The following is a 228183-nucleotide window of genomic DNA, read 5'->3' on the forward strand; positions in this document are numbered from 1 at the left end:
AATACGTTTACCCCGAGGCGCGCCCTTGACATTATTTTTATGAGTGATATACTAGCGGCGTATTTGTAAGTTTTAGCTAATTAGTTGAGGGCTTTATGTATATTACACAGAATAAAAAACATACCTTTGCCGCAATTTTGTTCGCTTTATCGTTCATATTTATTCCGGTTAGCGGACTGTATGCCGCAAACGACGAAGAGGTGCTGGATTCGTGGACAGGAATTGTAAAAAAGATGGAAGTGCACCTCAATAATGCCTACGACCTTTATACTCAAGGGAAATCCAAAGAGGCGTATGACGAAGTGAACGTTGCCTACTTTAGGTTTTATGAATCTAAAGGGATGGAAAAGATAACGATGGGGTATCTTTCCGGTGCCCGTAAAACAACGGTGGAAAATGCGTTTTATGAATATCGTCGAAATGTCTACAGCGATAAAGACAGCGAGATGGTAAAAGCGCATAAAGATAAGCTTATTGCAATGCTTTACCATGATGCAGCCGAGCTTGACGGCACGTTGGACGAAAGCGGCAGCGAGACTGCAAATACCGCTCAATCGGCAGTTGTTGCAACGTTTATTTCCTGTTTTGTATTGGTACTCCGCGAAGGCTTGGAAGCAATCCTTGTTATCGCCGCTATTATCGCCTATCTTGTAAAAACGGGAAAAAAGAAATATATCATGTCGGTATATGTCGGTGCGTTGGGCGGTATCTTGGTAAGTATTCTGCTGGCCTTTTTGTTCGGCGCTGTTGCCGGTGCTCAGAGCGGCATCGCTCAGGAAGTTTTTGAAGGCATCGGTATGTTTGTCGCAGTTATCGTGTTGTTCTATGTCAGTAACTGGATGCTTTCAAAGTCCGAAACCGAAGCATGGGAACGGTACATTCATAAGAAGGTTGAAGCATCGGTTTCTACCGGAAATAAATGGGTCTTAATTTTCGCGGCCTTTATTGCAGTTGCGCGTGAAGGTGCCGAGCTTATTCTCTTTTTCCAGGGCGTTCCCATTCATGGAACGAGCGGCCGGAATGCAATGATCTTGGCGATTGTGCTGTCAGCGATTGTACTGATTGCCGTATTCCTAGTATTTAGGTTCTTAACCGTGCGGTTGCCGTTAAAGCCTTTCTTCTTGGTTACCAGTATATTGATGTATGCGATGTGCTTTTCGTTTACCGGAAAAGGTGTGTCGGAACTGCAAGCTGCCGGTGTTGTCAATAAGACCGTTATTCCGTGGATGGGCTTTGAAATGGACTTCCTCGGCATTTATGCAACGTATGAAAGTCTCATTCCGCAGATTATCGTACTCGCGGTGATTATCACAATGTCTGTTGTGTATGCAAAAAAGAATAAACAACAGCGTGCTCAAATTGAAGCTGAAAAGGCGAAGATTGGGCAAAAGTAAAAAGATATAGGGCGATCTCAAAAGCAAAGTTTTTGAGATCGCCGATGACAACTGCTTTTGGGCTGCCGGATTGCGGAAAATAACCGGTGTCCTGCAAGGCTGTAATGAATGTGAAACAAAAAGAAAATAAAGATATTTATAGGAGGATAGTTTCAAAATGAAGAAAACCGTATCTTTCCTTTTTGCACTGATTGCAATCGCTTTTGTGCTTGCATCATGTGAAAAACCTGCGCAAAAGCAGGAAATGGCAAAACCCGCTGCAGAACAAAAAGCTGCGGCTCCTGCACCGACTGAAGAAGAAGCTGCAGGTTTTGATGAGTTCCCAATCGGAGACGAACAGGATGTAGGCCCGCTCCACATCGGTGGCGTTTACTTCCAGCCGGTTGACATGGAACCTGCCGGAAACAGCCTTTCCAAGAACGAAGCTGACTGCCACATCGAAGCGGATATCCACGCAAATGATGAGGGTAAAGCGCTCGGTTACGGCGTAGGCGACTTTGTTCCGTATCTTCATGTTAAGGCTTATGTTCAAAAGCAAGGCTCGAGCAAAGTGCAGGAAGTTGCATTTATGCCGATGAATGCCGATGACGGCCCTCACTATGGTGCAAACATGAAGTTCGAAGAAGGTCTCGGCAAATACAATGTCAAATTCGAAATCAAAGCTCCGGGTAACGATTACCTGTTGCACGTTGACAAAGAAACCGGTGTTACCGGCCGTTTCTGGACGGAACCGCTCGTTGTCGAATGGAAAGATTTTGAATGGAAAGGACCTCAGTGGTAAACAGTATGCAGTTTTAAGGCGGTGCCGGTTCATTTAAATAGTTAATCGGTATGTCTTACAATCAACCTGTTTGGAAACTTCCGTTTCGGGATAGGTTGTCTTGGAAACTGCTTTGCCACACTAAGCGGTAATCGTTATTCTTTCTTTGCAAGATACTCCTATTGAAAGGTATGTTTTGGGAAAGAGTGGCGGTTACCGCCGGTTTTTTCTTGGAGGTGTATCATCTTAAAATTTTATATAAGAGTTTTTGAAGCAGGTATCGCCTTTGCATTGGTGTTAGCCGTTGTATTTGCTTCATTTAAAACTCAAGAGTCCGAGAGAACGGAAGAATCGGAAAAAAAAAACGGCTTGTCGTTTTAGCAAGTATGCTGCTGGGCTTTGCCGGCAGTATTGTTTCAGCAATTCTTAGATCAATTCCCAACTATATAAATAGAACACGTTTCGCTTTTTGGTGCATGGTTCCTGTTACCATCGCACTTCTCTTTTTACTCATCCTGCTTTTTATTTCACCCAATCTTAAACGAAAGATAGCGCATATATATGAAAATCTTTTTAGTGCGGCAATTTTCTTGTATGCAGCCTCGATGCTGTTTTACTATCTTCCCGTTATCATCATGCTGGCAACCACATTGGTTAATTACGGCGAAAGCGCGGTAAGTACGATTGTCTTATTCAGACTGATAGGCTATGTACTCGGTATTGTGTGTATGCTGTGCGCCGGTTTAGCGATCTATAAAACGTTGATTAAATTATCGGCCATAGAACTCAAGGTATCGGTTGCCGGAGCGCTTTGCATTTTTGGTGTTACGCAGGTGGTTGTTATTTTACAGCGCCTCTATTCGTTGGGGATTATTCCTCGCAACGACTTTATCTTTGCATTCATTGCCGCGGTCGTAAACCACGGAAATTTCTTTACCTTTGCAATTATCCTATTCATTATGATTCCGCCGATTATCCTCTGGCGGAAGAACCGGACAATTACGGAAACGTATCACAACAATGCAGAACTGCGGAAACTGAAAGCGCAAAAGCGCAACGCACGCCGGTGGGCGAAATTTTCGCTGGTCTTGCTGATCGGTTCGGTTTTATCTCTGTCCGTTTTGCGGCACTATGTCGACCGAGAAGTTCCGCTTTCGCCGCCGGAAAATTATACGATTGCCGACGGTATGGCGATGATTCCTATTTCGGAATTGGAAGATGATAAGCTGCACCGGTATGCGTATACTTCGGAGCAGGGAATTGAAGTCCGGTTTATTGCCATTAAAAAGAGCGAAGGCTCGTACGGCGTAGGGCTTGATGCGTGCGATATCTGCGGTCCTACCGGATATTTTGAACGGAACGGGGAGGTTATCTGTAAACTCTGCGATGTCGTGATGAACAAGGGAACTATCGGCTTCCCGGGCGGATGTAACCCTGTGCCGGTTGCGTATATCATCCACGATGAAAAGATCAAGATAAAGATAGCCGATCTTGAAGCGGAAGCGCACCGCTTTAAATAGGAATATCCAGATGGAGGTTCGATAGCAATGTTTTGGAGAATGATAGCCGGTTCCCTCTTCCGTCAGAAAGGGAAGATGGCGATGATTGCGTTTACCATTGCGCTGGGTGCGAGTCTTTCAAGCGCAATGCTCAATACGATGCTCGGAGTAGGGGATAAGGTAAATCAGGAGCTGAAAACCTACGGAGCGAATATCAATGTCGTGCATAAAGAGGCCTCGCTTCTCGATGATATTTACGGAGTAGAGTCGGGGAGTACCAAAAAGTATTTACGCGAGGATGAGCTGTATAAAATTAAGACTATATTTTGGGCGTACAATGTTGTTGACTATGCTCCGTTTTTAAACGTGTCCGTTGAATATAAGGGACAAAATAAGCCCGTCCGCCTGACCGGTACATGGTTCGATTATAAAATAGACTTGCACACCGGACAGGAAGTTATTACCGGTATCCGGCGGATGCGGACGTGGTGGGAAGTAACCGGTGCTTGGGCTTCCGATACCGATGATTCCGCCTGTATGATCGGCAGCCTCTTTGCGGGGAGGAACGCTATTCATGTCGGCGATGTAATCGAAGTAACAGGCCCTGCCGGAAGCGCATCGTTGACTGTTTCCGGCATATTCAATTCGGGCAGCAACGAGGATGAGTACATCTTTACACCCCTTCATACGGCGCAGCGCCTGTTAGGAAAAACCGATGTATGTGAGAGCATTGAGGTAAGTGCGCTTACGACGCCCGATAACGATCTCGCACGAAAGGCCGCGCGGAACCCTTTGAGTTTAACCATCAAAGAGATGGAGGTATGGTACTGCACCGCGTATGTCAGCAGTATCTGCTATCAGATTCAGGAAGTGATTACCGATGCCGTTGCAAAACCGGTGCGGCAGGTTGCCGAATCCGAAGGGGCGATTTTAAATAAGACCACGCTGCTGATGCTCTTAATCACAATTTTGAGCTTGCTCGCTTCCGCATTGGGAATTTCCAACCTTGTAACGGCAAGCGTGATGGATAGACGCGCGGAAATCGGTTTAAAAAAGGCAATCGGCGCGAGCAACACGGCGGTTACCGTATCGGTACTGACGGAGATTATGATTATCGGATTAATCGGCGGAACAATCGGCTACTTTGCCGGATTGGGTTTAACGCAGATTATCGGACGGAGCGTATTCGGTTCGGCTATTCCTCCTGCGCCGATGGTGATTCCGATTGTCGTGCTTATCATCTTTCTTATCACCCTGCTCGGCAGTCTGCCTTCGGTACGGTATTTACTCAAGCTCAATCCTACGGAGGTGCTGCATGGAAAATAAAATGCACGTCGAAAGCGGAAAGAGCGGATACGGGAGTGAAACGCTATGACAAGAAATAGAATGTATTTAAAGATGATTACAAGCTCGCTGATACGCCGCCGTTCACGGATGCTTGTCGCGTTGTTGGCAATCGCAATCGGCTCTACGGTGCTGTCGGGTTTGTTAACTATTTACTATGATATTCCGCGCCAGATGGGGACGGTGTTCCGGTCGTACGGCGCAAATTTGATATTCCTTCCGGCGGAAAGCGAATCCAAGATTACGCAGGAGCAAATCGGCGCTATTAAGCAGGTGATTGACCCTGAGAAGCTGGTCGGTTTTGCGCCGTACATCTACCAGTCGGCAAAGGTAAACGAACAGCCGTACATGATCGCCGCGACGGATTTGGCAAGCGCAAAAAGCAATAGCCCCTATTGGCTTATTCGCGGGGATTGGCCGCACAATAAAAAGGAAGTGCTGATCGGGCACGAAATAAGCCGCAATATCGAGTTGTCGGTCGGCGATACCTTTATCGTCAATACGCCGAAGCCGAACGGCGATGTTACCGTCAACGAATGTACGGTGTCGGGTATCGTTACCACCGGCGGCGTAGAAGAAGAATTTATTTTTATGAGCCTTGAGGATATCAAAGGGATTATCGGGTATGATGATCAGTTTGATGTTATTGAATGCAGCATCGACGGCAATCAGGAATACCTTAAATCGATAGCCGACACGGTGTCGAAGCAGGTGAACGGTATTACGCCGCGGCTTGTAAAGCGTGTAACGGAATCTCAGGATGTAGTCTTAAACAAGCTGCAGGCGCTCGTGTGGATTGTTACTATCATCGTGTTGTTCTTAACGATGATCTGCGTAACAACGACGATGATGGCGGTTGTCGCAGAACGTAGAAAAGAAATCGGCCTTAAAAAAGCGCTCGGCGCTTCGAATAGCAGCGTCGTGAAAGACTTTATGGGTGAAGCGGTGATGCTCGGTTTAATCGGCGGTATCTTGGGTGTGGTATTAGGCTATGTGTTTGCGGACAACGTGAGTATCAGCGTATTCGCCCGCGAGGTTTCGTTTCCGGTACAGCTTGCGCCGTTTACGGTCATCGCCTCGATTATTATCACGATTGTTTCCTGTTTATTCCCGGTACGCGCCACGGTAGACATTGACCCCGCTTTGGTTTTACGCGGGGAGTAGCAAAGGAGAATTATATGGATATTTTAACATTGAGCGGAATTTCAAAGATTTACGGCGACTTAAAAGCCTTAGACAACATAAACTTAAACGTAGAAGAAGGCGAGTGGCTGTCGATTATGGGCCCGTCCGGCTCCGGTAAAACGACGCTGATGAACATCATCGGTTGTATGGATAAGCCGTCGCGCGGCAAGATTGAATTGGCGGGGCAGGATATTTCAAAATTATCATCAAAGGAATTAACGGTCGTACGGCGGGATACCATCGGCTTGGTATTTCAGCAATTCCACCTCGTCAATTATCTTACCGCGCTTGAGAATGTGATGATGGCGCAGTACTACCACAGTATGCCCGACGAAGAAGAGGCGATGGAAGCGCTTGCGAGCGTCGGCTTAAAGGAGCGGGCAAAGCACCTGCCCAATCAGCTTTCGGGCGGAGAGCAGCAGCGCGTGTGTATTGCCCGCGCGCTCATCAATCACCCCAAGCTCCTGCTTGCGGACGAACCGACCGGCAACCTCGATGAAAAAAACGAACTTTTAGTTATGGAGATTTTTGAAAAGCTGCACAATACCGGCAGTACCATTATCGTCGTTACCCACGACCCCGAGGTCGCCGATCAAGCGGAACGGATGGTTGTACTTGAGCACGGAAAAATCGCGCGCATCGAAAAGATGAGCAGAACACGACCTGTGTTGCAAAAATAAGATGCACAGGGAAAAACACATTAGGGGCTTTTTAGATATACTACTGATTAGTATTACTGCCATCTGCGGCGGATATAAAAAAGCGGCCTGTGGCGTGGGATTGTGGAGTGGTGTAAGCGATTGCACAAAGACTCCAATTATAGTAAACTGGCGCGCATAATCGGAAATCGCTAAAAACTGCTTTTAGCGATTTCCTAAAATGTGGAGAAAGTTATGAAATCCTCTTTATTTTGTGCTACAACCGCTTCACCAGCAGAAAAGATGTTGCGGTATGTTAAACCGTTTCTTTTTATGACGTGCCTTTCAATTTTACTTGTTTGCTCATGTAGTAAAGCAGAACAAAAGCCGCTCACAATGGTTTTTTATCCAAATGAGTCAAGCGAATCCATGAAAGATGCCCGCGCTGCATTCAAAGAAATTTTAAAAGAAGCCGTCGGACGCGATGTTGAAATTTTGACAACGACTGACTATAACATCGCATTGGAAGCGCTCGTTTCCGGTAAGGCTGATATGGCTTATGTCGGTGCCGAAGGGTACCTTACCGCACATAAACGGAACAGCGCCGTTGTTCCCATTGCAACGAATTCGGGACCCAGCGGAACGCTTGAAGATGCAAAGTATTACAGCTTCATTGGTGTACAGCGGAAGGATGCCGATAGCTATAAAAAGGCTGACGGCAGTTTTGACTTAAGCCTATTAAAAGGTAAAAGAATGTCGTTTGTGGCAGCAAGCTCTACCTCTGGGTTTGTTATTCCCGCACGTGTTTTGGCAGCCGCTTTTGCTCTTGATAATACCGACGATCTTATATTGAGCGACAAAGTATTTTCTAAGGTGCTATTTGCCGGTTCCCACCAGGGCTCACAGGTCAACCTTTTCCGCGGCGATGCAGATGCGGCAGCCTTTGCCATCCCACAGACAATCGGCGTGTACGAACTGCTCGAAGGGGAAGCTTATAAAACCGGTGCCGTCTACCGCGTAACCGTAGGAGCTGATGAACCTTTTACCTCCTTTGCAGGAAGTGAAATGACTGTAATCCGTTCCATTCCCGTCTTAAATGCACCGATCACCGTCAACGCAAACACCCTTTCAGCCTCGGACATAAAGAAGATACAGGATGCACTGACGTCGGATAAGACAGCTAATAATCCCGGAATTTTTAATGTAAAGGATTCCGGTAAAAAAGGTATATATCCTAAGTATTCCGAAAAGACACGGCTGGTTGCTACCGATGATTCCTGGTATGATGAGATCAGGAATTCTACTAGGTAATTATAATATTAACTTATTTCGGCAGAAGCACCGGGGGTAAAATCCTCTGCATGAATAGGGTTTGAATTGTTGATTACCTTTAAAGATGTTTCAAAACAATATACAGGCGGTAGACGCGCATTAGATTCCATCGATCTTACGATTGAACAGGGAACAATAGTTTCTGTTATCGGATCTTCGGGAGCGGGTAAGACAACCTTTATCCGCTGTATTAATCGGCTTATCGATTGCACTGCCGGTACGGTTGAGATCGACGGTGAAGTACTGCAAAAAATGAACAATCGCCGATTGAAACAGCTTCGTAGAAAAATCGGAATGATTTTTCAAAACTATAATTTAGTAGAACGGCTCACCGTTCTTGAAAACACGCTCCACGGCTGTCTCGGTGCTTTGCCGCTGTATCGTAGCCTATTCGGGCTGTATCCGCAGGGCGAGAGGGCGCGGGCTCTAGCAATACTCGAAGAACTCGGCCTTTCGGATTACCTTTATCAGCGGTGTGCAGATTTAAGTGGTGGTCAAAAACAACGTACCGGCATTGCGCGGGCATTGATGCAACGTCCGGAAATACTCTTATGCGATGAACCTGTCTCTTCACTCGATCCGCAAAGCGCACAGGATATCCTTGATTATATTGAAAAGATAGTTAGAGCACGGAATCTTACCTGCATTATGAATTTGCATCATGTTGAATACGCAAAGCGGTATTCTGACAGGATTATCGGTTTAGGCAACGGAAAAGTGGTCTTTGACGGAAAACCGGAAGAACTCTCGGAAAAAGCGCTGCACACTATTTTTTCTTCCGGAACCCATACCGAAAAGAAAGACGGCCATGAAATTTGATATTCCGATAGGTAGGCAATATCCTGCCTTTGAATCACATCAGCACCGGCAATCGCCTTCTTCAGAGGCTTTCTTCAAGAAAAAAAAACTAAGAACATTGACTATCTTTTTCACGGCTGCCGCGTTATATACAGCTTCGGCAATTATGACGGGGTTTACGGCATGGAATGCACTAACAGGGATTCCACGCGGACTATATTGGCTGGTAAGGAATTTTTTTCCATCGGCACAATCGATTTCTGTGCTGCCACTTATTTTTAAAACTTCGCTGCACACAGCCGTTATCGCGATAACGGCATCAACTACAGCTTTTTGTGTTGCCTGTGTAGCGGCTGTTGCCGGTTCGCAAACAACCGGCCGCTTCCGCGTATTGCGTATTGTCTGTTCCGGTGCCGCATCTTTTTTTAGAAATATACCTCTTCCCGCATGGTCTATTCTATTGCTGTTATCTTTTAAGCAAAATGCCGTAACCGGTTTTTTGGCTCTTTTTTTTATTACCGCAGGACATTTAACCCGAGCTTTTACCGAAATTATCGACTCTCACGCCGAAGAATCGTATACGGCTTTGGAAGCAGCAGGCGTATCGTATATACCGATTATCATTCACGGCGTATTACCAAATGTCCTTCCGCTCTTTATTTCATGGCTACTCTATGCTATAGAAACCAATGTCAGAGATTCGGCATTGATCGGCATTTTGACGGGAACGGGTATCGGCTTCCTTTTTAATCTGTATTTTAAAAGCTTTCGTTATCCCGAAGCAGGTCTTATCATTTGTGTGCTGACGATACTCGTACTTTGCATCGACAGCATTTCCAACAGGGTGCGAAGGATATTACTATGAAAAACCATACCAGTATTGGCCGTTGCCGATTGCCGAGAAAAAAACAATATATGCCCTCTCTTGTATTTGCTGTTCTTTTCGGTATCAGTATTTGGGGATGTTTTTTGCTTGCGCAGGAAACAATCGATTGGAAGAGTTCATGGCATAATCTGCTTCACTATGGACGCATCCTTTTTTTGCAGCCGAAGCGGTCGGATCATTTACCCATCGGTGAACTTGCGTACTCACTCGGTATCAGTTTTGCACTATCGATTTTAACGACGATCGGTGGTGCCGCTATCGCTTTTTTCTTGGCTCTCGGAGCAGCTCGAAATATCGCTCCTTCGGGTGTCGTAAAAATAATCCGTATTATTACCGCAATTATCCGATCAATTCCCACAATTATTTGGGTGCTGGTTTTCTCGGTTACGATTAATATCGGTACCGATGCCGCCGTTATCGGTATGTGCTTCCATAGCATTGCTTATTTGGTAAAAGTGTTTTCGGAAAGCTTTGAACAGATTAACCGCGATACAATTGATGCTTTGCGAGCCTGCGGAGCGGGATTTTCCGGCATTATTACGCAAGCGGTTATCCCGGTTGCTGCAACATCCATTATTTCATGGACATTTTTCCGCTTCGAAATCAATTTTATCAATGCCGTCGCAATCGGCGCCGCCGCAGGATCGGGCGGCATCGGGTATTATTTATTCATGGCAGGCAATCTCTATTATGATATACGGGAAGTCGGCGTTATCACATACACTATTTTCGGTACCGTCATTTTACTGGAGCTGCTCTCTCTGCGTCTGCGGAAAGGAATCAAGCAGCATTAAAAAAATACCGACACTGTATAAGGAACCTCTAAAAACTGCAAACCTATCGGCTTGTTCTGTAAGGAAATGATTTGTCATATCCGCTAAAGCGGATTGCGAATCAGTTTTTAGAGGTTTTCCTTAAATTTAGTTGCGACGTTTAAAATTAAGTTATTATTAAAATTAAGTTATTATTGGATAAGACTTAATTTTAAACTCGTCGGGCATTTCTAAAAGCTAACCGAGCTTTTAGAAATGCCCATAGGGAGTTTTAAATGAAAAAAAATATAGCGCGTATCTTTGTATGTTTTTCGATGATATACACTGCTGTAGCCTTAGAGGTTAACGTACCTGAATTTAACTTCGGGATATTAGCAGGCAAGCAACCAAGCAGTTCGTCGCAATTCAGTATAGTCCAACAATCATCCATTAATTTCCGTTTACTTCACGGAGAACGTTTTTACAGCGACCTAAACCTTGCGCTCTATGTTCCTGATGTTCTGCGCTTTTTCCATCCGGAACAACTGTCGCGGATACCGGGACAATTTACTTGTGTTGATTTTTCTTTGAACTTTCCGAATTTTATAGGTCAGCCCCTGATTTTATCGGTCTTTACAGGACAACATCAGAGCCTTACGGGTGAACACTATAGCTTTGATTTTCTTAAGCAGCGTATGCGACCGGTAAAAATGTATGAAAACGATATTGCCGCACTTTTTACGCCGCCTCGTCCTCGTGAAGGCTTAGGTGTCAGTGCTGCAGGACTCATTTTAAACACTGGGTATGTAGGAGGCTCTTTCAGCTGGAACGGCGGAATAAAGGATAAACAAGAATACAGCCTATACGCACAGGGCGGTGTTTTCACAAATATTGCACTTATCAATGCAAACTTCTCCTTTCATATTAGTGATAAAGCGGCGAAAGTATCTCTTGCAACATCAGCTTCGGCACTTTTTACCGTTCATGATAATGTCGGTATTTTTACGCAGGTTGGGTTACATAAAACGAATTTCAGAAGCGCAACGCTACGAAAAGATCTTATCGGCAATATCTTTGCATTTTTTGAACCGCGTATCGCACTTGAACGCATGGACTTTGATTTTACATTCTTTATTTCCAAGATCCGAGACACTCAATCCGGCGGGCTTTTTCCTGTTGCACCGCTTATAAAGCCTTTTACTATCATTCATAATGAGCTATACGGCGGATTAAATATGTTCTTCGGTTTCGGAAGGATAGAATTAAATAAAATGCAAGGGGGTTTTCACAGTCTGATTGCACTGCCGATAACACGCCCCACGACTATGCCGCTATTAGTACTCGCCTTTACGCCGTTCTATACCCTGAATATCGAACCTTGCGATCTTGATTTCCGTTTTTCGTTTTACCCGCTCTTTTACGCTGCTCCTGCTTCTATGTTTGAAGCCAAGATAGCCCTGAAACGTAATTTATAAATGCATAAAATGCTACCCTTTATTGTAGAAAAATCATGAGCGGATATAAATGCCATTTTTGTGCCGAATGCGACGGATACGGCTGCCTTGGTGAACTGCCCGGAATGGGCGGCGTATTTCAAAGCGCCAATTTTATCAGCAACTGTTCTGCATGGCAGAAGTATTATAGCGATACCCTGTGCGATGATGTGCTACCTCCCATTAGATTGGCTCCTATTACCGGCGGTGTCGAAAATGTCGGCTATGGAGATGAAGCCGCGTTTTATTTCGATTTAATTGAAGCTTGTGCCGAAGCAGGATTCCTGCTCAGCATTGGAGACGGATACCCCGACGCAAAGATACAGGGAGGTCTTGCAGCCCTGCAGCGATACGGAAAAACCGGAGCGGTGTTCATTAAGCCGTATCCTAATCCCCGTATCTTTGAACGGATAGATTGGGTACGCAGCTCTGCCGATCTGGTAGGGATCGATATCGATTCCTATAATATTGTAACAATGCGTAACCTTGTTCAGCTTGAACAAAAAGATGCACAGAGCCTGAAAGAAATACAGCGGTATGCACAAAAACCTTTTGCAATTAAAGGAATATTTTTACCCGAAAATGTCGAGCTGGTAAAAGAGTTGCGTCCTGATGTTGCCGTTATTTCCAATCACGGTGGCAGGATAGAAACAAGGCGCGGCAGTACGGCGGATTTTTTAGCCGAGTACGGCAGTACGCTCCGTAAGTTTGCAGGCGAGGTGTGGGTAGACGGAGGATTGCGGAGTCGCATGGATATAGTTACCGCAAAACGACTCGGTGCGGCACAGGTGATGATCGGTCGCCCCTGCATTACTGCACTGTTGAAAGATAAAGCTCAAGGTGTACGGGAGCTGTACCGTCGCCTAACTGTAGGTTAAACATATTTGCGGAAAATGCTTGTCAGGATAGATAAAATACTCGCTGCGAACGGATTAGGTTCACGGAAAGATGTACGGCGGCTTTTGCGTAAAGAAGATTTCCGAATCAACGGCACACGGGTAACCGATGCGGGGACGCTGCTTGACCCTGAAAACGATACACTTTCACATAACGGAGAAAAACTGTACCTCCGCACCTGTTGTTACCTTATGCTGAACAAACCGGCTGGGGTTGTTACTTCTACCTCCGATCCGCTGCACCGCACCGTTATGGAGCTGCTGCCGCCGCCTTTTTCTGCAATGAGTCTTTTCCCCATCGGACGGCTCGACCTCGATACCGAAGGGCTGCTCATCATTACCGATGACGGAGAGCTTACTCATCGACTTACTGCCCCGAAATCAGCCTGTATAAAAAGCTATTATCTTGAAACAGCGGTTCCTTTCACCGAAGCCGAGTTTTACGTTGCCAAAACGGCCTGTGCTCAAGGATTATCACTCGGGAAAACTTTCACCTGTCTTCCTGCGATCTTTGAACGTACGGAAGCACAAAACATAAAAACGAAATGGGCATTTTTGATGCATATCTGCGAAGGGAAATATCATCAAGTAAAAAAAATGATAAAAGTGCTTGGAAATGAAGTGATCTACCTCAAACGAATTTCGATGGGGGGCGTTATGCTCGATCCGCAATTATCTGCCGGTTCTTGCCGCGAGCTTACCTCCGATGAAGTTACAGCGCTTAAGAAGATATAAGAATTGTTATTATTGCTGAAAGTATTACAATCTCTAATTGGTATAAAATAAAAACGCCATAGCAACCGTTGAAAACAACGATAGCATGGCGTTTAATTATGGAACAAGATATTGAAAAATTACAAAATGTACCGTTACTCCTCAGGTTCAAAATCGTCGGGAATATCAAGATTTGTGTATACGTTCTGGACATCGTCATCTTCTTCAAGACGCTCGACCATTTTTAATACTTTGCGGATTGTCTCTGCCTCCAAACTCATATACGTTGCAGGGATCATAGAGATTTCTGCAGAAACGGATTCAAATCCTTTTTCCTGTAAAGCTTCAAGCACGGAAGCAAAGTCGTTGGGATCGGTTGTTACCGTGATAATACCGCCTTCAGTCTGAATATCTTCCGCCCCTGCTTCCAAGGCTTCTTCCATCAGTTTTTCTTCGCTTACTACTTCGGCATCGTATTCTATAACACCCTTGCGGTTAAACATATAAGCTACCGAACCCGTCGCACCGAGGTTACCTCCATTTTTGGAAAAGAGGTTACGCACATTGGCTGCAGCCCGATTTTTATTGTCGGTCAGTACCTCTACCAATACCGCAACACCGCCCGGCGCATAGCCTTCGTACAACAGCTCTTCATAACTTGCACCGCCCAATTCGCCGGTACCTTTCTTGATAGCCCGTTCAATATTATCTTTCGGCATGTTAGCCGCACGTGCTTTTAATATCGCAGTTCTTAACCGCGGGTTACCGTTCGGATCCCCGCCGCCCATACGTGCAGCTATAGAAATTTCTTTAATAAACTTTGTAAACATCTGACCGCGTTTTGCGTCAGCGGCTCCTTTTGCGTGTTTAATCGTCGCCCATTTACTGTGTCCGGACATTATATACTCCCTCCGCCTTAAAAGGTTTAAAAACAAAATATGCGCAAAATTTATATCATATAAACACAGCTCTGTCAATTATACGTCTTTTGAAAATATGCGGGGCATCTACTGCGTCGCATCATTAAAAGTGTACATCCGTGTACACTTTTAATGGCGAATTTCGGCTTTGCCGAAATATCGCTTCTGGTTGAACCAGTGGCATCCGTGCCACTTCTGAAAATACTCAACGTACAAAAAGTACGTCTCCGCTTTATTCGTGCGGAGGGTTTAATACCCCGACACTCTGCGTCGTAACAAAGGGTATTAAAGCCGACTGCAACCACCTTATGAGAACATACCGTGCGAAACGTTGAGCACGGTACCCGACGCTTGCGTCGGGGTTGTTGATTTTTGCTCGCGCCTTGAAATTACAGAACGGACAAGGATGTCCGTGCTTCCATACAGAAGCGAGTTTGCGCAGCGAAAACTTGTCATCAGAACGCCCAAGGATGGGCGGGGAGCTAATCAGAAGCAAGTTTTGTGTACAAAACTTGTCTTTTACCGACATACACGGATGTATGTCGGTAAAAAGTGTACACGGATGTATAACTGCTCAACAGGTTATTTGCAAAAGCGCTGGAAGGGCGGAAGGGAAACAGATGTCCATTTGCTGACGAGGTATCTACGAGGCCGGTATTAAAACAGTTTTAAAAACTCGTCTTCGGTGATAATCGCAGTGCCGAGTTCCTGCGCCTTCTTGTTTTTTGACGAACCGGAATCGGGGGTATTGGTCACGAGGTACGTAAGTCCCTTTGTTACCGAGGATTTTACCGTTCCGCCCTTGGCCTGCACCATTGCCTCCGCTTCTTTCCTTTTAAGCGTGTTCAACTCTCCGGTAAAGCAAAAGCTTTTTCCTGCAAGCGGAAGATTTCCTTGAGCGGAGACAGGCGCTTGAATAACGATAATCCCCGAACCGGTAAGGTGCAGCATTTCTTCCTTTGCATCGCGGAGGCCGAGCGTAAGCGTATGGGCAAGGACGCTGCCGAATTGGTACACGGAGGCAAAGTCTTCCTCCGAAGCTGCGAGTAGTTTTTCGAGAGTATCAAAGCCTGCATCAACCAGTTTTTCTACCATAATACGGCCGATGCCTTCAATATCAAAACCGGCAATAAAGGTCGGCAGGGAGATTTCGCGTTTGGCATGAAGCGCTCTGTACACTTTTTCCGCCGACTTTTTTCCCATGCGTTCCAAAGTGGCAAGTTCTTCAACCGTAATGGTGTATAAATCGGAAATAGAGCGGAGACGCTGTGCATCAAAGAGCTGTTTAAGGAGCGCCGTCCCAAAGTCTTGAATATCGAGGGTGTTGATCCATTTTTCTATCCGGTGATGAATAAGCTTAGGGCAAGCCGGATTGGGGCAGTACAGGCGGGTGCCTTCATCGCGGAGTTCAGTACCGCAGCTCCCGCATCGGCACGGCTGTTCAATGGGCACACATGACGCAGGGTTTTCGATGAGCGCTTCTATCTTAGGGATAATCTCCCCCCGTTTGGTTACCAGCACTCTACTACCGATCTTAAGGTTTAGTTCCGCAATCATGTTCGGGTTGCAGAGGTTTGCCCGCTTAACGGTTGTGCCCGCCAGCTGTACCGGATCGATGACTGCGATGGGGGTGTAGGTAGCGCCCGACTCGCTCCACTCGACGCTGCGCAATACAGTAACCGCTTCTTCAAGGCTGAACTTAAAGGCGATCTGTTTTTCCGGCCGCGCCCTACTGAGGTCTGCAGTATCGATGCGGTCGTTTTTAACGACAAGGCCGTCGATGTCGTAGGGAATAGTGCTACGTATATCCATAACATGGGCGCGGTAGTCGATAACTTCCCGGACGCCGGCGCACCGCGTAACCGGCACCTGTAAGAAACCCTGCGCTTCAAGCCAGTTGAGTTTCTCGGTTTCTGTGGTGAAAGGCGCCGTTTCGGTAAAGGGCTTTCCGACTGTTCCCGCGGCGGCATCGTAACAGATAATTTCGAGGTGCTCGCTGCCGCTGCCGTCCTTCCGCTTCATCAACCCGTTTGCCGCATTCCGGCAATTTTTTTTATCGGGATAAAAACGGCGTAGCACCTCTTTGGTCATCAGCACTTCGCCGCGGATACCGCCGGAAAAGGGCGCCGTGCCGGTAGGGGCGGAATTGCCTTTCAGCTCAAGTACGACACCCTGCATCTTTTTAACATTCGCAGTAATATCGTCTCCGATTTTGCCGTCGCCCCGTGTTACTGCCCGAACGAGTCGCCCCTTTTCGTATTGCAGCTCCATACTGGCGCCGTCCAGTTTATATTGTACCAAAAAATCGGAGAACGACATCTTTTCCGCCCATTTTTGGAAACTTTCGGGATCCGCTGCTTTTTCTTGACTCCCCATCGGGATAATGTGTTCCGCCTTCGGGAAGCCGTCAGCGCTGTCCTTAGGTACTGTTGCAAAAAGCGCATTCCGAGGATCGAGACTGCGCAGCTCGTCCCACAATAAATCAAAATCCGCATCCGAAATTTCCGGTTCCGCGTTATAGTATAAGTCCTGATGCTTTTTTATCAGTGCTTCAAGCTCTTGTATCCGTGTATTCTTTTCCATATCGAAAACATACTATGTACGTAACAAAAATACAACCAACCATCTCTTTCCAAAAGGCTAACGGAAAACTCCTACTGATTAGTATCATTGCCGTTCGTAGCGGATATGAAAAAGCAGCCTAATGCGGCTGCTCTATGTAAGTGCCCCTTTCCAGAAGAATGCATTAGCCGGTCGAATTTTCTGTTCATGGATAAGCTGAGAAATAAGACTGCTAATGTCGCCGGCGCGCCAAAACGGAAGGTTTTCATGCAATATCCGAATAAGTTGCGGAACGGTGAATTTCCGTTTATTGGCTGTCACAAATTTGATCAGCTCCTGCTCGTCTTGCGGATACAGCAACGCGGTTCCGTTACAGATATCGCAACCGGAACAGGCGATACTTTCATCCCCTACATGAAGCGGAACGGCCCGCACTTCTCCAAGTGCTTCGAGCAGAACCTCGCGCCGGCAACGGCCGCTTTCGGCAAAATTGACGAGTATTTCAGCCCGTTTCCGCTGTTTTTCGGGCAACAACACAATCCTCGCTTTGTCTTCGGGGCTCCACAGCAACACGGCTTGCGCGGGGCTTCCATCCCGTCCACCCCTTCCTGCTTCCTGTACATAAGCTTCGGCCGTGGGCGGCGCATTCAGGTGGATCACAGTACGTACGTTCTTTTTATCGACGCCCATGCCCCATGCACAGGTCGTTACCAGTATCGCGCTATCGTGCTGATGAAACCATTGCTCCACCTCATCCTTTTCATTCCGTTGTAAGCCTGCATGATAAAACCGAATTGCCCGATCCCGCAGCGTATACCGTAAAAACGCAGCGGTTTGTTCCGTACCGTTCCGGGTCGCACAGAAAATAACCATCGGCCGCTGTCGCTGCATAACCTCTTGCAGGAGGGCAGGCGCCTTTACACGGCATTGTCGTACGTAATAGGCAATATTGGTACGATCCGATTCTCCACGTACCAGATGCGCCCGGCCGTCAAAGAGAACTTCGCCGATACGCTTTAATACATCGTTGCCTGCTGTTGCGGTAAAAGCGGTAACGGCAGGAGGTTTTAGCGTTTCGATAACCTGCTTGAGCGTTTGATAGGCCGGCCGAAAGCTGTCTCCCCACTCACTGACGCAGTGCGCCTCGTCTATGGCAAGGTGGGCAATGCCGCGCTTTGCAATACGGTTTAACACTTCTTTTTGCATCAGAATTTCGGGATTGGCAATGATGAGTTTTGCAGGAGGTTTTCCGTCCGTACCTTCGAGGCGGGCATACTGCGCGGCTCGTTCCTGTCCGCTTTGGCCGCCGCGGAACAACACCGGTTCAAGATTGCCTTCACACATCCGGCGCATCTGGTCGCTCATCAAGGCTAAAAGCGGATAGATAATGAGTGTCGGTTTATCCAACAGCAGCGCCGGTACCTGAAAACACAGCGATTTTCCCGCGCCGGTCGGTAACAAGACGATCTGCCTGCCCCGCAACACGCCGTCCTCGTCATAAAGCTCGCTTAAAGGTTCTCCGGTAGCGGACAGAACGTCATCCTCTGCTTGCGGTAGCGCGGTTCCGGCCGGCGCTGTAGAAATTCCAGCCGGCTCTGTGGCATATTGTCCATATTGCGGTTCGGTGTGCGACGCCGTAATACCGGTCGACGATGCGGCAGCTTCGACCGCTTCGGCAGCGTGTACGGCATCGAGGATATTGGCAATCGCGAGCCGCTGCCACGGGTATAACGTCGGAATCCCGAATACGGTCTGTGCGCAGATAGAAACGGCATCGGCTGTTTTTTCCAAGCTGTATTCGGGATTATCCGATTCAAAAATCATGGGGCAGCTTTCCGTATCGGGCAGCGCCGCCTCCGGTTCAAAAAGGTAGGGAATTTCGCCATCAGGCGTTTTGTTGTTGATGATATTCATACCATATATATGCGTCACCAACAGCAAAATGGCTTACAATTTTGCAAAAAAAGTAGGGAAGGGGTTATCGAAAAAGTAACCGACTTTTGAGACATCCCCGTTCTCTTTCGATTTATATTTATTCGGCGATAATTGCCTCAAGTGCAGTTTGCATCATTGCAGTGAACGATGTCTGACGCTCTTCCGCCGTAGTTTCCTCATTGGTAACCATATTATCGGATATGGTAAGCAGTGCGAGCGCCTGCCGTTTGTACTGTGCGGCAAGGGTATAAAGCTCGGCGGCTTCCATTTCAATCGCCAAAAGACCGTACTGCGACCAGAGTTTCCACGTTTCAAGCTCGTCATAGAACACATCAGACGAAGCGATAGGGCCAACCAAGGGGTTATACCCTAAGCGGACAGCCGCATCATAGGCATGCTTTAAGAGTTTCCAGTCCGCTGTCGGGGCGAACTGAGTTCCGCGGAAACGGAGCGTATTTGAACCTGAATTGGTCGCAGCGCTCATCCCGATAATCAACGAACGAAGCGGAATCTCTTTTTGCAAGGCTCCCGCAGTACCGATACGGATAGCTTTTTGCACGCCGTATTCACGGAAAAGCTCGTTCACATAGATGGAAATAGAAGGCTGTCCCATGCCGGTTCCCTGCACGGAAACCTTTACACCTTTATACGTGCCGGTAAACCCGTACATACCGCGGACTTCATTGTAACAGCGCGCATTTTCTAAAAAATTTTCGGCAACAAATTTTGCTCGCAGCGGGTCGCCCGGCAGTAAAATCCGTTCGGCGATTTCCCCTTGTTTTGCTCCGATATGAATACTCATCATAGACTCCTTATTCGTGCGGAGGGTTTAATACCCCGACGCTTTGCGTCGTAACAAAGGGTATTAAAGCCGACTGCAACCACCTTATAGAACATACAATGCGAAACGTTGAGCATTGTACCCCGACGCTTGCGTCGGGGTTGTTGATTATCAAAACTATCAAAAAAGCAAAGAGATGGGAACTACCCGAAAACTAAAGTTTTTGGATAGCTTCCGCAAAAATTTCAGTTTTTGCAGATGCCCTATAGATACTGTCAAATATCATGAATGCAGCCATCAGTCTTTCCACGGAAAAATAAGATTGCGAATAGATCGGCTACCGACCGTTTCCCGATCTTCCGCCAGTAACTCATCCCACGGTATGTGTTTCCGCGCAGTTTGAATCGGTATTTCGGGATGCTGCTCCATCCAATCGTATTTATACATTCTCAGTCTGAAGGCATTATTCCATGCAAGCAAGAGTCCCGAAAAACCCGGTGCCAAAAAAGCTAAGAATGGGGTTATTATGATGAGGACAGCGCTGTACAGCAGCATAAAAAGTGTAAATCCTGTATTATCAAAAAAAACGATAAAGCACTTTTTAAGGCATTTACAAAAATTCGATTCCAACCGGCTCCGTATCGGAAAAAACCATAAAAGCGACAGCTGTATAACCGCAAAAATCCATACAACAGTAACACCGAGAAAAAGGCCGAGAAAATTTTGAAACGAAAAATAATAGGGGACAGCGACTTCGGCAACGATCCAACAAAAACTTTCGATTAGTGCAAACAGAGCACCATGCCGCCATGTGCGTCTGATTTCCCCACCGATTTCTTTAAATGAAAATGATTTATAATCGGCAATATGGGACATCAAATTAGAGACGGTTAAAAGCAGTATGCCTATCAATATGATACAAACAAACAAGCACAATACAGACAACACGAATATTGATGACAGCAGGTATGCCAAGCCGAAAAATAAAAAAACAATCAGTATAACCGCAATATTGAAAAGAGCGAGCAGAAGAAAATTGTCCCACCCGTCAAAAAAATTTTTTTTGAGAAAGAATCCGATCATGCAGCGATAGTAGCACAAAAAACGGAATAATACTATCCATACCGCAGGGGTGTCTCCTCAATTGGTGAGATACCGGCACTGTCCTAAACATGCTCCTTGTGTTATAATCGCTCAGCATAATTTTATAAGGAGCAAGGAGTCTCTAATGAATACACCGGAAATGAAACAATTCACCGACCTTCCCTACACGCGACCCAACATGGAGGCATTAAAAACGGCATTTAAAAAAGCGGAACGGCAATTTGAGGCGGCACATTCGGCAGCAGAGCAGATTGCTCTTATCGACGAAGTGCAAAAACTCAAATCCCATTATCAAACCATGCAAACCCTTGCAGAAATACGGCACAGTATCGACACCCGAGACGGTTTTTACGATGCCGAAAATACGTTTTTTGATGAATCGAACCCGTTTTATATCGAAATGACCAATAGCTTTAATAAAAAACTGCTTGCCTCATCGTTCCGTAAAGAGCTGGAAAAAGAACTCGGCTCTCATATCTTTGCAATGACCGAACTTGATATGAAGGTGTTTTCACCCTCTATTATGGAAGATTTAGCGGAAGAAAACAAACTTACCAGCAGCTACGACAAACTGATCGCTTCGGCAGAAATCGAATTTGCAGGAGAAAAACGCACGCTCGCGCAGCTGACTCCTTTTATGCAAGATCAAGACCGTGCAACACGGGAAAAAGCAGCACAGGCCTACTACGGTTTTTTTGCAGAAAATGAGGCAGAATTCGATTCCATCTACGATAATTTAGTCAAAGTGCGTACCCGTATCGCAAAAAAACTCGGGTATAAAAACTTCGTGCAGCTCGGATATGACCGGATGGGCAGGATCGACTACAATGCCGAGATGGTTGCTGCCTATCGGAACCAAATCTACCGTGAAATTGTACCGATAGCCGTTGATTTACGTAAACGGCAGGCAAAGCGCTTGGGATTGAAACAGCTGTACTACTATGATGAACCGCTTGAATATACCACCGGCAATGCGATTCCCCACGGTAATCCGGATTGGATTTTGGCGAACGCTAAAAAGATGTATGCGGAACTTTCCCCCGAAACCGATGAATTTTTTACCTTTATGACTTCGCATAACCTACTCGATGTGCTTGCAAAAAAAGGAAAAGCAGCAGGCGGTTATTGTACCACAATTCCCGATTACAAGGCGCCGTTTATTTTTGCCAACTTTAATAATACGCAGCATGATGTGGAGGTGATGACCCATGAAGCAGGGCACGCATTCCAAGCCTATCAGAGCCGTAACGCCCGCCTTTTGGAATATGTATGGCCGACGTATGAAGCGTGCGAAATTCACTCGATGAGTATGGAATTCTTTACATGGCCGTGGATGAATTTGTTTTTTGAAGAGCAAACCGATAAATTCCGCTTTACTCATCTGTCCGGAGCGCTCCTGTTTTTACCCTACGGCGTTACGGTAGACGAGTTCCAGCACTGGGTATATGAACATCCCGAAGCAAGCCCCGCAGAACGAAAGGCCTCATGGCGCAGCATCGAAAAAAAGTACCTACCTGAACGGGATTACAGTGATAACGATTTCTTAAACCGCGGCGGTTATTGGATGCGCCAGGGACATATCTTCAGCACGCCGTTTTATTATATCGATTACACACTTGCGCAAGTATGTGCGCTGCAGTTCTGGGCAAAGAGCCTTTCCAATCGGGAAATGGCATGGGCGGATTACCTGCGCCTCTGCAAAGCAGGTGGTCGCGACTCCTTCCTCAAGCTTGTGGAATTGGCAAATTTAAAAAACCCCTTTAAAGACGGCTGCATTGCTTCCGTTGTACCGGCGTGTACGAAATGGCTAAATAATATCAATGATACCATATTGTAATGGTTGACTCGACAAAAAAACAAATATACGGTATGCTTTTGCATACAAGCTTTATTATTAGGAGAGCATCGTTATGAAAACTTTACATTGCGACATTTGCAAAAAAGAATTAGTTAATCCTATAGCCGGAAGAACCTATTGGCATATCCGCGAATATGATATTTGCGAAGCCTGCAAGGACGCCATCGAAGCAAAGATTCGACCGATTGTCCGCCAGCATGCACCCTATTCCCAAGATTGGTATGAAGATCAACTGATATCACTGATCGAAAAAGGAGTGGCTGCACGCCATCCGTAAGAGGATTTGCGGTGCAACATTGTATTACTGAGAAAATGAACGGGAGGCCATTCAAATCGAATATGATAGAAAGGTTTGAATGCTCTTCTGTTCTACAGTACTATCTCGATAGATTGTAATGTGCAAAATAAGCGTTGTCTATCGTACCATTTTATGGTATCCTAGCTAAATATGGCTGTCTTACTGTTATTTTGTATTCCGCTTGTTTTTTTCTCTTACTCCTTTCAATTAGAGGAAAAAAATAAGCATATCTTTATGTTCTTTGTCGGTATTGCAGCGACAACACTGTTCTCACTGGTTGTGTCTTTTTTTTCTGCAAAAACGGATCACTATATCGGTTCGTTAGGAAGTTATTTCTTTTATTTCTTTTTTGTGGATACCTTTATTCCTTTCTGCATTGTATTATTGATCGCCCTGATCTTTTCCGGTTTTAATGCTTCGGTGACCCCTGCAGCGTTGTTTGGCCTATTTACCGTAAAAATATATCAGCAATTGTTCCTTGCAAGCACACATCTTCGCATCACGCCCATTGTACTTAGCATTATTCTGTATGTAAGCGCCCTTTTTATTCTGGATGCACTCTTACGTTTTTGTGCCGATGTTACTTTCTATTATGCTATCGCCTGCGCCCTCGTCTTTCTTCTATTTATAGGAATCCTTATACTAGGTACTCTTGCACTGGGGTTTTATTATTTTAAAGGAACTCAAATAATCTACGGTTCTATTTTAACGGGTATCGCTTTAATCGGCACGGTACTGCACTTTATAATATACCGACAGGGAAATGCCGGTTAAACAGTCAGATAAAAAATATAAAAAAAGCGTCTAACCCTTGTATATTTTACTTAGTCCGCCGATACTGTAGACAGAGTTCTTCATCCGCTGCGGAATTGATGCTCTGTTAGGTTTGGGGATTACTGAATTATTTGACAAAGTTTTCTTTTCAGACTATAATGGGTATGATTTCTTAGAATATCGGCGGAAATAAAAGGAGTTGTGAATGAAACAAGGCGTTGTTATTACGGTCTTTGTTCTGATGTTTGCAGTCGTTTGTACTCCATTGGCAGCGCAGGATAGCGGTGTTAATTATCAAACGTACATGGTGGAGACTTTTGACTCCCCTGAATCATCAGAGATAACATGGAATGCTATTGGAAGCAAGTTTATCACCGAAGGTTATCCTATTTTAAAGTATTTTGACGGAATGCCGAACGCTCTGCGGGTTATGCAATCCGATTCCGATAAAGAATACAAATTTTTAGGAATGCAGTTTAAATTTAACCGCCAAGGCGATAACTGGGTCGATCTCTATCCGACAAAAAGCTCAGGCGATAATGCCGCTCCTTATGAAATCCCCTTAAAAGGGGTTGTCCAAAGATTTGATCTTTGGGTCTGGGGCGCAGGCTATGCGTATGATCTTGAAATTCTGGTACGCGATTGCAATGGACGGATACATACATTACCGGTCGGAACATTAAATTACCATGGATGGAGAAATTTAGCGGTTACCGTTCCCACAAATATTCAGCAGCGGTCGCGCTATTTATCACAGCTTAAATATATGAGCTTTGTCGCATTTAGAATCCGCACTCAGCCTACGGAGAACGTTGATGACTTTTATGTTTTCTTTGATGAATTCAAGGCATTAACAAATACTCGTACTGCTTCTTATGACGGCTTTGAGTTAGAGAACGCCAAGTTTGATGATGCCGATTCTAATAAGGAGGGCGGAAAATAATGACAAAAAAATATTTTACCGTAGCAGCATTATTATCAGCATTATCGTTGTTTGCATTTGCCCAGGAGAATACCCGCGATGCATCATCCTTGGATCAAGTAGATCCTTCCCGTATCGGCGTTGAATCTGCAGAGCAGCGCTTAAAGGAAGTGTCAGTCGATAAATTTGAAAATGAAGGTTCTTGGGTTTGCTCCATGTCTTCGGACGAAGGCGTTATTCAAGGCCGTTTGTTTGACGGTGCTCCCAAACAAAAGAAAGCAATTCCGGACGAGGAAAACCTGAATCTCCCTGACAGCAAAGTTTACGGTACAAAGGTGTCCTTCTACCGCCGTGGTTATAACAGCTTTGAAGTCCGTGCCGTCAAACCGATTCCGGTCGAAGGTATTACTAAAACCGTCAGCGTTTGGGTTGTCGGAAGAAGTTATCCGCATGTTTTAAAGCTCATCCTTGAAGACTATATGGGACAGCGCTTTGAACTCTATGTAGGAAAACTGAATCATGCAGGATGGAAATTGATGACCGTTGCGGTTCCCCCACAGAATGCAGCAGGAACGGGAATTGTACAAAAGGATTATCACTACGGCACCAGTATGGGTCTAAAGATTGTAGGCTTCCGTATTGAGTGTAACCCGTGGGAAGCGTATGGAAATTACTACATCTACTTTGATGATCTTCGTGCCGTTACCGACCTTTATGAAGTTGATCTGCGCGACGATGACGATATGAAAGATAGCTGGTAAACCACTGCTTTAACTTGTATTAATCAATTGGAAACCGGTACCTATTCGGTACCGGTTTTTTTATACACATGATAGCGCCCTGCCTTTGTATAAAAGGCTATTTTTTGACATTTTTTTAAAAATGATAAGATATATGATGCATAGACTCCGGTGCCTAATTTCCTTATATCGGTACTGATAAATACATCGGGCAGCTTTGTCATAAACCGAGCAGTCAAGCTATCGATACCGTGAAACTCCTCCTCCCGATGTATCTTTAACAACTTTTTATCGATAATACGTGGCCTTTTATATCTGCTTCGCCCCTTCTTATCATCTATTTTGATAACTTCGCAATCGATATACAAAATCCGTATCGTAAGATTCGGATTATCGAGACAGTGAACGATCCCTAACAGTTCCCTAAAAATCTGATAGAAAGTGCCGTGTTTTGGGCTTTTACGGCAGCTGCGTTTAGAGCCGTCTTCGTTAAGTGTCAGAATATAGGCATTTTGGATGATTGGATACACAATTTGGATAGGATACAGCGGTAAAAGTTTTTCCAATTTAATCCGCAACGCGGAAAGCTTGGAGGTTTGTATTTCTATTATCTCTCCATCGTCGTAAATATCACAGATGAAGCCTTTCAACGAGGTTTCTTGTACGGCACTATCACTGCTATACAAGTCTTTTAGGGTACGGTGCAGGTGCGTTTCATTATAGGTGTTGATCATTCGTTAGACGTATGCACGTAATTCAGCAGCATCCAACTGTTCCAGTGCGTAATAGGTTGCCACAATACCTCTTTCTTCGCGGGTACGTTTTCCGCATACCTGATACACAATCATCTTATTTGTCGGGAGCGGCGGCATTAACCGGTTCCCGTTCATATCGTACAGTGAACCGACCGTTAAAGTACCAAAAATTTCCTGTATATCGCCATCGGGGAATACCATATAATATTCATAAAGTGTCATACCGATACTATAGCAGTTTTTTTTAACACCATACAAGAGCAGAAGTGCGGTCAACTACATTAAAAATTTTATATGCACTTGACGAATATTCGATTAATTTGTATATATAGCGCAATCAAAATATAAAGTTCCCTGATGCGTTGCATCAGTGAATCCCGCGCCTCTAGATTTTAAGGACGATTTTATGAAGAAATTGAAACCGATTATTTTTACAGCGGTTACTACTTTTTTGCTAGTATTGCTATCTTGTAAAAACAACTATATACCAGATATTAAAACCGAACAGAAGATGAAACAGGATGTGCCTGTTACAAGCGTTATTCTCTCCCCCGATGAAACCGGCATTTCGCTAGTAAAAGGCGTTACCCGGCAAATCAACGCGCATGTTGAGCCCAAAAATGCATCGGATCAAGGTCTCTCATACGTTTCGGATAACGCAACAGTTGCCTCCGTAGATGCCAACGGGTTGATCAGCACACATAGCGTAGGAAGTGCAAACATTACCATAACAGCATCGGACAGTGTTTCAAAAACGGTAAAATTAATCGTTACGGCAGCTCCGGTACCCGTTGCGTCGATTGAATTCGAGGAGCAGTCTGCAAACCCGGTCGAGATGGTTATCGGAGATACGCTGGTAATTAAGGCAACAGCAAAGCCTGATAATGCAACGGAGAAAGAGCTTATCTATACTGCGGACAACGATAATGTATATTTTTCTGAACGCGATACGGTAAGAGCGCTCAAAGATGGTTCCGTAACTATAACCGTAACATCTAAAAGCCGACCTATCGTTTCAAAAACGATTACACTTGAAATTAAAAAAAAGCCGGAAATTAGATATGAAGCTGTCCAAGCGATTCAGCTTGGAAGCGCCGGCGGCATATGCACATTTACCATAAAGACATTGAACGGTAAATTGGATTATGAACCACGCTTTACGTCGAATAATATTCCGTGGATTACGGGCTCTCCGACAATCAGTTCTCGAACCGATTCCGATCAGGATACTATTTCGTTTACCTGTCTGGAAAATAAAAGTGTGTGGGACAGACGTGCTTATGTACGATTTTGGGATAAAACGGCAAACTCCTATGTTAAAAATGCAGACGGTAAGGATTTAACCGTAAATATCATACAAAAAAGAAATGATGATCCTGCACTTATTCACTATAAGTGGGTTAAAGGTATTAATGCGCCTACTGCCGATCAAAAAGAAACGATGCCGATAATCCAGGATAGTAATCCTACAGGCAATTATTACGAGCAGCCGTATGTGTTCAAATGGAATGAAACTACCGGTACAAACTTTTACAATGCACGGAAATTAGACAAGTTGTATGTACAAGGTGTATTTCCTGGCGATTATTTTTTAATAAAAGGTATAAACAATAAACAAATACAAGGAAAAGATCTTAGCCAATGCTGGGCCAAAACTGCTTCCAATATGCTGCATTGGTGGTTTGAACAAAATAAAGGATATATTGATGATTATACGCAAAAAGCCGCCATTGAAGAGTGGAAACGGCCTTTATATAAGCATGGTTATATCAGAGGTTTAACGGACGATAAGGAAGGCAAAAAAAGCGATATAGCCAATATCTTTAGAGCATATACCCATAACAAGTCTTATGGCGGTTACATTGAAGACGGACTGACATGGTACCTATATAAAAGAGATGGTCAAAAAACTTTAGGTTCAATCTATCCCGGATTATTCAATGATGTTTTCACATTTGATACGAGACCTATTAATACTGAGCGATGTGAAACAAAAGAAGAATTTGAACGGATTATGAATGAAGCGTTTGATAATGGCCGAGCGATAGGTTTATTTTGGAAAGGCTCTAAAGGCAGACTATACCAACATGCCGTAACATGCTGGGGTGCGGCTTATGACGGAGAGGATAACATTATTTGCCTCTATATTGCAGAATCAAATTTAACAGAAGCCGCTCTTTATCCATACGGCGTTCACTATCGCGGCAACATCTATGATGAACCGGATGAGAACAGAACATATATGTACAATTATTATTTAAGCAAACTGGAAGACATCTATATCGATAGTATAACTACTCTAGACCTCGGCGAAAAACAGTGGAAGGATTGGCTAAGTAAACACTAGCCGATAATTTTTAGCAAGTAAGCTCTCAGCTGTAAAAAATGAAAGAAGGCAATAAGTGAATAAACCGTTGAGAATTTGTATCGTATGTATGAGCTGTATAATGCTGTCCGGCTTGATTGGATTGTGTACGAATCTGATTAATGCAGTTATAAGTCCTGAGTATTTTATTAACATAATGCATTGGGAAGAGGTCGAAAATCTCATCAGGTCTGCGGGTGCGCAAGGACTATATCAAGGGCTTGGACAGGGGCTGTTTTTTGCATTAGTATTTTCATGTGTGTATATTATCTCCAATAATGCGGAGCTGAATATATCGGCGGTATTAAAGTGGATTGTATGTATGGGGCTCGCTTCTATCGGATTGTGGGTTATCGGGGGGATTATTGCCATAGCGCTATCCGCTTTAAGTCCGGAATTTTATAAACAAACATTCATAGGAGTTCCTGATGGATATGCTGCAATGTTCCGTTATGCTTGGGTAGGCGGTTCAATTTGGGGTATCACCTTCGGTGGCATTACCGTTATGATTATCGGTACGGTACTCTTTAGAAATATGAGCAAGCGCTGTAAAGGAAACCTGAAATGATCAACAGAGCGTCTGCATGACAGTGCTCACATATTGCATGCACCGCCATCTGTGATGGTATTAAGTTTATTATATCGATGTAAAACAATTATCTGCACGATTATAAATAGCTTGCGCTATCTGTTCATCAAGGTAATATTCTCCGCAATCGTCACAAATTTGTGCAGGAACATTACGGAAAATAACTGCTGTATTGCCGCTGGTAAGTACAACTTGCGTAAAACCTTCTTGCATTTTTCAGAACTTGCAAATAGGGCATTTCATATCAATTTTTCCTCTTGGTGAAATCATCAAGTCCATAAGGGAAAATCCAAACTTAAATCAATTCAAAATACGCTGCCGGTGTAAAGATGAGTGGCTTATCAATTTTTATATCTTCAAAATCCTTATCACCTGTGATTAAAATATCCGAATCGGATAAAATTGCAGATACAAGAACCGGTAAATCTTTTATATCTCGAATTTCCGGATATTCCTTTTCATCAATTTTTTCGGGCGTCTTAAATTCTTCAAACCTGATTCCATTAAAAAAAATATTCAACTGTTCTTTTTTTAAGGGAAATTTCTTTTCAAAAACTTCTTTACATTCGTCCTTTATGTATGAAGCAATTATTACCGTGTGCTTTTCAATTAAATGAGAAAAAACTTTAGCAACTTTAGCATTGGGAAAAAGTATCGCAGAAATAATGATATTGGTATCTACGAAAACTCTCAACGTGTTTTCCTTAATTCTTTGATGTATGCAACAACATCGTCTTCCGTTTGAAAGCCTTCTTTTTCTGCCTCTCCTCGCATTTGAGTTTGAATATTTGACAAAGTTATTTGAGAAGCATTTGCAATATACACTTTTCCTTTGCTTTCTTCAAAAAAAACTTTATCACCGCTTTTTAAACCAAGCATATCTCGTATTACAAGCGGAATAGTGATCTGCCCTTTCGATGTTACTTTTGCCAGTTCCATAAAACATCTCCTTACTTTCCTTACTTGTACTATATACTAATGGGGGAAATGCCGTCAAGCGACTGTTATTTTGCTGCCATGGATGCCATCGTTAAAGAATGTACAGGACGTACATTCTTTAACTTCGAGCTTGCGGTACGCAAACTCACGTTCAGCGGATGCCATTTACACAAATCTTTTTACAGAATCGATTAATAATCACCTGTAGTAATAGCTTTCCTTAAAATACTATTTATTTTTGTTTGATAGCCTTTACCGCCGGATTGAAGTGCTGCAAGAATATCCGCATCAATCTTTATAGAAATTGTTTAACGGGCGTTACATTCCAATATGCTTCATGCGCCGGTCTGAGTCTGGCTATTTGTGCCTTTGTCAGTTTGGGGCTATCCTCATCATACGATATAGGGTGATTTTTAATTTCTTCCAATCTTTCAGCCGTTAATAAGGTATAACTTCGGCTGCTACAATAGTTAAAACAGTGCAAAAAGCCGCCCACTTATAAAAGAGAGAAAGACAACGCTCAATTTGTTTTCCGGCAAAAAATACCCCGTATCTCTTCAAGCTCTGACATAAGTAGTGAGAAAACGGTATACTACTCATATAGGTAATTATATTGGAATAGATGAGCTATGAGCGGTTTCTTGATATTGGAGTGAGAGGTTTACGTGATGGAGGTTTATCTGATGAATGTAATAGAAATAAGCAATGTAACAAAAAAGTATAGCGAAGCAACCGTTGTGCATTCGGTTTCTTTTTCCGTAAAAAAGGGAGAGATATACGGACTGTTGGGAAGAAACGGTGCCGGTAAAACGACGATAATGAAGATGCTGTTAGGGCTTGTAAAACCGACGGAGGGGCAAGTCCATATCTTAGGCAATGATACCAATACCGGCGAGGGAAAAGCCATATTACGGAAAGTCGGCTGCATCATAGAAAATCCGGGGTTTTACGCCAATTTAACGGGAACTGAAAATTTGCACATTTTTGCACGGTTAAAAGCGCTTGACGATGAGGCCGTACAAAAAGCGCTGGCGTTGGTCAATTTACCGTATAACGACAAAAAACTCTTTTCAAAATATTCACTGGGAATGAAGCAGCGATTGGCGATTGCCAATGCCGTTATGCATGATCCTGAAGTGTTGATACTGGATGAACCTATTAACGGACTTGATCCTATCGGTATTGCAGAGGTAAGAAAACTGCTTATCGATTTAAAACAATCCGGGGTGAGCATTTTAATATCCAGTCATATATTATCCGAAATTGAAAGTTTGGCAGACCGCATTGGAATTATCAATGACGGAAAATTGATTGACGAGATACATATAGCCGAATGGCAAAATAAAACCGAAGGCATAAAAATTTTTATACAGGATACGGAGCAGGTAAAAAAAGTTCTTCTTAAAGAAGGGGTAAAGGAATCGGATATCATCTGTTTAGCGGACGGTATTACGGTAAAAAGCGATATCAGTGTTGCACAGCTTAATACAATTTTTGTCGGTAATGGCATAGAGGTGTCCGGTATTATGAAAGAACGGATGACGCTTGAAGACTATTTTAAAAAGGTTACGGGAGGTCAAGGAATTGGTTAATGTGCTGGTATCCGAAATACGGAAAAATAAAAGATCAAAAGCGCTCGCTATTTCCGCACTATTAATTGTCGCCTATGAAGCGATTACCGTTTTTTATACGGTACGTGCGGTAGGCTTATTTGACGATTTTATGTACTTGTATAAATTTGCGTTGAGCTATATGGACTTTCTTATTCTACCGATGATATTGCTGTCGTTTATAACGGCAATTTTTTCTACTGACTATAAAAGCGATACGATAAAATACTTATGGACAATTCCGGTATCAAAAAAACGGTTTTTCTTTGCGAAAGCCGTATATGTGTTATTGTTGGCATGTATGTTTATGACAGCGGTGTTTGTCATCACCTGCGTTGCGGGATACTGCAGCCGGTTTCGATCCGGTATGACGGCGGCACTCGTTTTACGGTTCTTTTTGCTGTGTGTTTTAAGTTCAGTCTTTGTAACGCTGGCTATGCTGCCTGTTTCGCTTATCACCGTTTTTACAAAGGGGAATACCGTTATCACGAATTTAGCGGGAAGTATATATGTAATTGCATCTTTTTTATCGATGAGATATTTACAAGGGATCAGCCCATTGGCAAGTGTGCCGCATATTATCTGGTATAAGAATTTTGAGGGTGTACAAAATAATCCCCATATCGGTTTATTGCTGATCAATGTGATTACCGTATTTATACTCTACCTGATTGCATCGCTGATCATTCTTGAAAAACAGGAAGTATAGGCTTATGAGAATGATAGGAATGCTGTGTGTTGAATTTAAAAAGCTGAAACGGAAAAAGTTTTTTTGGATACTACTGCTTGTAATTATTATGTCTGCCGTTATACAGGCGCTTATGGGAAAAAGAGTATATAATAATGTTGCGTATGGCAAAACGTTAGGATTTTTCTTGCATAACGGTCTTATCGTAAACAGTTATTATTTGTTCATACCGATTTTTTCGTTGATAGGGATGGAATTATTTTTATTGGAAAGACAAAATAATACGCTTATCAATATATTAACGGTACCGATAACGAAAAACGTTCTTATTACGATCAAAACCGTTGTGCTTTGTATCATTGCTCTGTTATATACCGTGCTGACGTTTCTTTCGATATGTCTGTTGGAAACAGAATTTAACCTGCATAATATCCGAATCGATTTTGTATTGACTCATTTGGCTGTTTATGTCATTCACGGCATCGTGTGTACTGTCATAGCGATGATGATAATCGGCATTATGCTGCATTTTAGGCAGAGTGCACAGGCAGCTGTAGCGGTAAGTTTTATTGCCTCTTTTGTCGGAGTTTTTATATCTCAAGCACCGCTTCCATATCTTTATTGTGTTAATGCAATGTTTTATCTATCCGGTGCCGCTCAATCAACAGGTTTTGAAAAAATGATTGCCGCTATTGTTGTATTGATTGTGTGCGGAGTGACAGGGCTGTTATTTAATACGCTATCGAAGGAAGAATGTTGAGATAAGCGGAAGGGCTGATGTCATTAAGAATATACATTCATGTACATCTGAAGATATAAGATGAAAATATCAAACGCAGATGCCCCTCCGGCGCTCTGCATCGGGGTATGCTGGTTTACCTGCGGCATTGCATGCCTCACCCAGTTGTTAATAAATTTAAATTCATTATTTGTCAAGGAGAGTATGAAAAAGCTAAAAAGCAATGATCTAACCTGTTTAATCTTTTAGGCATGTAATCGGAACAACAAACACTCCGTCCTCTCGTTTATAGGCAAATGGAGCAACTCCGCATAAAACCATCAAAAAGGCAGGTTTCTTCATTTTTCCCGTATCAATTTTGGACGTTAATTTCAACAGACTTTCTGCACCTTCATTGATCGACTGATCCCCTCCAAGTTTTACCTCAACCAAACCATAGCTGCCGTTTCTTAAATGAATGACAGCATCACATTCAAGACCTGTCTTATCTCTATAATGATATACACTGCCATCCAATGCATCGGCATATATTCTTAAATCTCTGACACACAAGTTTTCAAATATCAAACCCATAAGCTCCAGATTATTGACCAGATCCGTTGGACCAAGTCCAAGTGCTGCCACAGCTATAGACGGATCCACAAAATACCTAGTATCAGAAGTTCGAATAGCCGTTTTTGATCGCAAATTCGGATTCCATGCAGGAGAATCTTCAATGACAAATATTCTTTTCAAAGCATTCAGGTACCCATAAAGAGCTTCCTTATCAAAGGTTTCTACATCATTACTGATTACATCTGATCTGATTGTTTCCAGAGAAGCTTGTGTTGCAACATTTCTAGCATAGGATTTTAGTATACGTTTTGTTCTTTCAGAATCTCTTTTTACTCTATCGACTCTGGATATATCATCATTTACAACGGCATCATAATAATCAAATGCTTGTTTTAATGCGACTTTCTTACTGTGATTCAGAGCTGCCGGCCATCCTCCCCGGCAAATCAAAAAAGCAATTTCATCAATACTATGATTGTCCACAGCGGATATGTCTTTCTTATTAAACAAATCCATTAATGACACTTGGCCGGTGGAATCTTTGGATTCAAACAGAGACATCGGACGCATTTGCATACGCACGATCCGGCCTGTTCCTGTATGCATGCTCTCATCTAACGCAGCAGGAACCGAAGAACCTGTAAGAATGAACTGTCCAAATTCTCCTCTCCGGTCAACTTCATACCGTACGGCATTCCAGATATTCGTTGCTATCTGCCATTCATCAATCAAATGAGGAACCTCACCTTCAAGAAGATTCGAGGGGTTTATCCTTGCCATTTGCTGATACTGCTCCGTCATATCAGGACGATCCATCTCTATAACACTTTTGGCTATATGCTTTGCAGAGGTTGTCTTTCCACACCATTTAGCACCCTCTATAAGCACAGCTCCTTTAGATTCTAAATGTTCCAGTAAAACTTTATCCGAAACTCTTTGATAGTATTCTTTCATTGTAAAACCTCCGCCCAGCCTATATTCAGCCGAGTGTTTGGCTTATATAGAACCGAGTGTTTGGCTTATATAGAACCGAGTATTCGGACGTATTTTAACCGAGTATTTGGCTTCTTGTCAATCCGGCGGACATGAAAATAGCATACACAGTGACGGTATTACGAAAGATTTTGGCGTATGGGATTCTCCAGATGAATTAGTGAAAAATCATCATACGGTTCTGAGCATTTGTTATCTGTCTTGATTGATAAGAATGCCAATTCAGAAGCGCCAAGGATGGCGGGCGTATTAGGCAGAAACGATGTTTTGCTTTTGCAAAACTCGCACGTTAATTTACAACATGGATGTTGTAAATTGACGTAACTCGATACTGCATGGAACCACTGACATCCTGTCAGTACAGCGCTATTTTTTGTTCCACAAAAAACTCGCAGTCAAAAATGTACATGGATGTACATTTTTGACGAGCGGCACGGGCGGAGGCGGATATCCTTTTTTCCGTTTGTTTTCAGGTATGCGGCAGTTTTGGAGCGGAAGCGGAAAAACCTGCCTCCGATGATGCAGGAACGGGAAAAAGATTGGAGCCGGAAACCGGTTTTTGCGCAAGCAAAATTACGGTAAACCTCTAAAAAGTCTAATTCGCAATCCGCTTTAGCGGATATGATAAATCAATAATCCCGACGCAGAGTGTAGCCTCAAAGCGCCGGGGTATTAAATTCTATATGCGTAAAAGCCTTGCTTACGCCACAGAGAAAATACGTACTTCCGGTTCAGCCGACCAAAGCGGCTTTAGCCCTACAAATACATCGTTTTTGAACATATCACTTGAAAGATACTCTCGCGCATGTTCTACGCTGTCAAAACCATGCAGAATCTGTACGTCTTCATCGCAGATCACTAAATCCTTTGAGAGCGTCCCTTTAATTGTTTTTAGAAAGGGTTCACGGTAATATTTTTAATGAATAAATTCTCAATAACTTTTTAGTATTATGATTGAACGAGTTTTCCAAAAACCAGTATATAGCGAACAGGTATAAACATCCCTGCATTATTATATGGTTCTACTATACATTGAACAAAACGCCACCCTTTGCAAGACTGTTCAGCAATAACGGCTTCACACTCATCCCATAAAGTACGGTTTTCTTTTTTAAAGCCCCATTTTTTTCGCAATGGTAATTTAATATATTCATATTCGTACATCTTACCATCTCCTTCTGGTAAACGGTTCTATGCTATAGTTCCTATACAAATAAATATCCAGCTATAGCATAGAACTATTTATAGTATAACATCGATTATTTTTATTGCAATAAAAAATATCAAATCGTACAAAATAAAATTTGCTTATTTGTTAGACCTGTTTGGAAACCCAGTGTTGCAAGTTATAAAGATCACAAATAAACGTAACCTACAGAGCGAATTTTCTTCTTTTATTCGTGCGAGGGGGGAATACCCACCATTTTTCTACCGCTATGGATGTCATCGTTAAAGAATGTACGTCCTGTATATTCTTTAACTTCGAATTTGCGAGGCAAACTCGAAGTTGAGCCGTGTACACGGAGGTACGCATTCAGAACCGCCACGGATGTCATCGTTCAAGAATGTACGTCCTGTACATTCTTGAACTTCGAGTTTGCACTGCAAACTCGATTCTTCTGTGAACCACTGACATCCTGTCAGAGCAGTGAGTTTGCGGCACGCAAACTCACGTCCAAGCATTGACAAGGATGGCAATGCTTGGACATAGCGGAAGGGCAGAGGCGGATATCCTTTTTTCCGTTTGTTTTCCGGTATGCGGCAGTTTTGGAGCAGGAGCGGAAAAACCTGCCTCCGATGATGCAGGAACGGGAAAAAGATTGGAGCCGGAGACCGGTTTTTGCACTGTTTTAACTTCGGCAGCTACAATGGTTAAAACAGTGCAAAAAGCCGCCCAAATATTGACATAATGACATAAAAAATTGAAACTACACAGATAAATAGATGGGTATCTCTAAACACTCAGGTATAGTTTTTAGAGGTTCTCATATTTGCGTTTTAGTGAAAGAGGGGCATTTCTAAAGATTAAAGTTTTAAGGGGTTCCAGATAACGCCTTTTATAGACAAGGAGTATGAGGTATGTATACACCGGTTGATCCTAAGGTGGATTTTCCGAAACAGGAAGAAGCGGTTTTGCGCTTTTGGGAAGACCACGACGTTTTTAAGAAGTCTGTTGCGCAGCGTGAGGGGGCTGATGAGTACGTGTTTTTTGACGGCCCGCCCTTTGCAACGGGGCTGCCGCATTTTGGGCATTTTGTGCCGAGCACGATTAAAGATATTATTCCGCGTTATCAGACGATGAAGGGGAAGAAGGTTGAGCGGCGGTTTGGATGGGACTGTCATGGGCTGCCGGTAGAAAACTTGATCGAAAAAGAGCTGGGGCTGAACTCGAAGACCGACATTGAAAAGTACGGTATTGCCAAGTTTAATGAGGCGTGCCGGGCGAGTGTGCTGCGCTATGTGAAGGAGTGGCGGCATACGATTAATCGGCTGGGGCGCTGGGTTGATTTTGATAACGACTATAAGACGATGGAACCGGCGTATATGGAGTCGATTTGGTGGGTGATGAAGCAGCTGTGGGAGAAGGGGCTGTTGTATGAGGGGCATTATATTTTGCCGTATTGCCCGCGCTGTTCCACGGTACTTTCCAATCATGAGCTGAACCTCGGCGGTTATAAGGATGTACACGATCCTGCGATTACCATCCGCTTTAAGGCGCGGTATACCGTTGCCGGAACTCCTGCGGCGAAAACCTTTGCTGCGGAGCCGTTGCCGCCGAATACCTATCTTTTGGCGTGGACAACTACCCCGTGGACGCTGCCGAGTAACTTGGGGCTTGCGCTCGGCGCGGATATAGACTATGTGCTGGTTGCCGATGAGGGTGAGCACTATATTCTTGCCGAATCCCGCTTAGCTGCGTACTACCGCGAACCGGAAAAATGCACCATTGTATGGAAGAAAAAGGGCGCAGAGCTGCAAGGTATCTGCTATGAGCCGCTTTTCCCGTATTTTGCGAATTTGACCGTAAAAGAGGACGGCAGTTCCGATGATGCAGGACGGGGTGCGTTCCAAACCTTAATCGGCGACTTTGTTTCGACGGAAGACGGTACGGGTATTGTTCATACGGCGCCGGGCTTTGGTGAAGAGGATAGTACGCTGTTTAAGGGCAGCGGAATACCGATGATCTGCCCGGTCGACGCTGAATGTAAGTTTACGGCAGAGGTTCCGGATTATCAGGGACGCTTTGTAAAAGATACTGATAAAGATATTATGGATCGGCTGAAGGCTGAGCGGAAACTGGTGAAACGGGATCAAATCCTGCACGCCTATCCGCACTGCTGGCGCTGTTCCAGTCCGCTCATTTACCGCGCAGTGAGCAGCTGGTTTGTTTCGGTGGAAAAGGTAAAGGATGCGATGCTGCGGGCAAACAGCAAGATCAATTGGCAGCCTGCTCATATCAAAGAAGGACGCTTTGGAAAGTGGCTTGAAGGCGCCCGCGACTGGGCAATCAGTCGGAACCGGTACTGGGGAAACCCGCTGCCGATTTGGAAGTGTTCCAATCCCGACTGCGGACACTCCCTCTGTGTGGGAAGCCGCGATGAGCTGAAAGAATTGAGCGGTGTTTATCCCGAAGATTTGCACAAGCACTTTGTTGACAAGATTACCATACCGTGTAAGCAGTGCGGAGGAACGATGTACCGCGTTCCGGAAGTGCTGGACTGCTGGTTTGAGTCCGGTTCGATGCCGTATGCGCAAGTGCACTATCCCTTTGAAAATAAAAAATACTTTGAAGAGCACTTCCCCGCTCATTTTATTTCCGAAGGGCTGGATCAAACCCGCGGGTGGTTCTATACGCTGACTGTCTTAGCGGCTGCGCTGTTCGACCGCCCTGCCTTTGAAAACTGTATTGTCAATGGGCTGGTGCTGGCAACCGACGGGAAAAAGATGTCTAAGTCCCTGCGGAACTATACCGATCCCAATGAGGTTGTCCGGCAGTTCGGGGCGGATGCATTGCGCTTGTTCCTGATGCACTCAAACGTGGTTAAGGCGGAGGATTTGAAATACTCCGATGACGGTGTGCGCGATATTCTGAAAGGTATTTTGATTCCGCTGTGGAACAGCTACAGCTTCTACGTGACGTATGCGAACATCGACGGTGTTACGCCGCCTGCCCATGCGAAACTCGACGGCACGGATGCGCACATTGCTGCCTTTGTGAAAGAGCTGAACAATCCGCTTGACCGCTGGATTCTCTCCGTAACTGAAAAGCTTGTGTTTGATGTAACGGCGGCGTTGGACGATTACGACCTTACGAAGGCAATTGACCCGATTGTTGCGTATATCGATCAGCTGAACAACTGGTATATCCGCCGCTCCCGCCGCCGCTTCTGGAAGAGCGAAAACGACGGCGATAAGGCGCAAGCCTACGAGACTTTGTACCGCGCGCTCAAGAAGTTTGCACTGGTCGCGGCTCCGGTCGTACCGTTTATCACCGAATCGATTTGGCAAAACTTGAGAACAGCTGATGATCCCCTTTCCGTGCACTTGGCGGATTACCCCGTTTATGCGGAAGCGGCGCGGGATACCGAGCTTGAGTTTAAGATGGAGACGGTACAAAAAGCCGTGTCGATGGGACGGGCGCTCCGGTATCAGTTCAATTTGAAAATCCGCCAGCCGCTCAAAGCGGTGGAAATTGTTACGAAGAACCAGCAGGAGAAGTCGGTCTTACGCGAAATGGAAAGCAGCATTATGGAAGAGCTGAACGTGAAAGAGGTAATTTTCCACGACAAAGAGGATGAGCTGGTTGAGTATTCCGCCAAGGCGAATTTTAAGGTGCTGGGAAAAGAGCTCGGCGCAAAGATGAAAACCGCAGCGGCTCAAATTGAGAAACTCTCTTCTGCGGAGATTGAAAGTCTCTTTGACGGCGCAACCTTGAGCATTGATGTTGAGGGGCAAGCCGTTGAGCTTACTTCCGACAAGGTGATCCTGAACCGCATTGAAAAGGCGAACCTCAAGGTGCTGAACGAAGGGACGCTGACGGTTGCGCTTAACACGCAGGTAACCGAGGAGCTGCTGCTGGAAGGCTATATCCGTGACCTTGTCCGCGCGGTGCAGAACTTGCGGAAGGAGTCCGGGCTTGAAGTAACCGACCGGATTACGCTTTCCGTTTCCGGCACTGATACGGACGGGAAGCACCTCTTGCAAAAAGCGTTCGAGGCAAACAAGGACTACCTGATGAACGAGACCTTGGCTGTTGAGGCGGTTTTTGGTGCGCAGCTGCCTGCGGGAAAGGCTGCTACCGAGCTTGACATGGGCGAGGGGCTATGCTGGCACATCGCGCTGGAGAAGGCGGCTGGAGCGTAGGGCTGGTAGAGCTTCTAAGATTGCAGAGTATGAAAAGAAGGGTACGAAAAACGCTATTGATAATAGCGCTGATATTAAACATAGGTCTCATTCCGCTGCAAGCGACGACGGTCTTTAACTTGTTTGATAGTACCCCCGCAATTTCAATAGTAGGCGGTGCGGACGGACCGACTTCTATATATGTTGGGCTAGACGCGTTTTTCCTGTTGATTTTCCGAACGCTTGCGGTGTGCATACATATTTATACGATCAGTATCCTCATCATGGCTCTTAAAGAATGAACATCACGTGGCACGGGAAAGGGCTTGTCCTTTTCCCCCACCTGAATACGACGGCGGAAAAAAGCCGGTTGTAACAACCTGCCCGCCGAGCTTGACATGGGCGATTGACTATGCCGGCACATTGCGCTGGAGAAGGCGGTGGTGTAGGGGGCGGTAGAGCCCCTGAAATTGCAGAGTATGAAAAGAAGGGTACGAAAAACGCTATTGATAATAGCGCTGATATTAAACATAGGTCTCATTCCGCTGCAAGCGCAAGCGACGACAGTCTTTACCTCATTTTATCGAGCGTGTGCAATTACAATAATAGGCGGTGCTGACGGACCGACTTCTATTTATATTGGGCAAGGCGAGCTTTTATCGCTTATTTTCCGAGCAATCATGGTGTGCATACATATTTATACGATCGGTATCCTCATCATGGCGCTTAAAGAATGAACATCGCGTGGTGCGGGAAAGGGCTTGTCCTTTCCTGCACCTGAATAAGACGACGGAAAAAGAGCCGGTTGCAACAACCTGCCCGCCGACTTGGATATGGGCGACGGGCTTTGCTGGCACATCGTGCTGGAGAAGGTGGAGGTGTAGGGGGATAAGTTTTAAGTTTTGAGAAATGGGCGCATCCGGTATAGTAAGGAGGGTGCGCCTGTTGGCTTAAGTATTGAGGAATAATATGAATCTATTTGATGATGCTCAATTGAAAGATATAAAAACTACGGTTTTTCTGGGATTGAAAAGTAGTAAAAATCAAGAACTTAGTACATGGGAAATATCCAGGTATATTTTTGATTTAAATACTTACTATTATAAATATGAGGTTGTTAATTCTATCGCGTTAGCATTATCCACTGGAGTTAAGCCGGAAGATATCATTGTAATTAACGAATCATTTATGTTAAATCATCAATATGCAAAGTTAGATGTTATTGATTTAGCAAGACCGGAACTCAATTTATTGTATTTTTTAGGTTTACCCTATTCAATGTTTCCCTCCCTTTCTATATTTAATATGAGAATTATATTCAAATATTATAGGATAATCAACGAATTTTTGTTTCAAAATAAACTCCAAAGGAATGAAACAAAATGGATCTGTTCATTTTATATTGAATCATTGTTAAGCGGATTAGACAAAGCAATACAAAATATTACTCAGCTAAGTGAAAAAAAGATTATAAATACTAAAAAACATGTTGAACTATTAAATTTATTTACAAAACTCACTAAAAATTTCCAAAAACAGTATAAAAAAGAATTCACTCAACTAGAAAGAGATCTTGTAATAGATATCAAAAATTTAAGAGAAAAGAAAGGTGCTCCTAAAAATTATTCTATTTTCTTTTCGACAATCAATAAACTTCAACGACCAGTAGTACTAGTAATTGATCAGCAGTCAAGTAAAGCTCGTGTTTTATGTCGTGCTCAGTTAAACAAAAAAGCAAAAGATAGGACTACATTTACATTACGTTCAGTTATACAAAATTCTCCCATACAAATGTTAGTTCAAAGTGGTATATCTATACTTACTGCTATTAAGGATGAGGAACGGAAAAAAGAATTGCATGCTATTGAATTGGAATTAAAAAAAGCAGAAATAAAAAAAGTAAAAACAGATGCAGAAATTTCACACATTAAGTTACTAACAGCACAAATTGAACTCATGGAACAAATTGCGCATTTTGAGCAGAATCCAAATTATGCACATATCTCTCGAATAACGATTCCTTATTTAAAGCAACAACTAGGTTTTGCTAATGATAGAATAACTGAAAATTTAAAAACATTAAATAATCGTGTTGGAATAGAAATAGATTATCAAACAACTAAAATTGATATACAAGCATAAAAAACAAAAAAAGAGACTGCTGAAATAATATCCGCGGTCTCTTTTTTTGGTGTTATACATTTTTAGGCGGTTCTTGTGTATCACTCTTTTCTAATTTTTTTTCAACACGGCTCATAAAATGAGTTAGCGACACATCAAATGCTTTTGCAATATTGTTAATAATGGTGAGAGAGGGCAGCTTAATGCCTTTTTCAATTTCAGAAATATATACTTGATGCGAATCAATAGCATCTGCTAATTTTTCTTGAGATAAATGCTTTTCTTTCCGCAGTTCTCGTATGGTATCTCCTACTTCTTTATTCACATAATCAGTATAAGTTTTTATAAGCAAAAACATTACAAGCTATTGCTTATAAATAGAAATATATGCTATAGTTTATAAAATAGGTCGAAAGGGTGTTAGGTTGACCTGCCTAAAGGCAGGCAGGTACGGAACCAATCGAAAACATTTATTTCGATCGAAAAATAAACTTGCAATGGAAAAAGCATTGCGAAAGGAAGGTCGAAATGAAACAGAGAAAAGTAGTTTCAATGATTGGAGCATTAGTTGTAATAATTAGTGCAGTAGTATTAATTACTGGTTGCCAACAGGCGAATAGTGGAAAATCCAATGCAAACAGCAAGGGGCTGGAATATATAAGAGGAGACATTGCATTAAAATTCAAAAATGATTCTACAGAAACCTGTTATGTAACAATAAAAGGAAAAACAAAATGGGATGTTGAGAAAACAGGCATATCTGCAGGATCTTTAGATGGAAGTTTTACAAGTGAGTTTCCTTTGCCTGCTAGTCCGAAAACTGAACTAAAGGCTGGTGAAGAAAAACAGATAGTCATAAAAGATGTAGTAACATCATGTAACAGGAACGGAGTGGTAGGAGAATTTTTTCTGTCTTTTGATTCGAATATAGGTGAAACTATATTTGTCAGTGGAAACGAGAGCAGTTCTGTAAAATCAGGTTTATTCAGCAAGCCCGAGGTAAGAAAAGCAGAATATACGACAGGAACATTTCATATAAAAGTAGAGAAAGATACGTATTATGGTGAAGACTATTTTAAAATTGATTTATACAATTAGAGATGTTACTGTTTATGAGTACGGAAAATAAATCTATAAGACCTTCGGATAATGCGTCAAATATGCAAAATCCGAATAAGGGTACAGCCGGTACAAATCGTCAGTATGACCAAAATCAAGGTAATCGTGGCGAACAGCTTAACCCAAATAAAAAAGGGAAGTAATTTTAGTATATGTAGTAATCAGTTCCGGGATTATTACATATACTATTTATTTATTGGTTAATAATGAATCTAACACTCGCTTAACTTGGCATTGCCTTTGCGGCAATGCAGGTTAAGCGAGTGTTAGGAAGATTGCCCAGTGGCAACTTTTTTCCTTTTACTATTTGGTTATATTTAAAAATAATGCGATAATAATATCGAAGTATGCATAGATATAGAGGGAGGCTTTCTTCAAGTGCACCGATGGCGGAATAAAGACACAGGCGAATAGGGGTTGCACCACATCAAGTCCTCAATTATTCAGCGCCCTCTCCGCAAAGCTGTTTTACGCTCGGGTATTCCGAAGGCAATCAGTTGCACACTTTCCGTCACTCATTTGCAACTTATCTATTGAAAGTCGGTTACGATATTCGTATCACCCAAGGGCTTTTTTCACACAACGATGTTAAAACGATATAGTTTACACTCACGTCCTAAACCGTGGTTGTCGAGGAGTTCAAAGCCCCATAGACAGGATGTGATTTTGTTCTGTATAGTTTAGATTGTAAATGAGGGCTTTTTATGATATTATGAGGGAAGACCGAAAAGGTGTTAGGCGAATATACTGCTAGTCCACGAGAGGTAAAAACGTATGAAAAAAATAGAAGAAAAAGAAGAATATATAAACCAATATTTAAAGGAATTAAATGATATTTCATGGGAAAACTTTAAGAACTTTAGGACTTTTTTAAGTTCTCTATCTGGAAATCACATATTAAAATCTTTTGAAAAACAAACTATTGAAAAAAATGAAATGACTTATCGTTTTCTATGGCAAATAGAAGAAGCATTTACGATAAATGAACATGATGAAGTAAATAAGCCCTGGTTCAATAGTAAATTAAATGAAATAAAAAAATCTACAGAAAAAAAACAGATTTCGTCAAATTTAGGTGAGTTAAGAGCCTATTCTGTTCTGAAATATTCGGAATTTGGAAAAAATCTTCAATGTATGAATCAGAACACAAAAGGCTGTGATTTTAAAAGTCGTATAATAATGAATAAAAGAGAAATAAAAGTTTGTATTGAAGTAAATACACCTTTGGGAAGAGATGACCCTAAACGAACGACTATCGACCATGGTACTACTAGAAGTAAAAGTATTTCGATTACTGAAAAAGAAATAGCTCCTTTTGGATTGCCACAAAGACAAGATGTAGATTCTATAGGTTCAGAAGTTTTAAGTAAATTAAATTCAATAAAAGAGGATGAAGATCAGTTTGAAGATGATGCAGTAAATATTTTGTTTGTCGATTTTGTTAATCCATTATTTTCTGATTTGAATTTATTAGATAATCATGGAAAACCTTTTCAAATGTTTCATTCCGATATATATACAGGTAATATTTGGTTTGCAATGTACTCGAAAAAGAATGAGAATATACCTTTTAATATTGGGTTGTATTGTCCTAGTTATGAAAAACCATACAAAATGGAATATGATGGAAAGCTAACGAAAAAATCAAAATTAGATTTTGTTATTTTTAACACTTTTGAAGGCTCTTATATTTATGAGAAAAATATAAAACATCATATTCCAATTAAAAAAGAGGTTTATTTGTCATTATATACAATACCAAGAAGAAAATATGAAGACATTTGGTTAAATTACCCGTTTAAGGATTTATCTAAGCGTATTAATTATATAAAAAAAGCTACGAAAAAATTGTTGAATGACTATCATTTTTTTTCATGCAAAATTGAATGAATCACCTAACACTGTTTTCAAATCCGACAATACGGACAAGCCACGTTGCAGTTTTAAGTCATGTTAGGTTACCCTGCCTAAAAACAGACGGGTGCGGAACCGACCTATAGAATTTATTTCGACCGAAAAAATAATTACACTGAAAAAAGCATTACAAAAGAAAGGTTAAAATAAAACAAAGAAAGATAATTTCAATGATTGGTGTACTGGCTGTAATGGTTAGTGCAGTAGTGTTAATTACTAGTTGTTCGCAACCGAATAGTAATAAGATCAATTCCAGTGATAATGGTAATAGCAACAACCTTAATGGTACTGCATGGTTTGAAAGTGGATATCATATCGGTTATTATTTTCTTGATGGAAAAGTTTATGCCGTAGATTCCATTAAATGGGAAAAGTCTTTTACCGGTACTTATTCAGGTACTAGCTATACATCATATGACGGCACAGTAATATCATTTAGCGTATCAGGAAATATTCTAAAAATAAATAATAGAGAATTTCTACGAGTGACAGACCCCAACACACTTGAAAAAGTTAAAACAGCACCTATTGTGTAGGTATTACTGGAAGCAGAAAGTCAGTATATTATTTTATATGATGAATCACCCCGATGTAGAGCGTCGAGGTATCTATGGCATCGAGCCTATTAAAAAAGTATGCAAATGGATATGCTTATATTTAGCATATTGGAACCACTGACATCCGTGTCGCTTCTTATGTCCATTCGTATATATTCAGCGCCTTCTGCACAAAGCTGTTTTAAAGTCAGGCCTTCCGTACCAATTGGTTTTCATAGTTTCCACTATTTATTTGCAACGTATCTACAGGAATCGCTTACGATATCCGCACCATCCAAGAGCTTCTCGGTCACAGCGATATTAAAACCACTATGGGGTACGCCCACGTCCTAAACCGCGATGGTCGAGGTCAGAATGAGCTATCTGCTATACTGCAAAAGTCTTTAAAATATGATATAATTATCCTTATGAAAGTTTATCTTGATAACTGCTGTTACAATCGACCGTATGACGACCAAAATTATCTACCGATTTCACTTGAAACGCAGGCAAAGTTGCTTATCCAATTGTTTATAACAGAGAAGCGCTTAGAACTTGCTTCTTCGTTCATTTTAGATTATGAAAATTCTTGTAATCCGTATATGGATAGAAAAATTGCTATAAAGAACTTCCTAGACGAACATGTTTCTGATTATGTAGGTAGTGACAAATCAAAAGAAGTTATTACAAAAGCAAAAAAAGTGATGACAACAGGGGTAAAGATGAAGGATTCTTGCCATATAGTTTGCGCCGAAATGATGAAATGCGACTACCTTTTGACTACAGATAAAGGCATGTTGAAATACAAAAGCAATGCTGTGAAATTACTTAATCCGATAGGATTTATAGATTTATTAAACAGAGGTAATGAAAATGATGACTGAAATGATTGCACCGCCGTCGACGATAGAGCTTCTTTCTCGCGGTATGGAATGTCTTGTAGAAGCTATGGGAGTTGTTGAGGCTGAATACTTTATTGCTGCTGTACGAAGGGAACGATTCGATTATACAAAATGGCAAAGCGAGCATTTTGACAAAATGGATTTAAAAACTTTTGTTAACAATGCAAAAACTTATGCTGAAGATATGGGAAAGTAAACTCGTCTAGCACCCGCTTCAAATCAGACATTTGTTTTGTCCCGAATGTTGCTTGTGAGGTCGTTTATAATGCTGTTTATATGCTTAATTTTTGGGTTATCTTTTGAAGTAAACTCGATATGAAGAAACTGACGATCTCGGATACGGTCTTAAGGATTTCTTCAAGCAAACCCACTGGCAGAATCAAAAAATAGGCGAACAGGGACGATACCGCATTGATCCTTCGATTATTCAACACATCCTCCATGAATCCGTTTTAAAGTCAGGTATTCAGAAATCAATCGGCTGCCACACTTTCCACCACTCATTTGCAACGTATCTACCGGAATCCGGTTACGATATTCGCACCATCCAAGAGCTTCTCGGTCACAGCGATGTTTCAATCGCTCTGGTCTATCCTCACGTCTTAAACCGCGGCGATCTAGGCGTTCAAAGCCCTATAGACAGGATGGGGTTTATCCCTTTAGCCTGTTTAGTGAAGATATGTCTAATCAGTCTTTTGCTGCTTTATTCCGGCGAATGTTAAAGTAGAAAGATGTGTTTTTTATTTGACAGAATGTATCAATTATGGTGCATTTTAGATATGGAAGTCGAAAAGAAAATACACGCAGATTTTTTCAAAACAGAGCAAAATAATGAACCTGTACGAGATTTCCTGAAGGCTTTATCTCCAGAAGATAAAAAATCTGTCGGTGCGGATATTATGGCAGTAGAAATGTCGTGGCCAATCGGTTATCCAATGGTTAGAAAACTCGACACTGATTTATGGGAAGTAAGAACTGGTATTTCCGACAAAAGGATTGGCAGAATCATGTTCACTGTAAGCGGAAATACAATGATATTACTAGACCTATTCGATAACTGCGTTGTCGAATAGGTCGCCGAGTTCTAAATCGCACAAATAGCACCCTAAAATGCAACAGTTGAACAAAGTGTGAACTTTGGAAACTGCTGCATTGATGTGCGGAACGCGCATACGTTAATACGCGATGTTTGCGAAGCAAACTCGACGTGTTTTTCAGCCGCGCTATTTCAGCGGCTGAAAATAAACCTACGATTTAGAACATCGCATTTTAAGGTGACCTGTTCAGAAACGGAAGTTTCCGAACAGGTTTACTCTATGCATTTGTAAAAAAGACACAGAAAACTCCAAAAGAAGATATGGAGTTGGGAAAGAAAAGAAGAAACTTGGTTTTAGGAGGTCAAAAATGAATAACGCTTATGTAGGAAGTTCCTTTAATGATTTTCTCGAAGAAGAGGGTCTTGCCACAGATATACAGAACGAGGCAATTAAGCGGTTGATTTCATATAATTTACTAGAAGAAATGCAGAAACAAAATATCAATAAAACTGAAATGGCTAAGAAAATGTCTACGTCTCGCGCTGCATTGGATAGGCTTCTAAATCCATACAATGATTCCGTGACACTTGCAACGCTTACAAAAGCTGCGAATGTTCTGGGGAAAAAATTAGTATTACAACTACAATAAAAACAGAACCCAACACGGTTTTCAAAGCCGACAAATGTGGCTATGCCTGTTTGCAGGTTAAAACAATGTTAGAAAGACTAAAAAAATATATAGTTTTTTAGAAGATAAATGAATAAGCATTAATCTATAATTTACAGAATCTCTTTTCATCTTGACTTTATTAATGTGTGCACTTATACTGTGTTGATAAGGAGCATTTATGAAAAATATAACGCTATCAATTGATGAAACTGTTTTACAGGCAGGGCGAGAATATGCAAAGAGACATAATATCTCCTTTAATTTTCTTGTAAGGAAACTTATTGAGCAAACGGTTGTTACCAATAAAGATTACTGGCTTCATGAGACTTTTTCACTTATGGATACATTAAATGCGGTGTCAAGCGATGAGAAATGGACAAGGGAAGAATTATATCGTGTCTAAAATATTTATTGATACAAACATACTTGTTTATACCCTTGACTCAAAAGATTTATATAAGCAAGCAAAAGCTCGAAAAATAATAGAGAAAGTTGTGAATTTACATCAACCGGTAATATCAACACAAGTACTTAAAGAATTCTATGTAGTTGCAACAACAAAATTAAAGGCAGATCGAATAATTGTTAAAAATATTATACACAATTTTTGCAATATGGAAATTGTTCAAAATGACTTAGAGTTGATAGAACAAGCAATAGATATTAGTGTAATTTTACAATTATCATTTTGGGATTCATTGATAGTAGCTGCTGCTGAGAAAGCAAAATGTGAATGCATTATTTCTGAAGATTTAAACCCGGGGCAGACATATCGTGGAGTAATGGTAATCAATCCATTTAAGGAAGAGTCTTTCTAACACCCGCTGCAACGCTGACAACGAGGATAGGCAAGGTTGCCGGTAAAGCGGTGGTTAGTTATGGTGGCAGGTCACTGGCCTGCTTAATTTTACGTTGATAAATAATGTCGCAGGCGTTTTGTTTTATGGATGAAAATTTGTTTATAAGTTTACCGCCTTATGAAGGATTAAAGTCATATCGAATTATAAAATATGGCAATTTTAAAGAAAAATATCTTTGCCATAATAAGCGTTCGTAGTCGACAAGGCAAGTCTTTGCTTGCGTTTCGGTTTATAACCTTATTGGTTTGACAAGATTTAATACAATAAGGAAAAATAAATGTCTAAAATTAAAATAGCTTTACTACAATTAATGCCAGGGAAGTCTCTTGTTGAAAATATGCATACCGGTATATCAGCTTGTCGCAAGGCAAAAAACATTGGGGCGGATATAGCATTGTTTCCTGAAATGTGGAGTATTGGTTACGAAATACCTAAATCTGTCAATGAATTAAAGAGTAAAGCAATTAGTAAAAATGATACGTTTATACGTTCATTCTCGGATTTAGCGAAAGAATTACAAATGGCTATCGGTATAACATTTCTTGAAAAATATGAGCCACTACCAAGAAACAGTATATGTCTGTTTGATAGATTTGGTAAAGAACTATATACCTATGCAAAAGTACATACATGTTCTTTTGGAAATGAAAAAGCTTTAATGCCCGGTAATGATTTTTATGTATCTGTATTAGATACAGAGCATGGTTGTGTGAAAATAGGTTCAATGATTTGTTATGATAGAGAATTTCCTGAGAGCGCACGAATACTCATGCTTAAAGGTGCAGAAATAATACTTGTACCGAATGCATGTCCAATGGAAATTAATAGAATTTCACAATTAAGAGCAAGAGCATTTGAAAATATGGTTGGCATTGCAACTGTTAATTATCCAAAAGGAAAACCTGATTGTAATGGTCATTCTACAGCATTTGACGGCATTGCCTATAACATTGATGAACCATATTCGCGAGATACATTAATAATAGAAGCCGGGGAAGAAGAAGGAATATATATCGCAACTTTTGATATAGAGGAATTAAGAAAGTATAGAAGTAGAGAAGTTCATGGTAACGCATACCGGCAGCCGACAAAATATACGATTTTATTATCGGAAGAGAAACAAGAACCGTTTATCCGTAAAGATTATAGAAAATCAGTAAACTAGCATCCGCTTTAACTTGACATTTCTGTGTAATGCAGGTTTAACAGACGATGGAATATCCGAAACTATCACTCAATTCATATTTTTTTGAAATAACGGAGGTAAAGAAATGTCAAAATCATTTTATTCGTGGTTGTCGCAGTTTAAAAACGACAGTACTTCTGTAGGAGATCTTGCACGAGATGTAAGGTTTGATAAAGAGTTTCCTCGTCATTCCGATTCCCGTAAATACTTAAGAGATTACCTTGAAAGTATGGGGGCATGTGACAGTACAATGAGCATTTTTGAAGAAGCTTTTAGTCACTATGAGCAAGACGCAAAAAAGTAATTTTCCTCATGACATAGCGTACGATTATTCGTACGCTATGTATTCCGATGGAGGTACGTAAATGACAGCAATGACCGCTACGGCAGCGAGGACTAATCTTTATAATCTCATTGACCAAACAAGAGATTGCCATGAACCGATTATCATTTCCGGCAAAAGAAATAATGCGGTTTTAATTTCAGAAGATGACTGAAATGCTATTCAAGAAACCTTGTATTTGTGTTCTATCCCAGGAATGAGAGAATCTATTATTGAAGCAAGTAAAGAGCCATTGGAAGAGAGCATTAAAGAACTTGACTGGTGATGTGGACAGTAGTTTATTTAAAACAGGCGGCAAAAGATAGTAAAAAAATTGGACTGTCAAATCTAAAACCAACAGTAAAGCATTTAATTGAAGTTATAAAGAATAATTCTTTTGAAAATCCTTCGCCTTACGAAAAGTTAGTTGGAGATTTAACGGGAAAATACTCAAGAAGAATTAATATACAGCATCGTTTGATATATGAAGTTTTGGAAAAAGAACATATAGTTCGTATTCTAAGAATGTGAACTCATTATGAATAAGCCTTGCTCCAGGAAGCCGGTTACGATATTTGTATCGTCCAAAAGCTTCTCGACCACAGCGATGTCTCAACCACTATGGTTTACACCCTCGTTCTCAACCGTGGCGGTCTTGCTGTTCCAAGCCCTATGACAGGATGTGATTTTTATCTCAATTTGGTGAAGATGACCTAATTTACTTGCTGTTTATTTTTTCGGTAGATACTTAGAGTAGAAAGATGTGGCAGTTAGAATCTCAGTTTAGATTGCAAATTAGTGGTTTTATGATATTATAAGGAATAGTCGAAAGGGTGTTAGCAGGACACGCCGCTGGAGTGGAAATTTATAGGAAAAGAAATATGAAGTTGAAAAACTTAAAAATTATTTTTTGGGGACTATGTATCGCATTTTGTGCTTGCGAAAGCAATAAACTTGAAAACACAAAAGCAACAGATACAAGGTTAGCAGAAACAAAAAAAGTGTTAAAAATTGAAAACTACACTTATGAAGAAAATTCGGAAATAATTGAAATCATCAGTGGAATTAATAATAAGAAAACAATTTATATAAAAACCTATGATGATAATCATAATCTTTTGAAAAACTACTGCAAAACAGATGGATATTTTATTGAATATGAGTATAACCGGAATAACCAAGTCGTATATTCAAAAGATAATGGTGGAGACGGACATGAATACTTTTACGAATATGACTCAAATGGCGATATGACATATTTTCATAGCACGATTGGTGGTGAACCATATTTAAATTACCATGCAGAATATGAAAATCATAAATTAGTTCATAGATATAGTCAGGCAGTACTTGGTGAACATCATGAATGGTGGACATATACAGATGACTTTAGAAAATGTACTTATAAAAATTCTCTAAAAGATGGAATTACATATTATGAATATGATTCCCATGGAAATAAAATTTATGAAAAAAGTTATTTAGGTGAAAATTTTTATGCATATGATGATAACGGTAATTTAATTTCGAAGAAAACAATCTATGAAGATGGAAAGACCCATACGACAATTTATGAATATGACACTATGGGCAACAAAATCTCTGAAAAAGACGGTCTTTTTGATACTTATTATGAATATGAATTCTATGACAATGGTAAAATAAAAACTATAGTATCATATAGAAAATCATAACACCGTTTTCAAAGCTGATAAAAACTTTGACACCTCGTTATAAAGAGTAAAAAATCATATATTTTTTTTAGAAAATAAATGGATAACCGGTAGCCTATAATTTCAAAATTCTCTTTTCATCTTGATCTTTTAATGTGTGCACTTAGTAAATGCAGTGTCAAGCGATGAGAAATGGACAAGGGAAGAATTATGCTGTGTCTAAAATATTTATTGATAGTAGCTGCTGCTGCGAAAGACATAAAACAAAACTCATAACAGATATGTTTCAACAGGAGTAGTTCAGTATATTTTGAATCTTCGCCAATATTAGAAAATTAATAATATTCTGATGATTTCAAATTGACAGTATGTCCTCGTACGTATTATAGTGGGCTGGGATGGCGAAAAAACAACTAACTTTTGCGTCTTCTTCAAGGTTGAAGCATTCAAGATAAGGGGAATTACGTGCAAAAGCTTTACTTTTCTAAAATATTCGGAGTCGGCTGTATTATTGCGGCAATTATACTGGCGAGCAGCTGCGTATCACGTCCTGTTGAATATGATATACGAGCATTCGGTGCTGTTGGATCGGACGCCGATGTGTATATAGTTGCTCCGGTTATCGGGAATGAGTCACTTTTAAAAACTCTGTTTACCGCTTTTGTGCCGGAGAGAACCGCTTTGCAGTATTTGAACCGGACATCGGTACTGTATATCGGTGCAAACTACAGGATGCCGCCATCGGTAACCGTTGTTTCGAGCGGTTCTTATCCTGTCAGTTTGGGAGATTTGCTGTTTTCTAAAAAAGACGGTTGGGAAAAACGCCGCGCGGCAGCACTGAACAATCGCACCTATTATTCTTCTGCAACTGTGGATATAGTGGTTCAAGAAAAAATAGCCTTTATGTGCTTAGGCGACAATCAACGGGATTCGACAGCGTTTTTGCAGCGGATAGCCGAGCCTCAGTCCCTGATATTTCCGCCCCGATTTCAAGCCCTGAGTGAATCCGGTGGGGTAGGGGAAATCGGCTTATATGCCCGTTCGGGAGGCTCCGTAGTATCCGCTTTGTTAGGCTTAGAGGATATTGAACTGCCGATACGGTCGATAGAGCTTTATCTGAAAAAGGATATCAACTCAATGTATCGGTGTTCTGCGGTATTTGAGGCAACAGACGCTCGCGCAGCTCTTGTTGTCCGGCTGCTTCTGAGTCATGGTCTGAATGGAGATTTTTCCGTTCAAGACTCTTCTATTTTTGTAGAAAATGCCGATATTACAGAAACAGAGCTCATTACAATGCTACGAGGTATAACTTTGGCTGCTAACATTGCGCAGCCTCGTTAACCGTCAAGTTTTCTACCGAAAACTTACTTATTGTACGCCATTTCTCATTTCATTTTGAAATGGCATAATGCATCGGTTCTCGAGAATTGATATTCTCTCAACTGTTGCGTTTTGAAGAAGGTATAACTTCGGCTGCTAACATTGCGCCGCCTCGTTAACCGTCAAGTTTTCTACCGAAAACTTACTTATTGCATTGGTACGCTATCGCGTACCAATGCAACAGTTTCCAAAGTTGAAACTTTGTTCAACTGTTGCATTTTATGGAAGGTATAACTTCGGCTGCTAATAGAGCGTTTTAATTACTTGATTGATCTGTGGAGGGCTTATGCCTACGTATGACTATATGTGCGATTCTTGCGGAGCTTCTTTCGAGGTACAGCATAAAATGACCGATACGCCTGCTATAGTTTGTCCGCAATGCGGAGCATCTTCTCATCAAGTATTCTCGGCTGGTTTTGGATTAAATTTTACCGGTAAAGGTTTTTATCAAACCGATACGCAAAAAACAGTAGCATCTACAGATGTGAAGAAGGCTGATGTGCAGGGTTCCTCTTCGCAAGGGAAAGACAAAACGGCTCATTCGTGCAGTAGAGGCTGCGGATGCTCAGGCGGCTGTTCGTGTTCAAGCTAAGTATATGAATAAACAACCTAAGTTTTTTTGTGAAAATTGTAATGCAGAAGTTCGTCGTGATGCAGTGATCTGTCCTCACTGTGGCCGTTTTTTTTTGCCTCCGTGCGGTGTCCCAGTTGCGGATTTACCGGAACACATAAAGAGTTTAAAGACGGATGCCCCTCATGCGGCTATGCGTTCACTCCTGATGAGCAAGAGAACAAAAAGAATAATACAAAAAAACTAAAAAAAAAGAAATTCCGTATTGTGCAATACGTCGGACATGAAGCCGATGCCCGCACTGACACCGACCCCTTACCTTTATGGGTATACGGGGTAGTCCTTTTTACTGTGTGCCGCTCTCGCTATAATTTTCTTTCTCCTTTAACGAAATTTTATCTAAAATTTTGCACATTTCTTCAAACAGGCTGGCAAACGCATCAGGCAGAGTAGATAAAAAGCGCAGAATCATTGAGGCTGTGAAACCATTTGAACTGCGAGTGGTTCAACTCTAGTTGAATAGTTTCAATGATTCTGCGGGAAACACGAACATTGTACTTCCTTGTACAATATTCGTGTCAAGTTTTTCTAGCGAAAAACTTGCTGCTGATTAGTATCACCGCCGTCCGTGGCGGATATGAAAAAACGGCCTGATGCGGTTACCCTGGAAGATGTGAAACTTTTGCTTGACTGTTAGCAATTTCGGTTCTATACTTATAGATAATATAAGTGAGGTAAAATGCGTATAGCTAAAGTTTTTAGTTCCATTTTTACCATAATATGATTGTTTGTTGAAACTTATTGAGGAGGAGTTTTATGAGCAAAGAAACCTTAAACCCGTTGGCGAATGCACAGGCACAAGTAAAAAAAGCGTGCGATGCTTTGGGAGCAGATCCCGCGGTATATGAATTATTGAAGGAACCGCAGCGGATAATCGAAATTTCCATTCCGGTAAAGATGGATAACGGTTCTATCAAAGTATTTAAGGGATATAGAGCTGCGCATAACGATGCGGTCGGCCCCTACAAGGGTGGTATTCGCTTCCATCAAAATGTCAATGCCGATGAAGTAAAAGCTCTTTCTATTTGGATGAGTATTAAATGTCAAGTAACCGGTATACCCTACGGTGGCGGAAAAGGCGGTATCACTGTTGATCCTTCCGAATTATCTCAGCGTGAGTTGGAGCAGTTGTCACGCGGCTGGGTACGCGGTTTGTATAAGTACCTCGGTGAAAAAGTAGATGTGCCTGCTCCGGACGTCAATACCAACGGCCAGATCATGGCGTGGATGCAGGATGAATACAATAAGCTGACCGGCGAGCAGACCATCGGTGTATTTACCGGTAAGCCGCTTACCTACGGTGGTTCCAAGGGAAGAAACGAGGCGACCGGCTTCGGTGTTGCCGTTATTATGCGTGAAGCCTGCAAAGCAATCGGTATGGATTTAAAGAAAGCAACCGTTGCCGTTCAGGGTTTCGGAAACGTCGGAAAGTTCACCGTTAAGAACATCATCAAGTTGGGCGGAAAAGTTGTTGCAGTTGCGGAATTCGACAAGAAAGAAGGTACCTACGCAACCTACAAAGAAAGCGGCTTTACTTTTGAAGAATTGAATGAGGCAAAGACAAAAGACGGCAGTTTACTCCATGTTCCCGGTGCAAAGAAAATTTCCCTCGATGACTTCTGGGCATTGAATGTCGATGTTATCAGTCCCTGCGCAATGGAAAATGCAATCAAAGAGCACGAAGCCAATCTGATCAAGGCAAAGCTGATCTGCGAAGGCGCAAACGGTCCCATTACGTTGGAAGCTGATGAGATCCTGTACAAGAAGGGAATCCTTGTTACTCCTGATATTCTGACCAATGCCGGCGGTGTTACCGTTTCTTACTTTGAATGGGTACAGAACCTCTACGGCTACTATTGGACGGAAAAAGAAGTTGAAGAGAAAGAAGAGCGCGCAATGATCGACGCATTCAACCCGATTTGGGCATTAAAGAAGGAAAAGAACGTTTCGTTCCGCCAAGCAACTTACATGAAATCTATCAAGAGAATTGATGAAGCAATGAAGGTAAGAGGCTGGTATTAATCCCGAACTTCATATCTGCCTGAAAATATATGAGAACCTCTAAAAACTTCCATTTTTAGAGGTTCCTATACGGTTAGATAAAAGGGTTTAATCTACAAGGCGTATCGGTTCCTTAAAAAGAAGCCGATACGCCTTTTTTTATGCTAGGCATCCCCGCCGTCGAGGTCGAGTTCTCCGTTGAAGGTTGTTTCCGAAGCGGGCGGCGCGATGTCTTCTTCATCCTCGCGTGCAACCACATCCAAACCGATGAGCTGGTCGGGGCTTTCGATATCGAGGATTTTAACACCCTGTGCGGCGCGTCCCATCACGTTAATAGAAGAAACCTGCACGCGGATGGTTTTTCCCTGTCCGGTGATGCAGACAATTTCGTCATCGTCAGCGACGGCAAGCAGCCCGACCACCTCGCCGGTCTTTTCGGTAATGGTGTACACCTTTTGCCCGCCGGTACCGCGCCCATGCGGAGAAAACTCTGAAAAGTCTACCCGCTTGCCGTAGCCGTTCTCGCTCATCACGAGGAGCTTGCCGCCGTTAATCCGAAGCGCGCCGGTCAGCTCATCCCCGCCGGACAGCCGAATACCGATTACCCCATGCGAAGCGCGTCCTTGATCCCGTATTTCGGTTTCGGAAACGCGGAGCGCCTGTCCGTGCCGGGTTACCAGCATTAGCTCATCTTTACCGGTGGTAAGGATTGCGCTTACCAGCTTGTCCCCTTCGTCCAGCTTAATGGCGATAATGCCGCGCGTTTTGGCATTCTGGAAGCTGTCGGTCTGTACCTTCTTCACGATGCCGCCCGCCGTCGCCATCAGCAGGTATGTGTCGCTACTAAACTCTTTTAAGGACACAATCGTGGTAATTTCCTCGTCGGAAGATACGGCGAGCAGCGACTTGATATGAGAACCGCGGCTTGTACGGCTTGCTTCGGGGATTTCGTGTACCTTAACCCAGTATGCCTTCCCCTCATTGGTGATAAACATAATGTAGTCATGCGTCGAAGCAGTGAAAATCTGGTCGATAAAGTCATCTTCAACCAAAGCTGCCGAATTGGAGCCCTTGCCGCCGCGGTTCTGCCGCTTGTAGGCGGTAACCGGTACCCGCTTGATGTAGCCGAGATTGGAAACCAGCACTACCATCTGTTCTTTTTTGATGAGGTCTTCGATGTTAATCTCTTCTACCTCGTCGCTGACAATATCGGTACGGCGGTCGTCGCCGAATTTTTCTGCAAGCTCATCGGTTTCCTGCTTAATGAGCGCAAGAATCTTTTCAGGATGCGCCAAGAGGTCTTTCAAATGTTCAATCAGCAGTTCAAGCTCCTGTAATTCCTTGCGGAGGTCTTCAATTTCGAGGCTGGTGAGGCGTTTGAGCTGCATATCAACGATGGCCTGCGCCTGTATGTCGTCAAACGAAAACCGCTCCATCAGCGCGTTCTTGGCGCTTGCCGTATCGCGGGAGCCGCGGATAATCTTAATCACCTCATCGATGTTGTCGATGGCGACGATAAGAGCGCGTAAAATATGGGCGCGCTCTTCAGCTTTTTTCAGGTCGAAGCGGACGCGGCGGGTAACAACCTCCTGCCGGTGCGCAACAAAGTAGCCGACCAGCTGTTTGAGCGTCAGCGTTTGCGGCCGCCCATCCACCAACGCAAGGTTAATAACGCCGAAGGAGGACTGCAGGGCTGTCTTGGAAAAGAGCTGATTCAGCACCACCTTTGCGATTGCTCCCCGCTTCAACTCGATAACCAGTCGTAAACCGGCGCGGTCTGAGGTTTCGTCATTGACTGCCGCAATCCCTTCTATCACTTTTTCACGGGCAAGTTCACCGATCTTCGCAACAAGCGCCGTGGTGTTTACCTGATAAGGCACTTCGGTAAAGATAATCGTTTCCTTGCCTTTTTTATCAACTTCGATATTGAACCTGCCGCGGACTAAAATCTTCCCGCGTCCGGTTTTAAACGCCTGCCGGATGCCCTTTTTACCAAAGATAATGCCGCCGGTCGGAAAGTCCGGCCCTTTGATGTACTTGGCAAGCTCATCGATGGTAATGTCGGGATTGTCGATATAAGCGGACACCGCTTGAGCAATTTCGCGTAGGTTGTGCGGCGGCATATTGGTTGCCATACCGACGGCAATACCGCTTGAACCATTCGCCAATAGGAACGGAAATTTGCCCGGCAGAACGGTCGGCTCCTGCGTAGAATCGTCAAAGTTCGGGATAAAATCAACGGTATCTTTTTTGATATCCTCTACCATCGACTCTGCAAGCCGCGCCATCTTTGCTTCCGTATAACGGTAGGCTGCAGGCGGGTCGCCGCCGATGGTACCGAAGTTTCCTTGCGGATGGATTACCGGATACCGGAGGGAAAAATCCTGCCCCAAACGGACAAGTGCATCATAGACGGAGGCATCGCCGTGCGGATGGTAACTTCCCAGCACATCACCGACAATCTTAGCGCATTTGCGCGTCGGCCCTGAATAGCGCAAGTTCTTCTCCTCCATTGAATAGAGGATTCTGCGGTGTACCGGCTTCAAGCCATCTCGCACATCAGGCAGCGCACGGCTCACAATAACCGACATTGAATAGTCTATATATGCACGTTTTACTTCAGTTTCAATCGGAATGGGGATTAACACCCCGCCTTCCGGCGTTTTTATCTCTTCCACGTTTTATGCTCCATTACACATCGAGATTCGCGTACACCGCATTTTCTTCGATAAATTTGCGGCGCGGCTCTACTTCTTCGCCCATCAGTGTGCTGAAAATCCGGTCAGCTTCTACCGCATCGGGCAGGGTTACCCGCATCATCTTGCGGCGGGCGGGATCCATCGTTGTCTCCCAGAGCTGCGTGCCATCCATTTCACCCAAACCCTTGTATCGCTGCACCGCGGGGTTCACATTCCGCCCAATTTCATTCAAAATGCTGTCCCGCTCACTGTCGTCATACACGTACCATTCCTTTTTATTGTAGGAAATTTTATAGAGCGGCGGCATCGCGAGATACACATAGCCGTGCTCAATCAGTTCCGGCATATAGCGGAAAAAGAAGGTGAGTAAAAGCGTGCGGATATGGGAACCGTCCACGTCGGCATCCGCCATAATGATAATCTTATGATAGCGGATTTTATCAAGATTAAAGTCTTCACCGATGCCGGTACCGAGCGTTGCAATAATCGGCTGGAGTTTCTCGTTATTGAGTACCTTGTCGAGCCGAGTTTTTTCGACGTTCAGCATTTTTCCCCACAGCGGCAAAATCGCCTGCGTCTTGCTGTCGCGCCCCTTCTTTGCAGAACCGCCTGCAGAATCACCTTCCACAATGTAGACCTCGCATTTTTCAGGGTCTTTGGAAGAACAGTCGGCAAGTTTCCCCGGCAGCCCGAAGCTGTCAAGGCCGCTTTTCCGGCGAGTTGCTTCTTTTGCCTTGCGCGCTGCGATACGGGCGGTTGCTTCACCGACTGCTTTTTCGAGGATTTTATCGATTTCGGTCGGATTTTGTTCAAAAAAGAGGGTGAGTTTTTCGTTAATGAAGGTGTCAACGATACTCCGCACATCGCTGTTGCCAAGCTTGGTCTTCGTTTGTCCTTCAAACTGAGGCTCGGGAACTTTGACCGATAGTACCGCCGTTAAACCGGCACGTACGTCTTCGCCCATCAACTTTTCTTCTTTTTCCATCTTTTTAGAAAGCTTGGCATTTTTCTTCAAGAATTCGTTCATCACGCGGGTGAGCGCCGTTTTAAAACCTTCGAGGTGGGTACCGCCCTCGCGCGTGTTAATATCGTTGACAAACGAAAGAACATTTTCTTTATAGCCGTCGTTGTACTGCATTGCCAGCTCGACAACGACATCGCTTTTTTCACCGTCGAAATAAATCGGTTCTTTGGGTAGCACCTGTTTACTTTCGTTCAGGTAGCGCACAAAGTGAGAAATACCGCCGTCAAAGGCAAAGGTTACTTCTTTCGGTGTGGAAAGCCGCTCGTCGCGTAGTGTGATGCTGATGGTGTTATTCAAAAAGGCGAGTTCGCGCAACCGGACTGCCAGTACATCAAAGTTATAGGTGGTCGTTTCGGTAAAAATAGTCGGGTCGGCAGTCCAACGGATAGTAGTGCCGCGCTTTTGCGTTTCTCCCCGTTTGGTAACCGGGCCGAGCGGTTCGCCGAGTGCAAATTTTTGCACATATTCAAAGCCATCCCTGCAAACAATCGCTTCCATATTGGTGGAAAGCGCGTTTACAACAGAAACACCGACACCGTGCAAACCGCCGGAAACTTTATACGAACCCTTGTCGAATTTACCGCCTGCATGGAGCCGCGTCAAAACCAACTCCAGCGCGCTCACGCCCTCTTCAGGGTGAATATCGACGGGTATACCGCGCCCGTTATCTTCTACCCTGACGGTATCGTTTTTTTCCAATACGACCAAAATGGTATCGCAATAGCCCGCCATCGCTTCGTCGATACAGTTGTCGACAACTTCGTATACCAGATGATGCAGCCCGTCAGGACCGGTAGAGCCGATATACATTCCGGGGGCGTTTGCGGACGGCGTCCAGCCCCTTTAAAACCGTAATATTTTCCGCTGAATATGAAGGCGTTGTCATGCACTATCCTTAGAGAATAAAATGAAGGGGACCGATAAAAGGGTGATTTTTTAGCGGTATCCTGTGAATTATGGGGAGCTATAATGGTGATAATAACGGAAGCTCCTGTTCTTTATGAAAATCGGGCTATTATACTATTATCAGTGGAAAAAGTAAAGGCGGCAGAAAATTGAGCGTTTATCCTTCCATGCATGAATAAGTCGTACTATTTTAACGTACCGGCAAAAAGTTTGAGGTACCGATCCACCTGATATCCCGATCTATGAATTGCCGCAGAAAATTCCGCATCAAACCGGCAATACTTTTCTACCGAATCAACAGTTTTCTTCATACATTCAACTTGTTTAACCGGCCGTGCCGCAGAAAGAAAGAGCATCGCTGCCATATCATCGGCAAGCAATTCAGCTGCTTCACGATTAAACCACTTAATTCCGTCCCATTCGTGAATACCGAGGCGAATAATAACATTGGGATCCTGCACCATCCGGCTGACAATACCGGTTCTGCGGATAGGTTTCTTTCCACGGGCATTGTGCACATAATAGAGGTACTTCACCGTATCAGCTTTATTTTCAATAGGATCGATATCAAATCCTCTTGAACGAACCAATGCTGTAAGTTTTTCTTCGAGGTGTAGAAAGGCGTAGAGCCTTCCGATATTTTCTTCCATCTTGTAATAAATGGCAATATCTTCAACCGACATAAGGAACACCGAACCGAACGATACAAAAAGCTGCGAAGCCGTTCCACACATTTTGTGAATAAATACGGTTACGGCAGGGGTCATCGCAGTCAACGGCATTTCTCGTATCAGCAAACCGGAAGCCGATAGGAGGAGGCGGTACATACGTGCCTTGAACAGAGTTGACAACTGCTTTATGGATGTTTTAACTGTCGGCACTTTCTCTTCGAGGAATTGTGCAGTTTGCTCGCTGCGATACGTTTCTTCTAAAGCAGTCAAAAAAGTGACGGCTAACGGTTCAAGCTTGTTGATAAACGAATGTATTTTTGACTCTGTTTCATGCGGACTTTCAGTATGCTTACAATCCTTTACCAGTTGAATACAGTCTTGCAACATCTCTTTTGATATACACGCAGCGAGTGCATCATAGAGCTTCTTAAACTTGATCTCATTGATTCCCATCCCAACATCGGCAATACCGTTGCCGTTAAGCTTTTCGTACAGTTGCCGATATTGCTCATCTTGAGTGTCGGTTACCTCATAGATGTTCAAAAATACTTGCGTTTCAAAACCATTTAGAACGGCGAACAAACCGCGCTCCGCAATCTCGCTGTTTTTTCTGATAAACCATAATTTTGAATGTTGCTCCTGAAAAATGACAAACCGGCTCGAGGTAATTGTCAGCAGTAACCCTTGTGCAAGCGTCCGCTGTACCAACTGTTTTTCATCACCGGAACCTTTAACGGCATAAGCGACGGACATATTAATCCAGCCTGCAGTCTGTTCATATTTGTTGTTGTAGAGGATGAGGGAGCGGGAATCGCCGTACACATTAGACCACGCAAAGACATTCTCGTTCACCTGCCCATCTGTCCGGAAATCATAGAGTAGGAAATTTTCTACGCCGGAGAACAAACGACGCTGCCTCATCAGTGGGAAAATTTCCCGTTGGTGCCGCTCTACGAGGCCGGTGTTCACCTGCTCATTATAATACGCACGACGGTATTCCATACCGTATTTTTCTTCAAAGCCTTCAATTTGCCCGTGTCCGAACATCGGCAGTCCCGGCATTGCAACCAACATGGTACAGACGCCGAAGTACTTATCATCTCGACCGAACTGTGCAACGGCGGTTTCCTCATCAGGATTGTTCATAAAATTGACATAGCGCTTTAATATTTGCGGGTCAAACTCGAGGGTATTCTTGATAGTCAGCCGATACTGGGCGTTATCCTCCCGCTTGAGCATATTCATAAATGCGGAATTATAGACGCGGTGCATTCCGAGTGTGCGGACAAAATACCCTTCCATCATCCAAAAGGCTTCGGCTAATAAAAGGGTATCGGGAGCTTCAACCGCACAGCGGTCTACTACCTCGCGCCAAAATTCTTCGGGGAGCCGCTTTTGAAACTCCTCCGTAGAAAGCGCAAAGCGGGAACGGCTCGCAATATCTCCTCCTCTTCCCGGCTCGGGATACCACAGCCGTCGGATGTGCTTCTTTGCCAGCACCATCGCCGCATCAAATCGAATAATCGGGAAATTCCGAGCAACGTGCAAAATTTTCCGAATAACCTCCTCGCGGGCTTCAGGATTGAGAAAGTCAATTTGAGCGGTGTCGTTCCACGGCAGCCCCGTACCATCATTCCCGTGATAAATGTATCGGGTATCGCCGGTATGGTGATCAACCCGTTTAAACACCACTGCGCAATCCGTTTTGGAATAGTAATGATTTTCCAGGTAAATCCCGATACGGGAATCACGGGAAAGGTTTTCCCCGTCAAAATTATAGCTCGGAAACGGACTTTCGCGAGTTTGCATAAAAAGATCCGGCCGCTCCATCACCCACTTTGAATCTATGCCGGTATGATTCGGCACCATATCGGCAGCAAGCCGAATGCCCAGCGCGCCGGTGCGACTACGCAGATTTTCGAGCGCTTCCCATCCGCCGATATCTCCGGCTATCTCATAATCCGTCAAACTGTAGGCGCTCGCTGCCGCCTCTTGGTTCCCGCATATCTGCTTAATCCGCGCACTTGCAGGGGAACGTTCCCATACTCCGATAAGCCACAACGCATTAAAGCCCGCTTCTGCAAGAAAATTAAGCTCCTCATCGGGAATTTGATCAAGGCGAGTGATAGCCCGCTGATACTTTTTACTAAGTTGGTCCAGCCACACCAGCGTGCTTTTTGCAATCATTACGACATTCGGCATCCAGTCACGGTCGGCAGTGAACCGTTCATATTCCTGTGTCAGTTCTTCAAAATGATAGGCATCATGCGTGCCGCCTCCACCGCCGCCCTGCCATGCAGATTTCTCCTCTTCTGAAAGGATATCCTGACTTGTTAAGAGTCTGCCGATAAATTCGCCAAGCAAATCAAGCCAATGCTTTTTGATATATTCAAGCTGTCCTTTCAAACTGAACGGCGCATAAGAAACGGGAGCTTTAAGCAGCGAAATCAGATCAACTTTTTCAGGACCGAATACCTCGTTCCGGAACGACCAGTCGCGAATGCTGTCCCAGAAACAGTTGTATGAAGGGTGTGCCGACAGCTGTTCATCGGTAAAAAGAGGATAAAAAGGTTGGAATGCAGGATTTTCATTTGCAAGCTTACAAAGAATCAATTCTTCAAACGCACGGTATTTATTTTCAATGCCCGATACCGGATCGATATTGCGGAACCAATCTTCGACAGTCATTGCCCCGCCGTAAACTTCCGCAGGAGGAAATTCGGCACAAAATTCGAGTAATAAATCATCGAGGTCGGGCAAGTGTTCCTTTGCAAGCTCCGCTTGCACAAAGTCATACCCACTGCTAAAAAAATCAGCGCGTACATCCCGCCGGTACAGTCGACACATATAATGGAATATTTCATCAATCAACCCCATCGCATTCAGCTGACCTGCTTTTAAATACTGCTCGGCACGTACCGGCATCCCGAATGCACCTGATTCCACGACCTCGTTATACTGGAAAGTAAACACATAAATATCATTAATATTTCGTATTATGACGTTTCCGGTCGATGAAAAGAGTGTTTTTGAAAAATGGCATTTTGTACGTACATCGCGATGGATATGGAATTCCATAGTTTGGAGAAAGCTATCGGCATACACTTTTTGCATAAAATATCCTCGTATGTGCTAATTATATGCCGAAAATCCGATATTGTGAAGCTAGGCTAGCGTTTTTCGCTATCATAGGATATACTGACATCGCATTATCTTGCAGGAGGTTTTACTATGGACAAGCAAAAAATAGAACGGATGCACACCGGAAAGGGATTCATCGCGGCTTTGGATCAGAGTGGTGGCAGTACGCCTAAGGCTCTGGCCGGATACGGTATCGGAAAAGACGCCTATTCAAATGAAAAAGAGATGTTTGATATGGTGCATGCCATGCGCACGCGGATTATCACCAGTAAAGAATTCGACAAAAAGCATATACTCGGTGCTATCCTTTTTGAGCAAACAATGGATCGTGATATAGAGGGTATTCCTACGGCAGACTATCTGTGGGATAAGCGCGGCGTTTTACCGTTTCTAAAGGTTGATAAAGGACTTGCAGACTTAGCCGAAGGTGTTCAGCTGATGAAGCCGATGCCCGATTTGGAAGCATTGCTGCAACGTGCCGTACAGAAGCATATCTTCGGGACAAAGATGCGCTCGGTTATAAAGGAAGCAAATCCTGCCGGTATCAAAAAAGTTATCGATCAGCAGTTTGAAATCGGTCTGCAAATTGCAAAGCACGGATTAGTACCGATTATCGAACCGGAAGTAGATATTCACAGCCCCGATAAATCAAAGTGTGAAGATATCCTAAAAAAAGAAATTCGCGAACACATTGCAAAATTGCCGAAGGATGTGTTGATTATGCTCAAGCTGAGCATCCCGACACAGGCAGACCTGTACAAAGAATTTATCGACAATCCGCAAGTTGTACGCGTTGTCGCACTTTCGGGCGGGTACAGTAGAGAGGAAGCCAATGCGTTGCTGGCAAAAAACCACGGTATGATCGCCAGCTTCTCCCGTGCCCTCGCAGAAGATTTACGTGCACAGCAGTCGCAAGAAGAATTCGACAAAACCCTTGCCGCTGCAATTAAGAGCATTTACGACGCTTCGATTACATAGTCGACCTGCCCCACAACTAATTCATAGGCATCTCTAAGAACTTGTTTTTTAGAAAAGAAGCAAAAATCTTTTCTATACAAAAGGAGCATATATGAAGGTCGGTTTCGGATGCGATCATGCATCGGTTGTGTTAAAACATATTTTGATGGAACATGTGCAGAACAAAGGGTGGGACGCAATCTTTCATGCTGTGTTAAACTCAATTATGTGAACTTGTAAAAGCTGTTTCTTTCTATTATTACATTGCGCAATTACTCAGGAGGATGAGATGTTTAATTTTGTTTTTGATGTACCGGTAAAGATACTGTTCGGAAAAGGCAGTGCTGAAGGACTTGCCGATGAGATATTAAAATACGGTAATAGAGTACTGCTCTGCTACGGAGGCGGGAGCATCAAGAAAATTGGGCTTTACGATACGATAACGGAGCAATTAAAATCAAAGGGCATCTTTTATGCGGAACTGTCAGGTATTTCTCCCAACCCGCGGATAGAAGAGGTTGAAAAAGGCATCGCGCTGGTACGAGAACACAAGCTTAATTTTATCCTTCCGATCGGTGGCGGAAGCTCTATCGATTGTGCTAAAGCGATCGCTGCCGGTGCGCACTATAACGGTGACCCATGGGACATTATTACGCGGAAGGTCTCTGTTACGGAAGCGATCCCGCTCGGTACGGTTTTGACTCTTGCAGCGACGGGGTCCGAAATGAACTGTGGCGCCGTTATTACCAACTTTAAAACGAAGGAAAAGCTCGGCTTTGAAATTCCGCTTTTTGATGCCGAAATTTTCCGTGATGGATCCATGCTACACGTTCTCGGTACCCAAAAAAGCATACGGCCGCCGGCACTGCGGATATTATGAGCCATACGTTTGAAAGTTATTTTTCGTTGGACGACGGGGCTTACTTGCAAGACCGGTTCGCCGAAGCGGTACTGAAAACCTGTATCCACTACGGCCCCATTGCGTTGAAGGAACCCGATAATTATGACGCTCGCGCCAATTTGATGTGGGCGGGAACATGGGCGATAAACGGTTTGTTGGGGTGCGGAAAGATGACGATGTGGTCGGCTCACCCGATGGAGCATGAGCTGAGCGCTTTTTACGACATTACGCACGGGGTAGGGCTTGCAATCCTAACCCCTCATTGGATGCGGCATGTACTGAACGACAATACCGTGCATAAGCTTGCCGAGTACGGCGTCAATGTGTGGGGCTTGCCCGCAGACGCGGATGTCTATAAAACGGCAAACGCCGCTATTGATAAGACATCGGAATTTTTTGCATCGCTCGGTATCCCGATGACGCTGCGTGAAGTCGGTATCGGCGAAGAGCATCTTAAGGAGATGGCGGAAGCGGCTGTGATGCACCGGAGCCGCAGCGGAAAAATCCGCGGCTTCCAAACCTTAACGGCAGCCGATGTCCTTGCAATTTATAAAGCTGCGCTGTAAACAAGCTTGAGAATGATTAGAAAAGCCTCTAAAAACTGATTCGCAGTCCGCAGAGCGGACAACTTAATGAATTTCTTTACAGAACAAGCCGGTAGGTTTGCAGTTTTTAGAGGTTCCCATGTGAAATCAAAATGAAAAAGCATAGTTTTTTTTTCTTGTTGGCGCTGCTGCTTGTCTCTTGTAGGCCTGACATCAGAAAGGAAGGCCGTACTGTGTTTGCGCTCGGAACCGTATGCAGTATCCAACTGTTTACCGAAAAGCCTCAGACGGAAGTTGAATTGGTACTGCAGACATGCATTCGTCGGCTTGAAGAATTGGAGCGACATTTAAGTGCAAATGCCGAATCCTCCACGCTTATCGATATCAATAAGGCGTCTGGCGTGTCTGCGGTTAATGTACCGGCGGATATATACCCGTTGTTTGCGCGCGCCGTATTTTTTGCCGAAAAGACGGACGGCGCATTTAATCCCGCTATCGGCGGCGTGGTCAAGCTCTGGAATATCGGTTTTGAAAATGCACGGAAGCCGGAAGATCGGGATATTCAGGTGGCGCTTTCCCGCACCGATTACAAGGATGTACAGCTGGCCGGTACGGCGGTCTTTCTTAAGAAAGAAGGAATGAAGCTTGACTTAGGGGCGATTGCAAAAGGATTCGCTGCCGACGAGCTTACCCGTATTGTAAAGCAGGCTGGGATTATGCACGCTGTGATCGATATCGGTGGTACGATTTCTGCTGTGGGTGTTCGACCGGATGGAAAGCGCTGGAATATCGGTATCCGCGATCCGCGTATCCGGCAGGGACAGCCGATTATCTCCGCCCCGATTGAAAACCGCAGTATTTCCACCTCCGGTAGCTATGAGCGATATTTTGAGCAGGGCGGCATCCGTTATCATCATATTATCGATCCCGCAACGGGGTATCCGGTGCAGAGTAATATGATAGCAGTATCCGTTTTTGCCGATTCTGCAACCGATGCGGATGCTTTGTCGACGGCATGCTTTGTACTGGGGTATAAGAAAGCTGTCAAACTGCTTGACGAACTCCCCAATACGGAGGCGCTTTTTATCTTTGACGATAACAGCGTCCGTACGACAGGGAATCTTAAAAAAAATATCATGATTTTAAATTCTGCATTCCAGTTTACAGATACGGAGTCACTATGAAAACTATAAGACAAAATACCCGCTTGCAAGCTATTCTACAGGCGACAACTCTTTTCGGTTTCGCTTTGTATTTTACCGGTGCAGTTATTTCCGGGGCGGCATACCGCTATGTGCACGAACGGCATATACCCATGCTGTTGTTTTCAGCAGTGGTATTTTTTCTTATCGGTATGCTCAAGCTTAAGAAAGTGATGCAGGAATCGCATTGGCGTACTTCATTGTTTAATAATGTATATACCGGTGTTTTGGGTTATTCCGGAAAGGATGCTCGAAGCGCGCGTGCAGGTGTTTTCAGTATTGTCGTTTTTGCAGTTGCTTTGGTCGGCATGTCGGCCTCTTCGGGAATAGCGGTACGCTTTTCTCAATTTGCATATAGTAATTCGCTGGGCGGGCAGCCTTCGCCTGTTTCCGATCCGCCTTTTGCAGCCGATGCATTTGCTGCCGGAGAATATTCCGCCGCTCCACCGAGCGATGCTGTATCTGATCCTGCATCGACTGTTGGGGTTTCCGGTACGTCGACTACGGCCGGGGCGGAACCGAATATGAAGACTGCGGACAGTGGCATCGTCATGGATAGCGATACTTTTACGCAATGGCTCACAGAGTTGTATACAAAGCCTGATGCATGGGTTGGGAAGAAAATAACAGCGACAGGTTCAGTGTGGAAGGATGGAGAATTGTTTGAAAAGAATGAGTTCGCCTTAGCCCGTATGATGATGATATGCTGCGCTGCCGATATGCAGCCGGTTGGTATCCTTGCACAATGGAGCGATGTTCAGACACTTATCGACGGCGAATGGATTGAAGTTTCCGGTACGCTGTCGAAAAAGCCATATAAGAATAGTTTTGATCCGCTTATTATTGTAGAAACAATAAAAAAGGTAAATCAGCCGCAGCGAGAGTATATTTATCCGTAGATGTATATTTTTTAAAGCTGTACACGGGCGAGACCTTCCGCCGCCTCTTTATAGTCTTTCCGTATATTAAGTGCCCGTTGGAATGCGTCCCGCGCGCTTTGTTTATAGCCTGTCTGTTCGCGGGCGAGACCGAGCCGATACCACCACAGCGAATTGGACGGTTCCAAATGCACTGCTGCAGAGTAGGCAATGTCAGCTTTTTGATAACGTTTTGTCAAGCGGTAAATGTCGCCGACATAAAAGTAGGCAACGCTTGCGCGCTCTCCTGTCGGAGCCATATCGATATACCGTTCCATTTGGCGGAGAGATTCTTTATAATCGTTTAGATAAAAGTAGGCCTCGCCTAATGTTTCGATAATGCGCACATCCGATGCGATTTTAAGTGCCTCGTTGCAAACGGTTACCGTCTCACGGTATCTATGAAGGCGGAATAGTGACCATGTATAGACGGTGTAGGACTCCATATTGCGCGGGTTTTGGCGGAGTTCGGCAAGGCATACATCGACTGCCGCCATATATGACGTTTTTGCTTCCTCTGTTCTTCCCGCACTATCCAAGCTGCGGCCAGTACGGTATAATTTCAGTGCGTCTGCCTTTTCTTGTGCATAGGTCGCTCCCGATACGCATATTAATATCGCAAAGATCACCATCGTGCGTTTTATAAAATTATACATTTTCTGTTGTGCGCTCATTTTATCAACCTCTCTTTCGTAGGGGATGCCTAACATCTCAGGCAAGTTTTAGAAATTTCCATGCCATGCATCGTTGAACCGCAGTTAAATAATATAATAGAAAGCCTCTAAAAAGTAGTCCTTTCAGAGGCTTGTAATTACATTCCTAGAATGCCGCGACGACTTCTCCGTTAGGATATTTTTCCGTAATATACTTACGTACTTTATCGCTTTGCAGCGCTTTTATCAATGCTTTGATGCGCGGATCGTTCTCATTTCCCTGTTTAACCGAAATAACGTTGGCATAGGGGGAGTCTTTTCCTTCAACAAGCAGACCATCTTTTGCTGCGGAAAGACCTGCCGGAATAGCATAGTTTCCGTTGATAATGGCTCCTTCAACATCTGCAAGCACGCGCGGGAGTGTGGCTGCTTCAATTTCCTTAAACTGTAAGTTGTAGGGGTTTTCAGTAATGTCTTGCGGGGTAGCTGCTAAGCCTGCGCCCTCGCGCAAAGTGATAATATGTGCGGACTCAAGCAATAACAATGCACGCGCTTCGTTTGTCGGGTCATTTGGAATGGCAATGGTATCGCCGCTTTTAAATTCGGAGAGGTTCCCGTATTTTTTTGAATACAGCGCAAGCGGTTCAATATGAACGGTTCCTACACTGACTAGGTGGTACCCATGCTCCTTATTAAAAGTATCCATATAGGGAACGTGTTGGAAGAAGTTTGCGAATTGTTCGCCCGTTTCGACCGCATCGTTGGGGGTTACATAGTCGGTAAACTCGGTAACCTTGAGCGTAATATTTTCTTTTGCAAGGTCATCCGTTACAAGCTCCAAGAGTGCTTTATGGGGTTCCGGACTTGCAGCGACAGTTAAAACATTTTGACTGTCTTCTTTTTTCACGCAGGAAACCGATAAGCTTGCGCAAAGAATTGCACTAAGCAGAAATGTGAGTAGTTTTTTCATAAACTAGTCTCCTTTCCATTGGAATGAACGGTAGATTACTATATATCTTTAAGCTCTGTCTAGGGCTGTCCAAAAGGGAATATATTAGGGAACTCCGAAAAATTTTAGTAGGGTGCCTTTAGGTTAAGCGGTAAAAGCCGCCGTTGTTAAAAAGGAATGCACAAAGAGAGAAAAATCTTGCAGAAACCCGATATTTCGATTATTATCTATAATATAATTGATACAGATACCTGTTAACTTTGGAGGAAAAATAATGACGATAGATACGCTTAAACATACAGAGGCTCGTAAATGGGTTGATGAGGTAACCGCGCTGTGTACACCGGATAGCGTATATGTGTGTGACGGTTCAGCAGCAGAATATGATCGACTGATGAAAAAAATTGGTCGATGTAAAGTTGGCAACTCCTTTAAAGAAACGAAAAAACAGCTTTTTATTTCGCTCGGATCCTTCCGATGTTGCTCGTGTGGAAAGCCGAACGTTTATTGCTTCAAAAAAAGAAGAAGATGCCGGCCCTACAAACCACTGGACTGACCCTGTTGAGCTCAAAAAAACGATGAGCGCGCTGTACAATGGTTGCATGAAGGGACGTACTCTGTATGTTATCCCCTTTTCGATGGGTCCCGTAGGTTCCGACATTGCAAAAAATCGGTATCGAAATTACCGACTCCGAGTACGTTGTCTGCAATATGCACATTATGACACGGGTAGGCACAAAAGTGCTCGAGGCGCTCGGCTCTGACGGCGAATTTGTTCCCTGTCTGCATTCGGTAGGGAAGCCGCTTGAAGCGGGTAAAACCGATGACGGCGTATGGCCGTGTGCTCCGCTGGAACATAAATATATCTCCCACTTTCCGGAAGAACGGTTGGTCTGGTCGTACGGCTCCGGTTACGGCGGAAACGCCTTGTTGGGGAAAAAATGCTTTGCACTTCGTATTGCTTCCGTGCTTGCGCGGGACGAAGGTTGGCTTGCCGAGCACATGCTCATCTTAAAGATTACCAATCCTGAAGGAAAATCAAAATATATTACCGGTGCTTTCCCCTCTGCCTGTGGTAAAACGAACCTCGCGATGCTTATTCCTACCATTCCCGGATGGAAGGTTGAAACCGTTGGGGACGATATCGCGTGGATGAAGTTCGGTGAGGACGGCCGCCTGTATGCCATTAACCCCGAAGCGGGCTTCTTCGGCGTAGCGCCGGGAACTTCCGACCAATCCAACAAGAACGCAATGGAATCAATAAAAGAAAACACCATCTTTACCAACTGCGCATTGACGGAAGACGGAGATATATGGTGGGAACAGATCGGACATCCTGCAAAGGGAAAACTGGTGGACTGGAAAGGTAATACCCGCGATGCGCTGCCGACGGATAAAAGCCCGAAAGGCGAAGAATTTGCGCACCCGAATGCTCGCTTTACCGCACCTGCTAAGCAGTGTCCGGCGATTGCAAACGAATGGGAAGATCCCAAAGGCGTACCGATTTCCGCGTTCTTGTTCGGCGGCCGCCGTCCGAGCACTATCCCGCTGGTACACCAATCCCGCAATTGGAACCACGGCGTATTCCTCGGTTCGATTGTCGGTTCGGAGATTACCGCCGCCGCGCTTGACTTAAAAGTCGGCAGCATCCGCCGAGACCCGTTCGCCATGCTCCCGTTCTGCGGGTACAACATGGGCGACTACTTTCAACATTGGATCAACATCGGTAAAAAATCGACGGCGGACAAATTACCCAAGATTTTCTACGTCAACTGGTTCCGCAAGGACTTAAACGGTAACTTTATTTGGCTCGGCTATGGGGAAAACAGCCGCGTACTCGCGTGGATATTCGACCGCTGCGACGGTAAAGATAATGCCGTAGAGACCGCTATCGGCTGGATGCCCAAAGAGGGAGCAATCAATACCGGAGGTCTCAATGTGTCGAAGGAACAAATGAAAGAAATCCTTTCGGTGGACGCCGAAGGTTGGAAGAAGGAAATTGCGGATATTCGAGAGAATCACTATCCGAAATTCGGCAATAGGCTGCCCAAAGAACTTACCGAGGCCTTAAATACGCTGGAAAAACGGCTCGGCTAATTATACCGGAATATTGTCGAGCGTTTCTATTTCGAAAGCTGCCACGTGAATTTAATCGAGTTTTTTAACGCCCTGTATTTATTTTGTGAAACTGCCGCTTAAAGGAGGAACCGCAATGCAAATTTTTGATACCCATGCCCACATCGGATTGCTATACAACGATCCTCTTGCGCAGCTGCGCGCTATCCAAGAAGCCAAACGTGCATCCGTGACCAGGATACTCAGTATTTGTAACAGCCTGCATGACTTTTATTCGGTATATGAAACGCTCAAAACCGAACAGTCGGTGTATTATGCTATCGGCGTGTCTCCGTCAGAAGTGGTGGCACCGGGGAGAGACTGGGCTATTCAAGTTGAAAAAGGTCTTCAATTGCCCGGCGTTATTGCCGTCGGAGAAACAGGACTTGATTACTACAAAAAGTACGGGGATCAGCGTTCTCAGATTGAGCTGTTTATTACGCAGCTGGAGATTGCTTCAAAGGCAAAAAAACCGGTTGTTATCCATAATCGGAATGCAGGTAAGGATGTGTTGAATATCCTTTCCGAGCGGATGCCCGAAGCAGGCGGTATCCTGCATTGCTATTCCGAAGACGCCGAGTTTGCGCGGCTAGCACTAAAGCTGCCGCTCTATTTCTCGTTTGCGGGTAATCTTACATACCGGAATGCTCGTAATCTGCACGAAACGGTACAAACGCTGCCGCTTGACCGTATATTGGTTGAGTCCGAAAGCCCGTTTATACCGCCTGCACCGTATCGGAAAGAACGCAATATGCCGGCGAACACTGTTGCTACGGTTGAATTTATGGCCAAACTGTTAAAAATGGATATAGGAACATTGGCGGCTCAGTTGTGGAAGAATAGTTGTAAAGCATTTAATTTGCCGGAATGAGTGAATTGGATGTGCGAGAATTAAATACAATGGAGACTGATAGCCAACTTTACCGGCCGGTAACGATAGGGAATTTAACGCTTCCCGGAAATATTTTTTTGGCGCCGGTTGCGGGTTATTCCGACAGGAGTTTCCGTTCTATTTGTGTTGATTGGGGTGCGGATTTTACCTATACTGAGATGGTTTCATCGGAAGCGTACATCCGCAACTCGGCGAAAACGGAAAAGCTTATTACTCGTGCGCATAACGAGCGGCGGTATGCGGTACAGATATTCGGGGCAAATCCCGATTTTATGGCAGGGACGGCAGTGCGGATCATCGAACGCTACCACCCCGAATGTATCGACATTAATGCCGGATGCCCTATGCCGAAGATCACTAAAACAGGGGCGGGTTCCGCACTGATGCGGAATCCGGAAAAGCTCTACGCGGTGGTTAAGGCTGTTAAGGACGCAGTAGAGCAAACCGGAGTTGCCGTTCCGGTAACGGTAAAGATACGTTCCGGCTGGTCGCAAACCGAGCTTACTTGGAAGGAGGCCGCAATAGCCGCAGTTGAAGCAGGTGCTGCAGCTCTAACCATTCATCCCCGTACCTGTGCGCAGTGCTACAGCGGAACGGCAGATTGGGATATTTTGGCGCAGCTTGTGCAGATAATGCGGGGGCGTGTTCCCGTATTCGGATCCGGCGATTTATTCAGCCCTCAGGCCGCGTACGATATGCTTGTGTCGACCGGATGCATAGGTGTTATGTTTGCACGCGGAGCTATGGGCAATCCCTTTATCTTCCGGCAAACACGGGAGCTATTGCAAACCGGTGCTTATTCCGAAATAACGCCTGCGGATAAAATTGAGACGGCAAAAAAAGAACTCATGATGCTGTGTGAAAAAGCCGGAGAGCAGACTGCCTGCCGCGAAATGCGCAAGCGATTTGCCGCTTATACTAAGGGAATTGTAGGCGGAGCAAAGCTCCGCGAACAGCTGGTGCAGGCAAGTTCCATACAGGACTATGAAAGGATTTTAAAGAACTTCTCATTGCAGGCGGTGTATCCGCATACCGATAACAATAGGTGAGGATTATTATGTTTGATTTTATCAATACTCTTATTACGTTAATAAAGGATTTTTTTGAAGGTCTCTTTTTTTCCTCATCACCGGAGTATCAAAAGAAGCGGCAGCTTAAAGGGTATGCTGCAGAACTCAAAAAGCTGAATCCGCCGTTATACCATACCGGAAAAATACTACTCCCGGCGTTCGGTTCGCTGTTGTATCAGCTGTATCATTTTTTACAACCGGTGAAAGCGATTCTGGACAAGACGGTTAATTCCCCTGATATACGCGCGTCCGAAAAATATCAAGACCTTTTTTTTGAGGCGATCTTGTCGGAAGAGCAGGTAAAACAACATCGGAGTTTTACCTTTCAAGCCCGGAGCCAGCTCTTATCAAAGTGTAAAAACTATCAAGAAACGGAACATACACTGCAAGAGCAAATACATAGTTTTAAAAATTTTATCCGCTTGTTTCATACACCCGCATTTAAGACCCGTGAACAGGAGTTGATCAAACTCTTTTATCTTTCCGATTTGTGCGATTTTGACTATGCGTCTTTTCTCAATCAATTTAACAATAACTTGCAGCTCAATACGGCTGGACCGGCATCGATTTCTCAGGATAATTTTGAAGAAGTATTTGCCGGCGATGTGATAAAGAATTTGTTGGACTTCCAATTTATCGTACGGCATGTTTCTATTACACAGACGACAATCAACGATGTCATTTTTCTGGCGCGGAGTTTAGGGAATTTTACCGACGAGACAGGAGTAAAACTGGAAAAAACGCTGAATATGGTCGAAAATCTTCTCGCAAATCAGCTGAAGCGGACAACGATACCGATAATGTTGAAATTGATTAAAGAAGATCCCAATTTTAAAGAAAAGGTAACCGTTTCCGAATCAAAACCTCTGCAGGAGTATATTGATCGAAGTAGTGAGATTTTCCAAGCAGATTCAAAACGCCTATTAAAAATCACCAAAGAAAATAATATAACAGGCTTAATAGAAAAATGCTTCGGTAGTGGTCAGTTGAAACCGTTGGAAGGATATAATGATACAGTTAATGACGCTATTCAAAATCTTTCACCGATTTCCTTTGATTGGGTTAAACCGATACAATTATTAAAAGCGTTTACCGAAATGTATTTTGAAGCGCACTACAAAACTTTTTTAAAATCTCTGTTGATTGAAGGCTTTTTTGTGAACAAACAGGTCGAAGGGCAATATGCGGCAATCTATCGTTCCTGCGAAATGCTATCGAGTAAAATAGCTAATTTTGAACAGCTTTTTAAGCCGAAGGGGCAATGTAATCTCCTTGAAATTCAAGGTTATATTGCAGAGATTGAGAAAGGTAAAGATATGAAAAAACAGTTGCAGAAAATCGTTGATATTGCAAATATGCAGGCAAAGACTATCGTACAAAACGGAAGTAAATCCTATGCCGATCTGTATATTTTTACCGAACACTTGCTGGAGGATATAAAAGCGCCTACCTCCGAATTGATTACAAACATAAAAGCTCTTGTCGTCAGTTCTAAAAATAAGGAATCCTTTATTCGTTTGGAACAGGATCGGCACATCTTTGCTATGTTCCTTGAAATAATGAAAAACTATGCGGTATTCGGTTCTATAGAAAAAGGGAAACCGGGAGCGCCTATTCCTACTGCCGCACCGAATGCAGGGGCTGCGGTAAAACCGATGCAGAAATAATGTTTAAACATTTAGTACCGAAAAATTATTAAGTAAAATTATGATATTCAAAACCATGATATTCCGTAAGATATACTCCTTTTTATTTTTGCTCTGTAGTATTCCTTTCTTATATGCTGACAGTTATTCTGGTTCAGGAACAAACGATGCTCTTATTATCCGTGCACCGGTGTGGGTTTTTCTTGAATCTCAGCCGGGGGTGATGGATAACGACACCCAAGGGATGCAGTTGCCCCCCCGGCAAGCGCTCATCGCATTGTCGACAACGGTAATGGAAGGAATGGTCTACGGCTGGAAGTTTTCTTATACTCCCTTTGATAAGCGGAGGGCGGTTGCGGAAGAGTTTGAACTGGAATCGCTTCGATCTATTCCTTCGGGTGACAGTCGTTTATCCGTTACGGAGCTTCGTCCGCAGTATCCATACCTGTATTGCTGGGCGGAATACCGTGTTACCGATGCGATAGCCTTGCATAGAACGGAATGGATACGTATCAATTATATTACCGCCAAAGGTTCCGGCAGCGCAGAACGCAAGTTAGAGATAGACGGGGTGCGGCAGGCTTATCGGTACGCGGCGCTCGCCGCTGTTCGAGGATATTTACGGAAAAACATTAAAAATAAACCTAAGGCTGTTAACGGAAAAATGCTGATTAAGGATAACCCGCGGTTGTATGTGTCAGGTGGAAAATTTACCGCTGAATTGACTGTTTATTTGGAGATTAAAGAGGTTATCCCCTACGAAGTCTTTTGAAAATATACAGCGCATCTACTGCGCCATACGACAAAAAAATATCTCTTGCATAAAAAGGTTTTTATATGTTAAATAGTATCCCTGTATGCTTAGTTATAAAATATCAAAAAAACATATACGTTTGATACGGTCTGCTATTACCAGTGTATACATTTGCCTTACGGTAGCTGTTTATGCCCAAGAAGTTGAGAATGCGCAATCCGCTCTTATTGATGTGCCGGTAGAGGCACCTTTAGCTGATACGACTACCGAAGCACCTCTTGTTCAAAGCTATCGAATAACGGTTGTCAACTATAACATCAAGGGACTGACACAAAAATATCCGCTTTCACAGGCGGTTCCGATCGACACCAGCCGTATTTTTGATTCGGAAGAAGCGATGTTGCGCTATCTCGATAACCTTAAACAACGATTTAAAAATATTCGGGTTATTCACTCAGTTCAAATAGATACGGAATATGGCACGCCTGATAACGAAGCAGTAATACCCGTTACGCTTACTATCGCAATCACCGATACATGGAATTTCATCGTGGTTCCGTACCCTTCTTTTGACTCGAATAGCGGTTTCCAGTTGAAGCTGAAAATGCAGGATTTTAATTTTATAGGGACATTGCAACCCTTAAGAGCTGATGTAGTATACCGTTCAACCGAAACAAACCAGCAGATTTTTTCATCTTCAATCAACTTTGCATTACCGTTTAAAGCGGGTGCATTTAATCTGTTATGGGATAACAGCTTCCAGATTGTTTACGCATACAAAGAAGTTCCTAAAATAAATATCGGTACCGGATTGACGGCATCGGTCAAATTTAATAAGCGGTTGTCCCTTACATTCGGCCTTTTACCTGAATTGGCAATTAACGATCGTACATCAAGTCAGATGTCCATTACGAGCTCATTGAAGATCCCTGGTGTAGAACATACGGAACAAAAGCGACCGGGTGGGTTAGGCTATTTATATCCTTATGACCGATATTACTTTAAAACGACAGCATTTGTACGCGCACCTGTTATGATTACTGAAGTGAAAGGATTCGGTTCGCTCGTATGGACCCCATCTATGAGCCTTGCAGGGAATTGGGCATTTGACGGTATACAGGCAGACAGTCTGCGAACATGGACGTTTAATTGGGGGGCATACTCTTTCTCTTTCAAAGGTGAATTGGGAGTTAAATTTTAGGAAAGGTCTTTCATTTTCACTCGGTAATACGTATGCCTATCAATTTTACGACAAACGGAAGATGAGTATCAGCTTTTCCGCCTCTTTAGCCGGATATTACCCATTTATAAACAGGGTTGGTATATATGGTCGGGCGCAGTTTTTTTATCATTTATTCGGAAGTACAAGTACGGAGGCAGGTTCTACGCTTCGTGGCATTTTGAATAAACGAATCGATACGGATACTGCTTTTACCTTTAATCTTGATATCCCTATTCGGATTGCTTCACTGAATTTCCAAACTATTACCGGCGTTGCATGGACGCGGTTTTTTAATTGCGATATTCAGCTTGTCCCTTTCTTGGATATTGCGTTAGTGCACGATAAGCGTACGGGACGATACTATCATCCGGCGGACGGATGGTATGCGGGGGGGCTTGAAGTGATCGTCTATCCTGAAAAAATGCGGAGTATTTACGTCAGGGCAAGCGTCGGTTTTGATTTAACGGAACTGAAAAATCTTTCCGGTTTAAGCGGTCGAGCAAACCGTGATGGGGAATCAATTAGCGAAATATTTATTGGAATCGGTCTACACTATTAAAAGGTTTCGATAAATATTAGCGGGGTTTTTTATACCAATCAGATATCCGTCTGTTGAGTGACAGCGGTTTTTCACTGCCGGAAAACATTCGTGTTTGATCCCGTAAGTATGGAAAGATTATTTCCTTTTTAAGTAGCAGCCAGTTATGGGGTAAGATATGTGGCGCAGAAAAATCATCGGTTTGCGGCGAATGCTTGAGCAAAAGGGGATAATAGACAGGGAAAATATTTTCGGTTACGTTCTTTACAGCAGAAAATCCCCCAGCTAATCCGAAAGAAGGAGCGATCATATTATCGGTTTGAGATCGGGCGAGCATATCTTTTTGACTTTCTTCATTGAAGAACCAAAGCAGAAAAGCCCGTGCCGCTGCTGCATTTTTTGCCTTCTTACAAATTCCTGCATATATAATTTCGTCCTGTACCGGTGTTTTGCCGTTGTAACTCATCCACCGATAATCAAGCGATTTTAATCTTTCGTTATTTAATGCCAACAGTTTATCGCTCGGTAGGTACCAAAATAGGCATCGTTCATTTGTAATCAATGTATATGGCGGATCGTAGAGATATTTAAATTTGAATTCATCTTCAGCTGCAGCGTTTGTATTGACCTCTTCCGACCACCGGCGCGTGTATGTAATCAATTCCTGCAGCATTTTATCGTTCCACGAAAAGAGGTTTTTTGTTTCTTCAAAAGATACATCAAGGCCTTGTGCGGTAACATAGAGAAAATCTGTATCCCAGCGAGGAGAAAACCCCATTTTAGTATATTCCGATCCGTTTTTTGTGTTATACGCTGCAGCAAGTTCCCTCATCTCCTCAAGGGAAAGTGTAAAATTTGTTTTTACTAAATTTTTTTGCGATGCGGAAAAGATAATAGTCGGTAAATTAAAGCTGACCGGTAGGAGGTACTGTGACCCATCAATATTTCCCAATTCAAATAATAACGGATAAAAAATATCCGGATCGATTTTCTTTTTAGAAAGCAGCCCTCCCAATTTAGTGAATTTTGCCCGTGTTTCGTCGCCTCTTAGCCATAGCCCAATAACGATATCAGGCTGTTCTGATGCTGCCATTAAAGCATCAGAAGGAGTTTCTTTATAACTGACGGTTATTTTGTAACGGCTTTGGGCGTTGTTAAAAGCCTCACAATAAGAGATGAATTCAGTACGGTTAGTCCAAATAACGGCAATCGAATCCTCGGCATTTTTGCACGCAGATAGCATACAACTTACAAACGCTGCAATAAAAAGGAATTTTTTCATACTCATCCATTATGACTACAATAATCACCTTGTCAATGACTCTTTAAGGGGTAGGGCAAACACATCAGGCTATTTTTTTAATAGCCCCGCAGAATAATTGGGTCTGTTCAACCAGAGTTGAACCTCTTCGCGGTTCAAATGGTCTCACAGTCCCAATTATTCTGCGCTTTTTATCTACTCTGCCTGATGCGTTTACCCATCTCATCTGCCAAAAAAAATGTACGAAATTTTATTCAAAATTTCGTACAGAAGAAAAATAACCGCTTAAGATATTTTTGATACGTTTACTCTGCGGCAATATCCTTGCGCGGATGCGGTCTTTAAAGTATAATCTTTTCATTCAGGATAATGTGGAAATATATATGAAAAAATTACATCATTTTTACAATACTGCGTCTGCCGTATTCATTTTAGCGCTCTCTTGTTTCGTTATTTTTACGATAACCGGCTGTTCAAAAAAAATCGGTTACGGTGTCGTCAACTGGTCTATCCCCGAATATAATCTAACGGCATCGGATGTAGTGCCGATCCTCGTCCGTTCAAATATCTCGAAGGTGTATATTGCTGAGCTGAATAATCAAAAGATAGAGATTCCGCTCTGGCAGCTCACTTTTTGTTCTTCAAAACGCGAAGCGGAAGCATATATCAAAAAGACTTCCGAGTATCGCTCTGTGTATGCCGCGGTGAAATTGGATGGCTTGCCGCTTCGATCTACTCCCGATAATACGGGCAAGCAGGTATATCGTTTGCGTGAAAGTCAGATTGTAAAGGTTCTTTGGAAAGGAGAAGGCACTCCGGTCGTTGCACGGGATAAGCCTTTGGAAGGTGATTGGCTCTATGTGATGACCAACGATGGCACTCGCGGTTGGTGTTTTTCCTATAATCTTTTTACGTATGATGAAGGAGAACCTTCTGTCGCACGGCAGACCACGGAAACTGCAGCGGATGAAATTCTTACAAGCATCTTAAAAAGCCGGTGGTATCCCGAATATTACCGCGATATGATTCGAAAAAAACAAATTGATCCCGAGCGGATGACGGAGAACTTCGGCTTTTTTCCCGGTGAAGGAACCGGCATCGCACGTATTATGCTGAAAGATGAGCAACTTGCTTTCTCTTATACCGGTATCATAAAAAACCGGATGGGTGCCTATCAGTTTGAAGGTTCCCCGCTCCTGTTGCAAATCAGAGACTCGGATACGATTGCCGTCAATTATACTGATGGTAAGGGGCGGGTACAGATACTGTATTTTATTACGTTGAAGGAAGATCCTCGGGAACTTGTCCAAGCGGAGGTGGAGCGACGGAATGTTGCGTTGCAGACGCTCGTTACAACCAGTCCCGTATTCAATTCTGTGAATTACGGCGTATTGCAATTTTTAGGCGGAGAGCGATTCCGCTGGAGCGGATATCAAGTGTTATCCCCGACGATTATTCCTAAGGGGGCAGGGGATTCCGGTTCCGTCGCAATCCGCTATTTCATCAGTGCTAAACTCAAGACCGAATATATGGGGATTCTGTCATTCAAATTCGACGGCAGTGCGGATTGGATTGACTTCTTTTACACGGTATCTAAGCAGGGTGTTAAACTTGAATACGTACAGCCTGAAAATATTACCGACGGTGTTGCTGCCGTGCGTAACCTCAATCCCGTTATCCTCTTTTTCGGGACGGAAGGAACGGAAGACTAATGCCGTTTGTCCAGCTTTCAAATATCTCCCTTGCGTTCGGTGATCGCGATATTCTGCAGAATATTACGCTGGTACTGACACAGGGAACAAAGGCGGCGCTTACCGGAGCCAATGGCAGCGGTAAATCCACCTTGATGAAGATTATCGCAGGGGTAATGCAGGCCGATTCCGGTTCCATTTCGATGGAAAAGAACACCCGTGTTGCCTACCTGCCGCAGTCCGGCATTATACACAGGGGTAAAACGCTGGCAGAAGAAGCCGATACCGCCTTTTCCCGCGGAGCGCAGCTGGTAGAACAGCTCGAGGCCGTTGGCAAGCTTATGAGCGAAGAGGCCGATGCGGCAAAGGCGGAGCGACTTGCGCACGATTATCACGCCCTGCAAACCGAGCTTGAGCAATCGGGCTGGTATTTTAGGCAGCGGCTTGCGGATGAAACGCTGCGCGGGCTTGGTTTTACGTCGGAAGATTTTACCCGCCTGACCGATGAGTTTTCGGGCGGATGGCAGATGCGCATTGCACTTGCAAAGATTCTTTTGAGCGGGGCTGACATCATCATTTTGGATGAGCCGACCAACTACCTCGATATCGAAGCGCGCAGCTGGCTTGAACTCTGGCTGAAAAAGTTTACCGGCGGTTTTTTGCTGGTCAGTCACGACCGCTCGTTTTTGGACGCAACGGTTAACGAAACATATGAATTATTCAATGGAACGCTTAAGCGCTATGCAGGAACCTATACCAACTACGAAAAGACGCGGGAGGTAGAGCTTGCCTCTTTGATAAAAGCATACACACAGCAGCAGCTGGAAATTGCAAAAACAGAAGACTTTATCAGGAAGTTCCGCTACAAGGCGACAAAAGCCGCAGCGGTGCAGGATCGGGTAAAGCGGCTCGAAAAACTTGAGCGTATCGAATTGCCCGAACACTTAAAGAAAATTCATTTCAGCTTTCCACCCGCCCCTCATTCGGGAAATATTGCACTGCAAGCCGAAGGAATTACTAAGGCGTATGGGGAGCGGCTCGTGCTGAAAGACGCGGAACTCACCGTTACCAAGCAGGAACGGCTGGCATTGGCGGGACGGAACGGCGCCGGTAAAACCACTTTTTTGCGGATACTGGCGGGTGAAGATTCCGAGTATACCGGCTCCGTAAAGTACGGGGCGGGCATTATCACCGGTTATTTTTCGCAGGATGAGGCCGAGCGGATTACCGGCAGCGAAACTATCATGCAGCTGATGGAGCGGGAAGCGCCGACCCATCTTATTCCGAAACTCTACGATATGCTCGCAGCCTTTTTATTCCGTGGTGACGACATCCATAAACAGCTTTCCGTGCTGTCCGGCGGGGAAAAAAGCAGGCTGGCGCTGCTCCGGCTGTTATTGAAGCCGCTCAACCTCCTTATCTTAGACGAGCCGACCAATCACCTTGACCTTCATTCAAAAGATGTGCTACTTGATGCACTGCAGCGGTTTGAAGGGACGGTTATCTTTGTTTCGCACGATAAGTTCTTTATCCAAGGACTTGCAACCCGCATCCTTGAACTGACAGCTTCGGCAACGCCCGGCACCGGTACCCGTATCAGAAACTTCCCGGGCACCTACGACTATTACCTATACCGGATTGCCGCCGAAGCAGCCGACAGTCCAGCCGAAAAGTCGGGACAAACGGCAGGATATGTACAGGCTAATAGAAACCAAGGTACCGGCAGCTCCGTCGTCGGCAGCCTAAGCAGGAAAGCAGCGGATTCTTCGGGCGGCGGGAAAACAAGCAGTGCTTTCTCAGGGAATGCATCAGGGATACCTTCCGGTTCACAAGCGGGGATGCCGTTAGGCGGCACCGGCGGCGGAGCTCTTTCTTATGAAGAACAAAAAAGGCTGCGGGCGGAAAAGCGAAAGCGCGAAAAAGAGGAAGAACGTATTTTTGCACAACTTGCCGAAACCGAAAACAAAATAAGAGAACTGGAAGCACAGCTCGCAAACCCCGAAGTATATACTGACGGTGAAAAAGCTCGCAGCATTCTGCAGCAGATTCATGCTTTACAAGCAACCTCCGCTGAACTTACAGAACAGTGGGAAGCACTCGCCCAAGATTCAGGCAGTTGAACCACCGCCGTCCTCGCTCAAGAATGAACCTCCTTGTACATTCTTGGGCTACGAGTTCGCAAGCGAACTCGCTTCTGCGTGGAACCACCGCCATCCTCGCCCAAAAATTGACCTCCTTGTCAATTTTTGGGCTACGAGTTCGCAAGCGAACTCGCTTCTGCGTGGAACCACCGCCATCCGTGGCGGTTCTGATACGTCGAGCATTTATTTTTGTGCAGCAACGCCGTAGACGGTGTCGCTATTTTCAAAGGTGCGGGAAAATTCGCAGCCGCAGTAGTCTTGTCGGTACAACCCCAATTCCTTACTAAGCCTAATAGACTCCAGATATCCGTCTTTTTTCTTAAAGTCGCTCGGCAGCCATCGGCACTTATCAGTGGCGAGTTCCATGCCGATTTCGTTGATTTTTGCGGCACTTTTAAGCGGACTGAGCGAAAGTGTCGTACAGAAAAAATCGAAGCCTTGAGCCGCTGCCTCGCGTACCGTTGCTGCTAGCCGGAGTCGATAGCAACGAAAGCATCGCTCTCCGCCTTCAGGGCAATCTGTATAGCCCTCTGCTATTTCAAGGAATTGTTCATGGCTATAGTCCTGTATCGCGTAATCGATTCGGTACGGGAATTCTTTTGATGCATTATACTGTTCGATTAAACGGATTTGTTCGTCCGCCCGTGTACGGTATTCAAGTTGGGTATCAATGTTAGGGTTATAATAGAAGACAGTTAGCTTAAAATGCCCTGCCAGCCGCTTTATTACCGAAGAACTGCATGGGGCGCAGCATGAATGGAGCATAAGACGCGGCGGAGCTTCGGCAGTAAAGGAATCGCCAATATCCGCGATGGTTTGTTCCATCAATAATTGAAAATTTTGCTTCATATCAATAGGTTTTGCTTAATAAATGATTCTATATCTGCGAGTAATGAGTGGAGCAACTTACCGGATTCTCGGGGCAGCCGGAAGGCAATCGCGCCGGGGTGTCCGCCTCCATCAGTAATTTTAAAATAACTCAGAATCGGGTGTAAATCGATGCCTCGCATCGCTTCGCTCGCCCTAATACGGCATTGTATTTTATTGGATTTGCCGGGAGAATCGTAGTAAGCGGAAATTCCTATGCCTTCGACTTTCTCTGCGATGGCATTGGTTGCCTCCTTAATCATACCGGTAAACTGCGTATATTCGATACTTTTCAGGAAAGCATTCGACTCATCTTCCGATAAAATGACCTTCCCGATGCATCCGGTATAACTGGCGCGGTCGATAATGGCATGATAGATTTTCTCAGTCTCAGCATCGGTTGTTTTCATCACATCCAGCAGCCGTTCCATCGACTCGATTTTTTTTGTACGTCCCTCCGAATGGGTACTTATCCGCAACATCAAATTTAAATGCTTGGAAAAATAGTCAAAAACTTCTTTATCATGCGGATTAGAAATATAATTTCCCATTTTTGCATCGCCGAGCATACCGGTCAGCAGCGTCAGTACCAAATTTCTCGAATAGAGTTCTTCAATGCTGTAGCGTTGCCGTAGTTCGGGATGATTGGCCAATTTATAACATATTCTGCATAAAATTTCGCAGGTACTGGAAGCATGGAGGACTAAAGAATAGGCGGGATCTCCGGAATATGCAGCATCGGAATCAAAGTGATGATCTATTTCAATTTTTGGAATAGACGGGGTATTCAGAAAATCATAGATACAGCCGTTTGCTGCTACCATATCGGGCTTTGGCGTATCAAAAATACAGAGAACTTCGACGGAACGGATCGGCGGCATTGTTCCGTAATATATATTGATCTTGTTATATTTGCAGATGGAAGTGAGGAATTTAAGGTTTTCAGACGGTACGGATTCTAAAAAAATGCTGACATGTTTATTAAATTTGCGCAACAATAGTGCGCCCGCTACCGTCGAAGCATAACAATCTTCATCAGGGTTTTCGTGACCGAGAATCAAAAAGGACCGGTGCGTTTTCATAAGATAATAGATATTTTTTATTACCCGGTTTCGTGCCCCGATAGTCATGTTTTGCCTTTTAAAGTGCAAATCGGGCTTAAACCTTTTACCTCTTAAATCCATATCATACTATTATAACACACTTTGTAATAAAGTGTTATCCAAAAACACATTTTTTAGAAAAATGTCTAATGCGGTCAGTACAGAAGTTGTCAGAAACCTGATGCAGCTGCCTTATGAGCTCTAGGCTTTTTAACGTTTTTTTGATAGAATCGACCGAATTACGGAGAGAATCATGGAGAATGCACTTTGTTTTCATAACGCAACGGTAGTGACCGGTTATTCCTTAATGGAAAACGGCTGCGTCTATGTTAAAGATGGCAAGATTGAAGATGTCTTTAGTGAGCGCCGCTTTTTAAATAAACGCTTTTCTCCGGAAGTACGTATTGTCGATGTCGGTAAAGCGTATATCGCTCCGGGGTTGATTGATACCCACATTCACGGATTTGCAGGATTCGGGACGGAAGACTGCTCTCCCGATTCCATACTTGGTATGTCGAAGGCTCTTGCTGAATATGGCGTAACGGCTTTTAATCCTACACTGTATCCGACCGAACCGGAAAATATGACTGAATGTATCCGCGCCGTTGTCGATGCAATGGGACATGAAGAAGGTGCGACCATCATGGGGTTGCACCTTGAAGGTCCGTTTATTTCGCCGGAAAAACCCGGAGCGTTAAGTCCTTCTGCAATCAGTCCTGTTAATCTGGATTTGATGGATAAGCTTTGGGCTGCGTCGAACGGGAATATTGTCAATATGACTGTAGCTCCGGAGCTTAAAAATATGCGTGAGCTGGCGCTCTATTGCATCAAAAAAAATATTGTGCTGCAAGCGGGGCATACCAATGCGCTTTACGAGAATATGCTTGAGGGAATGCAAGCGGGAATTTTACATTCTACGCATCTTTTTAATGCGATGAGCCAGATGCACCATCGCAACCCGGGCGCCGTCGGTGCGATATTAATCCATCCGGAAATGTCCTGCGAAATTATTGCGGACGGTATCCATGTTCATCCCGACCTTATCCGCTTATTGGCACGGGATAAACCGATCGATAAGATTGTCTTAATAACCGATAGCCTCAAACCGACGGAACAGCGCGAAGGTATGCTGATCGCAAATGGAGAAGAAGTTGTGCTCCAAGGCGGTTGTTTCCATCGTAAGGCTGATGGCGTTATTGCCGGTTCAAGCCTTTCGATGATTCGCGGGGTTAAGAACCTTGTATCCTTCGGCTTTCCGGTAGAAACAGCCGTTCGTTTCGGTTCTGCAAATCCGGCGGAAATTATGCGGTATTCCAAACGAGGTTCCATTATGCCGGGATATGAAGGCGATCTGATCGTATTCGATAAGCAGTTCAATGTGCTTGCAACCGTCATAAAAGGAAATTTGAAAAAAAATTTGTTTTAAGAATAGGGGAAGCTATGCGATTAATTATAAAGTCAGATTATGAGGCTTGTTCCGTATGGGCGGCGGATTATATTTGCAAAAAGATTATGGACTTTGCTCCGGCAGCGTCAAAGCCGTTCGTTCTCGGTCTGCCGACGGGGTCTACACCGCTCGGTGTCTACAAAGAATTGATTAAACGGCATCGAGAAGGAAAGATTTCGTTTAAACACGTCGTTACCTTTAATATGGATGAATATGTCGGCTTATCTCCCGATCATCCGCAAAGTTATCACTACTTTATGTATGAAAACTTTTTTAAGCATATCGATATTTCTTCCGCGGACATCCACATTTTAGACGGTATGGCGAAAGATACTGAGACTGAATGCAAAAAATACGAAGCGGCGATTGCTCAATACGGAAAAATTCATTTATTTCTGGGCGGAGTCGGAGCAGACGGGCATATCGCTTTTAATGAACCGGGTTCTTCCCTTTCATCCCGCACACGTCAAAAAACACTAACGCAGGACACCATTGCGATGAATGCCCGCTTTTTTAACGGCGATACGGCGGCGGTTCCCAAGACGGCGCTTACCGTTGGAATCGGCACCATTACCGATGCCGAGGAAGTGATGATCCTTGCAACCGGTTATAACAAAGCGCGGGCAGTACGGCATGCGGTAGAGGGAAGCGTCAATCATATCTGGACAATTTCTGCGCTCCAGTTGCATCCGCACGCAATTATCGTATGCGACGAACCGGCCACCGATGAACTCCGCGTTGGAACCGTCCGGTATTTTAAAGATATCGAATCTTCAATTTCAGCAGGCGGAACAAAATAAGCATGCAGAAATCACTCAAGTTTCAAACCGTTTCTTTTTTTATCATTCTGGCGATTACCGTTGTGCTGGTAGCGCGGGTGTTTTTACCCTACGCGAGTGTACTGCTTTGGTCGGCTATCCTCTATATTATGTTCGGGCCGCTGTATCATAAACTGCTTAAAAAGCTGAATTCTGAGTCCCGATGGTTTAGAATGCAACAGAGAATTATCGCCGCCTCATTTTCAGTCGGTATTATTATACTGGTTGCCGGGGTTCTGTTCTTTTTTGCTATTAAACTGATCGGGCAGGGGCAGATGTTCGTAAAGAAAATGATGAACTTTTTCGTTACACATCCTCAGCTATTTAGAATGGAAAAAGACGCGCCGCTGAACGAATTGGTCATGCAAATTTCGATGGGAACAATCGATCTTTCGGTATTCGACTTTAAAAGAGAGCTGATGAATTTTTTTATTCAATATGCCGATACGATTGTTCGCTATGCAACGAGTATTGCAAAAAATATCGGTAATTTTGTGCTTTCACTCCTGTTCATGTGTTTTGCGCTTTATTTCCTGTTTATCGACGGGCAATACCTCGCTTCGGTGTTTGTAACGGCTATTCCGATTCAGGTGTCGGAAGGTCAAAAATTGGCGGCAAAGATAAAAGATACTATCACCAATCTTTTTATGGGGTACTTCCTCGTTTCAATATGTCAATTTGCAGCGGCGTTTATTGTGTACACTATTTTTCAGGTCGAAGGTGCACTGCTTTTATCCTTTTTAACTTTTTTCAGCTCATTTTTACCCTTCTTTGGATGCGCGTTGGTGTGGGCGCCGCTTGGGATAGAAATATTGTTAACGGCAGGTTTATTTAAAGGCATTCTCTTCCTCTGTGTCGCAGGTTTTTTTATCAGTTCAATCGATAATTTTTTACGACCGATGTTTTTGCAGAACCGTGTTCAGATACATCCGTTGCTGATTTTCTTTTCGATACTTGGCGGTATCCGTTTTTTTAAGCTGAACGGAATTGTGCTTGGTCCGCTGTTTGTTATCCTCTTGTTTACGCTGATCGATATTGCGCGGACTTCGGACAGTACGGATGCTGAAGTCTAGCCTTGACTATGAATAGCCGCCCGCTGTTATACCATCGGCGTATTGAGCGAATACACCCGTTGATTTCGCCGCAGCAGATGCTTGAAAAAATTCCCGTATCGGAAAAAGCGTGTCAAACAGTGTTGACCGGAAGGAAAGAAGTTGAAGCGATTTTGTCCGGTACTGACAATCGGTTTTTACTGATTGTCAGTCCGTGTTCTATCCACGACCCGGTTTCTGCGGTGGATTATGCCGGCCGATTAATGCGTTTACGGGCAAAATATCGTGATTGCTTTTGTATTATCATGCGGGTGTATTTTGAAAAACCTCGTACCGGTTTGGGCTGGCGCGGTTTAATCGTGGAACCTGCGCTTGATGGGGTTATTAATATTACCGGCGGGCTGGAAACGGCACGTAAAACACTGAGCGCTATAACCGAACTAGGGTTGCCGGTTGCTTCGGAGCTGCTCGACCCTATTGTGCCACAATATACTTCGGATTTTATCAGCTGGGCATCTATCGGTGCGCGCTCCGCCGAAAGTCAGATTCATCGAGAACTCGCTTCGGGTCTGTCGATGCCGGTCGGGTTTAAGAACCCTACCGATGGTGATATCAGTACGGCGATAAACGCGATCGTTTCCGCACGGGAACCGCATGCTTTCCTCGGCATTATGCAGAACGGCAGCCCCGCAGTGATGCATACAAGCGGCAATGAATACGCGCACCTCGTATTGAGGGGCAGCGTACACGGAGCAAACTGTGACAGGGCTTCAATAGAAGAAAGCCGCCGCCTTTTGGCGGAACAGGGCATACGGCCGGTGATCTTGATTGACTGTTCGCACGGTAATTCACAACGTCAGCCCGAAAAGCAGCGGGACATCCTACTCGGAAGCCTCCGGCTGAGACTGGAAACGCCGCAGATTGAAGCAGTCCGCGGCTGTATGCTCGAAAGCTTTATTCAGGCGGGGGCTGTTTCGCCGGAGCATTGCACTGAAAAGAGCGAGTACGGCAAATCAATTACCGACCCCTGCATGAGCTGGGAAATGACCGAATCGCTTCTCACCGAAGCCGCGGATATATGGACAGGGCAACTGCATTAGAAATATTCCAAGCAGTTGCCTTCCTCTTGTATGAAATTTTGTTAAAAATTTCATACATTTTTTTAAGGAAGGACAAGCGCATCAGACAGATAAATAAAAATCGCAGAAGAATGGAGATCGGACAACCATTTGAGACGCAAAGCGGCGAAACTCTGGTTGGATGGTCTCCATTCTTCTGCGGGGTAGTTAGAAAACGGTCTGATGCGCTTGTCCTGTACTCGGAGATATTATTATGAAAAAAATTAAATTGTACACCGATGGAGCATGTTCTCAAAATCCCGGCCCGGGCGGCTGGGCATTTGTGATGATTCTCAAAGACGTTCAAGGCGATCAGTCAGAGCAGGAATTGCTGCGAGGATCCGGCGGGGAGAAATTGACTACGAACAATAGAATGGAATTACTCGCCGTTATTCAAGCACTGACTGCCTATCAAGAAAATATATTGCCGTGCTATGCCGACTGTCCGCTAACCCTGCATACGGATTCCCAGTATGTGCAGCAGGGGATCTCTTCGTGGATAAAAAAGTGGAAGCTGAACGGCTGGAAAACAGCTGCCAGAGAGCCGGTAAAGAATCAAGACCTTTGGCAGCAGCTTGATGCACTTGCCTCTCAGCTCAGTCTTGAATGGATGTGGGTAAAAGGGCATGCAGGAAATCGCTATAACGAACTCTGCGATACCCTCGCCGTAGAAGCAGCTAAAAGAGCAAAGTAATCTAAGATATTTCGATTGTTTTCCGTGACGATTACACAAAAGGGAGGTTTGTATGAAAAACGAAAAAGTATATCGAGAATTAGCGGATCGTATAGCAGCGGCGCAGCACTGTGTTGCCTTTACGGGCGCAGGAGTCAGTACCTTATCCGGCATTCGGGATTTTAGGGGGAAGGACGGACTGTATACGCTGCCTGAAACCGATAAGATGTTCGATATCGAAGTCTTTAGGGAAACGCCGTCGGTATACTATCGGCTTGCAAAGGAATTTATCTACGGGTTACAAGAAAAAGAACCGTCGATTGTGCATCAGGTACTTGCAGGTTTGGAAGCCCGCGGAATGTTAAAGGCACTCATTACGCAAAACATCGACTTATTGCACCAAAAAGCCGGAAGCAAGCACGTTATCGAAGTGCACGGTTCTCCTTCGCGGCATAGCTGTACGCATTGTTCTTATAGTACAACCTTTGAAGATGTCGTCGATGTTGCTCGCAAGGGAGAGGTTCCGCTCTGTCCGAAATGCGGTCATGCATTAAAGCCTGATATTACGTTTTTCGGTGAAGCGCTCCCGTTTGCTGCAATAACGGAGGCTCAACAAGAATGCGGCAGGGCGGATCTATTGCTGGTATTGGGCAGCAGTCTCACCGTGTATCCTGCCGCAGCGCTGCCGCAGCTGACCCTGAAAGCGGGCGGTACGGTGGCTATTGTCAACGAACAGCCGACATATTTTGACGATTACGCAATCCTCCGTTGTACCGACTTGCAGGAGTGTTTTGAATATCTTAAGCATACATTGCTTGAATAACACGGGGACTCTAATAGTAAAATTAAAGTGGGCGTCCCTAAAAATTTAACCATGCTTTTAGGCATGCCAATATTTTGAAAAATTTTACTGGTAAAAAGCGCGAATCAATGATATACTATTTCCAATCTACTATATTTAAAGTTGACAATTGAAAATTCATATCTGAATTGACAGTCGTCTACCTGAGGAGGATCAATGAAAAAAAACATTGCGCTATCGTTCTTATGCTTGTGTACTGTACTTTTTGTACTTACAGGCTGTAAGCCGAAAGAGGATAACGCCGATTTGGATGCGCCGGTAACCCTATCGGTGTATATGCAGATGGATCTCGCTAATCCGCAATCGGCGTATTAGCCCGAGACCGTAGCAGCTTTTGAAAAGCAATACCCGAATATCAAGCTTGAGTTCGAGTATGTGAACGGCGAAGCATTCCATGATAAGTTCCAAATCATGGCTGCTTCGGGGGATATTCCCGATGTATTTACTACGTATGCGGGAGCCCGTTCAGGTTATGTGCTTGATCGCGGTATGGTAAAAGACCTCCGCCCCTACCTGACGGATGATTTGAAAAATCAGTACAATCCTGCTGTTTGGGTGCCCCAGGGACCGAATGGAGAGATCTATATTATTTCACAGAACCTTGCGGTATGTACGGTCGTTTATGTCAATCCAAAACTACAAAAACAACTTGGCTTGACTACTCCAACAACACTCAAAGAAATGATCGATCAAGTTCCTGCTATCAGAGCAGCCGGTTTAACCCCGCTCGCTTTCGCAAACAAGGGACAGTGGCAGGCTCAGTCGCTCTTATTGTCCATGTTGACCGACCGTATGGCTGGTACCGAGTGGTTTGATAAAGCGATGGTCGGAACGGCAAAGTTCTCTGACAAGCAGTTTGTTGACGCAATCAATGTGATTAAAACGATGACCGATTCAAAGTTGTTCCCTCCGGGCGTAAACCAGATGGAGGGTACTGCTTCTTGGGGTGAATTTATTGCAGATAAGGCTGTGTATCTCTTGGATGCAGGCTGGCGTATTTCGGCATTAAAAAAAGCTGCAAAACCCGAAGACTATGCACAGTATCAGCTGATGGCATTTCCTGCTGTTGCAGGGGAAGTTACACATGGCTCCAGTGCTGCGACGATCGGTGAAGCATTCGGTATGAATGCAAAGTTGACAGGTGCAAAAGCCGACGCTGCTTGGAAATTCATTTCCTTTATGTCCGGTAAAGAAGCTTGTGAGATTTTGACAAAGTTCGGAACTATGACTACCTATAAGCTCGACCTTTCAAAATTCGATATTGATCAGCTTACAAAGCAGTATGTTGATCTGATTAATAACCAAAGCATGGGTTATGTTATCGATGCGAAGATGGACAGCGAAGGTGTAAATAGCGTACTCAACCCCGGTATTCAGGCGGTTATGATTGGGCAGAAAACTCCTGCTGAACTTGCGGACGAATACGAAGCATGGGTCGCTGCTAACGATTCCCATCGCAAGAAGTAAAATAAAACTAGAATCCACTGAAGAACGCAGGGAATAATGGGTAATTGGTGATGTTTAATGTACAATTAGAATTGCCACCAATTACCCGTTACTATAATTACACATTATCTATTAAAAACATCGCCGCAGCGATCGGCCTCAGCCATACAGAGATAGAAGCGCTTAACTAATTGAGAACGGATTGTAATTACCCATTACTCATTACCAATTATGAATTATGAATTAAATAGCAAGGCGGTTTACGGTATATGACCTACTTACGGCAAAAGCGGACAAGCTATATTTCTTTTATTTTGCCCGCTTTTATTATTTACATCGGCATTATTATTTTTCCCGTGCTGTTCAGTTTTTATTTAAGTCTGACAAAGTGGAAAGGGTATGGAAAGATGGAGTTTATCGGGCTTGGTAACTATATCAGAATGTTTACCGACCCCGTGTTCTACATCGGCTTGCGGAACAATATCCTCATCGTACTGATTTCAGTATTAGGACAGATCCCGCTCGGACTTCTGCTTGCGTACATGCTCTACCGAAAAATGGTAAAACACGCGAACTTTTTTGAAGTATTGATTTTTTTACCGATAACTATTTCATCTGTTATCGTTGCACAGCTGTGGAACCGGATATTTTCTCCTGTGGGAGTTGTCCCTGCGATTATACGCGATCTAACCGGCAATCCCGACTATATTATGACGATATTTGAAGATAAATATCTTGCAATTGTTCCGATCCTCTTTGTACTGTTGTGGCAGCATACCAGTCTTTATATGGTCATCTTTTTAGCTAACCTGCAGCGGATACCGTATAGCGTTATAGAGGCGGCTCAGCTGGAAGGCGCACGGGAAGGAACAATTTTTTGCCCGCCTTATTGCGCCGATGCTGGCAAATGTTATCTTTATCAATACTATTCTGGCAGTTTCGGGCAGTTTTAAGAGTTTTGACCTCATCTATTCGATGACCGGCGGAGGCCCCTGCGCACTTTACGGAAGTTATCGCCGTTTATATGTACAATACGACCTTTGTATTCCAGAATTACGGATACGGTAGTGCGCTGGCTGTTATCATTATCATCTTTACCGTTATAGCCCTGATGATAAGCCGAGCCGTAACAAAACGCTTTGATTATTAGGAGGCTGATATGACTATGAAACGAAATATGCTGCAGGAAGCCTCCCACGGTTGGCAAACGAGCGCCTACGTTTTAATGCTGACTTTTGCGGTACTTACGCTGTTCCCGCTTATTTGGCTTTTTTATTCGTCCTTTAAGCTGAATGCGGAAATTATGATTCACCCGTTGGCGCTGCCGAAAGCTCCGACCGTTTTTAACTATACCGAATCGTGGGCAAAGGGTGGATTAGGTATTGCACTGGTAAACAGCTTTATCTATACGATTACGGCGACCGTCTCTACCATGCTGCTTGCAATGGCTGCTGCTTTCGGTTTAACAAAATTCCCTTTCAAATCGTCAAAGGTCTTTACTTCGATTTTTGCCTTTGGTTTAATGATCAGCGTTCATGCAGTTATCATCCCGTTGTTCCAACTGGAAGCAAAACTCGGTATGGTGAATACACGCTTAGGGGTTATCATTCCGTATGTTGCTTTCAACCTTCCGATCTCCATTATGATTGCGATTTCGTATGTTAAGGGGATTCCCAATGCGCTCATTGAATCGGCGGAGATAGACGGCGCAAAGTACCGCTACATATTTTGGATGATGATTATGCCGCTGTCCGTTCCCGTCATCGCAACGATGGTTATTCTGTCTTTCTTACAGCACTGGAATGAATTTTTATTCGTGTTTGTCTTTACAACGAAGGCGACGTTGAAGAGCTTGCCGGTTGCGATTACCCAATTTGCAGGGCGGCTCAACATCGACTACGGTTTACAGTATGCCTCCCTCATTATCGGGGTACTTCCGATGATTGTATTCTATATTGTCTTCCACGCGCAGCTGATTAAGGGTTTTGGGGAAGGGGCTCTAAAAGAATAAAGGTGTTCATATTATTTATTATTGAAGGAGTTTTTTTAAATGAATAGAAAAAAGCGAGTGCTTGTGGGCGGAATGCACCATGAGTCCGATACTTTTAATCCGATTACCACCGGACCCGATGATATTTGGGTGTTACGGGGAAAGGATCTTTTAGAGGGAAAGGGGCAAAGTTCCGTTTTCGGTTCGATTGCAACGCTGAAAGAAGCGGGGTACGAGGTTATCCCGACGCTTATTGCACGGGCGGTTCCGAATGGCGAATGGGATAAAGACTACTACCTTTTCGTTAAAACAGGAATTCTTGCAGGCGATTAAAGATGCGCTGCCGTTGGATGCGCTGTGTCTTTCCCTGCACGGTTCGATGCGGGTACGTGAAATCGGTGAGGCTGAAGGCGATTTACTGGAAGATATCCGTAAAATCTGCCCCGATATTCCTATTTTGTCATCGCTCGATATGCATGCAACGATTTCGCAGCGAATGCTCGACTATGTAGACGGCTATGTAGGATATAAGTGCGCCCCGCATACGGACACATATGAAATCGGCATTCATGCGGCACGTATGACTATCGAGACATTGGAAAAAGGCATCAGGCCGGTTATGTCGGCGGTTAAGATTCCGTTTCTTATCGCAGGTGAACAATCGGAAACCAGCGTTGAGCCGATGAAAAAGTTGACGGCAACGTTACGCGAATACGAGAAACAGCCGCACATTATGGCAGCTTCGTACCTGCTCGGCTTTCCGTGGTCCGATACTGCCGACAACGGTGTTACGGCGATGGTGGTAACCGACGGAGATAAGCAGCTTGCAACCGAAAAGGCACGGGAGCTTGCTCAGTTGTTCTGGGATACCCGAAAAGAATTCTGCTTTTACAACGAGACCCGCGAACCCGCCGACGCCCTTGTCCATGCACGCTCCAGTGTTGAAGCAGGTGTGTATCCGGTGGTGCTTTCCGACTCAGGCGACAATCCGACCGCCGGTTCTTCGCAGGATGTAACCAACTTCTTAAAGGCAATCCTTGCCGATCCCTTCTTAACCTCGTTAAACCCGCCGCTGTGTTATCAGGCTTTTTACGACCCCGCCTTAGTTGCAGCCGCCTTTAAAGTCGAGGAAGGAAATATCGTAGAGGGGACGCTCGGCGCCGCCTTCGATAAAGAAAAGAGTTCACCCATTCAAGTAAAAGCGACGGTAAAAAAACTATGCAAGGCATGGGCAGAGGCACAGAATAGTGATATGGCGCTTTTGGATGTCGGCGGCGTCGATGTCGTTGTAACTTCAAAGCATGTCGGCTGCTATGACCCCGAAATGATGCGGGCGCTCGGCGTTGAACCTACGGAACGCAAGGTCATCGTCGTCAAGCTTGGTTACCTTGAACCGGAAATCCGCGCCATTGCAAAACGCTCGATGCTCGTGCTCACCGACGGCAGCACCAACGAAGTGTTCTCCCGTCTGCATTATAAATACTTGCCGAGTCCGATGTATCCGATGGATAGGGATATGGACTGGCACGTCTAGTCCTTTTGAAATATACGGTGTATCTACTGCGTTGCTGCGCGAAAATTAATCCTCAACGTATCAAAGATACGCCTGCGGTTAATTTTCGCTCGCGCCTTGTATCTACACCGTCTATTTCAAAAGGCTGACGGAAAGGGTGCAGCTACTTCGTGCTGCACATAAATTAATCCTCAACGTGGCAGAAGCGGCACGGATGCCGCTGGTTCTAAACAGTAACCAGTTTGCTTGCAAACTGGCAGCCCAAAAATGAACAAGGAGGTTCACTTTTGGGCGAGGGTGGCGGTAGTTCCACGCATTAACGTGTTTGCCCTTGCAGCCAAGAATGTAGACGGACGTACATTCTGTGGCGAGGAATGTCGAGGGAAAGATAAAAATTAATGGATTAGAGGTGTATTTCAAGCCATTTTTGCCTTCGTGATGAAGAAAAATCTATTTGTCTTGAACTGCTCGTTAGTTTTGTTACATAATCGGTACAATTAATTGTAAATCCAATTCTTCAATTTGCTTAAAACCTTTATCAGCAGTGATAAGGGGTGAGCCATTTACGATAGCAGAAGCTGCAATAATTGCATCAGGGAGTTTTGTTCTATATTTCTTACGAATTTCTATTGTCTTTCCTTTTATATCATTTGACAGGGTTATTTCAGTGCAGTCATTTATAAAAGCTCTTGTACTTTGACTTTCCGTTTCAGTCATTCCGGAAAAAGATAAAAGTTCCATTGCAGAAATTATTGATAATGCAAGATTTTTCTCCAGATAAGGAAACATACAAGAATTGGATGCCCTTACACTAGGCATCAATTCCCCGGCTAATTTTCGTGCTCTAACTTTGACAAATAGGATAAAGACGTTATAATAATTAGTAACACGATTTCAACAGGAGTTTGTCAGCATGTTTGACAGGGCTAAAAACTTATCCTATGAAGACCTTGCAGCGATGTTGGCGGCCAGTCCCGATCTTAACAGTATGAATTTTGCCGGTCTTACACTTACCGGCATTGATTTTTCCGGAAAAAGGCTTTCCGGCTGTTCGTTTGCGCATACCTGTTTTACGGACTGCTCCTTTACGGGAACGCGGGTTAGGCTGTCGTTTTTTGATTTTGCCCGCTTTGTACATTGTATCTTTGATAAAGCCGATATTCAGCTTTCCTGCTTTGCAGGGGCGTCCTTTGATGATACCGTTTTTACCGATTCGGAACTGCTTATCAATAATTTTACCGGGATTACGACGCATGAATGCACTTTTAAGGATTCGGACTTGTATGCTTCCCGTTTTATTCACTGCTCGTTGCACAAGACGCCATTTGAAAATTGCAATATAAAGAAAGTTCATTTTACAGACAATGTGTATGATGATGTGTCGTTTAAATCTTCCAATACGCGCGTCGCTTATTTTGATACCGAGGAATTCATAAAATGAAAATATACCCTCACTACTCACCTCAAGGCTCTGTGAACAGTTATCTTGTCGGAAATGAGGTAAGCAAAGAAGCGTTAATTATCGATCCGGGAAAGATAACCGGTGAAGTAATCAACCATATCGAAAAGAACGGATATACGCTTGTCGGCGTATTCATTACGCATAATCATATCCGCCATTACGGGTACGGACTTCCGACTTTGTTAAAAATTTATAATCCGCGTGTATATGCGGCGGATCAAGCGCTTGTCGGTAAACATGGAAAGATGTTGTGGGGAGATTGCACGATCCCGATTGCCGGTTTTTCCGTTGAATGTTTTTCGGTGCCCGGTCATTCGCCCGATTCTTATTTATTTAAGATAGATAACTGTATTTTTACCGGTGACAGTCTTACCGCGGGGATAACCGGCAGCACGCTGCATAGTTTTGCGGCAAAAACGCTTGCGGAACAGCTGGAAAAAAAGCTGTTTATTCATGATGATGCACTTCTCCTTTTTCCGGGACACGGTCCGCCGACTACGATCGGAGCGGAACGGAAATTCACGCATCTATCGATTTTTAAGGTTGACAAAAGTATGGTAAACTTTATACCATATAAAAAATAGACTATAGGAAATCCTAAAATCAAACCAAGTTTTTAGAGATGCCCTATGCATATTATGTAAGGAAGATGCTCATGAAGAACAAGATTATTTGTTTGCTTTTTTCTCTCAGTGTTACGGTAGCGTTTGCAGATATTAGAAATGCCGTCTGCATTGTAAGACCGAACTACAGCGAAAAAACCATTGCTTTTATGGAAGATACGTCCGATCAACTGAAAACTGCTGGGTATTCGGATTTGGCTGATCTTTTTAAAGATGCAAAAGAAGGTGTTTTCGGGTCAGGCTTTTTTATTAAAGGTCAAAATAAAAAAGACTATGTGCTGACTAACTACCATGTTGCCGCTTATGCGACATCTCTTACGTTGGAAATTGAAAACACTAACGGTGAAACGACAAAAATCGAAAACTGTAAAGTTATTGCCGTTGATGAAGAATTGGATCTTGCCATTGCTGAAGTTCCAAGCGGTAAAGTTGATTCGTATTTGACGTTTGCATCAAAAACTCCCGTCGACGGAATTGATGTGTGGTCTGCCGGTTATCCGGGGTTGGCGGGAAAACCGATGTGGCAGCTCGGGAAAGGAACCGTGACAAATGCTCGCGCGCGGCTGCCCGATGATATCGATCCGAAAATATCTACCTTTATTCAGCATTCTGCCCCTATCGACTCCGGAAATTCCGGCAGTCCTCTTCTTGTAAAAGCGGCAAATGCTCCTTCGGGATATGAAATTATCGGTATTAACTCTGCAAAGGCTATTTTCAGACAGGCAACTAATTTTGCAATCCCTGCTTCCACAATAACTAACTTTATGGATGAAAGAGCTTTCGCCGGGAATAAAAAAATCGAACGCAATTTAACTGCCTCTTTGAATGTGTTTGCCGAAAGCTGTAAACATTTTAAAATCGATAAAGAGAGTGATAAAAATAAAGAGATTGTAAAGCGAATCCGGAAATTAGCCATTTATATTTCCGAAGATTATGCAATCCGAAACGGGCTTGATGTATACATGAAAGCGCTGCGAAAAGCGCCTAAACTTTTTAGGAATGAAATATTAGCCGCATCGATTTTTGGAAATCCGATAAACGGAATCAGAACAGCTCTTGCTTATGATATCTATACTACCATTGATCCGGAAGAAAATACCTATTTACCCGATACGGGGACGGATATCAACAGCTTGAAAAAGACGGACAACGGTTATGAATTTGTGTTGTATGATGAAGTTCAGAAGTCGAAATTCTTTACCGTTTGGAAAAAATCCTATAATTCATGGCAGATGGACGGTGCCAGTCTGAATGAATCTCCTCAAAGCGGCACGGCTTCGAAAGACCAAAATAAAAAGAGTGCAAAGAAAGATAAGAAAGCTGCAGGAAAATCTTCGATTTTTATCGAAGAAATCCCTACAACAATGAGAATACCTTTATCGTATATCGGTTTTAATAGAGATACCGGTTGGAAATCTGCTTTTTCTTTCGGTTTCTTTTACAGCTTTAAATATGTGGAAGTCGGCATATCGGCTATTATCGATAAACCTCGCGATGCTAATGCTCGTGGTGATAAGTCTTCATTCGGTTTCTCGGGAAAAGGTTCCTTCAACTTTGCATTTGGGCTCAGCCCTGAGCTGAAGGGGCAGATACCGATCAACATCAATAATGTCCTATACATTGCACCGCAAGCATTTGTCGGAGTAGGTCTGTTTATCCCTCCGGTCGATACTTTTGTACACTATGGTGCCGGAGTGGAATTTGTACCGGTTAATTTTACAACGTTATCTTTCGGTGCTGATTTTATTGCACGAACGTATTTAAAGGGAACGAAAACGACAAATCTCGGAGTTCGTATAAACGCATCAATACGATTTTAATTATATTGGAAGGAGATAACAGAACATGAAAACAGAAATCATTAAGAAGGGCGCGGTGCTTATCTGTTTGTTAAGCGTAATGTCAGCGTTTACTTCGTGTATCTTATTCAGCAACCTGAAAATGGCGGCCGAGGAGGGTAAAGCGAGTGTAAACGGTAAACAGGTTACAGCAGAATCGCTGGGAGATCCGAAAACAGACTGTCTGGCTTATGGGTACGTGAACGTAAAGGGTGTGCACATGTATGTGCAAATGGATTCTTCTCAGGAGGCGCTTTATGTAACGCCTTTATTGATGGGAAGCGGTTCTTTTTGCTTTCCCCCTCTTGCAAAGAATCTCAGTTTTCAACTTGTGCGGCTTCGCTATGATAACTGGTTTACAAACTCCATTACGTACTACACTCCCGGTTTAGGAAAACAAGGTGCTATTGCATTTACTACGCAAAAAGCGGGTTTGCAGTTTATAGGTGCTTATGATTTTATCGTTAAAGGGACGGCATTTAAAGGCTATTCGGCAACATTGTCTCCTTATCCCCGCAGCGAACAATCTGAATATGAACTGAAAACGTTAAGTAAGATGAAAGCACAATTTAAAAACACGGAATGGGAAACACTGATCGATAAAAGAATAGAGGAGATTCAAAATGAGAAAAAATAAATACGCTATTATCTCGTTTGTTATTGCCATTACCCTTTTTATTACCGGTATAGAACTCTTTGCCGCCGATAAAAAAACTCCGAAGGCTCCTACAAGGAATGAAGTCGTTATCGTATTTTCTTTAAAGATTCAACCGTTGCCTGATGTGGAATTTTTTGCAAACTATTCACATATGCGTTTTTCAAAACTGGACATAGGTCATTATTACAGCACAACGGATAAAATAGCCATCAGTGCTTCTAATGTCAGAATACCTTTGGCGGGAATGCCGGAAGAAGATGCACGGGATATCGATTTCGCTATGATAACCCTTCCTTTTGCTTATGGGAAACGATATATTAATCTTCATAGTCTGCGGTATCATTTTGCCGGTTCAGAAGTAATATTTGTGAATCTTCCGTTACAGGCAAAAATCGAAGTACCGTCCGATGTACAGTACGTATATATCGGTGATTTTACCTGCAAGTGCAGTAAGCCGTTTTATGATATAACCGATGTAAAACGAACTGATAATTTTGATGCCGCTGCAAGGGCTGTCAAGGAAGTATACGGTAAAGATGCCGAACTTGAACGGGTGCCGTTGATTTCTTTGAATCAGGAAGATTAACAAGGTTTTGTATGGAATTTGAAAAGATTATTCCCGCCTCAGATCTTGCAGTGGCGCAGTGCGGAAATGAATTACCGGTTAACGGCAGCGTACTCGCTGTCTTTGCAGAGCAAGCGTTTAAACGATTGTCCTTTACTTTTCCTCAAGAGCATTTGGAAAGTTTGCTGAATGTTGCGTGTGATCCCGCATCTTCGGAGAATGACCGGCTCGTTGCAGTAAAATTGCTGGAAAATGCCGTCATTGCGGCGAAAGGTACGCTGCCGCTCTGTCAGGACACAGGCGTTGCACAAGTTTTTGCATGGAAGGATTCCTCTGTGTATTCGATCTTAAATGCTGTGAATCGAACAATGCCTTTCACTTCCGATACGGAAGCGCTTACTGCCGGTGTCGGGAAGGCGTATAAAGAGAATAATCTGCGGTTTTCTATCAACATTCCTTCTTCGCTTTTTGATGAAAAAAACTCGGCTACCAATTTACCGGCTCAAGTCGATGTATTCAGTACAAACGAAAGCGGCGAGCCTTCGTACCGTTTCTTGTTTTGCGCGAAAGGCGGTGGTTCCTCCAATAAAACGGATTTTACCTGCGCAACAAAGGCGCTGTTAAACCCGCAATCCTTTGAACGCTTTTTGCAAACGAAAATCGCCGCTCTTGGAACGGCTGCCTGTCCCCCGTACACGATTGCCGTTGTTATCGGCGGCTTAAGCCCCGAACAAAACTTACAGACGCTTAAGCTGGCAACGACCGGCTATTGGGATGCGGTAGAGGCGTTAAACGAAGCCGGCGGCGCTATTCGCTGGACAGATACGGTCGGCGGAGTGCGCCCCCTGCGGTGTAAGGATTGGGAAGAGCGGGTATTACAGATCGCATCGGAAACGGGATTGGGCGCTCAGTTCGGCGGTTCTCATCTTGCGGCGCATGCCCGTGTGTTCCGATTGCCGCGGCACGGAGCAAGCTGCTTTGCCTCCATAGGTGTGTCGTGCAATGCGCACCGGAACCTCGTCGGTTATATCAGCCGCGAAGGTGCCTTTTTGCAAAAAAACGTTTCCGATCCTCAGCCGTTCTTTGAAAAAGCGACGGCATATACAGCCGGTGCCGATGCGCATCATGGGGAGCCGGTTAAGGTTGACCTCAGCTCCATCGAGGCCGCACGCGCCAAGCTTTCCGACTATCCGGTAGGACAGGCGTTCCTCTTTCCGGGAGAGATTTTAGTTGCGCGTGATGCGGCGCATGCCCGCTGGAAGGCATTGCTGGAAAGCGGTAAGCCGCTGCCCGATTACACGCTGCACTATCCGATTCTGTATGCAGGGCCGGCGGAAACACCGAAAGGCGCTGTTATCGGCAGCTTCGGGTCGACAACCGCGAACCGTATGGATCCCTATGCAGACGATTTGATGAGCAGGGGTACTGCGTTGATTACCATTGCCAAGGGGAACCGATCTGAACTGTGGCGCACTGCGTGTAAAAAATATGGCGCCTTTTATCTCGGTACTATCGGCGGCGCTGCGGCGTTGATTGCGGAAAAGCATATTACCGCGCGTAAAGTCCTCGACTATCCCGATTTGGGAATGGAAGCCGTACAGCTGATTTCGGTTAAGGATTTGCCGGTATTCTTGATTACGGATGATAAAGGGAACGATTTTTACGCTTCCTTACAAAAGAGCCTTCGGTAGGAAATGCGCATCCGGCGAGAAAAGAGATCGTTTCCCTAAACGGTCTAATACGCATGTGTTGTTTAGTAACCATGGTTCTTTTTACGAAAATTTCTTGACCGTACAAATAAAAACTTCTATTATGGCGGCGGCTATACCGTAACGCGGTACAGTGTGGGAGGTGTTACCGATGACTACTGTAGTTTCAAAACCGCCAAAGTCTATTTTTATCCTGAACCTTTTAATATACAGCGGTGTTTTTATTTTTATTTTTTTATATGCATTGTATACAAAGATAGTCCCCAAAGAGGCACTCTTTAAAATTTTTATGGCACCATCTACATTGTTGACCGCCTGTATTACAATTGTCTTTCCTATTGTTCTCTATAAAAAAACTATGAATATCGTTCTTAACTGGCAAACGGAAGAAGATGGCGTAAATAAGGCGAATAGAGCGCTGAATATATATTCAAAGCTCAGTATCGTGGTTCCGATTGTATTATCGACTGTAACTCCGGTTGTATCACTATTATGGGTAGGTATGAATTCTACCGCACAGTTTACTGCAGCAATTTTTGCATCGGCTGGATGCTTGTTTTTTATCGCACTCTTTTTTTATGTGATTTGGATTCAGGCGCTTGAACAATATGTAAAATTTTTACCGCTTGAAAGAGAACATATTGCTATGTCTTATACAATGCGCGGTATGCTTGTCGGTTTTTTCCTTTTTATGGGTATCATTTTTCTCTGTGTATCTCCGTTTTTAGCAAGCCTCTATAACGGTATGACGATCGTCGGTACGATAACGCATTCAATTATTCCGATATCGTTGGTGGTGTTGGTGGGTGCCCTTTTTGTCACTTATACGCTTTACAAAGGTATTAATAACGAGATCGAAACTATTGTGTTGTTTACCGATAAGTTAGCGGTTGGAGATTTTACTCCGAGTCACTTAGAATTACGGCGCCGTGATATTTTCGGGCTTTTGGGGACAAGATTGAACGTATTCCATAAAAACACAGTCGCCTTACTTGCCGGCGTAAAAAACAATACCCAAGCAATGAAAGATGCTATCGGAGTGCTTTCCGTGAACACGGCGCGAACAGCGGATTCGGCTCATCAAATAAATACCAATGCCGAAGGAGTGAAACAACAGACTATCGCACAGGCTACAAGTGTTATGGAAACATCCGCTGCAGTCGAAGAGATAATCAACACGATCAAACAACTGAATGCGAGTATTGAAGTACAAGTGGAAAGTGTCGCTCAGTCTTCATCATCGATAGAAGAAATGGCAGCGAATATCGCTTCTATTACGCAAACGCTGGAAAAAACCGATGAGGCAATCAAACGGCTTGCCGATGCGACTGCCGACGGGAAAACAACAATAGTGAATTCCAATGCCGTAACAAAAAAGATAGCTGAGGAATCAGGCGGATTGATAGAGGCAAGCAATGTTATCCAAAATATTGCAAGTCAAACAAATCTCCTTGCAATGAACGCTGCAATCGAAGCTGCTCACGCAGGAGAAGCCGGCAAGGGATTCGCAGTTGTTGCAGACGAAATACGGAAGTTGGCGGAAGAATCTTCCGTACAAGGCAAAACTATCACGATGACATTGAAAATGCTCGGCTCCGAAATCGCGAGTTTATCTACGTCATCAAAAACCGTCGAAGAAAAATTTGCCAGTATTTTCGAACTTTCCGAACATGTAAAAGCAATGAGCACCAATCTTATGAAAGCAATGGGTGAACAAGAAAACGGCAATCGTGAAATCTTGGGAGCAATCTCAAATATAAAAACAGTAACATCAGATGTCAAAAACGGATCGGAACAAATGCTCAAAGACGGAACTCACGTTAGCGGCGAGATACGGAAGCTTGACGGCCTGACAAAAATCATCACCGATAATATGAACGCAATGGCGCACGAAGCTGTTCAGATAAATAATGCCGTACAGGAGGTAAATGCTATTACGCAGCAGAATAAAGACGCAATCGAAAACTTGTCTGCAGAAGTCGGTAAGTTTAAAGTATAGTTCGGTGTTCGCACCGGAATTATTCGTGTAGAGAGTTTAGTCCCTTTTCACTAAATTTACCTTGAAGGAATCGGTTCCCTCTACACGAATTAACCGATTTTTTTGATCTATTTTATTTTTTAGCTTGTATCTTATCTTTTTCCTTTCGTACTTTTTGATCCAAAACATCCATCAATTTATTGACCCCTGCTTTAAAGTCATAATCTTCGGTGGAAACGTGTGCGGTTCCGCCCTTAAAATTGACGGTGCATTCGTAAGTAAATTTTTTGTCGAATTTTATCGTGCAGAGGACATCGACAATTAAATCTTCCGCATACTTAATCCGTTCAAATTTCTTGTGTACGAAGGTTTTTTGATCTTCGTCCAGCGTAAATTTTACCGCCTGTAAATTGATGTTCATACGAGACCTCCTATACGGTATCAGGTGTGTGAAGGCGCCGCAAAAGTAGCTGCCTTTTGAGCCTCCTTCTTTCAGGTCATTCTAAAAAGGTTGATCACGTTTTTAGAAGCCCTCTCTATTAAGTATACGTAATAAAATGCAAAAAGTCGAGGAAAAATCCGCACATATTCGCATCAAAATCGCATGATGCAGCAAATGTGCCGTATATTTGCAATGCGATCCCCGTATTTACTCACGTAAAAATCTAACCGAAAGGATTGCGGTTACTCATGTAAAAATCTAACCGTAGCTATCTATGACCAAGACTGAGCCATAGAGATAAGTTTACTCTGCAAGCATTGCGTTGTTTCAAGCAGTTGTTGTAAATCCAAGTTGTTCTTCCTGCGGCACAGCTCAGCTTTTACCGCCTCGCTTACATCAGAGCTTTCCATCAGCCTGCAATACGGAGTCTTTGCCGTATCATATTTCTTTGTGACCTTTGCGTCTATCCGTTTTTTTGAAATAATTTTCATCGAAGGAAAAAAGAAATTGACCAGTGTATTATACTGCTGATAAAGGTCAGCCATAACCGCTCGCGCAGCTTCTCCCTCAAAGCGATAGTAACCGACAATGTGCCTTACGACACTATCATTTTCTGTTCAACAAAACAATTATCATTCTTTTATACGATCGGCTCCGAGTGAAGATAATCTCATTACTTTTACACCATTGCAACAGCTGTGTATTTTTGAACTCACTTCCGTTGTCGCTATCAATACCTTTCATCTGAAACGGGAGCTTTTCTTTCACATCTTCTATTGCTTCTTTACCCAACGATGAGCTTTGTTTAAAAGGGCTCGGTTTTCCGTCCAGCCTGAATGGACATCGGTAAGGGTAAGCGTGCAAATATACTGTCCTTGGGTACTTATGCCGCAGTTGGCAACGGTGTCAACCTCAAAAACTTACGTTCATCCCAATCGAAAAAGGTACGGATGGGGATGAGCTTGTTAAGATTCTTTGCAGGTCGTGTTGTTGAAATACCGCGGATGGAATGTTTTGGAATTTCCGGTTTGAGAATCCTGCCGACTGTCGCGCTTGATATGCGGGTGAGTTTTGTTTTCAGTTTTTCATCATAGCTGAACTTTTGAGCAAAGTAATCGATATTATCCCGAATGAACGGCACAAGACGTTTTGCACACAGATACATCGAAAAAATCCACAGCCGGATGACTTCTTGTTGTACGTCTTGCCCGTAGTATTTTTCATACTTCCGCTTTTTACCTGTCTTTGTAATGACCTGTACGCTCTGTCTTGCGACATTGTTAAAGTGCGTGACTTTTACGTAGGCACTGTTTTTCAGAACGTGAATGGCATACTTTCGATTGTAACCGGTTGTTGCGATGAACTCATCGATTATTTTCGTCTTGTTCTTTTTGCTTGCCGTACAGTAACGCTTCGCCGTCTCTTCGGTTAATTTCTTTTTCGTTTTCATGTCTAACCCCATTGCGCCCTTCCTTTGGGCTTCTATTTTGGGTTAGATTTTTACGTGATGCACCGCTTCTTTTTCGGTTAGATTTAACGTGAGGCAATGCGATCCCTTGCAATTTCCTCTTTTTGCCCCTATACTTATGGTTATGCTGAGCCGACGCATACTATTACCGCAGTATAAAAACTCTCTCTCCAAAGCGCAGCCGTTTCATGTTACCCTTTTGAAAATAGGCGGCATAGATGCTAGGAGCGTACAAAAAACACCCGCAGGCGTACTTGTTGTACGTCGAGGACTGTTTTTTGTAAAGCGACAACGCAGATATACTGCATATTTTCAAAAGATACTTGACATAAAAATAGTCGGCGGTACAATCACTCAGCAACTCAGCAACTCAGCAACTCAGCAACTCAGCAACTCAGCAACTCAGCAACTCAGCAACTCAGCAACTCAGCAACTCAGCAACTCAGCAACTCAGCAACTCAGCAACTCAGCAACTCAGCAACTCAGCAACTCAGCAACTCAGGCGTAAGGACTGCCTGTACCTTCACAGAACCGCAACATCTCTCGTGCCATATTTGGCAGTGTATGCTGCCGTACACCGGTATTACTGTTGTCTTTATTTACTTGTTAGCCGTCGGTGGCTTACATATCTTTTTTACTTTTCTTATACATTGCTTTCCTGTCATTACCGATGTTCTGGAGTACCCGAAAAACGGAATCGTTTGCGGACGTACCCTTGGGATAGACCGCACAACCGGTATCGGTTGTGGAACACATTTTTTAACTCTTTTTTAGCATACAGCCGGAAAGAGGAGGAGGTATATCTATATGTTTTGGACAGATGAGCTAAGACCCCGCAATGTTTTAACAGTGGAGGATGCCATTAGAGCAGATTCTGAAATCACATGGGCTCAGTTTTTCGGTTATCCAAATAGTAGAATTACATGCTGCTGCTTTTATAAGGAAAAGGGAATTAATTTTTGGTTTCCGCATTGTGATCCGGGCGGATCTTGGGCAAATGTATTATCGGATGATGGGCAGACCCTGACTGAAACCAGTAAGTATATTGTTCGAATAGATACACATCCTAATAAACATTATCCGCCACGTCTTGTATTCCCGCGCTTTAAAGATGCTAACAGCAACACTTTTTATTTTAAATTTGTCGGGGTGTTTCAATATAGTGATGAAGATTCTGAAGATGGGCTCATACATGTATATAAACGGATATCCGATCGTCTGATATGGAAAAACGGCAATCCTGCTGATTTTGAGTGGTAGAACTTATGACCAATGGATGATTTGTGAAAGAGTTGGCCACCTCTAAAAACTCGGTTAGATTTGCTTCGCATCCTTCGGAATAGAGGTGCCCAGTTGTTAATTCATAATTAAATATTACAAATTACGAATTATTTAAAAGGAGCGGTATTATGGAACGAAGATTCGGTTCACTACTTGGCGTGCTTGTACTGTTGATAAGCGCACTAACAATGGCAGGCTGTCCGAAAACCGCCGTAAGCCCGCAGGGGCAAACCGGCTACGCGGTAAGTTTCGGCGTAGAAGGCGAACCGGCTCACGGCGTATTGACAGCAAAAATCGGCGAAAAAGAATTGAAAAATAAAGAAAGCGCACCGCTTGGCGCAACCGTCGTCTTTACGGCAAGACCTAATGACGGATTCAAAGTAAAGGAATGGAAGGTAGACGGCAAGATCGTAAACGGCACGGAGAATACCTATTCTCTTAAAATTAGCAAAGCGGTAAGCGTGACGGTGAGTTTTGAAAAAACAAGTCCGCCCCCGTCGCCTACGGCTAAGCGCAAGGTAACCTTTAGCGTAGAAGGTACACCGGCAAACGGAACGCTCAAAGCGATGGTCGGCAGTACCGAAATCGGCTCGGGCGCTGCCGTCGAGCAGGGGAAAACCGTACTCTTTAAGGCAGCTCCCGCTGCGGGCTTCATGGTAGAAAGCTGGACGGGGATAACGCCTGCAAGCCCCAATGCCGCAGAAGTTACTCACACGGTAACGGCTGACATAACGGTAAAAGTAACGTTTAAGAAGATACCTTCCCAAACCTTTAGCGTAACCGTACAAGCGGGAGAACACGGAAAGGCTCTAGTAAACCCAAGCCTTCTTGAAGGAAATAAGGCCGCAAAAGACACCGTTTTACTCTTTACGGCAACGCCGGATGATGGTTTTGTTGTAGACAAGTGGACAATTCAAGGCGGCAGCTTTGAAGCCGGTACCGGAGAGGATGGCAACAGTAGTGCAAAGGTAAAAGTAACGGCTGACGTAACGGTAAGAGTGAGCTTTAAGGCTAAACCTGCCGGAACCGTTCAATACAAGGTAGAGCACTGGCAGCAAAATGTTACCGGCAATGACTACATCAAGGTTGATACCGAAGACAAAACAGGCGTTACAGGGGCAATGACGGAGGCGCAAGCAAAAACATATACGGGTTTTAGGTCTTTGGGCATTATTCAAAAACCGATAGCTGCCGACGGTTCAACGGTAGTACAGATTAAATATGACCGAAACCTTATCACCCTTACCCTTAATTTGGACGGAGGAAGTACAACTACATCTCTTACGGACGGCAACAAGCTAAAAGGCCGCTTTGGAAGCGATGTACCGGCAGTAGCAAACCCGATAAAAGAAGGCTACGTCTTTAGCGTGTGGAACCCTGAACTTCCTAAAAAGTTCCCTGCCGAGAACGGTACGTACACCGCACAGTGGGCAAAGGAGGGCGATTATACCATCACCTATCACCTCGATGGAGACAGCTACAACAGTAACCCCGCCTCTTACAATGTAGAAACGGCAACAATAACGCTCAATCCCGCAATAAAAATAGGGTATGATTTTGCAGGATGGTATGATAATGCAGCTTGCAGCGGTTATCCTGTAACGCACATCGTAAAGGGCAGTACGGGGAATAAAGAGTTTTGGCCAAAGTGGAAAGCGCGTTCTTATACCATCACTTACAACCTCGACGGCGGAACAAATAACAGCAGTAACCCCGATTCGTACACTGTAGAAACGGAAACAATAATTCTAAAGCCCGCAATAAAAATAGGGTATGATTTTCTAGGCTGGTATGATAATGCAGCTTGCAGCGGTTATCCTGTAACGAAAATCGAAAAGGGCAGTACGAGGAATAAAGCGTTTTGGGCAAAGTGGGAAGCGATTTATCATACCATCACCTATCACCTCAACGGGGGGGAAAACGATACCGACAACCCTGCATGCTACATGGAAACAGAAACAATAACGCTAAAGCCCGCAGTAAAAACAGGGTATGATTTTCTAGGCTGGTATGATAATGCAGCTTGCAGCGGTTATCCTAGAACGCATATCGGAAAGGGCAGCACGGGTAATAAAACGTTTTGGGCAAAGTGGGAAGCAGTTACTTATACCATCACTTACCACCTTAACGGCGGAACGAATGACAGCGGTAACCCCGCTTCGTACACTGTAGAAACGGAAACGATCACTCTAGAGCCCGCAGTAAAAAAAGGGTATATTATGGATTGGTATGATAATGCAGCTTGCAGCGGTTATCCTGTAACGTCCATCAAAAAAGGTAGTACGGATAATAAAGAGCTGTGGGCAAAGTGGAAAATCGCTACTTATAACATTAGCTACTACCTCTACGGGGGAACAAACCATGCCGACAACCCTGCAAACTACACGATGGAAACGGAGACAATCACGCTAAAACCCGCAAAAAGAACAGGCTATAACTTTGATGGCTGGTATAAGGTATATCTCAGTCCCAGCGGCCATATTTCAAGCTATCCTTCAAACCAAATCAAAAAAGGTAGTACGGGTGATAAATTGTTTGATGCAAAGTGGAAAGCCGTTACTTATACCATCACCTATCACCTTAACGGGGGAAGCCATAGCGGTAACCCTGTATCTTACAATGTAGAAAGGGAAATATGGCTAAAGGACGCAGAACGAACAGGCGCTACCTTTAAGGGCTGGTATGATAATGCAGCTTGCAACGGTTATCCTGTAACGTACATCGAAAAAGGCAGTACCGGGAATAAAGAGTTTTGGGCAAAGTTTCTTGAAAACTACTCCATCACCTATAACCTCAACGGGGGAAGCGGCAGCGATAACCCTGTCTCTTACAATGCAGAAACGGAAACGATTATCTTAAAGGATACAAGCAAAGCAAACTACACCTTTAAGGGCTGGTATGATAATGCAGCTTGCAGCGGTTCTCCCGTAACGCAAATTGCGAAGGGAAGCGTCGGCGATAAAACCTTTTGGGCAAAGTGGGAAGCGATTTCTTATGCCATTACCTATAACCTTAACGGGGGAAGCCACAGCGGTAACCCTGCCTCTTACAATGTAGAAACGGAAACGATTACCTTAAAGAATGCAAGCAAAGCAAACTATACCTTTAAGGGCTGGTATGATGATGCAGCTTGCAGCGGTTCTCCCGTAACGCAAATTGCGAAGGGAAGCGTCGGCGATAAAACCTTTTGGGCAAAGTGGGAAGCGATTTCTTATGCCATTACCTATAACCTCGACGGGGGAGAAAACCATGCCGATAATCCCGCACACTACACGGTAGAAACGGAAACAATCACACTAAAGGACGCAGAAAGAACAGGAGCTACCTTTAAGGGCTGGTATGATAATGCAGCTTGCAGCGGTACTCCTGTAACGCAAATTGCAAAGGGAAGCGCTGGCGATAAAACCTTTTGGGCAAAGTGGAAGATGAGCAAATACACAGTAAGCTTCGGCGTTGAAGGCGAACACGGCACGCTTACGGCACAGGCAGAAGGCATAGCGGCAACGGCGGATAGCCCCATAACCGTCGAACACGGCAAAACGGTAACCTTTACCGCAGAGCCTGCTGCGGATTACAAGGTAACCAAATGGACGGTTACGCCTGCCGATGCACTGCAAACAGGCGGCGACAGCACAACGGTAAAGGTGAGTGCAGCTACAGAGGTAAAAGTAACATTCACTCCTTCTTTTGATAAAACTTACACGGTAGACGGTGTCAGCTTTACGATGAAAGGCATTGATGCAGTAACGGACGGAATCGTTGGGCATGATGAGTATTGGGTTACTAACAAACCTCACACGGTAAGCCTGACTGCGTATCGTATAGGAGAGACGGAAGTAACGCAGGAGCTGTGGCAGGCAGTGATGGGTAATAATCCGAGCGAGTTTAAAGGAGCTGAAAATCCGCCTGACGGCAGTGAAGTGCAGGAAAAACGGCCGGTGGAGAGAGTGAATTGGTATGAGTGTATAGCGTTCTGCAATGAGCTGACGAAGCAGGCGGGATTAGGAGAGAGTGAATGTTTGTACTATAGCGATGCAGGCTATACGAAAGTGTATACAAAAGAAGATGCCGGTGAAACAAAAGAGGTGCATTTGTATACAGCCATGAATAAGAAAGGATTCCGGTTACCGACGGAGGCTGAATGGGAATGGGCAGCGAAGGGCGGCGCAAATGTTAAATGGGCAGGAACGAACGATGAAGATACGCTTGGAAACTATGCGTGGTTCTATAAAAACAGCAACCATAAAACCCACCAAGTAAAACTGAAATTACCGAACGGGTACGGCTTATACGACATGAGCGGGAACGTCGAGGAATGGTGCTGGGACAGGTACGATAAATTGCCCGATCCGCTGCCGGCGGACTACGCGGGCGCTGCCTTCAGTATGGATGGGCATGTGTGTCGAGGCGGCGAGTGTGCCAGCAGCAGTTCCGAGAGTTTCATTTCGCGCGTCTCTCGGCACTTTAATCACCCCTACCAGCCCTACGTCTACGGCTACTGTCCTCTTGGCTTGCGTGTGGTCTCGCGCCCGTGAAAATCGGATATCCGTGTACTGTCCAAGAATTGACTTCCTTGTCAATTCTTGAACTCTGTATCAAAATTTCAAAAAATACGCTAGATAGCTATCAGTACATACTTTAACAACTTATCAACACGTCTCATCATTAAAGCAAATCTCTGACTGTAAGAAAGATTGTAAGAAAAACGAGCAAGCGCAGCAAGACCTTGTTACGGCAGGATTGTAGGCAGCTTGCTTGCTATATCCGAATTACCGGAATCGATCGGTGATTCGGCGGCGAAGTAAGTTATCGAGGTTGCTTACTTCGCTGTTTTACGGCGGAAAGCGCATGGGGCAACCTCGAAATAGCCTTATGCGCTTTTTTTATGCCTTGCAGAGGATTGAGCCTCCGCGTTTGATGCAAGTTCAGAGTAAGGCAGAGCGCAAGCCGCCTACTCTTCGGAGTAGGTGAGCAAAAATCACCGCATCTTAGTCGCTGTGTACGGCGATGAAAAAATAGGCTTGTGAGGTGTTCCGACTTAGGGCGGTTGAGGGTTTTAGAAACCGCCCATCTTTTTACAGCGTACCGAAAACGAGCATCACTCTGTTTCGGCGAGGATGCACAAAAGGAATGGTACTACAGGGAAGGGGTGTTGAGACTGCATCTATATCGGCAACAGTCAAGATTATATCCTAGTCTTGAGTATTGCCTGTATAGAAAATGTTTAGCAGGTAGTGGGTAATCGTTATATCTGTTTACATTTTTTGTAATTCGTTATCTATCGCCTTGAGCTGTTCGCGAATAGCCGCTATGCGCGAATGATTATCCGGTTCTTCTCCGGTAACGAGATATTCAACAGAGACACCGAAAAATTTAGCAATGCGCAATACATCATCGGCACGAGGAAGATTGCGCGCCTTTCGCATAGAATTATAGGTATTTAAGCTATTAAAAGATAATCCTTCTATAGATTGTATCATCATTTCGATAGTCATATTCTTTTTCTTAGCCAACTCTTTAACTGTTTCAAAAAAAACAAGAAAGTCAATATTCATACAAGCTATTATAGACATAAAAAAAATAAAAACAAGTAGAAAAAAATATTTTTTATGTTTTTTTAGACATAAAACTATTGACAAAATGTTATAAAAGACCTATAATAACTGCGCAAAGTGTTAGAAAAGACATTTTAAATATTAAACTTTCCAAATCACAGAGGAGAAACGAATATGACAGCATTAGAGAAAATGGCGCTTAAGATTGCCAGACAACAAGAAAAAAACGCAAAAAAAGAGAATGAAAAGCGTGAACAGCTTGCAGCAGGTTTTGCCTTCGTTAAGCCAGTTTCAGCAAGCGCAAAAAAAGTTATTCAGCAGCTAGAAGCGATGATGATAGACGGCTATGCAAAAATTGATAATACGAACGGCTCTTTTATGCCGGTTGTTGTTGAGCAGGTTGGAGCAAATCAAATATCAATCGCTCACTACTACGAGCAAAACGGCGATTTAATGGCCGATCCTGAAATCGTTTTTGTGAAAAAAGAGTATTCATACGGCGTTGAATACTATCCTATCTATGAAAGAATGAGCGGTCTAGGTTCAGATATAGAGCTGGTGATATTCAAGAACCGCAAACCGAAGTTGATTAGCCGACTGCAAAAACAAGCAGCGAGCTTTTGTACCGATTGGATGCGCACAATAACAATGCAGCAAGGCATAGGCAAGTAAATAGCGATGACACCGCCGGGAAACCTCCGGCGGAAATGCAGCAAGCTATAAACATAGTAGAAACTTGATTAACCGTGCTGATTTTTGAGGATTTGAAAAATGAGTGTTTTGATTTCTTGCAGCTCTTTCGCTAGAGAGGCGGTCAAGACTTGTAGCTGTTCAATCTGTTGTGATTGCTCTTGAGTGATAGTTTTTCCTTCACTTGCATAAGCGGTTACCGCATCAATGACATACTGTGTCCGCGTTTTATTTGAGTTTTTAGCCTTTTTGTCTAAATACTCTTTAAAATCTAAAGGTAAATTGAACGATGTAGCAATATTGGTACTCATACTATGAATATACCATAAGAAGCTAAAAACGTCATTAGAAAAACAAAAAAAAGCTAAAAAATCGCTAAAAGTTCATAAAAACTCTTGACAAAAAGCTATTATACAGCTATTATGATAATATCAATAGCTAATAAAAAGCTATAACAAACCTAAAACATAGAGGAGCACCAACCATGAAATACTTTACAAAAAAAATGACATTAGACGAAGTGAAAGCAGCATACAGAGCAGCGGCGATGAAGCTGCATCCTGATAGAGGCGGCAGCACAGAGGCAATGCAGCAGCTGAATGCCGAATTTGAAGTTGCATTTGCGATAGCGCAAAAATTCGAGAAAGCGGAACCGACGTATTCCAAACGGCAACCTAAAACAGCAGAAAGTGCAGGCAGCTACCGGCGGCAGTTTTACACCGTGAACAACTGGCAGGGTGAACGTTATGATTGCAACCTTTCAATAAAAGACATTGCGCAGTTAATCCGTGAATATGTTAAAAATGCGTATCCTACATATCGGTTTTCGATTACCTTAAACTGCCGTTTCCACACTATCAACGTAGCTTTGATGGAGTATCCGGTAGAGCTTACAAACCGCACATTGCTACGTGATTACCTCTATACGACACCAATATATATTCCGTCAAAAGGCTATATCAATGTTAACGAGATCAGCGAAGGAAATAAAGAAAAATGGATTGCTTATCGGCTGAAAACAGCGAATCGCAAAAAAGATTTTTGTAAATCCGATACGTGGTTAAATCCTGTTGTTTTCGCAGTTTTGCAAGACGTTCAAGATTTTATGAACTCGTACAACTACGATAATAGCAATCCGATGATTGATTATTTCAGCACGAATTTTTACGGCTATGTACAAATTGGCAAAGAAGGAAAGCCTGCGGAGTTTGTAGAACGCACGGCGCGCGTCAATCCTACAAAAAAGACAAAGAGCGTTAAACGGCTTACCGCATAACAATAATCTAACTGCCGGATATACTCCGGCGGCTAAACAAATAAAATCTACCGCTTCAAAAAAATCGACGCGGTAGATACTGAAGAAGGAGCACATTATGAATAAACATACAGCATTAAACAGTCTTGTTATTGAAGGTATCGGCTCTAACTATGTCGATGGAACATTCACTCTTACATATCATGGTGATCATACGGAGGATTTTAGCATAACTGCTGTTATTTTTCCTCAATCTTTAAAAGAATGCTTATCGGCTAAATTTGAACAAACTTCTGAAATTACATTAAGAATTGTAGGCGGCCTTATGTGCGATGCCGACTGTGTTCAGTTGGCAGTCGATCATGTTGCGCTTTTAAATTTTGAAAAAAATATCGCATGATGTTCGTTTCGCCGGAAAACCTCCGGCAGACGTGTTTCTCTTTGGAGGATTAAACAATAATTACGATGGGAGGATGTCGCTATGACATACGTTAAAAAGGTTAAAATTTTTTGCGCAAACGATGAAGAGCGTTTAGAAAACAAACTTAATGATTTTCTTTCAAAAGAAATAGAGAAAGGTTTCCACATCATTAGCATTCAATATCAACTTACAAGCGCGTATGACGCATCATCGATAATACACGACATTGTAGAAACATTTTCCTGCATGGTGTACTACAGCGAACCGGTAGAGGAATAATCGATGATTACTATTCAAAATGAAAGCCTTGAAATCGGCTATGAAGTAGGGTTGATTGAAACAAGCCTTTCTAACGGATGGATAGTAAAACAGTGCTTTAACTGGTTTATCGATTATGACGGTGTGCAAGTAGAATACGCTCCGGATGCGATGGAAGTCATCGGCGCGGAAGAAATAGAAGAATACAGCGCGGAAGAACGCGCGGCGTTAGACAAATGCGAATGGCATACATACGATTTAAAAACAGAAATCTACAGCAGTAAATATTATCGACAAGCAAAAAAAGAATTTAAAGAAAGTTTAGATCTATACGCCTACTATGGTGTATCGGAAAAAGATTTTTATTGATATATGGGAGGGTGGCAGATGTGCGGAAAACGTCATGTAGAAATGACAAAAAAAGAGCTTACCGAAGCTCGAAAAAATGCAATACGGAACATGATTTATTTCCGTAATGATAAGCCGTTGTATATATTTTGGCGGAATGTTTTTCGCCATTATTGCAATATGGAAAAGGAGATGCAATGAAACTGTATTTATCCGGCGCAATAAGCGCTAATCCGAATTACAAAAATAATTTTGAAACCGCCCGTAAGCGGCTCAATGACGCGGGGTATGCAGTTGTATCTCCGACCATTTTTTGTGATGAAAGCATGAGCTGGGAGCAACGGCTAAGGCGGCGCATGCAAGTCATTTCAACATGCAGAAATATTGCGCTCATAGTAACGGAATATCAATCTGCTAGTACCAATCTTGAATTAGAGATAGCAAGAGTTCTTTCTATGCAGGTTAAAACGGTTGAAGAATGGATTGAATACGCCGAGCGGCAAAAGCAGCATCGCGGTTTATGCCGACGATGGGAGATGAGAGGATGAGCGGCAGTGAAATACTTTTTATCATCTTTGTCTGTCTTGGCGGCGGATATCTTCTCGGGCGCGCTCATGCGTTTACAAAAACAGTTTTTAATGATGTTCATGCTCAGAATAACAAACAAGAAATCGCTCTTGCCTATATCAAAAATCAAGAGTCGCAAATCGAACAATCAATAAAAAAAATCGATACCGTGCTTGCTGAAATTATTGAACAGATGGAAACAACAAAATAATAGCTATAAGCATAATGCACTTTAAGGAGGAATTAACATGGCAGTTATTGTAGCAGTAATGGGAGAAAGCGGGACGGGTAAATCAACCAGTTTACGCAATTTTCAAAAAGGAGAAGCATCGGTAATCAACGTATCAAAAAAGCCGCTTCCTTTCCGTAATACGTTATCGGTTTTTAAAACGGATAACTATCAAGAAGTTCAGGCGATGATTAAACGAGCACAGGCAAAAAGTGTTGTTATAGATGATGCGCAATATCTGATGGCTTTTGAGTATATGCACCGCGCAAAAGAAAAGGGATATGAAAAATTTACCGACATCGGCGCGAATTTTTTCAACCTTACACAAACAGCAATAGCACTCCCTGATGATAAGATTATTTATTTTCTTTTTCATATTGAACGGACAAAAGACGGTAACGAAAAATGTAAAACGATTGGGCAGCTACTCGATGAGAAAATAACGCTTGAAGGGCTTTTTACCATCGTTTTAAAAACAGTCGTTCTATTAGACGGAAACAATCAGCGACAGTTCTGTTTTGCAACGGTCAATAACGGTAGTGATACGGTCAAAACGCCGATGGGAATGTTCGCAGAGCCGCTTATTCCGAATGATTTAAAAGTGGTTGATACGGTTATCCGTGAATATTACGGAATGCCGGAGAATGTTTTTATACAGCATTCACATAATGAAGCGCCGCAAGAGAGCCCCCAAGGCAATCGGCAACAGACCGGTATACAGCAAGTACCCCCGCAAAACAGGAAACAGCAGTCGTCTATTTTAAGTTTTGCAAAATCGTATAAGGAGATGTAAGCGAATGAAGAAAAAAGATGTTTTTACTTTCGATGAGCGCTTCCATGTATACCGGCTAAACGGCGAAATCATTCCATCCGTTACAAAAATTATCTGCACTATTGCAGGGAAAGATTTATCACACATTCCCCCTGAGATTTTAAAGAAGGCAGCGGAGCGCGGTACGGCAATTCATAAAGAAATTGAAACGGGCGTTATTGAGTCGATGGAAGCGAAATGGATTGAACAAAATATCGTCCGTGCATCCTGCCAATTTGAACAGAAGTTTTATCATACCGTGGATGATTTTACCTATGCAGGAACTGCCGACATTGTTGCAAGCGATATGCTTTTTGATATTAAAACACAGAAAGAAGCGGACGTATTGAGCTGGGCGCTCCAACTGAACCTGTACAATCTCTTTCTCAAAAAGAAGTATTTAAAGGTCTTGCATACACCGAATACCGGTAATTTTTCGGTTGTCGATATTCCGGTTTTATCGATGCAGCAGCTACAAGAAATCATTATTGCCTATGTGCAAGGTATCCGATTACGGGAGGATTTTATGAACACACAGGAAGACAAAAAAGAAGTTGTCGAAATGCCGCCGCTTGATCTCAATCTTACGGTTGTTGAACAGAATATCGGCACACTGAATACAAACGCCGCACAGCTATTAGAACGAGTTAAAGAGCGTCTCGCATTTTATTCGATAGATCGCTATAGCGGCGAAAACATCGCAGCGGCAAAAAAGGATAAGGCAGAGTTAAACAACGCGGCACAAATGCTCAATGCAGAGCGCATCCGCATTGAGAAAGAATTTATGAAGCCGATTGAAACATTCAAAGCAACTGTTTCAGAAACGGTAAGTCTCATCAAAGAATGCTCGGCAAATATTGATGTAATTGTCAAAGAAGTTGAGCAAAAGGAAAAAGATAATAAGAAAGCGATCATTATCGAATACTTTGAATCGCTTCATTTTTCACTTGTTGATTTTGACATGCTGTTTAATCCGAAGTGGCTTAATAAAACAACAAAGCTCAAAGACATTCAAGACGAGATACGCGGGCGGATTGAAAAGATTGAAGCCGATTTAAGTGTTCTTGACCGTATCGGAGAAGCGGAAGCGAAGCAATATTATTTATCAACACTGAACCTCGATGCGGCTCTTGCAAAAGCGGATGAAATCAAAGCAAATCGCGAACGACTTGCAGCGCTTGAAAAAGCACAGGCAGCACAAAAAGAGCAAGCATTGTCTGAAAGAGGACAAATTGACAGCGATGCTGGCGGTGAAGAAAATCTCCATGCGGACGGATCTTGGTGCCCACCTTCGCCGTCTTTCTCCGATTCGGCACAGACAGAAACGGTGCCACAAGAAAAAGAAGAAAAATTACAAGTTACTTTTACAGTAATCGGAACGGCAGATCAGTTAGTTTCCCTTCAAACGTATATGGAAAATGCACAGCTGCGCTATACATTTCAATAGGAGGATAAGAATATGTTTAATGATTATCAGGTCGATGAGGGTTATTTTAACAACAATTTCAAAGCAGGTGAATGGGAATGCACCATCACCAAAGTAGAAGAAAAAATATCAAAGAAGAATAATCCGATGCTCGCTCTTTCGTTTACGATTGATGAGCAAGGGACGCTGTATTACTACATTGTCGATGATGTAAGTTCCGAAGACGCATGGAGACGGCGTAATCAAAACTTAACTCGCTTTTTTGATTGTTTTTCAATCCAGCGTGGAGACTTTAATTATAACTCATGGATTGGGAAAAGAGGCATTATCAAAATCGACAAGCGCGCTCCGAATGAGAATGGAGAACAAAAAGGTTTTGAAGTAAAAGCTTTAATCGTACCGCAACAAATGCAGCAAAACAATAATAACGGAGCTTATCCGCAGCAACGAAATACAACGCCTAATCACCCTACATACCCTCAACAAGGACGGTCGCGCCCACATCCGCAAGGACAGAGAGCGGCGGTGACTAATGGATATCAAAGCTATAATCAAACACCCCCGCAAAACGGTTATCAGCAAAGACCGTCGGCGTATCAAGGAGCGGTGCCGCAGGATACACAGACTGCTACTACCGATCCTGAAAATTTTGACAATATACCATTTTAATTGGTAAGGAAGGAAAAAAAGAATAACTGCCTGCCGTTTTCTCGCGCTTGAAACGACAGGCAGTATCCTTAGCGACTATTTTACACTATGGGAGGGAAAGTGTATACAGCAAGCGCAGTTGCAGAAAAAGCGCATGTCAATCCCGCGGAAGTGCGGTATTTTGCGCGGAAGTATAACATACCAAAAATCACGATTGAAAATAAACAGCTCTTTATTTTTGACAAAAAAGAGTATCGGCTTTTTCTTCTTTATAAGAATATCTGTAAAGAGAAAAAAGAGAATAAAAAGCAACTGCACTTTTCATTTTATGATAATCAGAAATGCGTTATACAAAAACAAAACATCATCAGCAGAAAAGATGTACAGCGTGAAAAAACACTGATAAAAAAACTCTGCGCACTCTTACAAAAAGCGGGTAGTAACGGCATAGATAAAAACATTCTACAAACAGCATTAAAAATCGATAAAAAGCAGCTTGAAAATATTTTAAATAAAAACACTTCGCTCCCCATCGCGGAAGATGAAACGATAGATAATAACCTGTATTGGGTTGGAGTATAAGGAGAAAACAATGAAATTTGACAAATCGAGAGTATACACCGCGGTTAATGCGGATGAATTAAAGGTCGGCAGTAAAGTTATTTGTGCCGATACGCTAGCATTATTAAAAGCACGTGTTGAACATTTTGGTGTAAGCTACAACGCATACGAAGTATTACGAGAAATTTTCCCTGATGATGAAGAATATCGATTTTGCGTAGGTTTTGGCGATGAAGTGACGTATGCTTTTGCGTATTTTGTTGAAAGGCCTGATGAACACCCCTTTGGCAAATGTTACGGCTGTGGCTATGTATTTAATTCTGAATTGCGCTTTGACTACGATATAAAATATTGTCCGCGGTGCGGGATGGAAATTGACAGCCACTTTCCGACTGATTTTTAGATGACAGAATAGACAATAACCTATATTGAGTTGGAATAACATAACGCTTTTTTAGGAGGAATATATGAGTGAGAATGAAAGTAAAGCATTGACAGTAAGAGGGTGCCCCGTTCCGGCGGTGAGCGAACCGGCAACCGGACAGTATGCCGATATGGAGCAGCTCGACATGCAGAGTATGTTTGACCAGCTTTTAAAGCAAGCAAATCATGCCACGCATGAAGCAGAGCGAGAAAGCGCATAGCGCCTCAAGCTACATTATCGAACAATACTTAAAGCGGCCTACGTTCTACATAAAAAAAGCTACACGGCATACCTGTATAAAAGAGTTCAATATGAACTTTTTTATCATCGAAAAATCGACGCAGCGATTATCTACTGCGATATGACAAACGCGCTTTATTCATAGCGAGGGGGAATGTATGACACAGGCTTATTTAATTGCATATCGTGATAATGCGATACGGCAAATGAATTACTTCCATGAAGATAAAAATATGTACACCTTCTGGCGGAATGTGTATCGGCACTATCAAAATAAAATCGCAGAAATGCGCCATGCTTCATTCTTCGTCCGTAATGAAGAAAGCGGGAAAATCTAATTCTGTTTTTTGCGATTGTAAAACATATATGACACAGCGGAACAGACGCTGAAAGGAGTAATCTATGGAAAAGGTTACATTGCAAACCCTGAAAAGCGGTGCAGTAATCGACTTATTCAATGTTGAGTTTGAAAAAATGCTTACAAATATCAACGATGAAAACACCAGTCCTACTACATCGCGAAGTATCACAATTAAGATTGAGGTAAAGCCGGGCAAAACGCGTAGAGACGCAGAGTGCCGCATTTCGGTATCAAGTCGCCTCGCCCCGATAAAACCGGCAGAAAGCACCCTCTATCTTGATAGCGACGATGGCATTCTTGCGGCTTATGAGGATAACCCTGAGCAGCACACATTAGATTTTACAAGCGGAAATATTTCCGCAATAGGAGGTTAAACGTATGGATTTTGGAAAGGAAGCAATCGAAAAGATTGAAAGTTTGGTAAAGGATAGTTTTATCGTACAAGTAGACGGCAAAACGTACAGCGCACGGGATTTGAATCCGGTGTTGTATGAACCGAAAGCAAAAGCGGTTTGTGTTGCAACGCTTACAGGGTTTGTCGATTTTGTCGAACGGAATATTGATGAACTTGATTTAATCAATTCCTACATTGCCGTTATCGACAGTCCGCAATTGGTCGCTTTGCGTTCTACTCTTTTAGATCAACAGAGAGAGCGCGAAACTCTTTTAACTGCAAGCCTTGATAGTAACATGAAAACATTTCCGTTCGGAACTTTCATGCCGCAAGAAGAATTTATCATCAAGCTGCATTCCCTTTTTGAGGAGAAAGATGGCGATGATTTTGAATATGTGGCAATGATCGTTTCAAAAGTAACGCAGGCAAATACTGCGGATACTCTCGATGACGGCATTACACAGCACGTAACGGTCAAAAAGGGCATAAGCGGTGCATTGAAGGAATCAAGTATGACTAAGCCGATTGTTCGACTTTCTCCATACCGAACATTCAGAGAAATCGAACAGCCGGAGGGACAGTTTTTATTGCGTATACGCACCGACGACAGAGGAAATGCGGAAGTTGCCTTATTCGAGGCTGACGGAGGGGTGTGGCGTAATGAAGCGCGCTTACGGATTGCCGCATACTTGAAAGAACATATCAAAGTATCGGTGATTGCTTAACACCTTTACTCCCTGCTGCTTTTATATCGGCAGGGGGTATTTCCTTAAAAGGATATTGAAGCATGACATACGAAGAATTTTTGAAAGAGAAAATCGCAATTGCATCATCAAGCGGTTTTTCTGTAGCCGAAAATGACATACATCCTATTTTAAAGCCTCATCAAAAAGATGCCGTAAAGTGGGCAATCGCCGGAGGCTGCCGTGCAATATTTGCAAGTTTTGGGCTTGGAAAAACAATCATGCAACTTGAGATACTCCGCTTGATTTTAGCAAGAGAAGGTGGCAAGGCGTTGATTGTAACACCTTTGAATATCGTTGACGAATTTTATCACGATGCGCAAACATTGCTTGATAATCTTCCTGTACGCTATATTAAAACACAGGAAGATATAGAGGTTGCAAGTGAAGCAATTCTTATTACAAACTACGAGCGGGTGCGGGACGGGAATATCAATCTTGAATCGTTCACTGCATGCAGTTTAGATGAAGCATCTGTTTTGCGCTCTTACGGCTCTAAAACGTATCAAGAGTTTTTACCGAAGTTTAAAAATATACGCTATAAGTTTGTTGCAACAGCGACGCCCTCTCCGAATAAATATAAAGAGCTTATCCATTACGCGGGCTTTTTAGGCGTAATGGATACCGGTCAAGCTCTTACCCGTTTTTTTAAACGGGATAGCACGAAAGCTAACAATCTTACACTTTATCCGCATAAAGAAAAAGAATTTTGGATATGGGTTTCCACGTGGGCGCTTTTTATTACAAAGCCTTCTGATGTCAATCCTTCCTATTCTGATAGCGGCTATAATTTACCGGCGCTCAATGTTATCTATCATAAGGTATCGGTTGATGATGCAACAGCCGGATATGAAGATGACGGGCAAGTAAAAATGTTTCGAGATGCCGCGCTCGGTTTAAAAGAAGCATCGAAAGAAAAGAGAGACAGTATCAGCGATCGAGTAGCGCAAACACTTCAGATAGTGCAGGCCGCCCCTGACGATCATTTTATCCTCTGGCATAATTTAGAAGCAGAGAGGCACGCTCTTCAAAAAGCCTTCCCTGATGCAGGTTTTGTGTATGGCAGTCAAGATCTTGAAAAGAACGTCGAAATTACGAGGGCGTTTAAAAGTGGCAAATTGCAATATCTTGCAACTAAGCCTGATATATCGGCGCAAGGCGGCAATATGCAATATCATTGCCACAAATGTATTTTTGTCGGTATTGATTATAAGTTCAATGATTTTATTCAAGCCGTACACCGCATCTATCGGTTTCAACAGTCTCATCCGGTTGAAGTACATATTATCTATACCGAAAGTGAACAAGCGGTATTAAAGGCATTAGAGGAGAAATGGGAGCAGCATAAGCATCTTGTATTCCAGATGACAGAGATTGTCCGTAAATACGGATTGTCTTCAATAACACTTGCAGAAAAGCTCGCTCGCACCATCGGTGTTGAAAGAAAGGTCGTTGAAGGGAAATGTTTCAAAGCGGTGTTAAACGATAACTGTATCGAGCTTCCTACAATGGCAGATAACACGGTTGATCTTGTTGTTACCTCAATTCCGTTTAGCAATCACTACGAGTATACCCCGACATATAACGATTTCGGACACAACGAAAATAACGAGAAATTCTTTCAACAGATGGATTTTCTCACTCCGCACCTCTTGCGGGTATTAAAACCCGGGCGACTTGCCTGTATCCATGTCAAAGACCGTATCTTGTTCGGTAATGCGACCGGAGACGGAATGCCGACAGTGGATCCTTTTAGCGACATGACAGTATTCCATTTTTTAAAGCATGGGTTTCGCTATATGGGGCGCATTATTATCACCACCGATGTCGTACGGGAAAACAATCAAACCTATCGGCTCGGATGGAGTGAGCAATGTAAAGACGGTTCAAAAATGGGTGTAGGATGCCCTGAATACATTCTGCTTTTCCGAAAGCTCCCAACCGATACGACGAAAGCATACGCAGATACGCCGGTACAAAAGACGAAAGAAGCATACAGCCGCGGCCGCTGGCAAATTGATGCGCACGCATATTGGAGATCAAGTGGTAATAGGCTCGTAACACTTGAGGAATTAAAAGAATGTCCGGTATCCGATATGCAAAAATTGTACCGGCGCTATTCAAAAGAACATATTTATGACTACAGCGAACATGTCCGGCTCGCAGAAGAACTGGACGAGGCACGGAAACTCCCGGCTTCATTTTCTGTTATTAGCAACGCTTCTCCAAGTGAGTATGTATGGGATGATGTCAATCGTATGTATACGCTCAATAGCGAGCAGTCTCGAAAAGCGCTGAATATGCACATTTGCCCGCTGCAAACAGATGTCGTTGAACGCCTTATTGAGCGATATTCAAATTCAGGTGAGGTTGTCTACGATCCGTTTGCGGGCCTTTTTACCGTGCCGTATATTGCCGTAAAAAAAGGCCGCTATGGTATTGGGCATGAGTTAAACGAGATTTCATTTAATGATGGCGTTGCGTATTTGAAAGAAGCTGATATTGAAAAGACAGTGCCAACGCTTTTTGATTTTGATGATTTTAAAATTGCAAAATAACGGAGCTTCAATATGGCGGAAAGTTTTATCTTTTATGAAACCTTTTCAAAACAATTAAAACTATTAGACAAAGAATTGCGCTATCAGTTTTATGAAGCGATTGTTGAATACGGGCTTTATGGTACGACGCCTCATTTTACGGGGCTTGAGGCGTGTGCATGGCTTCCAATACAAGAAGCTATCGACAATGCCAAAGCCCGCCGCATAAAAAACACCGAAGACGGGAAAAAAGGCGGACGGCCTGAAATACCGCAAGAAATACAGCAGGCAGTCTGTGAAGATTTAGAAGCAGGGATGACGCAAAAAGAAACCGCTGAAAAACATGGAGTATCACAACAAGTTGTATCAAAAATTAAAAAAGAGGTTTATGGTACCACGTACTATAAACCCTCGTCAAATACCACAAACCTTGATGTAGATGTAGATGTTGATGTAGATGTTGATGTTGATGTAGATGTTGATGTTAATGGTGATGGTAATGAAATAGTATCCCCGCCGGAAGAACCGGACGGGGGTGTAAAGCCTTCGCCTGTTAAAAAAACACAAACAATTCCGGAACAAGCGGAGCGTTTAGCGCACCTACTCTATGACCTCCACCGGCAGGTAGATCCTCACTTCACTACCAGTCAAAAGCATATCGAGCAATGGGCGAGAGATATCGAAAAACTCAACCGTATTGATAAACGCAGCTATGAAGACATTGAAAAAGTAATCCGTTGGGCTAAAACGGCGGGGAACTTCTGGTGTCCAAATATCATATCCGGTTCAAAGCTGCGAGAAAAATATCCGCAGGTATTTTTGCAAATGCAACAGCAATACACCCGCTCCCCACCGGAAGGAAAGAATAAGCGATTCGATTGCAATGTAACCGGCACTCAAGAAGAGATGCCGTTTTAAGCTCAAGGAGGAATTATGCGCACATGTGAAATAGAGCAAGCAAAAAACTATATTCCGCACTTTCGCGGCAGAGAGGAAACCTTTCACTGTGAAAAGCATGGAAATGTGCAGGTAATGCACCTAGAAGGATCGACCAAGCCGCCTAAATGCCCTGTGTGTATACAGGAGCGTGAAGAACAAAAAAAGAGAGAAGAAAAACTTGAAGAGCAGCGAATAAAAGAGCTCAAAGCAATGGGCATCCGCGACAAATATTTTAACGAAAGTTTTATCACGTATGAGCCGCAAAATGAAAAAGCAGCGAAATATCTTCACGATCTTTATGAGCTTGCCAAAAAATCCGCGCGATACATTCGTGCTGATGTACGGTAATAGCGGCACGGGCAAAAGCCACCTTGCAAGCGCGGCGGTTGTGCTTAACAACGCGGAATATACAACATGGCAATTCTTAGACTTGAGAATTCGATCGACGTATAACAGCTACGCGGCAAAAAAAACAGAATACCAGATGATAATGCACTATTGCACTATTCCGTTTCTTGTTATCGACGAAATCGAGAAAGGAAAGAACGAAGAAGCGAAAAGCAACTGCTTATCGCTTATTTGTCGTGAACGGCACGAACGCAATCGCCCGCTCTGGCTTGCGGGTAATTGTAATTACGAGTGGGTAAAAGAAATGCTTGATAGCTCTGTAATTGATCGGCTAAAAGAAAAGGGCAAGTCGTTCAATTTCGACTGGGAAAGTTACCGACCGAAGCTACGGGAAGCGGAAGCGATTTAGAGAGGAGGAGAAAAAATAAAATGCTAACTTTTCCACTGAAAAAAGAATGGTATGAAAAAATCAAAAGCGGCGAGAAAACAATAGAGTATCGGGAAATAAAACCGTATTGGACGCGAAGGATTTCCCTCACTGTTTTAAAATATGGGGAACATCATTGGGATTTTGATAAGAAGCCACATATCTTTGATAATTTTCCTGCCCCCTGTATTTTTCGCTTAGGCTACACAAAAGAAAGGCTAGAAGCGTGGATTACAAAAATTGAGGTTGTAGACGGTAGAGATACGGATTTACACATAGATAAACCGGTGTATGCCATACATATCACTAATGTTACGGAGGTAAAACAATGACAATCGAAGAAATGAAAGCAAAAGGGTTTAAGCGGTATTCGGCGTATATCAAAAAACTGATCTATACAGAGGAAATTGAAGTATGGGCAAGGAACATTGAAGATGCCTATAAAATATTTGAATGTTCCGCTGATGAGATCTTTGATTCTTGCTTTGCAGACCGTGAATATACGGAAGTTCTAGGGCTGGCTGAATGTGAAGGAGATCTTCCAATAAAAGCTGACGGACAAGGGGCGTTCGCTCGTTGTAACGAAGATTTTTACAAAAGCGAGGAGGAATAAACAATGGAATTTGACAAATCGAGAGTATACACCGTGCTTAATGCGGATGAGTTACCGATTGGGAGTAAGTGTGTTTTTGCTGATACGGTAAAGGCTTTGCGCGAGGAAGTAGAAACAGGAGACACGGTAGATGTTGTACGAAAATTCACCGGCCTATACGGATGCGTCGAAGACTACGGCGATATTCAGTTTTCTGATGGATTTTATACATATAATTACGCCTATCTCATCGAACCGCCCGCCGAACCTAAGTACAAGCCGTTTGAAAGCATTGAAAAAGCGATGGAGGCAATAAGGAAACACGGCGGGTGGATAAAATCAAAAACAACCCAAGGATATTTTTTAATTGGAGCTTTAAAATCAAAAAAATTTACTATTATTGGCCACGAATACTGGGAGCCTTTTTCTTTTCTGTTGGAACATTATGTTTTTGCCGACGACGGCAGCCCCTGCGGGGAATTGGTGGAGGAGTAAAAAATGATTAAAACAGAAACAAGAATGATGCCCATAGAAGAGCAAATATATTACTGCGATTCCTGCGGTGATAAGATAGGCTCTAGCGCAGATCTAAAAATAAAACGCTGCCAAGAATTAAAAACAACATACAGGTATCGGGATTTTTTAGGTGATACCTGGGGAGAAAGAGATATGTCTTACTATCTTTGCTGTTGTTGCTTTGATGCGTTGCAAAAACATCTTGTCAAAAAACCAAACAGTAAGAAAGGATTGAAGGATATTTTAAAATGAACAAATAAATCTAAAAACATCCTAAAAATCCGCATCGAGCATGACTATAAGGGTATGACATACAATGTTTTATCCGCTCAAAATGCATTTCATAAATCCGAAATTCCGAAGGGGTAGGCATGGGCGGCAGAAAGAAAAAATCTTAGAGCTTATCGCAGAACTTGAAAAATTTACAAACGTCGTGCAAAAGAAAAACCTTGCACGGCTACTAAAATAAAGAGGAGGTTTTTATATGAAAAATATATTTGATCAATTTGTAACAATGGCATTGATAGCATTTGCATTAGTACCACTCGCTATATGGAAGTTGGTTGATATTATTATATGGATTATAACACATATTTCTATTAGGTGGCATTAAATGAAACTCACTAAAAAAGAACGGGAAGAAATCCGTACTATGTTTGACGGCCGGTGTGCCTATTGCGGAAAACTGCTATCCGATAGATTTTGCGTAGACCACGTAAAGCCGATTTTTAGAGGCTTGGATGAAAAACCTGCAATAGCCGGAGAGGATGTAAAGGACAATCTTTTTCCATCCTGTCAACGGTGCAATTTGCATAAGCATACATTAACTCTTGATAAGTTTAGGGAAGCAATTAAACACCAAGTCGAAATTCTAAAGGAGAGGGATTATAACTATAAACTTGCCGCCGATTTTGGGCTGGTAAAAGAGACTGGAAATGATGTTATTTTCTGGTTTGAAAAATACAAAGGGAAGCAATATGAATAACTTAAATTCATTGCTTATTGAAGGAATAGTTGGAAGTAATCCTGTTATCACCACTTCTAAAAAAGGTACACCGATTTGTATTTTCACGCTAATTTCAAAATGTACTTTTCAAGAGATGGATACTCCACAAGAAGATACGATAGAGATGACGGTTGAGGCATGGGCGCGAGTCGCAGAAATATGCGATAAATATTGCATGAAAGGAGACTCTGTTAAAATTATCGGACGGTTGAAACAAAATGCAACAGATAGCAAGGCTACAGTAATAGCGCATAGTATTGAGTTTAGACCGATAGTAAGAATATAACTTAGGAAAAAGGATGGCAAATAAATGAATATCGGAGATATGTTTTATCTTGAATGGCATAAACGCCGTTTAACCTTATACGATGTCGCTTGTAAAATAGGGTGTTCTGCATTGCATCTCTCTCAAATAGAAACAGGTAGAGTATTGCCATTAAAACGCTATAGTTTATCTAAACTCTGTGAACTATATGGATTAGATAGAAATGAAATATATCGGCTTGCCTGTGAAGAAGCAGAAAAGAAACAAAAAGAAGCACAATCGCCTCAAAAACAAACAGGTTCGGTAACGTGCAAACATTCCGACCGGCTGCTTTTGGGGCGTGGGTATGTTACGCATTTAATCAATCACGGATAACGCTATGACATACGGATATATTAGAGTAAGCACCGATAAGCAAACACTGAAAAATCAAAAATTTGAAATTACTAATTTTTGTAAGCGTGAGAAACTACAAATAGATGGATGGATTGAAGAAACTATCAGCGGCAGCAAAAACTACAACAAGCGTAAACTGGGAGAGCTTTTAAAAGTAATCAAAAAAGATGATTTAATCATCTGTGCAGAGCTTTCACGCCTTGGACGTAATTTGTTTATGATTATGGAAATCTTAAATATCTGCATGAATAAAGAGTGCAAAGTATGGACGATTAAAGACAATTATCGTCTTGGGGATGACATACAAAGCAAGGTCTTAGCCTTTGCTTTTGGATTAAGTGCCGAAATAGAGCGTAATTTAATTAGTCAGAGGACGAAGGAAGCGCTTGCGCGCGTTAGAGCTGAGGGTAAGCAGATTGGGCGAATAAAAGGTTCGCATAATTCTTATACAAAATTGTCAGGAAAAGAAAACTATATACGCATCAAATTATCTGCCGGATGTACAAGAGCAAGTATCGCAAAAGAATTACATGTTGATAGAACAACACTATATCGTTTCTTGAAAATACAAAATGATCAACCGGATGAGGCAATCACATGAAAACAGACGCAAGCGTAGAAATTGTCCGATGGCAGGGCAACGAATTGACGGTACGGCTGCCCGGTGAGATTGATAAAAAGCAGATGGATTTTTATATTCAGCATCGCAGGGAGCTGTATAAGCGAAACATGAAAAAAAACAAACGCCCCTTTCATTATCCGCTTATTGAACTGCTGTTATCCGACAAGTACAAAAAACGCACCACGGGAAAAAATTCACAAAATACTAAGCTGCACGGTATGATTCGCGCCATTGCCAACGATACGGGTAATGATTTTGAAATGGTAAAGTATGTCATAAAGCAGAAAGCAATGAATGAACTGGGCTATCCTACAATGCGCGGAGACGATGGGGAACCGGTATGGAACGCGTTATTGAATGAACCGTTTCCACAAAGTGAGGCGGATTGCACAACGGTTGAAGAAAGCCTGTTGATAGAAGCGGCGTATTTAATCGCTGCTGAAAACGGGATTGTATTAAACTGATTTGCGTTACGCACCTATAACAGTAACAATAGAAATATGAGGAGGTTTAGACATGAAAACTAAACTTATTTTTATAACCATTTTGGGACTTATTCTGTTTGGTGTGCTGTTTATGCAGTATGGACACGTTCCTTCTATTGACTGTATAGGGGCGGCGGCTATATTAGCCGGAGGGGGTGTTGCAGTCTATGACTGCATAAAACGTCAGAACAAAGCGGCATTAATACCTTTGGCAATAAGTATCGTAACATTCATCATAACAGGATTTATACCGTTTGAAGGTTCAGTTTTAGTAGCAACTTTCGGTTTTATTGCATTGGGTTTGTACATCTACCTAACAGTTATTTTAAACCGCCGAAAGATCTCGACTGAAAAAACACTAACATAATTTACTGCCCCGTCGGGTTTCGTCTCCTTTTCCGGCGGGGCGTTTTTTTTAACGAGAGGCTAAACAAATGAATACAGTGTCCCTTTTTGAAAATGAAAAGTCGGCAGCAGAAAAAACAATGACGGTAAAAGAAGTCGCAGTTGTTTTAGGAGTAACGGAACGTACTGTACAGCGGCATTTAAAAGCTATTCGAGAGAGCCTCGACAACGTTGTCGAGGTGAAAAACGGAATACAGACTTCCATTACCGAAGCGGAAGTAACATTGATTAAGAAAAAAATAGAAACAAGCGGCCGTAATGATATAATCGTGCCGTCAGCATTACCAAAAACCAACCTTGAAAAACAGCTTTTAATCCGTCAAGCAATGCAATTACAGAATGAAATGATTGCGGAACTGGAAGCGGAAAACGAACAGCTGAAAATTAAGAATGCCGAAGCAAAACCAAAAGTGGAGTATTACGATACGCTCATTGAGCGGGGGAACTCTACCAACATCCGCACTACTGCAAAAGAATTGGGCTTTTCTGAAAAGCAGTTTATTAAACAGTTACAGCTTGACCGGTTTTTATATCGTGATAAACACAATCAGTTATGCCCTTACGCTGAATATGTACAGAAAGGCTATTTTGAAATGAAAGAATGGCAGCACGGACAAAAGAGCGGTATACAGACGCTTATCACTGTTGCCGGCAAACAATACTTTCTCGGTAAGTACAAAAAGGCGGCATAAAAGATGAATAAAACAACAGAAAGCAAAACAGAAAAAGGCAAAGGAAAACAAACGGATTCGGCGGTAGAAAAGACAGGTCTTATCCATGCTGAACGTTCGGATAGACCGCTTTTAAAAGGTCATATAACACACTTAATAAATCATGGATAAGCAATAATGACAATAAAAGAAACTCGCCTCTATGTGTTTAATCGGGCTGGTTGGAGATGCGCTGTATGCGGCAAAAAAATAGACTGGAACACGGGACAGCTTGCGCATCGAATACCAAAGACAAAGAGCAATATAAAACAATACGGATTATCCGTTATTGACCACCCGTTTAATGTACGGGCAACGTGCTCATTACGCTGTAACGCAGCGGTATTGATTGGTAATAGTTCGATAGAAAAGCAGCAGCTTATCGAAGCGATTAAAAGGGAGATAAAAGAATGAGCAGAACAAAGGGATGTCTAAACAGTATGAAAACCGATACAGTGCGTATTGTCAATCTTTTAAAAACAGCTGTGCCCGATGGTCTTACAAGTGAAAATATTCGAGCAGAATTGAAAATCAGTACAAAACAATTCCATTTGGCATTATATATGCTGCGTAATGCGCCTATAGGATACGACAGAGAAATCGACAATAAATACTACTGGGTTGGAAGATAAAAATGTTTCGTAAACCGCACAAATACAATGTTGTAAGCAAAGAACGCCGAACAGCCGACGGCATCACGTTTGACAGTATGGCAGAGATGAATCGATATCGTGAGTTGAAAATGCTTGAAAAATCCGGCGTAATAGCAAGCCTTGAGCTACAGCCGAAATTCTTACTTATTCCGAAAACCGAAAAAGGCGGCAGGGCGGTTTACTACAAAGCTGACTTCAAATACGTCAAAAACGGCAAAACCGTATACGAAGATGTAAAAGGCGTAAAGACTGAAGTATACAAACTCAAGAAAAAACTGCTATTCTACAAATATCCTGATATTTGCTTTTTTGAAAATAAAGTGTGAGAAAAGATTAGAAACACTTGACAATATGCGCATAAAATAAGTATAATATTAGTATGAATGAACGAATGCAAGCTATAAAAGAATTGGAAAAAGCTGGATATGTTTTTAAACGGCACGGCGGAAATCACGATATTTATTGCAATGCTGAATTAAAATGCTCTATTCCTTTAAAACGGCACAGTTTCAACAAAAATGACTTGCGGTACATTCAAAAAGAAATTGAACAAGGAGCGAAAAAATGAAATATGCTTATACTGCAATTTTTACAGAAAAAGATGGTACTGTGTATGCGCGTGTTCCTGATCTTAAAGGCTGTATAACGACCGGTAGAGATTTACAAGATGCCATAGAGCAAATCGAAGATGCGATGGCAGCATGGTTATGTGTGGCAGAAGATGAACAATTTGAAATTGCCAAAGCGACACCGCAACAGCAAATAACACACAAAAAAAATGATATACTCTCAATAATCAGAGCTGATACAACTCGATATCGGGCTATGGCTGAAAACAAAGCGATCCGTAAAAATGTAACGCTGCCTGCTTGGCTTGCGGAAGCGGCGGAAAATGCAAACATCAATTTTTCACAAGAATTACAAAGCGCATTAAAACAACGGTTGCAGATAGCATTGTAATTTTGTGTTAAAAATAGTAAAAATGAGATTATGCAGGCATTAGAACAAAAATATCAAATTGATATTAGCATAAAAGGAACAGGTGTCCAACTCGTTAAGGATTTAGTATTACAACACTATCCGCAAGCCCATATCAGAAATATTGAAGAAACCGATGATGAGCTTGAAAAAAGGGAAGATATAAAATTATATAAAAACCTAAAATCAAAAATAGCACCAGGTGATAAGGTGGCTGGTTATAGAGTTCGTGCAGGACTTTCTATTACTGAATTGGCAAAACTTACAGGTATAAGCCATACCAATATTTCAGCAATGGAAGCAAACCGGCGGGTAATAGGCTTACGTGTTGCACAAAAGCTTGCAAAAGTTTTAAATTGCAATTACACGGATTTGTTGGAAGTATAGCGCCCATCTATCTTTTATCTTAATTCTCAATTATGAAAGGCTGTTTATCAGAATTGATAAGCAGCCTTTTTTGTGTTACGCATCCTTTTTATGATAGTCTATTTCCATAAAAGGATATAAGCATGAGACTGGAAATCATCAACATACAAGCAATAAAACCGTATGAGAATAATCCGCGTAAAAACGAGAGAGCAGTAGAAAAAGTTGCCGAAAGTATTCGACTGTTTGGTTTTAAGAATCCTGTTATTTTGGATAAAAACAATGTCATTGTGTGCGGACATACGCGGGTAAAAGCCGCTGAGAAACTTGGTATTATCGATATACCCTGTCTTTATGCTGATGATCTTACCGAAGATGAAATAAAAGCATTCCGCCTCATCGATAATAAAACATCCGAATACTCCCAATGGGATTTTGATAAGCTGGGATTAGAATGGAACGAAGACATTGCCGACATGCTGGAGGGTTTCGATTTTAATATCGGTAATGTTGACGATTACAGTTTTGCTGAAATGGATATAAACGAGAACGGACTTGAGGTAAAGAAAAAGGCGAAGCAAGGCGGTGGTAAACGGAAGATACCGCTTACGGAAGAAGAATACAATGCATTAAATAAGCAAATTGATGATTATATCGGCGAGAACGGCGTTGTTTTCGGTTTTATAAGGAGCTTACTCAAATGATTGAAACGATTACGATTAAAGATTTACGACCGGCGGCATATAATCCCCGTCTTATTCAGGATGATAACTTTGAAGAATTGAAAAATAGCCTTCAAACACTTGGTATTATTATTCCTATTTTGGTAAACAAAAAGAACATGACTATTATTGCTGGGCACCAAAGAACAAAAGCGGCTGCCGCAATTGGGGTTGATCGTGTTCCGTGCTTTATGTGTGATGATATAGGAATAGCTGATGAGATATTTTTTAACCAGATGCACAACGGAACCGACAGGGTTTTTACAAAAGACAACAAATACACTGGGGCCGAGGTACGAGAAAATGAATTTTTGACAATAAATGCGCAAGACTTTTCAATTCAAACAAGCAAACCGTTTTATGTAAAAGAAATTTGTAACTTAATGCTGCGGTACGGTAATATTTTTTCTGCGGTTATCTGTAATGGTATTATATACGATGGTGCCGATTACATTAAGTCATGCCAATTGTTAGGGTATAAGGCAAATATCTTTTTTGTTCCGAAAGAAAAGCAAAAGGATGTTGAATACTTTTTCTCAAAAAGCTACGGAGAATATTCATACGAAAAGCTTGAAAAACGGACGTTTGTACAGGGACTCGCGCAAATGTACCGTAATCCGAATGGAAAAGAATATAAAAACATCGTAAAAGAAAATAAAAGCGTTCTATATGAAAACTATGTTATTCCATACATAGTAAAACATCCTAATGCAAGCATTCTCGATTTCGGCTGTGGAAAAGGCGGCTATGTCAAACTTTTAAAAGAGAGAAAATATAATATTCGCGGCGTTGAGTTTTATAATCATAATGTAAAGAGTATCAATGTCGGTTTGGGACATAGGCAAATTGACGAATTTATAGCGTTCATCAAAGATAACGGATTATTTGACATTGTAGTTTGCGACAGTGTTATGAACTCTGTTGACAGTATGGATGCTGAAATTGCCGTATTACGGGTGTTAAACATTGTAGCAAACGGAAAAATATTTATCAGTGGCAGGCGGGTTGAAACTATCTTGTCTAAAGTAAATGAAAAAGCTTCTACTCACACCAAACGAAATTTCTATTTTTTGGATAAAGATAATTTTCCGGGGTTATACCGACAGGGGCAATGGTTTTATCAACATTTTCATACAAAAGAAACATTTCAAAAATCATGTGAGAAAGCTGGATTAGAAATGTTGCTTTTTGAGCATAAATACTCTTCCGGATGCTGGGCAGCGATATTAAAGCGAAAAAGGAAGCTTACAGAAAGCGAAGCAAAAGCGGCTATTGATTTTGAGTTTGATCTTCCATTACCGAACGGAAACTCATATCAAAGAAATAAAGAGGTATGGGAGGTTCTTAAAAAATATTATGCTTCCTCAAATAATTAGCGAATTGCCAATTTCTACAGGTATAATATTCTTTTTTATCCGCATTTTTAAGCGAAGTATCAATATCTTCTTGCGATATTGGCAATTGTTTTGCATTTTCAATAACAACGTGAATACCATTGCTTGCGTAGTCAATTACATCCCCTTCACTTTGCTCAAATGCAAGATGAAAGTTTTTACTCCAATTATAGGGACTCGCAACTCCGCAGAGGTAAAAAATGTCCGTTGCACATTCGTTTAATTCTGCATTTTCAAGGTTAGTAACTGTCGGTGATACTTGCTTTGAGTACACACCTTTAAAACATCCGGCACAATGTACTGAAAGACTGATGCCGGTTATGTACTTGAGCCACAGATACCTGAACTTGCTTGTAACTGTGAGTGTTTTGATTTTTACCATATTCTCTACCATCCTTAGTAAGCATATTGTATCATTTTTGATAAGTTTTATCAATGTACGAAGGTAAAAAATCATAAAAAAGGTATAAGCCCCCTATGTCGAAAGAAATAGTAAACGATTTACATACAAAACGAAAACCGCCTCGCACAAAAAAAGAACGGGAAGAACATCTTGCTAAGATTGCGTATGCAGACAGATTAAACCCGGTAAAGAGCATGAATATTGAACTGTTTGCAGAAAAAATAGCGGATGAACTCGGCATTACAGTGGGAACAGCAAAAAAAGATATTTTAGAAGTAAAGCGTCGAAGGAAAAAAGCAGCGGAAATAGATCAGCAATATGAATTAGGAAAAAAACTGGAAGAATTAGCAGCGGTGAAAGAAATGGCAATAAAATCACAAAATATGAACGCATACCTCGGCGCTATCAATAAAGAATGCGAACTATTAGGGCTTGATAAGCTCTCTATTTTTGTCGGCACACAGGAAGATATGGAGTTAAGCCTTTCGCTCAAGAAAAAGGCAATTTCCGACAAGCTCACTCTTATCGGTAATAGTGCGCCGTCGAAAGAACAAGAAGCACCGCTGGCGCAAGACAGAGAAAGTCAGGGAATAAATAACCCGCAAAAGGATAACGCATGAAAATCGAACCGGTATCCCCACCAACACTGATAAAGACCGGCTGGAAGTGTATTGATGACAGGACGCTTACCGCTGATATGCTCAGAAGTAATAAGGAAGCGCAAGAAGCGTTTATCAATGCGCTTACCCCCGCAGAGCTTGACGCGCTGCCGTTCGATTGGGGGTTTTGGGCGCGCGATGATCAGCTGCCGCCCAGAGACTGGATAACCGGAGAAAAATACATCTGGTGCCTCCGCTGCGGACGCGGCTGGGGTAAGACACGGACAGCAGGGCAAGCGATCATCGAAGCGGTGAGAACGGACAAGTACAAACATCTCTCATTATGCGGAGCGACAGCAGAAGAGGTGCGCGATATTATGATTAACGGAGAGTCGGGACTTGCCCGCTATTGCCCGCCAGATCTCGGTATGGTGTATAAGCCGTCGATAAAAAGAGTTTTTTTCAGTAACGGTGCAGTTATCAGTATTTTCTACGGTTCAGAGCCGGAGAAATCCAGAGGTGCGCAGTCTGATTGGCTGTGGTGCGATGAAATACACAAATGGCAATATCCGGAAGAAACCTTTGATAACCTTCTTCTTGGTTTACGCCTAGGGAGTAATCCCTTATGTGTGGTAACGAGTACCCCGAAGCCGACAGCATTTACCAAGCGTCTTGAAGGACTGACAAACAGCGATGGAAAGCCCTGCGTACATGTAACCATCGGCAGCACCTACGAGAATAAGTCAAACCTTTCTCCGGCATTTATCAGCACAATTGTTTCAAAGTACGAAGGTACCCGTTTAGGGCAGCAGGAACTCTATGCACAAATCCTCGACGATAACCCCAATGCCCTGTTTAAAAAAGACTGGATAGAAAACAACAAGGTTGACGTTTTGCCGCTTGTTGCAAACCGCTACCGTATTATCGTGAGCGTCGATCCTGCGGCAAGCCATACGGCAGATTCAAACCATACCGGCATTATTACGGTATTAGAGGGAGCGGCGCCCGAACGGCTTATCAGCGCCGCTGCTATTCAGCACAAAACTGAAAGCCACTACTACGTGTTAGCGGATGCGTCGCTTATCGGAACACCCCATCAATGGGGCTTAACGGTAAAAGCTATGGCAGAAATGCAGAAAGCCGATACGGTTGTCATCGAAGACAATCAAGGCGGCGACATGGTAGAAAGTACGCTTATCAATGCAGGGGTAACGCAGTGTATTCAGCGTGTGCGAGCAGTGCATTCAAAACTGGCGCGGGCGCTTAACTCATCTACCCTTTGCGAACAGGGCCGCATTCACTTCTACCGGAACCCGCTTTCCTATAACGCGGAACACGGAACCGATCCGCTGGATATGCTTGAAGATGAGTTATGTAACTGGCAGCCGGGAGACGATAGTCCTGACCGTATGGACGCATTTGTTCATGCAATCAATTATTTAAAACCCGATTTAAAAGACTTAGCGCACGAAGATGCGGCAAAAAGAGCATTGTTTAATGTTCTGGGAGGCGGAGTATAACATGAAACTTTCAGATTTTTTTATGCGGAACCGGAGTATATCCGGTTTATTCTTAGATAGTGGCATTACAAAACGGGATGCAGCTGAAGCATTTAGCAGCGTAAAAACGGACTATGTGCTATCCCGCTCCCTGTATTCATCGGCGCCGTCGCATCAGAGCGGCTACCTTGACTATGCGCTGGGTAACTATTGTACCAAGCTCTATATCGATACCTTTTGCTGGTTTATCGGCTTACCTGATATTCAAGCGGAAAGCGATACGTTTTCAAAATCGATACAAGCATTTTTAACGAGAAACAAGACGCTGCTATTCAATATTTACAAGCAGACGATGATAGACGGTAAGCATTATGTCTGGATAAGATTAGAGCAGACTGCAACAGGACGAAGTGAAATCCGCATAAAGCAGATACCGCTTGAGCTTGTTGTTGAAGATGATTGTATCAAAGACCTTACCGGCGGCTATACGCGCTTTGTAACTGAAACAGTAGAAAAATGGAAAGAGAGAGGCGTAGACCGTAAAGCGGTTATCCGCATCACCCTTGAGGCGGGCAAGGAAACGATCGACATTGACGGCGATCTTCCTGCAGGGTATCAGCAGAAGCAAATAGTCAACCGTACTGCCTTCCCGTTTGTACCGGTATTTTGCCTTTATAACAACAAGCAAACATTCTTAAAAGATGGAATCCCTGAAATTGCTCCGGCGGTTCCGTTTATCCGCCGGTATGACGCGACCTTGCGGAAAGTTGGACGGCATATCGACAATATTCTTGAGCCGCGCTTATTGGTAAAGGTGAAAAACGTTGCGCAATTTCTCAAATACTCATTTGGGCTCACGGATGAGAAAATCGGACATATCGCAGAAGGGAAAGAAGCGGTTGATATGACGCAATTTAAGGCGGCTATTATGGACGGTGAAGATGCGGCAAGCGATATACGGTATGTCGGACAAGCCAATAATGTAGAAAGCGCTGTTTCGCTTCTTAAACTCTTACACTGGATTATCGTTGAGCTTACGATGCCTGAATATCTATATGGTACAGCGATGCAGTCAACCAATGCGAGCGTTGCCGAGCAGTCTCCCGTATGGGCAAAGAAGGTAGAAGGACGGCAAGGTGAATATAACGAGTTTTACTATTGGCTTGCCGATGTGTTCAAAGCAGCCCGCATTGCGCTTGCAGGACGCGATGAATTTGCTGGGGACGGAGGAGCCGATAATCCAATCGTCCGCTGGCAGGAGCTGACGGCAAAAGATGATGTTGCAATGATGAACGCTCTTAGCACCTTTGTCGGCGCAATGGATAAGGCCATGACAATGGGCTTGGTCTCTCCAAAAAGCGCTTTCAATACCCTTAAAACCTTTATGGCAATCCCTGCAGACTATGAAACGGAAAAGGAGGCCGCTACCGAATGGCTCAAGCTCAAAATCCGGCTTGAAGCATTGCAGGATAGGATCCGCAGCGGGGATATAGAGGCCGAAGCCGCGATTGAAGATCTCTTTAAGAGCGCGTAAATGGACTTTGATTTATCGGGCTTGCCGGAAGAGCTGCAAAGTTTTATCCGCACGGCATTACAAGGCAGGCGTAAGACATTACTGACCGCCGAAACAGAGATAAAAGCAGCGTTACAGGAAAGCATTAACCGCATACGGGAGCGGATCGGTAAGAGGGGCGTTTTTACCGGCATTACTCAAGAACTGGCAGGGCACATAGCAGAGGAAAAAGTCTTTTTTGCTTCCGAGCTTGAACGTATTACGCAGGAAGGATTAACCCGCGCAGCGTATGCGGGGCTTTTTGTCGGTGAGCAGACAAAACGGTATTACAAAGAAAAAGGCTTACTCAAATTCCGGCTGATTGAAAAAGACGCGCTCCGTGAAGCGGAGATAATCGCAGAAAGCACCATGCGCAAGCAGCGGATATTCAAGCATAAAGAATTTGTCCTTTCCGACCGGATATGGGATGTATCCGATAACAACTATGACAAGATACAAGAAATCATTTCAAGTGGTATCAATACCGACTGTGTCGAAGTTGCAAAGGCATTACAGCAGTATGTCAAAGAAGGCTCAAAAACATTTGCAGAAAAATACCCGAATATGTACGAACGTATGGGCGGGCGGGTTCCGAAGAACTTAAACTATGAAGCCTTACGGCTTATCCGCAATGAATTATCCGAAGTGTATTGGCAGGCAACGATTGAAGGCTTTAAAGAAAATCCTGCAGTAAAAGCGGTTAAATGGCTTTTATCGAATAACCGGCTGCCCGGCTATCACGATATTTGCGACACGATGGCGTATGCCAATGACCACGGACTGGGCGCGGGGATTTATCCCGTCGATGCTGCTCCTGGAAAGCCGCATATCTGCTGTCTTTGCACCTTAGCGCCGGTTATCGCAAAGGATATAGAGCGCGGAGACGTTGCCAATAAGCCGCCTGAAAATTGGGAAGCAATCAAAACGCGGCTGCAAAATACCTCCGCATTTACCAATTTGGAAGAATTAACCGAAGCGCAAAAAGAGAAACTGAAAGAGCAACGGCATGAAGCGTACCAGAGACGGGCAGAAGAAAAACGATATAAAAAAGTTGCAAGCAAGATTGAAACGAAAACTCCAGAAGAATTTGCAGAAATTATCAAAACCGCTAAAACGCAAGTACCGCAAATGGACGCTTGGCGCGTTGATGCTCACACAAAAGAAGAGTATAATAATGTCAAGCTGTTCGCCTCAAAAGGCGGCTCTTGCGTTGCAATAAAACCTGATGGAGATATTATCAGCGTATGCAAGAACTCAAACGATAAAGGCACAAAAGGCTCCGATTTAATTCGTTATGCCGTCGATAACGGCGGGGTAAAGCTAGATAGCTATGCAGGCAATCACGGCTTTTATACAAAGAACGGATTTGAACCTGTTGCATATGTTACATTCAATGAAGAGTATGCTCCACCGGATTGGAAGAAAAATGTAACAGGTTATAAGAAAGAAGATATTGTATTTTATAAATATACAGGAAATAAAACAACAACGGATTGGGAAAAATTAAAAAAGAAAATTAAACATTTTGACGATTATGATGATGCAATGAAATACAGAGATAGCTTTTTGAAAAAGCAAGAGGGGTAAATTATGGATGAGAAAACAGTAACTTTTAATGAATACTTAGAATTAGTAAAAAAAATTTTCAAAGATTATGGATACAGCGATAAAGAAGTTAAAGAAGCCTTTTTAAGGGAAGATTTTCAAGATGAAGTGAAAACAAGATATGATGCAGATATTGAACACTATAAAAATAAAGACCAATATGTTCCAAGCTATAAAGTTTTAACAGAAGGCTGCGTTGGATCTGTGGCTCATTGCTTAAATTTAATGTGGTAATAGCTTCCAGCATGAAAAACACAGTAAAATACTTGCTACGTCAAAAACGACCTTGAAACCTTGCAAACGATTATCGATGAAAAGGCGGGGAAAGGCGAAATACGACTTACAAAAAGAAACCTTACAGAAATTATACAAGATGATAGGCTCAAAGGATTCGATGTTAATCAAGACAGCGGCGAAGTAAAAGAAACAAATAAAGCTAAAATCCATTATAGTAAAACAGGCGTTCACTTAGTGCCGTTTAGTCTAGTACCGGAGGATGAAAAATGATATTTTACCCAAAAACGGAAACGGAACTCTATAATATATGCAAAAAAGCGCATACTATTAAAGCTGTTCTCCATGATAAGACTGTTATAGAAGGAACCGTATACGGTTTTACATGGGCGGTCAACAACGAACCAGAAATAGCAGATATTGATATAAAGCTTGCAAATGGGCAATTAGCCGGAGCCTTTTTAGACGAAATAGAGAGCATCGAGGTTGTAGAAGGATAAGAACAACACCAACATGAGTTGTTGCGTATTTTGCAACGACTGAATCAGCAACAGGTAAATAGCCCCTACCAATCCCGCAAAGAACCATCCAAAAAGACAGCACAGTCAAACTCGTAATCATCTTTTTCAGAGGAAATGCCAGCATCTCCGAGTATCTCTTGTACGCGCATACAACGCCGGAGTACGTTACAGCGTTCACGGTAGTCGTGTATTCCTTCCTCGTCAAAAACTATATCAATGTCTTGCCGGGAAGTGCAGGTATTGAGTTCTTTAAGAATCCGGTTATCAGCTTCACTTAACGGCTTTTTTACCAATCCTAACTTTTCATAGAAGGGAGTAAGCCGCCAATAGCCATTGATAAAATGGCAGAGCGTAAATTCATACAACTGCTCATCTGTTGGAGGCGCTGAGGGGCTAAAAAAATAAGACGGCGCATACATCGCATAGGTCAAGTACCGCTGCTTTTCTGTGATATCAGTAATCCTAAACCGATTAAAGGTATCTTCCGTCTGCTCTTTGTTTTTGCATTCCCGTAATGCCCCGATGATGCGCTTGTCAAAAGTCATTTATGTTATTCCTTAATAGTATTGGGAAAAAGTATGCCCTTACATCCAAAATAAGGAACTTTGATTTTTAAGGGTAAGGGCATATCGTTTGTACGTTGTAGTTCAAAGTCCTTATTGCAACATAAAACCGTATAGCAGTTGTCGAGGATTATTCGGTAACTGCTATTTTTCTATCAGCCTCTAGGGAGGACGAAAAAGGCTGAACTTGTATTTTAAAAAGTATTTTACGCCTATTGTAAAAAGTAGTATTGTTAGTATTGCCGAAAGTATTATAACGGCAATCATCCGCCGATGGAGTTTATCTTTTTGTTTATTGATTATTGCCTGCTGTTTCGCTATTGTTTCGGACGCCTCTTTTTCGTATGTGTTGTAAGATTGCCGCAAGGCTTTCAAGCTCGCTCGCTCCGTCTGTAATTGACTGCGTAAGATGTTCGCTGTACTTTCGGCCGTCTGCAATTTCTCGGTTAAGCTCTTCGCTTTGCTCTCTTGCGCCCTCAAGCGTTCCGTTAAGTTGCTCGCCTGTAATAGCAGATTCTGTCTGCTTATCTTCAAGTTCTCCGATATGCTCTCTAACCTGATAAGCTCCGTCTCCGTTACCGTATACAGCCGCTCTTGTGCAACAGCCGGAAAGAGCAAGCAACAAAAAACAGATACTACAAACAATAAAAACATTCTTTTCATTCATTTACCGCTCCTTTTTTTGTTTTTCTTCCCATTGTTTTCGTACTTCAATACAGCAACGACATTCAATGGTATCTTGAAAATCCATAAAAGGCTGAGACAGATGCATTAGAATAAATTCTATAAGAGTAATCGGAAAGAAAATCAAAGCTATCATATTTTTAAATCCCCATAATAAAAATAAGAATATTCGTTTTTGTTTGTTCTTTTTGACTTTCCAATATTCATCACGATAAAAAGAATCAAGTTTATCTTCAAAACAAATAAAGGGTATTAAACTAAATTCTAAAATGAGTCCTGCTATTGTGAATGGAAAAAAGATATAAAAAATCAGTTGATTTAATGTTTGTAATAACAATAATTTCATTTATACACCGCTATTCCTTACATAAGTTCAAAGTGGGGATTGTCCCAGCCCTTACCCCACACTTGTCCGTATCCGCCTGCGCACCAATCAAGCCCGCATTCTTCACCGATAGCGCCGATTTCTTTCCAGACTTGCTCCGGTGCATTCCACCAGACGCGGCCGTCTTTTACCGGCGCAATATCAACGGCGTTTCCGCCGAAATGCCTCGACTGCGTCGTCTTTGTTACGATGCGCTTATTTTCCGCTTCGGTTAAAAGGTACAAGCCTGCTTTTTTACGCAAGGCGTTCACCTCTTCAAGCGGCTTGCGACCTTGCGCATAATAGGCCGCCTGCGTATCAACCGTCCGATCTGTTTCAAGGACGATTACCTCTATACCACGCTTTTTCAGTTCTGCTAAAAAAGCACGCGTCCGCTTTGCCAGCTCCGGCTTAAGCCGGTCAATATCCCGTATCACTCCCATCGTTAAACCTCCTAAAATCTGTTAGTCGTTGTATTTTTCTACAAACTGCTCCAGTGTCATGCATATACATCCTGCTCTATACATAATGCCTTCAGGTACCCGATATTCTTTTTGATAGGATAATCAATACAGATTTCTTTATACTCCGGTAAAAGGAATGCCGATTGTTCAGCCTTGTACATTGCGATTTTTTCTTTGATGCGCCGAGCGATAATCCGTATCATTTCATCCGCCCACTCATTGACGATGCGTTCTATCTGCGGGGCGATTGCTTCCCATGAAGGATACTGTTCCGTGCCGCATGGTACGGCGGGAAGTTTATGTAAAAAGGCTTTATAGTCTTGTTCGATAAAATAGAGAATGTCAGCAATATAGCCTTTACGCTCTGTTGCTGTCAGCCGCTCCCGCATACAGTTATAGTCTACACGCTCCTGCAGCACGTCTTTTACCAACTCAACACAAGAGAGCATCGGCATCTCGCATTTTACGAAGGGTAAAAAGATTTCTTTGATTGTGCCGTTAATCCGGCGAACTATCCGCCGTTCGTCTGCCTTTGTTTTTTCGTCAATCTCCCCAGATTGTCTGAATAGTTTTTTTCGGCATTCTTCATCGTGCAGCCGGTCTTTTCCTTTTTTCTCTATATCCGTTTTGAATAGCTCCAATTTATCATCAACATTTTTTTCAATGTCTCCAACGATAATTTTTTTATCCCCGGCTCCTAGCTGTATGCCTTTTTTAAGAAGCTTGTTCAGTAGCAGAAAAATAAGGACGGCAATAAACACGATTGCCGCAATGCCGAGGACTAACACACTGGTAGGTAATTTCTCTATAGCCATAAAACGCTGCCTTGTTGAATCATTTTGTAACACCAGCATAGAAGAAACGCAGTACGTAACGCAAATCAGCAGGGATAAAAATCATGTTCCTTAAAATATTTTTATTCTCTTTACGCGTAAAATTTGTGTTACGCACCCCCAATTATTTACAATACAAACCGTACCACAAAAAGAGGTAATGACATGGGGAAGTCTGGAAAAAACACATATACGCAAAAACCGCTTTTTACTGATCCTGCGCAAACTCCGTTTGTATCGATTGAGGCTGTGGGTGAAATGCTTTCCGAAGTGGAAGCAAAGACAATAATGAGCCACATCCGCTTAAATCCGCTTGCAACACCTGAAATGATTGCAGCGCTCAAAGGGGATGCCGATCCGCTCGATTGTATTTTTGCCGTTGAATATCGAAAAAGCAAAAGCGGCGTTGAATATCTCGATGCTGCGTATGAACACATTGTCGAAACGATTTTGACCAGTACGGTTTTTATTCCTTCCGGCTATGGGCATCAATCGCAAGAAGCATTCTTTTATGAAGGACGTGAGATATACGGAACGGTTATCGGCGCATTACTCGATAAAGAGGCGGGGAAAGTCTATTACCGCATTATTCCTGATAAGGGAGAACACGCGGAGAAAATACGGCGGTGGCTGAAAAATAAGCAGATTAACGCAGTCTCTATCTGGGGAATACCGACGTATGCGGATGAAAGGAAAAAGACGGTTGTTGATTATGCCTTGCGCTCTGTTGATTTTGTGCCGCCGCTTAGCGAAGGGCAACATAACGAAAGCGCAATCGGGCAGATGGAGGGTGTGAGCTTTAATGAGCAGGAAAGAAAAATCCGTGATGCCTTGCGAGAGAAATATGCAGATTATGTTTTTACGGAAGATTTTTATGATGATTATGTCATTGGTGAATATAAAAATCAGCTGTATAAAATTCCGTACAGCATACAAAATAATACGGTTATATTCGGGGCGGCTCAAAAGGTGCGCCGCGTTGTTGAATATAAACTTCAGGAGGAAGAAATGGAACTTGCAAGTATAGCAAATGACGAGCTTACGGCAGAAATCGCACGGAGAACAAAAACAGGGCTTTTGTCTGCGCAAGCCGTTGCAGGGGAAATGGGGGTAAAACTGGAAGATGCTCAAAAGCTAAAAGGCTTGGAAGCGGCTTCAAGTGAACTTGCCGAACTCAAAAAAGCTGCCGGAGAAATGGCGCTTACCGATGCTATCAACTTTGCGAAAAAAGCGAAGGAAGAAGAAAAAGCGGAGGCGGCAAAGAAAGCGTTTGGTGAAATGGTCGATGCGGTCAAGGCTGAAAAGGGCTTAACCAAAGACGGTAAACCCACAGGTGAAATGGCAGTGTTGGTGGATAAATTCTGTCATTTTGAAACTGGTATGAGTAAAGAGCAGATTGCCGGCGAAATGGACCGCGTAATGAATGATGCGGACATTCAAAAGCTCGTACAAGGAAAAACCGCAACCGCTCCGGTTGGTCAGATGGCCGGTGCGGGTGCAAAAAGTGAACCGGAAGTATACGAAATCTAAACGAGGGGGTGTGATATGACTGGAGAGCACAGACTTTTATCAGTTAATAAAACGGTTGCAATCGCAGATGTAACAATTCCTGCGGGAGGAGCGCAGACGCTCGATAATCACGGTATTGTCTTTGTCGGCGACCGCGCGGGGGTTGTGCTGCAAAAAGAAACGGGCAATCAAGTAACGGTGTCTTTTGATACGCAGCGGGAATGGACAACGGAAAGCTATGATAGCGCCAATTTGCCGAAAATCGGCGAAAAGGTGTATCTCGGCGCTTCGGACGGCAAGCTTACAAAAACCGCATCAGGTAATAAGCTCGTCGGCTACTACTGGGGGACGATTGGGGGTGCGGTGCTTTTTTCGCTTCACGCATAAAAGCAGACCGTACATAACGATGAGGAGAAAAAAAACAATGGAATTTGTATCACATGAAACAATCCGTATGAAAAATGCTACGGAGAAAAAACAGATGTCGTTGCAATACCGTGCGCCGAATGTGCCTGCCGGTGAGATGACAATAAAGGATACCGGCGCCGGTACGCGCACTGAAATCTTTACGCGGGAAATGCTTACACGGGCGGTCGGCTTACCGTCAGGGGAAATGATGAGCGCAGAGGATTTGCATAAGTTTGCAAAGCAAGCTGTTCTTGACGTATCGCTCGGTATGGCGGAGCATCCTGCCCTTTATTCCTTCATTTACGAAGAGATTAAAAATGCCGATTTTCCCCGCACAATCAAAGTGATGGAGCTTATCGGAATGCGCGCTGCATTCGGTGTTACCAACGATGGGGAAAGTGTGCCGATGGCTGATTTCAAATTCGGTAAGCTCGAAACGGTTGATTTTAAGACATTCGCAGCCGGTTATTCCATCTCACGAGGCTGGGTAAACTTCAATGAATTTTGGAAATTGCCGCAAGCGTCAAAAGCACTCGGTATTGCGCATAATGCCATTCTTGACCATCTGCACCTGTCGCCGATTATTACGCATTCGTATACCGGAGATGCCGTTACCAATAAGGTAACAACCGGCAGTACCGACCTTGAGAATGTGTGGCTTACACTGCGGAAAGGGCTTAAAGATGCCCTCAAGCGTACCAATGCAAGCGGCTATCGGATTCGTCCGACTATAGCCCTTTGTAACTCTGCAACGGCGATGGATGTAGAGGCGGCAATCAAAGGCTTACTGCAAAAAGGTACACAGCTGGGGCAGCTTGCGCAGATTCAGAGTGTTTTAAGTTATGACGGCTGGACGGGTGAAGTCGGCGGAATTAAATACGAGTTTAAAGCTCCGGCTGATAACGAAGTGTATTTAATCGTTCCGAAGCAGTCGTTTAAGGCGCTTGTAAAAGAAGATTTAACACACCTTGAACAGCGGGGTAACATTCTCACTCTTTCTGAATTGGATGTTGTTGAAACCTTTACCCGTTGCGCGGTTGCCGGTGTTGCAGATGCTGTGCATAAGGTAAAGCTCGCATAAGGCTTTTAAAGAGAGAGATGCACGGTTTGTTTCGTCTCTCTCTTTAATGACAGATCGAGGAGATAATATGGGAAGTGAAAACATTACCTTACGCATAATGAAAACCGCTAACGGCTGGTATGTTGAGCATGAGGCAGGCGATGTAACGAACGGCTACGCAGTTGAAGGAGATGCATGGGAAGAACTCAATCCTGCGCTTGCGGGAACTTTTGAAACGCCGTTTAAAGCGCCGGAAGAAAACGAAAGCGGCGCTGAAAAGCCGAAGGTGGGCGAATTAAAAGCAAAGATCAAAACGCTTGAAGCGGCGGAAAAAGAGTTACACGACTTGAAAGAAGCGGCAGGTGATATTGATATTTTGCAGGCGATTGAAAGCGCAAAGAAAGCGCAATCGCAAACAAACCCGCAAACCTAGAAGGGAGATAGCAGCGCATGATCATCACCGAAGCATTGATACAAAGAATCCGCACCCTGCTTAACGAAGCGATACCGGATGGAGGCAGCGAAGCGGACACGCATTTTTCTACCATCGACTTAACAATCACATTACAAGCGGCAGAAAGTGAAAATCATGCGCTCTACCTTTTATGGACGCAAAAAGCGGGCATTATTCAAAAAGATGGAGGCGATATAAAAAGCATTAGTGCAGGCGGTGAAGCAATAGAAAAATACACCGCCGCCGATTATGTGAATCTCTGCCTTAAAACTGCGCAAGGGTATAAAGAGGCATGGGAAGCGGAGCGGAAAAACACCAGCGCTTCGTTTTTAATCTGCTGTAAAAAAGATGATAATGAGGCGGCTCTATGGTAAATGTCGTCAAACAATTACGGAAAGACACGGAAAGTATTATTGCGGTCAATCCGTCTCTTCTTTCATTTATTCGCCGCGAAAGAGAGAAAAATGAATACGGCAATGTAAGGGAAGTAGAAAAGCGAACGGAAATGCAGCGGGTTCGGATTGCAGAAATCTCACATAGCGAAACCGACCGACTTTTGCAAGAAGGATTGTTAAAAACGCATATCGTCAATATCACCGCATTCCACGATGCGGATATTCAGGCGGGCGACTTATTCGATTTTCAAGGCAGCCGGTATGAAGTCGTTTTTATCCGAAAGATCACTATTGGCGGGTATGCGCCGGAGAATGCCTACAAGATGTCAGGCAGAGCAAAAGAGATACGGGAGGCCGTCGAATGAGAGGGCTGGAAGCGGTTTTTGAGCGGTTAGAAAGCATCACCAAAGAGATGCTGAATGATTGCGAGATGGTTGCCTGCGAAACCGCTGCCAGCATGGAGCGGTATGCGAAAGAAAACCGCGTATGGACTGACCGAACGGGGGATGCCCGCAAGGGATTACGCGGTGTTGCTTCTCGTTCGTCGCAAGCAATATCGGCAGGGATTTATCAGGATATGTACGGTAAGACCGGTAAAGAATATGGCTATTGGCTTGAAAATGGAACGAAAGAAGTATCAGGCGGCGTAACGTTCGGAGAAAAGTACGGAATCTTAAAGCCAACACGGAACGCCCATGCCGGTATGTTTTTTGACGGTATCGAAAAAGCATGTGGACAAGCGCTCAAACGGCAATAAGGAAAGGAAACCATGCGGAGTGCACTGTATGCGGAACTGGTAAAACTTTATCCGGTGTATTACATCGGTAATGTAGAAAAGACAGCAAAAAAGCCGTTTCTTATTCTGCAATTTGAACACGGTATTAAAACGCGGCTGGGAAGCTGGAATATGGTTACAGTGAGCGTCTATGTCCCCGCTGGGGATTTTGAACTGCTTGATACCGCTTGTGAAAAAGTTATTACTGCATTGGACGGAAAGCATCTAAAACGAATCAGGAGCGGCGGTGTTTTTTTAGTGCAATACGTTGATTGCTCAAGTGATTTGATAGAGGATTCACTTGGCGCAATTTCAAAACAGCTCAATTTTAAAATCCCCGTTTTCGGCGGAGATTTTATGTAGATAAAATGGAGGTTAAAAGACTTATGGAAAAGAAAAACGAATACGGGTATTCAATCGGGATAATGCAAGCGGCGCATCTGAATGCTGATAAAAGCTGGCCGTCTCCTAACGATTGGGAAGATACCAATCCGCAAACCGGTGAGGTGAGAAAGCACCGAGGTGGACTCGTCGGTAAAATAGGGCCGTTCAACATTGACGGCTGGACAACAGACGATTTAAAGCTGACTGTTCTGTACGGCACCAAAACGGAAACCTTTACCTTTGCCTCGACTGCTGCGGATAAAAAAAGCCGTTTCCGTTGCAGACATGGTAAAAGACTTCAATACTGCCTTTACTGCGCTCAAGCCGAAAGGGATAAAGCTCAAGGCGGCTAAGACGGTCATCGGTACCGATTACGATGCGGAGTATCTTAAAATCACGACAGAGAATGCGGGAGACTTACCGTTTTTTTTGCCCCGATTGGATTTCAAGGAAAGCTCGCCGAATTACTCGGTATTGTCGGCTATGTTTCGACAAAAGAAGCGAAGAGCTTCAAAGACGATTTTGACAAAGAAAGCGGTAAAACGGTTGACGCAACAAGTGGACACGGGATCCGCTGTACAATAAAAGAAGCGGATAAAATAAAGGGCGTCAATATTACCGCTTCTTTTGCAAGCCTCCCAAATAAGTTTTTTGCCCTTGTTACCGGCAACACGTATAACGAGGAAACGGGAGAGCTGTATATTGATAATGCCGGAAGCCCGCCGCTTGTCACCTTCCGTTACTTCGTAGAGCAGTACGAAAAGGGGCAAAACACAAAAGGCAGTTACGCCCGCGTTAAGGCGGTTATCTTCCCTTCGTGCCAAACAACGCCGACAGGAAGCGAAGCAAGTGAAGATGCTTTTGGCGCTGTCGAACTGCAAGGCTCCGGCGGGGAAAACAAGCGCAGTAATTTACCCTTGAAATTCATCAAAGAAATTTCGCTTGCCGACTACACGCAATACGTACAAGGCTAAAAAGATTATCCGCCCGTCTTGAAAAAGAAATAAGCGGGCGGAGCTTTCCTATTAAAGCGGCAAGGAGATAACTATGTTTGAAAAAATAAAATCTTTTTTTAACAAAAAACGCAGAGAACATGGAATCGAAGCGGCGATCGCGGAGGCTATAAAGGCACCGGAAAATGAAGCGGAACGGCTTGCAATCGCAACTTGCGATTGGGTAGAGCTTTTATGGAACGGCACAAAACAAAAATTCCTTATTCACAAAACAAATTTTCAAGAGCTTTTAACCTGCGGGAGTTTTCCGAACATCCTGTACAAATTTATTGACGGTATCGCCGAAGCAGCGGGAGCAAAAGAGGCAGTATCAGAGGTTGACTTTAAAAAGATGAAAGAGGAAGAAGATGAATTCCTTGTAGAGCTTGCAAAAAAAAGCATGGTTACTCCGACATATCAGGAATGTTACGACGCAATTTTGAAAATACGCGGTATCAGTGGAAGCGCCTTTAACGACGTTATCCCAAAAGATTTTTTAAACGACCTTTTCCTTTTGTACTTAACTGATTGGGAGAAGGACGTAAAAAAAAATTTGGTCGCGTTCAATTTGCCCGCTTCGGAAGAATCGCAAAATACTACAAATGCAAGCCCAGCAGCTACATTAAAGGCTTAAACGATTTTGAAGCCTTTCTATTCGACGAGGCGTGTCTCGTTGCTGTTGAAGTGGAAAATCAGCAGCGGGAAGAAAAAGAGAAAGCGCAGAAAGTGAAAGAAAAAAGAGAAAAACAATTTCAAAAAGATATGGCAGAGACCTTTGCAGAGGGTGATACATAAAACGGGTTAGGCAAATGGGACAGAGTTTAGGCGAAATATATGCAGAATTAGCATTAAAAACAGATAAACTTCAAAAAGGGATCAGAGAATCCAATCGGTCACTTGCAAAACTTGAGCAGGATATTGACAACGCAGTTGATAGCATCAATACGAAGATCGCTGCTATTGGTGCCGCTCTTTCTGCCAGTGTAACGCTCCCTTTAACCTTGCTCGGAAAAGCCGCACTCGATACCTTTACGAATTTTGAACAGTCCATGCAGAATACTTTTTCTGTTATGGGGGCAAGTGCATCCGAAATGGAAGCCTTGCGAAAGAAAGCGGAAGAAATGGGTGCAACGACCCGCTTTAGTGCAAGTCAAGCCGCCGATGCTCTCTATAGTTTAGGTTCAGCAGGTCAATCAGCTACGCAAGCAATGAACAGTCTCGACGGTGTATTACAGCTTGCAGGAGCGACGGGAAGCGATTTAGCCTTTACCTCAAGTACGATTGCTTCAACTCTTTCGCAGTTTAATCTCAGTGCAGAAAAATCAGGGCACATTGCCGACGTGTTTTCATTGGCTATTAGTAAAAGCCAAGCGAATATGACAAAGCTATCGTATTCAATGAAGTATGTCAGACCTGTTGCTGCTGGTTTGGGGGTGAGCCTTGAAGCGTCAACTGCTGCCCTTATGCGCCTTTACAATACCGGTTTCGGCGGTGAGCAGGCTGGCACTATTTTACGATCCGGTTTACAAAAGTTAGCCAGCGGTACGGATGATGTCAAAAAGAAACTCCAAGAATTAGGCATAAGCTATGATGAGGTAAACCCGAAAACAAATAACCTTGCCGACATAATTGAGCGGCTAAAAAATGCAAATATCGATGTAGCAAAATCAAGCGAGTTATTCGGCGAAGCGGCGGCTGCCGGTATGCAAGCGCTGATCGAAGGCGGCGGGGATGCCATACGAACAATGGACGGCTTATTGCAAGCATCAGACGGGGCGGCAAAAAAGATGCAGGATATTCAAAACGCTTCTTTTGCCAATACGAAGGCAGAGCTTTCAAGCGCTTTTGAAGCGGTTCAAATTACCCTTACATCAAATATCATTCCTGCGGTTGATACGTTTGCGAAAGGTATTACCCGCGTTTTACAGGCTGTTAATGAATTGCCAGTCGGGGTTCAAACAGCAGGAACCGCTCTTGCCGGATTAGCCGCCGCTGCAGGTCCCTTGCTCCTTGTTGCAATCGGCATTAAAAAGATAAAAGCTGAAATGGTGCAGCTTAACCTTGTCATGTCAGCTAACCCGATTATAGCATGGGGCGCTGCCGTTGCCGCCGCTGGTGCTATTGCTCTCGGTATTATTGCACAAGTGAAAAAAGCGCATGAAGATGCGATGAAACATGCTGAACGACAGCTTGAACAGGCGAAAGCCCTTGCTTCCGATGCCGCAAAAAGCGGGAACAAAGGGCGGAGCATCCAAGATTTATTAGGTAAGTACGACAGCTTAAAAGGGAAAATACACGACAGCAAAGAAGCGCAAAGCCAATTCAATAGCGTTGTTGAACAGCTGAAACAGATTGTCCCCGATGCGCAAGGAGCCTTACGGGCGCAAGGAGAGAGCCTCGAACAGTTTGTTACAAAAGCGCGAAAGGCTGCGCGAGATGCGCTTAAGCTTGAGAAAGTCAAAAATGAGCGGGCGCTTTTGTTATCAAAACAAGCGGCGAATGAAGCGCAAAAATATGTTGCTGAAAACGAATCAAAACTTGAGCGGTCATTCAAAATTTATAGTCAGGACATCCAGCGCACCAATACATACGAATCTATTTTTGAGCAGTTTAAAACAGCGCGTCTTCAAGGAGATAAAGAAAAACAAGCGGCGATAGCCGAATTAAAAAAGATAGCGCATTTTCTTAAAAAAGATGTAGGGGAAGACGGCTTTAGCTTTGCTTCTTTTGAAGATATGTTTGCTTCACTTGAAATAGTAATCACTCAAAACAACAAAAAACTTGCAAAAGACGGAACATCATTAAAAGAACAGCAGGCGCTTTTAGACGAGCAGAAACAGATTATTACGGAAGCTAATCAATTAAAGCTGAAAATAGAAACGGGCGCGGACGCACTTGCGCAATTAGATAAAAAAGAGGATACGCAAACAAAGAATCAAGCACTTGAAACTCTTCAAAAAAAATGGGAGCAGTTTAAAACAAGCGGCATACAAGCGGTCAAAGAGCGGAAAAAGATTGAGGGGGAAGCATTTGATGAAAATAAAGAATACTATGAATTCTTAAAAAACGAAATTAAACAGGTTGCCGAATTGCAAAATATTGTCGATGGAAACGGCAATAAAATAAAGCTGACTTCGCAAGACTTAGCCGAATTTATTCGCCTACGTGAACAATTTAACAAGCTACTAGAAAAGGGTAAAGGCGGACATAAAGGGCCTAAAACAAAGGAAAAAGATACTTCTTACCAAGCGCAAATAGCAGAACTCGATAAGTCCTATCAAGAAAAACTCGCAAAAGCAAAAGAATATGGGCAATCCAGCCTTGCCGTTGAAAAGGAGTATCAGCAAAAGCGGCTTGCACTTATCGAACAATTCATTAAAGAGGAAGATAAGAAAAAAGGCGCTGGCAAAGGAATAACCGTTGAAACAAAACTTGCGACAAAAGATGAGAAAGGTTCCGGCGTAACGCTCGGCGATGAGCTCACTAAAACAAAGCTGATGAGTGATGCGTTCGGGCGGTATCAAGTACAGCAAAAGGAATTACAAGCAGAGCTTAAAAAAACGCAAGAAGAAATAATCGCTACGTACGATAAAATTGCAAAGGCAAAAGCCCGGATTGAAGCAGCAGAAAAAAACGGCAAAAGCGGAACAGAAATTGAAGCTCTCAATCAAGATTTACAGGCAATGCAAGTCTATTCTCGGCAGTTGGAAGAAAAGGCGCAAAACATACGGATAGACATAAACGAAGCCGAATTATCATTTTCACAAATAAAAAGCGGACTGATCGATATTGAAAAAATCGGCAAATCAAAACTTCAAATACAGCTTATCAACATAGAAGAGGAAAGAAAACGACTTTTAAAAATTATTGAAGAAAGCAGACGGGCAAAAATAGAAGCGGCAAAAGACAACGCCGAAGAAATAACAAGAATTGAAGCGGACGCAGAAAAACAAAAAGATAAAGTTAATAAAGACGCTGATAGGCAAACGCAAAGCGCAAATGCTGCCGCCGCCAACGCATACATACAAGGCGGAATAGGTATCGCTAAAACCCTTACAAAAGTAATAGCCGATTCTATCGAGCAGGGCTGTATTGACGGCTTTGCTGCAATGCAGGCGAGCGCCGACATACTTAACCAAATAGGTGATATGGTAGGAGATCCTATAACTCAAGCAGTTATAAAATCTGTAGCGGCGGCAATCGAAATAACGGGGACGATATTAAAAGCCGTAAATGCAGCTTCAATAAAAGCATTCAATGAAGAAATAAATACGATTGTAGAAAATTCAAAAGAAACGGCAGAAGAAGCTGCAGATAAAATTATTGACAATATCGAAAAAGAAATAGCCGAAAAAACAAAATCACCGATGCTTGAAGCCGCAAAATCTATTATGGGAGCTATTACCAGCGGTTTTCAATCGGGAGATTTTAGTAATTTTTCTAATACTATTGACGGAATTATAAAAAAATTAGTCATCGACAAAATGATAATGTTTTCAGGTCTTAATGCCGGTATACAAAAGTTAGTTGATAATATGTTTAGTGGTTTTAAAGGATCTGGCGAACAACAGCGAAATATTTTAGAAGAGCAAAATCAAAAATTATCGGAAGAAAGAAAAGCAACAGAAAAAGAGTTTGTCGCTTACCAAAAATTACTTGAGAAAAAAAAGTATCTACAAAAGCAAGAACAAGGTTGGTGGGGCTCTTTAATAGGTTCACACGCGAGAGATAAGGGCTATACCTATTGGACGGGTAAAGATTTTACAAAAGCCTATGCAGATATTGATAGGGAATTAGCAAAATTGGAGGGCTCAAAAGCGAAATATGAAAAAGCCGTTGCTGCCATTGAAGAAATTAAAAGGAAAAAAGAACAATTGGAAAAAGATATTCGGGAAGGGAAAATAAAAGAAACAGGTATAGATCCGTCCCAAATCATGGGGTTGGATAAAGAAAAGCTCAATCAGATGATAGAAGAATTTGGTGAGCCGATGAAAGAGATGTTAAAGAAACTCGGCTTTGATGTCGGCAATGATTTTAAAAAATCATTATCTGATGGAATGTCATCAGCCCTTACCACAGCATTAGGAGATGCTGCCTATAACGCCGACTGGGGAAGTTTCAAAAAGTCGTTTGCTGCTGAAATGAAAAAGGCGATTATTCAAGCAGCTGTTGAAAGTGCCGGCATAAAAAAGAAAGTCGATGCGATTATTCAAGATATTATGAAAGACGGCAAAATTACCGGAGACGAAGTAACCGGTACAATTGATAAGCTGAAAAACCTCTATGATAATTTAGAAGGGAATATGGCCGAACTTTCAAAAATTACAAAAGCATTGGAAGGGGGCGTAGAGCTTAAATCAAAAGCATCAGGCTCAATTATTCAGCAGCTTTCAGGCGCCGATAGAGACGTGTTACTTGAAGCGATCCGCGAAGGCTTTAAAACAATCAACCAAGTTATCGATCTAAAAGAAACGACTATTCAGCATCTTACCGCTACCCAAATTATTATCAATTCAGTTACGTATAACTCCTATAATAGCACCATTAACATAACAGCAACCGAACAAACGGATTTACGAGCTGTTTTAACAGAGATTGTACAACAGGCATTGGCAGGATAAGAAAACTATGAGAATATTTGACGAGAAAAAGAGTTAGACATTCCCAAATGGATAACCGCCTCAAGCAGCGCTTCAACAATCCAAACGCAAACAGTGAAGCTCAACGACCGGCATGGAGAATACCTAACCGGAAAAGAGCAGTACGGTAGTAAGACATTTCAATGTTCAGGGACTATCCCGACCGATTCTGCCTGCGCAGTAGAAAAAGAACGCAGTAGACTACTCTCTTTATTAAGTGGTAAAGATTTAATCGTTTATCGCGATGACGATGATACCATCTTTTACCGATGCCGATTAACAGGGCAGATACAGATAACCTATTATAATGGAGAAAATCTTCATAAAGTCTTTACGATTAGTTTTACCCTTAAAGCCTTTGATCCGTTTGGCTATGGACAACGGAAAATCGAAACGATTGCAGGCGGAAGACGAGATATATCCATTGTAACCGAAGGGAATTTATCCACCGTGCCGGAGATTGCTATAGGCGATATCGAAAAGGTTTCAGGTCTTTTAGTGCACTGTAATGGAACGGAGCTAAAAATTTCCCGTGAAATAGCGATACCGCACGGCAAAACGCTCCTTTATAAAGACGGAACCCTCTTTTTAGATGGGGAAGACTATACACGCCTTTTAACGCTTTCAAGTATTATTCATCCGCTCTACTTTATTGCCGGTCATAATACCGTTTCTATTTATGTTCCGACGGGAACCGTTACGGTTGCTTTTAACGGGAGATATCTATGATTATTTTTTACGATAAAGACGGCGCACGATTGGGAAAAACCTATGAATGCGGGTGGAGCTTTTCACAGAAAAAGAACAAAGAAGGAACCGGTAAACTCGACCTTATCGATTATCCTCACGGCGCAAAATATGCGGAACTTTACAAAGATACAGAAAAGATGCAAACCGTTGTCCTTATCGAGCATTCGAGTAATGAAAGTAAAACAAGTACGAGCGTAAAAACGCTTGAAAGTCTTTTTAAAAATTATCGTATTCCGGAGGCTTGGCACGGATGGGATAAAAAACCTTTAAGCTTTGTGTTAGCTGACGCAATATATGGATTCGATTATATTCAAAAATCCACCTTAGAGGATTTCACCGATTATATCGAAAAAGTCAACATCGGATTAAATAAAATAAAAGACGGCGATATCCACCTTGATTACCGGGAAGTGGGAGATAGTATCCACTATTATGAAAAAGGATCTATTACATTCGCTTTTGACTGCGGGGATGCGGTTGGTCAGCGGTACGTTAGATGGATTGCGACAATCGGTGAAAAAGTCTCTATCAGTGTACAATCGGCTTCCTCTCACACTCCTATCGTCAACATAGCCGATGTTGATTTTTCCGCGTCTCCGGTTCTTTTTCCCCGCCGCGATATAGAACATGATAGCAGTCTGTCAGGGTTAAAAATTGCAAGTGATAAGCGTTATGTTGCAGTACGTTTTATCCTGTCCTATCACAATGCCGACTGGATACAGGATTTCGCAACGCACAAAGTATATAATCAGCATAACACATTAGTCGATAGAACAGTACGCGGCTTTACGCCGGTTATCCGCGCTTTTGAAGTTATTACCAGAAAAAAGACTGAATTTTCGATTAAATCCACTCCTACCGATATGAATGAATTAGTAGAGGGCATAGAGCTTTCTAATACTACTCTCTGGGATGCTATTCAAAAAATACGGGAAAAATACCCCTTTGATACTGCCTGTACGTTTGAAAAGGGGCGTCTTTTTTTCACTTTTGAACGGAGTTTAACGAAAATTAAAAAGGTACAAGCGGACTATCTTTTACGCGCAAGCGACGCCACTACCCAGCAGTTAAATAATACCGTCATTAAAGAATTAAAGCAGACCGTTCAAAAGGTAAATGTACTTCATTGCTACGGAGAAGGGGAAAAACAGCAGCGGCTATACCTTCGTATCCCTGAGGTGGGAACCTATGATAATGGGTCAACGGTAGAAGATACGTTTACCGACACTAAGATAAAAACACGGCAAGAGCTGAAAAAAGCCGGTTTAGAAAAACTTAAAGAAAAACGAAAAGAAGAAAATCCTGTTTTTGAAGTTGAAACGCTCTTACCCATCCGTTTATTTGATGAAGTTTCGTTAGTTCATCCTAAAAGCAACACGATATACGATGTTACCGTGCAAGAAGAACACATTTCATACAAAGAAAATAAGCTTACGCAAAAATTTGGTATCGGCGGTTTTCTTTTTAACCCTCTTTCAGCCCTTATCCCGCAAAAAGATAACGATACGGAGCGCAAAATAGTAAAGTCACCGGTGTGTGTTCAGGCAACGGGAAAACAGAATGCTATCAGTATAACATGGGAGGCTGACGGCGAGGATTTTGTAATAAGATGGAAGGAAAAGACACAGGATTTTTATAACTACCGGCATACTAAGCAAAAACAAGAAGTAATTGAACGGCTGAAAGCTGATACTGATTATACGTTTAGCGTTGCTTCCGTCTCAGACGGACTTTTATCGGATTATACGGCGGAAGTTGTATGCCGCCCGCTTTCCGCCGATATGAGCTTTCCTTTAGACGGAAGTGCATTAGTACATACCTGCTTTGATGAAACACCTCAAGCACTGCCACAAGTTAATCCTTCCTATACAGCATGGCAAAGCCGTATCATTGAATACGATTGTACCGGTAAACAAGCAATTACAATGACATTTGCCGAAGCGCTTAACAATGTCATTATTTTATCGGGCACTTTACACAATGATTTTACCTTGCGCTTATTTTTTGATAGTCAAAACGGTAACGGCGCAAAACAATATCAGATCATTTATAACCTCACCGGCAATTATACCGTTACCATCAAAACCGATATAGCACATACCCGTATCATTACACAACACATTAGAGAAGAAACATACGGCGCAGGATGTTATGCGGTTGTCGATTTTAAAGGAAATATCTGGCATTTTAAAGGTGAAAAAGGTACAGGCGGCACATTACAAAATATAGATGCGGTCGATTTTATTGAAGATACTGATTTTATTATTACCGAAGGGAATAAAGATATTCAGAAGGTGCACAAAACCGGTGCCCTCTCTGCTATTCAACAATTTGATAGCCCCATCGGGGAAGTAAAAATATTTTATGACGGAACGTACAAGCACGGCTTTTTAGAAGCAAACGGACTTCCCTTTAGTCCTGATGTGTTTCCTGAATTTACTGCGTATGTAAAGCGTGTATTTAACACTGGCGCCGATCCTGTTACCGGTTGGCCGCTCCGCCCGAAGCTTACAGGGCAGATGCCTAAAACAAAAGTATTTTTAAAAGCAGTACAGGGGGTATAAACTATGGCATATACAAATGAAGCGTTAGGCAAGGCGTTAGAAGATTTAACCGCCGCTTATAATAATTTTATCACTAAGGCAAAAGAGGCGGCAATCGCTGCAATAGGCAATACGGTTATTGCTCAAGTTAAGCAGGATGCTAAAGAGTATATCGCTTCCGAGCTTGCCGCACAGAAAGACAAATTAGAAAAAGCGATAGAAACAGCTAAGATTGCCTTACACAATAGTGCAATAGAAGCGGACACTACGCTCAGACAAGCGGCAGAAGCGAAGAAGCAGGAACTTGCTTCTCTTATAACTGCCGCAGAAAATGCCATAGAAACAAAGTTGACGCTTGCTAATCAGCAAATCAACGATAAAATACAAAAGACCGTTCAGGAACAATTCGAAGCGGCCGCAGACACAACCGTCAAGGCGAAAATTAATACGGCAATCAATGAAACGCTTATCAAAATCTTTCAAAACGGCTATGTCCAGTGGCCGTGGATGCCGAAACCCGAGACGGTTTTCTCCTTCAAGGGGTACCGCTGGGCGGAAGTAAACTATGACGGTTGTTTTTTCCGTGCGAAAGGAAAAGATGCTAATCCTTTTAACGGGGGTGAACAGGGGGATGCTATAAGGAATATTAAAGGGCTTGTAGGGATTGAAGGAGGTGTAAATCCTTCGGGGCCTTTTTATATAGAAAGCCCTTCGCATAAGAATGTTGAAGCGTGGAACACTGCCGCGCAGGAATATACCACAGAATCTACTTGCTTTGATGCCAGTCGGATCGTTCCGACTGCCGAAGAAAATCGGACGCGTAATAGAACCTTTATCATTTGGAAGCTAGAGAAAATAGAGGGGTAAGAAGTTATGGAATACATCGAAATCAAAAGCAATATCATTACGGGACACTATTGCGGGGCAATACCGGAAAAGGACAACCCTGCAATTGAGTATCGGATCGTCGAAAATTGTGCGGCCAATATCGGCGATGATATCCGTCTGTACACTGACTTACAGACAGGGACTAAAAAGCCGCTTGCGCAGCTGGTTAAAGAAGGGCTCGTCCCGGTGCCGGAAGGTAAAAAGCTCAATGAAGCCGGCACGGATTTTGTTGATATGACGGAAGCCGAAAAGGTTGCTGCCGGTCTTATTCAGCTCAAGGCCGATGAAAAGGTCGAGGGTGCTTACGTCGTCAAAAAGACTGAAAAGAACAGTACGATGCAGGGCTTATCAGCAAGGAAGAATATAACGCATACATTGACCGTCAGCGAGAAGCCGCCTATCGACAAGAAGCGGATCCGCTGGGTATGCAGGTAATGCGCGGAGACATAGATAGGTCAGAATGGCTTGCAAAGATAGCAGAAATAAAACAGCGCTACCCGAAGGTATAAAAAAGGAGTATCTGTCATGGAAGCAATAAACTACGTACCCGGCGGGCAAAATATGATTTTAACGGAAGATGCACAAATAGTGCCGGGGGTTTCCGGCAATGCGTGCTACCTTCCGGCGGGAGTCGGTAAAATAGCCCTTGAAGGAGACCGCAATGAACTATCGGTTTCTCTTTGGCGGCAATGGGATGGCATTGTAGAATCTGATACTCCACGCGGTATTTTTAGTTTTAAGAATATCCAAATCTTTTTCGACAATATGACCGACCTTTTAACCGTTGTTATAAACGGCTTTAAGGCGATTACGGATATTAAAGACGACCAGCAACAAACGCACTGGGGTTTCACTTTCGCAAAAAAATGGGCTGTTTACAGTGTATAAGAATGCAAAAGAGGTATATAGCCTATCGGCAGGAGACAAGCCGGTAGATATGACCAACGGCTTTACCATCGGAGGGGGGCGCACTCATGCGACATTCGATGAGGTACGAGTATATAAAACCGTACTGAAGCAAGGGGAGATAAACGGACTCTTTTATTTAGTAAGCAAGGGCACGCAGGTAAAACAGCTTGAAAAAAATTGTACAATCGGCTACCCCTAAATACCTCGGTGTTACCGAAACGGTACCGACTACCCGAACGGTGGTTATTACCAAAGGCGAAAGGCTGGGGGCACAGGATGCAAACGCAGGCGACTGGGTATTGATGGCTAAAACAGTCGGCGGTTGGAAAGTCGGGGTGTGTTACCGCTGGACGGGTTCGCAATGGATTAACCTTGAGCCGGAATACAACTACACCGAACAGTATCAGGCGGCGCTGTATCATATTTGCGAGATAGAAGAGCTGATGAAAGAAACGGGACACTTCGGGGCGCTGTTTGCGAAGGTGCTGGTAGCACAACAGGCATTGATTGACGAACTTTTAGTCAATCAGGCGTTCATTAAAAATCTTGTAGTTCAAAAACTGCATATCGATAGCGATACAAATAACCCTAATGATTTTGAGACAAAAATAAACAAAACAGACGGCGTATTAGTACGCAATAAAAACAGAACGATATTACATATTGATCCACAAACAGGACAATCTGCTTTTAATGGAGACATAAAAGCAAATAAAATTTTCTTAAACAAAGCAAATCAAGACGAAGGTGTTATTGAGGCGGTCAATAACGGTTGGAAACTTGTTATACAGCCTAGCCTAGAGGGGATTGAATTGTGTATAATGGGAGGCGATGGAGGCACTATGAAGAAAAAACAGTTATATACTTATATATCAGGGGGCTTGATGAGCTTAGCTGTGATGGGTAGTATTTCTTGTTCTAACTTATTTTCTAGCCAAACAACGTTTAACTCGTGGGAAAAAGTAGATATCCCTACAACTCAATACTATAACGGCATGACAAATATATTCACACATCAAGGGCGACTTGTCTTGATGACTAATACAAATGAAATATTTACATCTTCTCTTGAAGGTGTCTTATGGAAAAAGCAAAATGACCTTCTAACAGACGAAAGAAGATTAAGTTTACTAAGCGCGATAAGTGTCGGGGAGAATATTTTCACTATTGGTTCAGAAAACAATAAAATCTTTTTATTTAAATCTAAAGATTTTGGCGTTACGTGGGATAATACAAATATTGAAGCTCATGAGGTTTTTTCCGATTCAGAAGATGTTTTTATATTAAGATATGATGCTTTATATAAAATTTCGGCAAACTTTTTAAATGAAGAAAAAATATATGAATCGCATGGAACTGAAGAAATAATAAATATGGTTTTAAATAAAGAAGTCTGGATAGTGCAGACACATGATCGTCTTCTGCATTATTTTAGATTATATTTTAGCACGGATAAAGGTAAAACGTGGCATAATAGAGCTCGAAACGGTTATGCTTGTACAATCGCATTTGGTGAAGGTTTTATATTTATGGGAAATATTGAAGGATTAAAAAAGAGTCCAGATAAAGGAGTTACATGGGTAACAATTTCAAATGAAGAAGTACGCAGTCTTTTTTATATAGACAAATACTTAATCATTTTATCTAATGATGAAAATAAAGGAGGAATATTTGTGAGTGATAATAATGGGGATTCTTTTTCTTTTATATCCTGTGGATATTCATACGGTTTTCTCTCTATGGTGGCAACCCCAACAGCAAGGATAATAACAACAGATGTCGTGGGAATGTCTGGAGGATCGCGCAAAGCTGTTTTATTAGTTAATAAAAACAAACAATATTTTTAATAACCTTTATCGAGTCGAAATAATGCTATTTTCTCTGTCCGCTCCATATTAACAAAGAAAATACTAGTGTATTTTCAAGAAGATTTTATATAGGATGGTAATATAGAATATGAAGAGATTATATTTTTAATTTTTAATACTTTGCTTTACAGGGTGTATACATGAAATTAGAAGTTCTGTTAATGAAATTCTTTGCCCAAAAGAAATAGCAGATAAAGCGTTGTTTTTTGCTAAAAGATATAGAGATAGTCAAACGGAATATGAATTCGGAGGACAAGATGAATTGCGAGCAATAAAAATAGATTGCTCAGGTTTAATAGTCAATTGTTATCGTTATGCAGTACGTGAATATACCGAATATACATTGCCATTTTTTGACGCTTCCGTTAAAGATTTTTTTCTTAAATATTCAGTTATTACTAATAATCCTAATCCCGGCGATTTGATTTTTATGGGGGATGAAGATACGGATTTCCCAACACATATTGCTTTCTATGTAAAAACAGTTGATGACAATATTTATTTTATTGACTCTACAAAGAAAGAAGCTATGGAAGGGCATCCGTCCATCAATGGGGTAACTGAAAGATTTTATAATAAAAATGATAAAAGGTTTAAATCTTTTGCGAAAATAAAATTATTAAAAAATAGATAATGATGAAAATATTTACTGATCTGAAGCTTTTTTTGCAAGTCTTGCTAATCTTAGGTCAAAATCTCCCATTCTGACATGAGGCATTCTTGAAACTTTTGCAGCTCTTTGGCAGATAAAATAAGCCTCATTATACATTTTTATTCTTTCCAGCAAAATAAGAGGGCGCTCCCAATAAGACGATCCTGTTGGTGTAGTTTTTCCTAAAATTTTTAAGTAAAATATAATAGCTTTTGTAATATCGTCTTTTTCAATGTTTCTAGCTTTCTCATACGTCGATACATATTTTCGAAAATTTTTATCAAAATCAATCATTCCTTCTGTTTCATTTATATTTTCAACATTTATCTTATATTCCATAAAAGCCGTAGTTATATGATTTTCTTGAAAATATACATCTTTCTTAGGTTTTTTAGGTTCGGGTTTTATATCTCCACATTTACGCAATTCAGCAAGTTCTAATTTTGTCAGTTCGTGAGCAGCTTCTAAAAAAACATTCATATCACGTTTTAATTTAAAACAGTCTTGAATACGAGTAACAGGTACTTTTATATCAAGTGAATAGTTTACAAATATTGATGCATCAATTACAGGCAGTTTTTTTATCTCTTGAGGTGTAATATAATCTTTCAGATTTACAGTATTTTTCCCTGTTTTCTGTGTCAAAAGAGTATCAAGATTTTTTAAAAATATATCGTAGTATTTTGTTATATAATTTCTATTAGAAAATTCAAAAGTTTGTGCCATTCGCACTATATCTTTTGCTGTCAGCGGAATATCAAAACTATAAGCCCCAAGTAAATATAAATTATGTGAAAAGATATATTCATATTCATTTTCCTGATTTAATGAATAGAAAAAATCCCTCGCATACTCGCCTTTCCCTTTTAATATGCTGGCAAGAATTATTGCATTGCCGGTATACGTTTGAAAAGACTTTTGTTTGTGTACTTTTCTTAATTTTAAAACAACAGTCATTGCTCTGTCAAAATCACCATCTAACAAATGGCGCTCAAGACCATAGTACAAGAGAAAAACATATCCTATATCTATATCAGCTATATATGGATTAGTTAAAAAATTTAAATACTTCCATCTTTGTTCAGGTGTTAATTCTGAATGAGGCATAATTGTATCTCGTGAGCCGTAACAGGGGAAATAATGCAATTTTTCAACACCTTCCGCATTTTCTGGTTTGTTTATGGGAAGTTTTGTAAAAATAACACTAGGTTCTATTGTTTCGTTATATTCATAAACAAAAGTAATACAGTCAACATTATATTCATATACCTTTTTAGGTTTTGCGTATAATTTTTATATTTACCGTCTCCTATCCAGATAAGACCTTCTAAATCAGGATGGATTCTTTTAATAACTTCTTGACTGATCTCTACTGATGGTATTTCCCTTTGTTTTATTTCATCAAAAACATTTTCGTGTTGTTTTGAGATACATTTTCTTGGGGAACTAAATTACTATTAGCTTTCGCTTAAATAAATCAAAACAGACATATATATCCCTTTCTTTTTAAATCGGCTAAAACAAACAAAAGCTAAATAATTAAACATTTTTGTTTACCCGATTCGGCAACCCTGTTGTAGATGGTAGCCTATTCAGGCAGCTATTGTCCCAAGCCCTGTGTCGGCAAGGCGTATACGTTTAACGGTGCTGATGCAGACAAGCTGCGGATAGGGCGGTGGTTTTAACTAAAACCTGATAGTAAGTAAGCAAAAGCGGAATTAGTATACTATAAGCGGCGTGAAAGGGCAACATGGGATGAATTGCCTTTTCATGTTAAATCTAGCCGGAAACGGAATGATCGGCTTTTTTAGGAGGGGATGGGAACAGAAAAGATTGGCGAAGATATAAAACTATGATAAAATTATCTCCATAAACTTAAACTATTCGAGGAGTTTATGTTATGACTACTTATTTTACTACCAATGGCAGGGTTATTTCTGACCTTTTGGCTTCATATTCTAATACTTTTTTGGCATTTTTAGAGTTAGTCAATAACTCTATTCAAGCAAAGGCTACCAGAATAGATATAACAATAGATGAATATAAACTTGAGGAAGTCTCTCCGATACCGACTATCTCTATAACGATCGTTGACAACGGAGAGGGCGTGTGCTTTGATGATGTTGAACATAAGCTATTCGACATTGGTACTGTTTCTAAAGCAACCGGCAAGGGGATCGGACGATTTGCAGCCTTTCAGATTGGTAAAACAGTCTCAATCGAAACAGTCGGAGAAAAAAACGGCAAAAAAACAAAAACAGCCTTCACCTTGAATAGTAAAACAATCAGTACAAGTCATACAAAGATTATCCTATCAATATAGATAATGAGCCTTCTACAAGCAACACGTACTATAAAGTTATTATACAAGATTTATATACCGCTGACGAAATTACAGAAAACCCAAAGAGGAAAATTTCAAAACAGTTATTATTAGAAAATATCCATAGGGAATTGTTTTTATGTTATTCCGACCTGATTTTACAATCAGCAATCCATATATTTGTTAATAACCGTGAAGTTTTAACAAAGGATTTTCTTATTGAACCGGCTGAGCACAAGACATTTATATGCAAAGTAGACGGGCATGATATAACAGGAGATTTAACCTTTATTCATTATATATCTAACAAACAAAAAATAAGAAGTATATATCGTACTGAAAACAACGGAATAAAATCGCAAATTTATACAGAATCTTTATCTCTTGATTTGCCTAACGATGACGGGTGGAATATATTAGTAGACGCTGATGTTCTTGACGCAACCACGGGATTGTTCCGCAACTTAGATACTGAACTTGACGAGGGCGCTAAAAATTTCAAGCAAAAAACAAATGAAGAGATAAGGCGCTATTTTATGGAGAAATTTCCTGACTATTATAATTTTCAAAAACTTCAAAAAGACGCCTATTACCCGTATAGATCACAAGAGGCGCCTTCCCAAGCGCACGTTATTACATTTAATCAGATAGCGTATTATCTTGAAAATGAATATAAACTTTTAAGGAAGAATATTGATACAAGAAAAATCATTTATCCGCTGATAAACCTTGCTATTGCTAATGGAGATTTACGGACTATTTTATCATATTTTACGAATTTAAATCCTGCAATAATAAAAAAATTTAAAGAATTGCTAGATACTGTTGATCTAGAAAATGTGATAGAGTTTTCAACAGACATTGCAAAAAAAACATCTTTCTTAGATTTCTTGAATACGATTATATATTCTGACATAAGCAAAAAGGTAAAAGAACGATCGGAATTACATAAAATTATTGAAAATAATCTATGGCTTTGGAGAGCAGTATGTCAATACACTGAAATTATTCTCCGACAAAATTTGCAAAATAATTTACAAGAACTTCGTGCTGCTTATTTTTCATACGAGCCTACAATAAGTGATGAGAATCTCATTGAATGCGCAGATGCTAAAATTAAAGATATAACCGATTTGTTTTTCTTTAATGAAAATATAATCAATGACACGCAAAGGGAAATAATGATAGTGGAGTTAAAAGCTCCATGCTGCGCCATTGGACAAAAGAGTTAAATCAAGTAGATCGATATTTATATGATATTGAACAAAAAGGGTGTTTCGCGAAAAACTTAAATTATAAAATAATTTTAGTAAGTTCAGAGTTAAGAAATTTTGCAAAATCAAAAGTTGGGCAATTTGACAAAGCAGATAAACACTTATATACAAGATCACAAAATGCTAACATATCAATTTATGTGTATCAATGGTCAGATATAATAGCAGAAAATAGGAGAAGATTATCATTTTTAGGGAATGCCCTTAAAGTCAAAGATACTAATATTCAAAAATTTATTAAAGAGAAATATCCAGATTACGGGATAAAAAAAGCAGTTTTATTGGATGAGTAATTCATCATATCCATAGTATCGACAGAGTATTTAAAGAATCCCTCCCTTGTTGCCGAAAATGGCCATAAGCAGAAATCTTATCAGTTGAGGAGGTATCTTTTTATGAAAAGCCTAGGACAGCCGTGGTGTATCTTTCCGCGAAATAAAGCCAATGGGATTCTCTATTTCCAATTAAAAGATAAAGAAACCGGCGAATATATGACCGCAAAAAGTACCGGCACGAAGGATAGAAATGAAGCGATCCGTTTTGCCAGTCGGTGCTGGGCAGAATATGACCGTACCGGTACAGTCCGGTATAGTACCGGCAATAACATTGCAGCAACGGATGAAGGGACTCATGTTATCAACGCAGACATAAAGGCGTATACTCAAACGGCCATTGATACGATTGTGCAAGGCGTACAGGGCGCTGTTTGTCATAACAATTCCGTACAGCCATACTCTGTATCAGCCGCAGAATACGAAGATGCTCCGGAAGAGATTAAACCACTTTTAGATCGACTATCAACGCTTACCTTTTATGAGTATATCCTCCTTTACTGGAACTATGATGAAAGTCCGTTCATTAAGGGCAAGATACGGACAGGCGCAACTCCGCCAAATCCTGAGCGATTTTACCATCATACAACATGTATTAAAAAGTATGAAAAGTATTTTCCTTCTTGCTTGCTTACCGAAATAACCGGCACGAAAATCGATACAATGCTCGGTGCAATTAAGGGGGCAGGTAAGCTGAAAGAAAGTACCATGCACAAATACTACTCTATCTGTATTCAAGCCCTTCGTTTTGCGTATCGCAATAACCTTCTTGCGCGAGATATTTCACAGCAGATAACGAGAGAATCAAAGGCAACGCGGAAAAAAGCTAAAAAAGAAGCGGAAAAGGCTACTTTTACAAAAGAGGAAATCCGGCAACTTTTCAATGGCGAGCATAATCCGTTCGGCTCTCAAATAAATTGGCTTATCAATGAAGTGCTGTTTAAAACCGGTTGCCGCATTGGAGAAATACAAGCCCTTCAGATGCAAGATTTTATCAAAAATTCAGACGGATATGCGCTCAAGGTTGACAAGAACTATTGCAGAACCGGCAAGCGGCTTAAATGTACAAAAACAGAACGCAGCGACATTGTTCCCCTTTCCGCCGACCTTGCAGAAAAATTGCTCGCACATCTTGAAAGCAACCCGTCTCAAGATGATCCGGAGGCATTTATATTTAGCTCCCGACGAGATGCACATAAACCGTTCTGCTATGAAAGTTTTAACGATGATTTTAATAGAACAATGAGACGATTAGGGATGAAGCGAACGAATTTGACAATACACAGCTATAGGCATACGTTTGCTACCTTTTTACGGCTTGCCGGATTTTCAGAAGAAGAGCTCAAATTTTTAACACGACACGACTGCATAGCTGAGGTGCGGCATTATGCCGACCACTATACGCCTGAAATGGAGCAACTCAAATACAAGGCAGTTAGCGCACTCGATAAAATTATAGAGTAAAGCTGGTACGAAATAGCTATCTTAAAGACATTTTTTTTCACACTTTTTGAATGGCACTTTATACGCCTGACAGGAAAGCTGTATACAAATGACTCGCAAAAACACGCTAAAAATCCTAAAAATCGAAAAAAAATAATCGAAAACAAACACAAAAAAAATAAAAACATGCTTGACAAGAATACGTTCATAGCTTAATATGAAAATAGTTAGAGCTACACAGTTTTTTTGACAGATAAAGTGTAAGATAACTAATTAAAAATATGTACTAAGAACGCCATAAAATAAGCGTTTTACCCTATCTTTTAGTGTTTTTTCCTGATACAGAGTTATTCTTATGACGAGTTTGCCGCAAGGCAAACTCGCTGCTGCTGACAGGATGTCAGCGGTTCTTCACAGTATCGAGTTTCTCATTAGAAAAACTCGCAGCTCAAGAATGTACCTCCTGTACATTCTTGAGCTGCGAGTTCGCAATGTGAACTCGCTATTGCGTGGAACCACGGACATCCCTGTCCGTTCTGATACGTTGAGGATTTTCAGAAGCGGCATGGATGCCGCTGGTTTAAACAGAAGCGATGTTTCGGCTCCGACCGAAACTCGCCGTCAAAAGCGTACACGGAAGTACGCTTTTGACAGTGCGACGCAGTAGATGCACCATATATTTTCAAAAGAGAGGAGGTAAGAAATATCTTAATAGCCGAATATGATTACGATACCGATATTGCAGTACAGAGACAGGAAAGTTTAATGCTTGGGATACAACAAGGAGAAGCTCGCTGTTCCCGCCAAAAAGCGCTTGAAACGGCAAAGACAATGCTGACTATGCACTATCCGTTTGAGGATATTTGTAAGATTTCAGGACTTTCGCCGGAGGAAGTACGGTCGATTAGTAATTTGTAATGCAGGTATTAGGCAGGAAAACTGCGAAAAAGTAGCTGCCTTTTAAGGCCTGTCCAGCCTCTCTTTTTCTGCGTGGGAGTAAAAAAACAGCCCGGTGCGTTTACCCTGTCTTAACCCTACAAGACAATTCTATCATTCTCCTGCCGTTTTACCTTGCCGTTTTTTTCCAGAACATTGAGTAGGGGGATGACATATTTGCGCGAAAGATTTGTCGCGGTACGGGCATCTGCAATGGTGATGATGTCGCCTGCTTTTTCCCTTTAAGATAGCGGCAATCGCTTTGTCGTATATCTCACGGTGGTAGTGCAAAAAGTTTTCCAATACAACGAGTTTGCCGAGCTTTACCAAATCGCGGGCGTCTTTCCGCACCTGCGGCAGCTGGATTTTATCTATTTCGATACCGTCAAACCCTGCTTTAAGCGCCAACTGTAACAGCTGCTGTGCCGTTTTCGACAAGGTATCTCCGCTGCCTGCCAGCTTGTACACACTGCCTTCATTGATCAGTTTGTTTTCCGCACACAGTTTTTTCAGGATTTCCTGCCGCACCTTTACCGGCACAGCCGTATCGATTTCCTCTGCCGTAAAACCTGCCTGACTTTTCTTTGCGGTCTCTAAAATCTTTGCTTCCCATTCGGCGAGCTTCTTGGTAAAGATGAGCTGTTTGCCGCAGGCCGTAACGTCTTTTGCGTCAGCCGAAAGCTCCTTAGGTTCCGCGCGGTCTTTTTCTATAAAGCCGGTGATAAAAAAGCCGCAGCTTTTCCACGACGGTAATTCCCGTCCGGCATACACCGAAAAGAACTGTTTAAAGACAGCCGCGCGGTAGGAGTCAAAGGCCGCAAGTATTCTGCATGAGGCGAGAATGGAACTTCCCCCATGCCTGATAAGGACGGCCGGTTGGTTCCAGCGTCCGGCGATAGGTTCCTGCAAGGACACCCGCGCCAGCGTAGGATCGATTTTGTTAAAGTGAATCGCGCCGATGGCATTGGTACTGCCGGTGGCAAGTTCCAGTTCGATATGATTTTTCATACCGGCGCCGGTTTCCTGTTTGTTAAAATATTCATCGACGCGGACGAGCAATTCGGAGCCTTGCAGCACGGGACTTTCGCCAATGCCTGCAAGCAGCATCCCGCGTTCTACCTTTTCCTTTCGGATATTTTCAGGTTGAGCGCCGTCCGCATTCCCGATTCGGAAGAAGATACGTCGGCGTGGTGATTTTGGATGTTTTTAATCTTGCACTCGGTTCCGCCGGGATAGAGTGCAAGCTGATCGCCGACGGCAATGCTTTTACCGCGGAGCGTACCGGTTACCGTGATGCCGATTCCTTTCAGCGTAAAGGCGCGGTCGATATACAGGAACGGCTTATCCAATGGAGCGGTACGGACGGCGCTCAATAATTCCGTAATTTTTTTCTTGAGTTCGTCGATACCCGCGCCGGTATGTGCGGAAACAGCCACCGAGGGTAATTCCCGTCCGAGGATTTCGCGGCAATGTCGGTTTGCATCTTCCCGTATCAGCTCGATCATATCGGGATCGGCCAAGTCGGATTTGGTTATGACCAACAGGATGGAGTTGATATGCATCGCTTTAAGTACCCGCAGGTGATCCGACGACATCTGCATCCATCCGTCGTCTGCTGCGACAATCAGCATTGCTGCGTCAAGTCCCCACGTGCCTGCCACCATGTTACGGATAAACCGTTCGTGTCCGGGAACATCGACGATGCCGACCGTTCCGTGTACGGGATCTTCCAAGGCGGCAAAACCTAGCTCAATAGTCATACCCCGCTTCTTTTCTTCGGGGATGTGGCTGGTTTCCACTCCGGTTAAGCATTTTACCAATGCGGTTTTGCCGTGATCGACGTGTCCGGCGGTTCCTAAAATATATGCCATAGTCAACGTACCTCTATAATTTTTTTAGAGATTTCCTGTAATTCTTGGATAAGATATGCATCATCGGCAGGGTTTACGGCGGCAAGGTGTAGCAGCAGCCTGTCCTCCGAAATAATAGCGATAATCGGAATGCTGCAAAACCGCAGCGCTGTCTTTACCGCTTCCGGTTTATGCGTGTGCAGCATAATTGCCCATGACGGGAAGGCTTCGTCGGGGGTGCTGCCGCCGCCGAGCGAGAAAGGGTAGGGGACAACACATGCGGTTCCGGGCGGCAGTTTTCTCACAAGTTTTTCGCTCCGTTTTTTTATCACGGCAGGGTCAAGCAGCAACGCTTCGGCCGCGGCGCTCTTTCCGTTATTCAGGTAGTGCACGAGGGTCTCTTCCATTAGAGCGGCAACGGCGCGGCCTACCCGATAGGTGCGCATCAGCGGATGGCGGGCAATGAGCGCGATTAAATCTTTTTTGCCGGTAATCCATCCGCACTGAGGGCCGCCGAATACCTTATCTCCCGAAAAACAAACGAGGTCGGCGCCTTCTTTTAATAAGGCCGGTACGGTCGGCTCGTCTTGTAGGCTAAGCGAAATAACGCCTGACCCTTGATCCACCGCAAGAATAATCTCAGGCGGTAAGGCCTGGCGGATGGCGCTCAGGGAGGGCTGCTCCGTAAAGCCGCGGATCTTATAGTTTGAGGTATGCACCCATAGCACCATTGCCGTCTGTTCGGTAACGGCGGCGGTAATGTCTTCAAGGGTGGTGATGTTGGTAGTGCCGACTTCTACGAGCGTACAGCCTGCCTCCCGCAGAATATCGGGGATGCGGAAGCCGCCGCCTATTTGCACCTGCTGGCCGCGCGCAACGATAACCTCTTTCCCGCTTGCAAGCGCTTTAAGTAACAGAAACACGGCGGCGGCGTTGTTGTTCAGCATCAGCGCCGCTTCCGCACGGACAAGCGTACTCATCGCTTCGACGGCAAGGGGAACCGCTGCCCCGTTTGCCGTCCTCCAAATCCATCTCGATAGCCGAGTATGATTGGGCGGCTTCCTTTGCCGCATCCCAAATACCGTGCGGAAGCGGGCTTCGTCCGAGGTTGGTGTGCAGGATAATGCCCGTCGCGTTGATAATCTTCGAAATCCGTTTCCGTATATGCTTCGTGCACCGCTGCCGGATGTCCGCTATACACGCATCAAAAGACGGAACGGCGGCTCCTTTTAAAGCCTCAGCCCGTATCTGCTTGATATACTCCGATACGATAGAGGCTACAATCGGTCTGCCGAGCTTTTCGATGCAGTCGGAAAGATCATGATGTGACAGAAGTTTTTCGACTTGCGGTATCTGTGCCAGTGAACCGTGCATGGCGGTTACCCTTTTTCGTTTGTGATGGTGAGCGCCGACACCCATTTTGTCCGTAGAATCAGGATGATTGCAATCAGTGCAGTCGCCATATTTGAAAAGAGGTTTCCCCAAAAGATTGCGTAGTATTGTAGGATGTGTTCCGTCGCCAGTACAAAGATGTAACGCAGCAGCCATATACGGAGCACACCGAGCACAAGCGGCATCTTCGTTTTGCCGAGCCCGATAAACGCACCCTGAATGGTCATACAAATACCGAAGCCGATAATCGAATAGGTGTAGATGTTGAGCGCGTTGTTTGCAATACCGATAATTTCCGGCTCCCGCCTGAATAAGACGGTCAGATAAGGCGAAAGCGGAATCATAATCGAAATCATTATAATAGCGATGATGATACTGGTGATGCAGCCGAGAAGACAATCCCGCTTTGCCTTTTGCGGGTATCCTGCACCGATGTGCATACTGACCATCGTCGTAATTGCCGCGCTAAAAGCCGCAGGCAGGTTGAAGCACAGCGCATTGATATTGCTTGCGATTCCCTGTGCCGCGACCACAATAGCTCCGTATTTTTCAATCTCTTTATTGATAAGGAAAAAGCCTAAGTATAAAAAAGAATAGTTGAACATTGCCGGAAACCCGACTTTCAGAACCTCTTTGATGATTTTTGAATCGAACTTGAAGTTTTTAACATCGAGTTTGTCCGGGCTGTTGTGGATGAATAATTCGTATACCATCCAGATTGTAATGCATACGTTTGCCAAAGCGAGGCCAGTACGCAGCCGATAATTTCGAGCCGCAACATATAGAGAAAGAGAAAATTCCCGACAACCTTTAAGATAAAGAGAATAGTCATTCGGGTAAAAGCCGCTTTGGTTTCCCGTTTGCGTTTTGATACCGTTATACACGGCCTCTAAAAAGCTGAACGGTAAGACGATGCTGTACCACGAAATATATTGGCGGACATACGGAGCAATATCGCTCTGTAATCCCCGCGAAACCGTGATACTGATGATAAGGAGCAGCGGCGCACTGATGATTCCGAGCATGACCGCAAACAAAAATATTTGCGCAGCAATCCTTTTTCCTTCTGCGATTGCGCCTTTTCCATTCAGCTGACCGATAATTGCCATTGCGGCTACGCTTAACCCCTGCGACAGTCCTAACACCATCGAGATAATCGGCTGAGAAAAAGTTACCGCCCCCGTTACGGCATAACCGGTCAGGTTATTGATAAAAAGCCCGTCGGTAAACGGCATCATCGCCTGCACGGTATTCATCAGTAACGAGGGGAGAGAGAGGATAAGCAATGTCTTGACGGGGTTTGCGGTAAGGATGAGTTCGCGCCGCGCTTCCGTGGATTGCTTCAGGAATGTCTTCATACGGCAGAAAGCCTATATGCCGCTATTCCACGGAAATAACCGAAGCAGTCCGGCCATCGGCCATGTAAACGTGCTTGTGGTTTGTCGTATCGGGAATTTGTTTGCCATCTGTAAAGTAAGCGTAATACCAAACGCCATTCGGTAGCGGAAGGTATAATTCGTATCGACCGGGCATCACTCTTCTAAGTTGTACATAAAGGGATCCCAGTTATTGAACGTGCCCGCAAGGTATATCCGTTTGCCCGATTCTCCTTGATAGACAAAACGAGTTCTGCCGTTGTTTTCAACAGCGGTTTTGTATTCTTTTTGATACGGAATCTTTAAAACCGAAAGAGACATCCCGGCGGAATAGTCGAATATTTCATCGGGATTGAGCGGGTCTGTAGACCAGAGACCGTTAATAACCAGCCGATAGCGCAGCTCTCTCATTTCTTCCAGGTATCTGCATGATATAGAAGAGGATTGATTTTTAGTTTCGGTACTATCATCGCTTCGATACAAGCGCTGGAAAGAATGAATCGATTGAAAGTTTTCATGTTCAAAGGCGATACCGACATGGCGTGCGGATCCTGCTGCCGTAAAAATGATATATTTTCCGGTGATAAGCGGCGCACCCGTCCGTGCAATTGTTTCAACAAGTTCGCCGTAGGTGTATGTGTCGATGGCAGGTTGTTCCACGCTTGCGCCGCGATCAGTATACACAAGAAAAAAAAGACCGCCACGGTTTTTTGCCGTATTGCATTGCGCATGATGTCCTCCCCGAATATTTTAACCGGTTGTTATCTTTTAATAATAACATACTTCCATTTAATAAGCATCGGAAAATAAACCGAAAACTTTAAATTTGGATCATTTTATCCTCAGGAACCTGTTCAAAGTAGGTATGCAGTACGCGCTCCATTTCTTCTTGGCTCTGTGCCCGCAGCAGTCGTGTTCTGCAATAGTGTGCAAACGAAAAATTGTCGCAATAAAACTGAAAGAACCGCTGCGCCCGTGTAAGGAAGAATTCCGGCGGCTGTTCGGTTTCAAGGTATTGCAAAAACGATAACGCCGTTTGTTCAAGGTCGATACGGTACGGTGCAAAATTCGACGCACCATCACTCACTGTATCGGCGGCGCGGGCTTCGTCCGTTTCGGCCGCATGGGTTACGCCTGATCTCGATTCGCTGCCGTGCTTGCGGCGTATTGCTTCAAAAACCCACGGCATTTGTACCGCAGCGCGCCCGATCATCCACCCCGCGCAAGGATAGTGCTGCGCGGCGGTTTGCAGTTTCTCTGCCGAATTGATGTCTCCGTTGCCGTATACCGGGATAGGCAAATCCTTTGCGAGCGCAGCCGTATTCGTGGAGAGCCGGACGCGCATAGCTTTGCCGCTGCAGGCGCGGGTGGATTGTGATAAGCTGCACGCCTTCATCAATCAGCATCGTACAAAAGCGTAAAAGATACGCATAGTCGGCGGCCGCACCGAGCCTCAGCTTTACGCTCAGTCTAAACGATCTGCCTTGTTCCGTAGAATATGCCTCAAGCGCTTGTTTAACCGAGCGCACCGCCTCGGCTGTCGTGTTAAGTGGCTTGAGCATCCAAGCAACGCCCGCCCCTGTTCGTACAATCGGCGGAGCGGAACAGCCCATATTCAAGTCAACACCGATGCCGCCGTGCTGCAGTACAACCGGTATCGCCTGTGCGAATGCTTCCGCCTTAGGCGAAGTGAGCTGCCACACCAGCTTTTCCGGTACGGGATTTGCCCGCAAGTACCACTGCTCAAACTACTCGCCTGCAAGCAGCGACGGCGCATGAATCATCTCGGTAAAATATTCGTCGGGATCGCCGAAAGTATGGATAAGCATCCTCAATCCCGAATGGCTGATATTTGCCAGCGGCGCCAGTATGAGCTTCATCGCCGCTCACTGTAACAAAACTCCGTGATTTTGCAATGTGTGGAATTCCGCACATTTCTTCTAGCACACGGACAAACACGCTGCTGTGATGGAACCACGGACATCCCTGTCCGTTCTGATACGTTGAGTATTTTCAGCAGCGGCGCGCAGTATATACCCTTTCCGTAAGCCTTTTGAAATAGACTGTTAAGCAGTTGTACATCCGTGTACAACTGCTTAACGACGAGATTTGTGTACAACACAAATCTCGCTACTGCTTATAACCACGGACATCCCTGTCCGTTCTGATACGTTGAGTATTTTCAGCAGCGGCGCGCAGTATATACCCTTTCCGTAAGCCTTTTGAAATAGACGGCGTAGATACAAGCGCGAGCGAAAATTAACCGCAGGCGTATCTTTGATACGTTGAGGATTAATTTTCGCGCAGCAACGCAGTAGATGCGTCGTATATTTCAAAAGGTCTTGACTTTATTTATAATCTTAGATATAGTACATCACTGTTACAAATGCGGCGGTGGTGGAATTGGTAGACACGTCAGCTTGAGGTGCTGATGCCGCGAGGTGTGCTGGTTCAAGTCCAGTTCGCATGAAGGCTTCTTTGGATTTCAAAAGAAGCCTTTTTTATGCACGAGGAATATCAGTTTCCGGAATTTTGTTTTGAAGCTGTCGTTTTTGTGCCTTTTTCTGTAAAGCTGATCGAAGTCTTTGCCGCTCCTCCCGAAAAGATGATACGGCGCTTTGCTTTCGCGCTGCCGTATTCTCCCGGGCTTTTGGTAAGCTCATTACCGGCAATGGTGAGCGCCCCTCCGTTTTGGACGTAATCGATATGATATTCGGCCTCTTCCGAAGGGAAGGTTATGGCGGCGGTTGCATCGGTTACGGTGAAAGCGCAGGATTTTACAATTTGCGTTTTATCATAGGATAGCGATCCCCGCGCAAGATTGATTACGGCATTTTTAAAGACACATTCGGACGTTGTTACCGAGCCCATATTCAGCATTGCAAGAATATGTACCGCCTGAATTCCTTCGAGTCGGATATCCGCCCTGCTTATCCGTATGCTGCAATTTTCAAGCAACATCTTTTTCGGTATAAAGACATACAGCGTGCCCTGTGAAGGAGTCATTTGACGTATCCGCAGTGTTTTTGCGTTTCTATGCAGGAAAGTTTTGCCTTCCGCAAGTTCAAATCGGTACGCGATGCGTTCTTCATCAAACGCTTCGGCAATCAAATGTACCTGAGAAAGCTCAATATCGAGGCCGTTGGTTTTCGGCCGCGCGTAGGTAAGCTCCTCGCCGAAAGCGGCTAATGCGGATAACAAGAATACAACTGCAAGCAAAATCTTTTTTCATCATCTCTATCATCATTATGAAGGGTTTTGTTCATTCCAGTAGTAAGTATCGGGGTACTGACGTTCGCCGAATACCGCCGTACCGATGCGCAGCATTGTCGAACCTTCTTCAATGGCGATTTCCAGGTCGCCCGACATCCCCATCGAAAGAATATCCGTAGAAATATTGGGAAGTGCCAGTGCCGCAACGCGCTTTGTACCTGTTTAAGGCAGCGGAAGCATGCCCGAACCTTGTCTCTTCTCCGAGAATAATCCGATGGTCATAAACCCACGGATAGTGACATGGGGCAGGGTAGCGATGGCTTTTACCAAAGTCTCCGCTTCTCCCGGCGCACAGCCGAATTTGCTTTCCTCCGCTGAGGTGTTTACCTGCACTAAGATGTCGAGGTTACGGCCTTCCTGTAAGCCGCTGTTCCAGTTTTTGCGCCGTATCGAGGTTATCGATTGATTGGATACATTGCGCATACTGGATCACCTCTTTAATCTTATTCGATTGCAAATGCCCGATAAAATGCGCCGTATGCGGCACTGCGGATAGCGCCTCGTATTTATCGCGCAGCTCCTGTACCTTGTTTTCGCCGATTAAAGTGCAGCCGCAGGCAAAAGCCTGTAGAATCCGCTCCGGCTCGACGGTTTTAGTTGCAAGCAGCAGCTGAACTTCTTTGGGATTGCGCCCGGCTCTTTTACAGGCAGCCTTAATCCGTTCCTTAATATGCAGGATGTTTTTTTGAATAATGTGTTCCATAAAAATGTGTTGTGATGCTCCTGATGCCCTAAAGGCAACCTGTCCGACACGCCAGTTATCGAACAGATCCAGTATATAATCCCTTTGGTATTTATGCAAGGATTGCAGGAAATCTGTCTGTTTGATGTTAACATTTGATGCTAACAAAACCCTTGACTATTTTCAGGTTCACGTATAATATTGTATATCTTTTTGTAATGTAATTTATGAATATGGAGGTTACCTTATGGCAGTGCCAAGAGCTAAAACATCAAAAGCACGCACACGCCGCCGCCGAGGAATCAATATGCGGTTAAATGCGCCTCATCTTGTGGAGTGTGCAAATTGTGGAAATTTAATTTTATCTCACCACGTATGTTCCAAATGCGGTTTCTATCGCGGACATCAAGTTGTTGATCCCGATACATTAAATTAAGAGAGGTTTTTCTTTATGGACGAATTGTTTGCTCAAATTCAAAAGCTGATTGCAGAAAAATTGGAAATCGATGCAGATAAAATTACACTCGATTCTTTCCGACAAGATCTCGGCGCAGATAGCCTTGATACCTATGAACTGGTATATGCAATCGAAGAGGAGATGGGAATCAAGATACCCGACGGGAAAGTAAGTGAATTCGAAACCGTGAGGGATGCGTACGATTTTATTAAATCTCAGTCGAAATAATCCGGCAAAGGATGTGGTTCTTGTTTCCTTTAAACATGGTTTAGAAAAACAGCGGAAGTAAGAACTGCTTGCTTTTCAAAAAAGCAGGATGCAAATTTAAAATATTAGTTTACTGGATATAGCCTTCCATCATCGCTCGTTCTCTAATGAACATAGCGATTCTCCTATTAATAATGAGCGGCTTGAATTTTTGGGCGATTCCGTACTTGGTATGATTGTTGCAACGGAGCTGTATCTTGCTCATCCCGATAAACCTGAAGGGGATCTTGCAAAATTAAAGCTGCGGTCGTTTCCGAAGACTCTTTTCCATTGCACTGAATCTCAATATCGATACATATCTAATGCTGGGGCATGGTGAAGAAGTGTCGGGCGGAAGAAAAAAAGCCCTGCTCGCCGATGCGGTGGAAGCTCTTATCGGTGCACTCTATTTAGATTCGGGCTTCAAGGTCGCTCAACAGTTTGTATTGAAAATTATTGAACCGCAGCTGCAGTTGGTGGAACAAAATAAACATCGATATAGAGATTATAAATCTTTGCTGCAAGAATACGTGCAAAAAAAATACCGCATTATCCCTAAATATGTGCTGGTAGAGACATCGGGGCCGGATCACGATAGGGTTTTTCAAGTAAAGGTTGTCATCAAAGAGAGGGAATATAATCCTGCTTTTAAAAGTAAAAGAAGCGGAACAGGCGGCTGCAGAGGTTGCCTGGAAAGCCTTGTGCCTGTAAATAAGGGGGAAAAATATGTTTTCGTTTGTAAAAAAAGATTCTGAAGCCGGAAAGGATACAGTAGTACCTATAACAAGCGGTATCGTACTCCAGATAAAAGAAGTAGAAGCTTTGATGTCCGCTGCAGAAGATATCGCGTTAAATATCAGAAGCAGGATAACCGGTGCGTCACAAGTACTTTTTAAAAACCTCAAACAAGAACATCAATTTGAAGCGTTCACCGATAGTATCCATTCAATCCTGGATTCCATTATGTCGATTCAGGAGCAGTTGCAAGAAGTGCATAGCTGTACTACTGCGCTGGAAGATACGGCTGGAAAAGCAAGTTCTTCGGTAGAGCAAATAACCGATTCGGTAAATCGCGTTGCAAACATCGTTACCGATAGAATTTCGGTTACTTCTCAGTTAACGGATGCCGTTGCGAAAGGCTCATTAAAGGTAAAAGACTTATTTGCGGTTATCGACAGCCTTAATCAAAACATTGATGCGGTTAAAGATATTATCGGATCGATAAATGATGTCAGCGCTCAGACGAACCTACTTGCGATGAACGCTGCCATAGAGTCGGCACATGCAGGGAAGGCTGGCCTCGGCTTTGCAGTTGTTGCCGGTGAAATTAGAAAGCTTTCTGAAGCGACGGCGCTCAATGCTGCCGATGCTTCTAAGACCCTCAAAAATATGGTCGAAGCACTTGAGGTCGCGCGGGATACCGCCGACGAAACGCGTACTGCGATGACACTTATCGGTAATTCGGTAAATGAGACGACTGCGTCTTTGTAGAAATTCTTCCGAAATGAATATGCTTGCGGGAACGAGCACATCGGTACGCGACGCTGTTATGTTGGTGCCGGAGTCTGCGGCAGACTTGAATAATCGTGCGGATACCGCTATTGAATATATCAATAAAATAGCTGATCAAGCGGATAAAGGGAAAAATATGTTGTTTACTTTGCAGACAACTGCGAATGAAGTAAGCGATTTAATGAGTAGTGCCCTGTTTAATATGAACAATATTATTGATAGTACCGTTGTGGTCGATGCTGCAGTAGAAAAAGGTATTGATCTGGTAAACGGAAAGACAGTAGCGGATGAGTATGCGCCATTTGCGCGCATTGTATTGAAACATCTCGGTTGGGTTACTAAGGTGCGTGCCTTGATCGATGGGCGGCTTGATGTAAACACAATAGAATTGGGTGATCATAAAAAATGTGATTTAGGGCGATGGATTGAAAAGAAGCTCCGCTGTATGAAGGTTTAATGCAGCATCCGAGTTTAAAAGCTTATGGTACAGCATGAGCAGCTCCATAACGAGACGAAAGCCATTGTCGGCCAGCTTAAAACGTCATCGAGAACTGAATTGGAAGCTTCTTATTCAAAATTGTTGGATTATTCCGCATCGGTTATCGAAAGTTTGAGTATATTGCGTCAATTTATCGAAAGCAAAAACCATACGAAAAAATAATCAAAACTTAGACCAAGGGTGCTGTCCAAAAATTGCGGTTTTTGAACAGACCCGCCGCTAATATCTTCGCAAGATGTGCCGGTTTTATAGTTCGGCAAGCGGAATAGTGTACACACTGGAGCAATTCCGGCAGACAATCTCGCGGGTCGTCTGCGGTCTCTTTTGTTTTCCAGTTCCGCTTGCGGCAATTTCCGCATCGCTTCCAGATAATACCCTTTGAGCATGGACAATCAAAGGTAATGTTCCGTGCTGCAACCGCTTGAGGGTTAAACTCCCGCAGTAGACCGAAGATGATATCTTCGCAGTTGCCGCCTTCAGCAAACCAATCACCGAGCGGGGACAGGCGGTAAAAGCCCGTTCCATATTGGTGACGGCATCTTCAATTCTTCTTCCGTTTTCGATTGCCTGCCTCGGCGTGTTCCCCTGCGGGCATCCGCTGGATAAAAGCCGCCGGCACCGACGACTCTACCGATACTGTCAAACCTGATACTTGTATTAAAAGCGGTATAGAGCTGTTCCGATTGCTGAAAATACCATGCAAGGTCTTTTGCAATATTCCGATACTTGATTTCGACGATGCTTCGCTGCGGCTCCCGCCCCGCTGCATGATCCGCTTCCGGAAAACGGGTAACGGAGAGTGTACCGTTACCGAAGAACGGAGCAAGATCCCAACTTTCAAGCGGGGCATCAATCGGGATGGGGTTTTGCAAAAGGTAGCCGCGCACAAAGCCCCGTGAATCTGCCTCTACGGAAAAACCGGTTGCGGGGCCGTCCGTTTCATAGCGCAGTTGGAGCGTTTCGCGTCCTTTCATCGTTTGAATCATCAGTGCGGCACAGAGGCCTGCCTGCCCGAGGACAAGGGTTTCGAGGATTCCGCCGGTGCTGTGCGCGTATTCGGTTTACGAACCGCGTACCGTGGAAAAGTCCTCCGCGGAAAAGGCCGTCGTCGGCAGTAAAGATATGGAGTTCATCTTTTTCAAGTTTATCAAGGTGCTGTTGCAGCGCCGTATCTTCAATAGGTGCGTATATCATACTCGTATGTTAATAAAATGAACTATTAAAAAAGGGCGGCAGGGTAAACGCATCAGGCCGTTTTTACCGATTCGCAGAAAAATTGATACTATTCGACCAGAGTTGAACCTCTGCGCGGTTCAAATGGTCTCACAGTCTCAATTTTTCCGCGGTTTTTATCTACTCTACCTGATGCGTTTACCCGCCTGTTGAAAAAACATGCGAAATTTTAAGCAAAAATTTCGCATGGAAGGAAGGCAACCGCTAAAATATTTTTAATGCGGTTGCCCTGCATTATGCGCCCTTTCGATTCTGCCGATCGGGATGTTCACCATACGGCGCATTTGCCAACAGGAGCTTGAGGCGGTTGAGCTGGTTTACCTCGCTTGCTCCGGGATCAAAGTCGATGGCGGATATTTGCGCATCAGGGTATCGGCGGCGCAGTTCCTTAATCATCCCTTTGCCGGTAACGTGATTGGGGAGACAGGCAAACGGCTGTAGACAGGCGATACTCGACAACCCTGACTTAATAAGTTCAACCATTTCGGCGGTTAGGAACCAACCCTCGCCGGCAACGTTACCTAAGTCCAAAACCCCGTGAACGCCTTTGCAAGATTGTAAATCGATTCGGGCGCGGTAAAGCGGCGACTTTTATTCAGAGCTTTTTTCATTCCGCTGCGGTACCGCTCGATATACCAGATCATTGCGTGGTACTTAAACCGGTTAAAGGCGTTCGATTCCAGTGATGTTTCATAGTAGAGGCCGTCGAACAATGAATAGAAAAAGAAGTCCATCAAGTCGGGCATAACGCATTCGGCGCCTTCCCGCTCAATGGTACCGACAATATCGTTGTTGGCTGTCGGATGAAATTTTACCAAAATTTCACCGACTACGCCGATGCGGGGTTTTTCCATTTGAATAAGCGGCAGCGTATCAAAATCATGGACAATATCGCGTACTATGTTACGATAACTCCGCCCTGTCATGTTTCAATTCGGCTTTTATTCGGTCGGCATAATGGCGGTAGAGTGCATTTGCCGCACCTTTTCCTGCTCGTAGGGGCGGGTGCGGTACAGTACACGCATCAGCAAATCGCCGAGGCAGAGCGCCTTTAGTGCGCGGTCTGCTAAACTGAACGTCGGCTTAAAGCCTGAGTTTTTCAATCTGCTGCGCGCTTAACCCGATTACAGGGATATACCCCAAGCCGGCATCCTCTAACGCCCGCCTGATAAAACCGATGTAGTTTGTTGCACGGCACCCGCCCCCTGTTTGCGTGATGATGAGCGCCGTCGCATTGAGGTCGTATTTACCCGACTGCAGCGCTGCAATCATCTGCCCTGCAACGATAATCGCCGGATAGCAGGCATCGTTGTTTACATACCGTAATCCGCAGTCGATTGCCTGAGGGTCGGTATCGGGCAATATGACGAGATTAAAGCCGGAGTGCCGGAAGGCTGCTTCCAATAAGTCAAAATGGATGGGAGCCATCTGCGGCGCGAGAACGGTATACCGCTTACTCATCTCTTCGGTAAATTCAACTCGTTTAAAGCCGCGATATCCCGGCGCTTTGACGGGCGCTCCCTTGCTGCGCTCGCGGATAGCGGCGAGTAAGCTGCGGATACGGATACGTACGGCGCCGAGGTTTGAACCTTCATCGATTTTAAGCAAGGTATACATTTTCCTGCGCTTCGGTAATTTCCTGCACTTGGTCGGCGGTTACCGCATCCAGACCGCAGCCGAAGCTGGTCAGCTGAATAAGTGCGAGGTTATCTTGCCGTGCGGCAAATTCGGCGGCACGGTACAGCCGGTTGTGGTATACCCATTGGTCTACAACCCGGAGCGGACGGGGAAGTTTGCCTAAATGCGCAACGGAATCCTCCGTCAATACGGCGAGTCCTAAGCCTGTCAGCAATCTGGGAATTCCATGGTTGATTTCCGGGTCAAGATGATACGGACGCCCCTGCAATAACGCCGATGAGTCCCTGTTCTTTCATACGCCGAAGCGCCGCCTCGCCTTGGAACTGGGTCTCTTTTTTTACTGCCTCTGCTTCTGCTCTTGCCTTCCGTACTGCTGCACGAATTTCAGCAAGCGGTATGCTCCAGTATTTATTGAGTTCTTCGTGGAGCCGCCTCCGAGGCGTTTGTCATTATAGAGCGGTAAAACGGATTGAGAAAACGGATATGCTCGTCCTGCCGAAGCGCGTCGATGTTGTTTTTAAGGACTTCGATAACTCGTTACGACGGGACAGTTGAAATGATTGTTTGCCTGAGGGTCTTCCTTGGTCTCGTACGGAATACAGGGATAGAAAATCGTTGTAACGCCCGCTTTAAGAGCGCTTCGATATGCCCGTGAGAAATTTTGCCGGGATAACACACCGATTCCGACGGGATAGATTCCAATCCCAATTCATAGAGTTTGCGGGAAGAGCGGGGCGACAATTTTACCGAAAATTTCAGTTCAGTTAAAAGCGTGAACCAGAACGGATAATTTTCGTAGAGGTTGAGCACGCGGAATACCGATGACGCCCCGTTCGGCTTCGGTTTCCGGCAGCGACTTATACGAAAACATACGTTTATACTTCCAGTCGAAGAGATTGGGAATATCGTTATCCTGTTTCTGTTTACCGGTCTTGAGGAGTGATTCTTTGACTGTGCATTTGCCGTTTCCGCTATTTCGGCACCGCGTTCGCAGCGGTTTCCGTAATAAAGATGCGGGTACCTGCCGCGGGTGTATTAAACCGGTTGACGGTTAAAAGGCAGTTGTTGGCGCATTTACCGCAGCGGGAAAGTTCCAGCTTAACGGTGAGTGCATCAAGCCCTTCTGCCGGTAAGATATTCGACCGGATATGTGCATCCGCTCCTTGTTTTTCCATTGGTCGGGCGAGGAGCGCGGCGCCGAAAGCTCCCATCAGGCCGCTGATGTCGGGCGCACCGCTTCTTTGCCGGTAATCAGTTCAAAGGCGCGCAGTACCGCATCGTTGTGAAAGGTGCCGCCCTGCACAATCACTTTTCGCCGATAGTAGCTGTATTTCAGTTTGATAACTTTAAAGAGGGCGTTTTTATCACCGAATACGAAAGCCCGCCGAAATGTCGCCGACGGAGGCTCCTTCCTTTGTGCCTGTTTAACGCGGCTGTTCATAAAGACCGTACAGCGGCTGCCGAGGTCGATCGGTTTGGGGCGAGGAGAGCTCGTGCGGAAAATCTTTAACCGGCATACCGAGCGAGCGGGCAAAGTTATCCAAAAAACTGCCGCAGCCCGAAGAACATGCCTCGTTCAGTTGAATGGAGCTGATACAGTTATTCTTCATGCGGATACACTTCATATCCTGCCCGCCGATGTCGAGCAAAAATTCGACGCCGGGAAGGAAGAATTCGGCTGCGCGGTGGTGCGCGATGGTTTCCACTTCTCCTGCGTCCACGCCGAAAGCCGCTTGAAAGAGCCCTTCACCGTAGCCGGTAGATAAAGAGCGGGCAATATGTGCAGCACTCGGGATCTGTTTATAGAGGGATTGCAGCATGGTTACCGCAAGATTGACCGGATTGCCTGCATTCGATTCGTAAAACTGCCAGAGGATTCTTCCCTCTTGGTCGATGAGTACGGCCTTTGTTGTGGTGGAACCGGCGTCCATACCGAGGAACACCGGGCCGGAAGCGGTTTCAAGCGGAGCGGTTTCCGCCCGTTCCCGTCCATGCCGTTCGCGGAAAGCCGCAAGCGCCGCTTCGTTTTCAAAGAGGGGCGGAAGCCGCTGCACTTCCTGCATTTCCGCATCGGCAAGGAGCCGAGCTTATCCCGCAGTATTTCCACGGTCAAGGCTGCGGGATTGGTAAATACCTGTATCGGTGATTTCCGGCATCGGACTCGGCTGAGTACGGAAGCCCGTTCGCAGCAGTTGTGTCTGCGTTGGCGCCGTACAGGCAATATTCGCTGTTTCCGCGCCGTTGTTGACAGTCCGGTGGGGTGATGCTCTCAGCGATTGATTGGAACCGGCGCTGAGCGCTGCACCGAGTGCAACAAAGAGTTCCGATTTTTCCGGCACGATGATTTCGTCATCCGTAAGGTGCAGGGTTTCGATAAACCGCTGCCGTAGTTGGTCAAGAAAGTGTAAGGGGCCGCCTAAAAAGGCGCAGCGCCCGCGGATGGGTTTGCCGCATGCAAGGCCGGATATCGTCTGGCTGACAACCGCCTGAAAGATACTCGCGGCAATATCTTCCCGCCGCGCTCCTTCGTTGATGAGGGGCTGTACGTCGGTCTTTGCAAAGACCCCGCAGCGGGCGGCGATGGGATAAATCGTTGTCGCATTTTTGGCAAGCTCATTTAACCCCGTCGCATCGGTTTCGAGGAGCGCCGCCATTTGTCGATAAAGGCGCCCGTACCGCCCGCACAGGTGCCGTTCATACGCTGCTCAACCGAACGGCCGAAGTAGGTTATTTTAGCATCTTCGCCGCCCAACTCGATAGCAACATCGGTTTGTGGAATCTTTGCCTGCACGGCGACGGCCGCGGCGACAACCTCCTGCACGAAAGGCACGGAGAGCCACTTTGAAACAGCCAAACCGCCGGATCCGGTTACCCGCACTTGTAACTGAGCGCGGCTGCCGTACATTTTTGCCACCTCATCCAAGGCTTCCGTTACCACCAGAATAATTGTCTTGCGGATATCGGCGCGGTGCCGTTCATATCTGCTATATACGATGGAATTATCAGCGGAAAGAATCACCGTTTTTACGGTCGTCGATCCGACATCAATTCCCATGCGAAGTGTATCGGTCAAAATCATGTGAATTATAGTGCCACATTGCACAAAAAATGACAAGGAGATTGCCTGCTTGAGGTAAAACTCATTGTTGTTAAAATGCCGATAGGACATAAAGGGCCTAAAACAAAGGAGAAAAGATACTCTTTACCAAGCGCAAATAGCAGAACTCGATAAGTCCTATCAAGAAAAAACTCGCAAAAGCAAAGAATATGGGCAATCCAGCCTTGCCGTTGAAAGGAGTATCAGCAAAAGCGGCTTGCACTTATCGAACAATTCATTAAAGAGGAAGATAAGAAAAGGCGCTGGCAAAGGAATAACCGTTGAAACAAAACTTGCGACAAAAGATGAGAAAGGTTCCGGCGTAACGCTCGGCGATGAGCTCACTAAAACAAAGCTGATGAGTGATGCGTTCGGGCGGTATCAAGTACAGCAAAAGGAATTACAAGCAGAGCTTAAAAAAACGCAAGAAGAAATAATCGCTACGTACGATAAAATTGCAAAGGCAAAAGCCCGGATTGAAGCAGCAGAAAACGGCAAAAGCGGAACAGAAATTGAAGCTCTCAATCAAGATTTACAGGCAATGCAAGTCTATTCTCGGCAGTTGGAAGAAAAGGCGCAAAACATACGGATAGACATAAACGAAGCCGAATTATCATTTTCACAAATAAAAAGCGGACTGATCGATATTGAAAAAATCGGCAAATCAAAACTTCAAATACAGCTTATCAACATAGAAGAGGAAAGAAAACGACTTTTAAAAATTATTGAAGAAAGCAGACGGGCAAAAATAGAAGCGGCAAAAGACAACGCCGAAGAAATAACAAGAATTGAAGCGGACGCAGAAAAACAAAAAGATAAAGTTAATAAAGACGCTGATAGGCAAACGCAAAGCGCAAATGCTGCCGCCGCCAACGCATACATACAAGGCGGAATAGGTATCGCTAAAACCCTTACAAAAGTAATAGCCGATTCTATCGAGCAGGGCTGTATTGACGGCTTTGCTGCAATGCAGGCGAGCGCCGACATACTTAACCAAATAGGTGATATGGTAGGAGATCCTATAACTCAAGCAGTTATAAAATCTGTAGCGGCGGCAATCGAAATAACGGGGACGATATTAAAAGCCGTAAATGCAGCTCAATAAAAGCATTCAATGAAGAAATAAATACGATTGTAGAAAATCAAAAGAAACGGCAGAAGAAGCTGCAGATAAAATTATTGACAATATCGAAAAAGAAATAGCCGAAAAAACAAAATCACCGATGCTTGAAGCCGCAAAATCTATTATGGGAGCTATTACCAGCGGTTTTCAATCGGGAGATTTTAGTAATTTTTCTAATACTATTGACGGAATTATAAAAAAATTAGTCATCGACAAAATGATAATGTTTTCAGGTCTTAATGCCGGTATACAAAAGTTAGTTGATAATATGTTTAGTGGTTTTAAAGGATCTGGCGAACAACAGCGAAATATTTTAGAAGAGCAAAATCAAAAATTATCGGAAGAAAGAAAAGCAACAGAAAAAGAGTTTGTCGCTTACCAAAAATTACTTGAGAAAAAAGTATCTACAAAAGCAAGAACAAGGTTGGTGGGCTCTTTAATAGGTTCACACGCGAGATAAGGGCTATACCTATTGACGGGTAAAGATTTTACAAAAGCCTATGCAGATATTGATAGGGAATTAGCAAAATTGAGGGCTCAAAAGCGAAATATGAAAAGCCGTTGCTGCCATTGAAGAAATTAAAAGAAAAAGAACAATTGGAAAAAGATATTCGGGAAGGGAAAATACAGGTATAGATCCGTCCCAAATCATGGGGTTGGATAAAGAAAAGCTCAATCAGATGATAGAAGAATTTGGTGAGCCGATGAAAGAGATGTTAAAGAAACTCGGCTTTGATGTCGGCAATGATTTTAAAAAATCATTATCTGATGGAATGTCATCAGCCCTTACCACAGCATTAGGAGATGCTGCCTATAACGCCGACTGGGGAAGTTTCAAAAAGTCGTTTGCTGCTGAAATGAAAAAGGCGATTATTCAAGCAGCTGTTGAAAGTGCCGGCATAAAAAAGAAAGTCGATGCGATTATTCAAGATATTATGAAAGACGGCAAAATTACCGGAGACGAAGTAACCGGTACAATTGATAAGCTGAAAAACCTCTATGATAATTTAGAAGGGAATATGGCCGAACTTTCAAAAATTACAAAAGCATTGGAAGGGGGCGTAGAGCTTAAATCAAAAGCATCAGGCTCAATTATTCAGCAGCTTTCAGGCGCCGATAGAGACGTGTTACTTGAAGCGATCCGCGAAGGCTTTAAAACAATCAACCAAGTTATCGATCTAAAAGAAACGACTATTCAGCATCTTACCGCTACCCAAATTATTATCAATTCAGTTACGTATAACTCCTATAATAGCACCATTAACATAACAGCAACCGAACAAACGGATTTACGAGCTGTTTTAACAGAGATTGTACAACAGGCATTGGCAGGATAAGAAAACTATGAGAATATTTGACGAGAAAAAAGAGTTAGACATTCCCAAATGGATAACCGCCTCAAGCAGCGCTTCAACAATCCAAACGCAAACAGTGAAGCTCAACGACCGGCATGGAGAATACCTAACCGGAAAAGAGCAGTACGGTAGTAAGACATTTCAATGTTCAGGGACTATCCCGACCGATTCTGCCTGCGCAGTAGAAAAAGAACGCAGTAGACTACTCTCTTTATTAAGTGGTAAAGATTTAATCGTTTATCGCGATGACGATGATACCATCTTTTACCGATGCCGATTAACAGGGCAGATACAGATAACCTATTATAATGGAGAAAATCTTCATAAAGTCTTTACGATTAGTTTTACCCTTAAAGCCTTTGATCCGTTTGGCTATGGACAACGGAAAATCGAAACGATTGCAGGCGGAAGACGAGATATATCCATTGTAACCGAAGGGAATTTATCCACCGTGCCGGAGATTGCTATAGGCGATATCGAAAAGGTTTCAGGTCTTTTAGTGCACTGTAATGGAACGGAGCTAAAAATTTCCCGTGAAATAGCGATACCGCACGGCAAAACGCTCCTTTATAAAGACGGAACCCTCTTTTAGATGGGGAAGACTATACACGCCTTTAACGCTTTCAAGTATTATTCATCCGCTCTACTTTATTGCCGGTCATAATACCGTTTCTATTTATGTTCCGACGGGAACCGTTACGGTTGCTTTTAACGGGAGATATCTATGATTATTTTTTACGATAAAGACGGCGCACGATTGGGAAAAACCTATGAATGCGGGTGGAGCTTTTCACAGAAAAAGAACAAAGAAGGAACCGGTAAACTCGACCTTATCGATTATCCTCACGGCGCAAAATATGCGGAACTTTACAAAGATACAGAAAAGATGCAAACCGTTGTCCTTATCGAGCATCTGAGTAATGAAAGTAAAACAAGTACGAGCGTAAAACGCTTGAAAGTCTTTTAAAATTATCGTATTCCGGAGGCTTGGCACGGATGGGATAAAAAACCTTTAAGCTTTGTGTTAGCTGACGCAATATATGGATTCGATTATATTCAAAAATCCACCTTAGAGGATTTCACCGATTATATCGAAAAAGTCAACATCGGATTAAATAAAATAAAAGACGGCGATATCCACCTTGATTACCGGGAAGTGGGAGATAGTATCCACTATTATGAAAAAGGATCTATTACATTCGCTTTTGACTGCGGGGATGCGGTTGGTCAGCGGTACGTTAGATGGATTGCGACAATCGGTGAAAAAGTCTCTATGTGTACAATCGGCTTCCTCTCACACTCCTATCGTCAACATAGCCGATGTTGATTTTTCCGCGTCTCCGGTTCTTTTTCCCCGCCGCGATATAGAACATGATAGCAGTCTGTCAGGGTTAAAAATTGCAAGTGATAAGCGTTATGTTGCAGTACGTTTTATCCTGTCCTATCACAATGCCGACTGGATACAGGATTTCGCAACGCACAAAGTATATAATCAGCATAACACATTAGTCGATAGAACAGTACGCGGCTTTACGCCGGTTATCCGCGCTTTATTCCAACCCAAACCCAGTAGAGGGCATTTCTAATACTACTCTCTGGGATGCTATTCAAAAATACGGGGAAAATAATTCCCTTTGATACTGCCTGTACGTTTGAAAGGGGCGTCTTTTCACTCTTTGAACGGAGTTTAACGAAAATAAAAGGTACAAGCGGACTATCTTTACGCGCAAGCGACGCCACTACCAGCAGTTAAATAATACCGTCATTAAAGAATTAAAGCAGACCGTTCAAAGGTAAATGTACTTCATTGCTACGGAGAAGGGGAAAAACAGCAGCGGCTATACCTTCGTATCCCTGAGGTGGGAACCTATGATAATGGGTCAACGGTAGAAGATACGTTTACCGACACTAAGATAAAAACACGGCAAGAGCTGAAAAAAGCCGGTTTAGAAAAACTTAAAGAAAAACGAAAAGAAGAAAATCCTGTTTTTGAAGTTGAAACGCTCTTACCCATCCGTTTATTTGATGAAGTTTCGTTAGTTCATCCTAAAAGCAACACGATATACGATGTTACCGTGCAAGAAGAACACATTTCATACAAAGAAAATAAGCTTACGCAAAAATTTGGTATCGGCGGTTTTCTTTTTAACCCTCTTTCAGCCCTTATCCCGCAAAAAGATAACGATACGGAGCGCAAAATAGTAAAGTCACCGGTGTGTTCAGGCAACGGAAAACAGAATGCTATCAGTATAACATGGGAGGCTGACGGCGAGGATTTTGTAATAAGATGGAAGGAAAAGACACAGGATTTTTATAACTACCGGCATACTAAGCAAAAACAAGAAGTAATTGAACGGCTGAAAGCTGATACTGATTATACGTTTAGCGTTGCTTCCGTCTCAGACGGACTTTTATCGGATTATACGGCGGAAGTTGTATGCCGCCCGCTTTCCGCCGATATGAGCCTTTAGACGGAAGTGCATTAGTACATACCTGCTTTGATGAAACACCTCAAGCACTGCCACAAGTTAATCCTTCCTATACAGCATGGCAAAGCCGTATCATTGAATACGATTGTACCGGTAAACAAGCAATTACAATGACATTTGCCGAAGCGCTTAACAATGTCATTATTTTATCGGGCACTTTACACAATGATTTTACCTTGCGCTTATTTTTTGATAGTCAAAACGGTAACGGCGCAAAACAATATCAGATCATTTATAACCTCACCGGCAATTATACCGTTACCATCAAAACCGATATAGCACATACCCGTATCATTACACAACACATTAGAGAAGAAACATACGGCGCAGGATGTTATGCGGTTGTCGATTTTAAAGGAAATATCTGGCATTTTAAAGGTGAAAAAGGTACAGGCGGCACATTACAAAATATAGATGCGGTCGATTTTATTGAAGATACTGATTTTATTATTACCGAAGGGAATAAAGATATTCAGAAGGTGCACAAAACCGGTGCCCTCTCTGCTATTCAACAATTTGATAGCCCCATCGGGGAAGTAAAAATATTTTATGACGGAACGTACAAGCACGGCTTTTTAGAAGCAAACGGACTTCCCTTTAGTCCTGATGTGTTTCCTGAATTTACTGCGTATGTAAAGCGTGTATTTAACACTGGCGCCGATCCTGTTACCGGTTGGCCGCTCCGCCCGAAGCTTACAGGGCAGATGCCTAAAACAAAAGTATTTTTAAAAGCAGTACAGGGGGTATAAACTATGGCATATACAAATGAAGCGTTAGGCAAGGCGTTAGAAGATTTAACCGCCGCTTATAATAATTTTATCACTAAGGCAAAAGAGGCGGCAATCGCTGCAATAGGCAATACGGTTATTGCTCCGCTAAGCAGGATGCTAAAGAGTATATCGCTTCCGAGCTTGCCGCACAGAAAGACAAATTAGAAAAGCGATAGAAACAGCTAAGATTGCCTTACACAATAGTGCAATAGAAGCGGACACTACGCTCAGACAAGCGGCAGAAGCGAAGAAGCAGGAACTTGCTTCTCTTATAACCGCCGCAGAAAATGCCATAGAAACAAAGTTGACGCTTGCTAATCAGCAAATCAACGATAAAATACAAAAGACCGTTCAGGAACAATTCGAAGCGGCCGCAGACACAACCGTCAAGGCGAAAATTAATACGGCAATCAATGAAACGCTTATCAAAATCTTTCAAAACGGCTATGTCCAGTGGCCGTGGATGCCGAAACCCGAGACGTTTTCTCCTTCAAGGGTACCGCGGCGGAAGTAAACTATGACGGTTGTTTTTCCGTGCGAAAGGAAAAGATGCTAATCCTTTAACGGGGTGAACAGGGGATGCTATAAGGAATATTAAAGGGCTTGTAGGGATTGAAGGAGGTGTAAAACCTTCAGCCTTTTATATAGAAAGCCCTTCGCATAAGAATGTTGAAGCGTGGAACACTGCCGCGCAGGAATATACCACAGAATCTACTTGCTTTGATGCCAGTCGGATCGTTCCGACTGCCGAAGAAAATCGGACGCGTAATAGAACCTTTATCATTTGGAAGCTAGAGAAAATAGAGGGGTAAGAAGTTATGGAATACATCGAAATCAAAAGCAATATCATTACGGGACACTATTGCGGGCAATACCGGAAAAGGACAACCCTGCAATTGAGTATCGGATCGTCGAAAATTGTGCGGCCAATATCGGCGATGATATCCGTCTGTACACTGACTTACAGACAGGGACTAAAAAGCCGCTTGCGCAGCTGGTTAAAGAAGGGCTCGTCCCGGTGCCGGAAGGTAAAAAGCTCAATGAAGCCGGCACGGATTTTGTTGATATGACGGAAGCCGAAAAGGTTGCTGCCGGTCTTATTCAGCTCAAGGCCGATGAAAAGGTCGAGGGTGCTTACGTCGTCAAAAAGACTGAAAAAGAACAGTACGATGCAGGGCTTATCAGCAAGGAAGAATATAACGCATACATTGACCGTCAGCGAGAAGCCGCCTATCGACAAGAAGCGGATCCGCTGGGTATGCAGGTAATGCGCGGAGACATAGATAGGTCAGAATGGCTTGCAAAGATAGCAGAAATAAAACAGCGCTACCCGAAGGTATAAAAAAGGAGTATCTGTCATGGAAGCAATAAACTACGTACCCGGCGGGCAAAATATGATTTTAACGGAAGATGCACAAATAGTGCCGGGGGTTTCCGGCAATGCGTGCTACCTTCCGGCGGGAGTCGGTAAAATAGCCCTTGAAGGAGACCGCAATGAACTATCGGTTTCTCTTTGGCGGCAATGGGATGGCATTGTAGAATCTGATACTCCACGCGGTATTTTTAGTTTTAAGAATATCCAAATCTTTTTCGACAATATGACCGACCTTTTAACCGTTGTTATAAACGGCTTTAAGGCGATTACGGATATTAAAGACGACCAGCAACAAACGCACTGGGGTTTCACTTTCGCAAAAAATGGGCTGTTTACAGTGTATAAGAATGCAAAAGAGGTATATAGCCTATCGGCAGGAGACAAGCCGGTAGATATGACCAACGGCTTTACCATCGGAGGGGGGCGCACTCATGCGACATTCGATGAGGTACGAGTATATAAAACCGTACTGAAGCAAGGGGAGATAAACGGACTCTTTTATTTAGTAAGCAAGGGCACGCAGGTAAAACAGCTTGAAAATTGTACAATCGGCTACCCCTAAATACCTCGGTGTTACCGAAACGGTACCGACTACCCGAACGGTGGTTATTACCAAAGGCGAAAGGCTGGGGGCACAGGATGCAAACGCAGGCGACTGGGTATTGATGGCTAAAACAGTCGGCGGTTGGAAAGTCGGGTGTGTTACCGCTGGACGGGTTCGCAATGGATTAACCTTGAGCCGGAATACAACTACACCGAACAGTATCAGGCGGCGCTGTATCATATTTGCGAGATAGAAGAGCTGATGAAAGAAACGGGACACTTCGGGGCGCTGTTTGCGAAGGTGCTGGTAGCACAACAGGCATTGATTGACGAACTTTTAGTCAATCAGGCGTTCATTAAAAATCTTGTAGTTCAAAAACTGCATATCGATAGCGATACAAATAACCCTAATGATTTTGAGACAAAAATAAACAAAACAGACGGCGTATTAGTACGCAATAAAAACAGAACGATATTACATATTGATCCACAAACAGGACAATCTGCTTTTAATGGAGACATAAAAGCAAATAAAATTTTCTTAAACAAAGCAAATCAAGACGAGGTGTTATTGAGGCGGTCAATAACGGTTGGAAACTTGTTATACAGCCTAGCCTAGAGGGGATTGAATTGTGTATAATGGGAGGCGATGGAGGCACTATGAAGAAAAAACAGTTATATACTTATATATCAGGGGCTTGATGAGCTTAGCTGTGATGGGTAGTATTTCTTGTTCTAACTTATTTTCTAGCCAAACAACGTTTAACTCGTGGGAAAAAGTAGATATCCCTACAACTCAATACTATAACGGCATGACAAATATATTCACACATCAAGGGCGACTTGTCTTGATGACTAATACAAATGAAATATTTACATCTTCTCTGAAGGTGTCTTATGGAAAAGCAAAATGACCTTCTAACAGACGAAAGAAGATTAAGTTTACTAAGCGCGATAAGTGTCGGGGAGAATATTTTCACTATTGGTTCAGAAAACAATAAAATCTTTTTATTTAAATCTAAAGATTTTGGCGTTACGTGGGATAATACAAATATTGAAGCTCATGAGGTTTTTTCCGATTCAGAAGATGTTTTTATATTAAGATATGATGCTTTATATAAAATTTCGGCAAACTTTTTAAATGAAGAAAAAATATATGAATCGCATGGAACTGAAGAAATAATAAATATGGTTTTAAATAAAGAAGTCTGGATAGTGCAGACACATGATCGTCTCTGCATTATTTTAGATTATATTTTAGCACGGATAAAGGTAAAACGTGGCATAATAGAGCTCGAAACGGTTATGCTTGTACAATCGCATTTGGTGAAGGTTTTATATTTATGGGAAATATTGAAGGATTAAAAAAGAGTCCAGATAAAGGAGTTACATGGGTAACAATTTCAAATGAAGAAGTACGCAGTCTTTTATATAGACAAATACTTAATCATTTTATCTAATGATGAAAATAAAGGAGGAATATTTGTGAGTGATAATAATGGGATTCTTTTTCTTTATATCCTGTGGATATTCATACGGTTTTTCTCTATGGTGGCAACCCCAACAGCAAGGATAATAACAACAGATGTCGGGAATGTCTGGAGGATCGCGCAAAGCTGTTTTATTAGTTAATAAAAACAAACAATATTTTTAATAACCTTTATCGAGTCGAAATAATGCTATTTTCTCTGTCCGCTCCATATTAACAAAGAAAATACTAGTGTATTTTCAAGAAGATTTTATATAGGATGGTAATATAGAATATGAAGAGATTATATTTTTAATTTTTAATACTTTGCTTTACAGGGTGTATACATGAAATTAGAAGTTCTGTTAATGAAATTCTTTGCCCAAAAGAAATAGCAGATAAAGCGTTGTTTTTTGCTAAAAGATATAGAGATAGTCAAACGGAATATGAATTCGGAGGACAAGATGAATTGCGAGCAATAAAAATAGATTGCTCAGGTTTAATAGTCAATTGTTATCGTTATGCAGTACGTGAATATACCGAATATACATTGCCATTTTTTGACGCTTCCGTTAAAGATTTTTTTCTTAAATATTCAGTTATTACTAATAATCCTAATCCCGGCGATTTGATTTTTATGGGGGATGAAGATACGGATTTCCCAACACATTGCTTTCTATGTAAAAACAGTTGATGACAATATTTATTTTATTGACTCTACAAAGAAAGAAGCTATGGAAGGGCATCCGTCCATCAATGGGGTAACTGAAAGATTTTATAATAAAATGATAAAAGGTTTAAATCTTTGCGAAAATAAAATTATTAAAAATAGATAATGATGAAAAAATATTTAATCTTGATCTGTCCCATCCAAAATAAGCCCCATTATACATTTTATTCTTTCCAGCAAAATAAGAGGGCGCTCCCAATAAGACGATCCTGTTGGTGTAGTTTTTCCTAAAATTTTAAGTAAAATATAATAGCTTTGTAATATCGTCTTTTTCAATGTTTCTAGCTTTCTCATACGTCGATACATATTTTCGAAAATTTTTATCAAAATCAATCATTCCTTCTGTTTCATTTATATTTTCAACATTTATCTTATATTCCATAAAAGCCGTAGTTATATGATTTTCTTGAAAATATACATCTTTCTTAGGTTTTTTAGGTTCGGGTTTTATATCTCCACATTTACGCAATTCAGCAAGTTCTAATTTTGTCAGTTCGTGAGCAGCTTCTAAAAACATTCATATCACGTTTTAATTTAAAACAGTCTTGAATACGAGTAACAGGTACTTTTATATCAAGTGAATAGTTTACAAATATTGATGCATCAATTACAGGCAGTTTTTATCTCTTGAGGTGTAATATAATCTTCAGATTTACAGTATTTTTCCCTGTTTTCTGTGTCAAAAGAGTATCAAGATTTTTAAAAATATATCGTAGTATTTTGTTATATAATTTCTATTAGAAAATTCAAAAGTTTGTGCCATCTGCACTATATCTTTGCTGTCAGCGGAATATCAAAACTATAAGCCCCAAGTAAATATAAATTATGTGAAAAGATATATTCATATTCATTTTCCTGATTTAATGAATAGAAAAATCCCTCGCATACTCGCCTTTCCCTTTAATATGCTGGCAAGAATTATTGCATTGCCGGTATACGTTTGAAAAGACTTTTGTTTGTGTACTTTTCTTAATTTTAAAACAACAGTCATTGCTCTGTCAAAATCACCATCTAACAAATGGCGCTCAAGACCATAGTACAAGAGAAAAACATATCCTATATCTATATCAGCTATATATGGATTAGTTAAAAAATTTAAATACTTCCATCTTTGTTCAGGTGTTAATTCTGAATGAGGCATAATTGTATCTCGTGAGCCGTAACAGGGGAAATAATGCAATTTTTCAACACCTTCCGCATTTTCTGGTTTGTTTATGGGAAGTTTTGTAAAAATAACACTAGGTTCTATTGTTTCGTTATATTCATAAACAAAAGTAATACAGTCAACATTATATTCATATACCTTTTTAGGTTTTTGCGTATAATTTTTATATTTACCGTCTCCTATCCAGATAAGACCTTCTAAATCAGGATGGATTCTTTTAATAACTTCTTGACTGATCTCTACTGATGGTATTTCCCTTTGTTTTATTTCATCAAAAACATTTTCGTGTTGTTTTTGAGATACATTTTCTTGGGGAACTAAATTACTATTAGCTTTCTTTCGCTTAAATAAATCAAAAACAGACATATATATCCCTTTCTTTTTAAATCGGCTAAAACAAACAAAAGCTAAATAATTAAACATTTTTGTTTACCCGATTCGGCAACCCTGTTGTAGATGGTAGCCTATTCAGGCAGCTATTGTCCCAAGCCCTGTGTCGGCAAGGCGTATACGTTTAACGTGCTGATGCAGACAAGCTGCGGATAGGGCGGTGGTTTTAACTAAAACCTGATAGTAAGTAAGCAAAAGCGGAATTAGTATACTATAAGCGGCGTGAAAGGGCAACATGGGATGAATTGCCTTTCATGTTAAATCTAGCCGGAAACGGAATGATCGGCTTTTTTAGGAGGGGATGGGAACAGAAAAGATTGGCGAAGATATAAAACTATGATAAAATTATCTCCATAAACTTAAACTATTCGAGGAGTTTATGTTATGACTACTTATTTTACTACCAATGGCAGGGTTATTTCTGACCTTTTGGCTTCATATTCTAATACTTTTTTGGCATTTTTAGAGTTAGTCAATAACTCTATTCAAGCAAAGGCTACCAGAATAGATATAACAATAGATGAATATAAACTTGAGGAAGTCTCCGATACCGACTATCTCTATAACGATCGTTGACAACGGAGAGGGCGTGTGCTTTGATGATGTTGAACATAAGCTATTCGACATTGGTACTGTTTCTAAAGCAACCGGCAAGGGGATCGGACGATTTGCAGCCTTTCAGATTGGTAAAACAGTCTCAATCGAAACAGTCGGAGAAAAAAACGGCAAAAAAACAAAAACAGCCTTCACCTTGAATAGTAAAACAATCAGTACAAGTCATACAAAAGATTATCCTATCAATATAGATAATGAGCCTTCTACAAGCAACACGTACTATAAAGTTATTATACAAGATTTATATACCGCTGACGAAATTACAGAAAACCCAAAGAGGAAAATTTCAAAACAGTTATTATTAGAAAATATCCATAGGGAATTGTTTTTATGTTATTCCGACCTGATTTTACAATCAGCAATCCATATATTTGTTAATAACCGTGAAGTTTTAACAAAGGATTTTCTTATTGAACCGGCTGAGCACAAGACATTTATATGCAAAGTAGACGGGCATGATATAACAGGAGATTTAACCTTTATTCATTATATATCTAACAAACAAAAAATAAGAAGTATATATCGTACTGAAAACAACGGAATAAAATCGCAAATTTATACAGAATCTTTATCTCTTGATTTGCCTAACGATGACGGGTGGAATATATTAGTAGACGCTGATGTTCTTGACGCAACCACGGGATTGTTCCGCAACTTAGATACTGAACTTGACGAGGGCGCTAAAAATTTCAAGCAAAAAACAAATGAAGAGATAAGGCGCTATTTTATGGAGAAATTTCCTGACTATTATAATTTTTCAAAAAAACTTCAAAAAGACGCCTATTACCCGTATAGATCACAAGAGGCGCCTTCCCAAGCGCACGTTATTACATTTAATCAGATAGCGTATTATCTTGAAAATGAATATAAACTTTTAAGGAAGAATATTGATACAAGAAAAATCATTTATCCGCTGATAAACCTTACTATTGCTAATGGAGATTTACGGACTATTTTATCATATTTTACGAATTTAAATCCTGCAATAATAAAAAAATTTAAAGAATTGCTAGATACTGTTGATCTAGAAAATGTGATAGAGTTTTCAACAGACATTGCAAAAAAAACATCTTTCTTAGATTTCTTGAATACGATTATATATTCTGACATAAGCAAAAAGGTAAAAGAACGATCGGAATTACATAAAATTATTGAAAATAATCTATGGCTTTTTGGAGAGCAGTATGTCAATACACTGAAATTATTCTCCGACAAAAATTTGCAAAATAATTTACAAGAACTTCGTGCTGCTTATTTTTCATACGAGCCTACAATAAGTGATGAGAATCTCATTGAATGCGCAGATGCTAAAATTAAAGATATAACCGATTTGTTTTTCTTTAATGAAAATATAATCAATGACACGCAAAGGGAAATAATGATAGTGGAGTTAAAAGCTCCATGCTGCGCCATTGGACAAAAAGAGTTAAATCAAGTAGATCGATATTTATATGATATTGAACAAAAAGGGTGTTTCGCGAAAAACTTAAATTATAAAATAATTTTAGTAAGTTCAGAGTTAAGAAATTTTGCAAAATCAAAAGTTGGGCAATTTGACAAAGCAGATAAACACTTATATACAAGATCACAAAATGCTAACATATCAATTTATGTGTATCAATGGTCAGATATAATAGCAGAAAATAGGAGAAGATTATCATTTTTAGGGAATGCCCTTAAAGTCAAAGATACTAATATTCAAAAATTTATTAAAGAGAAATATCCAGATTACGGGATAAAAAAAGCAGTTTTATTGGATGAGTAATTCATCATATCCATAGTATCGACAGAGTATTTAAAGAATCCCTCCCTTGTTGCCGAAAATGGCCATAAGCAGAAATCTTATCAGTTGAGGAGGTATCTTTTTATGAAAAGCCTAGGACAGCCGTGGTGTATCTTTCCGCGAAATAAAGCCAATGGGATTCTCTATTTCCAATTAAAAGATAAAGAAACCGGCGAATATATGACCGCAAAAAGTACCGGCACGAAGGATAGAAATGAAGCGATCCGTTTTGCCAGTCGGTGCTGGGCAGAATATGACCGTACCGGTACAGTCCGGTATAGTACCGGCAATAACATTGCAGCAACGGATGAAGGGACTCATGTTATCAACGCAGACATAAAGGCGTATACTCAAACGGCCATTGATACGATTGTGCAAGGCGTACAGGGCGCTGTTTGTCATAACAATTCCGTACAGCCATACTCTGTATCAGCCGCAGAATACGAAGATGCTCCGGAAGAGATTAAACCACTTTTAGATCGACTATCAACGCTTACCTTTATGAGTATATCCTCCTTTACTGGAACTATGATGAAAGTCCGTTCATTAAGGGCAAGATACGGACAGGCGCAACTCCGCCAAATCCTGAGCGATTTTACCATCATACAACATGTATTAAAAAGTATGAAAAGTATTTTCCTTCTTGCTTGCTTACCGAAATAACCGGCACGAAAATCGATACAATGCTCGGTGCAATTAAGGGGGCAGGTAAGCTGAAAGAAAGTACCATGCACAAATACTACTCTATCTGTATTCAAGCCCTTCGTTTTGCGTATCGCAATAACCTTCTTGCGCGAGATATTTCACAGCAGATAACGAGAGAATCAAAGGCAACGCGGAAAAAAGCTAAAAAAGAAGCGGAAAAGGCTACTTTTACAAAAGAGGAAATCCGGCAACTTTTCAATGGCGAGCATAATCCGTTCGGCTCTCAAATAAATTGGCTTATCAATGAAGTGCTGTTTAAAACCGGTTGCCGCATTGGAGAAATACAAGCCCTTCAGATGCAAGATTTTATCAAAAATTCAGACGGATATGCGCTCAAGGTTGACAAGAACTATTGCAGAACCGGCAAGCGGCTTAAATGTACAAAAACAGAACGCAGCGACATTGTTCCCCTTTCCGCCGACCTTGCAGAAAAATTGCTCGCACATCTTGAAAGCAACCCGTCTCAAGATGATCCGGAGGCATTTATATTTAGCTCCCGACGAGATGCACATAAACCGTTCTGCTATGAAAGTTTTAACGATGATTTTAATAGAACAATGAGACGATTAGGGATGAAGCGAACGAATTTGACAATACACAGCTATAGGCATACGTTTGCTACCTTTTTACGGCTTGCCGGATTTTCAGAAGAAGAGCTCAAATTTTTAACACGACACGACTGCATAGCTGAGGTGCGGCATTATGCCGACCACTATACGCCTGAAATGGAGCAACTCAAATACAAGGCAGTTAGCGCACTCGATAAAATTATAGAGTAAAGCTGGTACGAAATAGCTATCTTAAAGACATTTTTTTTCACACTTTTTGAATGGCACTTTATACGCCTGACAGGAAAGCTGTATACAAATGACTCGCAAAAACACGCTAAAAATCCTAAAAATCGAAAAAAAATAATCGAAAACAAACACAAAAAAAATAAAAACATGCTTGACAAGAATACGTTCATAGCTTAATATGAAAATAGTTAGAGCTACACAGTTTTTTTGACAGATAAAGTGTAAGATAACTAATTAAAAATATGTACTAAGAACGCCATAAAATAAGCGTTTTACCCTATCTTTTAGTGTTTTTTCCTGATACAGAGTTATTCTTGGGCGACGAGTTTGCCGCAAGGCAAACTCGCTGCTGCTGACAGGATGTCAGCGGTTCTTCACAGTATCGAGTTTCTCATTAGAAAAACTCGCAGCTCAAGAATGTACCTCCTGTACATTCTTGAGCTGCGAGTTCGCAATGTGAACTCGCTATTGCGTGGAACCACGGACATCCCTGTCCGTTCTGATACGTTGAGGATTTTCAGAAGCGGCATGGATGCCGCTGGTTTAAACAGAAGCGATGTTTCGGCTCCGACCGAAACTCGCCGTCAAAAGCGTACACGGAAGTACGCTTTTGACAGTCGACGCAGTAGATGCACCATATATTTTCAAAAGAGAGGAGGTAAGAAATATCTTAATAGCCGAATATGATTACGATACCGATATTGCAGTACAGAGACAGGAAAGTTTAATGCTTGGGATACAACAAGGAGAAGCTCGCTGTTCCCGCCAAAAAGCGCTTGAAACGGCAAAGACAATGCTGACTATGCACTATCCGTTTGAGGATATTTGTAAGATTTCAGGACTTTCGCCGGAGGAAGTACGGTCGATTAGTAATTTGTAATGCAGGTATTAGGCAGGAAAACTGCGAAAAAGTAGCTGCCTTTTAAGGCCTGTCCAGCCTCTCTTTTTCTGCGTGGGAGTAAAAAAACAGCCCGGTGCGTTTACCCTGTCTTAACCCTACAAGACAATTCTATCATTCTCCTGCCGTTTTACCTTGCCGTTTTTTTCCAGAACATTGAGTAGGGGGATGACATATTTGCGCGAAAGATTTGTCGCGGTACGGGCATCTGCAATGGTGATGATGTCGCCTGCTTTTTTCCCTTTTAAGATAGCGGCAATCGCTTTGTCGTATATCTCACGGTGGTAGTGCAAAAAGTTTTCCAATACAACGAGTTTGCCGAGCTTTACCAAATCGCGGGCGTCTTTCCGCACCTGCGGCAGCTGGATTTTATCTATTTCGATACCGTCAAACCCTGCTTTAAGCGCCAACTGTAACAGCTGCTGTGCCGTTTTCGACAAGGTATCTCCGCTGCCTGCCAGCTTGTACACACTGCCTTCATTGATCAGTTTGTTTTCCGCACACAGTTTTTTCAGGATTTCCTGCCGCACCTTTACCGGCACAGCCGTATCGATTTCCTCTGCCGTAAAACCTGCCTGACTTTTCTTTGCGGTCTCTAAAATCTTTGCTTCCCATTCGGCGAGCTTCTTGGTAAAGATGAGCTGTTTGCCGCAGGCCGTAACGTCTTTTGCGTCAGCCGAAAGCTCCTTAGGTTCCGCGCGGTCTTTTTCTATAAAGCCGGTGATAAAAGCCGCAGCTTTTCCACGACGGTAATTCCCGTCCGGCATACACCGAAAAGAACTGTTTAAAGACAGCCGCGCGGTAGGAGTCAAAGGCCGCAAGTATTCTGCATGAGGCGAGAATGGAACTTCCCCCATGCCTGATAAGGACGGCCGGTTGGTTCCAGCGTCCGGCGATAGGTTCCTGCAAGGACACCCGCGCCAGCGTAGGATCGATTTTGTTAAAGTGAATCGCGCCGATGGCATTGGTACTGCCGGTGGCAAGTTCCAGTTCGATATGATTTTTCATACCGGCGCCGGTTTCCTGTTTGTTAAAATATTCATCGACGCGGACGAGCAATTCGGAGCCTTGCAGCACGGGACTTTCGCCAATGCCTGCAAGCAGCATCCCGCGTTCTACCTTTTCCTTTTCGGATATTTTCAGGTTGAGCGCCGTCCGCATTCCCGATTCGGAAGAAGATACGTCGGCGTGGTGATTTTGGATGTTTTTAATCTTGCACTCGGTTCCGCCGGGATAGAGTGCAAGCTGATCGCCGACGGCAATGCTTTTACCGCGGAGCGTACCGGTTACCGTGATGCCGATTCCTTTCAGCGTAAAGGCGCGGTCGATATACAGGAACGGCTTATCCAATGGAGCGGTACGGACGGCGCTCAATAATTCCGTAATTTTTTTCTTGAGTTCGTCGATACCCGCGCCGGTATGTGCGGAAACAGCCACCGAGGGTAATTCCCGTCCGAGGATTTCGCGGCAATGTCGGTTTGCATCTTCCCGTATCAGCTCGATCATATCGGGATCGGCCAAGTCGGATTTGGTTATGACCAACAGGATGGAGTTGATATGCATCGCTTTAAGTACCCGCAGGTGATCCGACGACATCTGCATCCATCCGTCGTCTGCTGCGACAATCAGCATTGCTGCGTCAAGTCCCCACGTGCCTGCCACCATGTTACGGATAAACCGTTCGTGTCCGGGAACATCGACGATGCCGACCGTTCCGTGTACGGGATCTTCCAAGGCGGCAAAACCTAGCTCAATAGTCATACCCCGCTTCTTTTCTTCGGGGATGTGGCTGGTTTCCACTCCGGTTAAGCATTTTACCAATGCGGTTTTGCCGTGATCGACGTGTCCGGCGGTTCCTAAAATATATGCCATAGTCAACGTACCTCTATAATTTTTTAGAGATTTCCTGTAATTCTTGGATAAGATATGCATCATCGGCAGGGTTTACGGCGGCAAGGTGTAGCAGCAGCCTGTCCTCCGAAATAATAGCGATAATCGGAATGCTGCAAAACCGCAGCGCTGTCTTTACCGCTTCCGGTTTATGCGTGTGCAGCATAATTGCCCATGACGGGAAGGCTTCGTCGGTGCTGCCGCCGCCGAGCGAGAAAGGGTAGGGACAACATGCGGTTCCGGGCGGCAGTTTTCACAAGTTTTCGCTCCGTTTTTATCACGGCAGGGTCAAGCAGCAACGCTTCGGCCGCGGCGCTCTTTCCGTTATTCAGGTAGTGCACGAGGGTCTCTTCCATTAGAGCGGCAACGGCGCGGTACCCGATAGGTGCGCATCAGCGGATGGCGGGCAATGAGCGCGATTAAATCTTTTGCCGGTAATCCATCCGCACTGAGGGCCGCCGAATACCTTATCTCCCGAAAAACAAACGAGGTCGGCGCCTTCTTTTAATAAGGCCGGTACGGTCGGCTCGTCTTGTAGGCTAAGCGAAATAACGCCTGACCCTTGATCCACCGCAAGAATAATCTCAGGCGGTAAGGCCTGGCGGATGGCGCTCAGGGAGGGCTGCTCCGTAAAGCCGCGGATCTTATAGTTTGAGGTATGCACCCATAGCACCATTGCCGTCTGTTCGGTAACGGCGGCGGTAATGTCTTCAAGGGTGGTGATGTTGGTAGTGCCGACTTCTACGAGCGTACAGCCTGCCTCCCGCAGAATATCGGGGATGCGGAAGCCGCCGCCTATTTGCACCTGCTGGCCGCGCGCAACGATAACCTCTTTCCCGCTTGCAAGCGCTTTAAGTAACAGAAACACGGCGGCGGCGTTGTTGTTCAGCATCAGCGCCGCTTCCGCACGGACAAGCGTACTCATCGCTTCGACGGCAAAGGGGAACCGCTGCCCCCGTTTGCCGTCCTCCAAATCCATCTCGATAGCCGAGTATGATTGGGCGGCTTCCTTTGCCGCATCCCAAATACCGTGCGGAAGCGGGCTTCGTCCGAGGTTGGTGTGCAGGATAATGCCCGTCGCGTTGATAATCTTCGAAATCCGTTTCCGTATATGCTTCGTGCACCGCTGCCGGATGTCCGCTATACACGCATCAAAAGACGGAACGGCGGCTCCTTTTAAAGCCTCAGCCCGTATCTGCTTGATATACTCCGATACGATAGAGGCTACAATCGGTCTGCCGAGCTTTTCGATGCAGTCGGAAAGATCATGATGTGACAGAAGTTTTTCGACTTGCGGTATCTGTGCCAGTGAACCGTGCATGGCGGTTACTCCTTTTTTTCGTTTGTGATGGTGAGCGCCGACACCCATTTTGTCCGTAGAATCAGGATGATTGCAATCAGTGCAGTCGCCATATTTGAAAAGAGGTTTCCCCAAAAGATTGCGTAGTATTGTAGGATGTGTTCCGTCGCCAGTACAAAGATGTAACGCAGCAGCCATATACGGAGCACACCGAGCACAAGCGGCATCTTCGTTTTGCCGAGCCCGATAAACGCACCCTGAATGGTCATACAAATACCGAAGCCGATAATCGAATAGGTGTAGATGTTGAGCGCGTTGTTTGCAATACCGATAATTTCCGGCTCCCGCCTGAATAAGACGGTCAGATAAGGCGAAAGCGGAATCATAATCGAAATCATTATAATAGCGATGATGATACTGGTGATGCAGCCGAGAAGACAATCCCGCTTTGCCTTTTGCGGGTATCCTGCACCGATGTGCATACTGACCATCGTCGTAATTGCCGCGCTAAAAGCCGCAGGCAGGTTGAAGCACAGCGCATTGATATTGCTTGCGATTCCTGTGCCGCGACCACAATAGCTCCGTATTTTCAATCTCTTTATTGATAAGGAAAAGCCTAAGTATAAAAAAGAATAGTTGAACATTGCCGGAAACCCGACTTTCAGAACCTCTTTGATGATTTTTGAATCGAACTTGAAGTTTTTAACATCGAGTTTGTCCGGGCTGTTGTGGATGAATAATTCGTATACCATCCAGATTGTAATGCATACGTTTGCCAAAAGCGAGGCCAGTACGCAGCCGATAATTTCGAGCCGCAACATATAGAGAAAGAGAAAATTCCCGACAACCTTTAAGATAAAGAGAATAGTCATTCGGGTAAAAGCCGCTTCGGGTTTCCCGTTTGCGTTTTTGATACCGTTATACACGGCCTCTAAAAAGCTGAACGGTAAGACGATGCTGTACCACGAAATATATTGGCGGACATACGGAGCAATATCGCTCTGTAATCCCCGCGAAACCGTGATACTGATGATAAGGAGCAGCGGCGCACTGATGATTCCGAGCATGACCGCAAACAAAATATTTGCGCAGCAATCCTTTTTCCTTCTGCGATTGCGCCTTTTCCATTCAGCTGACCGATAATTGCCATTGCGGCTACGCTTAACCCCTGCGACAGTCCTAACACCATCGAGATAATCGGCTGAGAAAAAGTTACCGCCCCCGTTACGGCATAACCGGTCAGGTTATTGATAAAAAGCCCGTCGGTAAACGGCATCATCGCCTGCACGGTATTCATCAGTAACGAGGGAGAGAGAGGATAAGCAATGTCTTGACGGGGTTTGCGGTAAGGATGAGTTCGCGCCGCGCTTCCGTGGATTGCTTCAGGAATGTCTTCATACGGCAGAAAGCCTATATGCCGCTATTCCACGGAAATAACCGAAGCAGTCCGGCCATCGGCCATGTAAACGTGCTTGTGGTTTGTCGTATCGGGAATTTGCTTGCCATCTGTAAAGTAAGCGTAATACCAAACGCCATTCGGTAGCGGAAGGTATAATTCGTATCGACCGGGCATCACTTCTTCTAAGTTGTACATAAAGGGATCCCAGTTATTGAACGTGCCCGCAAGGTATATCCGTTTGCCCGATTCTCCTTGATAGACAAAACGAGTTCTGCCGTTGTTTTCAACAGCGGTTTTGTATTCTTTTTGATACGGAATCTTTAAAACCGAAAGAGACATCCCGGCGGAATAGTCGAATATTTCATCGGGATTGAGCGGGTCTGTAGACCAGAGACCGTTAATAACCAGCCGATAGCGCAGCTCTCTCATTTCTTCAGGTATCTGCATGATATAGAAGAGGATTGATTTTTTAGTTTCGGTACTATCATCGCTTCGATACAAGCGCTGGAAAGAATGAATCGATTGAAAGTTTTCATGTTCAAAGGCGATACCGACATGGCGTGCGGATCCTGCTGCCGTAAAAATGATATATTTTCCGGTGATAAGCGGCGCACCCGTCCGTGCAATTGTTTCAACAAGTTCGCCGTAGGTGTATGTGTCGATGGCAGGTTGTTCCGCCGCTTGCGCCGCGATCAGTATACACAAGAAAAAAAAGACCGCCACGGTTTTTTGCCGTATTGCATTGCGCATGATGTCCTCCCCGAATATTTTAACCGGTTGTTATCTTTTAATAATAACATACTTCCATTTAATAAGCATCGGAAAATAAACCGAAAACTTTAAATTTGGATCATTTTATCCTCAGGAACCTGTTCAAAGTAGGTATGCAGTACGCGCTCCATTTCTTCTTGGCTCTGTGCCCGCAGCAGTCGTGTTCTGCAATAGTGTGCAAACGAAAAATTGTCGCAATAAAACTGAAAGAACCGCTGCGCCCGTGTAAGGAAGAATTCCGGCGGCTGTTCGGTTTCAAGGTATTGCAAAAACGATAACGCCGTTTGTTCAAGGTCGATACGGTACGGTGCAAAATTCGACGCACCATCACTCACTGTATCGGCGGCGCGGGCTTCGTCCGTTTCGGCCGCATGGGTTACGCCTGATCTCGATTCGCTGCCGTGCTTGCGGCGTATTGCTTCAAAAACCCACGGCATTTGTACCGCAGCGCGCCCGATCATCCACCCCGCGCAAGGATAGTGCTGCGCGGCGGTTTGCAGTTTCTCTGCCGAATTGATGTCTCCGTTGCCGTATACCGGGATAGGCAAATCCTTTGCGAGCGCAGCCGTGTATTCGTGGAGAGCCGGACGCGCATAGCTTTGCCGCTGCAGGCGCGGGTGGATTGTGATAAGCTGCACGCCTTCATCAATCAGCATCGTACAAAAGCGTAAAAGATACGCATAGTCGGCGGCCGCACCGAGCCTCAGCTTTACGCTCAGTCTAAACGATCTGCCTTGTTCCGTAGAATATGCCTCAAGCGCTTGTTTAACCGAGCGCACCGCCTCGGCTGTCGTGTTAAGTGGCTTGAGCATCCAAGCAACGCCCGCCCCTGTTCGTACAATCGGCGGAGCGGAACAGCCCATATTCAAGTCAACACCGATGCCGCCGTGCTGCAGTACAACCGGTATCGCCTGTGCGAATGCTTCCGCCTTAGGCGAAGTGAGCTGCCACACCAGCTTTTCCGGTACGGGATTTGCCCGCAAGTACCACTGCTCAAACGGCCCGCCTGCAAGCAGCGACGGCGCATGAATCATCTCGGTAAAATATTCGTCGGGATCGCCGAAAGTATGGATAAGCATCCTCAATCCCGAATGGCTGATATTTGCCAGCGGCGCCAGTATGAGCTTCATCGCCGCTCACTGTAACAAAAACTCCGTGATTTTGCAATGTGTGGAATTCCGCACATTTTCTTCTAGCACACGGACAAACACGCTGCTGCATGGAACCACGGACATCCCTGTCCGTTCTGATACGTTGAGTATTTTCAGCAGCGGCGCGCAGTATATACCCTTTCCGTAAGCCTTTTGAAATAGACTGTTAAGCAGTTGTACATCCGTGTACAACTGCTTAACGACGAGATTTGTGTACAACACAAATCTCGCTACTGCTTATAACCACGGACATCCCTGTCCGTTCTGATACGTTGAGTATTTTCAGCAGCGGCGCGCAGTATATACCCTTTCCGTAAGCCTTTTGAAATAGACGGCGTAGATACAAGGCGCGAGCGAAAATTAACCGCAGGCGTATCTTTGATACGTTGAGGATTAATTTTCGCGCAGCAACGCAGTAGATGCGTCGTATATTTCAAAAGGTCTTGACTTTATTTATAATCTTAGATATAGTACATCACTGTTACAAATGCGGCGGTGGTGGAATTGGTAGACACGTCAGCTTGAGGTGCTGATGCCGCGAGGTGTGCTGGTTCAAGTCCAGTTCGCCGCATGAAGGCTTCTTTTGGATTTCAAAAGAAGCCTTTTTTATGCACGAGGAATATCAGTTTCCGGAATTTTGTTTTGAAGCTGTCGTTTTTGTGCCTTTTTCTGTAAAGCTGATCGAAGTCTTTGCCGCTCCTCCCGAAAAGATGATACGGCGCTTTGCTTTCGCGCTGCCGTATTCTCCCGGGCTTTTGGTAAGCTCATTACCGGCAATGGTGAGCGCCCCTCCGTTTTGGACGTAATCGATATGATATTCGGCCTCTTCCGAAGGGAAGGTTATGGCGGCGGTTGCATCGGTTACGGTGAAAGCGCAGGATTTTACAATTTGCGTTTTATCATAGGATAGCGATCCCCGCGCAAGATTGATTACGGCATTTTTAAAGACACATTCGGACGTTGTTACCGAGCCCATATTCAGCATTGCAAGAATATGTACCGCCTGAATTCCTTCGAGTCGGATATCCGCCCTGCTTATCCGTATGCTGCAATTTTCAAGCAACATCTTTTTCGGTATAAAGACATACAGCGTGCCCTGTGAAGGAGTCATTTGACGTATCCGCAGTGTTTTTTGCGTTTCTATGCAGGAAAGTTTTTTGCCTTCCGCAAGTTCAAATCGGTACGCGATGCGTTCTTCATCAAACGCTTCGGCAATCAAATGTACCTGAGAAAGCTCAATATCGAGGCCGTTGGTTTTCGGCCGCGCGTAGGTAAGCTCCTCGCCGAAAGCGGCTAATGCGGATAACAAGAATACAACTGCAAGCAAAATCTTTTTTTTCATCATCTCTCTATCATCATTATGAAGGGTTTTGTTCATTCCAGTAGTAAGTATCGGGGTACTGACGTTCGCCGAATACCGCCGTACCGATGCGCAGCATTGTCGAACCTTCTTCAATGGCGATTTCCAGGTCGCCCGACATCCCCATCGAAAGAATATCCGTAGAAATATTGGGAAGTGCCAGTGCCGCAACGCGCTTTTGTACCTGTTTAAGGCAGCGGAAGCATGCCCGAACCTTGTCTTCTTCTCCGGAGAATAATCCGATGGTCATAAACCCACGGATAGTGACATGGGGCAGGGTAGCGATGGCTTTTACCAAAGTCTCCGCTTCTCCCGGCGCACAGCCGAATTTGCTTTCCTCCGCTGAGGTGTTTACCTGCACTAAGATGTCGAGGTTACGGCCTTCCTGTGCAAGCCGCTGTTCCAGTTTTTGCGCCGTATCGAGGTTATCGATTGATTGGATACATTGCGCATACTGGATCACCTCTTTAATCTTATTCGATTGCAAATGCCCGATAAAATGCGCCGTATGCGGCACTGCGGATAGCGCCTCGTATTTATCGCGCAGCTCCTGTACCTTGTTTTCGCCGATTAAAGTGCAGCCGCAGGCAAAAGCCTGTAGAATCCGCTCCGGCTCGACGGTTTTAGTTGCAAGCAGCAGCTGAACTTCTTTGGGATTGCGCCCGGCTCTTTTACAGGCAGCCTTAATCCGTTCCTTAATATGCAGGATGTTTTTTTGAATAATGTGTTCCATAAAAATGTGTTGTGATGCTCCTGATGCCCTAAAGGCAACCTGTCCGACACGCCAGTTATCGAACAGATCCAGTATATAATCCCTTTGGTATTTATGCAAGGATTGCAGGAAATCTGTCTGTTTGATGTTAACATTTGATGCTAACAAAACCCTTGACTATTTTCAGGTTCACGTATAATATTGTATATCTTTTTGTAATGTAATTTATGAATATGGAGGTTACCTTATGGCAGTGCCAAGAGCTAAAACATCAAAAGCACGCACACGCCGCCGCCGAGGAATCAATATGCGGTTAAATGCGCCTCATCTTGTGGAGTGTGCAAATTGTGGAAATTTAATTTTATCTCACCACGTATGTTCCAAATGCGGTTTCTATCGCGGACATCAAGTTGTTGATCCCGATACATTAAATTAAGAGAGGTTTTTCTTTATGGACGAATTGTTTGCTCAAATTCAAAAGCTGATTGCAGAAAAATTGGAAATCGATGCAGATAAAATTACACTCGATTCTTCTTTCCGACAAGATCTCGGCGCAGATAGCCTTGATACCTATGAACTGGTATATGCAATCGAAGAGGAGATGGGAATCAAGATACCCGACGGGAAAGTAAGTGAATTCGAAACCGTGAGGGATGCGTACGATTTTATTAAATCTCAGTCGAAATAATCCGGCAAAGGATGTGGTTCTTGTTTCCTTTTAAACATGGTTTAGAAAAACAGCGGAAGCAAGAACTGCTTGCTTTTCAAAAAAAAGCAGGATGCAAATTTAAAAATATTAGTTTACTGGATATAGCCTTCCATCATCGCTCGTTCTCTAATGAACATAGCGATTCTCCTATTAATAATGAGCGGCTTGAATTTTTGGGCGATTCCGTACTTGGTATGATTGTTGCAACGGAGCTGTATCTTGCTCATCCCGATAAACCTGAAGGGGATCTTGCAAAAATTAAAGCTGCGGTCGTTTCCGAAGACTCTCTTTTTCCTATTGCACTGAATCTCAATATCGATACATATCTAATGCTGGGGCATGGTGAAGAAGTGTCGGGCGGAAGAAAAAAGAAAGCCCTGCTCGCCGATGCGGTGGAAGCTCTTATCGGTGCACTCTATTTAGATTCGGGCTTCAAGGTCGCTCAACAGTTTGTATTGAAAATTATTGAACCGCAGCTGCAGTTGGTGGAACAAAATAAACATCGATATAGAGATTATAAATCTTTGCTGCAAGAATACGTGCAAAAAAAATACCGCATTATCCCTAAATATGTGCTGGTAGAGACATCGGGGCCGGATCACGATAGGGTTTTTCAAGTAAAGGTTGTCATCAAAGAGAGGGAATATAATCCTGCTTTAGGAAAAAGTAAAAAAGAAGCGGAACAGGCGGCTGCAGAGGTTGCCTGGAAAGCCTTGTGCCTGTAAATAAGGGGGAAAAATATGTTTTCGTTTGTAAAAAAAGATTCTGAAGCCGGAAAGGATACAGTAGTACCTATAACAAGCGGTATCGTACTCCAGATAAAGAAGTAGAAGCTTTGATGTCCGCTGCAGAAGATATCGCGTTAAATATCAGAAGCAGGATAACCGGTGCGTCACAAGTACTTTTTAAAAACCTCAAACAAGAACATCAATTTGAAGCGTTCACCGATAGTATCCATTCAATCCTGGATTCCATTATGTCGATTCAGGAGCAGTTGCAAGAAGTGCATAGCTGTACTACTGCGCTGGAAGATACGGCTGGAAAAGCAAGTTCTTCGGTAGAGCAAATAACCGATTCGGTAAATCGCGTTGCAAACATCGTTACCGATAGAATTTCGGTTACTTCTCAGTTAACGGATGCCGTTGCGAAAGGCTCATTAAAGGTAAAAGACTTATTTGCGGTTATCGACAGCCTTAATCAAAACATTGATGCGGTTAAAGATATTATCGGATCGATAAATGATGTCAGCGCTCAGACGAACCTACTTGCGATGAACGCTGCCATAGAGTCGGCACATGCAGGGAAGGCTGGCCTCGGCTTTGCAGTTGTTGCCGGTGAAATTAGAAAGCTTTCTGAAGCGACGGCGCTCAATGCTGCCGATGCTTCTAAGACCCTCAAAAATATGGTCGAAGCACTTGAGGTCGCGCGGGATACCGCCGACGAAACGCGTACTGCGATGACACTTATCGGTAATTCGGTAAATGAGACGACTGCGTCTTTTGTAGAAATTTCTTCCGAAATGAATATGCTTGCGGGAACGAGCACATCGGTACGCGACGCTGTTATGCTGGTGCCGGAGTCTGCGGCAGACTTGAATAATCGTGCGGATACCGCTATTGAATATATCAATAAAATAGCTGATCAAGCGGATAAAGGGAAAAATATGTTGTTTACTTTGCAGACAACTGCGAATGAAGTAAGCGATTTAATGAGTAGTGCCCTGTTTAATATGAACAATATTATTGATAGTACCGTTGTGGTCGATGCTGCAGTAGAAAAAGGTATTGATCTGGTAAACGGAAAGACAGTAGCGGATGAGTATGCTATGCCATTTGCGCGCATTGTATTGAAACATCTCGGTTGGGTTACTAAGGTGCGTGCCTTGATCGATGGGCGGCTTGATGTAAACACAATAGAATTGGGTGATCATAAAAAATGTGATTTAGGGCGATGGATTGAAAAAGAAGCTCCGCTGTATGAAGGTTTAATGCAGCATCCCGAGTTTAAAAAGCTTATGGTACAGCATGAGCAGCTCCATAACGAGACGAAAGCCATTGTCGGCCAGCTTAAAACGTCATCGAGAACTGAATTGGAAGCTTCTTATTCAAAATTGTTGGATTATTCCGCATCGGTTATCGAAAGTTTGAGTATATTGCGTCAATTTATCGAAAGCAAAAACCATACGAAAAAATAATCAAAACTTAGACCAAGGGTGCTGTCCAAAAATTGCGGTTTTTGAACAGACCCGCCGCTAATATCTTCGCAAGATGTGCCGGTTTTATAGTTCGGCAAGCGGAATAGTGTACACACTGGAGCAATTCCGGCAGACAATCTCAAGCGGGTCGTCTGCGGTCTCTTTTAAGTTTTCCAGTTCCGCTTGCGGCAATTTCCGCATCGCTTCCAGATAATACTCCTTTGAGCATGGACAATCAAAGGTAATGTTCCGTGCTGCAACCGCTTGAGGGTTAAACTCCCGCAGTAGACCGAAGATGATATCTTCGCAGTTGCCGCCTTCAGCAAACCAATCACCGAGCGGGGGACAGGCGGTAAAAGCCCGTTCCATATTGGTGACGGCATCTTCAATTTCTTCTTCCGTTTTCGATTGCCTGCCTCGGCGTGTTCCCCCTGCTGCGGGCATCCGCTGGATAAAAAAGCCGCCGGCACCGACGACTCTACCGATACTGTCAAACCTGATACTTGTATTAAAAGCGGTATAGAGCTGTTCCGATTGCTGAAAATACCATGCAAGGTCTTTTGCAATATTCCGATACTTGATTTCGACGATGCTTCGCTGCGGCTCCCGCCCCGCTGCATGATCCGCTTCCGGAAAACGGGTAACGGAGAGTGTACCGTTACCGAAGAACGGAGCAAGATCCCAACTTTCAAGCGGGGCATCAATCGGGATGGGGTTTTGCAAAAGGTAGCCGCGCACAAAGCCCCGTGAATCTGCCTCTACGGAAAAACCGGTTGCGGGGCCGTCCGTTTCATAGCGCAGTTGGAGCGTTTCGCGTCCTTTCATCGTTTGAATCATCAGTGCGGCACAGAGGCCTGCCTGCCCGAGGACAAGGGTTTCGAGGATTCCAAGCCGGTGCTGTGCGCGTATTCGGTTTACGAACCGCGTACCGTGGAAAAGTCCTCCGCGGAAAAGGCCGTCGTCGGCAGTAAAGATATGGAGTTCATCTTTTTCAAGTTTATCAAGGTGCTGTTGCAGCGCCGTATCTTCAATAGGTGCGTATATCATACTCGTATGTTAATAAAATGAACTATTAAAAACAAGGGGCGGCAGGGTAAACGCATCAGGCCGTTTTTTACCGACCCCGCAGAAAAATTGATACTATTCGACCAGAGTTGAACCTCTGCGCGGTTCAAATGGTCTCACAGTCTCAATTTTTCCGCGGTTTTTATCTACTCTACCTGATGCGTTTACCCGCCTGTTGAAAAAACATGCGAAATTTTAAGCAAAAATTTCGCATGGAAGAAAGCAACCGCTAAAATATTTTTAATGCGGTTGCCCTGCATTATGCGCCCTTTCGATTCTGCCGATCGGGATGTTCACCATACGGCGCATTTGCCAACAGGAGCTTGAGGCGGTTGAGCTGGTTTACCTCGCTTGCTCCGGGATCAAAGTCGATGGCGGATATTTGCGCATCAGGGTATCGGCGGCGCAGTTCCTTAATCATCCCTTTGCCGGTAACGTGATTGGGGAGACAGGCAAACGGCTGTAGACAGGCGATACTGACAACCCCTGACTTAATAAGTTCAACCATTTCGGCGGTTAGGAACCAACCCTCGCCGGCAACGTTACCTAAGTCCAAAACCCCGTGAACGCCTTTTGCAAGATTGTAAATCGATTCGGGCGCGGTAAAGCGGCGACTTTTATTCAGAGCTTTTTTCATTCCGCTGCGGTACCGCTCGATATACCAGATCATTGCGTGGTACTTAAACCGGTTAAAGGCGTTCGATTCCAGTGATGTTTCATAGTAGAGGCCGTCGAACAATGAATAGAAAAGAAGTCCATCAAGTCGGGCATAACGCATTCGGCGCCTTCCCGCTCAATGGTACCGACAATATCGTTGTTGGCTGTCGGATGAAATTTTACCAAAATTTCACCGACTACGCCGATGCGGGGTTTTTCCATTTGAATAAGCGGCAGCGTATCAAAATCATGGACAATATCGCGTACTATGTTACGATAACTCCGCCCTGTCATGTGTTTCAATTCGGCTTTTATTCGGTCGGCATAATGGCGGTAGAGTGCATTTGCCGCACCTTTTTCCTGCTCGTAGGGGCGGGTGCGGTACAGTACACGCATCAGCAAATCGCCGAGGCAGAGCGCCTTTAGTGCGCGGTCTGCTAAACCGAACGTCGGCTTAAAGCCTGAGTTTTTTTCAATCTGCTGCGCGCTTAACCCGATTACAGGGATATACCCCAAGCCGGCATCCTCTAACGCCCGCCTGATAAAACCGATGTAGTTTGTTGCACGGCACCCGCCCCCTGTTTGCGTGATGATGAGCGCCGTCGCATTGAGGTCGTATTTACCCGACTGCAGCGCTGCAATCATCTGCCCTGCAACGATAATCGCCGGATAGCAGGCATCGTTGTTTACATACCGTAATCCGCAGTCGATTGCCTGAGGGTCGGTATCGGGCAATATGACGAGATTAAAGCCGGAGTGCCGGAAGGCTGCTTCCAATAAGTCAAAATGGATGGGAGCCATCTGCGGCGCGAGAACGGTATACCGCTTACTCATCTCTTCGGTAAATTCAACTCGTTTAAAGCCGCGATATCCCGGCGCTTTGACGGGCGCTCCCTTGCTGCGCTCGCGGATAGCGGCGAGTAAGCTGCGGATACGGATACGTACGGCGCCGAGGTTTGAACCTTCATCGATTTTAAGCAAGGTATACATTTTTCCCTGCGCTTCGGTAATTTCCTGCACTTGGTCGGCGGTTACCGCATCCAGACCGCAGCCGAAGCTGGTCAGCTGAATAAGTGCGAGGTTATCTTGCCGTGCGGCAAATTCGGCGGCACGGTACAGCCGGTTGTGGTATACCCATTGGTCTACAACCCGGAGCGGACGGGGAAGTTTGCCTAAATGCGCAACGGAATCCTCCGTCAATACGGCGAGTCCTAAGCCTGTCAGCAATTCGGGAATTCCATGGTTGATTTCCGGGTCAAGATGATACGGACGCCCTGCAAGCACAACGCCGATGAGTCCCTGTTCTTTCATACGCCGAAGCGCCGCCTCGCCTTGGAACTGGGTCTCTTTTTTTTTACTGCCTCTGCTTCTGCTCTTGCCTTCCGTACTGCTGCACGAATTTCAGCAAGCGGTATGCTCCAGTATTTATTGAGTTCTTCGTGGAGCCGCTCTCCGAGGCGTTTGTCATTATAGAGCGGTAAAAAACGGATTGAGAAAACGGATATGCTCGTCCTGCCGAAGCGCGTCGATGTTGTTTTTAAGGACTTCGGGATAACTCGTTACGACGGGACAGTTGAAATGATTGTTTGCCTGAGGGTCTTCCTTGGTCTCGTACGGAATACAGGGATAGAAAATCGTTGTAACGCCCGCTTTTAAGAGCGCTTCGATATGCCCGTGAGAAATTTTGCCGGGATAACACACCGATTCCGACGGGATAGATTCCAATCCCAATTCATAGAGTTTGCGGGAAGAGCGGGGCGACAATTTTACCGAAAATTTCAGTTCAGTTAAAAGCGTGAACCAGAACGGATAATTTTCGTAGAGGTTGAGCACACGCGGAATACCGATGACGCCCCGTTCGGCTTCGGTTTCCGGCAGCGACTTATACGAAAACATACGTTTATACTTCCAGTCGAAGAGATTGGGAATATCGTTATCCTGTTTCTGTTTACCGGTCTTGAGGAGTGATTCTTTTGACTGTGCATTTGCCGTTTCCGCTATTTCGGCACCGCGTTCGCAGCGGTTTCCCGTAATAAAGATGCGGGTACCTGCCGCGGGTGTATTAAACCGGTTGACGGTTAAAAGGCAGTTGTTGGCGCATTTACCGCAGCGGGAAAGTTCCAGCTTAACGGTGAGTGCATCAAGCCCTTCTGCCGGTAAGATATTCGACCGGATATGTGCATCCGCTCCTTGGTTTTTCCATTGGTCGCGGGCGAGGAGCGCGGCGCCGAAAGCTCCCATCAGGCCGCTGATGTCGGGGCGCACCGCTTCTTTGCCGGTAATCAGTTCAAAGGCGCGCAGTACCGCATCGTTGTGAAAGGTGCCGCCCTGCACAATCACTTTTTCGCCGATAGTAGCTGTATTTCTCAGTTTGATAACTTTAAAGAGGGCGTTTTTTATCACCGAATACGAAAGCCCCGCCGAAATGTCGCCGACGGAGGCTCCTTCCTTTTGTGCCTGTTTAACGCGGCTGTTCATAAAGACCGTACAGCGGCTGCCGAGGTCGATCGGTTTGGGGGCGAGGAGAGCTCGTGCGGAAAAATCTTTAACCGGCATACCGAGCGAGCGGGCAAAGTTATCCAAAAAACTGCCGCAGCCCGAAGAACATGCCTCGTTCAGTTGAATGGAGCTGATACAGTTATTCTTCATGCGGATACACTTCATATCCTGCCCGCCGATGTCGAGCAAAATTCGACGCCGGGAAGGAAGAATTCGGCTGCGCGGTGGTGCGCGATGGTTTCCACTTCTCCTGCGTCCACGCCGAAAGCCGCTTGAAAGAGCCCTTCACCGTAGCCGGTAGATAAAGAGCGGGCAATATGTGCAGCACTCGGGATCTGTTTATAGAGGGATTGCAGCATGGTTACCGCAAGATTGACCGGATTGCCTGCATTCGATTCGTAAAACTGCCAGAGGATTCTTCCCTCTTGGTCGATGAGTACGGCCTTTGTTGTGGTGGAACCGGCGTCCATACCGAGGAACACCGGGACGGAAGCGGTTTCAAGCGGAGCGGTTTCCGCCCGTTCCCGTCCATGCCGTTCGCGGAAAGCCGCAAGCGCCGCTTCGTTTTCAAAGAGGGGCGGAAGCCGCTGCACTTCCTGCATTTCCGCATCGGCAAGGGAGCCGAGCTTATCCCGCAGTATTTCCACGGTCAAGGCTGCGGGATTGGTAAATACCGTTGTATCGGTGATTTCCGGCATCGGACTCGGCTGAGTACGGAAGCCCGTTCGCAGCAGTTGTGTCTGCGTTGGCGCCGTACAGGCAATATTCGCTGTTTCCGCGCCGTTGTTGACAGTCCGGTGGGGTGATGCTCTCAGCGATTGATTGGAACCGGCGCTGAGCGCTGCACCGAGTGCAACAAAGAGTTCCGATTTTTCCGGCACGATGATTTCGTCATCCGTAAGGTGCAGGGTTTCGATAAACCGCTGCCGTAGTTGGTCAAGAAAGTGAAGCCGCCTAAAAGGCGCAGCGCCCGCGGATGGGTTTGCCGCATGCAAGGCCGGATATCGTCTGGCTGACAACCGCCTGAAAGATACTCGCGGCAATATCTTCCCGCCGCGCTCCTTCGTTGATGAGGGGCTGTACGTCGGTCTTTGCAAAGACCCCGCAGCGGGCGGCGATGGGATAAATCGTTGTCGCATTTTTGGCAAGCTCATTTAACCCCGTCGCATCGGTTTCGAGGAGCGCCGCCATTTGGTCGATAAAGGCGCCCGTACCGCCCGCACAGGTGCCGTTCATACGCTGCTCAACCGAACGGCCGAAGTAGGTTATTTTAGCATCTTCGCCGCCCAACTCGATAGCAACATCGGTTTGTGGAATCTTTGCCTGCACGGCGACGGCCGCGGCGACAACCTCCTGCACGAAAGGCACGGAGAGCCACTTTGAAACAGCCAAACCGCCGGATCCGGTTACCCGCACTTGTAACTGAGCGCGGCTGCCGTACATTTTTGCCACCTCATCCAAGGCTTCCGTTACCACCAGAATAATTGTCTTGCGGATATCGGCGCGGTGCCGTTCATATCTGCTATATACGATGGAATTATCAGCGGAAAGAATCACCGTTTTTACGGTCGTCGATCCGACATCAATTCCCATGCGAAGTGTATCGGTCAAAATCATGTGAATTATAGTGCCACATTGCACAAAAAATGACAAGGAGATTGCCTGCTTGAGGTAAAACTCATTGTTGTTAAAAAAATGCCGATACTGAAAACGTAGAAAGGGAGGAGTTCTATGCTTAAAAATACCGCGTTTCATGACAATCTCTATCAGCTTGCAAAAATAGTCAGTATTACCACCGAAGGACTTTCGCTTGAACTGTCGGAGACTATGTTTTTGGATAAAACAGTCGCTGACATATCTTTCATATCCGATGCATTGGAGTCGTTATTTACCGAAATACAGAATCTTTCGCACTTACCTGAATATCTCCCGATTATGCAGAGCCTCTATTCGTGTGAGACAGATTATATATTGCTTTTAAAAGCATTTGCCGCTAAAACAATCGAAAAACAGATTACTTTGCCTGTTTCTTGCCCCGATCTGAGTGCGTATTATAAGCTGCATAGCGATATGAAAAACCGAATAGAGAAACGGATCCAAGAAAGCGATAAAAATCTCGATGCGTATCAGATTGTCTCTCAAAACGAGCTGAGCCAACTCCTTTGTATTTAATCGAACCGGTATGCGCATAACAGGTGGAACGCTGAAAAATCGACAAGTTCAATGCCCTAAAGGTATTATCAGACCGGCAATGGATAGGATGCGGGAATCCCTTTTTGCGATTTTAGGTGATTTGGAAGGAAAGTCTTTTTTAGATCTTTTTACCGGATCCGGTATGTGCGGACTTGAAGCCTATTCGCGGGGAGCGTACCCAGTCGTTTTGGTGGAAAAAGACAAGGATAAATTCCCTATTTTGTTAAAAAATGCGGCACTGGCGGATAAAAAGCTTGAGTGTAAATGTATGCCGGTGGAACTTTATCTCCAGCGCTCTAAAAATATCTTTGATATTATCTATCTTGATCCTCCGTTTCCGTATCAGTTCCATTATGATCTATTACATACAATCGCAGAAAAGCCGATTCTTGCCGCGGGAGGGCTTGCGTTGATACACCGTCCTAAAGAAAAAGAGCTGCCGGATCAAATTTTATCGTTAACTCGCATCGATCAACGCGCTTATGGGCGTTCGATAGTGGATTTTTATCGAAAGGCAACCTCCTTTTGAAATATACGATGCATCTACTGCGTCGCCTTGCCAAAAGTGTACATCCTTGTACACTTTTGGCAGCGAGTTTCAGCTTTGCTGAAACATCGCTTCTGATATAACCAGCGGCATCCCTGCCGCTACTGAAAATCCTCAACGTATCAGTACCGCCACGGACGGCGGTGGTTCTAATCAGTAGCGTGTTTGCCTTGCAAACACGTAGGTATAAAATGTACAGGGAGGTACATTTTATACCGTGCCTGTGGTACTTTTTTACCGTATTCCTTGTATCTACACCGTCTATTTCAAAAGGCTTACGGAAAGGTTTTATAGTATATGCCGCTTCTGAAAATACTCAACGTATCAGAACGGACAGGGATGTCCGTGGTTCCAAGCAGCAGTAAGTTTTTCGTTAGAAAAACTTATCGTTGACCAGTGTACACGGACGTACACTGGTCAACAGCGCCACGGATGGCGGTGTTTACATGCAGTAACAAGTTTGCTTGCAAACTTGTAGCCCTCAAATGTGCAAGGATGTACATTTGTGGGCGAGGATGGCGGTATTTCGTTGATTTGCCTAATGCGGTTGTCTTTCTTCTAAAACAAAAGGCACGAAATTTTCAGAAAATTTCGTGCGAAATGATGGCAATCGTATCGGATATTTTCGATACGATTGCCTAAACGCCGTATGTCGGCTTTGTGTATTTATCTTCTTTCCCGTGCGAAATGGATGCCGGAGACATCAAGCTGCGGCACACCTTCCGGTAAGGAAATATTCGTCGCATTCATAGAATCGGCGATGGCTTGAGCCATGGAGTCGAGTTCATAGCCCTTATCGGGGCTCATCGTCGAAGCAATGGTGATACGTTCATTGATAATTTCCATATCATCCATATTCTTTTCAATGAATTCCTGAATGAGGTCACCCGACCGTACCGCCCATGAACCGTTTTCCACAATAGCAATCTTTCTATTCTGCAAGTTCAAAAGCCGCATGTGATCCAAGAATTCATGGATCGGCGGGAAAATGTTCAGATTGTATGTCGGCGAGCAGATCACGATGTGGCTGAACTTGAATGCCTCGGAGATAAGATACGACACATGGGTACTCGACGTATCGTACACCGACACATTCGTAATGCCTTTTTCAACAATCTTTGAAGCAAGTGCAAAGGCCGCCGATTCGGTATTGCCGTAAATGGAGCCGTACACCAGTAACACGCCTTTTTCTTCCGGCGTATACGTCGCCCAGTGCAGGTATTTATCGAGGATGTAGGGGAAGTTGTCCGCCTCCCATACCAAACCGTGCAGTGCACAGATGTATTTAATCTTAGGGAGCAGGTCGAGCTTGAGTACCTTTCCGACAAGATGCATAACTTCGGGGCCGTATTTGCCGACGATATTCGTCAGATAGCGCCGTGCTTCATCAATCCAGTCGCGCGGGTAGTTTACTTCTTTTGCAAAGAGCTTTCCGTCAAGCGCAATAAACGAACCGAATGCATCTGCAGAGAACAATACCCCATTGGTTACATCAAGCGTAACCATAACCTCAGGCCAGTGCACCATCGGCGCTTCAACAAAGGCGATAGTGTGATCTTCAAAGGTGCGGGTGTCTCCTTCTTTGACGGTGTCCGTTTTGTAATTGTCAGGATTATAGGCAAACTGACGCATCAGCATAAAGCCTTTTTCCGTAGAGATAATCGTCGGCGCCCATTTGTCCAGCACAGTGGTAACGGAGGAAGAGTGATCGCACTCCATGTGGTTTACAACCAAGTAGTCAACCTTATCGCGTCCGTACTTTTCCAGCAAATAGGTGATATTTTCCATCAGCTGCGGGCAGGATGTCCATTCCGCCGTATCAAAAAGAATGGTACTCTTCTTATCAAACAGAAGATAGGCGTTATAGCTCACTCCGAGGGGTATCGGATGCATATTTTCAAATAGTGTTAAGCGGTGATCGTGTCCACCGACCCACCATACATCTTTTGTAATTTCACGTACATTGTACATAGTAAACTCCTATAAAAACTTTTGCAGGATGTTTGAACATCCGAAATAGTACTTGGCTATTAGTTGTTGCGGAAGGTCAGCTTGATAAAGCGGTCTTTCGCTTCGCCGCAGTCGGGACAGGTGAATTCCGGATCGAGATGTTCGAACAAGGTTTCAGGCGGGATATCCGCATCCTTATTTCCTTCTTCCGGTACATACTTATAGCCGCAGCCCAGACAGACATAACGGGGGCCGATAGGCGAGGGGCGGGGCACGGGCGCTTTTTTAATTTTCGGATAGGGGAAGGTCAGTTCTTCTTTTGAAAGCGCGTTTAACTCTTCAATTAAGAGCGGAACAACTTCTTCCAAATCGCCGACAATACCGTAGTCGCAGTGTGAAAAAATCGGCGCTTTCTTGTTCTTGTTGATGGCGATAATGCGGGAAGCATCCTTAATGCCTTTTAGGTGCTGAATAGCTCCGGAAATACCGATGGCAAAATATAAGTTCCCTTTAAACTTTTGGCCGGACATGCCGACATAGCGTTGTACCGGAACGTACTTCAAGGTTTCCGCTGCGGGGCGGGAAGAACCGATTGATGCCCCTGCTGCCTTTGCCAAATCTTCAATGAGATGCCACGTTTCTTTGTCCTTTACTCCGCGGCCGCCTGAAACACCGATCGGCGCCATCGCCATCAGTGAATTGATATCCACATCTTTGTAGAACTTAAAGCGTTCAACTTCAACCAACTGTTGAATTACCTTGTGGACTTTTTCTTTCATCGTATCGCCGTCGGGGAAGATACGTTTGCGCATGCCGGTAATACCGATTCTCGGATCACCTTTTAATCGAGCTACTGCCATTTCATACTCCTATAAAAACTTTATCATTTCGTGCGTGGAACGCGCACATATCATCTGCAAGTTTGCGCAAAGCAAACTTGCCCGTGTTTTTCAGCCGCGTCATTTTAGCGGCTGAAAATAAACCTTCTTTAAAATGCAACAGTCGAACAAAATATCAATTTTGGAGACTGTTGCATTCGTGCGCGGAACGCGCACATATCATCTGCAAGTTTGCGCAAAGCAAACTTGCCCGTGTTTTTCAGCCGCGCCATTTTAGCGGCTGAAAATAAACCTTCTTCAAAAATGTGTGTTGTTGATTTACCGATTTGCCTTACCGAGTTTTCCCAATATTTTCGACGCAATAACGAGCCGCTGAATTTCGTTGGTGCCTTCGTAGATGGTGGTAATCTTGGCATCGCGATACATCTTTTCTACCGGAATCCCTTTGATAAAGCCTGAACCGCCGTGGATTTGGAGTGCATTATTTACCACTTCAAGCGCGATATCCGATGCATACATCTTTGCCATTGCGGAATCGAGGCCGTAGTCCTCGTGGTTTTCTTTCTTTTCCGCAGCTTTGTAGATGAGCAGGCGGGCTGCTTCGATCTTTGTCAGCATATCGGCCAACTTAAAACCTAAATTCTGCTGGGCTCCGATCGGTTTACCGAACTGTTCGCGGGTGCGTGCATATTTTACCGCTTCTTCATACGCGCCCTGTGCGATACCGAGCGCCTGCGCCGCAATACCGATACGGCCGCCGTCGAGGGTCTTCATAGCGATTTTGAATCCTTCACCTTCCTTGCCGAGCAAGCGGTCATGCGGGATCGTTACTTCGTTGAAGATGAGCTCCGCAGTTGCGGAAGTACGGATACCGAGCTTGTCATAGTGTTCGCCGAACTCAAAGCCTTCATCTCCTTTTTCTACGATAAAAGCGCTAATACCTTTGGTACCGGGAACGTCGGGATTCGCTGCAAATACAACATAGGTGTCAGCCTTAGGCGCATTTGTAATGAATATC

The 228183-nt window shown here is 43.6% G+C and carries 256 protein-coding genes, 2 tRNA genes and 16 pseudogenes (1 of these 274 cut by a window edge); 191 read left to right on the forward strand and 83 right to left on the reverse strand.

The window, feature by feature from the left end; all coding sequences use genetic code 11:
• Window positions 1-95: 95 nt before the first annotated feature.
• The 13 genes from GWP43_RS04005 to GWP43_RS04065 all read left to right on the forward strand — a co-directional run bounded on the left by GWP43_RS04005 (window position 96) and on the right by GWP43_RS04065 (window position 13712).
• Window positions 96-1394 carry an FTR1 family iron permease gene (locus GWP43_RS04005; RefSeq protein WP_162662892.1) on the forward strand — a complete coding sequence of 433 codons (1299 nt, stop codon included), beginning with the start codon at window positions 96-98 and terminating at the stop codon, window positions 1392-1394.
• 157 nt (window positions 1395-1551) lie between these two features.
• Entirely contained in the window at window positions 1552-2175 is a 624-nt protein-coding gene (locus GWP43_RS04010; RefSeq protein WP_006190014.1) for an iron transporter, read from the forward strand.
• Window positions 2176-2540: 365 nt separating this feature from the next.
• The gene (locus GWP43_RS04015; protein WP_006190013.1) at window positions 2541-3674 is read left to right on the forward strand and encodes a Fe-S-containing protein; all 1134 of its coding nucleotides are present in this window, start codon (window positions 2541-2543) and stop codon (window positions 3672-3674) included.
• A gap of 27 nt (window positions 3675-3701) precedes the next feature.
• Window positions 3702-4979, forward strand: a complete 1278-nt coding sequence (locus tag GWP43_RS04020; protein WP_162662893.1) for an ABC transporter permease — start codon at window positions 3702-3704, stop codon at window positions 4977-4979.
• Between the two features lie 45 nt (window positions 4980-5024).
• The gene (locus GWP43_RS04025) at window positions 5025-6161 is read left to right on the forward strand and encodes an ABC transporter permease (protein ID WP_162662895.1); all 1137 of its coding nucleotides are present in this window, start codon (window positions 5025-5027) and stop codon (window positions 6159-6161) included.
• 14 nt (window positions 6162-6175) lie between these two features.
• Window positions 6176-6862 (forward strand): ABC transporter ATP-binding protein, encoded by a 687-nt coding sequence (locus tag GWP43_RS04030; protein ID WP_162662897.1) that lies wholly within the window; start codon window positions 6176-6178, stop codon window positions 6860-6862.
• A gap of 291 nt (window positions 6863-7153) precedes the next feature.
• On the forward strand, window positions 7154-8131 hold the full coding sequence (locus tag GWP43_RS04035; RefSeq protein ID WP_162664733.1) for a phosphate/phosphite/phosphonate ABC transporter substrate-binding protein: 978 nt from the start codon (window positions 7154-7156) through the stop codon (window positions 8129-8131).
• 66 nt (window positions 8132-8197) lie between these two features.
• A complete protein-coding gene (gene phnC / locus GWP43_RS04040) occupies window positions 8198-8971 on the forward strand; it encodes a phosphonate ABC transporter ATP-binding protein (protein WP_203232443.1) in 774 nt (257 codons plus the stop codon).
• Complete coding sequence (locus GWP43_RS04045) at window positions 8961-9815, forward strand: ABC transporter permease subunit (RefSeq protein WP_162662901.1); 855 nt, start codon at window positions 8961-8963, stop codon at window positions 9813-9815. Before phnC ends, GWP43_RS04045 begins: the two co-directional genes overlap by 11 nt.
• Entirely contained in the window at window positions 9812-10630 is an 819-nt protein-coding gene (locus GWP43_RS04050) for a PhnE/PtxC family ABC transporter permease (RefSeq protein ID WP_162662903.1), read from the forward strand. The genes GWP43_RS04045 and GWP43_RS04050 overlap by 4 nt, the downstream gene beginning before the upstream one ends.
• 254 nt (window positions 10631-10884) lie before the next feature.
• Window positions 10885-12063 (forward strand): hypothetical protein, encoded by a 1179-nt coding sequence (locus GWP43_RS04055; protein WP_162662905.1) that lies wholly within the window; start codon window positions 10885-10887, stop codon window positions 12061-12063.
• Between the two features lie 35 nt (window positions 12064-12098).
• Window positions 12099-12959 carry an alpha-hydroxy-acid oxidizing protein gene (locus GWP43_RS04060; protein ID WP_162662907.1) on the forward strand — a complete coding sequence of 287 codons (861 nt, stop codon included), beginning with the start codon at window positions 12099-12101 and terminating at the stop codon, window positions 12957-12959.
• Between the two features lie 15 nt (window positions 12960-12974).
• Window positions 12975-13712, forward strand: coding sequence for a 16S rRNA pseudouridine(516) synthase (locus GWP43_RS04065; protein WP_162662910.1), 738 nt, complete (start codon window positions 12975-12977; stop codon window positions 13710-13712).
• Window positions 13713-13846: 134 nt separating this feature from the next.
• Here the strand turns inward: GWP43_RS04065 and GWP43_RS04070 are convergent, their stop codons facing one another.
• The 5 genes from GWP43_RS04070 to GWP43_RS04090 all read right to left on the reverse strand — a co-directional run bounded on the left by GWP43_RS04070 (window position 13847) and on the right by GWP43_RS04090 (window position 20972).
• The gene (locus tag GWP43_RS04070; RefSeq protein WP_162662911.1) at window positions 13847-14590 is read right to left on the reverse strand and encodes a YebC/PmpR family DNA-binding transcriptional regulator; all 744 of its coding nucleotides are present in this window, start codon (window positions 14588-14590) and stop codon (window positions 13847-13849) included.
• A 678-nt stretch (window positions 14591-15268) separates the two neighbouring features.
• Complete coding sequence (gene ligA, locus GWP43_RS04075) at window positions 15269-17194, reverse strand: NAD-dependent DNA ligase LigA (RefSeq protein ID WP_162662913.1); 1926 nt, start codon at window positions 17192-17194, stop codon at window positions 15269-15271.
• Between the two features lie 132 nt (window positions 17195-17326).
• Complete coding sequence (locus GWP43_RS04080) at window positions 17327-18997, reverse strand: RecQ family ATP-dependent DNA helicase (protein WP_462218610.1); 1671 nt, start codon at window positions 18995-18997, stop codon at window positions 17327-17329.
• Window positions 18998-19205: 208 nt separating this feature from the next.
• Entirely contained in the window at window positions 19206-19910 is a 705-nt protein-coding gene (deoD, locus tag GWP43_RS04085) for a purine-nucleoside phosphorylase (RefSeq protein ID WP_162664734.1), read from the reverse strand.
• 276 nt (window positions 19911-20186) lie between these two features.
• A complete protein-coding gene (locus GWP43_RS04090) occupies window positions 20187-20972 on the reverse strand; it encodes a hypothetical protein (RefSeq protein ID WP_162662918.1) in 786 nt (261 codons plus the stop codon).
• Between the two features lie 145 nt (window positions 20973-21117).
• Here GWP43_RS04090 and GWP43_RS04095 point away from each other — a divergent pair, with 145 nt between their 5' ends.
• The 5 genes from GWP43_RS04095 to GWP43_RS04115 all read left to right on the forward strand — a co-directional run bounded on the left by GWP43_RS04095 (window position 21118) and on the right by GWP43_RS04115 (window position 25606).
• Entirely contained in the window at window positions 21118-22830 is a 1713-nt protein-coding gene (locus GWP43_RS04095) for a M3 family oligoendopeptidase (RefSeq protein ID WP_162662920.1), read from the forward strand.
• A gap of 73 nt (window positions 22831-22903) precedes the next feature.
• On the forward strand, window positions 22904-23128 hold the full coding sequence (locus GWP43_RS04100) for a hypothetical protein (RefSeq protein ID WP_162662921.1): 225 nt from the start codon (window positions 22904-22906) through the stop codon (window positions 23126-23128).
• A 171-nt stretch (window positions 23129-23299) separates the two neighbouring features.
• Window positions 23300-23923 (forward strand): hypothetical protein, encoded by a 624-nt coding sequence (locus GWP43_RS04105; RefSeq protein ID WP_162662923.1) that lies wholly within the window; start codon window positions 23300-23302, stop codon window positions 23921-23923.
• 205 nt (window positions 23924-24128) lie between these two features.
• Window positions 24129-24866, forward strand: a complete 738-nt coding sequence (locus GWP43_RS04110) for a flagellar filament outer layer protein FlaA (RefSeq protein WP_162662925.1) — start codon at window positions 24129-24131, stop codon at window positions 24864-24866.
• On the forward strand, window positions 24866-25606 hold the full coding sequence (locus GWP43_RS04115; RefSeq protein WP_162662927.1) for a flagellar filament outer layer protein FlaA: 741 nt from the start codon (window positions 24866-24868) through the stop codon (window positions 25604-25606). Before GWP43_RS04110 ends, GWP43_RS04115 begins: the two co-directional genes overlap by 1 nt.
• A 41-nt stretch (window positions 25607-25647) precedes the next feature.
• Here the strand turns inward: GWP43_RS04115 and GWP43_RS04120 are convergent, their stop codons facing one another.
• Together GWP43_RS04120 and GWP43_RS04125 are read right to left on the reverse strand one after the other, a co-directional pair.
• Entirely contained in the window at window positions 25648-26319 is a 672-nt protein-coding gene (locus GWP43_RS04120; RefSeq protein WP_162662929.1) for a DUF8091 domain-containing protein, read from the reverse strand.
• 3 nt (window positions 26320-26322) lie between these two features.
• Complete coding sequence (locus tag GWP43_RS04125) at window positions 26323-26562, reverse strand: hypothetical protein (protein ID WP_162662931.1); 240 nt, start codon at window positions 26560-26562, stop codon at window positions 26323-26325.
• Window positions 26563-26746: 184 nt separating this feature from the next.
• On the opposite strand from GWP43_RS04125, the gene GWP43_RS04130 reads away from it, so the two are divergent.
• Window positions 26747-28687, forward strand: coding sequence for an IdeS/Mac family cysteine endopeptidase (locus GWP43_RS04130; protein WP_162662933.1), 1941 nt, complete (start codon window positions 26747-26749; stop codon window positions 28685-28687).
• 55 nt (window positions 28688-28742) lie between these two features.
• Window positions 28743-29273 carry a hypothetical protein gene (locus tag GWP43_RS04135; protein WP_162662935.1) on the forward strand — a complete coding sequence of 177 codons (531 nt, stop codon included), beginning with the start codon at window positions 28743-28745 and terminating at the stop codon, window positions 29271-29273.
• A gap of 69 nt (window positions 29274-29342) precedes the next feature.
• On the opposite strand, the gene GWP43_RS04140 is transcribed toward GWP43_RS04135, so the two are convergent.
• From GWP43_RS04140 to GWP43_RS15385, 4 genes and pseudogenes are all read right to left on the reverse strand, one after another.
• Entirely contained in the window at window positions 29343-29507 is a 165-nt protein-coding gene (locus GWP43_RS04140) for a type II toxin-antitoxin system MqsA family antitoxin (RefSeq protein WP_230978019.1), read from the reverse strand.
• 82 nt (window positions 29508-29589) lie between these two features.
• A complete protein-coding gene (locus tag GWP43_RS04145) occupies window positions 29590-29988 on the reverse strand; it encodes a putative toxin-antitoxin system toxin component, PIN family (RefSeq protein ID WP_162662937.1) in 399 nt (132 codons plus the stop codon).
• Entirely contained in the window at window positions 29985-30233 is a 249-nt protein-coding gene (locus GWP43_RS04150; RefSeq protein ID WP_044013163.1) for an AbrB/MazE/SpoVT family DNA-binding domain-containing protein, read from the reverse strand. Before GWP43_RS04150 ends, GWP43_RS04145 begins: the two co-directional genes overlap by 4 nt.
• 191 nt (window positions 30234-30424) lie before the next feature.
• A pseudogene (locus GWP43_RS15385) lies at window positions 30425-30717 on the reverse strand (BrnA antitoxin family protein).
• Between the two features lie 199 nt (window positions 30718-30916).
• On the opposite strand from GWP43_RS15385, the gene GWP43_RS04160 reads away from it, so the two are divergent.
• The 3 genes from GWP43_RS04160 to GWP43_RS04170 are packed head-to-tail and all read left to right on the forward strand — an operon-like array spanning window position 30917 to window position 33291.
• Entirely contained in the window at window positions 30917-31825 is a 909-nt protein-coding gene (locus tag GWP43_RS04160) for an ABC transporter ATP-binding protein (RefSeq protein ID WP_230978020.1), read from the forward strand.
• Between the two features lies 1 nt (window position 31826).
• Window positions 31827-32552, forward strand: coding sequence for an ABC transporter permease (locus GWP43_RS04165; RefSeq protein ID WP_230978146.1), 726 nt, complete (start codon window positions 31827-31829; stop codon window positions 32550-32552).
• A 4-nt stretch (window positions 32553-32556) separates the two neighbouring features.
• The gene (locus tag GWP43_RS04170) at window positions 32557-33291 is read left to right on the forward strand and encodes an ABC transporter permease (RefSeq protein ID WP_230978021.1); all 735 of its coding nucleotides are present in this window, start codon (window positions 32557-32559) and stop codon (window positions 33289-33291) included.
• A 216-nt stretch (window positions 33292-33507) separates the two neighbouring features.
• Here GWP43_RS04170 and GWP43_RS04175 read toward each other — a convergent pair whose 3' ends face one another.
• The gene (locus GWP43_RS04175; RefSeq protein WP_162662941.1) at window positions 33508-34779 is read right to left on the reverse strand and encodes an ATP-binding protein; all 1272 of its coding nucleotides are present in this window, start codon (window positions 34777-34779) and stop codon (window positions 33508-33510) included.
• Between the two features lie 987 nt (window positions 34780-35766).
• On the reverse strand, window positions 35767-35982 hold the full coding sequence (locus GWP43_RS04185; protein ID WP_162662943.1) for a DUF4177 domain-containing protein: 216 nt from the start codon (window positions 35980-35982) through the stop codon (window positions 35767-35769).
• 533 nt (window positions 35983-36515) lie between these two features.
• Between GWP43_RS04185 and GWP43_RS04190 the strand changes: the two genes are divergently transcribed.
• The 5 genes from GWP43_RS04190 to GWP43_RS04210 all read left to right on the forward strand — a co-directional run bounded on the left by GWP43_RS04190 (window position 36516) and on the right by GWP43_RS04210 (window position 42303).
• A complete protein-coding gene (locus GWP43_RS04190; RefSeq protein WP_162662945.1) occupies window positions 36516-36728 on the forward strand; it encodes a hypothetical protein in 213 nt (70 codons plus the stop codon).
• 169 nt (window positions 36729-36897) lie between these two features.
• Window positions 36898-40182: an isoleucine--tRNA ligase gene (gene ileS / locus GWP43_RS04195; RefSeq protein WP_162662947.1), complete on the forward strand. Its 3285-nt coding sequence runs from the start codon at window positions 36898-36900 to the stop codon at window positions 40180-40182.
• The gene (locus GWP43_RS04200) at window positions 40143-40463 is read left to right on the forward strand and encodes a sodium ion-translocating decarboxylase subunit beta (RefSeq protein ID WP_162662949.1); all 321 of its coding nucleotides are present in this window, start codon (window positions 40143-40145) and stop codon (window positions 40461-40463) included. Before ileS ends, GWP43_RS04200 begins: the two co-directional genes overlap by 40 nt.
• Window positions 40464-40640: 177 nt before the next feature.
• The gene (locus GWP43_RS04205; protein WP_162662951.1) at window positions 40641-40898 is read left to right on the forward strand and encodes a sodium ion-translocating decarboxylase subunit beta; all 258 of its coding nucleotides are present in this window, start codon (window positions 40641-40643) and stop codon (window positions 40896-40898) included.
• A gap of 232 nt (window positions 40899-41130) precedes the next feature.
• A complete protein-coding gene (locus tag GWP43_RS04210) occupies window positions 41131-42303 on the forward strand; it encodes a hypothetical protein (protein WP_162662953.1) in 1173 nt (390 codons plus the stop codon).
• A gap of 52 nt (window positions 42304-42355) precedes the next feature.
• Here GWP43_RS04210 and GWP43_RS04215 read toward each other — a convergent pair whose 3' ends face one another.
• Window positions 42356-42640 carry a helix-turn-helix domain-containing protein gene (locus tag GWP43_RS04215; RefSeq protein WP_162662955.1) on the reverse strand — a complete coding sequence of 95 codons (285 nt, stop codon included), beginning with the start codon at window positions 42638-42640 and terminating at the stop codon, window positions 42356-42358.
• Between the two features lie 170 nt (window positions 42641-42810).
• On the opposite strand from GWP43_RS04215, the gene GWP43_RS04220 reads away from it, so the two are divergent.
• From GWP43_RS04220 to GWP43_RS04320, 22 genes and pseudogenes are all read left to right on the forward strand, one after another.
• Complete coding sequence (locus tag GWP43_RS04220; protein WP_162661905.1) at window positions 42811-43380, forward strand: hypothetical protein; 570 nt, start codon at window positions 42811-42813, stop codon at window positions 43378-43380.
• A gap of 14 nt (window positions 43381-43394) precedes the next feature.
• On the forward strand, window positions 43395-43544 hold the full coding sequence (locus GWP43_RS14210; protein ID WP_203232444.1) for a hypothetical protein: 150 nt from the start codon (window positions 43395-43397) through the stop codon (window positions 43542-43544).
• A 226-nt stretch (window positions 43545-43770) separates the two neighbouring features.
• Window positions 43771-44065 (forward strand): annotated as a pseudogene (locus GWP43_RS04225) (tyrosine-type recombinase/integrase); the annotation flags it as partial.
• A gap of 110 nt (window positions 44066-44175) precedes the next feature.
• On the forward strand, window positions 44176-45291 hold the full coding sequence (locus GWP43_RS04230; RefSeq protein ID WP_162662957.1) for a hypothetical protein: 1116 nt from the start codon (window positions 44176-44178) through the stop codon (window positions 45289-45291).
• Window positions 45292-45485: 194 nt separating this feature from the next.
• Entirely contained in the window at window positions 45486-45851 is a 366-nt protein-coding gene (locus tag GWP43_RS04235; protein WP_162662959.1) for a hypothetical protein, read from the forward strand.
• 175 nt (window positions 45852-46026) lie between these two features.
• Window positions 46027-46222, forward strand: a pseudogene (locus tag GWP43_RS14500) (tyrosine-type recombinase/integrase); the annotation flags it as partial.
• Window positions 46223-46279: 57 nt separating this feature from the next.
• Complete coding sequence (locus GWP43_RS04240; RefSeq protein WP_230978022.1) at window positions 46280-46735, forward strand: hypothetical protein; 456 nt, start codon at window positions 46280-46282, stop codon at window positions 46733-46735.
• Window positions 46719-46949, forward strand: a complete 231-nt coding sequence (locus GWP43_RS04245; RefSeq protein ID WP_230978023.1) for a hypothetical protein — start codon at window positions 46719-46721, stop codon at window positions 46947-46949. Before GWP43_RS04240 ends, GWP43_RS04245 begins: the two co-directional genes overlap by 17 nt.
• A 181-nt stretch (window positions 46950-47130) precedes the next feature.
• Window positions 47131-47400 (forward strand): annotated as a pseudogene (locus tag GWP43_RS04250) (tyrosine-type recombinase/integrase); the annotation flags it as partial.
• Window positions 47401-47532: 132 nt separating this feature from the next.
• Window positions 47533-47826 carry a type II toxin-antitoxin system RelE/ParE family toxin gene (locus GWP43_RS04255; RefSeq protein WP_230978024.1) on the forward strand — a complete coding sequence of 98 codons (294 nt, stop codon included), beginning with the start codon at window positions 47533-47535 and terminating at the stop codon, window positions 47824-47826.
• A gap of 206 nt (window positions 47827-48032) precedes the next feature.
• Window positions 48033-48161 carry a type II toxin-antitoxin system RelE/ParE family toxin gene (locus tag GWP43_RS15390; RefSeq protein ID WP_330997106.1) on the forward strand — a complete coding sequence of 43 codons (129 nt, stop codon included), beginning with the start codon at window positions 48033-48035 and terminating at the stop codon, window positions 48159-48161.
• Window positions 48158-48439, forward strand: a complete 282-nt coding sequence (locus GWP43_RS04260; protein WP_162662961.1) for a helix-turn-helix domain-containing protein — start codon at window positions 48158-48160, stop codon at window positions 48437-48439. Before GWP43_RS15390 ends, GWP43_RS04260 begins: the two co-directional genes overlap by 4 nt.
• A 199-nt stretch (window positions 48440-48638) precedes the next feature.
• The gene (locus tag GWP43_RS04265; RefSeq protein ID WP_162662963.1) at window positions 48639-48863 is read left to right on the forward strand and encodes a hypothetical protein; all 225 of its coding nucleotides are present in this window, start codon (window positions 48639-48641) and stop codon (window positions 48861-48863) included.
• The gene (locus tag GWP43_RS04270) at window positions 48856-49278 is read left to right on the forward strand and encodes a PIN domain-containing protein (RefSeq protein WP_230978025.1); all 423 of its coding nucleotides are present in this window, start codon (window positions 48856-48858) and stop codon (window positions 49276-49278) included. Before GWP43_RS04265 ends, GWP43_RS04270 begins: the two co-directional genes overlap by 8 nt.
• A 319-nt stretch (window positions 49279-49597) precedes the next feature.
• A complete protein-coding gene (locus GWP43_RS04275; RefSeq protein ID WP_162662966.1) occupies window positions 49598-50485 on the forward strand; it encodes a carbon-nitrogen hydrolase family protein in 888 nt (295 codons plus the stop codon).
• 106 nt (window positions 50486-50591) lie between these two features.
• Window positions 50592-50810: a sterile alpha motif-like domain-containing protein gene (locus GWP43_RS04280; protein WP_162662968.1), complete on the forward strand. Its 219-nt coding sequence runs from the start codon at window positions 50592-50594 to the stop codon at window positions 50808-50810.
• 61 nt (window positions 50811-50871) lie between these two features.
• A complete protein-coding gene (locus GWP43_RS15675) occupies window positions 50872-51003 on the forward strand; it encodes a type II toxin-antitoxin system Phd/YefM family antitoxin (protein ID WP_230978026.1) in 132 nt (43 codons plus the stop codon).
• Between the two features lie 110 nt (window positions 51004-51113).
• A complete protein-coding gene (locus GWP43_RS04290; protein ID WP_203232445.1) occupies window positions 51114-51359 on the forward strand; it encodes a Txe/YoeB family addiction module toxin in 246 nt (81 codons plus the stop codon).
• 350 nt (window positions 51360-51709) lie between these two features.
• On the forward strand, window positions 51710-52522 hold the full coding sequence (locus tag GWP43_RS04300) for a hypothetical protein (protein WP_162662975.1): 813 nt from the start codon (window positions 51710-51712) through the stop codon (window positions 52520-52522).
• A gap of 444 nt (window positions 52523-52966) precedes the next feature.
• Window positions 52967-53842: a hypothetical protein gene (locus GWP43_RS04305; RefSeq protein WP_230978027.1), complete on the forward strand. Its 876-nt coding sequence runs from the start codon at window positions 52967-52969 to the stop codon at window positions 53840-53842.
• A 325-nt stretch (window positions 53843-54167) separates the two neighbouring features.
• Entirely contained in the window at window positions 54168-54473 is a 306-nt protein-coding gene (locus tag GWP43_RS04310; RefSeq protein WP_162662977.1) for an FmdB family zinc ribbon protein, read from the forward strand.
• Window positions 54474-55268: 795 nt separating this feature from the next.
• Window positions 55269-56534, forward strand: a complete 1266-nt coding sequence (locus GWP43_RS04320; RefSeq protein ID WP_162662979.1) for a Glu/Leu/Phe/Val family dehydrogenase — start codon at window positions 55269-55271, stop codon at window positions 56532-56534.
• A 143-nt stretch (window positions 56535-56677) separates the two neighbouring features.
• Here GWP43_RS04320 and gyrA read toward each other — a convergent pair whose 3' ends face one another.
• From gyrA to GWP43_RS04335, 3 genes and pseudogenes are all read right to left on the reverse strand, one after another.
• Entirely contained in the window at window positions 56678-59191 is a 2514-nt protein-coding gene (gyrA, locus tag GWP43_RS04325; RefSeq protein ID WP_162662980.1) for a DNA topoisomerase (ATP-hydrolyzing) subunit A, read from the reverse strand.
• 13 nt (window positions 59192-59204) lie between these two features.
• Window positions 59205-61122, reverse strand: a pseudogene (gene gyrB, locus GWP43_RS04330) (DNA topoisomerase (ATP-hydrolyzing) subunit B).
• A 205-nt stretch (window positions 61123-61327) separates the two neighbouring features.
• Window positions 61328-64927 carry an alpha-amylase family glycosyl hydrolase gene (locus GWP43_RS04335; RefSeq protein ID WP_162662982.1) on the reverse strand — a complete coding sequence of 1200 codons (3600 nt, stop codon included), beginning with the start codon at window positions 64925-64927 and terminating at the stop codon, window positions 61328-61330.
• Window positions 64928-65044: 117 nt separating this feature from the next.
• On the opposite strand from GWP43_RS04335, the gene GWP43_RS04340 reads away from it, so the two are divergent.
• The 4 genes and pseudogenes from GWP43_RS04340 (at window position 65045) to GWP43_RS04360 (ending at window position 69458) form a co-directional block, all read left to right on the forward strand.
• On the forward strand, window positions 65045-65932 hold the full coding sequence (locus GWP43_RS04340; protein WP_162662984.1) for a fructose bisphosphate aldolase: 888 nt from the start codon (window positions 65045-65047) through the stop codon (window positions 65930-65932).
• Window positions 65933-66200: 268 nt separating this feature from the next.
• A pseudogene (locus GWP43_RS04350) lies at window positions 66201-67378 on the forward strand (iron-containing alcohol dehydrogenase).
• Window positions 67379-67509: 131 nt separating this feature from the next.
• Window positions 67510-68541 (forward strand): FAD:protein FMN transferase, encoded by a 1032-nt coding sequence (locus GWP43_RS04355; protein WP_162662986.1) that lies wholly within the window; start codon window positions 67510-67512, stop codon window positions 68539-68541.
• Window positions 68538-69458: a TIGR03943 family putative permease subunit gene (locus GWP43_RS04360; protein ID WP_162662988.1), complete on the forward strand. Its 921-nt coding sequence runs from the start codon at window positions 68538-68540 to the stop codon at window positions 69456-69458. Before GWP43_RS04355 ends, GWP43_RS04360 begins: the two co-directional genes overlap by 4 nt.
• 11 nt (window positions 69459-69469) lie before the next feature.
• On the opposite strand, the gene GWP43_RS04365 is transcribed toward GWP43_RS04360, so the two are convergent.
• Together GWP43_RS04365 and GWP43_RS04370 are read right to left on the reverse strand one after the other, a co-directional pair.
• Complete coding sequence (locus GWP43_RS04365; protein ID WP_162662989.1) at window positions 69470-70150, reverse strand: tetratricopeptide repeat protein; 681 nt, start codon at window positions 70148-70150, stop codon at window positions 69470-69472.
• A gap of 145 nt (window positions 70151-70295) precedes the next feature.
• On the reverse strand, window positions 70296-71099 hold the full coding sequence (locus GWP43_RS04370; protein ID WP_162662991.1) for a MetQ/NlpA family ABC transporter substrate-binding protein: 804 nt from the start codon (window positions 71097-71099) through the stop codon (window positions 70296-70298).
• A gap of 253 nt (window positions 71100-71352) precedes the next feature.
• Between GWP43_RS04370 and GWP43_RS04375 the strand changes: the two are divergent.
• The 7 genes and pseudogenes from GWP43_RS04375 to GWP43_RS14515 all read left to right on the forward strand — a co-directional run bounded on the left by GWP43_RS04375 (window position 71353) and on the right by GWP43_RS14515 (window position 79336).
• Window positions 71353-73175, forward strand: a pseudogene (locus GWP43_RS04375) (phosphoenolpyruvate carboxykinase (GTP)).
• A gap of 115 nt (window positions 73176-73290) precedes the next feature.
• Window positions 73291-74064, forward strand: coding sequence for a TatD family hydrolase (locus GWP43_RS04380; protein WP_162662993.1), 774 nt, complete (start codon window positions 73291-73293; stop codon window positions 74062-74064).
• The gene (gene dusB, locus GWP43_RS04385) at window positions 74061-75134 is read left to right on the forward strand and encodes a tRNA dihydrouridine synthase DusB (protein ID WP_230978028.1); all 1074 of its coding nucleotides are present in this window, start codon (window positions 74061-74063) and stop codon (window positions 75132-75134) included. Before GWP43_RS04380 ends, dusB begins: the two co-directional genes overlap by 4 nt.
• Before the next feature lie 8 nt (window positions 75135-75142).
• Window positions 75143-76822: a DUF5312 family protein gene (locus GWP43_RS04390; protein WP_162662995.1), complete on the forward strand. Its 1680-nt coding sequence runs from the start codon at window positions 75143-75145 to the stop codon at window positions 76820-76822.
• A 202-nt stretch (window positions 76823-77024) separates the two neighbouring features.
• Window positions 77025-77573: a hypothetical protein gene (locus GWP43_RS04395; protein ID WP_230978029.1), complete on the forward strand. Its 549-nt coding sequence runs from the start codon at window positions 77025-77027 to the stop codon at window positions 77571-77573.
• Between the two features lie 121 nt (window positions 77574-77694).
• Window positions 77695-78756 (forward strand): BamA/TamA family outer membrane protein, encoded by a 1062-nt coding sequence (locus GWP43_RS14510; RefSeq protein WP_230978030.1) that lies wholly within the window; start codon window positions 77695-77697, stop codon window positions 78754-78756.
• Between the two features lie 61 nt (window positions 78757-78817).
• A complete protein-coding gene (locus GWP43_RS14515) occupies window positions 78818-79336 on the forward strand; it encodes a hypothetical protein (RefSeq protein ID WP_230978031.1) in 519 nt (172 codons plus the stop codon).
• Window positions 79337-79352: 16 nt separating this feature from the next.
• Here the strand turns inward: GWP43_RS14515 and GWP43_RS04405 are convergent, their stop codons facing one another.
• Window positions 79353-80597, reverse strand: a complete 1245-nt coding sequence (locus GWP43_RS04405) for an extracellular solute-binding protein (protein WP_162662999.1) — start codon at window positions 80595-80597, stop codon at window positions 79353-79355.
• Between the two features lie 362 nt (window positions 80598-80959).
• Here GWP43_RS04405 and GWP43_RS04410 point away from each other — a divergent pair, with 362 nt between their 5' ends.
• Together GWP43_RS04410 and GWP43_RS04415 are read left to right on the forward strand one after the other, a co-directional pair.
• A complete protein-coding gene (locus tag GWP43_RS04410) occupies window positions 80960-82288 on the forward strand; it encodes an SH3 domain-containing protein (protein ID WP_162663001.1) in 1329 nt (442 codons plus the stop codon).
• On the forward strand, window positions 82288-84387 hold the full coding sequence (locus GWP43_RS04415) for an ABC-F family ATP-binding cassette domain-containing protein (RefSeq protein ID WP_162663003.1): 2100 nt from the start codon (window positions 82288-82290) through the stop codon (window positions 84385-84387). The genes GWP43_RS04410 and GWP43_RS04415 overlap by 1 nt, the downstream gene beginning before the upstream one ends.
• Window positions 84388-84591: 204 nt before the next feature.
• On the opposite strand, the gene GWP43_RS04420 is transcribed toward GWP43_RS04415, so the two are convergent.
• Both GWP43_RS04420 and GWP43_RS04425 read right to left on the reverse strand, forming a co-directional pair.
• A complete protein-coding gene (locus GWP43_RS04420) occupies window positions 84592-85257 on the reverse strand; it encodes an epoxyqueuosine reductase QueH (protein WP_162663005.1) in 666 nt (221 codons plus the stop codon).
• The gene (locus GWP43_RS04425; RefSeq protein WP_230978032.1) at window positions 85254-86357 is read right to left on the reverse strand and encodes a DHH family phosphoesterase; all 1104 of its coding nucleotides are present in this window, start codon (window positions 86355-86357) and stop codon (window positions 85254-85256) included. The genes GWP43_RS04420 and GWP43_RS04425 overlap by 4 nt, the downstream gene beginning before the upstream one ends.
• Before the next feature lie 274 nt (window positions 86358-86631).
• Here GWP43_RS04425 and nagA point away from each other — a divergent pair, with 274 nt between their 5' ends.
• The 11 genes and pseudogenes from nagA to GWP43_RS04475 all read left to right on the forward strand — a co-directional run bounded on the left by nagA (window position 86632) and on the right by GWP43_RS04475 (window position 97318).
• On the forward strand, window positions 86632-87804 hold the full coding sequence (nagA, locus tag GWP43_RS04430) for an N-acetylglucosamine-6-phosphate deacetylase (RefSeq protein ID WP_162663008.1): 1173 nt from the start codon (window positions 86632-86634) through the stop codon (window positions 87802-87804).
• A 14-nt stretch (window positions 87805-87818) separates the two neighbouring features.
• Window positions 87819-88625 carry a glucosamine-6-phosphate deaminase gene (nagB, locus tag GWP43_RS04435; RefSeq protein ID WP_162663010.1) on the forward strand — a complete coding sequence of 269 codons (807 nt, stop codon included), beginning with the start codon at window positions 87819-87821 and terminating at the stop codon, window positions 88623-88625.
• A 2-nt stretch (window positions 88626-88627) separates the two neighbouring features.
• Window positions 88628-89716: an AI-2E family transporter gene (locus GWP43_RS04440; protein WP_162663012.1), complete on the forward strand. Its 1089-nt coding sequence runs from the start codon at window positions 88628-88630 to the stop codon at window positions 89714-89716.
• Between the two features lie 8 nt (window positions 89717-89724).
• Window positions 89725-90795 carry a 3-deoxy-7-phosphoheptulonate synthase gene (locus GWP43_RS04445; RefSeq protein WP_162664742.1) on the forward strand — a complete coding sequence of 357 codons (1071 nt, stop codon included), beginning with the start codon at window positions 89725-89727 and terminating at the stop codon, window positions 90793-90795.
• Window positions 90796-91027: 232 nt separating this feature from the next.
• Entirely contained in the window at window positions 91028-91507 is a 480-nt protein-coding gene (gene rnhA, locus GWP43_RS04450) for a ribonuclease HI (RefSeq protein WP_203232446.1), read from the forward strand.
• A 52-nt stretch (window positions 91508-91559) separates the two neighbouring features.
• Window positions 91560-92309 (forward strand): Sir2 family NAD-dependent protein deacetylase, encoded by a 750-nt coding sequence (locus GWP43_RS04455; RefSeq protein ID WP_162663013.1) that lies wholly within the window; start codon window positions 91560-91562, stop codon window positions 92307-92309.
• A gap of 195 nt (window positions 92310-92504) precedes the next feature.
• On the forward strand, window positions 92505-92663 hold the full coding sequence (locus GWP43_RS14520) for a hypothetical protein (RefSeq protein WP_230978033.1): 159 nt from the start codon (window positions 92505-92507) through the stop codon (window positions 92661-92663).
• Window positions 92664-92684: 21 nt separating this feature from the next.
• Window positions 92685-93815: pseudogene (locus GWP43_RS04460) on the forward strand (ABC transporter substrate-binding protein); the annotation flags it as partial.
• Between the two features lie 248 nt (window positions 93816-94063).
• Window positions 94064-94944: pseudogene (locus tag GWP43_RS04465) on the forward strand (carbohydrate ABC transporter permease).
• 9 nt (window positions 94945-94953) lie between these two features.
• The gene (locus tag GWP43_RS04470) at window positions 94954-95805 is read left to right on the forward strand and encodes a carbohydrate ABC transporter permease (protein ID WP_162663015.1); all 852 of its coding nucleotides are present in this window, start codon (window positions 94954-94956) and stop codon (window positions 95803-95805) included.
• 39 nt (window positions 95806-95844) lie between these two features.
• Window positions 95845-97318 (forward strand): annotated as a pseudogene (locus GWP43_RS04475) (M81 family metallopeptidase).
• A gap of 459 nt (window positions 97319-97777) precedes the next feature.
• On the opposite strand, the gene GWP43_RS04480 reads toward GWP43_RS04475, so the two are convergent.
• Window positions 97778-98086, reverse strand: a complete 309-nt coding sequence (locus GWP43_RS04480) for a type II toxin-antitoxin system VapC family toxin (RefSeq protein WP_230978035.1) — start codon at window positions 98084-98086, stop codon at window positions 97778-97780.
• A 124-nt stretch (window positions 98087-98210) separates the two neighbouring features.
• Between GWP43_RS04480 and GWP43_RS04485 the strand changes: the two genes are divergently transcribed.
• The 7 genes from GWP43_RS04485 (at window position 98211) to GWP43_RS04515 (ending at window position 106151) form a co-directional block, all read left to right on the forward strand.
• Complete coding sequence (locus GWP43_RS04485) at window positions 98211-98738, forward strand: pentapeptide repeat-containing protein (RefSeq protein WP_162663019.1); 528 nt, start codon at window positions 98211-98213, stop codon at window positions 98736-98738.
• Complete coding sequence (locus GWP43_RS04490; RefSeq protein WP_162663021.1) at window positions 98735-99343, forward strand: MBL fold metallo-hydrolase; 609 nt, start codon at window positions 98735-98737, stop codon at window positions 99341-99343. The genes GWP43_RS04485 and GWP43_RS04490 overlap by 4 nt, the downstream gene beginning before the upstream one ends.
• 71 nt (window positions 99344-99414) lie before the next feature.
• A complete protein-coding gene (locus tag GWP43_RS04495) occupies window positions 99415-101202 on the forward strand; it encodes a S1C family serine protease (RefSeq protein ID WP_162663023.1) in 1788 nt (595 codons plus the stop codon).
• A 25-nt stretch (window positions 101203-101227) separates the two neighbouring features.
• Window positions 101228-101857, forward strand: a complete 630-nt coding sequence (locus GWP43_RS04500) for a hypothetical protein (protein ID WP_162663025.1) — start codon at window positions 101228-101230, stop codon at window positions 101855-101857.
• The gene (locus GWP43_RS04505) at window positions 101844-102464 is read left to right on the forward strand and encodes a hypothetical protein (protein WP_162663027.1); all 621 of its coding nucleotides are present in this window, start codon (window positions 101844-101846) and stop codon (window positions 102462-102464) included. Before GWP43_RS04500 ends, GWP43_RS04505 begins: the two co-directional genes overlap by 14 nt.
• Window positions 102465-102475: 11 nt before the next feature.
• Entirely contained in the window at window positions 102476-104134 is a 1659-nt protein-coding gene (locus tag GWP43_RS04510; protein ID WP_162663029.1) for a fumarate hydratase C-terminal domain-containing protein, read from the forward strand.
• Window positions 104135-104303: 169 nt separating this feature from the next.
• Entirely contained in the window at window positions 104304-106151 is a 1848-nt protein-coding gene (locus GWP43_RS04515) for a methyl-accepting chemotaxis protein (protein WP_162663031.1), read from the forward strand.
• Between the two features lie 112 nt (window positions 106152-106263).
• Here GWP43_RS04515 and GWP43_RS04520 read toward each other — a convergent pair whose 3' ends face one another.
• The 3 genes from GWP43_RS04520 to GWP43_RS14530 form a co-directional block, all read right to left on the reverse strand.
• Window positions 106264-106551 carry an HPF/RaiA family ribosome-associated protein gene (locus GWP43_RS04520; protein WP_162663033.1) on the reverse strand — a complete coding sequence of 96 codons (288 nt, stop codon included), beginning with the start codon at window positions 106549-106551 and terminating at the stop codon, window positions 106264-106266.
• Between the two features lie 293 nt (window positions 106552-106844).
• A complete protein-coding gene (locus tag GWP43_RS14525; protein WP_230978036.1) occupies window positions 106845-107117 on the reverse strand; it encodes a hypothetical protein in 273 nt (90 codons plus the stop codon).
• A 338-nt stretch (window positions 107118-107455) separates the two neighbouring features.
• Window positions 107456-108034: a hypothetical protein gene (locus GWP43_RS14530; RefSeq protein ID WP_230978037.1), complete on the reverse strand. Its 579-nt coding sequence runs from the start codon at window positions 108032-108034 to the stop codon at window positions 107456-107458.
• Window positions 108035-108128: 94 nt separating this feature from the next.
• Between GWP43_RS14530 and GWP43_RS04530 the strand changes: the two genes are divergently transcribed.
• The 3 genes from GWP43_RS04530 (at window position 108129) to GWP43_RS04540 (ending at window position 113856) form a co-directional block, all read left to right on the forward strand.
• On the forward strand, window positions 108129-108548 hold the full coding sequence (locus GWP43_RS04530; RefSeq protein ID WP_162663034.1) for a hypothetical protein: 420 nt from the start codon (window positions 108129-108131) through the stop codon (window positions 108546-108548).
• Window positions 108549-108847: 299 nt separating this feature from the next.
• Window positions 108848-109300 carry a hypothetical protein gene (locus GWP43_RS04535; RefSeq protein ID WP_162663036.1) on the forward strand — a complete coding sequence of 151 codons (453 nt, stop codon included), beginning with the start codon at window positions 108848-108850 and terminating at the stop codon, window positions 109298-109300.
• A gap of 149 nt (window positions 109301-109449) precedes the next feature.
• Window positions 109450-113856: an InlB B-repeat-containing protein gene (locus GWP43_RS04540; protein ID WP_162663038.1), complete on the forward strand. Its 4407-nt coding sequence runs from the start codon at window positions 109450-109452 to the stop codon at window positions 113854-113856.
• 720 nt (window positions 113857-114576) lie between these two features.
• Here the strand turns inward: GWP43_RS04540 and GWP43_RS04545 are convergent.
• Window positions 114577-114876, reverse strand: coding sequence for a helix-turn-helix domain-containing protein (locus tag GWP43_RS04545; protein WP_162663040.1), 300 nt, complete (start codon window positions 114874-114876; stop codon window positions 114577-114579).
• Between the two features lie 174 nt (window positions 114877-115050).
• On the opposite strand from GWP43_RS04545, the gene GWP43_RS04550 reads away from it, so the two are divergent.
• A complete protein-coding gene (locus tag GWP43_RS04550) occupies window positions 115051-115548 on the forward strand; it encodes a DUF6908 domain-containing protein (RefSeq protein ID WP_162663042.1) in 498 nt (165 codons plus the stop codon).
• 68 nt (window positions 115549-115616) lie between these two features.
• On the opposite strand, the gene GWP43_RS04555 is transcribed toward GWP43_RS04550, so the two are convergent.
• Complete coding sequence (locus GWP43_RS04555; protein WP_162663043.1) at window positions 115617-115877, reverse strand: hypothetical protein; 261 nt, start codon at window positions 115875-115877, stop codon at window positions 115617-115619.
• Window positions 115878-116050: 173 nt separating this feature from the next.
• Between GWP43_RS04555 and GWP43_RS04560 the strand changes: the two genes are divergently transcribed.
• The 39 genes from GWP43_RS04560 (at window position 116051) to GWP43_RS04750 (ending at window position 137595) form a co-directional block, all read left to right on the forward strand.
• A complete protein-coding gene (locus tag GWP43_RS04560; RefSeq protein ID WP_162663045.1) occupies window positions 116051-116842 on the forward strand; it encodes an LPD29 domain-containing protein in 792 nt (263 codons plus the stop codon).
• Between the two features lie 97 nt (window positions 116843-116939).
• Window positions 116940-117221, forward strand: coding sequence for a hypothetical protein (locus GWP43_RS04565; RefSeq protein WP_162663047.1), 282 nt, complete (start codon window positions 116940-116942; stop codon window positions 117219-117221).
• An 81-nt stretch (window positions 117222-117302) separates the two neighbouring features.
• Window positions 117303-117521, forward strand: coding sequence for a sporulation protein Cse60 (locus tag GWP43_RS04570; RefSeq protein ID WP_162663049.1), 219 nt, complete (start codon window positions 117303-117305; stop codon window positions 117519-117521).
• Window positions 117522-117524: 3 nt separating this feature from the next.
• Window positions 117525-117869: a hypothetical protein gene (locus tag GWP43_RS04575; protein WP_162663051.1), complete on the forward strand. Its 345-nt coding sequence runs from the start codon at window positions 117525-117527 to the stop codon at window positions 117867-117869.
• A 176-nt stretch (window positions 117870-118045) separates the two neighbouring features.
• Window positions 118046-118396: a DUF4406 domain-containing protein gene (locus tag GWP43_RS04580; RefSeq protein WP_162663052.1), complete on the forward strand. Its 351-nt coding sequence runs from the start codon at window positions 118046-118048 to the stop codon at window positions 118394-118396.
• Window positions 118393-118626: a hypothetical protein gene (locus GWP43_RS04585; protein WP_162663054.1), complete on the forward strand. Its 234-nt coding sequence runs from the start codon at window positions 118393-118395 to the stop codon at window positions 118624-118626. The genes GWP43_RS04580 and GWP43_RS04585 overlap by 4 nt, the downstream gene beginning before the upstream one ends.
• 37 nt (window positions 118627-118663) lie before the next feature.
• Window positions 118664-119437: a DEAD/DEAH box helicase family protein gene (locus GWP43_RS04590; protein ID WP_162663056.1), complete on the forward strand. Its 774-nt coding sequence runs from the start codon at window positions 118664-118666 to the stop codon at window positions 119435-119437.
• A 4-nt stretch (window positions 119438-119441) separates the two neighbouring features.
• Window positions 119442-120902, forward strand: coding sequence for a DUF1351 domain-containing protein (locus GWP43_RS04595; RefSeq protein ID WP_162663058.1), 1461 nt, complete (start codon window positions 119442-119444; stop codon window positions 120900-120902).
• A 12-nt stretch (window positions 120903-120914) separates the two neighbouring features.
• Window positions 120915-121550 carry a hypothetical protein gene (locus GWP43_RS04600; protein ID WP_162663060.1) on the forward strand — a complete coding sequence of 212 codons (636 nt, stop codon included), beginning with the start codon at window positions 120915-120917 and terminating at the stop codon, window positions 121548-121550.
• 99 nt (window positions 121551-121649) lie between these two features.
• Window positions 121650-122111, forward strand: coding sequence for a hypothetical protein (locus GWP43_RS04605; RefSeq protein ID WP_162663061.1), 462 nt, complete (start codon window positions 121650-121652; stop codon window positions 122109-122111).
• 10 nt (window positions 122112-122121) lie between these two features.
• Window positions 122122-122493, forward strand: coding sequence for a hypothetical protein (locus tag GWP43_RS04610; RefSeq protein WP_162661906.1), 372 nt, complete (start codon window positions 122122-122124; stop codon window positions 122491-122493).
• Between the two features lie 64 nt (window positions 122494-122557).
• Window positions 122558-122734: a hypothetical protein gene (locus tag GWP43_RS04615; RefSeq protein ID WP_162663063.1), complete on the forward strand. Its 177-nt coding sequence runs from the start codon at window positions 122558-122560 to the stop codon at window positions 122732-122734.
• Window positions 122735-122912: 178 nt separating this feature from the next.
• Window positions 122913-123092 (forward strand): hypothetical protein, encoded by a 180-nt coding sequence (locus GWP43_RS04620; protein WP_162663065.1) that lies wholly within the window; start codon window positions 122913-122915, stop codon window positions 123090-123092.
• Between the two features lie 64 nt (window positions 123093-123156).
• Window positions 123157-123489, forward strand: a complete 333-nt coding sequence (locus GWP43_RS04625; protein WP_162663067.1) for a hypothetical protein — start codon at window positions 123157-123159, stop codon at window positions 123487-123489.
• Between the two features lie 4 nt (window positions 123490-123493).
• Window positions 123494-124234 (forward strand): hypothetical protein, encoded by a 741-nt coding sequence (locus GWP43_RS04630; RefSeq protein ID WP_162663069.1) that lies wholly within the window; start codon window positions 123494-123496, stop codon window positions 124232-124234.
• Between the two features lie 62 nt (window positions 124235-124296).
• Window positions 124297-126810 (forward strand): DNA methyltransferase, encoded by a 2514-nt coding sequence (locus GWP43_RS04635; protein WP_162663071.1) that lies wholly within the window; start codon window positions 124297-124299, stop codon window positions 126808-126810.
• Window positions 126811-126822: 12 nt separating this feature from the next.
• Window positions 126823-127707 carry a DUF6291 domain-containing protein gene (locus GWP43_RS04640; protein ID WP_162663073.1) on the forward strand — a complete coding sequence of 295 codons (885 nt, stop codon included), beginning with the start codon at window positions 126823-126825 and terminating at the stop codon, window positions 127705-127707.
• A gap of 15 nt (window positions 127708-127722) precedes the next feature.
• Window positions 127723-128076 carry a hypothetical protein gene (locus tag GWP43_RS04645; protein ID WP_162663075.1) on the forward strand — a complete coding sequence of 118 codons (354 nt, stop codon included), beginning with the start codon at window positions 127723-127725 and terminating at the stop codon, window positions 128074-128076.
• Window positions 127994-128485, forward strand: coding sequence for a P-loop NTPase family protein (locus GWP43_RS04650; RefSeq protein WP_162663077.1), 492 nt, complete (start codon window positions 127994-127996; stop codon window positions 128483-128485). The genes GWP43_RS04645 and GWP43_RS04650 overlap by 83 nt, the downstream gene beginning before the upstream one ends.
• Window positions 128486-128505: 20 nt before the next feature.
• Window positions 128506-128835 carry a hypothetical protein gene (locus GWP43_RS04655; RefSeq protein WP_162663079.1) on the forward strand — a complete coding sequence of 110 codons (330 nt, stop codon included), beginning with the start codon at window positions 128506-128508 and terminating at the stop codon, window positions 128833-128835.
• Window positions 128832-129116: a hypothetical protein gene (locus tag GWP43_RS04660; protein ID WP_162663081.1), complete on the forward strand. Its 285-nt coding sequence runs from the start codon at window positions 128832-128834 to the stop codon at window positions 129114-129116. Before GWP43_RS04655 ends, GWP43_RS04660 begins: the two co-directional genes overlap by 4 nt.
• Window positions 129117-129119: 3 nt before the next feature.
• On the forward strand, window positions 129120-129590 hold the full coding sequence (locus tag GWP43_RS04665; RefSeq protein WP_162663083.1) for a hypothetical protein: 471 nt from the start codon (window positions 129120-129122) through the stop codon (window positions 129588-129590).
• Window positions 129591-129593: 3 nt separating this feature from the next.
• Window positions 129594-129863: a hypothetical protein gene (locus tag GWP43_RS04670; RefSeq protein WP_162663085.1), complete on the forward strand. Its 270-nt coding sequence runs from the start codon at window positions 129594-129596 to the stop codon at window positions 129861-129863.
• Between the two features lie 361 nt (window positions 129864-130224).
• Window positions 130225-130596 carry an HNH endonuclease gene (locus GWP43_RS04675; RefSeq protein ID WP_162663087.1) on the forward strand — a complete coding sequence of 124 codons (372 nt, stop codon included), beginning with the start codon at window positions 130225-130227 and terminating at the stop codon, window positions 130594-130596.
• Window positions 130589-130903 carry a single-stranded DNA-binding protein gene (locus tag GWP43_RS04680; RefSeq protein ID WP_162663089.1) on the forward strand — a complete coding sequence of 105 codons (315 nt, stop codon included), beginning with the start codon at window positions 130589-130591 and terminating at the stop codon, window positions 130901-130903. Before GWP43_RS04675 ends, GWP43_RS04680 begins: the two co-directional genes overlap by 8 nt.
• Before the next feature lie 24 nt (window positions 130904-130927).
• Window positions 130928-131257, forward strand: a complete 330-nt coding sequence (locus GWP43_RS04685) for a helix-turn-helix domain-containing protein (RefSeq protein ID WP_162663091.1) — start codon at window positions 130928-130930, stop codon at window positions 131255-131257.
• A gap of 4 nt (window positions 131258-131261) precedes the next feature.
• A complete protein-coding gene (locus tag GWP43_RS04690) occupies window positions 131262-131879 on the forward strand; it encodes a master DNA invertase Mpi family serine-type recombinase (protein WP_162663093.1) in 618 nt (205 codons plus the stop codon).
• Window positions 131876-132364 carry a hypothetical protein gene (locus GWP43_RS04695; protein ID WP_162663095.1) on the forward strand — a complete coding sequence of 163 codons (489 nt, stop codon included), beginning with the start codon at window positions 131876-131878 and terminating at the stop codon, window positions 132362-132364. The genes GWP43_RS04690 and GWP43_RS04695 overlap by 4 nt, the downstream gene beginning before the upstream one ends.
• A gap of 52 nt (window positions 132365-132416) precedes the next feature.
• A complete protein-coding gene (locus GWP43_RS04700; protein WP_162663097.1) occupies window positions 132417-132752 on the forward strand; it encodes a hypothetical protein in 336 nt (111 codons plus the stop codon).
• A 67-nt stretch (window positions 132753-132819) separates the two neighbouring features.
• Complete coding sequence (locus GWP43_RS04705; RefSeq protein WP_162663099.1) at window positions 132820-133482, forward strand: phage antirepressor KilAC domain-containing protein; 663 nt, start codon at window positions 132820-132822, stop codon at window positions 133480-133482.
• A gap of 3 nt (window positions 133483-133485) precedes the next feature.
• Window positions 133486-133632, forward strand: coding sequence for a hypothetical protein (locus GWP43_RS04710; protein ID WP_162663101.1), 147 nt, complete (start codon window positions 133486-133488; stop codon window positions 133630-133632).
• Window positions 133633-133638: 6 nt separating this feature from the next.
• Window positions 133639-133914, forward strand: coding sequence for an HNH endonuclease (locus tag GWP43_RS04715; RefSeq protein ID WP_162663103.1), 276 nt, complete (start codon window positions 133639-133641; stop codon window positions 133912-133914).
• Window positions 133911-134132 carry a hypothetical protein gene (locus GWP43_RS04720; protein WP_162663105.1) on the forward strand — a complete coding sequence of 74 codons (222 nt, stop codon included), beginning with the start codon at window positions 133911-133913 and terminating at the stop codon, window positions 134130-134132. Before GWP43_RS04715 ends, GWP43_RS04720 begins: the two co-directional genes overlap by 4 nt.
• A gap of 2 nt (window positions 134133-134134) precedes the next feature.
• Window positions 134135-134479: a DUF1064 domain-containing protein gene (locus tag GWP43_RS04725; protein WP_162663107.1), complete on the forward strand. Its 345-nt coding sequence runs from the start codon at window positions 134135-134137 to the stop codon at window positions 134477-134479.
• Between the two features lie 53 nt (window positions 134480-134532).
• Window positions 134533-134721, forward strand: coding sequence for a type II toxin-antitoxin system HicA family toxin (locus tag GWP43_RS04730; protein WP_162663109.1), 189 nt, complete (start codon window positions 134533-134535; stop codon window positions 134719-134721).
• On the forward strand, window positions 134718-135113 hold the full coding sequence (locus GWP43_RS04735; protein WP_162663111.1) for a type II toxin-antitoxin system HicB family antitoxin: 396 nt from the start codon (window positions 134718-134720) through the stop codon (window positions 135111-135113). The genes GWP43_RS04730 and GWP43_RS04735 overlap by 4 nt, the downstream gene beginning before the upstream one ends.
• 30 nt (window positions 135114-135143) lie before the next feature.
• Entirely contained in the window at window positions 135144-135518 is a 375-nt protein-coding gene (locus tag GWP43_RS04740; RefSeq protein WP_162663113.1) for a helix-turn-helix domain-containing protein, read from the forward strand.
• 122 nt (window positions 135519-135640) lie between these two features.
• Window positions 135641-136201 carry a ParB N-terminal domain-containing protein gene (locus tag GWP43_RS04745; RefSeq protein ID WP_162663115.1) on the forward strand — a complete coding sequence of 187 codons (561 nt, stop codon included), beginning with the start codon at window positions 135641-135643 and terminating at the stop codon, window positions 136199-136201.
• Complete coding sequence (locus GWP43_RS04750; RefSeq protein WP_162663116.1) at window positions 136198-137595, forward strand: ParB N-terminal domain-containing protein; 1398 nt, start codon at window positions 136198-136200, stop codon at window positions 137593-137595. The genes GWP43_RS04745 and GWP43_RS04750 overlap by 4 nt, the downstream gene beginning before the upstream one ends.
• Here the strand turns inward: GWP43_RS04750 and GWP43_RS04755 are convergent.
• Window positions 137564-137995, reverse strand: coding sequence for a hypothetical protein (locus GWP43_RS04755; RefSeq protein ID WP_162663118.1), 432 nt, complete (start codon window positions 137993-137995; stop codon window positions 137564-137566). The two genes, GWP43_RS04750 and GWP43_RS04755, sit on opposite strands and share 32 nt — an antisense overlap.
• A 95-nt stretch (window positions 137996-138090) precedes the next feature.
• Between GWP43_RS04755 and GWP43_RS04760 the strand changes: the two genes are divergently transcribed.
• Genes GWP43_RS04760 through GWP43_RS04790 form a run of 7 tightly spaced genes read left to right on the forward strand, consistent with a single transcriptional unit; the run spans window position 138091 to window position 144005 of the window.
• Window positions 138091-138636: a hypothetical protein gene (locus tag GWP43_RS04760; RefSeq protein ID WP_162663120.1), complete on the forward strand. Its 546-nt coding sequence runs from the start codon at window positions 138091-138093 to the stop codon at window positions 138634-138636.
• Window positions 138633-140135, forward strand: a complete 1503-nt coding sequence (locus tag GWP43_RS04765; RefSeq protein WP_162663122.1) for a terminase large subunit domain-containing protein — start codon at window positions 138633-138635, stop codon at window positions 140133-140135. The genes GWP43_RS04760 and GWP43_RS04765 overlap by 4 nt, the downstream gene beginning before the upstream one ends.
• Before the next feature lies 1 nt (window position 140136).
• On the forward strand, window positions 140137-141648 hold the full coding sequence (locus GWP43_RS04770; protein WP_162663124.1) for a hypothetical protein: 1512 nt from the start codon (window positions 140137-140139) through the stop codon (window positions 141646-141648).
• Window positions 141649-143253 (forward strand): hypothetical protein, encoded by a 1605-nt coding sequence (locus tag GWP43_RS04775; RefSeq protein WP_162663126.1) that lies wholly within the window; start codon window positions 141649-141651, stop codon window positions 143251-143253.
• 3 nt (window positions 143254-143256) lie between these two features.
• On the forward strand, window positions 143257-143505 hold the full coding sequence (locus GWP43_RS04780) for a hypothetical protein (protein ID WP_162663128.1): 249 nt from the start codon (window positions 143257-143259) through the stop codon (window positions 143503-143505).
• Window positions 143506-143565: 60 nt separating this feature from the next.
• Window positions 143566-143778 carry a polymorphic toxin type 50 domain-containing protein gene (locus GWP43_RS04785; protein ID WP_162663129.1) on the forward strand — a complete coding sequence of 71 codons (213 nt, stop codon included), beginning with the start codon at window positions 143566-143568 and terminating at the stop codon, window positions 143776-143778.
• Window positions 143775-144005 (forward strand): hypothetical protein, encoded by a 231-nt coding sequence (locus tag GWP43_RS04790; protein WP_162663131.1) that lies wholly within the window; start codon window positions 143775-143777, stop codon window positions 144003-144005. Before GWP43_RS04785 ends, GWP43_RS04790 begins: the two co-directional genes overlap by 4 nt.
• A gap of 65 nt (window positions 144006-144070) precedes the next feature.
• On the opposite strand, the gene GWP43_RS04795 is transcribed toward GWP43_RS04790, so the two are convergent.
• The 5 genes from GWP43_RS04795 to GWP43_RS04815 form a co-directional block, all read right to left on the reverse strand.
• Entirely contained in the window at window positions 144071-144571 is a 501-nt protein-coding gene (locus GWP43_RS04795) for a hypothetical protein (protein ID WP_162663133.1), read from the reverse strand.
• A gap of 310 nt (window positions 144572-144881) precedes the next feature.
• The gene (locus tag GWP43_RS04800; RefSeq protein WP_162663135.1) at window positions 144882-145256 is read right to left on the reverse strand and encodes a hypothetical protein; all 375 of its coding nucleotides are present in this window, start codon (window positions 145254-145256) and stop codon (window positions 144882-144884) included.
• A complete protein-coding gene (locus GWP43_RS04805) occupies window positions 145257-145619 on the reverse strand; it encodes a hypothetical protein (RefSeq protein ID WP_162663137.1) in 363 nt (120 codons plus the stop codon).
• A 17-nt stretch (window positions 145620-145636) separates the two neighbouring features.
• On the reverse strand, window positions 145637-146080 hold the full coding sequence (locus GWP43_RS04810; RefSeq protein ID WP_162663139.1) for a M15 family metallopeptidase: 444 nt from the start codon (window positions 146078-146080) through the stop codon (window positions 145637-145639).
• A 56-nt stretch (window positions 146081-146136) separates the two neighbouring features.
• On the reverse strand, window positions 146137-146916 hold the full coding sequence (locus GWP43_RS04815; RefSeq protein ID WP_162663141.1) for a hypothetical protein: 780 nt from the start codon (window positions 146914-146916) through the stop codon (window positions 146137-146139).
• A 183-nt stretch (window positions 146917-147099) separates the two neighbouring features.
• Between GWP43_RS04815 and GWP43_RS04820 the strand changes: the two genes are divergently transcribed.
• The 9 genes from GWP43_RS04820 to GWP43_RS14535 all read left to right on the forward strand — a co-directional run bounded on the left by GWP43_RS04820 (window position 147100) and on the right by GWP43_RS14535 (window position 152272).
• Window positions 147100-148464, forward strand: coding sequence for a hypothetical protein (locus GWP43_RS04820; RefSeq protein WP_162663143.1), 1365 nt, complete (start codon window positions 147100-147102; stop codon window positions 148462-148464).
• 15 nt (window positions 148465-148479) lie between these two features.
• Window positions 148480-148830, forward strand: coding sequence for a DUF2190 family protein (locus GWP43_RS04825; protein ID WP_162663145.1), 351 nt, complete (start codon window positions 148480-148482; stop codon window positions 148828-148830).
• 37 nt (window positions 148831-148867) lie between these two features.
• A complete protein-coding gene (locus GWP43_RS04830) occupies window positions 148868-149932 on the forward strand; it encodes a hypothetical protein (RefSeq protein ID WP_162663147.1) in 1065 nt (354 codons plus the stop codon).
• A 67-nt stretch (window positions 149933-149999) separates the two neighbouring features.
• The gene (locus GWP43_RS04835; protein ID WP_162663149.1) at window positions 150000-150344 is read left to right on the forward strand and encodes a hypothetical protein; all 345 of its coding nucleotides are present in this window, start codon (window positions 150000-150002) and stop codon (window positions 150342-150344) included.
• Between the two features lie 17 nt (window positions 150345-150361).
• Window positions 150362-150739 carry a hypothetical protein gene (locus GWP43_RS04840; RefSeq protein ID WP_162663150.1) on the forward strand — a complete coding sequence of 126 codons (378 nt, stop codon included), beginning with the start codon at window positions 150362-150364 and terminating at the stop codon, window positions 150737-150739.
• Window positions 150733-151125 (forward strand): phage head-tail adapter protein, encoded by a 393-nt coding sequence (locus GWP43_RS04845; RefSeq protein ID WP_162663152.1) that lies wholly within the window; start codon window positions 150733-150735, stop codon window positions 151123-151125. The genes GWP43_RS04840 and GWP43_RS04845 overlap by 7 nt, the downstream gene beginning before the upstream one ends.
• Entirely contained in the window at window positions 151122-151517 is a 396-nt protein-coding gene (locus tag GWP43_RS04850; protein ID WP_162663154.1) for a hypothetical protein, read from the forward strand. Before GWP43_RS04845 ends, GWP43_RS04850 begins: the two co-directional genes overlap by 4 nt.
• A 12-nt stretch (window positions 151518-151529) precedes the next feature.
• Window positions 151530-151898 (forward strand): hypothetical protein, encoded by a 369-nt coding sequence (locus GWP43_RS04855; RefSeq protein ID WP_162663156.1) that lies wholly within the window; start codon window positions 151530-151532, stop codon window positions 151896-151898.
• Between the two features lie 23 nt (window positions 151899-151921).
• On the forward strand, window positions 151922-152272 hold the full coding sequence (locus tag GWP43_RS14535) for a hypothetical protein (protein WP_230978038.1): 351 nt from the start codon (window positions 151922-151924) through the stop codon (window positions 152270-152272).
• Between the two features lie 111 nt (window positions 152273-152383).
• Here the strand turns inward: GWP43_RS14535 and GWP43_RS14540 are convergent, their stop codons facing one another.
• Complete coding sequence (locus GWP43_RS14540; protein WP_230978039.1) at window positions 152384-152743, reverse strand: hypothetical protein; 360 nt, start codon at window positions 152741-152743, stop codon at window positions 152384-152386.
• A gap of 223 nt (window positions 152744-152966) precedes the next feature.
• On the opposite strand from GWP43_RS14540, the gene GWP43_RS04865 reads away from it, so the two are divergent.
• The 10 genes from GWP43_RS04865 to GWP43_RS04910 all read left to right on the forward strand — a co-directional run bounded on the left by GWP43_RS04865 (window position 152967) and on the right by GWP43_RS04910 (window position 166142).
• Window positions 152967-153545, forward strand: coding sequence for a hypothetical protein (locus GWP43_RS04865; protein ID WP_162663158.1), 579 nt, complete (start codon window positions 152967-152969; stop codon window positions 153543-153545).
• Window positions 153546-153720: 175 nt separating this feature from the next.
• Entirely contained in the window at window positions 153721-158532 is a 4812-nt protein-coding gene (locus GWP43_RS04870) for a phage tail tape measure protein (RefSeq protein ID WP_162663160.1), read from the forward strand.
• Between the two features lie 51 nt (window positions 158533-158583).
• Window positions 158584-159279: a phage tail family protein gene (locus GWP43_RS04875; RefSeq protein ID WP_414162728.1), complete on the forward strand. Its 696-nt coding sequence runs from the start codon at window positions 158584-158586 to the stop codon at window positions 159277-159279.
• Entirely contained in the window at window positions 159276-161864 is a 2589-nt protein-coding gene (locus GWP43_RS04880) for a fibronectin type III domain-containing protein (RefSeq protein WP_162663162.1), read from the forward strand. Before GWP43_RS04875 ends, GWP43_RS04880 begins: the two co-directional genes overlap by 4 nt.
• 3 nt (window positions 161865-161867) lie before the next feature.
• Window positions 161868-162710: an ATP synthase F0 subunit B gene (locus tag GWP43_RS04885; RefSeq protein ID WP_162663164.1), complete on the forward strand. Its 843-nt coding sequence runs from the start codon at window positions 161868-161870 to the stop codon at window positions 162708-162710.
• 6 nt (window positions 162711-162716) lie between these two features.
• Window positions 162717-163166, forward strand: coding sequence for a hypothetical protein (locus GWP43_RS04890; RefSeq protein WP_230978041.1), 450 nt, complete (start codon window positions 162717-162719; stop codon window positions 163164-163166).
• A gap of 90 nt (window positions 163167-163256) precedes the next feature.
• The gene (locus GWP43_RS04895; RefSeq protein WP_162663166.1) at window positions 163257-163619 is read left to right on the forward strand and encodes a hypothetical protein; all 363 of its coding nucleotides are present in this window, start codon (window positions 163257-163259) and stop codon (window positions 163617-163619) included.
• A complete protein-coding gene (locus GWP43_RS04900; RefSeq protein WP_162663168.1) occupies window positions 163612-163839 on the forward strand; it encodes a LamG domain-containing protein in 228 nt (75 codons plus the stop codon). Before GWP43_RS04895 ends, GWP43_RS04900 begins: the two co-directional genes overlap by 8 nt.
• Window positions 163808-165487, forward strand: coding sequence for a WD40/YVTN/BNR-like repeat-containing protein (locus GWP43_RS04905; protein WP_162663170.1), 1680 nt, complete (start codon window positions 163808-163810; stop codon window positions 165485-165487). The genes GWP43_RS04900 and GWP43_RS04905 overlap by 32 nt, the downstream gene beginning before the upstream one ends.
• Before the next feature lie 220 nt (window positions 165488-165707).
• Window positions 165708-166142: an NlpC/P60 family protein gene (locus GWP43_RS04910; RefSeq protein WP_162663172.1), complete on the forward strand. Its 435-nt coding sequence runs from the start codon at window positions 165708-165710 to the stop codon at window positions 166140-166142.
• A gap of 12 nt (window positions 166143-166154) precedes the next feature.
• Here the strand turns inward: GWP43_RS04910 and GWP43_RS04915 are convergent, their stop codons facing one another.
• Entirely contained in the window at window positions 166155-167405 is a 1251-nt protein-coding gene (locus GWP43_RS04915) for a TerB N-terminal domain-containing protein (RefSeq protein ID WP_162664745.1), read from the reverse strand.
• A gap of 655 nt (window positions 167406-168060) precedes the next feature.
• Here GWP43_RS04915 and GWP43_RS04920 point away from each other — a divergent pair.
• The 6 genes from GWP43_RS04920 (at window position 168061) to GWP43_RS14545 (ending at window position 172450) form a co-directional block, all read left to right on the forward strand.
• Window positions 168061-168483 carry an ATP-binding protein gene (locus GWP43_RS04920; RefSeq protein WP_162663174.1) on the forward strand — a complete coding sequence of 141 codons (423 nt, stop codon included), beginning with the start codon at window positions 168061-168063 and terminating at the stop codon, window positions 168481-168483.
• Between the two features lie 131 nt (window positions 168484-168614).
• Window positions 168615-169715, forward strand: coding sequence for a hypothetical protein (locus GWP43_RS04925; RefSeq protein WP_162663176.1), 1101 nt, complete (start codon window positions 168615-168617; stop codon window positions 169713-169715).
• Window positions 169688-170050 (forward strand): hypothetical protein, encoded by a 363-nt coding sequence (locus GWP43_RS04930; protein WP_162663178.1) that lies wholly within the window; start codon window positions 169688-169690, stop codon window positions 170048-170050. Before GWP43_RS04925 ends, GWP43_RS04930 begins: the two co-directional genes overlap by 28 nt.
• 102 nt (window positions 170051-170152) lie before the next feature.
• The gene (locus GWP43_RS04935; protein WP_162663181.1) at window positions 170153-171553 is read left to right on the forward strand and encodes a tyrosine-type recombinase/integrase; all 1401 of its coding nucleotides are present in this window, start codon (window positions 170153-170155) and stop codon (window positions 171551-171553) included.
• A 334-nt stretch (window positions 171554-171887) separates the two neighbouring features.
• Window positions 171888-172199, forward strand: a complete 312-nt coding sequence (locus GWP43_RS04940; protein ID WP_162663183.1) for a hypothetical protein — start codon at window positions 171888-171890, stop codon at window positions 172197-172199.
• Window positions 172200-172297: 98 nt separating this feature from the next.
• Window positions 172298-172450, forward strand: a complete 153-nt coding sequence (locus GWP43_RS14545) for a hypothetical protein (RefSeq protein WP_230978043.1) — start codon at window positions 172298-172300, stop codon at window positions 172448-172450.
• 116 nt (window positions 172451-172566) lie between these two features.
• Here the strand turns inward: GWP43_RS14545 and GWP43_RS15525 are convergent, their stop codons facing one another.
• The 9 genes and pseudogenes from GWP43_RS15525 to GWP43_RS15205 form a co-directional block, all read right to left on the reverse strand.
• Window positions 172567-172692: a SelB domain-containing protein gene (locus GWP43_RS15525; protein ID WP_414162729.1), complete on the reverse strand. Its 126-nt coding sequence runs from the start codon at window positions 172690-172692 to the stop codon at window positions 172567-172569.
• Window positions 172693-173583: 891 nt separating this feature from the next.
• Window positions 173584-174339, reverse strand: coding sequence for a selenocysteine-specific translation elongation factor (gene selB, locus GWP43_RS14555; protein WP_230978045.1), 756 nt, complete (start codon window positions 174337-174339; stop codon window positions 173584-173586).
• Between the two features lie 2 nt (window positions 174340-174341).
• Window positions 174342-175298: an L-seryl-tRNA(Sec) selenium transferase gene (gene selA / locus GWP43_RS04955; protein WP_269138868.1), complete on the reverse strand. Its 957-nt coding sequence runs from the start codon at window positions 175296-175298 to the stop codon at window positions 174342-174344.
• Complete coding sequence (locus tag GWP43_RS15190) at window positions 175225-175692, reverse strand: hypothetical protein (RefSeq protein ID WP_269138869.1); 468 nt, start codon at window positions 175690-175692, stop codon at window positions 175225-175227. Before GWP43_RS15190 ends, selA (GWP43_RS04955) begins: the two co-directional genes overlap by 74 nt.
• 5 nt (window positions 175693-175697) lie before the next feature.
• Window positions 175698-177068 (reverse strand): annotated as a pseudogene (locus GWP43_RS04960) (MATE family efflux transporter).
• Between the two features lie 22 nt (window positions 177069-177090).
• Window positions 177091-177817 (reverse strand): annotated as a pseudogene (locus GWP43_RS04965) (glycogen-binding domain-containing protein).
• Window positions 177818-177906: 89 nt separating this feature from the next.
• Window positions 177907-178356, reverse strand: coding sequence for a tRNA-dihydrouridine synthase (locus tag GWP43_RS15195; RefSeq protein ID WP_269138882.1), 450 nt, complete (start codon window positions 178354-178356; stop codon window positions 177907-177909).
• Window positions 178259-178819, reverse strand: coding sequence for a tRNA-dihydrouridine synthase (locus GWP43_RS15200; protein WP_269138870.1), 561 nt, complete (start codon window positions 178817-178819; stop codon window positions 178259-178261). The genes GWP43_RS15195 and GWP43_RS15200 overlap by 98 nt, the downstream gene beginning before the upstream one ends.
• Window positions 178820-178834: 15 nt before the next feature.
• Window positions 178835-178966, reverse strand: coding sequence for a hypothetical protein (locus GWP43_RS15205; protein WP_269138871.1), 132 nt, complete (start codon window positions 178964-178966; stop codon window positions 178835-178837).
• Between the two features lie 504 nt (window positions 178967-179470).
• On the opposite strand from GWP43_RS15205, the gene GWP43_RS04975 reads away from it, so the two are divergent.
• A tRNA-Leu gene (locus GWP43_RS04975) sits at window positions 179471-179554 on the forward strand.
• Between the two features lie 49 nt (window positions 179555-179603).
• On the opposite strand, the gene GWP43_RS04980 is transcribed toward GWP43_RS04975, so the two are convergent.
• The 4 genes from GWP43_RS04980 to GWP43_RS14565 all read right to left on the reverse strand — a co-directional run bounded on the left by GWP43_RS04980 (window position 179604) and on the right by GWP43_RS14565 (window position 181062).
• The gene (locus GWP43_RS04980; protein ID WP_230978048.1) at window positions 179604-180305 is read right to left on the reverse strand and encodes a hypothetical protein; all 702 of its coding nucleotides are present in this window, start codon (window positions 180303-180305) and stop codon (window positions 179604-179606) included.
• A gap of 27 nt (window positions 180306-180332) precedes the next feature.
• Window positions 180333-180455 carry a hypothetical protein gene (locus GWP43_RS15210; protein ID WP_269138872.1) on the reverse strand — a complete coding sequence of 41 codons (123 nt, stop codon included), beginning with the start codon at window positions 180453-180455 and terminating at the stop codon, window positions 180333-180335.
• A 66-nt stretch (window positions 180456-180521) separates the two neighbouring features.
• Window positions 180522-180782 (reverse strand): alanine racemase, encoded by a 261-nt coding sequence (locus GWP43_RS14560; protein WP_230978049.1) that lies wholly within the window; start codon window positions 180780-180782, stop codon window positions 180522-180524.
• The gene (locus tag GWP43_RS14565; RefSeq protein ID WP_230978050.1) at window positions 180706-181062 is read right to left on the reverse strand and encodes a type III PLP-dependent enzyme domain-containing protein; all 357 of its coding nucleotides are present in this window, start codon (window positions 181060-181062) and stop codon (window positions 180706-180708) included. The genes GWP43_RS14560 and GWP43_RS14565 overlap by 77 nt, the downstream gene beginning before the upstream one ends.
• A 226-nt stretch (window positions 181063-181288) precedes the next feature.
• Here GWP43_RS14565 and rpmF (GWP43_RS04990) point away from each other — a divergent pair, with 226 nt between their 5' ends.
• From rpmF (GWP43_RS04990) to GWP43_RS14580, 7 genes are all read left to right on the forward strand, one after another.
• On the forward strand, window positions 181289-181477 hold the full coding sequence (gene rpmF / locus GWP43_RS04990; RefSeq protein ID WP_016522149.1) for a 50S ribosomal protein L32: 189 nt from the start codon (window positions 181289-181291) through the stop codon (window positions 181475-181477).
• Window positions 181478-181492: 15 nt separating this feature from the next.
• Window positions 181493-181726, forward strand: a complete 234-nt coding sequence (gene acpP, locus GWP43_RS04995) for an acyl carrier protein (RefSeq protein ID WP_162663185.1) — start codon at window positions 181493-181495, stop codon at window positions 181724-181726.
• A 118-nt stretch (window positions 181727-181844) separates the two neighbouring features.
• A complete protein-coding gene (locus tag GWP43_RS15530) occupies window positions 181845-182084 on the forward strand; it encodes a ribonuclease III domain-containing protein (protein WP_414162730.1) in 240 nt (79 codons plus the stop codon).
• Window positions 182068-182499: a ribonuclease III family protein gene (locus GWP43_RS15535; RefSeq protein WP_414162715.1), complete on the forward strand. Its 432-nt coding sequence runs from the start codon at window positions 182068-182070 to the stop codon at window positions 182497-182499. The genes GWP43_RS15530 and GWP43_RS15535 overlap by 17 nt, the downstream gene beginning before the upstream one ends.
• Window positions 182471-183235 carry a methyl-accepting chemotaxis protein gene (locus tag GWP43_RS14570; RefSeq protein ID WP_230978051.1) on the forward strand — a complete coding sequence of 255 codons (765 nt, stop codon included), beginning with the start codon at window positions 182471-182473 and terminating at the stop codon, window positions 183233-183235. Before GWP43_RS15535 ends, GWP43_RS14570 begins: the two co-directional genes overlap by 29 nt.
• Before the next feature lie 13 nt (window positions 183236-183248).
• Window positions 183249-183713, forward strand: coding sequence for a CZB domain-containing protein (locus tag GWP43_RS14575; RefSeq protein ID WP_230978052.1), 465 nt, complete (start codon window positions 183249-183251; stop codon window positions 183711-183713).
• Between the two features lie 24 nt (window positions 183714-183737).
• Entirely contained in the window at window positions 183738-183917 is a 180-nt protein-coding gene (locus GWP43_RS14580) for a hypothetical protein (protein WP_230978053.1), read from the forward strand.
• 84 nt (window positions 183918-184001) lie between these two features.
• Here GWP43_RS14580 and GWP43_RS15540 read toward each other — a convergent pair.
• The 13 genes and pseudogenes from GWP43_RS15540 to GWP43_RS15600 all read right to left on the reverse strand — a co-directional run bounded on the left by GWP43_RS15540 (window position 184002) and on the right by GWP43_RS15600 (window position 189705).
• Window positions 184002-184949 (reverse strand): annotated as a pseudogene (locus GWP43_RS15540) (Hsp33 family molecular chaperone HslO).
• A gap of 273 nt (window positions 184950-185222) precedes the next feature.
• On the reverse strand, window positions 185223-185519 hold the full coding sequence (locus GWP43_RS15545; protein WP_230978057.1) for a hypothetical protein: 297 nt from the start codon (window positions 185517-185519) through the stop codon (window positions 185223-185225).
• Window positions 185510-185914 carry a hypothetical protein gene (locus tag GWP43_RS15550; RefSeq protein WP_230978058.1) on the reverse strand — a complete coding sequence of 135 codons (405 nt, stop codon included), beginning with the start codon at window positions 185912-185914 and terminating at the stop codon, window positions 185510-185512. Before GWP43_RS15550 ends, GWP43_RS15545 begins: the two co-directional genes overlap by 10 nt.
• A 15-nt stretch (window positions 185915-185929) precedes the next feature.
• The gene (locus tag GWP43_RS15555) at window positions 185930-186091 is read right to left on the reverse strand and encodes a hypothetical protein (RefSeq protein ID WP_230978059.1); all 162 of its coding nucleotides are present in this window, start codon (window positions 186089-186091) and stop codon (window positions 185930-185932) included.
• Window positions 186072-186605, reverse strand: coding sequence for a hypothetical protein (locus tag GWP43_RS15560; RefSeq protein ID WP_414162716.1), 534 nt, complete (start codon window positions 186603-186605; stop codon window positions 186072-186074). Before GWP43_RS15560 ends, GWP43_RS15555 begins: the two co-directional genes overlap by 20 nt.
• A complete protein-coding gene (locus tag GWP43_RS15565) occupies window positions 186589-186840 on the reverse strand; it encodes a hypothetical protein (RefSeq protein ID WP_414162736.1) in 252 nt (83 codons plus the stop codon). The genes GWP43_RS15560 and GWP43_RS15565 overlap by 17 nt, the downstream gene beginning before the upstream one ends.
• A gap of 6 nt (window positions 186841-186846) precedes the next feature.
• A pseudogene (locus GWP43_RS15570) lies at window positions 186847-186894 on the reverse strand (hypothetical protein); the annotation flags it as partial.
• Window positions 186895-187163: 269 nt separating this feature from the next.
• Entirely contained in the window at window positions 187164-187436 is a 273-nt protein-coding gene (locus GWP43_RS15575; RefSeq protein ID WP_414162717.1) for an acyl-CoA dehydratase activase-related protein, read from the reverse strand.
• 161 nt (window positions 187437-187597) lie between these two features.
• Window positions 187598-187837 (reverse strand): hypothetical protein, encoded by a 240-nt coding sequence (locus GWP43_RS15580; RefSeq protein WP_230978061.1) that lies wholly within the window; start codon window positions 187835-187837, stop codon window positions 187598-187600.
• Complete coding sequence (locus tag GWP43_RS15585) at window positions 187837-188067, reverse strand: hypothetical protein (RefSeq protein ID WP_230978062.1); 231 nt, start codon at window positions 188065-188067, stop codon at window positions 187837-187839. Before GWP43_RS15585 ends, GWP43_RS15580 begins: the two co-directional genes overlap by 1 nt.
• Window positions 188051-188689 (reverse strand): BadF/BadG/BcrA/BcrD ATPase family protein, encoded by a 639-nt coding sequence (locus GWP43_RS15590; RefSeq protein WP_230978063.1) that lies wholly within the window; start codon window positions 188687-188689, stop codon window positions 188051-188053. The genes GWP43_RS15585 and GWP43_RS15590 overlap by 17 nt, the downstream gene beginning before the upstream one ends.
• Before the next feature lie 24 nt (window positions 188690-188713).
• Window positions 188714-189280: a hypothetical protein gene (locus GWP43_RS15595; protein ID WP_414162718.1), complete on the reverse strand. Its 567-nt coding sequence runs from the start codon at window positions 189278-189280 to the stop codon at window positions 188714-188716.
• A complete protein-coding gene (locus GWP43_RS15600; protein WP_414162719.1) occupies window positions 189244-189705 on the reverse strand; it encodes a BadF/BadG/BcrA/BcrD ATPase family protein in 462 nt (153 codons plus the stop codon). The genes GWP43_RS15595 and GWP43_RS15600 overlap by 37 nt, the downstream gene beginning before the upstream one ends.
• Window positions 189706-189940: 235 nt before the next feature.
• Here GWP43_RS15600 and GWP43_RS05025 point away from each other — a divergent pair, with 235 nt between their 5' ends.
• From GWP43_RS05025 to GWP43_RS05075, 15 genes are all read left to right on the forward strand, one after another.
• Window positions 189941-190828, forward strand: coding sequence for a hypothetical protein (locus GWP43_RS05025; RefSeq protein ID WP_162663187.1), 888 nt, complete (start codon window positions 189941-189943; stop codon window positions 190826-190828).
• A gap of 118 nt (window positions 190829-190946) precedes the next feature.
• A complete protein-coding gene (locus GWP43_RS05030; protein ID WP_162663189.1) occupies window positions 190947-191306 on the forward strand; it encodes a hypothetical protein in 360 nt (119 codons plus the stop codon).
• Between the two features lie 190 nt (window positions 191307-191496).
• On the forward strand, window positions 191497-192183 hold the full coding sequence (locus GWP43_RS05035) for a hypothetical protein (RefSeq protein WP_162663191.1): 687 nt from the start codon (window positions 191497-191499) through the stop codon (window positions 192181-192183).
• A gap of 7 nt (window positions 192184-192190) precedes the next feature.
• Window positions 192191-192793, forward strand: coding sequence for a phage tail domain-containing protein (locus GWP43_RS05040; RefSeq protein WP_162663193.1), 603 nt, complete (start codon window positions 192191-192193; stop codon window positions 192791-192793).
• Between the two features lie 132 nt (window positions 192794-192925).
• A complete protein-coding gene (locus GWP43_RS14650) occupies window positions 192926-193168 on the forward strand; it encodes a hypothetical protein (RefSeq protein WP_230978064.1) in 243 nt (80 codons plus the stop codon).
• Between the two features lie 211 nt (window positions 193169-193379).
• The gene (locus GWP43_RS14655) at window positions 193380-193787 is read left to right on the forward strand and encodes a hypothetical protein (RefSeq protein ID WP_230978065.1); all 408 of its coding nucleotides are present in this window, start codon (window positions 193380-193382) and stop codon (window positions 193785-193787) included.
• A 273-nt stretch (window positions 193788-194060) separates the two neighbouring features.
• The gene (locus GWP43_RS14660; RefSeq protein ID WP_230978066.1) at window positions 194061-194672 is read left to right on the forward strand and encodes a fibronectin type III domain-containing protein; all 612 of its coding nucleotides are present in this window, start codon (window positions 194061-194063) and stop codon (window positions 194670-194672) included.
• Complete coding sequence (locus tag GWP43_RS14665) at window positions 194639-195439, forward strand: hypothetical protein (protein WP_230978067.1); 801 nt, start codon at window positions 194639-194641, stop codon at window positions 195437-195439. Before GWP43_RS14660 ends, GWP43_RS14665 begins: the two co-directional genes overlap by 34 nt.
• A gap of 3 nt (window positions 195440-195442) precedes the next feature.
• Window positions 195443-195625 carry a hypothetical protein gene (locus GWP43_RS05050; protein ID WP_162663195.1) on the forward strand — a complete coding sequence of 61 codons (183 nt, stop codon included), beginning with the start codon at window positions 195443-195445 and terminating at the stop codon, window positions 195623-195625.
• Window positions 195626-195764: 139 nt separating this feature from the next.
• Window positions 195765-195974: a hypothetical protein gene (locus tag GWP43_RS05055; RefSeq protein ID WP_162663197.1), complete on the forward strand. Its 210-nt coding sequence runs from the start codon at window positions 195765-195767 to the stop codon at window positions 195972-195974.
• A gap of 348 nt (window positions 195975-196322) precedes the next feature.
• Window positions 196323-196802 (forward strand): hypothetical protein, encoded by a 480-nt coding sequence (locus tag GWP43_RS05060; RefSeq protein ID WP_230978068.1) that lies wholly within the window; start codon window positions 196323-196325, stop codon window positions 196800-196802.
• Between the two features lie 16 nt (window positions 196803-196818).
• On the forward strand, window positions 196819-197397 hold the full coding sequence (locus GWP43_RS14670; protein WP_230978069.1) for a LamG domain-containing protein: 579 nt from the start codon (window positions 196819-196821) through the stop codon (window positions 197395-197397).
• Between the two features lie 123 nt (window positions 197398-197520).
• Entirely contained in the window at window positions 197521-197997 is a 477-nt protein-coding gene (locus GWP43_RS14675) for a hypothetical protein (protein WP_230978070.1), read from the forward strand.
• 278 nt (window positions 197998-198275) lie between these two features.
• A complete protein-coding gene (locus GWP43_RS05070; RefSeq protein ID WP_162663199.1) occupies window positions 198276-198743 on the forward strand; it encodes a hypothetical protein in 468 nt (155 codons plus the stop codon).
• Window positions 198744-199252: 509 nt separating this feature from the next.
• Window positions 199253-199540 (forward strand): NlpC/P60 family protein, encoded by a 288-nt coding sequence (locus tag GWP43_RS05075; protein WP_162663201.1) that lies wholly within the window; start codon window positions 199253-199255, stop codon window positions 199538-199540.
• A gap of 271 nt (window positions 199541-199811) precedes the next feature.
• Here GWP43_RS05075 and GWP43_RS05080 read toward each other — a convergent pair whose 3' ends face one another.
• Both GWP43_RS05080 and GWP43_RS05085 read right to left on the reverse strand, forming a co-directional pair.
• Window positions 199812-200093 (reverse strand): hypothetical protein, encoded by a 282-nt coding sequence (locus GWP43_RS05080; RefSeq protein ID WP_162663203.1) that lies wholly within the window; start codon window positions 200091-200093, stop codon window positions 199812-199814.
• A gap of 330 nt (window positions 200094-200423) precedes the next feature.
• Window positions 200424-201107, reverse strand: a complete 684-nt coding sequence (locus tag GWP43_RS05085) for a TerB N-terminal domain-containing protein (RefSeq protein WP_162663205.1) — start codon at window positions 201105-201107, stop codon at window positions 200424-200426.
• Window positions 201108-201515: 408 nt separating this feature from the next.
• Here GWP43_RS05085 and GWP43_RS05090 point away from each other — a divergent pair, with 408 nt between their 5' ends.
• From GWP43_RS05090 to GWP43_RS05110, 5 genes are all read left to right on the forward strand, one after another.
• Window positions 201516-201707 (forward strand): hypothetical protein, encoded by a 192-nt coding sequence (locus GWP43_RS05090; RefSeq protein ID WP_162661907.1) that lies wholly within the window; start codon window positions 201516-201518, stop codon window positions 201705-201707.
• Entirely contained in the window at window positions 201652-203511 is a 1860-nt protein-coding gene (locus GWP43_RS05095; RefSeq protein WP_162663206.1) for an ATP-binding protein, read from the forward strand. Before GWP43_RS05090 ends, GWP43_RS05095 begins: the two co-directional genes overlap by 56 nt.
• Before the next feature lie 102 nt (window positions 203512-203613).
• A complete protein-coding gene (locus tag GWP43_RS14680) occupies window positions 203614-204192 on the forward strand; it encodes a hypothetical protein (RefSeq protein WP_162663208.1) in 579 nt (192 codons plus the stop codon).
• On the forward strand, window positions 204177-205013 hold the full coding sequence (locus GWP43_RS14685) for a tyrosine-type recombinase/integrase (protein WP_162663210.1): 837 nt from the start codon (window positions 204177-204179) through the stop codon (window positions 205011-205013). The genes GWP43_RS14680 and GWP43_RS14685 overlap by 16 nt, the downstream gene beginning before the upstream one ends.
• A 574-nt stretch (window positions 205014-205587) precedes the next feature.
• Window positions 205588-205911, forward strand: coding sequence for a hypothetical protein (locus tag GWP43_RS05110; protein WP_230978071.1), 324 nt, complete (start codon window positions 205588-205590; stop codon window positions 205909-205911).
• A gap of 116 nt (window positions 205912-206027) precedes the next feature.
• Here GWP43_RS05110 and GWP43_RS14690 read toward each other — a convergent pair whose 3' ends face one another.
• The 9 genes and pseudogenes from GWP43_RS14690 to GWP43_RS05135 all read right to left on the reverse strand — a co-directional run bounded on the left by GWP43_RS14690 (window position 206028) and on the right by GWP43_RS05135 (window position 212419).
• Window positions 206028-206696 carry a SelB domain-containing protein gene (locus GWP43_RS14690; protein WP_230978072.1) on the reverse strand — a complete coding sequence of 223 codons (669 nt, stop codon included), beginning with the start codon at window positions 206694-206696 and terminating at the stop codon, window positions 206028-206030.
• Window positions 206617-207801, reverse strand: a complete 1185-nt coding sequence (gene selB, locus GWP43_RS05115; RefSeq protein WP_230978073.1) for a selenocysteine-specific translation elongation factor — start codon at window positions 207799-207801, stop codon at window positions 206617-206619. Before selB (GWP43_RS05115) ends, GWP43_RS14690 begins: the two co-directional genes overlap by 80 nt.
• Window positions 207802-207814: 13 nt before the next feature.
• On the reverse strand, window positions 207815-207985 hold the full coding sequence (locus tag GWP43_RS14695; RefSeq protein ID WP_230978074.1) for a hypothetical protein: 171 nt from the start codon (window positions 207983-207985) through the stop codon (window positions 207815-207817).
• A complete protein-coding gene (locus GWP43_RS14700; RefSeq protein WP_230978075.1) occupies window positions 207969-208175 on the reverse strand; it encodes a hypothetical protein in 207 nt (68 codons plus the stop codon). Before GWP43_RS14700 ends, GWP43_RS14695 begins: the two co-directional genes overlap by 17 nt.
• Window positions 208175-209140, reverse strand: a complete 966-nt coding sequence (selA, locus tag GWP43_RS05120) for an L-seryl-tRNA(Sec) selenium transferase (RefSeq protein ID WP_230978076.1) — start codon at window positions 209138-209140, stop codon at window positions 208175-208177. Before selA (GWP43_RS05120) ends, GWP43_RS14700 begins: the two co-directional genes overlap by 1 nt.
• Before the next feature lie 5 nt (window positions 209141-209145).
• A complete protein-coding gene (locus GWP43_RS05125; protein WP_230978077.1) occupies window positions 209146-210186 on the reverse strand; it encodes an MATE family efflux transporter in 1041 nt (346 codons plus the stop codon).
• A gap of 65 nt (window positions 210187-210251) precedes the next feature.
• A pseudogene (locus tag GWP43_RS15605) lies at window positions 210252-210416 on the reverse strand (MATE family efflux transporter); the annotation flags it as partial.
• Between the two features lie 123 nt (window positions 210417-210539).
• Window positions 210540-211268 carry a glycogen-binding domain-containing protein gene (locus GWP43_RS05130; RefSeq protein ID WP_162663212.1) on the reverse strand — a complete coding sequence of 243 codons (729 nt, stop codon included), beginning with the start codon at window positions 211266-211268 and terminating at the stop codon, window positions 210540-210542.
• An 89-nt stretch (window positions 211269-211357) separates the two neighbouring features.
• Window positions 211358-212419 (reverse strand): tRNA-dihydrouridine synthase family protein, encoded by a 1062-nt coding sequence (locus tag GWP43_RS05135; RefSeq protein ID WP_162663214.1) that lies wholly within the window; start codon window positions 212417-212419, stop codon window positions 211358-211360.
• A gap of 510 nt (window positions 212420-212929) precedes the next feature.
• Between GWP43_RS05135 and GWP43_RS05140 the strand changes: the two genes are divergently transcribed.
• Window positions 212930-213011 (forward strand) — tRNA-Leu (locus GWP43_RS05140).
• Window positions 213012-213062: 51 nt separating this feature from the next.
• Here the strand turns inward: GWP43_RS05140 and GWP43_RS05145 are convergent.
• On the reverse strand, window positions 213063-213785 hold the full coding sequence (locus GWP43_RS05145; protein ID WP_162663215.1) for a DUF4097 family beta strand repeat-containing protein: 723 nt from the start codon (window positions 213783-213785) through the stop codon (window positions 213063-213065).
• Between the two features lie 13 nt (window positions 213786-213798).
• Window positions 213799-214533 carry a YggS family pyridoxal phosphate-dependent enzyme gene (locus GWP43_RS05150; RefSeq protein ID WP_162663217.1) on the reverse strand — a complete coding sequence of 245 codons (735 nt, stop codon included), beginning with the start codon at window positions 214531-214533 and terminating at the stop codon, window positions 213799-213801.
• A gap of 226 nt (window positions 214534-214759) precedes the next feature.
• Here GWP43_RS05150 and rpmF (GWP43_RS05155) point away from each other — a divergent pair, with 226 nt between their 5' ends.
• The 4 genes from rpmF (GWP43_RS05155) to GWP43_RS05170 all read left to right on the forward strand — a co-directional run bounded on the left by rpmF (GWP43_RS05155) (window position 214760) and on the right by GWP43_RS05170 (window position 217415).
• Entirely contained in the window at window positions 214760-214948 is a 189-nt protein-coding gene (gene rpmF, locus GWP43_RS05155) for a 50S ribosomal protein L32 (RefSeq protein WP_016522149.1), read from the forward strand.
• 15 nt (window positions 214949-214963) lie between these two features.
• A complete protein-coding gene (acpP, locus tag GWP43_RS05160; protein ID WP_006189366.1) occupies window positions 214964-215200 on the forward strand; it encodes an acyl carrier protein in 237 nt (78 codons plus the stop codon).
• Between the two features lie 20 nt (window positions 215201-215220).
• On the forward strand, window positions 215221-215946 hold the full coding sequence (rnc, locus tag GWP43_RS05165; RefSeq protein ID WP_162663219.1) for a ribonuclease III: 726 nt from the start codon (window positions 215221-215223) through the stop codon (window positions 215944-215946).
• Between the two features lie 113 nt (window positions 215947-216059).
• On the forward strand, window positions 216060-217415 hold the full coding sequence (locus tag GWP43_RS05170; protein ID WP_230978078.1) for a methyl-accepting chemotaxis protein: 1356 nt from the start codon (window positions 216060-216062) through the stop codon (window positions 217413-217415).
• Window positions 217416-217499: 84 nt separating this feature from the next.
• On the opposite strand, the gene GWP43_RS05175 is transcribed toward GWP43_RS05170, so the two are convergent.
• The 5 genes and pseudogenes from GWP43_RS05175 to GWP43_RS14725 all read right to left on the reverse strand — a co-directional run bounded on the left by GWP43_RS05175 (window position 217500) and on the right by GWP43_RS14725 (window position 223253).
• A complete protein-coding gene (locus GWP43_RS05175) occupies window positions 217500-218462 on the reverse strand; it encodes an Hsp33 family molecular chaperone HslO (protein ID WP_162663220.1) in 963 nt (320 codons plus the stop codon).
• A gap of 277 nt (window positions 218463-218739) precedes the next feature.
• Window positions 218740-219150, reverse strand: coding sequence for a hypothetical protein (locus GWP43_RS14710; protein WP_230978079.1), 411 nt, complete (start codon window positions 219148-219150; stop codon window positions 218740-218742).
• Window positions 219147-221801: pseudogene (locus GWP43_RS15405) on the reverse strand (acyl-CoA dehydratase activase-related protein). Before GWP43_RS15405 ends, GWP43_RS14710 begins: the two are co-directional and overlap by 4 nt.
• Entirely contained in the window at window positions 221798-222655 is an 858-nt protein-coding gene (locus tag GWP43_RS15410) for a BadF/BadG/BcrA/BcrD ATPase family protein (protein ID WP_330997098.1), read from the reverse strand. The pseudogene GWP43_RS15405 and the gene GWP43_RS15410 overlap by 4 nt, the downstream one beginning before the upstream one ends.
• Window positions 222591-223253: a BadF/BadG/BcrA/BcrD ATPase family protein gene (locus GWP43_RS14725; protein WP_330997099.1), complete on the reverse strand. Its 663-nt coding sequence runs from the start codon at window positions 223251-223253 to the stop codon at window positions 222591-222593. The genes GWP43_RS15410 and GWP43_RS14725 overlap by 65 nt, the downstream gene beginning before the upstream one ends.
• A gap of 114 nt (window positions 223254-223367) precedes the next feature.
• Between GWP43_RS14725 and GWP43_RS05185 the strand changes: the two genes are divergently transcribed.
• Together GWP43_RS05185 and rsmD are read left to right on the forward strand one after the other, a co-directional pair.
• Window positions 223368-223808 (forward strand): hypothetical protein, encoded by a 441-nt coding sequence (locus GWP43_RS05185; protein WP_162663222.1) that lies wholly within the window; start codon window positions 223368-223370, stop codon window positions 223806-223808.
• Between the two features lie 10 nt (window positions 223809-223818).
• A complete protein-coding gene (gene rsmD, locus GWP43_RS05190; protein ID WP_162663224.1) occupies window positions 223819-224358 on the forward strand; it encodes a 16S rRNA (guanine(966)-N(2))-methyltransferase RsmD in 540 nt (179 codons plus the stop codon).
• 684 nt (window positions 224359-225042) lie between these two features.
• Here the strand turns inward: rsmD and GWP43_RS05195 are convergent.
• From GWP43_RS05195 to GWP43_RS05205, 3 genes are all read right to left on the reverse strand, one after another.
• Window positions 225043-226347, reverse strand: a complete 1305-nt coding sequence (locus GWP43_RS05195) for an FprA family A-type flavoprotein (protein WP_162663225.1) — start codon at window positions 226345-226347, stop codon at window positions 225043-225045.
• A gap of 59 nt (window positions 226348-226406) precedes the next feature.
• A complete protein-coding gene (locus GWP43_RS05200; RefSeq protein ID WP_162663227.1) occupies window positions 226407-227186 on the reverse strand; it encodes an FAD-binding protein in 780 nt (259 codons plus the stop codon).
• Window positions 227187-227483: 297 nt separating this feature from the next.
• A protein-coding gene (locus GWP43_RS05205; RefSeq protein ID WP_162663229.1) for an acyl-CoA dehydrogenase family protein crosses the window boundary here: on the reverse strand, window positions 227484-228183 show its 3' portion. Its footprint extends 470 nt past the window's final position; 700 of the gene's 1170 nt are visible here — the last part of the coding sequence; the start codon falls outside the window, past its right edge — the gene reads right to left on this strand; it ends in the stop codon at window positions 227484-227486.

The sequence above is a fragment of the Treponema vincentii genome (genome assembly GCF_010365865.1).
GTDB lineage: Bacteria > Spirochaetota > Spirochaetia > Treponematales > Treponemataceae > Treponema.

Bases quoted from the DNA above. Each gene is read 5' to 3' on its own strand.
- GWP43_RS14680 (WP_162663208.1), top strand. From the start codon at position 203,614: ATGAAAAGCCTAGGACAGCCGTGGTGTATCTTTCCGCGAAATAAAGCC.
- GWP43_RS15205 (WP_269138871.1), bottom strand. From the start codon at position 178,966: ATGAAGCTCATACTGGCGCCGCTGGCAAATATCAGCCATTCGGGATTG.
- GWP43_RS04880 (WP_162663162.1), top strand. From the start codon at position 159,276: ATGATTATTTTTTACGATAAAGACGGCGCACGATTGGGAAAAACCTAT.
- GWP43_RS04300 (WP_162662975.1), top strand. From the start codon at position 51,710: ATGAAGTTGAAAAACTTAAAAATTATTTTTTGGGGACTATGTATCGCA.
- GWP43_RS04355 (WP_162662986.1), top strand. From the start codon at position 67,510: ATGAAAAAGCATAGTTTTTTTTTCTTGTTGGCGCTGCTGCTTGTCTCT.
- GWP43_RS04690 (WP_162663093.1), top strand. From the start codon at position 131,262: ATGACATACGGATATATTAGAGTAAGCACCGATAAGCAAACACTGAAA.
- GWP43_RS04590 (WP_162663056.1), top strand. From the start codon at position 118,664: ATGGCAGTTATTGTAGCAGTAATGGGAGAAAGCGGGACGGGTAAATCA.
- GWP43_RS04635 (WP_162663071.1), top strand. From the start codon at position 124,297: ATGACATACGAAGAATTTTTGAAAGAGAAAATCGCAATTGCATCATCA.
- GWP43_RS04680 (WP_162663089.1), top strand. From the start codon at position 130,589: ATGAATAACTTAAATTCATTGCTTATTGAAGGAATAGTTGGAAGTAAT.
- GWP43_RS04140 (WP_230978019.1), bottom strand. From the start codon at position 29,507: ATGCAAGAAGGTTTTACGCAAGTTGTACTTACCAGCGGCAATACAGCA.
- GWP43_RS04540 (WP_162663038.1), top strand. From the start codon at position 109,450: ATGGAACGAAGATTCGGTTCACTACTTGGCGTGCTTGTACTGTTGATA.
- GWP43_RS15210 (WP_269138872.1), bottom strand. From the start codon at position 180,455: ATGTCGGGCGACCTGGAAATCGCCATTGAAGAAGGTTCGACAATGCTG.
- GWP43_RS04370 (WP_162662991.1), bottom strand. From the start codon at position 71,099: ATGAAAAAACTACTCACATTTCTGCTTAGTGCAATTCTTTGCGCAAGC.
- GWP43_RS04695 (WP_162663095.1), top strand. From the start codon at position 131,876: ATGAAAACAGACGCAAGCGTAGAAATTGTCCGATGGCAGGGCAACGAA.
- GWP43_RS04205 (WP_162662951.1), top strand. From the start codon at position 40,641: ATGAAAAGAAGGGTACGAAAAACGCTATTGATAATAGCGCTGATATTA.
- GWP43_RS04715 (WP_162663103.1), top strand. From the start codon at position 133,639: ATGACAATAAAAGAAACTCGCCTCTATGTGTTTAATCGGGCTGGTTGG.
- selB (WP_230978045.1), bottom strand. From the start codon at position 174,339: ATGGCATATATTTTAGGAACCGCCGGACACGTCGATCACGGCAAAACC.
- GWP43_RS04265 (WP_162662963.1), top strand. From the start codon at position 48,639: ATGAAAAATATAACGCTATCAATTGATGAAACTGTTTTACAGGCAGGG.
- selB (WP_230978073.1), bottom strand. From the start codon at position 207,801: ATGGCATATATTTTAGGAACCGCCGGACACGTCGATCACGGCAAAACC.
- GWP43_RS14210 (WP_203232444.1), top strand. From the start codon at position 43,395: ATGAGTACGGAAAATAAATCTATAAGACCTTCGGATAATGCGTCAAAT.
- GWP43_RS04565 (WP_162663047.1), top strand. From the start codon at position 116,940: ATGAATAAACATACAGCATTAAACAGTCTTGTTATTGAAGGTATCGGC.
- GWP43_RS04095 (WP_162662920.1), top strand. From the start codon at position 21,118: ATGAATACACCGGAAATGAAACAATTCACCGACCTTCCCTACACGCGA.
- GWP43_RS04335 (WP_162662982.1), bottom strand. From the start codon at position 64,927: ATGCAAAAAGTGTATGCCGATAGCTTTCTCCAAACTATGGAATTCCAT.
- GWP43_RS04105 (WP_162662923.1), top strand. From the start codon at position 23,300: ATGGCTGTCTTACTGTTATTTTGTATTCCGCTTGTTTTTTTCTCTTAC.
- ileS (WP_162662947.1), top strand. From the start codon at position 36,898: ATGTATACACCGGTTGATCCTAAGGTGGATTTTCCGAAACAGGAAGAA.
- dusB (WP_230978028.1), top strand. From the start codon at position 74,061: ATGAGTGAATTGGATGTGCGAGAATTAAATACAATGGAGACTGATAGC.
- GWP43_RS05085 (WP_162663205.1), bottom strand. From the start codon at position 201,107: ATGTCTGTTTTTGATTTATTTAAGCGAAAGAAAGCTAATAGTAATTTA.
- GWP43_RS04775 (WP_162663126.1), top strand. From the start codon at position 141,649: ATGGACTTTGATTTATCGGGCTTGCCGGAAGAGCTGCAAAGTTTTATC.
- GWP43_RS04160 (WP_230978020.1), top strand. From the start codon at position 30,917: ATGAATGTAATAGAAATAAGCAATGTAACAAAAAAGTATAGCGAAGCA.
- GWP43_RS04770 (WP_162663124.1), top strand. From the start codon at position 140,137: ATGAAACTTTCAGATTTTTTTATGCGGAACCGGAGTATATCCGGTTTA.
- rnhA (WP_203232446.1), top strand. From the start codon at position 91,028: ATGAAAAAAATTAAATTGTACACCGATGGAGCATGTTCTCAAAATCCC.
- GWP43_RS04745 (WP_162663115.1), top strand. From the start codon at position 135,641: ATGAGACTGGAAATCATCAACATACAAGCAATAAAACCGTATGAGAAT.
- GWP43_RS14515 (WP_230978031.1), top strand. From the start codon at position 78,818: ATGAGTATCAGCTTTTCCGCCTCTTTAGCCGGATATTACCCATTTATA.
- GWP43_RS04410 (WP_162663001.1), top strand. From the start codon at position 80,960: ATGAAAAAATTACATCATTTTTACAATACTGCGTCTGCCGTATTCATT.
- GWP43_RS14530 (WP_230978037.1), bottom strand. From the start codon at position 108,034: ATGGGGTTAGACATGAAAACGAAAAAGAAATTAACCGAAGAGACGGCG.
- GWP43_RS04620 (WP_162663065.1), top strand. From the start codon at position 122,913: ATGACACAGGCTTATTTAATTGCATATCGTGATAATGCGATACGGCAA.
- GWP43_RS04045 (WP_162662901.1), top strand. From the start codon at position 8,961: ATGAAATTTGATATTCCGATAGGTAGGCAATATCCTGCCTTTGAATCA.
- GWP43_RS04625 (WP_162663067.1), top strand. From the start codon at position 123,157: ATGGAAAAGGTTACATTGCAAACCCTGAAAAGCGGTGCAGTAATCGAC.
- GWP43_RS05200 (WP_162663227.1), bottom strand. From the start codon at position 227,186: ATGGCAGTAGCTCGATTAAAAGGTGATCCGAGAATCGGTATTACCGGC.
- GWP43_RS05040 (WP_162663193.1), top strand. From the start codon at position 192,191: ATGAGAATATTTGACGAGAAAAAAGAGTTAGACATTCCCAAATGGATA.
- GWP43_RS04235 (WP_162662959.1), top strand. From the start codon at position 45,486: ATGATTGGTGTACTGGCTGTAATGGTTAGTGCAGTAGTGTTAATTACT.
- GWP43_RS15600 (WP_414162719.1), bottom strand. From the start codon at position 189,705: ATGATTTTGACCGATACACTTCGCATGGGAATTGATGTCGGATCGACG.
- GWP43_RS04150 (WP_044013163.1), bottom strand. From the start codon at position 30,233: ATGGAACTGGCAAAAGTAACATCGAAAGGGCAGATCACTATTCCGCTT.
- GWP43_RS05135 (WP_162663214.1), bottom strand. From the start codon at position 212,419: ATGAAGCTCATACTGGCGCCGCTGGCAAATATCAGCCATTCGGGATTG.
- GWP43_RS04600 (WP_162663060.1), top strand. From the start codon at position 120,915: ATGTTTAATGATTATCAGGTCGATGAGGGTTATTTTAACAACAATTTC.
- GWP43_RS04200 (WP_162662949.1), top strand. From the start codon at position 40,143: ATGCTGGCACATCGCGCTGGAGAAGGCGGCTGGAGCGTAGGGCTGGTA.
- GWP43_RS04360 (WP_162662988.1), top strand. From the start codon at position 68,538: ATGAAAACTATAAGACAAAATACCCGCTTGCAAGCTATTCTACAGGCG.
- GWP43_RS04280 (WP_162662968.1), top strand. From the start codon at position 50,592: ATGTCAAAATCATTTTATTCGTGGTTGTCGCAGTTTAAAAACGACAGT.
- GWP43_RS04825 (WP_162663145.1), top strand. From the start codon at position 148,480: ATGACTGGAGAGCACAGACTTTTATCAGTTAATAAAACGGTTGCAATC.
- GWP43_RS14650 (WP_230978064.1), top strand. From the start codon at position 192,926: ATGATTATTTTTTACGATAAAGACGGCGCACGATTGGGAAAAACCTAT.
- GWP43_RS04425 (WP_230978032.1), bottom strand. From the start codon at position 86,357: ATGAAAACGCACCGGTCCTTTTTGATTCTCGGTCACGAAAACCCTGAT.
- nagB (WP_162663010.1), top strand. From the start codon at position 87,819: ATGCGATTAATTATAAAGTCAGATTATGAGGCTTGTTCCGTATGGGCG.
- GWP43_RS04855 (WP_162663156.1), top strand. From the start codon at position 151,530: ATGCGGAGTGCACTGTATGCGGAACTGGTAAAACTTTATCCGGTGTAT.
- acpP (WP_162663185.1), top strand. From the start codon at position 181,493: ATGGACGAATTGTTTGCTCAAATTCAAAAGCTGATTGCAGAAAAATTG.
- GWP43_RS04510 (WP_162663029.1), top strand. From the start codon at position 102,476: ATGGAATTTGAAAAGATTATTCCCGCCTCAGATCTTGCAGTGGCGCAG.
- GWP43_RS04060 (WP_162662907.1), top strand. From the start codon at position 12,099: ATGAGCGGATATAAATGCCATTTTTGTGCCGAATGCGACGGATACGGC.
- GWP43_RS04210 (WP_162662953.1), top strand. From the start codon at position 41,131: ATGAATCTATTTGATGATGCTCAATTGAAAGATATAAAAACTACGGTT.
- GWP43_RS04685 (WP_162663091.1), top strand. From the start codon at position 130,928: ATGAATATCGGAGATATGTTTTATCTTGAATGGCATAAACGCCGTTTA.
- GWP43_RS14710 (WP_230978079.1), bottom strand. From the start codon at position 219,150: ATGATCTGGTATATCGAGCGGTACCGCAGCGGAATGAAAAAAGCTCTG.
- GWP43_RS04815 (WP_162663141.1), bottom strand. From the start codon at position 146,916: ATGGCTATAGAGAAATTACCTACCAGTGTGTTAGTCCTCGGCATTGCG.
- GWP43_RS04390 (WP_162662995.1), top strand. From the start codon at position 75,143: ATGTTTGATTTTATCAATACTCTTATTACGTTAATAAAGGATTTTTTT.
- GWP43_RS04750 (WP_162663116.1), top strand. From the start codon at position 136,198: ATGATTGAAACGATTACGATTAAAGATTTACGACCGGCGGCATATAAT.
- GWP43_RS04185 (WP_162662943.1), bottom strand. From the start codon at position 35,982: ATGTACGAATATGAATATATTAAATTACCATTGCGAAAAAAATGGGGC.
- GWP43_RS04935 (WP_162663181.1), top strand. From the start codon at position 170,153: ATGAAAAGCCTAGGACAGCCGTGGTGTATCTTTCCGCGAAATAAAGCC.
- GWP43_RS04885 (WP_162663164.1), top strand. From the start codon at position 161,868: ATGGCATATACAAATGAAGCGTTAGGCAAGGCGTTAGAAGATTTAACC.
- GWP43_RS04550 (WP_162663042.1), top strand. From the start codon at position 115,051: ATGACAGCATTAGAGAAAATGGCGCTTAAGATTGCCAGACAACAAGAA.
- GWP43_RS04485 (WP_162663019.1), top strand. From the start codon at position 98,211: ATGTTTGACAGGGCTAAAAACTTATCCTATGAAGACCTTGCAGCGATG.
- GWP43_RS04760 (WP_162663120.1), top strand. From the start codon at position 138,091: ATGTCGAAAGAAATAGTAAACGATTTACATACAAAACGAAAACCGCCT.
- GWP43_RS04440 (WP_162663012.1), top strand. From the start codon at position 88,628: ATGCAGAAATCACTCAAGTTTCAAACCGTTTCTTTTTTTATCATTCTG.
- GWP43_RS04455 (WP_162663013.1), top strand. From the start codon at position 91,560: ATGAAAAACGAAAAAGTATATCGAGAATTAGCGGATCGTATAGCAGCG.
- GWP43_RS04015 (WP_006190013.1), top strand. From the start codon at position 2,541: ATGCTGCTGGGCTTTGCCGGCAGTATTGTTTCAGCAATTCTTAGATCA.
- GWP43_RS04675 (WP_162663087.1), top strand. From the start codon at position 130,225: ATGAAACTCACTAAAAAAGAACGGGAAGAAATCCGTACTATGTTTGAC.
- GWP43_RS05170 (WP_230978078.1), top strand. From the start codon at position 216,060: ATGTCCGCTGCAGAAGATATCGCGTTAAATATCAGAAGCAGGATAACC.
- GWP43_RS14725 (WP_330997099.1), bottom strand. From the start codon at position 223,253: ATGATTTTGACCGATACACTTCGCATGGGAATTGATGTCGGATCGACG.
- GWP43_RS04080 (WP_462218610.1), bottom strand. From the start codon at position 18,997: ATGATTTTTGAATCGGATAATCCCGAATACAGCTTGGAAAAAACAGCC.
- GWP43_RS04230 (WP_162662957.1), top strand. From the start codon at position 44,176: ATGAAAAAAATAGAAGAAAAAGAAGAATATATAAACCAATATTTAAAG.
- GWP43_RS05145 (WP_162663215.1), bottom strand. From the start codon at position 213,785: ATGATGAAAAAAAAGATTTTGCTTGCAGTTGTATTCTTGTTATCCGCA.
- GWP43_RS04820 (WP_162663143.1), top strand. From the start codon at position 147,100: ATGGGGAAGTCTGGAAAAAACACATATACGCAAAAACCGCTTTTTACT.
- GWP43_RS05125 (WP_230978077.1), bottom strand. From the start codon at position 210,186: ATGCTCGGAATCATCAGTGCGCCGCTGCTCCTTATCATCAGTATCACG.
- GWP43_RS04595 (WP_162663058.1), top strand. From the start codon at position 119,442: ATGAAGAAAAAAGATGTTTTTACTTTCGATGAGCGCTTCCATGTATAC.
- GWP43_RS05195 (WP_162663225.1), bottom strand. From the start codon at position 226,347: ATGTACAATGTACGTGAAATTACAAAAGATGTATGGTGGGTCGGTGGA.
- GWP43_RS05150 (WP_162663217.1), bottom strand. From the start codon at position 214,533: ATGGAACACATTATTCAAAAAAACATCCTGCATATTAAGGAACGGATT.
- GWP43_RS04795 (WP_162663133.1), bottom strand. From the start codon at position 144,571: ATGACTTTTGACAAGCGCATCATCGGGGCATTACGGGAATGCAAAAAC.
- GWP43_RS04520 (WP_162663033.1), bottom strand. From the start codon at position 106,551: ATGAACATCAATTTACAGGCGGTAAAATTTACGCTGGACGAAGATCAA.
- selA (WP_230978076.1), bottom strand. From the start codon at position 209,140: ATGCACGGTTCACTGGCACAGATACCGCAAGTCGAAAAACTTCTGTCA.
- GWP43_RS04125 (WP_162662931.1), bottom strand. From the start codon at position 26,562: ATGACACTTTATGAATATTATATGGTATTCCCCGATGGCGATATACAG.
- GWP43_RS05095 (WP_162663206.1), top strand. From the start codon at position 201,652: ATGAATATAAACTTGAGGAAGTCTCCGATACCGACTATCTCTATAACG.
- GWP43_RS04070 (WP_162662911.1), bottom strand. From the start codon at position 14,590: ATGTCCGGACACAGTAAATGGGCGACGATTAAACACGCAAAAGGAGCC.
- GWP43_RS05050 (WP_162663195.1), top strand. From the start codon at position 195,443: ATGGCATATACAAATGAAGCGTTAGGCAAGGCGTTAGAAGATTTAACC.
- GWP43_RS04730 (WP_162663109.1), top strand. From the start codon at position 134,533: ATGAATGAACGAATGCAAGCTATAAAAGAATTGGAAAAAGCTGGATAT.
- GWP43_RS04585 (WP_162663054.1), top strand. From the start codon at position 118,393: ATGAGCGGCAGTGAAATACTTTTTATCATCTTTGTCTGTCTTGGCGGC.
- GWP43_RS15190 (WP_269138869.1), bottom strand. From the start codon at position 175,692: ATGCACGGTTCACTGGCACAGATACCGCAAGTCGAAAAACTTCTGTCA.
- GWP43_RS04115 (WP_162662927.1), top strand. From the start codon at position 24,866: ATGACAAAAAAATATTTTACCGTAGCAGCATTATTATCAGCATTATCG.
- GWP43_RS05175 (WP_162663220.1), bottom strand. From the start codon at position 218,462: ATGATATACGCACCTATTGAAGATACGGCGCTGCAACAGCACCTTGAT.
- GWP43_RS04810 (WP_162663139.1), bottom strand. From the start codon at position 146,080: ATGGGAGTGATACGGGATATTGACCGGCTTAAGCCGGAGCTGGCAAAG.
- acpP (WP_006189366.1), top strand. From the start codon at position 214,964: ATGGACGAATTGTTTGCTCAAATTCAAAAGCTGATTGCAGAAAAATTG.
- GWP43_RS04830 (WP_162663147.1), top strand. From the start codon at position 148,868: ATGGAATTTGTATCACATGAAACAATCCGTATGAAAAATGCTACGGAG.
- GWP43_RS04365 (WP_162662989.1), bottom strand. From the start codon at position 70,150: ATGAGCGCACAACAGAAAATGTATAATTTTATAAAACGCACGATGGTG.
- GWP43_RS04130 (WP_162662933.1), top strand. From the start codon at position 26,747: ATGAAGAAATTGAAACCGATTATTTTTACAGCGGTTACTACTTTTTTG.
- GWP43_RS05090 (WP_162661907.1), top strand. From the start codon at position 201,516: ATGACTACTTATTTTACTACCAATGGCAGGGTTATTTCTGACCTTTTG.
- GWP43_RS14655 (WP_230978065.1), top strand. From the start codon at position 193,380: ATGAAAAAGGATCTATTACATTCGCTTTTGACTGCGGGGATGCGGTTG.
- GWP43_RS04645 (WP_162663075.1), top strand. From the start codon at position 127,723: ATGCGCACATGTGAAATAGAGCAAGCAAAAAACTATATTCCGCACTTT.
- GWP43_RS04850 (WP_162663154.1), top strand. From the start codon at position 151,122: ATGAGAGGGCTGGAAGCGGTTTTTGAGCGGTTAGAAAGCATCACCAAA.
- GWP43_RS04835 (WP_162663149.1), top strand. From the start codon at position 150,000: ATGGGAAGTGAAAACATTACCTTACGCATAATGAAAACCGCTAACGGC.
- GWP43_RS04720 (WP_162663105.1), top strand. From the start codon at position 133,911: ATGAGCAGAACAAAGGGATGTCTAAACAGTATGAAAACCGATACAGTG.
- GWP43_RS04170 (WP_230978021.1), top strand. From the start codon at position 32,557: ATGAGAATGATAGGAATGCTGTGTGTTGAATTTAAAAAGCTGAAACGG.
- GWP43_RS04640 (WP_162663073.1), top strand. From the start codon at position 126,823: ATGGCGGAAAGTTTTATCTTTTATGAAACCTTTTCAAAACAATTAAAA.
- GWP43_RS04800 (WP_162663135.1), bottom strand. From the start codon at position 145,256: ATGAATGAAAAGAATGTTTTTATTGTTTGTAGTATCTGTTTTTTGTTG.
- GWP43_RS15595 (WP_414162718.1), bottom strand. From the start codon at position 189,280: ATGGCGGCGCTCCTCGAAACCGATGCGACGGGGTTAAATGAGCTTGCC.
- GWP43_RS14545 (WP_230978043.1), top strand. From the start codon at position 172,298: ATGCTTGGGATACAACAAGGAGAAGCTCGCTGTTCCCGCCAAAAAGCG.
- GWP43_RS14535 (WP_230978038.1), top strand. From the start codon at position 151,922: ATGGAAAAGAAAAACGAATACGGGTATTCAATCGGGATAATGCAAGCG.
- GWP43_RS14520 (WP_230978033.1), top strand. From the start codon at position 92,505: ATGAAAAAAAACATTGCGCTATCGTTCTTATGCTTGTGTACTGTACTT.
- GWP43_RS04700 (WP_162663097.1), top strand. From the start codon at position 132,417: ATGAAAACTAAACTTATTTTTATAACCATTTTGGGACTTATTCTGTTT.
- GWP43_RS04490 (WP_162663021.1), top strand. From the start codon at position 98,735: ATGAAAATATACCCTCACTACTCACCTCAAGGCTCTGTGAACAGTTAT.
- GWP43_RS04580 (WP_162663052.1), top strand. From the start codon at position 118,046: ATGAAACTGTATTTATCCGGCGCAATAAGCGCTAATCCGAATTACAAA.
- GWP43_RS04665 (WP_162663083.1), top strand. From the start codon at position 129,120: ATGGAATTTGACAAATCGAGAGTATACACCGTGCTTAATGCGGATGAG.
- GWP43_RS04895 (WP_162663166.1), top strand. From the start codon at position 163,257: ATGGAAGCAATAAACTACGTACCCGGCGGGCAAAATATGATTTTAACG.
- GWP43_RS04050 (WP_162662903.1), top strand. From the start codon at position 9,812: ATGAAAAACCATACCAGTATTGGCCGTTGCCGATTGCCGAGAAAAAAA.
- GWP43_RS04175 (WP_162662941.1), bottom strand. From the start codon at position 34,779: ATGAAAGAATACTATCAAAGAGTTTCGGATAAAGTTTTACTGGAACAT.
- rpmF (WP_016522149.1), top strand. From the start codon at position 181,289: ATGGCAGTGCCAAGAGCTAAAACATCAAAAGCACGCACACGCCGCCGC.
- GWP43_RS04610 (WP_162661906.1), top strand. From the start codon at position 122,122: ATGAAATTTGACAAATCGAGAGTATACACCGCGGTTAATGCGGATGAA.
- GWP43_RS15590 (WP_230978063.1), bottom strand. From the start codon at position 188,689: ATGCAGGAAGTGCAGCGGCTTCCGCCCCTCTTTGAAAACGAAGCGGCG.
- GWP43_RS04415 (WP_162663003.1), top strand. From the start codon at position 82,288: ATGCCGTTTGTCCAGCTTTCAAATATCTCCCTTGCGTTCGGTGATCGC.
- GWP43_RS04120 (WP_162662929.1), bottom strand. From the start codon at position 26,319: ATGATCAACACCTATAATGAAACGCACCTGCACCGTACCCTAAAAGAC.
- GWP43_RS04340 (WP_162662984.1), top strand. From the start codon at position 65,045: ATGGACAAGCAAAAAATAGAACGGATGCACACCGGAAAGGGATTCATC.
- GWP43_RS04260 (WP_162662961.1), top strand. From the start codon at position 48,158: ATGAATAACGCTTATGTAGGAAGTTCCTTTAATGATTTTCTCGAAGAA.
- GWP43_RS04220 (WP_162661905.1), top strand. From the start codon at position 42,811: ATGAAACAGAGAAAAGTAGTTTCAATGATTGGAGCATTAGTTGTAATA.
- GWP43_RS04630 (WP_162663069.1), top strand. From the start codon at position 123,494: ATGGATTTTGGAAAGGAAGCAATCGAAAAGATTGAAAGTTTGGTAAAG.
- GWP43_RS14700 (WP_230978075.1), bottom strand. From the start codon at position 208,175: ATGGAAGAGACCCTCGTGCACTACCTGAATAACGGAAAGAGCGCCGCG.
- GWP43_RS04890 (WP_230978041.1), top strand. From the start codon at position 162,717: ATGGAATACATCGAAATCAAAAGCAATATCATTACGGGACACTATTGC.
- GWP43_RS15580 (WP_230978061.1), bottom strand. From the start codon at position 187,837: ATGGGAGCTTTCGGCGCCGCGCTCCTCGCCCGACCAATGGAAAAACAA.
- GWP43_RS04110 (WP_162662925.1), top strand. From the start codon at position 24,129: ATGAAACAAGGCGTTGTTATTACGGTCTTTGTTCTGATGTTTGCAGTC.
- GWP43_RS04100 (WP_162662921.1), top strand. From the start codon at position 22,904: ATGAAAACTTTACATTGCGACATTTGCAAAAAAGAATTAGTTAATCCT.
- GWP43_RS14670 (WP_230978069.1), top strand. From the start codon at position 196,819: ATGGAAGCAATAAACTACGTACCCGGCGGGCAAAATATGATTTTAACG.
- GWP43_RS04020 (WP_162662893.1), top strand. From the start codon at position 3,702: ATGTTTTGGAGAATGATAGCCGGTTCCCTCTTCCGTCAGAAAGGGAAG.
- GWP43_RS04405 (WP_162662999.1), bottom strand. From the start codon at position 80,597: ATGAAAAAATTCCTTTTTATTGCAGCGTTTGTAAGTTGTATGCTATCT.
- GWP43_RS04650 (WP_162663077.1), top strand. From the start codon at position 127,994: ATGAAAAAGCAGCGAAATATCTTCACGATCTTTATGAGCTTGCCAAAA.
- GWP43_RS04940 (WP_162663183.1), top strand. From the start codon at position 171,888: ATGACGAGTTTGCCGCAAGGCAAACTCGCTGCTGCTGACAGGATGTCA.
- GWP43_RS14570 (WP_230978051.1), top strand. From the start codon at position 182,471: ATGTTTTCGTTTGTAAAAAAAGATTCTGAAGCCGGAAAGGATACAGTA.
- GWP43_RS04275 (WP_162662966.1), top strand. From the start codon at position 49,598: ATGTCTAAAATTAAAATAGCTTTACTACAATTAATGCCAGGGAAGTCT.
- GWP43_RS04310 (WP_162662977.1), top strand. From the start codon at position 54,168: ATGCCTACGTATGACTATATGTGCGATTCTTGCGGAGCTTCTTTCGAG.
- GWP43_RS04740 (WP_162663113.1), top strand. From the start codon at position 135,144: ATGCAGGCATTAGAACAAAAATATCAAATTGATATTAGCATAAAAGGA.
- GWP43_RS04035 (WP_162664733.1), top strand. From the start codon at position 7,154: ATGACGTGCCTTTCAATTTTACTTGTTTGCTCATGTAGTAAAGCAGAA.
- GWP43_RS04480 (WP_230978035.1), bottom strand. From the start codon at position 98,086: ATGTTTCCTTATCTGGAGAAAAATCTTGCATTATCAATAATTTCTGCA.
- GWP43_RS04245 (WP_230978023.1), top strand. From the start codon at position 46,719: ATGAAAATGATGACTGAAATGATTGCACCGCCGTCGACGATAGAGCTT.
- GWP43_RS04005 (WP_162662892.1), top strand. From the start codon at position 96: ATGTATATTACACAGAATAAAAAACATACCTTTGCCGCAATTTTGTTC.
- GWP43_RS04290 (WP_203232445.1), top strand. From the start codon at position 51,114: ATGTGGACAGTAGTTTATTTAAAACAGGCGGCAAAAGATAGTAAAAAA.
- GWP43_RS04535 (WP_162663036.1), top strand. From the start codon at position 108,848: ATGTTTTGGACAGATGAGCTAAGACCCCGCAATGTTTTAACAGTGGAG.
- GWP43_RS14565 (WP_230978050.1), bottom strand. From the start codon at position 181,062: ATGGAACACATTATTCAAAAAAACATCCTGCATATTAAGGAACGGATT.
- ligA (WP_162662913.1), bottom strand. From the start codon at position 17,194: ATGGAAAAGAATACACGGATACAAGAGCTTGAAGCACTGATAAAAAAG.
- GWP43_RS04780 (WP_162663128.1), top strand. From the start codon at position 143,257: ATGGATGAGAAAACAGTAACTTTTAATGAATACTTAGAATTAGTAAAA.
- GWP43_RS04065 (WP_162662910.1), top strand. From the start codon at position 12,975: ATGCTTGTCAGGATAGATAAAATACTCGCTGCGAACGGATTAGGTTCA.
- GWP43_RS04240 (WP_230978022.1), top strand. From the start codon at position 46,280: ATGAAAGTTTATCTTGATAACTGCTGTTACAATCGACCGTATGACGAC.
- GWP43_RS04320 (WP_162662979.1), top strand. From the start codon at position 55,269: ATGAGCAAAGAAACCTTAAACCCGTTGGCGAATGCACAGGCACAAGTA.
- GWP43_RS04010 (WP_006190014.1), top strand. From the start codon at position 1,552: ATGAAGAAAACCGTATCTTTCCTTTTTGCACTGATTGCAATCGCTTTT.
- rsmD (WP_162663224.1), top strand. From the start codon at position 223,819: ATGCGCATAACAGGTGGAACGCTGAAAAATCGACAAGTTCAATGCCCT.
- GWP43_RS04575 (WP_162663051.1), top strand. From the start codon at position 117,525: ATGATTACTATTCAAAATGAAAGCCTTGAAATCGGCTATGAAGTAGGG.
- GWP43_RS04190 (WP_162662945.1), top strand. From the start codon at position 36,516: ATGCTTGGACATAGCGGAAGGGCAGAGGCGGATATCCTTTTTTCCGTT.
- GWP43_RS04445 (WP_162664742.1), top strand. From the start codon at position 89,725: ATGAATAGCCGCCCGCTGTTATACCATCGGCGTATTGAGCGAATACAC.
- GWP43_RS04725 (WP_162663107.1), top strand. From the start codon at position 134,135: ATGTTTCGTAAACCGCACAAATACAATGTTGTAAGCAAAGAACGCCGA.
- GWP43_RS04735 (WP_162663111.1), top strand. From the start codon at position 134,718: ATGAAATATGCTTATACTGCAATTTTTACAGAAAAAGATGGTACTGTG.
- GWP43_RS15535 (WP_414162715.1), top strand. From the start codon at position 182,068: ATGCTGGGGCATGGTGAAGAAGTGTCGGGCGGAAGAAAAAAAGCCCTG.
- GWP43_RS04660 (WP_162663081.1), top strand. From the start codon at position 128,832: ATGACAATCGAAGAAATGAAAGCAAAAGGGTTTAAGCGGTATTCGGCG.
- GWP43_RS04215 (WP_162662955.1), bottom strand. From the start codon at position 42,640: ATGTTTTTGCTTATAAAAACTTATACTGATTATGTGAATAAAGAAGTA.
- GWP43_RS05185 (WP_162663222.1), top strand. From the start codon at position 223,368: ATGCTTAAAAATACCGCGTTTCATGACAATCTCTATCAGCTTGCAAAA.
- GWP43_RS04805 (WP_162663137.1), bottom strand. From the start codon at position 145,619: ATGAAATTATTGTTATTACAAACATTAAATCAACTGATTTTTTATATC.
- GWP43_RS04055 (WP_162662905.1), top strand. From the start codon at position 10,885: ATGAAAAAAAATATAGCGCGTATCTTTGTATGTTTTTCGATGATATAC.
- GWP43_RS04555 (WP_162663043.1), bottom strand. From the start codon at position 115,877: ATGAGTACCAATATTGCTACATCGTTCAATTTACCTTTAGATTTTAAA.
- GWP43_RS04655 (WP_162663079.1), top strand. From the start codon at position 128,506: ATGCTAACTTTTCCACTGAAAAAAGAATGGTATGAAAAAATCAAAAGC.
- GWP43_RS05130 (WP_162663212.1), bottom strand. From the start codon at position 211,268: ATGCGCAATGCAATACGGCAAAAAACCGTGGCGGTCTTTTTTTTCTTG.
- GWP43_RS04755 (WP_162663118.1), bottom strand. From the start codon at position 137,995: ATGGTAAAAATCAAAACACTCACAGTTACAAGCAAGTTCAGGTATCTG.
- GWP43_RS05030 (WP_162663189.1), top strand. From the start codon at position 190,947: ATGCTTGAAGCCGCAAAATCTATTATGGGAGCTATTACCAGCGGTTTT.
- GWP43_RS04255 (WP_230978024.1), top strand. From the start codon at position 47,533: ATGGAAGTCGAAAAGAAAATACACGCAGATTTTTTCAAAACAGAGCAA.
- GWP43_RS14665 (WP_230978067.1), top strand. From the start codon at position 194,639: ATGCCGCCCGCTTTCCGCCGATATGAGCCTTTAGACGGAAGTGCATTA.
- GWP43_RS15585 (WP_230978062.1), bottom strand. From the start codon at position 188,067: ATGAACAGCCGCGTTAAACAGGCACAAAGGAAGGAGCCTCCGTCGGCG.
- GWP43_RS04420 (WP_162663005.1), bottom strand. From the start codon at position 85,257: ATGAAGCAAAATTTTCAATTATTGATGGAACAAACCATCGCGGATATT.
- GWP43_RS04380 (WP_162662993.1), top strand. From the start codon at position 73,291: ATGCAAATTTTTGATACCCATGCCCACATCGGATTGCTATACAACGAT.
- GWP43_RS04090 (WP_162662918.1), bottom strand. From the start codon at position 20,972: ATGATCGGATTCTTTCTCAAAAAAAATTTTTTTGACGGGTGGGACAAT.
- GWP43_RS04840 (WP_162663150.1), top strand. From the start codon at position 150,362: ATGATCATCACCGAAGCATTGATACAAAGAATCCGCACCCTGCTTAAC.
- GWP43_RS14525 (WP_230978036.1), bottom strand. From the start codon at position 107,117: ATGGCTGACCTTTATCAGCAGTATAATACACTGGTCAATTTCTTTTTT.
- GWP43_RS04765 (WP_162663122.1), top strand. From the start codon at position 138,633: ATGAAAATCGAACCGGTATCCCCACCAACACTGATAAAGACCGGCTGG.
- GWP43_RS05080 (WP_162663203.1), bottom strand. From the start codon at position 200,093: ATGTTTTTAGAAGCTGCTCACGAACTGACAAAATTAGAACTTGCTGAA.
- GWP43_RS04870 (WP_162663160.1), top strand. From the start codon at position 153,721: ATGGGACAGAGTTTAGGCGAAATATATGCAGAATTAGCATTAAAAACA.
- GWP43_RS14580 (WP_230978053.1), top strand. From the start codon at position 183,738: ATGGTACAGCATGAGCAGCTCCATAACGAGACGAAAGCCATTGTCGGC.
- GWP43_RS14560 (WP_230978049.1), bottom strand. From the start codon at position 180,782: ATGCGCAATGTATCCAATCAATCGATAACCTCGATACGGCGCAAAAAC.
- GWP43_RS05110 (WP_230978071.1), top strand. From the start codon at position 205,588: ATGTTTCGGCTCCGACCGAAACTCGCCGTCAAAAGCGTACACGGAAGT.
- deoD (WP_162664734.1), bottom strand. From the start codon at position 19,910: ATGAGTATTCATATCGGAGCAAAACAAGGGGAAATCGCCGAACGGATT.
- GWP43_RS04705 (WP_162663099.1), top strand. From the start codon at position 132,820: ATGAATACAGTGTCCCTTTTTGAAAATGAAAAGTCGGCAGCAGAAAAA.
- GWP43_RS05035 (WP_162663191.1), top strand. From the start codon at position 191,497: ATGGGGTTGGATAAAGAAAAGCTCAATCAGATGATAGAAGAATTTGGT.
- GWP43_RS04395 (WP_230978029.1), top strand. From the start codon at position 77,025: ATGGATAACGACACCCAAGGGATGCAGTTGCCCCCCCGGCAAGCGCTC.
- rpmF (WP_016522149.1), top strand. From the start codon at position 214,760: ATGGCAGTGCCAAGAGCTAAAACATCAAAAGCACGCACACGCCGCCGC.
- GWP43_RS04570 (WP_162663049.1), top strand. From the start codon at position 117,303: ATGACATACGTTAAAAAGGTTAAAATTTTTTGCGCAAACGATGAAGAG.
- GWP43_RS04025 (WP_162662895.1), top strand. From the start codon at position 5,025: ATGACAAGAAATAGAATGTATTTAAAGATGATTACAAGCTCGCTGATA.
- nagA (WP_162663008.1), top strand. From the start codon at position 86,632: ATGGAGAATGCACTTTGTTTTCATAACGCAACGGTAGTGACCGGTTAT.
- GWP43_RS04790 (WP_162663131.1), top strand. From the start codon at position 143,775: ATGATATTTTACCCAAAAACGGAAACGGAACTCTATAATATATGCAAA.
- GWP43_RS04030 (WP_162662897.1), top strand. From the start codon at position 6,176: ATGGATATTTTAACATTGAGCGGAATTTCAAAGATTTACGGCGACTTA.
- GWP43_RS04545 (WP_162663040.1), bottom strand. From the start codon at position 114,876: ATGAATATTGACTTTCTTGTTTTTTTTGAAACAGTTAAAGAGTTGGCT.
- GWP43_RS04470 (WP_162663015.1), top strand. From the start codon at position 94,954: ATGACTATGAAACGAAATATGCTGCAGGAAGCCTCCCACGGTTGGCAA.
- GWP43_RS14575 (WP_230978052.1), top strand. From the start codon at position 183,249: ATGAATATGCTTGCGGGAACGAGCACATCGGTACGCGACGCTGTTATG.
- GWP43_RS04710 (WP_162663101.1), top strand. From the start codon at position 133,486: ATGAATAAAACAACAGAAAGCAAAACAGAAAAAGGCAAAGGAAAACAA.
- GWP43_RS04505 (WP_162663027.1), top strand. From the start codon at position 101,844: ATGAGAAAAAATAAATACGCTATTATCTCGTTTGTTATTGCCATTACC.
- GWP43_RS04845 (WP_162663152.1), top strand. From the start codon at position 150,733: ATGGTAAATGTCGTCAAACAATTACGGAAAGACACGGAAAGTATTATT.
- GWP43_RS15550 (WP_230978058.1), bottom strand. From the start codon at position 185,914: ATGACAGGGCGGAGTTATCGTAACATAGTACGCGATATTGTCCATGAT.
- GWP43_RS04495 (WP_162663023.1), top strand. From the start codon at position 99,415: ATGAAGAACAAGATTATTTGTTTGCTTTTTTCTCTCAGTGTTACGGTA.
- GWP43_RS15560 (WP_414162716.1), bottom strand. From the start codon at position 186,605: ATGTATACCTTGCTTAAAATCGATGAAGGTTCAAACCTCGGCGCCGTA.
- GWP43_RS14695 (WP_230978074.1), bottom strand. From the start codon at position 207,985: ATGCTGCACACGCATAAACCGGAAGCGGTAAAGACAGCGCTGCGGTTT.
- GWP43_RS04515 (WP_162663031.1), top strand. From the start codon at position 104,304: ATGACTACTGTAGTTTCAAAACCGCCAAAGTCTATTTTTATCCTGAAC.
- GWP43_RS05070 (WP_162663199.1), top strand. From the start codon at position 198,276: ATGGAAAAGCAAAATGACCTTCTAACAGACGAAAGAAGATTAAGTTTA.
- GWP43_RS04930 (WP_162663178.1), top strand. From the start codon at position 169,688: ATGCTGCGCCATTGGACAAAAGAGTTAAATCAAGTAGATCGATATTTA.
- selA (WP_269138868.1), bottom strand. From the start codon at position 175,298: ATGAGTACGCTTGTCCGTGCGGAAGCGGCGCTGATGCTGAACAACAAC.
- GWP43_RS04500 (WP_162663025.1), top strand. From the start codon at position 101,228: ATGAAAACAGAAATCATTAAGAAGGGCGCGGTGCTTATCTGTTTGTTA.
- GWP43_RS04560 (WP_162663045.1), top strand. From the start codon at position 116,051: ATGAAATACTTTACAAAAAAAATGACATTAGACGAAGTGAAAGCAGCA.
- GWP43_RS04670 (WP_162663085.1), top strand. From the start codon at position 129,594: ATGATTAAAACAGAAACAAGAATGATGCCCATAGAAGAGCAAATATAT.
- GWP43_RS04865 (WP_162663158.1), top strand. From the start codon at position 152,967: ATGTTTGAAAAAATAAAATCTTTTTTTAACAAAAAACGCAGAGAACAT.
- GWP43_RS15675 (WP_230978026.1), top strand. From the start codon at position 50,872: ATGACAGCAATGACCGCTACGGCAGCGAGGACTAATCTTTATAATCTC.
- GWP43_RS04615 (WP_162663063.1), top strand. From the start codon at position 122,558: ATGAGTGAGAATGAAAGTAAAGCATTGACAGTAAGAGGGTGCCCCGTT.
- GWP43_RS04920 (WP_162663174.1), top strand. From the start codon at position 168,061: ATGACTACTTATTTTACTACCAATGGCAGGGTTATTTCTGACCTTTTG.
- GWP43_RS14690 (WP_230978072.1), bottom strand. From the start codon at position 206,696: ATGCCGGACGGGAATTACCGTCGTGGAAAAGCTGCGGCTTTTATCACC.